At 35.5% G+C, this 230,686-nt stretch carries 244 protein-coding genes, 5 pseudogenes, 2 riboswitches and 1 other annotated feature (2 of these 252 only partly in view); of the genes and pseudogenes, 177 read left to right on the forward strand and 72 right to left on the reverse strand.

The window, feature by feature from the left end:
• From MWJ95_RS13970 to MWJ95_RS13990, 5 genes are all read left to right on the forward strand, one after another.
• On the forward strand, nt 1–148 hold the 3' end of the coding sequence (locus MWJ95_RS13970; RefSeq protein WP_249074545.1) for a LysR family transcriptional regulator. Its footprint begins 740 nt before the window's first position; the window shows 148 of its 888 coding nt (coding positions 741–888); the start codon falls outside the window, past its left edge; its stop codon occupies nt 146–148.
• Nucleotides 149–760: 612 nt separating this feature from the next.
• Entirely contained in the window at nt 761–1,996 is a 1,236-nt protein-coding gene (locus tag MWJ95_RS13975) for an acyl-CoA dehydrogenase family protein (RefSeq protein WP_249074547.1), read from the forward strand.
• Nucleotides 1,993–2,769: an SDR family oxidoreductase gene (locus MWJ95_RS13980; protein WP_249074548.1), complete on the forward strand. Its 777-nt coding sequence runs from the start codon at nt 1,993–1,995 to the stop codon at nt 2,767–2,769. The genes MWJ95_RS13975 and MWJ95_RS13980 overlap by 4 nt, the downstream gene beginning before the upstream one ends.
• Nucleotides 2,770–2,781: 12 nt before the next feature.
• Nucleotides 2,782–3,825 (forward strand): phosphotransferase family protein, encoded by a 1,044-nt coding sequence (locus MWJ95_RS13985; protein ID WP_249074549.1) that lies wholly within the window; start codon nt 2,782–2,784, stop codon nt 3,823–3,825.
• Nucleotides 3,826–3,930: 105 nt separating this feature from the next.
• Nucleotides 3,931–4,344 carry a YhfM domain-containing protein gene (locus MWJ95_RS13990; RefSeq protein ID WP_249106127.1) on the forward strand — a complete coding sequence of 138 codons (414 nt, stop codon included), beginning with the start codon at nt 3,931–3,933 and terminating at the stop codon, nt 4,342–4,344.
• Nucleotides 4,345–5,165: 821 nt separating this feature from the next.
• On the opposite strand, the gene MWJ95_RS13995 is transcribed toward MWJ95_RS13990, so the two are convergent.
• Complete coding sequence (locus MWJ95_RS13995) at nt 5,166–5,651, reverse strand: tetratricopeptide repeat protein (protein ID WP_249106129.1); 486 nt, start codon at nt 5,649–5,651, stop codon at nt 5,166–5,168.
• Between the two features lie 297 nt (nt 5,652–5,948).
• On the opposite strand from MWJ95_RS13995, the gene MWJ95_RS14000 reads away from it, so the two are divergent.
• A complete protein-coding gene (locus MWJ95_RS14000; protein WP_249106131.1) occupies nt 5,949–6,794 on the forward strand; it encodes an alpha/beta hydrolase in 846 nt (281 codons plus the stop codon).
• Between the two features lie 192 nt (nt 6,795–6,986).
• On the opposite strand, the gene MWJ95_RS14005 is transcribed toward MWJ95_RS14000, so the two are convergent.
• From MWJ95_RS14005 to MWJ95_RS14015, 3 genes and pseudogenes are all read right to left on the reverse strand, one after another.
• Nucleotides 6,987–7,421 (reverse strand): ribosomal maturation YjgA family protein, encoded by a 435-nt coding sequence (locus MWJ95_RS14005; RefSeq protein WP_374110168.1) that lies wholly within the window; start codon nt 7,419–7,421, stop codon nt 6,987–6,989.
• A 91-nt stretch (nt 7,422–7,512) separates the two neighbouring features.
• Entirely contained in the window at nt 7,513–8,085 is a 573-nt protein-coding gene (locus MWJ95_RS14010; protein WP_249074553.1) for a GNAT family N-acetyltransferase, read from the reverse strand.
• A 33-nt stretch (nt 8,086–8,118) separates the two neighbouring features.
• Nucleotides 8,119–8,433 (reverse strand): annotated as a pseudogene (locus MWJ95_RS14015) (GyrI-like domain-containing protein); the annotation flags it as partial.
• A gap of 255 nt (nt 8,434–8,688) precedes the next feature.
• Here MWJ95_RS14015 and MWJ95_RS14020 point away from each other — a divergent pair.
• The 7 genes from MWJ95_RS14020 (at nt 8,689) to MWJ95_RS14050 (ending at nt 13,623) form a co-directional block, all read left to right on the forward strand.
• Entirely contained in the window at nt 8,689–9,447 is a 759-nt protein-coding gene (locus MWJ95_RS14020) for a class I SAM-dependent methyltransferase (protein ID WP_249106133.1), read from the forward strand.
• Nucleotides 9,448–9,582: 135 nt separating this feature from the next.
• Entirely contained in the window at nt 9,583–10,428 is an 846-nt protein-coding gene (locus MWJ95_RS14025) for an MBL fold metallo-hydrolase (RefSeq protein WP_249106135.1), read from the forward strand.
• A gap of 221 nt (nt 10,429–10,649) precedes the next feature.
• The gene (locus tag MWJ95_RS14030; RefSeq protein WP_249106137.1) at nt 10,650–11,198 is read left to right on the forward strand and encodes a PadR family transcriptional regulator; all 549 of its coding nucleotides are present in this window, start codon (nt 10,650–10,652) and stop codon (nt 11,196–11,198) included.
• Nucleotides 11,199–11,261: 63 nt separating this feature from the next.
• Nucleotides 11,262–11,957, forward strand: a complete 696-nt coding sequence (locus MWJ95_RS14035; RefSeq protein ID WP_249106139.1) for an ABC transporter ATP-binding protein — start codon at nt 11,262–11,264, stop codon at nt 11,955–11,957.
• 11 nt (nt 11,958–11,968) lie between these two features.
• Entirely contained in the window at nt 11,969–12,679 is a 711-nt protein-coding gene (locus MWJ95_RS14040) for an ABC transporter permease (RefSeq protein WP_249106141.1), read from the forward strand.
• Nucleotides 12,680–12,827: 148 nt separating this feature from the next.
• A complete protein-coding gene (locus tag MWJ95_RS14045; protein WP_249106143.1) occupies nt 12,828–13,253 on the forward strand; it encodes a VOC family protein in 426 nt (141 codons plus the stop codon).
• A complete protein-coding gene (locus MWJ95_RS14050) occupies nt 13,246–13,623 on the forward strand; it encodes a VOC family protein (RefSeq protein ID WP_249106144.1) in 378 nt (125 codons plus the stop codon). The genes MWJ95_RS14045 and MWJ95_RS14050 overlap by 8 nt, the downstream gene beginning before the upstream one ends.
• 181 nt (nt 13,624–13,804) lie before the next feature.
• On the opposite strand, the gene MWJ95_RS14055 is transcribed toward MWJ95_RS14050, so the two are convergent.
• From MWJ95_RS14055 to MWJ95_RS14065, 3 genes are all read right to left on the reverse strand, one after another.
• Complete coding sequence (locus MWJ95_RS14055) at nt 13,805–14,158, reverse strand: cupin domain-containing protein (RefSeq protein ID WP_249106146.1); 354 nt, start codon at nt 14,156–14,158, stop codon at nt 13,805–13,807.
• A gap of 20 nt (nt 14,159–14,178) precedes the next feature.
• On the reverse strand, nt 14,179–15,093 hold the full coding sequence (locus MWJ95_RS14060; RefSeq protein ID WP_249106148.1) for a class I SAM-dependent methyltransferase: 915 nt from the start codon (nt 15,091–15,093) through the stop codon (nt 14,179–14,181).
• Nucleotides 15,094–15,240: 147 nt separating this feature from the next.
• Nucleotides 15,241–15,927, reverse strand: a complete 687-nt coding sequence (locus MWJ95_RS14065) for a DUF421 domain-containing protein (protein WP_249106150.1) — start codon at nt 15,925–15,927, stop codon at nt 15,241–15,243.
• A gap of 221 nt (nt 15,928–16,148) precedes the next feature.
• On the opposite strand from MWJ95_RS14065, the gene MWJ95_RS14070 reads away from it, so the two are divergent.
• The 9 genes from MWJ95_RS14070 to MWJ95_RS14105 all read left to right on the forward strand — a co-directional run bounded on the left by MWJ95_RS14070 (nt 16,149) and on the right by MWJ95_RS14105 (nt 22,337).
• Entirely contained in the window at nt 16,149–16,955 is an 807-nt protein-coding gene (locus MWJ95_RS14070; RefSeq protein WP_249106152.1) for an aminoglycoside adenylyltransferase domain-containing protein, read from the forward strand.
• Nucleotides 16,955–17,077 carry a hypothetical protein gene (locus MWJ95_RS24505; protein WP_283175755.1) on the forward strand — a complete coding sequence of 41 codons (123 nt, stop codon included), beginning with the start codon at nt 16,955–16,957 and terminating at the stop codon, nt 17,075–17,077. Before MWJ95_RS14070 ends, MWJ95_RS24505 begins: the two co-directional genes overlap by 1 nt.
• Nucleotides 17,078–17,252: 175 nt before the next feature.
• A complete protein-coding gene (locus MWJ95_RS14075) occupies nt 17,253–17,810 on the forward strand; it encodes a cysteine hydrolase family protein (protein WP_249106154.1) in 558 nt (185 codons plus the stop codon).
• Nucleotides 17,811–18,118: 308 nt separating this feature from the next.
• Complete coding sequence (locus tag MWJ95_RS14080) at nt 18,119–18,700, forward strand: DUF1697 domain-containing protein (protein ID WP_249074564.1); 582 nt, start codon at nt 18,119–18,121, stop codon at nt 18,698–18,700.
• A gap of 277 nt (nt 18,701–18,977) precedes the next feature.
• Nucleotides 18,978–19,181 (forward strand): helix-turn-helix transcriptional regulator, encoded by a 204-nt coding sequence (locus MWJ95_RS14085; RefSeq protein WP_249074565.1) that lies wholly within the window; start codon nt 18,978–18,980, stop codon nt 19,179–19,181.
• Nucleotides 19,182–19,186: 5 nt separating this feature from the next.
• Nucleotides 19,187–19,873 carry a DUF3169 family protein gene (locus MWJ95_RS14090; protein WP_249074725.1) on the forward strand — a complete coding sequence of 229 codons (687 nt, stop codon included), beginning with the start codon at nt 19,187–19,189 and terminating at the stop codon, nt 19,871–19,873.
• 409 nt (nt 19,874–20,282) lie between these two features.
• Entirely contained in the window at nt 20,283–20,564 is a 282-nt protein-coding gene (locus MWJ95_RS14095; protein WP_249074566.1) for a hypothetical protein, read from the forward strand.
• 25 nt (nt 20,565–20,589) lie between these two features.
• Nucleotides 20,590–21,282, forward strand: coding sequence for an ABC transporter permease (locus MWJ95_RS14100; RefSeq protein WP_249074567.1), 693 nt, complete (start codon nt 20,590–20,592; stop codon nt 21,280–21,282).
• Between the two features lie 311 nt (nt 21,283–21,593).
• On the forward strand, nt 21,594–22,337 hold the full coding sequence (locus MWJ95_RS14105) for an amidohydrolase family protein (protein ID WP_249106156.1): 744 nt from the start codon (nt 21,594–21,596) through the stop codon (nt 22,335–22,337).
• Nucleotides 22,338–22,412: 75 nt separating this feature from the next.
• On the opposite strand, the gene MWJ95_RS14110 is transcribed toward MWJ95_RS14105, so the two are convergent.
• Entirely contained in the window at nt 22,413–23,324 is a 912-nt protein-coding gene (locus MWJ95_RS14110) for a DMT family transporter (protein ID WP_249106159.1), read from the reverse strand.
• A gap of 129 nt (nt 23,325–23,453) precedes the next feature.
• Here MWJ95_RS14110 and MWJ95_RS14115 point away from each other — a divergent pair, with 129 nt between their 5' ends.
• The 6 genes from MWJ95_RS14115 to MWJ95_RS14140 all read left to right on the forward strand — a co-directional run bounded on the left by MWJ95_RS14115 (nt 23,454) and on the right by MWJ95_RS14140 (nt 30,156).
• A complete protein-coding gene (locus MWJ95_RS14115) occupies nt 23,454–24,872 on the forward strand; it encodes an aminotransferase-like domain-containing protein (RefSeq protein WP_249106161.1) in 1,419 nt (472 codons plus the stop codon).
• On the forward strand, nt 24,873–25,481 hold the full coding sequence (locus MWJ95_RS14120) for a DUF3267 domain-containing protein (RefSeq protein ID WP_249106163.1): 609 nt from the start codon (nt 24,873–24,875) through the stop codon (nt 25,479–25,481).
• Between the two features lie 125 nt (nt 25,482–25,606).
• The gene (locus tag MWJ95_RS14125; RefSeq protein WP_249106165.1) at nt 25,607–26,323 is read left to right on the forward strand and encodes a class I SAM-dependent methyltransferase; all 717 of its coding nucleotides are present in this window, start codon (nt 25,607–25,609) and stop codon (nt 26,321–26,323) included.
• Between the two features lie 324 nt (nt 26,324–26,647).
• A complete protein-coding gene (locus MWJ95_RS14130) occupies nt 26,648–27,880 on the forward strand; it encodes a DEAD/DEAH box helicase family protein (protein WP_249106167.1) in 1,233 nt (410 codons plus the stop codon).
• Nucleotides 27,881–27,990: 110 nt separating this feature from the next.
• Complete coding sequence (locus MWJ95_RS14135) at nt 27,991–29,664, forward strand: DEAD/DEAH box helicase (RefSeq protein ID WP_249106169.1); 1,674 nt, start codon at nt 27,991–27,993, stop codon at nt 29,662–29,664.
• A 360-nt stretch (nt 29,665–30,024) separates the two neighbouring features.
• Complete coding sequence (locus MWJ95_RS14140) at nt 30,025–30,156, forward strand: DUF6157 family protein (RefSeq protein ID WP_249074726.1); 132 nt, start codon at nt 30,025–30,027, stop codon at nt 30,154–30,156.
• 209 nt (nt 30,157–30,365) lie between these two features.
• On the opposite strand, the pseudogene MWJ95_RS14145 reads toward MWJ95_RS14140, so the two are convergent.
• The 3 genes and pseudogenes from MWJ95_RS14145 to MWJ95_RS14155 form a co-directional block, all read right to left on the reverse strand.
• Nucleotides 30,366–30,823, reverse strand: a pseudogene (locus MWJ95_RS14145) (putative iron-sulfur cluster-binding metallochaperone).
• A 384-nt stretch (nt 30,824–31,207) separates the two neighbouring features.
• Nucleotides 31,208–32,411: pseudogene (locus MWJ95_RS14150) on the reverse strand (IS110 family RNA-guided transposase).
• Between the two features lie 498 nt (nt 32,412–32,909).
• A complete protein-coding gene (locus tag MWJ95_RS14155; protein ID WP_249106171.1) occupies nt 32,910–33,815 on the reverse strand; it encodes a DMT family transporter in 906 nt (301 codons plus the stop codon).
• A gap of 210 nt (nt 33,816–34,025) precedes the next feature.
• On the opposite strand from MWJ95_RS14155, the gene MWJ95_RS14160 reads away from it, so the two are divergent.
• The 3 genes and pseudogenes from MWJ95_RS14160 to MWJ95_RS14170 all read left to right on the forward strand — a co-directional run bounded on the left by MWJ95_RS14160 (nt 34,026) and on the right by MWJ95_RS14170 (nt 35,316).
• On the forward strand, nt 34,026–34,511 hold the full coding sequence (locus MWJ95_RS14160; RefSeq protein ID WP_249074574.1) for an Lrp/AsnC family transcriptional regulator: 486 nt from the start codon (nt 34,026–34,028) through the stop codon (nt 34,509–34,511).
• Nucleotides 34,512–34,594: 83 nt separating this feature from the next.
• A pseudogene (locus tag MWJ95_RS14165) lies at nt 34,595–35,164 on the forward strand (histidine phosphatase family protein).
• Complete coding sequence (locus MWJ95_RS14170; protein ID WP_249106173.1) at nt 35,152–35,316, forward strand: phosphoenolpyruvate hydrolase family protein; 165 nt, start codon at nt 35,152–35,154, stop codon at nt 35,314–35,316. Before MWJ95_RS14165 ends, MWJ95_RS14170 begins: the two are co-directional and overlap by 13 nt.
• Before the next feature lie 1,134 nt (nt 35,317–36,450).
• Here the strand turns inward: MWJ95_RS14170 and MWJ95_RS14175 are convergent.
• The 3 genes from MWJ95_RS14175 to MWJ95_RS14185 form a co-directional block, all read right to left on the reverse strand.
• A complete protein-coding gene (locus MWJ95_RS14175; protein ID WP_249074577.1) occupies nt 36,451–36,657 on the reverse strand; it encodes a hypothetical protein in 207 nt (68 codons plus the stop codon).
• 184 nt (nt 36,658–36,841) lie between these two features.
• Complete coding sequence (locus MWJ95_RS14180) at nt 36,842–37,036, reverse strand: DUF4177 domain-containing protein (protein ID WP_054771472.1); 195 nt, start codon at nt 37,034–37,036, stop codon at nt 36,842–36,844.
• Nucleotides 37,037–37,477: 441 nt separating this feature from the next.
• Entirely contained in the window at nt 37,478–37,696 is a 219-nt protein-coding gene (locus MWJ95_RS14185) for a hypothetical protein (protein ID WP_249074578.1), read from the reverse strand.
• 188 nt (nt 37,697–37,884) lie between these two features.
• Here MWJ95_RS14185 and MWJ95_RS14190 point away from each other — a divergent pair, with 188 nt between their 5' ends.
• Nucleotides 37,885–38,409 carry a DUF2199 domain-containing protein gene (locus tag MWJ95_RS14190; protein ID WP_249106175.1) on the forward strand — a complete coding sequence of 175 codons (525 nt, stop codon included), beginning with the start codon at nt 37,885–37,887 and terminating at the stop codon, nt 38,407–38,409.
• 223 nt (nt 38,410–38,632) lie between these two features.
• Here MWJ95_RS14190 and MWJ95_RS14195 read toward each other — a convergent pair whose 3' ends face one another.
• Complete coding sequence (locus tag MWJ95_RS14195; RefSeq protein WP_249074580.1) at nt 38,633–38,842, reverse strand: DUF6440 family protein; 210 nt, start codon at nt 38,840–38,842, stop codon at nt 38,633–38,635.
• Between the two features lie 236 nt (nt 38,843–39,078).
• Between MWJ95_RS14195 and MWJ95_RS14200 the strand changes: the two genes are divergently transcribed.
• Nucleotides 39,079–39,330, forward strand: coding sequence for a hypothetical protein (locus MWJ95_RS14200; RefSeq protein ID WP_249074581.1), 252 nt, complete (start codon nt 39,079–39,081; stop codon nt 39,328–39,330).
• A gap of 165 nt (nt 39,331–39,495) precedes the next feature.
• Here the strand turns inward: MWJ95_RS14200 and MWJ95_RS14205 are convergent, their stop codons facing one another.
• Nucleotides 39,496–39,693, reverse strand: a complete 198-nt coding sequence (locus tag MWJ95_RS14205; RefSeq protein ID WP_249106177.1) for a hypothetical protein — start codon at nt 39,691–39,693, stop codon at nt 39,496–39,498.
• A gap of 173 nt (nt 39,694–39,866) precedes the next feature.
• On the opposite strand from MWJ95_RS14205, the gene MWJ95_RS14210 reads away from it, so the two are divergent.
• Nucleotides 39,867–40,202 carry a hypothetical protein gene (locus MWJ95_RS14210; protein ID WP_249074583.1) on the forward strand — a complete coding sequence of 112 codons (336 nt, stop codon included), beginning with the start codon at nt 39,867–39,869 and terminating at the stop codon, nt 40,200–40,202.
• 1,161 nt (nt 40,203–41,363) lie between these two features.
• Here MWJ95_RS14210 and MWJ95_RS14215 read toward each other — a convergent pair.
• From MWJ95_RS14215 to MWJ95_RS14230, 4 genes are all read right to left on the reverse strand, one after another.
• Nucleotides 41,364–42,527 (reverse strand): site-specific integrase, encoded by a 1,164-nt coding sequence (locus tag MWJ95_RS14215; protein WP_249106180.1) that lies wholly within the window; start codon nt 42,525–42,527, stop codon nt 41,364–41,366.
• 103 nt (nt 42,528–42,630) lie between these two features.
• Nucleotides 42,631–43,068: an ImmA/IrrE family metallo-endopeptidase gene (locus MWJ95_RS14220; RefSeq protein ID WP_249106181.1), complete on the reverse strand. Its 438-nt coding sequence runs from the start codon at nt 43,066–43,068 to the stop codon at nt 42,631–42,633.
• A 242-nt stretch (nt 43,069–43,310) separates the two neighbouring features.
• Nucleotides 43,311–44,198, reverse strand: coding sequence for a hypothetical protein (locus MWJ95_RS14225; RefSeq protein ID WP_249106184.1), 888 nt, complete (start codon nt 44,196–44,198; stop codon nt 43,311–43,313).
• A gap of 23 nt (nt 44,199–44,221) precedes the next feature.
• On the reverse strand, nt 44,222–44,632 hold the full coding sequence (locus MWJ95_RS14230) for a helix-turn-helix domain-containing protein (RefSeq protein ID WP_249106185.1): 411 nt from the start codon (nt 44,630–44,632) through the stop codon (nt 44,222–44,224).
• Between the two features lie 174 nt (nt 44,633–44,806).
• Here MWJ95_RS14230 and MWJ95_RS14235 point away from each other — a divergent pair, with 174 nt between their 5' ends.
• The 16 genes from MWJ95_RS14235 to MWJ95_RS14310 all read left to right on the forward strand — a co-directional run bounded on the left by MWJ95_RS14235 (nt 44,807) and on the right by MWJ95_RS14310 (nt 52,078).
• On the forward strand, nt 44,807–45,034 hold the full coding sequence (locus MWJ95_RS14235; RefSeq protein ID WP_249106187.1) for a helix-turn-helix transcriptional regulator: 228 nt from the start codon (nt 44,807–44,809) through the stop codon (nt 45,032–45,034).
• 11 nt (nt 45,035–45,045) lie between these two features.
• Nucleotides 45,046–45,831, forward strand: coding sequence for a phage antirepressor (locus MWJ95_RS14240; protein WP_249106189.1), 786 nt, complete (start codon nt 45,046–45,048; stop codon nt 45,829–45,831).
• Nucleotides 45,828–46,142: a hypothetical protein gene (locus tag MWJ95_RS14245; RefSeq protein ID WP_249106192.1), complete on the forward strand. Its 315-nt coding sequence runs from the start codon at nt 45,828–45,830 to the stop codon at nt 46,140–46,142. Before MWJ95_RS14240 ends, MWJ95_RS14245 begins: the two co-directional genes overlap by 4 nt.
• 140 nt (nt 46,143–46,282) lie before the next feature.
• A complete protein-coding gene (locus MWJ95_RS14250) occupies nt 46,283–46,576 on the forward strand; it encodes a helix-turn-helix domain-containing protein (protein ID WP_249106194.1) in 294 nt (97 codons plus the stop codon).
• A complete protein-coding gene (locus MWJ95_RS14255; RefSeq protein ID WP_249106196.1) occupies nt 46,564–46,818 on the forward strand; it encodes a hypothetical protein in 255 nt (84 codons plus the stop codon). Before MWJ95_RS14250 ends, MWJ95_RS14255 begins: the two co-directional genes overlap by 13 nt.
• A 412-nt stretch (nt 46,819–47,230) precedes the next feature.
• Nucleotides 47,231–47,989, forward strand: a complete 759-nt coding sequence (locus MWJ95_RS14260) for an ERF family protein (protein ID WP_249106198.1) — start codon at nt 47,231–47,233, stop codon at nt 47,987–47,989.
• Nucleotides 47,990–48,170: 181 nt separating this feature from the next.
• Entirely contained in the window at nt 48,171–49,145 is a 975-nt protein-coding gene (locus MWJ95_RS14265) for a DnaD domain-containing protein (protein ID WP_249106201.1), read from the forward strand.
• A gap of 107 nt (nt 49,146–49,252) precedes the next feature.
• The gene (locus tag MWJ95_RS14270; protein ID WP_249106203.1) at nt 49,253–49,708 is read left to right on the forward strand and encodes a hypothetical protein; all 456 of its coding nucleotides are present in this window, start codon (nt 49,253–49,255) and stop codon (nt 49,706–49,708) included.
• The gene (locus MWJ95_RS14275) at nt 49,708–49,884 is read left to right on the forward strand and encodes a hypothetical protein (RefSeq protein WP_249106205.1); all 177 of its coding nucleotides are present in this window, start codon (nt 49,708–49,710) and stop codon (nt 49,882–49,884) included. Before MWJ95_RS14270 ends, MWJ95_RS14275 begins: the two co-directional genes overlap by 1 nt.
• Nucleotides 49,884–50,075, forward strand: coding sequence for a DUF6877 family protein (locus MWJ95_RS14280; protein WP_349294148.1), 192 nt, complete (start codon nt 49,884–49,886; stop codon nt 50,073–50,075). The genes MWJ95_RS14275 and MWJ95_RS14280 overlap by 1 nt, the downstream gene beginning before the upstream one ends.
• Entirely contained in the window at nt 50,072–50,701 is a 630-nt protein-coding gene (ssb, locus tag MWJ95_RS14285; protein WP_249106208.1) for a single-stranded DNA-binding protein, read from the forward strand. The genes MWJ95_RS14280 and ssb overlap by 4 nt, the downstream gene beginning before the upstream one ends.
• A gap of 12 nt (nt 50,702–50,713) precedes the next feature.
• The gene (locus tag MWJ95_RS14290) at nt 50,714–50,869 is read left to right on the forward strand and encodes a hypothetical protein (protein WP_249106210.1); all 156 of its coding nucleotides are present in this window, start codon (nt 50,714–50,716) and stop codon (nt 50,867–50,869) included.
• A gap of 83 nt (nt 50,870–50,952) precedes the next feature.
• Nucleotides 50,953–51,150, forward strand: coding sequence for a DUF6011 domain-containing protein (locus tag MWJ95_RS14295; protein WP_249106212.1), 198 nt, complete (start codon nt 50,953–50,955; stop codon nt 51,148–51,150).
• Nucleotides 51,122–51,634 (forward strand): Holliday junction resolvase RecU, encoded by a 513-nt coding sequence (locus tag MWJ95_RS14300; protein ID WP_249106214.1) that lies wholly within the window; start codon nt 51,122–51,124, stop codon nt 51,632–51,634. Before MWJ95_RS14295 ends, MWJ95_RS14300 begins: the two co-directional genes overlap by 29 nt.
• Before the next feature lie 3 nt (nt 51,635–51,637).
• Nucleotides 51,638–51,820: a hypothetical protein gene (locus MWJ95_RS14305; protein ID WP_249106216.1), complete on the forward strand. Its 183-nt coding sequence runs from the start codon at nt 51,638–51,640 to the stop codon at nt 51,818–51,820.
• 87 nt (nt 51,821–51,907) lie between these two features.
• Complete coding sequence (locus MWJ95_RS14310) at nt 51,908–52,078, forward strand: hypothetical protein (RefSeq protein WP_249106219.1); 171 nt, start codon at nt 51,908–51,910, stop codon at nt 52,076–52,078.
• Between the two features lie 78 nt (nt 52,079–52,156).
• On the opposite strand, the gene MWJ95_RS14315 is transcribed toward MWJ95_RS14310, so the two are convergent.
• On the reverse strand, nt 52,157–52,456 hold the full coding sequence (locus MWJ95_RS14315) for a hypothetical protein (RefSeq protein WP_249106221.1): 300 nt from the start codon (nt 52,454–52,456) through the stop codon (nt 52,157–52,159).
• A gap of 226 nt (nt 52,457–52,682) precedes the next feature.
• Between MWJ95_RS14315 and MWJ95_RS14320 the strand changes: the two genes are divergently transcribed.
• The 38 genes from MWJ95_RS14320 to MWJ95_RS14505 all read left to right on the forward strand — a co-directional run bounded on the left by MWJ95_RS14320 (nt 52,683) and on the right by MWJ95_RS14505 (nt 85,376).
• On the forward strand, nt 52,683–53,117 hold the full coding sequence (locus MWJ95_RS14320) for a LuxR C-terminal-related transcriptional regulator (protein ID WP_249106223.1): 435 nt from the start codon (nt 52,683–52,685) through the stop codon (nt 53,115–53,117).
• Nucleotides 53,118–53,251: 134 nt separating this feature from the next.
• Nucleotides 53,252–54,076: a ParA family protein gene (locus tag MWJ95_RS14325; protein ID WP_249106225.1), complete on the forward strand. Its 825-nt coding sequence runs from the start codon at nt 53,252–53,254 to the stop codon at nt 54,074–54,076.
• Between the two features lie 18 nt (nt 54,077–54,094).
• Nucleotides 54,095–54,505, forward strand: a complete 411-nt coding sequence (locus tag MWJ95_RS14330) for a hypothetical protein (protein WP_249106226.1) — start codon at nt 54,095–54,097, stop codon at nt 54,503–54,505.
• Between the two features lie 15 nt (nt 54,506–54,520).
• Nucleotides 54,521–55,288, forward strand: a complete 768-nt coding sequence (locus MWJ95_RS14335; RefSeq protein WP_249106227.1) for a hypothetical protein — start codon at nt 54,521–54,523, stop codon at nt 55,286–55,288.
• Between the two features lie 440 nt (nt 55,289–55,728).
• On the forward strand, nt 55,729–55,869 hold the full coding sequence (locus MWJ95_RS14340) for a DUF3953 domain-containing protein (RefSeq protein WP_249106229.1): 141 nt from the start codon (nt 55,729–55,731) through the stop codon (nt 55,867–55,869).
• A 205-nt stretch (nt 55,870–56,074) separates the two neighbouring features.
• Nucleotides 56,075–56,245, forward strand: a complete 171-nt coding sequence (locus MWJ95_RS14345) for a hypothetical protein (RefSeq protein ID WP_249106231.1) — start codon at nt 56,075–56,077, stop codon at nt 56,243–56,245.
• Nucleotides 56,246–56,404: 159 nt separating this feature from the next.
• The gene (locus MWJ95_RS14350; protein ID WP_249106232.1) at nt 56,405–57,118 is read left to right on the forward strand and encodes a hypothetical protein; all 714 of its coding nucleotides are present in this window, start codon (nt 56,405–56,407) and stop codon (nt 57,116–57,118) included.
• Between the two features lie 165 nt (nt 57,119–57,283).
• Nucleotides 57,284–57,670 carry a hypothetical protein gene (locus MWJ95_RS14355; RefSeq protein WP_249106234.1) on the forward strand — a complete coding sequence of 129 codons (387 nt, stop codon included), beginning with the start codon at nt 57,284–57,286 and terminating at the stop codon, nt 57,668–57,670.
• A 131-nt stretch (nt 57,671–57,801) separates the two neighbouring features.
• On the forward strand, nt 57,802–59,151 hold the full coding sequence (locus MWJ95_RS14360) for a PIN-like domain-containing protein (RefSeq protein WP_249106236.1): 1,350 nt from the start codon (nt 57,802–57,804) through the stop codon (nt 59,149–59,151).
• A gap of 288 nt (nt 59,152–59,439) precedes the next feature.
• Nucleotides 59,440–60,390: a terminase small subunit gene (locus MWJ95_RS14365; RefSeq protein ID WP_249106237.1), complete on the forward strand. Its 951-nt coding sequence runs from the start codon at nt 59,440–59,442 to the stop codon at nt 60,388–60,390.
• On the forward strand, nt 60,383–61,810 hold the full coding sequence (locus MWJ95_RS14370; protein WP_249106239.1) for a DEAD/DEAH box helicase family protein: 1,428 nt from the start codon (nt 60,383–60,385) through the stop codon (nt 61,808–61,810). The genes MWJ95_RS14365 and MWJ95_RS14370 overlap by 8 nt, the downstream gene beginning before the upstream one ends.
• Nucleotides 61,803–63,299: a phage portal protein gene (locus MWJ95_RS14375; RefSeq protein ID WP_249106249.1), complete on the forward strand. Its 1,497-nt coding sequence runs from the start codon at nt 61,803–61,805 to the stop codon at nt 63,297–63,299. The genes MWJ95_RS14370 and MWJ95_RS14375 overlap by 8 nt, the downstream gene beginning before the upstream one ends.
• Nucleotides 63,296–64,258 (forward strand): structural protein, encoded by a 963-nt coding sequence (locus MWJ95_RS14380; protein WP_249106251.1) that lies wholly within the window; start codon nt 63,296–63,298, stop codon nt 64,256–64,258. The genes MWJ95_RS14375 and MWJ95_RS14380 overlap by 4 nt, the downstream gene beginning before the upstream one ends.
• A 99-nt stretch (nt 64,259–64,357) precedes the next feature.
• Nucleotides 64,358–65,542, forward strand: a complete 1,185-nt coding sequence (locus MWJ95_RS14385) for a hypothetical protein (RefSeq protein ID WP_249106253.1) — start codon at nt 64,358–64,360, stop codon at nt 65,540–65,542.
• A gap of 13 nt (nt 65,543–65,555) precedes the next feature.
• A complete protein-coding gene (locus MWJ95_RS14390; RefSeq protein ID WP_249106254.1) occupies nt 65,556–65,957 on the forward strand; it encodes a DUF2190 family protein in 402 nt (133 codons plus the stop codon).
• Nucleotides 65,957–67,015: a hypothetical protein gene (locus MWJ95_RS14395; protein WP_249106257.1), complete on the forward strand. Its 1,059-nt coding sequence runs from the start codon at nt 65,957–65,959 to the stop codon at nt 67,013–67,015. The genes MWJ95_RS14390 and MWJ95_RS14395 overlap by 1 nt, the downstream gene beginning before the upstream one ends.
• 13 nt (nt 67,016–67,028) lie before the next feature.
• Nucleotides 67,029–67,382 carry a hypothetical protein gene (locus MWJ95_RS14400; protein ID WP_249106259.1) on the forward strand — a complete coding sequence of 118 codons (354 nt, stop codon included), beginning with the start codon at nt 67,029–67,031 and terminating at the stop codon, nt 67,380–67,382.
• Nucleotides 67,382–67,762: a hypothetical protein gene (locus MWJ95_RS14405; RefSeq protein ID WP_249106260.1), complete on the forward strand. Its 381-nt coding sequence runs from the start codon at nt 67,382–67,384 to the stop codon at nt 67,760–67,762. The genes MWJ95_RS14400 and MWJ95_RS14405 overlap by 1 nt, the downstream gene beginning before the upstream one ends.
• Complete coding sequence (locus MWJ95_RS14410) at nt 67,762–68,184, forward strand: hypothetical protein (protein ID WP_249106262.1); 423 nt, start codon at nt 67,762–67,764, stop codon at nt 68,182–68,184. Before MWJ95_RS14405 ends, MWJ95_RS14410 begins: the two co-directional genes overlap by 1 nt.
• Nucleotides 68,181–69,026, forward strand: coding sequence for a hypothetical protein (locus MWJ95_RS14415; RefSeq protein WP_249106265.1), 846 nt, complete (start codon nt 68,181–68,183; stop codon nt 69,024–69,026). The genes MWJ95_RS14410 and MWJ95_RS14415 overlap by 4 nt, the downstream gene beginning before the upstream one ends.
• Nucleotides 69,023–69,208: a YqzN/YkzM domain-containing protein gene (locus tag MWJ95_RS14420; protein ID WP_249106267.1), complete on the forward strand. Its 186-nt coding sequence runs from the start codon at nt 69,023–69,025 to the stop codon at nt 69,206–69,208. Before MWJ95_RS14415 ends, MWJ95_RS14420 begins: the two co-directional genes overlap by 4 nt.
• A 3-nt stretch (nt 69,209–69,211) precedes the next feature.
• The gene (locus MWJ95_RS14425; protein WP_249106269.1) at nt 69,212–70,612 is read left to right on the forward strand and encodes a phage tail sheath subtilisin-like domain-containing protein; all 1,401 of its coding nucleotides are present in this window, start codon (nt 69,212–69,214) and stop codon (nt 70,610–70,612) included.
• 657 nt (nt 70,613–71,269) lie between these two features.
• Complete coding sequence (locus MWJ95_RS14430; protein ID WP_249106271.1) at nt 71,270–72,157, forward strand: hypothetical protein; 888 nt, start codon at nt 71,270–71,272, stop codon at nt 72,155–72,157.
• Between the two features lie 409 nt (nt 72,158–72,566).
• The gene (locus MWJ95_RS14435) at nt 72,567–73,007 is read left to right on the forward strand and encodes an endoglucanase (protein WP_249106274.1); all 441 of its coding nucleotides are present in this window, start codon (nt 72,567–72,569) and stop codon (nt 73,005–73,007) included.
• Between the two features lie 59 nt (nt 73,008–73,066).
• The gene (locus tag MWJ95_RS14440; protein WP_249106277.1) at nt 73,067–73,552 is read left to right on the forward strand and encodes a phage tail assembly chaperone; all 486 of its coding nucleotides are present in this window, start codon (nt 73,067–73,069) and stop codon (nt 73,550–73,552) included.
• A gap of 170 nt (nt 73,553–73,722) precedes the next feature.
• The gene (locus tag MWJ95_RS14445) at nt 73,723–76,902 is read left to right on the forward strand and encodes a hypothetical protein (RefSeq protein ID WP_249106279.1); all 3,180 of its coding nucleotides are present in this window, start codon (nt 73,723–73,725) and stop codon (nt 76,900–76,902) included.
• 4 nt (nt 76,903–76,906) lie between these two features.
• Nucleotides 76,907–77,560, forward strand: a complete 654-nt coding sequence (locus tag MWJ95_RS14450) for a LysM peptidoglycan-binding domain-containing protein (RefSeq protein ID WP_249106298.1) — start codon at nt 76,907–76,909, stop codon at nt 77,558–77,560.
• Entirely contained in the window at nt 77,557–78,588 is a 1,032-nt protein-coding gene (locus MWJ95_RS14455) for an XkdQ/YqbQ family protein (protein ID WP_249106300.1), read from the forward strand. Before MWJ95_RS14450 ends, MWJ95_RS14455 begins: the two co-directional genes overlap by 4 nt.
• Nucleotides 78,585–78,869: a DUF2577 domain-containing protein gene (locus MWJ95_RS14460; RefSeq protein WP_249106302.1), complete on the forward strand. Its 285-nt coding sequence runs from the start codon at nt 78,585–78,587 to the stop codon at nt 78,867–78,869. The genes MWJ95_RS14455 and MWJ95_RS14460 overlap by 4 nt, the downstream gene beginning before the upstream one ends.
• An 8-nt stretch (nt 78,870–78,877) precedes the next feature.
• Nucleotides 78,878–79,342 carry a contractile injection system sheath initiator gene (locus MWJ95_RS14465; protein WP_249106304.1) on the forward strand — a complete coding sequence of 155 codons (465 nt, stop codon included), beginning with the start codon at nt 78,878–78,880 and terminating at the stop codon, nt 79,340–79,342.
• Entirely contained in the window at nt 79,320–80,429 is a 1,110-nt protein-coding gene (locus MWJ95_RS14470) for a baseplate J/gp47 family protein (protein WP_249106306.1), read from the forward strand. Before MWJ95_RS14465 ends, MWJ95_RS14470 begins: the two co-directional genes overlap by 23 nt.
• Entirely contained in the window at nt 80,413–81,042 is a 630-nt protein-coding gene (locus MWJ95_RS14475) for a putative phage tail protein (RefSeq protein ID WP_249106308.1), read from the forward strand. The genes MWJ95_RS14470 and MWJ95_RS14475 overlap by 17 nt, the downstream gene beginning before the upstream one ends.
• 2 nt (nt 81,043–81,044) lie before the next feature.
• Nucleotides 81,045–82,742, forward strand: a complete 1,698-nt coding sequence (locus tag MWJ95_RS14480) for a phage tail-collar fiber domain-containing protein (protein ID WP_249106310.1) — start codon at nt 81,045–81,047, stop codon at nt 82,740–82,742.
• Between the two features lie 2 nt (nt 82,743–82,744).
• On the forward strand, nt 82,745–82,990 hold the full coding sequence (locus MWJ95_RS14485; protein WP_249106312.1) for a hypothetical protein: 246 nt from the start codon (nt 82,745–82,747) through the stop codon (nt 82,988–82,990).
• 99 nt (nt 82,991–83,089) lie between these two features.
• Nucleotides 83,090–83,818, forward strand: coding sequence for a hypothetical protein (locus tag MWJ95_RS14490; RefSeq protein ID WP_249106314.1), 729 nt, complete (start codon nt 83,090–83,092; stop codon nt 83,816–83,818).
• 165 nt (nt 83,819–83,983) lie between these two features.
• Nucleotides 83,984–84,229: a hemolysin XhlA family protein gene (locus MWJ95_RS14495; RefSeq protein ID WP_249106315.1), complete on the forward strand. Its 246-nt coding sequence runs from the start codon at nt 83,984–83,986 to the stop codon at nt 84,227–84,229.
• 12 nt (nt 84,230–84,241) lie between these two features.
• Complete coding sequence (locus tag MWJ95_RS14500) at nt 84,242–84,520, forward strand: phage holin family protein (protein WP_249106317.1); 279 nt, start codon at nt 84,242–84,244, stop codon at nt 84,518–84,520.
• On the forward strand, nt 84,504–85,376 hold the full coding sequence (locus MWJ95_RS14505; protein ID WP_249106326.1) for a GH25 family lysozyme: 873 nt from the start codon (nt 84,504–84,506) through the stop codon (nt 85,374–85,376). Before MWJ95_RS14500 ends, MWJ95_RS14505 begins: the two co-directional genes overlap by 17 nt.
• Before the next feature lie 53 nt (nt 85,377–85,429).
• Here MWJ95_RS14505 and MWJ95_RS14510 read toward each other — a convergent pair whose 3' ends face one another.
• The 3 genes from MWJ95_RS14510 to MWJ95_RS14520 form a co-directional block, all read right to left on the reverse strand.
• Nucleotides 85,430–87,073, reverse strand: a complete 1,644-nt coding sequence (locus MWJ95_RS14510) for a hypothetical protein (RefSeq protein WP_249106328.1) — start codon at nt 87,071–87,073, stop codon at nt 85,430–85,432.
• A gap of 69 nt (nt 87,074–87,142) precedes the next feature.
• Complete coding sequence (locus MWJ95_RS14515; protein WP_249106329.1) at nt 87,143–87,346, reverse strand: hypothetical protein; 204 nt, start codon at nt 87,344–87,346, stop codon at nt 87,143–87,145.
• 196 nt (nt 87,347–87,542) lie between these two features.
• Nucleotides 87,543–87,725, reverse strand: coding sequence for a hypothetical protein (locus MWJ95_RS14520; RefSeq protein WP_249106331.1), 183 nt, complete (start codon nt 87,723–87,725; stop codon nt 87,543–87,545).
• 160 nt (nt 87,726–87,885) lie between these two features.
• On the opposite strand from MWJ95_RS14520, the gene MWJ95_RS14525 reads away from it, so the two are divergent.
• On the forward strand, nt 87,886–88,152 hold the full coding sequence (locus MWJ95_RS14525; protein WP_249106333.1) for a hypothetical protein: 267 nt from the start codon (nt 87,886–87,888) through the stop codon (nt 88,150–88,152).
• Nucleotides 88,153–88,174: 22 nt separating this feature from the next.
• Nucleotides 88,175–88,513: a YolD-like family protein gene (locus tag MWJ95_RS14530; RefSeq protein ID WP_249106551.1), complete on the forward strand. Its 339-nt coding sequence runs from the start codon at nt 88,175–88,177 to the stop codon at nt 88,511–88,513.
• An 85-nt stretch (nt 88,514–88,598) separates the two neighbouring features.
• On the opposite strand, the gene MWJ95_RS14535 is transcribed toward MWJ95_RS14530, so the two are convergent.
• Entirely contained in the window at nt 88,599–89,135 is a 537-nt protein-coding gene (locus MWJ95_RS14535) for a hypothetical protein (RefSeq protein WP_249106334.1), read from the reverse strand.
• Nucleotides 89,136–89,587: 452 nt separating this feature from the next.
• Between MWJ95_RS14535 and MWJ95_RS14540 the strand changes: the two genes are divergently transcribed.
• The 5 genes from MWJ95_RS14540 to MWJ95_RS14560 all read left to right on the forward strand — a co-directional run bounded on the left by MWJ95_RS14540 (nt 89,588) and on the right by MWJ95_RS14560 (nt 94,851).
• Complete coding sequence (locus MWJ95_RS14540) at nt 89,588–90,013, forward strand: acyl-CoA thioesterase (protein ID WP_249074584.1); 426 nt, start codon at nt 89,588–89,590, stop codon at nt 90,011–90,013.
• A gap of 11 nt (nt 90,014–90,024) precedes the next feature.
• Nucleotides 90,025–90,399 (forward strand): DUF423 domain-containing protein, encoded by a 375-nt coding sequence (locus MWJ95_RS14545; RefSeq protein ID WP_249074585.1) that lies wholly within the window; start codon nt 90,025–90,027, stop codon nt 90,397–90,399.
• A gap of 284 nt (nt 90,400–90,683) precedes the next feature.
• The gene (locus MWJ95_RS14550; RefSeq protein ID WP_249106336.1) at nt 90,684–92,000 is read left to right on the forward strand and encodes an SPFH domain-containing protein; all 1,317 of its coding nucleotides are present in this window, start codon (nt 90,684–90,686) and stop codon (nt 91,998–92,000) included.
• A 14-nt stretch (nt 92,001–92,014) separates the two neighbouring features.
• A complete protein-coding gene (locus tag MWJ95_RS14555; RefSeq protein WP_349294149.1) occupies nt 92,015–93,118 on the forward strand; it encodes a TFIIB-type zinc ribbon-containing protein in 1,104 nt (367 codons plus the stop codon).
• Nucleotides 93,119–93,645: 527 nt separating this feature from the next.
• A complete protein-coding gene (locus tag MWJ95_RS14560) occupies nt 93,646–94,851 on the forward strand; it encodes an EAL domain-containing protein (protein WP_249106340.1) in 1,206 nt (401 codons plus the stop codon).
• Between the two features lie 65 nt (nt 94,852–94,916).
• Here the strand turns inward: MWJ95_RS14560 and MWJ95_RS14565 are convergent, their stop codons facing one another.
• The 4 genes from MWJ95_RS14565 to MWJ95_RS14580 all read right to left on the reverse strand — a co-directional run bounded on the left by MWJ95_RS14565 (nt 94,917) and on the right by MWJ95_RS14580 (nt 97,571).
• Entirely contained in the window at nt 94,917–95,249 is a 333-nt protein-coding gene (locus MWJ95_RS14565; RefSeq protein ID WP_249074589.1) for a hypothetical protein, read from the reverse strand.
• A 125-nt stretch (nt 95,250–95,374) separates the two neighbouring features.
• Complete coding sequence (locus MWJ95_RS14570) at nt 95,375–95,764, reverse strand: hypothetical protein (RefSeq protein WP_249074590.1); 390 nt, start codon at nt 95,762–95,764, stop codon at nt 95,375–95,377.
• A 5-nt stretch (nt 95,765–95,769) separates the two neighbouring features.
• Nucleotides 95,770–96,858 (reverse strand): SAP domain-containing protein, encoded by a 1,089-nt coding sequence (locus MWJ95_RS14575; RefSeq protein WP_249106343.1) that lies wholly within the window; start codon nt 96,856–96,858, stop codon nt 95,770–95,772.
• Between the two features lie 371 nt (nt 96,859–97,229).
• Complete coding sequence (locus MWJ95_RS14580; protein ID WP_249074592.1) at nt 97,230–97,571, reverse strand: ATPase; 342 nt, start codon at nt 97,569–97,571, stop codon at nt 97,230–97,232.
• A 280-nt stretch (nt 97,572–97,851) separates the two neighbouring features.
• Here MWJ95_RS14580 and MWJ95_RS14585 point away from each other — a divergent pair, with 280 nt between their 5' ends.
• The 5 genes from MWJ95_RS14585 to MWJ95_RS14605 all read left to right on the forward strand — a co-directional run bounded on the left by MWJ95_RS14585 (nt 97,852) and on the right by MWJ95_RS14605 (nt 102,225).
• Entirely contained in the window at nt 97,852–98,544 is a 693-nt protein-coding gene (locus MWJ95_RS14585; RefSeq protein ID WP_249106345.1) for an SDR family oxidoreductase, read from the forward strand.
• Between the two features lie 369 nt (nt 98,545–98,913).
• Nucleotides 98,914–99,054 carry a hypothetical protein gene (locus MWJ95_RS14590; protein ID WP_249074594.1) on the forward strand — a complete coding sequence of 47 codons (141 nt, stop codon included), beginning with the start codon at nt 98,914–98,916 and terminating at the stop codon, nt 99,052–99,054.
• 228 nt (nt 99,055–99,282) lie between these two features.
• Nucleotides 99,283–99,894: a flavin reductase family protein gene (locus MWJ95_RS14595; protein WP_249106347.1), complete on the forward strand. Its 612-nt coding sequence runs from the start codon at nt 99,283–99,285 to the stop codon at nt 99,892–99,894.
• A 240-nt stretch (nt 99,895–100,134) separates the two neighbouring features.
• A complete protein-coding gene (locus MWJ95_RS14600; RefSeq protein ID WP_349294147.1) occupies nt 100,135–101,583 on the forward strand; it encodes a serine hydrolase domain-containing protein in 1,449 nt (482 codons plus the stop codon).
• Between the two features lie 249 nt (nt 101,584–101,832).
• A complete protein-coding gene (locus MWJ95_RS14605; RefSeq protein WP_249074597.1) occupies nt 101,833–102,225 on the forward strand; it encodes a RidA family protein in 393 nt (130 codons plus the stop codon).
• 323 nt (nt 102,226–102,548) lie between these two features.
• Here the strand turns inward: MWJ95_RS14605 and MWJ95_RS14610 are convergent, their stop codons facing one another.
• Nucleotides 102,549–103,493 carry a helix-turn-helix transcriptional regulator gene (locus MWJ95_RS14610; RefSeq protein ID WP_249074598.1) on the reverse strand — a complete coding sequence of 315 codons (945 nt, stop codon included), beginning with the start codon at nt 103,491–103,493 and terminating at the stop codon, nt 102,549–102,551.
• Between the two features lie 104 nt (nt 103,494–103,597).
• Between MWJ95_RS14610 and MWJ95_RS14615 the strand changes: the two genes are divergently transcribed.
• On the forward strand, nt 103,598–104,128 hold the full coding sequence (locus MWJ95_RS14615; RefSeq protein ID WP_249106349.1) for a dihydrofolate reductase family protein: 531 nt from the start codon (nt 103,598–103,600) through the stop codon (nt 104,126–104,128).
• Between the two features lie 105 nt (nt 104,129–104,233).
• Here the strand turns inward: MWJ95_RS14615 and MWJ95_RS14620 are convergent, their stop codons facing one another.
• Nucleotides 104,234–105,256 (reverse strand): serine hydrolase domain-containing protein, encoded by a 1,023-nt coding sequence (locus MWJ95_RS14620; protein WP_249106351.1) that lies wholly within the window; start codon nt 105,254–105,256, stop codon nt 104,234–104,236.
• A gap of 285 nt (nt 105,257–105,541) precedes the next feature.
• Between MWJ95_RS14620 and MWJ95_RS14625 the strand changes: the two genes are divergently transcribed.
• On the forward strand, nt 105,542–105,892 hold the full coding sequence (locus tag MWJ95_RS14625; RefSeq protein WP_249106354.1) for a cupin domain-containing protein: 351 nt from the start codon (nt 105,542–105,544) through the stop codon (nt 105,890–105,892).
• Between the two features lie 56 nt (nt 105,893–105,948).
• A complete protein-coding gene (locus MWJ95_RS14630) occupies nt 105,949–106,620 on the forward strand; it encodes an HAD family hydrolase (RefSeq protein WP_249106356.1) in 672 nt (223 codons plus the stop codon).
• A gap of 974 nt (nt 106,621–107,594) precedes the next feature.
• On the opposite strand, the gene MWJ95_RS14635 is transcribed toward MWJ95_RS14630, so the two are convergent.
• Nucleotides 107,595–108,509, reverse strand: a complete 915-nt coding sequence (locus MWJ95_RS14635) for a glycine betaine ABC transporter substrate-binding protein (protein WP_249106358.1) — start codon at nt 108,507–108,509, stop codon at nt 107,595–107,597.
• Nucleotides 108,510–109,659: 1,150 nt separating this feature from the next.
• On the opposite strand from MWJ95_RS14635, the gene MWJ95_RS14640 reads away from it, so the two are divergent.
• The gene (locus tag MWJ95_RS14640) at nt 109,660–110,163 is read left to right on the forward strand and encodes an AAA family ATPase (RefSeq protein WP_249106360.1); all 504 of its coding nucleotides are present in this window, start codon (nt 109,660–109,662) and stop codon (nt 110,161–110,163) included.
• Between the two features lie 45 nt (nt 110,164–110,208).
• On the opposite strand, the gene ku is transcribed toward MWJ95_RS14640, so the two are convergent.
• On the reverse strand, nt 110,209–111,027 hold the full coding sequence (ku, locus tag MWJ95_RS14645) for a non-homologous end joining protein Ku (RefSeq protein ID WP_249074605.1): 819 nt from the start codon (nt 111,025–111,027) through the stop codon (nt 110,209–110,211).
• Between the two features lie 105 nt (nt 111,028–111,132).
• Between ku and MWJ95_RS14650 the strand changes: the two genes are divergently transcribed.
• Together MWJ95_RS14650 and MWJ95_RS14655 are read left to right on the forward strand one after the other, a co-directional pair.
• Nucleotides 111,133–112,956 carry a DNA ligase D gene (locus tag MWJ95_RS14650; RefSeq protein ID WP_249106369.1) on the forward strand — a complete coding sequence of 608 codons (1,824 nt, stop codon included), beginning with the start codon at nt 111,133–111,135 and terminating at the stop codon, nt 112,954–112,956.
• A 232-nt stretch (nt 112,957–113,188) separates the two neighbouring features.
• Nucleotides 113,189–113,632, forward strand: a complete 444-nt coding sequence (locus MWJ95_RS14655; RefSeq protein WP_249106384.1) for a PH domain-containing protein — start codon at nt 113,189–113,191, stop codon at nt 113,630–113,632.
• Between the two features lie 201 nt (nt 113,633–113,833).
• On the opposite strand, the gene MWJ95_RS14660 is transcribed toward MWJ95_RS14655, so the two are convergent.
• Both MWJ95_RS14660 and MWJ95_RS14665 read right to left on the reverse strand, forming a co-directional pair.
• Nucleotides 113,834–114,259 carry a GNAT family N-acetyltransferase gene (locus MWJ95_RS14660; RefSeq protein ID WP_249106386.1) on the reverse strand — a complete coding sequence of 142 codons (426 nt, stop codon included), beginning with the start codon at nt 114,257–114,259 and terminating at the stop codon, nt 113,834–113,836.
• A gap of 98 nt (nt 114,260–114,357) precedes the next feature.
• Nucleotides 114,358–115,278 carry an MBL fold metallo-hydrolase gene (locus MWJ95_RS14665; RefSeq protein WP_249106388.1) on the reverse strand — a complete coding sequence of 307 codons (921 nt, stop codon included), beginning with the start codon at nt 115,276–115,278 and terminating at the stop codon, nt 114,358–114,360.
• A gap of 151 nt (nt 115,279–115,429) precedes the next feature.
• On the opposite strand from MWJ95_RS14665, the gene MWJ95_RS14670 reads away from it, so the two are divergent.
• Nucleotides 115,430–115,900: an NUDIX hydrolase gene (locus tag MWJ95_RS14670; RefSeq protein WP_249106390.1), complete on the forward strand. Its 471-nt coding sequence runs from the start codon at nt 115,430–115,432 to the stop codon at nt 115,898–115,900.
• Nucleotides 115,901–115,983: 83 nt separating this feature from the next.
• Here MWJ95_RS14670 and MWJ95_RS14675 read toward each other — a convergent pair whose 3' ends face one another.
• Nucleotides 115,984–116,940 (reverse strand): MBL fold metallo-hydrolase, encoded by a 957-nt coding sequence (locus tag MWJ95_RS14675; RefSeq protein ID WP_249074611.1) that lies wholly within the window; start codon nt 116,938–116,940, stop codon nt 115,984–115,986.
• A 139-nt stretch (nt 116,941–117,079) separates the two neighbouring features.
• Here MWJ95_RS14675 and MWJ95_RS14680 point away from each other — a divergent pair, with 139 nt between their 5' ends.
• Nucleotides 117,080–118,567: a methyl-accepting chemotaxis protein gene (locus MWJ95_RS14680; protein ID WP_249106408.1), complete on the forward strand. Its 1,488-nt coding sequence runs from the start codon at nt 117,080–117,082 to the stop codon at nt 118,565–118,567.
• Between the two features lie 234 nt (nt 118,568–118,801).
• A complete protein-coding gene (locus tag MWJ95_RS14685) occupies nt 118,802–119,632 on the forward strand; it encodes a phosphotransferase family protein (RefSeq protein ID WP_249106418.1) in 831 nt (276 codons plus the stop codon).
• A gap of 96 nt (nt 119,633–119,728) precedes the next feature.
• Here MWJ95_RS14685 and MWJ95_RS14690 read toward each other — a convergent pair whose 3' ends face one another.
• Nucleotides 119,729–120,985, reverse strand: coding sequence for a nucleoside permease (locus MWJ95_RS14690; protein WP_249106420.1), 1,257 nt, complete (start codon nt 120,983–120,985; stop codon nt 119,729–119,731).
• 276 nt (nt 120,986–121,261) lie between these two features.
• Between MWJ95_RS14690 and MWJ95_RS14695 the strand changes: the two genes are divergently transcribed.
• Both MWJ95_RS14695 and MWJ95_RS14700 read left to right on the forward strand, forming a co-directional pair.
• Nucleotides 121,262–121,426 (forward strand): sporulation protein Cse60, encoded by a 165-nt coding sequence (locus tag MWJ95_RS14695; protein WP_249106427.1) that lies wholly within the window; start codon nt 121,262–121,264, stop codon nt 121,424–121,426.
• Between the two features lie 229 nt (nt 121,427–121,655).
• Nucleotides 121,656–121,874, forward strand: coding sequence for a hypothetical protein (locus tag MWJ95_RS14700; RefSeq protein ID WP_481817355.1), 219 nt, complete (start codon nt 121,656–121,658; stop codon nt 121,872–121,874).
• 104 nt (nt 121,875–121,978) lie between these two features.
• Here MWJ95_RS14700 and MWJ95_RS14705 read toward each other — a convergent pair whose 3' ends face one another.
• Nucleotides 121,979–122,293 carry an alpha/beta fold hydrolase gene (locus MWJ95_RS14705; RefSeq protein WP_249074616.1) on the reverse strand — a complete coding sequence of 105 codons (315 nt, stop codon included), beginning with the start codon at nt 122,291–122,293 and terminating at the stop codon, nt 121,979–121,981.
• A 206-nt stretch (nt 122,294–122,499) separates the two neighbouring features.
• Between MWJ95_RS14705 and MWJ95_RS14710 the strand changes: the two genes are divergently transcribed.
• Together MWJ95_RS14710 and MWJ95_RS14715 are read left to right on the forward strand one after the other, a co-directional pair.
• Complete coding sequence (locus tag MWJ95_RS14710) at nt 122,500–123,066, forward strand: MarR family winged helix-turn-helix transcriptional regulator (protein ID WP_249106442.1); 567 nt, start codon at nt 122,500–122,502, stop codon at nt 123,064–123,066.
• A 34-nt stretch (nt 123,067–123,100) separates the two neighbouring features.
• A complete protein-coding gene (locus MWJ95_RS14715; RefSeq protein ID WP_249106444.1) occupies nt 123,101–124,147 on the forward strand; it encodes a serine hydrolase domain-containing protein in 1,047 nt (348 codons plus the stop codon).
• A gap of 22 nt (nt 124,148–124,169) precedes the next feature.
• On the opposite strand, the gene MWJ95_RS14720 is transcribed toward MWJ95_RS14715, so the two are convergent.
• Entirely contained in the window at nt 124,170–124,592 is a 423-nt protein-coding gene (locus tag MWJ95_RS14720) for an epimerase (RefSeq protein ID WP_249074619.1), read from the reverse strand.
• A 282-nt stretch (nt 124,593–124,874) separates the two neighbouring features.
• Here MWJ95_RS14720 and MWJ95_RS14725 point away from each other — a divergent pair, with 282 nt between their 5' ends.
• The 5 genes from MWJ95_RS14725 to MWJ95_RS14745 all read left to right on the forward strand — a co-directional run bounded on the left by MWJ95_RS14725 (nt 124,875) and on the right by MWJ95_RS14745 (nt 133,868).
• Nucleotides 124,875–125,201, forward strand: coding sequence for a metalloregulator ArsR/SmtB family transcription factor (locus MWJ95_RS14725; protein WP_249106454.1), 327 nt, complete (start codon nt 124,875–124,877; stop codon nt 125,199–125,201).
• Nucleotides 125,188–125,886 carry an SRPBCC domain-containing protein gene (locus MWJ95_RS14730; RefSeq protein ID WP_249106456.1) on the forward strand — a complete coding sequence of 233 codons (699 nt, stop codon included), beginning with the start codon at nt 125,188–125,190 and terminating at the stop codon, nt 125,884–125,886. Before MWJ95_RS14725 ends, MWJ95_RS14730 begins: the two co-directional genes overlap by 14 nt.
• Nucleotides 125,887–126,985: 1,099 nt before the next feature.
• Nucleotides 126,986–129,061, forward strand: a complete 2,076-nt coding sequence (locus MWJ95_RS14735; protein WP_249106465.1) for a serine hydrolase domain-containing protein — start codon at nt 126,986–126,988, stop codon at nt 129,059–129,061.
• Nucleotides 129,062–129,676: 615 nt separating this feature from the next.
• Nucleotides 129,677–132,382 (forward strand): aconitate hydratase AcnA, encoded by a 2,706-nt coding sequence (acnA, locus tag MWJ95_RS14740; protein WP_249074623.1) that lies wholly within the window; start codon nt 129,677–129,679, stop codon nt 132,380–132,382.
• 79 nt (nt 132,383–132,461) lie between these two features.
• Nucleotides 132,462–133,868, forward strand: coding sequence for a YcdB/YcdC domain-containing protein (locus MWJ95_RS14745; protein ID WP_249106467.1), 1,407 nt, complete (start codon nt 132,462–132,464; stop codon nt 133,866–133,868).
• Nucleotides 133,869–134,312: 444 nt separating this feature from the next.
• On the opposite strand, the gene MWJ95_RS14750 is transcribed toward MWJ95_RS14745, so the two are convergent.
• Nucleotides 134,313–135,455, reverse strand: coding sequence for an MFS transporter (locus MWJ95_RS14750; protein ID WP_249074625.1), 1,143 nt, complete (start codon nt 135,453–135,455; stop codon nt 134,313–134,315).
• 167 nt (nt 135,456–135,622) lie between these two features.
• Here MWJ95_RS14750 and MWJ95_RS14755 point away from each other — a divergent pair, with 167 nt between their 5' ends.
• A complete protein-coding gene (locus tag MWJ95_RS14755) occupies nt 135,623–136,474 on the forward strand; it encodes a LysR family transcriptional regulator (protein ID WP_249106468.1) in 852 nt (283 codons plus the stop codon).
• Between the two features lie 47 nt (nt 136,475–136,521).
• Here the strand turns inward: MWJ95_RS14755 and MWJ95_RS14760 are convergent, their stop codons facing one another.
• Nucleotides 136,522–137,106 carry a DJ-1/PfpI family protein gene (locus tag MWJ95_RS14760; protein WP_249074627.1) on the reverse strand — a complete coding sequence of 195 codons (585 nt, stop codon included), beginning with the start codon at nt 137,104–137,106 and terminating at the stop codon, nt 136,522–136,524.
• Between the two features lie 142 nt (nt 137,107–137,248).
• Between MWJ95_RS14760 and MWJ95_RS14765 the strand changes: the two genes are divergently transcribed.
• The 6 genes from MWJ95_RS14765 to MWJ95_RS14790 all read left to right on the forward strand — a co-directional run bounded on the left by MWJ95_RS14765 (nt 137,249) and on the right by MWJ95_RS14790 (nt 144,932).
• Nucleotides 137,249–137,686, forward strand: coding sequence for an Lrp/AsnC family transcriptional regulator (locus MWJ95_RS14765; protein WP_249074628.1), 438 nt, complete (start codon nt 137,249–137,251; stop codon nt 137,684–137,686).
• Nucleotides 137,687–137,790: 104 nt separating this feature from the next.
• Nucleotides 137,791–138,309: a sigma-70 family RNA polymerase sigma factor gene (locus tag MWJ95_RS14770; RefSeq protein WP_283164707.1), complete on the forward strand. Its 519-nt coding sequence runs from the start codon at nt 137,791–137,793 to the stop codon at nt 138,307–138,309.
• Complete coding sequence (locus tag MWJ95_RS14775) at nt 138,302–139,267, forward strand: YobA family protein (protein WP_249106469.1); 966 nt, start codon at nt 138,302–138,304, stop codon at nt 139,265–139,267. The genes MWJ95_RS14770 and MWJ95_RS14775 overlap by 8 nt, the downstream gene beginning before the upstream one ends.
• 545 nt (nt 139,268–139,812) lie before the next feature.
• Nucleotides 139,813–140,664 (forward strand): DUF2785 domain-containing protein, encoded by an 852-nt coding sequence (locus tag MWJ95_RS14780; protein ID WP_249106470.1) that lies wholly within the window; start codon nt 139,813–139,815, stop codon nt 140,662–140,664.
• Nucleotides 140,665–140,745: 81 nt separating this feature from the next.
• Nucleotides 140,746–140,985 (forward strand) — a binding site (T-box leader).
• 59 nt (nt 140,986–141,044) lie between these two features.
• Entirely contained in the window at nt 141,045–144,134 is a 3,090-nt protein-coding gene (gene ileS, locus MWJ95_RS14785; RefSeq protein WP_249106471.1) for an isoleucine--tRNA ligase, read from the forward strand.
• A gap of 288 nt (nt 144,135–144,422) precedes the next feature.
• Complete coding sequence (locus MWJ95_RS14790; RefSeq protein ID WP_249074633.1) at nt 144,423–144,932, forward strand: MepB family protein; 510 nt, start codon at nt 144,423–144,425, stop codon at nt 144,930–144,932.
• A 138-nt stretch (nt 144,933–145,070) separates the two neighbouring features.
• On the opposite strand, the gene MWJ95_RS14795 is transcribed toward MWJ95_RS14790, so the two are convergent.
• Together MWJ95_RS14795 and MWJ95_RS14800 are read right to left on the reverse strand one after the other, a co-directional pair.
• Nucleotides 145,071–145,580 (reverse strand): DUF3231 family protein, encoded by a 510-nt coding sequence (locus MWJ95_RS14795; protein WP_249074634.1) that lies wholly within the window; start codon nt 145,578–145,580, stop codon nt 145,071–145,073.
• Nucleotides 145,581–145,900: 320 nt separating this feature from the next.
• Nucleotides 145,901–146,101, reverse strand: a complete 201-nt coding sequence (locus MWJ95_RS14800; RefSeq protein ID WP_249106472.1) for a hypothetical protein — start codon at nt 146,099–146,101, stop codon at nt 145,901–145,903.
• Nucleotides 146,102–146,609: 508 nt separating this feature from the next.
• Between MWJ95_RS14800 and MWJ95_RS14805 the strand changes: the two genes are divergently transcribed.
• Together MWJ95_RS14805 and MWJ95_RS14810 are read left to right on the forward strand one after the other, a co-directional pair.
• Nucleotides 146,610–147,095 (forward strand): DinB family protein, encoded by a 486-nt coding sequence (locus tag MWJ95_RS14805; protein WP_249074636.1) that lies wholly within the window; start codon nt 146,610–146,612, stop codon nt 147,093–147,095.
• Nucleotides 147,082–149,055 carry a S9 family peptidase gene (locus tag MWJ95_RS14810; RefSeq protein WP_249106473.1) on the forward strand — a complete coding sequence of 658 codons (1,974 nt, stop codon included), beginning with the start codon at nt 147,082–147,084 and terminating at the stop codon, nt 149,053–149,055. The genes MWJ95_RS14805 and MWJ95_RS14810 overlap by 14 nt, the downstream gene beginning before the upstream one ends.
• A 293-nt stretch (nt 149,056–149,348) precedes the next feature.
• Here the strand turns inward: MWJ95_RS14810 and MWJ95_RS14815 are convergent, their stop codons facing one another.
• Entirely contained in the window at nt 149,349–149,951 is a 603-nt protein-coding gene (locus tag MWJ95_RS14815) for a LysE/ArgO family amino acid transporter (protein WP_249074637.1), read from the reverse strand.
• 100 nt (nt 149,952–150,051) lie between these two features.
• On the opposite strand from MWJ95_RS14815, the gene MWJ95_RS14820 reads away from it, so the two are divergent.
• A complete protein-coding gene (locus tag MWJ95_RS14820) occupies nt 150,052–151,494 on the forward strand; it encodes an aminotransferase-like domain-containing protein (protein ID WP_249106474.1) in 1,443 nt (480 codons plus the stop codon).
• Between the two features lie 42 nt (nt 151,495–151,536).
• Here MWJ95_RS14820 and MWJ95_RS14825 read toward each other — a convergent pair whose 3' ends face one another.
• From MWJ95_RS14825 to MWJ95_RS14850, 5 genes are all read right to left on the reverse strand, one after another.
• Entirely contained in the window at nt 151,537–151,752 is a 216-nt protein-coding gene (locus MWJ95_RS14825; RefSeq protein WP_349294150.1) for a CPBP family glutamic-type intramembrane protease, read from the reverse strand.
• Between the two features lie 1,108 nt (nt 151,753–152,860).
• Nucleotides 152,861–153,253, reverse strand: coding sequence for a YkvA family protein (locus MWJ95_RS14835; protein WP_249074640.1), 393 nt, complete (start codon nt 153,251–153,253; stop codon nt 152,861–152,863).
• A 237-nt stretch (nt 153,254–153,490) separates the two neighbouring features.
• Nucleotides 153,491–154,444: a lipase family protein gene (locus MWJ95_RS14840; protein ID WP_249074641.1), complete on the reverse strand. Its 954-nt coding sequence runs from the start codon at nt 154,442–154,444 to the stop codon at nt 153,491–153,493.
• A 296-nt stretch (nt 154,445–154,740) separates the two neighbouring features.
• A complete protein-coding gene (locus MWJ95_RS14845) occupies nt 154,741–154,929 on the reverse strand; it encodes a hypothetical protein (protein ID WP_249106476.1) in 189 nt (62 codons plus the stop codon).
• A gap of 17 nt (nt 154,930–154,946) precedes the next feature.
• On the reverse strand, nt 154,947–155,720 hold the full coding sequence (locus tag MWJ95_RS14850) for a hypothetical protein (protein WP_249106478.1): 774 nt from the start codon (nt 155,718–155,720) through the stop codon (nt 154,947–154,949).
• Nucleotides 155,721–156,424: 704 nt separating this feature from the next.
• On the opposite strand from MWJ95_RS14850, the gene MWJ95_RS14855 reads away from it, so the two are divergent.
• Both MWJ95_RS14855 and MWJ95_RS14860 read left to right on the forward strand, forming a co-directional pair.
• Nucleotides 156,425–156,958 (forward strand): O-methyltransferase, encoded by a 534-nt coding sequence (locus MWJ95_RS14855; protein WP_249106480.1) that lies wholly within the window; start codon nt 156,425–156,427, stop codon nt 156,956–156,958.
• 67 nt (nt 156,959–157,025) lie between these two features.
• Nucleotides 157,026–158,201 carry an oxalate decarboxylase family bicupin gene (locus MWJ95_RS14860; RefSeq protein WP_249106556.1) on the forward strand — a complete coding sequence of 392 codons (1,176 nt, stop codon included), beginning with the start codon at nt 157,026–157,028 and terminating at the stop codon, nt 158,199–158,201.
• A gap of 41 nt (nt 158,202–158,242) precedes the next feature.
• On the opposite strand, the gene MWJ95_RS14865 is transcribed toward MWJ95_RS14860, so the two are convergent.
• Nucleotides 158,243–159,394, reverse strand: a complete 1,152-nt coding sequence (locus MWJ95_RS14865; protein WP_249074644.1) for an MFS transporter — start codon at nt 159,392–159,394, stop codon at nt 158,243–158,245.
• 98 nt (nt 159,395–159,492) lie between these two features.
• Between MWJ95_RS14865 and yeiL the strand changes: the two genes are divergently transcribed.
• Together yeiL and MWJ95_RS14875 are read left to right on the forward strand one after the other, a co-directional pair.
• A complete protein-coding gene (gene yeiL, locus MWJ95_RS14870) occupies nt 159,493–160,155 on the forward strand; it encodes a transcriptional regulator YeiL (protein WP_249074645.1) in 663 nt (220 codons plus the stop codon).
• Between the two features lie 175 nt (nt 160,156–160,330).
• Nucleotides 160,331–160,999 carry a YqeB family protein gene (locus MWJ95_RS14875; protein WP_249074646.1) on the forward strand — a complete coding sequence of 223 codons (669 nt, stop codon included), beginning with the start codon at nt 160,331–160,333 and terminating at the stop codon, nt 160,997–160,999.
• Between the two features lie 1,040 nt (nt 161,000–162,039).
• Here the strand turns inward: MWJ95_RS14875 and MWJ95_RS14880 are convergent.
• Entirely contained in the window at nt 162,040–162,345 is a 306-nt protein-coding gene (locus MWJ95_RS14880) for a hypothetical protein (RefSeq protein ID WP_249074648.1), read from the reverse strand.
• 282 nt (nt 162,346–162,627) lie between these two features.
• Here MWJ95_RS14880 and MWJ95_RS14885 point away from each other — a divergent pair, with 282 nt between their 5' ends.
• The gene (locus tag MWJ95_RS14885) at nt 162,628–163,608 is read left to right on the forward strand and encodes a diaminopimelate dehydrogenase (protein WP_249074649.1); all 981 of its coding nucleotides are present in this window, start codon (nt 162,628–162,630) and stop codon (nt 163,606–163,608) included.
• A gap of 87 nt (nt 163,609–163,695) precedes the next feature.
• Here the strand turns inward: MWJ95_RS14885 and MWJ95_RS14890 are convergent, their stop codons facing one another.
• Nucleotides 163,696–164,166, reverse strand: coding sequence for a hypothetical protein (locus MWJ95_RS14890; protein ID WP_249074650.1), 471 nt, complete (start codon nt 164,164–164,166; stop codon nt 163,696–163,698).
• A gap of 610 nt (nt 164,167–164,776) precedes the next feature.
• Between MWJ95_RS14890 and MWJ95_RS14895 the strand changes: the two genes are divergently transcribed.
• From MWJ95_RS14895 to MWJ95_RS14905, 3 genes are all read left to right on the forward strand, one after another.
• Nucleotides 164,777–167,965 carry an AfsR/SARP family transcriptional regulator gene (locus tag MWJ95_RS14895; RefSeq protein WP_249106482.1) on the forward strand — a complete coding sequence of 1,063 codons (3,189 nt, stop codon included), beginning with the start codon at nt 164,777–164,779 and terminating at the stop codon, nt 167,963–167,965.
• Between the two features lie 117 nt (nt 167,966–168,082).
• Nucleotides 168,083–168,901, forward strand: a complete 819-nt coding sequence (locus MWJ95_RS14900; protein WP_249074652.1) for an alpha/beta fold hydrolase — start codon at nt 168,083–168,085, stop codon at nt 168,899–168,901.
• Between the two features lie 316 nt (nt 168,902–169,217).
• The gene (locus MWJ95_RS14905) at nt 169,218–169,574 is read left to right on the forward strand and encodes a hypothetical protein (RefSeq protein ID WP_249106488.1); all 357 of its coding nucleotides are present in this window, start codon (nt 169,218–169,220) and stop codon (nt 169,572–169,574) included.
• A gap of 253 nt (nt 169,575–169,827) precedes the next feature.
• Here MWJ95_RS14905 and MWJ95_RS14910 read toward each other — a convergent pair whose 3' ends face one another.
• Entirely contained in the window at nt 169,828–170,382 is a 555-nt protein-coding gene (locus MWJ95_RS14910) for an aldo/keto reductase (protein WP_249106490.1), read from the reverse strand.
• Nucleotides 170,383–170,725: 343 nt separating this feature from the next.
• Here MWJ95_RS14910 and MWJ95_RS14915 point away from each other — a divergent pair, with 343 nt between their 5' ends.
• From MWJ95_RS14915 to MWJ95_RS14975, 13 genes are all read left to right on the forward strand, one after another.
• Nucleotides 170,726–170,878 (forward strand): hypothetical protein, encoded by a 153-nt coding sequence (locus MWJ95_RS14915; RefSeq protein WP_249074654.1) that lies wholly within the window; start codon nt 170,726–170,728, stop codon nt 170,876–170,878.
• Nucleotides 170,879–171,203: 325 nt separating this feature from the next.
• Nucleotides 171,204–172,427, forward strand: a complete 1,224-nt coding sequence (locus MWJ95_RS14920) for a substrate-binding domain-containing protein (protein WP_249074655.1) — start codon at nt 171,204–171,206, stop codon at nt 172,425–172,427.
• 101 nt (nt 172,428–172,528) lie between these two features.
• Nucleotides 172,529–173,305, forward strand: a complete 777-nt coding sequence (locus MWJ95_RS14925; protein ID WP_249074656.1) for an ABC transporter ATP-binding protein — start codon at nt 172,529–172,531, stop codon at nt 173,303–173,305.
• Nucleotides 173,280–173,987 (forward strand): ABC transporter ATP-binding protein, encoded by a 708-nt coding sequence (locus MWJ95_RS14930; protein WP_249074657.1) that lies wholly within the window; start codon nt 173,280–173,282, stop codon nt 173,985–173,987. The genes MWJ95_RS14925 and MWJ95_RS14930 overlap by 26 nt, the downstream gene beginning before the upstream one ends.
• A 15-nt stretch (nt 173,988–174,002) precedes the next feature.
• Nucleotides 174,003–174,875: a branched-chain amino acid ABC transporter permease gene (locus tag MWJ95_RS14935; protein WP_249106491.1), complete on the forward strand. Its 873-nt coding sequence runs from the start codon at nt 174,003–174,005 to the stop codon at nt 174,873–174,875.
• Complete coding sequence (locus tag MWJ95_RS14940) at nt 174,872–175,891, forward strand: branched-chain amino acid ABC transporter permease (protein ID WP_249074659.1); 1,020 nt, start codon at nt 174,872–174,874, stop codon at nt 175,889–175,891. Before MWJ95_RS14935 ends, MWJ95_RS14940 begins: the two co-directional genes overlap by 4 nt.
• Nucleotides 175,888–176,892, forward strand: a complete 1,005-nt coding sequence (locus MWJ95_RS14945; RefSeq protein ID WP_249074660.1) for a 3-oxoacyl-ACP synthase — start codon at nt 175,888–175,890, stop codon at nt 176,890–176,892. The genes MWJ95_RS14940 and MWJ95_RS14945 overlap by 4 nt, the downstream gene beginning before the upstream one ends.
• Nucleotides 176,893–176,903: 11 nt before the next feature.
• Complete coding sequence (gene phaZ / locus MWJ95_RS14950; protein ID WP_249074661.1) at nt 176,904–177,815, forward strand: intracellular short-chain-length polyhydroxyalkanoate depolymerase; 912 nt, start codon at nt 176,904–176,906, stop codon at nt 177,813–177,815.
• Nucleotides 177,799–178,530 carry a 3-oxoacyl-ACP reductase FabG gene (gene fabG, locus MWJ95_RS14955; protein ID WP_249074662.1) on the forward strand — a complete coding sequence of 244 codons (732 nt, stop codon included), beginning with the start codon at nt 177,799–177,801 and terminating at the stop codon, nt 178,528–178,530. Before phaZ ends, fabG begins: the two co-directional genes overlap by 17 nt.
• Nucleotides 178,531–178,546: 16 nt before the next feature.
• Nucleotides 178,547–180,004 (forward strand): class I adenylate-forming enzyme family protein, encoded by a 1,458-nt coding sequence (locus MWJ95_RS14960; RefSeq protein ID WP_249074663.1) that lies wholly within the window; start codon nt 178,547–178,549, stop codon nt 180,002–180,004.
• A gap of 175 nt (nt 180,005–180,179) precedes the next feature.
• Entirely contained in the window at nt 180,180–180,542 is a 363-nt protein-coding gene (locus MWJ95_RS14965; protein WP_249074664.1) for a hypothetical protein, read from the forward strand.
• A 107-nt stretch (nt 180,543–180,649) separates the two neighbouring features.
• Nucleotides 180,650–181,081 (forward strand): MarR family winged helix-turn-helix transcriptional regulator, encoded by a 432-nt coding sequence (locus MWJ95_RS14970; protein WP_249106492.1) that lies wholly within the window; start codon nt 180,650–180,652, stop codon nt 181,079–181,081.
• Between the two features lie 18 nt (nt 181,082–181,099).
• Nucleotides 181,100–181,960 carry an MBL fold metallo-hydrolase gene (locus MWJ95_RS14975; protein WP_249106495.1) on the forward strand — a complete coding sequence of 287 codons (861 nt, stop codon included), beginning with the start codon at nt 181,100–181,102 and terminating at the stop codon, nt 181,958–181,960.
• Between the two features lie 69 nt (nt 181,961–182,029).
• Here MWJ95_RS14975 and MWJ95_RS14980 read toward each other — a convergent pair.
• Nucleotides 182,030–182,582, reverse strand: a pseudogene (locus MWJ95_RS14980) (DEAD/DEAH box helicase family protein).
• Between the two features lie 295 nt (nt 182,583–182,877).
• Here MWJ95_RS14980 and MWJ95_RS14985 point away from each other — a divergent pair.
• The 9 genes from MWJ95_RS14985 (at nt 182,878) to panF (ending at nt 192,520) form a co-directional block, all read left to right on the forward strand.
• Nucleotides 182,878–184,572 (forward strand): methyl-accepting chemotaxis protein, encoded by a 1,695-nt coding sequence (locus tag MWJ95_RS14985; RefSeq protein ID WP_249106496.1) that lies wholly within the window; start codon nt 182,878–182,880, stop codon nt 184,570–184,572.
• Nucleotides 184,573–184,819: 247 nt separating this feature from the next.
• On the forward strand, nt 184,820–185,050 hold the full coding sequence (locus MWJ95_RS14990; protein ID WP_249074668.1) for a hypothetical protein: 231 nt from the start codon (nt 184,820–184,822) through the stop codon (nt 185,048–185,050).
• A gap of 23 nt (nt 185,051–185,073) precedes the next feature.
• Nucleotides 185,074–185,544: a GNAT family N-acetyltransferase gene (locus MWJ95_RS14995; protein ID WP_249074669.1), complete on the forward strand. Its 471-nt coding sequence runs from the start codon at nt 185,074–185,076 to the stop codon at nt 185,542–185,544.
• 225 nt (nt 185,545–185,769) lie between these two features.
• Nucleotides 185,770–186,312 carry a GNAT family N-acetyltransferase gene (locus MWJ95_RS15000; protein ID WP_249106558.1) on the forward strand — a complete coding sequence of 181 codons (543 nt, stop codon included), beginning with the start codon at nt 185,770–185,772 and terminating at the stop codon, nt 186,310–186,312.
• A gap of 221 nt (nt 186,313–186,533) precedes the next feature.
• Entirely contained in the window at nt 186,534–186,977 is a 444-nt protein-coding gene (locus MWJ95_RS15005; RefSeq protein WP_249074670.1) for a hypothetical protein, read from the forward strand.
• 874 nt (nt 186,978–187,851) lie between these two features.
• The gene (locus MWJ95_RS15010) at nt 187,852–189,372 is read left to right on the forward strand and encodes a hypothetical protein (RefSeq protein WP_249106498.1); all 1,521 of its coding nucleotides are present in this window, start codon (nt 187,852–187,854) and stop codon (nt 189,370–189,372) included.
• 261 nt (nt 189,373–189,633) lie between these two features.
• Nucleotides 189,634–190,494: an alpha/beta fold hydrolase gene (locus MWJ95_RS15015; RefSeq protein ID WP_249106500.1), complete on the forward strand. Its 861-nt coding sequence runs from the start codon at nt 189,634–189,636 to the stop codon at nt 190,492–190,494.
• Between the two features lie 317 nt (nt 190,495–190,811).
• A complete protein-coding gene (locus MWJ95_RS15020; RefSeq protein ID WP_249074674.1) occupies nt 190,812–191,075 on the forward strand; it encodes a YhdT family protein in 264 nt (87 codons plus the stop codon).
• A complete protein-coding gene (panF, locus tag MWJ95_RS15025) occupies nt 191,075–192,520 on the forward strand; it encodes a sodium/pantothenate symporter (protein WP_249074675.1) in 1,446 nt (481 codons plus the stop codon). The genes MWJ95_RS15020 and panF overlap by 1 nt, the downstream gene beginning before the upstream one ends.
• Before the next feature lie 641 nt (nt 192,521–193,161).
• On the opposite strand, the gene MWJ95_RS15030 is transcribed toward panF, so the two are convergent.
• Complete coding sequence (locus MWJ95_RS15030) at nt 193,162–193,944, reverse strand: TSUP family transporter (RefSeq protein ID WP_249106502.1); 783 nt, start codon at nt 193,942–193,944, stop codon at nt 193,162–193,164.
• A gap of 126 nt (nt 193,945–194,070) precedes the next feature.
• Here MWJ95_RS15030 and MWJ95_RS15035 point away from each other — a divergent pair, with 126 nt between their 5' ends.
• Complete coding sequence (locus tag MWJ95_RS15035; protein WP_249106504.1) at nt 194,071–194,853, forward strand: TrmB family transcriptional regulator; 783 nt, start codon at nt 194,071–194,073, stop codon at nt 194,851–194,853.
• A gap of 81 nt (nt 194,854–194,934) precedes the next feature.
• Here MWJ95_RS15035 and MWJ95_RS15040 read toward each other — a convergent pair whose 3' ends face one another.
• Nucleotides 194,935–195,306 carry a nucleotide excision repair endonuclease gene (locus MWJ95_RS15040; protein WP_249074678.1) on the reverse strand — a complete coding sequence of 124 codons (372 nt, stop codon included), beginning with the start codon at nt 195,304–195,306 and terminating at the stop codon, nt 194,935–194,937.
• Nucleotides 195,307–195,500: 194 nt separating this feature from the next.
• Nucleotides 195,501–195,610: riboswitch (SAM riboswitch) on the forward strand.
• A gap of 141 nt (nt 195,611–195,751) precedes the next feature.
• On the opposite strand from MWJ95_RS15040, the gene metA reads away from it, so the two are divergent.
• Nucleotides 195,752–196,687: a homoserine O-acetyltransferase MetA gene (metA, locus tag MWJ95_RS15045; RefSeq protein ID WP_249074679.1), complete on the forward strand. Its 936-nt coding sequence runs from the start codon at nt 195,752–195,754 to the stop codon at nt 196,685–196,687.
• A gap of 152 nt (nt 196,688–196,839) precedes the next feature.
• Here metA and MWJ95_RS15050 read toward each other — a convergent pair whose 3' ends face one another.
• The 6 genes from MWJ95_RS15050 to plsY all read right to left on the reverse strand — a co-directional run bounded on the left by MWJ95_RS15050 (nt 196,840) and on the right by plsY (nt 202,530).
• A complete protein-coding gene (locus MWJ95_RS15050; RefSeq protein WP_249106506.1) occupies nt 196,840–198,468 on the reverse strand; it encodes a GerAB/ArcD/ProY family transporter in 1,629 nt (542 codons plus the stop codon).
• Nucleotides 198,469–198,490: 22 nt separating this feature from the next.
• Nucleotides 198,491–198,724, reverse strand: coding sequence for a hypothetical protein (locus tag MWJ95_RS15055; protein WP_249074681.1), 234 nt, complete (start codon nt 198,722–198,724; stop codon nt 198,491–198,493).
• A 3-nt stretch (nt 198,725–198,727) separates the two neighbouring features.
• Nucleotides 198,728–199,927, reverse strand: coding sequence for a Ger(x)C family spore germination protein (locus MWJ95_RS15060; protein ID WP_249106507.1), 1,200 nt, complete (start codon nt 199,925–199,927; stop codon nt 198,728–198,730).
• Nucleotides 199,928–199,941: 14 nt separating this feature from the next.
• The gene (locus tag MWJ95_RS15065; RefSeq protein WP_249106508.1) at nt 199,942–201,489 is read right to left on the reverse strand and encodes a spore germination protein; all 1,548 of its coding nucleotides are present in this window, start codon (nt 201,487–201,489) and stop codon (nt 199,942–199,944) included.
• Between the two features lie 128 nt (nt 201,490–201,617).
• Nucleotides 201,618–201,908 carry a HesB/YadR/YfhF family protein gene (locus MWJ95_RS15070; RefSeq protein ID WP_249074684.1) on the reverse strand — a complete coding sequence of 97 codons (291 nt, stop codon included), beginning with the start codon at nt 201,906–201,908 and terminating at the stop codon, nt 201,618–201,620.
• Between the two features lie 19 nt (nt 201,909–201,927).
• Nucleotides 201,928–202,530 carry a glycerol-3-phosphate 1-O-acyltransferase PlsY gene (gene plsY / locus MWJ95_RS15075; RefSeq protein WP_249074685.1) on the reverse strand — a complete coding sequence of 201 codons (603 nt, stop codon included), beginning with the start codon at nt 202,528–202,530 and terminating at the stop codon, nt 201,928–201,930.
• 682 nt (nt 202,531–203,212) lie between these two features.
• Here plsY and parE point away from each other — a divergent pair.
• The 7 genes from parE to MWJ95_RS15110 all read left to right on the forward strand — a co-directional run bounded on the left by parE (nt 203,213) and on the right by MWJ95_RS15110 (nt 211,734).
• On the forward strand, nt 203,213–205,192 hold the full coding sequence (gene parE / locus MWJ95_RS15080) for a DNA topoisomerase IV subunit B (RefSeq protein ID WP_249106510.1): 1,980 nt from the start codon (nt 203,213–203,215) through the stop codon (nt 205,190–205,192).
• Nucleotides 205,185–207,617, forward strand: a complete 2,433-nt coding sequence (gene parC, locus MWJ95_RS15085; protein ID WP_249106514.1) for a DNA topoisomerase IV subunit A — start codon at nt 205,185–205,187, stop codon at nt 207,615–207,617. Before parE ends, parC begins: the two co-directional genes overlap by 8 nt.
• Nucleotides 207,618–207,923: 306 nt before the next feature.
• Nucleotides 207,924–208,033, forward strand: a riboswitch (TPP riboswitch).
• A gap of 177 nt (nt 208,034–208,210) precedes the next feature.
• Nucleotides 208,211–209,206: an ABC transporter substrate-binding protein gene (locus MWJ95_RS15090; RefSeq protein WP_249106516.1), complete on the forward strand. Its 996-nt coding sequence runs from the start codon at nt 208,211–208,213 to the stop codon at nt 209,204–209,206.
• Nucleotide 209,207: 1 nt separating this feature from the next.
• Nucleotides 209,208–209,498, forward strand: a complete 291-nt coding sequence (locus MWJ95_RS15095; RefSeq protein ID WP_249074689.1) for a thiamine-binding protein — start codon at nt 209,208–209,210, stop codon at nt 209,496–209,498.
• On the forward strand, nt 209,498–210,268 hold the full coding sequence (locus MWJ95_RS15100) for an ABC transporter permease (RefSeq protein ID WP_249106559.1): 771 nt from the start codon (nt 209,498–209,500) through the stop codon (nt 210,266–210,268). The genes MWJ95_RS15095 and MWJ95_RS15100 overlap by 1 nt, the downstream gene beginning before the upstream one ends.
• The gene (locus MWJ95_RS15105) at nt 210,246–210,995 is read left to right on the forward strand and encodes an ABC transporter ATP-binding protein (protein WP_249106518.1); all 750 of its coding nucleotides are present in this window, start codon (nt 210,246–210,248) and stop codon (nt 210,993–210,995) included. Before MWJ95_RS15100 ends, MWJ95_RS15105 begins: the two co-directional genes overlap by 23 nt.
• Complete coding sequence (locus MWJ95_RS15110) at nt 210,985–211,734, forward strand: TatD family hydrolase (protein WP_249106519.1); 750 nt, start codon at nt 210,985–210,987, stop codon at nt 211,732–211,734. The genes MWJ95_RS15105 and MWJ95_RS15110 overlap by 11 nt, the downstream gene beginning before the upstream one ends.
• Nucleotides 211,735–211,870: 136 nt before the next feature.
• Here MWJ95_RS15110 and MWJ95_RS15115 read toward each other — a convergent pair whose 3' ends face one another.
• On the reverse strand, nt 211,871–213,289 hold the full coding sequence (locus tag MWJ95_RS15115; protein WP_249106521.1) for an aminotransferase-like domain-containing protein: 1,419 nt from the start codon (nt 213,287–213,289) through the stop codon (nt 211,871–211,873).
• 113 nt (nt 213,290–213,402) lie between these two features.
• Here MWJ95_RS15115 and MWJ95_RS15120 point away from each other — a divergent pair, with 113 nt between their 5' ends.
• The 4 genes from MWJ95_RS15120 (at nt 213,403) to MWJ95_RS15135 (ending at nt 216,406) form a co-directional block, all read left to right on the forward strand.
• Entirely contained in the window at nt 213,403–214,326 is a 924-nt protein-coding gene (locus tag MWJ95_RS15120) for a DMT family transporter (protein WP_249106527.1), read from the forward strand.
• Between the two features lie 215 nt (nt 214,327–214,541).
• On the forward strand, nt 214,542–215,204 hold the full coding sequence (locus MWJ95_RS15125; RefSeq protein ID WP_249106529.1) for an MBL fold metallo-hydrolase: 663 nt from the start codon (nt 214,542–214,544) through the stop codon (nt 215,202–215,204).
• 193 nt (nt 215,205–215,397) lie between these two features.
• On the forward strand, nt 215,398–215,970 hold the full coding sequence (locus MWJ95_RS15130) for a TetR/AcrR family transcriptional regulator (protein WP_249074695.1): 573 nt from the start codon (nt 215,398–215,400) through the stop codon (nt 215,968–215,970).
• A gap of 13 nt (nt 215,971–215,983) precedes the next feature.
• Complete coding sequence (locus MWJ95_RS15135) at nt 215,984–216,406, forward strand: DUF5360 family protein (RefSeq protein ID WP_249074696.1); 423 nt, start codon at nt 215,984–215,986, stop codon at nt 216,404–216,406.
• Here MWJ95_RS15135 and MWJ95_RS15140 read toward each other — a convergent pair.
• From MWJ95_RS15140 to MWJ95_RS15160, 5 genes are all read right to left on the reverse strand, one after another.
• Nucleotides 216,403–216,585, reverse strand: coding sequence for a hypothetical protein (locus MWJ95_RS15140; protein WP_249074697.1), 183 nt, complete (start codon nt 216,583–216,585; stop codon nt 216,403–216,405). The two genes, MWJ95_RS15135 and MWJ95_RS15140, sit on opposite strands and share 4 nt — an antisense overlap.
• A 98-nt stretch (nt 216,586–216,683) precedes the next feature.
• Nucleotides 216,684–218,228: a solute symporter family protein gene (locus MWJ95_RS15145; protein WP_249074732.1), complete on the reverse strand. Its 1,545-nt coding sequence runs from the start codon at nt 218,226–218,228 to the stop codon at nt 216,684–216,686.
• Nucleotides 218,229–218,236: 8 nt separating this feature from the next.
• Nucleotides 218,237–218,575, reverse strand: coding sequence for a DUF485 domain-containing protein (locus tag MWJ95_RS15150; RefSeq protein ID WP_249074698.1), 339 nt, complete (start codon nt 218,573–218,575; stop codon nt 218,237–218,239).
• A gap of 487 nt (nt 218,576–219,062) precedes the next feature.
• On the reverse strand, nt 219,063–220,616 hold the full coding sequence (locus MWJ95_RS15155; RefSeq protein WP_249074699.1) for a solute symporter family protein: 1,554 nt from the start codon (nt 220,614–220,616) through the stop codon (nt 219,063–219,065).
• Nucleotides 220,617–220,952, reverse strand: a complete 336-nt coding sequence (locus MWJ95_RS15160) for a DUF485 domain-containing protein (RefSeq protein WP_249074700.1) — start codon at nt 220,950–220,952, stop codon at nt 220,617–220,619.
• A 589-nt stretch (nt 220,953–221,541) separates the two neighbouring features.
• Between MWJ95_RS15160 and MWJ95_RS15165 the strand changes: the two genes are divergently transcribed.
• A complete protein-coding gene (locus MWJ95_RS15165) occupies nt 221,542–222,129 on the forward strand; it encodes an SCO family protein (protein WP_249074701.1) in 588 nt (195 codons plus the stop codon).
• A gap of 195 nt (nt 222,130–222,324) precedes the next feature.
• On the opposite strand, the gene MWJ95_RS15170 is transcribed toward MWJ95_RS15165, so the two are convergent.
• Nucleotides 222,325–222,516 carry an RNA polymerase subunit sigma gene (locus MWJ95_RS15170; RefSeq protein ID WP_249074702.1) on the reverse strand — a complete coding sequence of 64 codons (192 nt, stop codon included), beginning with the start codon at nt 222,514–222,516 and terminating at the stop codon, nt 222,325–222,327.
• A gap of 661 nt (nt 222,517–223,177) precedes the next feature.
• Entirely contained in the window at nt 223,178–223,357 is a 180-nt protein-coding gene (locus tag MWJ95_RS15175) for a hypothetical protein (protein WP_249106531.1), read from the reverse strand.
• A 436-nt stretch (nt 223,358–223,793) separates the two neighbouring features.
• Between MWJ95_RS15175 and MWJ95_RS15180 the strand changes: the two genes are divergently transcribed.
• The 3 genes from MWJ95_RS15180 to MWJ95_RS15190 all read left to right on the forward strand — a co-directional run bounded on the left by MWJ95_RS15180 (nt 223,794) and on the right by MWJ95_RS15190 (nt 227,596).
• On the forward strand, nt 223,794–224,498 hold the full coding sequence (locus MWJ95_RS15180; RefSeq protein ID WP_249074703.1) for an ABC transporter ATP-binding protein: 705 nt from the start codon (nt 223,794–223,796) through the stop codon (nt 224,496–224,498).
• A 2-nt stretch (nt 224,499–224,500) separates the two neighbouring features.
• The gene (locus MWJ95_RS15185) at nt 224,501–226,825 is read left to right on the forward strand and encodes an ABC transporter permease (RefSeq protein ID WP_249106532.1); all 2,325 of its coding nucleotides are present in this window, start codon (nt 224,501–224,503) and stop codon (nt 226,823–226,825) included.
• A 495-nt stretch (nt 226,826–227,320) separates the two neighbouring features.
• A complete protein-coding gene (locus tag MWJ95_RS15190; RefSeq protein WP_249106534.1) occupies nt 227,321–227,596 on the forward strand; it encodes a hypothetical protein in 276 nt (91 codons plus the stop codon).
• Between the two features lie 92 nt (nt 227,597–227,688).
• On the opposite strand, the gene MWJ95_RS15195 is transcribed toward MWJ95_RS15190, so the two are convergent.
• Nucleotides 227,689–228,879 (reverse strand): multidrug effflux MFS transporter, encoded by a 1,191-nt coding sequence (locus MWJ95_RS15195; RefSeq protein WP_249106535.1) that lies wholly within the window; start codon nt 228,877–228,879, stop codon nt 227,689–227,691.
• A 333-nt stretch (nt 228,880–229,212) separates the two neighbouring features.
• Here MWJ95_RS15195 and MWJ95_RS15200 point away from each other — a divergent pair, with 333 nt between their 5' ends.
• Entirely contained in the window at nt 229,213–229,374 is a 162-nt protein-coding gene (locus tag MWJ95_RS15200; RefSeq protein ID WP_249106536.1) for a hypothetical protein, read from the forward strand.
• A gap of 342 nt (nt 229,375–229,716) precedes the next feature.
• Here MWJ95_RS15200 and MWJ95_RS15205 read toward each other — a convergent pair whose 3' ends face one another.
• Nucleotides 229,717–229,863: a YrzI family small protein gene (locus tag MWJ95_RS15205; RefSeq protein WP_249074707.1), complete on the reverse strand. Its 147-nt coding sequence runs from the start codon at nt 229,861–229,863 to the stop codon at nt 229,717–229,719.
• Between the two features lie 708 nt (nt 229,864–230,571).
• Between MWJ95_RS15205 and MWJ95_RS15210 the strand changes: the two genes are divergently transcribed.
• Nucleotides 230,572–230,686: the 5' end (the start) of a TetR/AcrR family transcriptional regulator gene (locus tag MWJ95_RS15210; RefSeq protein ID WP_249106537.1), read on the forward strand. The gene runs 452 nt beyond the window's last position; 115 of the gene's 567 nt are visible here — the first part of the coding sequence; its start codon is at nt 230,572–230,574; the stop codon falls past the right edge of the window.

A 230,686-nucleotide genomic window follows, 5' to 3' on the forward strand; every position in this document is an offset into this window, starting at 1 on the left:
TCCTACAGCAAAAACGATTGTTCAAAAAGAAATAGATTGTCCCAATTTACGAAGAAATGTTTATGTAGTGTATTTAAAAAATCGTCATTTACCTTTAGCGATTCGTCAATTACTGACTGATATAATAAATATAGGGAAAACGCTTTGAAATGTTAAAGATTGATTTAATTGAAAAGAGAGGCTGGGCCAAAAAAATGTTAGACCGAGATGCAAACGGCCTAACATTTTTTTGATTTAGGGAGGAATATTTAACTCAGTGAAGGGAAAAAGTTATTACCCATTTTCGCTATTTTTCAAAATTACCGAGTTCTGTTCCAGTCTCTTTATTTATCCTACTTTTCGTTTTATTTAACAGTTTAAAAAAGAAGTGGCTCATCGAACGCCCCCTAGGAAGCTCTGCTCTGCGCGAAAGCGAAGCGTCAGCAACAAAGCGCACGATTGGAACGGAAATCAACCCCTATTATGATGAGCTAAAAAAGTAAAAACAGGCAACTAAGTCATAAAATTTTTAATCAAAAGAACTATTCGGATTTTAAGTTACATATTATGGCAATATATCTTTTTGATTTAGATTTTATTATCGAAATGATATTTTCTATCTACCCGAATCACTGCCTTAAGTATGAATTTTCTCTATAATTCAAATTTTTGTTTAATAGACATTGATTTACAAGAAATATAGCGGTAACATTTAATGTAAGAATAAAAATGAATATTCATTCATTTGTCATTTTGATGTTCAAACAAAGGGGGCTTTTTAATGAACTTTTCTTATAGCGAAAAAGTAGTAGAACTGCAAGAGAAGCTGACAAATTTTATGGAACAATATATTTATCCAAATGAGGGAGTATTTGCTGCACAGGTAGAGGCAATGGAGGATCGTTGGGGAGCGATTCCGCCAATTATGGAGGAATTAAAACAAATGGCAAAAGAAGCGGGTTTATGGAATTTATTTTTGCCGGATAGTGAATATGGTGCAGGATTGACGAATTTAGAATATGCACCTTTATGTGAAATAATGGGACGATCTTTACTAGCTCCTGAAGTATTTAATTGCAATGCGCCAGATACGGGAAATATGGAGGTACTTGTGCGCTACGGCTCAGAACAGCAGAAAAAACAATGGCTAGAGCCGTTATTACGAGGAGAAATACGTTCCTGTTTTGCAATGACTGAGCCTGCAGTTGCGTCTAGTGATGCAACAAATATCGAGGCAAGTATTGAACGAGATGGCGATTATTATATTTTAAATGGACATAAGTGGTGGACGACAGGAGCAGGCGATCCTCGTTGTAAAATCGCTATTTTTATGGGGAAACATAAAGATTCTACAGCACCTATCCATGAGCAACAGTCGATGATTTTAGTGCCGATGGATACACCTGGAGTAAAAATTGAGCGTATGCTTACTGCATTTGGCTATGATCACGCACCAGAGGGTCACGGTGAGGTGACGTTTACAAATGTTCGAGTACCTGTTGAAAATATATTATGGGGAGAAGGAAAAGGCTTTGCGATTGCGCAAGGTCGTTTAGGCCCAGGTCGTATCCACCATTGTATGCGTCTTATTGGAGCCGCTGAACGTGCATTAGAGGAAATGTGTGTACGTGTACAAGGGAGACATGCTTTCCATCGACCACTTGCAGACCAAGGTGTCATGCGGGAGCGTATTGCGGAATCACGAATTGATATTGAACAGGCTAGACTCTTAACGCTAAAAGCAGCGTATATGATGGACACAGTCGGGAATAAAGAGGCGAAGGCAGAAATTGCCATGATTAAAGTAGTGGCGCCAAATATGGCATTAAGAGTGATTGACCGGGCAATTCAAGCATTTGGTGCTGCTGGGGTTGGCCCAGATACGACGCTTGCTGCACAATGGGCGAATTCTCGAACATTAAGATTAGCAGATGGACCGGATGAAGTGCATCGTAACACGGTGGCTAAGCTAGAGCTGAAAAAGCATGCTAAAAAACAAGAGGAGCTGGTAAAATGACAGTACTAGACTTATTTAGTTTAAAGGGAAAAACGGCCATCGTAACAGGGGGAGGACGTGGTCTAGGAGCTCAAATTGCGCAAGGCTTTGCTGAAGCAGGTGCCAACATTGTACTATGCTCAAGAAAGGTCGAGGCATGCGAAGAAGTAGCCGCAGAATTAGCTGAATTGGGTGTACAAACATTAGCTCTTGCCTGTGATGTGACAAAGCCAGAGGATATAGCAAATGTAGTGTCAAAAACGCTTGAATCATTCGGCCAAATTGATATTTTAGTCAATAACAGTGGGGCTTCTTGGGGTACTCCTGCCGTTGAAATGCCGTATGAGGCTTGGCAAAAAGTCTTCGATGTTAACGTCAATGGTACATTTTTAATGACGCAAGCTGTTGGTAAAATAATGCTAGAACAAAAGAGCGGAAAAATTATCAATATCGCTTCGGTTGCAGGGCTTGGGGGTACAATACCTGAATTTATGGATACCATTGGCTATAACGCAAGTAAAGGTGCGGTCATCACGCTAACAAAAGATTTAGCTGTAAAATGGGGACCGTATGGTGTCAATGTGAATGCAATTGCTCCAGGATTTTTCCCGACAAAAATGTCAAAAGTCTTAATTGAGCGCGGACAAGATTATTTGATGGGCGTGACGCCGTTAAAACGTTTAGGAACTGAAAATGACCTAAAAGGTGTTGCTTTATTTTTAGCTGCGGCTGCCTCAGATTATATTACGGGGGATGTCATAGTGGTAGATGGCGGTATGAGTTCAATCATTTAGGGGAGGGGTACAATGGATACGATACAAGTAAGGGCAAGTGAACGTATTGATGAAATGAAATTACATTCATTTTTAAAGACTCAGTTTCCGGAATTACCAGAGGGGAAACTAGAAATTTCGCAGTTTAGTGCCGGACATTCAAATTTGACATATTGTTTAAAAGTAGGTGAATTTGAAGTTGTTCTGCGTCGACCTCCTCATGGGCCAGTTGCCAAAAAAGCGCATGACATGAAACGTGAGTATACAATTTTATCAGCATTACATCCATTCTTACCTGCTGTCCCAAAACCTTATGTGTACGTTGAAGATCGAGATATTATCGGTAGTGATTTCTTTCTAATGGAGCGCAAAAAAGGTATCGTACTTGACACTCATTTTCCACCAGGTACTGAAAATACAGAGGAATTAGGACGTCAAATTTCGGAAAAGATGGTTGATTCGCTTGTAGCTCTTCATGCCATACCATATAAGGAAACGCAATTAAAGGATATGGTGAAGCCAGAAGGATTTATGGAGAGGCAAGTACATGGGTGGATTGAGCGCTATGACAAAGCAAAAACGGCAGAGTATGGTGAAGTGGCAGCGTTGACAAAGTGGTTAAAGGATCATGTCCCTTCTAATCAAGAAGCTACCATTATTCATTATGACTACAAGCTTAATAACGCTATGTTTTCAAATGATTACTCTGAAATGATTGGACTTTTTGATTTAGAGATGACAACTGTAGGGGATCCATTAGCAGATTTAGGTGTAGCTATGAGTTATTGGATGCATGCAGATGACCCTAAAATGCTGCTCTACGCATTTGGAGAACCGCCAATAACGACTTTACCAGGGTTTTACACACGTCAGGAATTTATTAACCGCTATGCTGAGAAAAGCGGACGTGATGTTTCAGCCATAGCTTATTATATTACATTTGCCTACTTTAAATTAGCGGTAATATGCCAGCAAATCTATTATCGATATGTAAACGGTCAAACAAAAGACGATCGTTTTGCACAAATGGATAAAATGGTAGCTGCATTAATTCATCAAGCTTCTAAAGCTCTATAAACAATGGTATAAATGACGGTTGCTTGTAAAGCAGCCGTCATTTCATGTAGTAATAGAGCAGGGGCAAAAATTTATACCTGTATTAGAAGTAAAGGGGGAAGCAAGTTGAAAAAAATAATACTATTTTTTCCTCTGTTAGCTGTTATGTTAGTAACTTCGGGTTGTTTGAATGAAATGGTTGGGCAAAAAATAACTGTTCAGAAACGAATTGGTGAAGAAAATATTTTTGAAGACTTCAAAGAAGTACATCAAAAAAAACAGGTGGAAAAAGCGAAAGATATAGTTGAAAATGCTAAATGGGAAAATAAAAAAGTAGAAATGGCACGTTATGCTGACTACCAATTTCAATTTCCATTTAAGAACAGTAGCGAAAACAAAATAGCCTCTTATTTACTTTGGGTTACCCCAAATGGTGAAAATTTAGAAATTGTTACAGATAGTGATAGATACGTAAAATTAACAAAGCAAGATTCAGCAAATCTATATGAAATTTTAACTGGAGAAGAATTAATAAAGTAATTCCCTGTTTTGTAACTATTCAATAGTCAGTTAGTTGATAAAAGAATTCTTACCCAAAAACAAGAATAAATATTTATTGGTTGAAAAAAGGAGGTATTGAATTTTGGAGGAGTAAATTAAGGAGCAAGCCTAAGATAACATAATGCTTTGATAAGCCATCGAAGGATTAAGCGAGGTGTATATAAAATATTTCCTACTCATCCCTCCTGCCATTTAACAACTCTTTCATTTCAGTTGATTGCCCAGACAAACCACTCATCTCTTACCTGCCAGTTATATTCAAAGAATATAATATCACCCCATATTAAGGTTTAAATTACTGATGAGAAAGAAGAGGCGGTAAATCCTGTTGATAGTTTTTCCTCATATAGAACCAAATACAGACAATGAAGGACTTTAAATAAGAGCATGTTTTGATCAATCTTTTTTCAAAACATGCTCTTTAAATTTGTTCTCATATAAAGAAAATTATTAATATAACCAAACTTATTTTAAAGCTAGAACTCCAACTGAGCACTTTCCTTGAGGCGGTCAAAGATCTTTCGCTTCTATACTAAAGTTTCATTTTTGCTGATCCCTAAGGAGTAACTCAGCCTGTATTCCAATCAAGCGCATTTATTTTTCATCTCTGTAAAAAAACAACAGATTATCCGACAATAGATATTATATTTTAAGAATATTCTCGCATCCAATTTATTATCATAACAAAATAGTTCCCGTTAAGAAAATTAAGGGAGAGGGAATACATGTTCTTATTTTATCATACATTCTTTCAAAATGAAAAATTTATCAGTTCATAAATAGGAGCCTGATTAATTGTGTTATTCCCAAGTTTGATCAAGCTTATCACAGTAAAACTTAATGGCTTTGCTATAATTTATAATTCCTTCATGTTTACTAGTGAGGATTAATGTAGTTAATAAAGTTTCCATAGCCGTTGAATGTTCACCAAGATTATAAAGTGTCATCGCATAGAAAATCTTTACATGTTCGGCTTCTGGAAACTCACTTATAGCTCGTTCAAGAATATATTTCGATTGTTCATATTGCCCTAATGTTCGATAGGTGCTTCCTAATCCTACATAAGCATCTACTAAAAATTCGGGTTTAAGCCCTAATTGAATTGCTTTTTCATAGTGGGGGACAGCCTCATTTTCTTTTCCTAATGAATCATATGTCCAAGCGCATTGAAATTGGTAGTACCCATTTTCAGGCTCTTCGTTAACAAGAGCAACCATTAATTGATTTGCTTTTTCCAATCGACCATTCTCTCTTAATGAAATGATTTGCTGTAATCGCTTATCCATTTTTATATCCTCTATCTTTCTATTTTTTATAATATTTAATAATTTTAAACTTTTGAATTAATATTGTATACTTGGTTCAAGTTTAGAGGGAAAATATAGAATTATTATCTATGCCAAATCGACAACTACGAAGTGGCTCAACAATCGTTTTTCGATGAAAAAAATAATAATGAGGTGAATGAGAATGCTGGAGCGTTCAATGGAGAAAACACGGGGATGTTAAAAAGAAAGGGAGTGATAGAAAGAGGAGCATTTTATGAAAGCTCTTCTATATAAAAAGAAAAGAGGACGAATATCATGAATAATTATCAAAGCATCATTACTGAAGGATTTGATTTAAAATATTGTGTGAAGGGGCAAGGTAAGCCGATATTGGTAGTGGGAAGCAGTGTATATTATCCACGCTTGTTCTCGGAAAATTTATATAAACATTTTCAATTTATCTTCTTAGATCATAGAGGTTTTGTGAAGCCTCCTCGTGTCCTCAAGAAAGAAGATTATACTTTGGATAAAATTGTGAAGGATATCGAAACAGCAAGACAATTATTAAAGCTTGAGGATTTCATCATTTTAGGACATTCTGGACATGCATTTATGGCTTTGGCCTATGCCGAAAAATATCCTCAGTACGTTCAAAAGGTCATTTTATTAAATTCAGCACCGACAAATAGTCAAGAGAGACAGCAGCAAAGTTTTTCATTTTTTAATGAGACTGCTAGTGCTGAGCGAACAAAGCAATTTGAACATGATATTGCCTTCTTAGAAGATGATATTCACAATGATCCAGCAAGACGATTTGTGCATATGTGTATTCGCATGGGAGCGCATAGCTTTTATGATTATACGTTCGATGCTGCTTATATGTGGGATGGCGTATCTACAAATATGGACGTTATTGATCACCTTTGGGGTGTAGCTTTTGCGGAACGAAATCTAATTCAATCTATGGCCCACCTAGATAAACCTATTTTTGTAGGGTTAGGTAGGTATGATTTTTTAGTCGCTCCGGTTTCGCTGTGGGATGAAATTGATTCTTCTTCGGGGAATGTGAAGAAGGTCATTTTTGAAAAAAGTGGTCATAACCCAATGTTTGAAGAACAAGATACTTTTGATAATGAATTAATCGAATGGATTAATGAATAGTAATGAATAAATGATCAGCTTCTCAAATGAATAACTTCAAATAAAGTTTGATCAAAATCCTATGTTTAATAAAATGTACCCTATAAGATAGTCACTTGAAAAAGGCTCGCTTATAGGGTCATTTTTTTAAAATGGAAATACAGCAAGACAGAGCGGAATTTATGTCAAAGTAACTGATTGATAATTATTGATTTAATTTCGCAAATAGAATTTAATTACCGCCTTATCTAATACAAAGGCGATTGTGATACCTACTGTATACCGAACCAAATCCTCTACAAGAAAACCTTTGCCAAGTATCAAAGCCCCGAACGTTGTCCCACGAATCTGATTAATCCAGTCTTCCTGATACAACTGACTAAATTCAATGCCGAAGCTAAACAAGAAACTGAGCAAAATAGCTGCTAGAGTGTTCTTACGCACTAGCAACAATCGAAATCCGAAATAGACCATCATAGCCCATAACATGTCCCCTGCATTCTGCGCTACAAATGACGGAAGTAGAAGACTCCATTTTCTAGAGGCTAGACCTAAAAAGATGGTGATCACAATAGCTATCAAATAAGCTATTCGCATGTTACGGAATTGCGAGTTATTAGGTTTCTGCTCATTAATCAATAGAATCACTCTTTCAGTTGTTGATATTAATCATTATCTCATAATTGATGTCCGAAAGATTGATGTAAGCACGCACCTTTGACTAAAGATCACCAATTATTTAGTTGTCCTTGTAGTCTTCTTTAAGCAATCCGTATATTTCTAAATCTACAACTCCTTTACCAGACCATAATGTAGCTTGTCTTAAAAGTCCTTCTTTTATAAAACCATTTTTCAGGAGAACCTTTTTAGATGCTTCATTCAATGGCATAACCTCAGCTTGTATACGATTTATATTAACTTCCTCAATTAAAAATTTGGTAAGTATTTTAACTGCATCCGTTGCAATGCCCTTACCCCAATAATCCTCTGCAAAAAAGTAACCAATCGTTACCATACTCACTTTTTGATTAAAATCCATTGCTTCTATAATACCGACTAATTTATCGCCATGAGACTTTTGAAAAATGCCCCATTTAATTCTGCTTTTCTTCTGATAATCTCTGTCAAAATGCCCTATCATTTTACCCACCGTTTGGATATTATGTTTCGGGATTATCCCACAATATTCAAATACTTTTTCATTATCATAGATTGCAAATACTTCTGGTAAATGTGCATCTTCAATTTTTTTTAGCACAATATTTTCGGAGCTTAATAATGGGAACTCTGCAAACACTTTTTCGATATTCATAGCATACTCTCCTTATTTTTTATAAAGTTTTCCTCACTGGATCGGAATATAAATTTTCATTTTCAATGTATTTGGAAAAATAGAATTTACTACGTCTGTTATCTCAAAGGCAGGGCCGTTATTCCTCTCGTAATTTGAATTTGGTAACCAAAACCCGTAAATATAACGTCGGGTATTTTGAACGGATTCTGCAGAGCCATCAATTTTAAATTCCGCATATTTTCCTTCGGGAATCTGAGTATTGACGAAGTTGTCATGTATAGAAATATCATATTTCTCTACTTCTTCGCCAACAATAAAGGAAAATCGCCCATCATCTTGAAATTGAGTAGAGACTCCGTAAGCCATACAAATGTTTTCTGTGCGAAAGCGCAGCGACAGCAACAAAGCACCTAGTCGGAACTGAAATCAACCACACACTGTGGTGATTATTGAAATATAAATATATTGAACTACATTCCTTTATTATGTATGATTTTACTATATTATACAGAAAGTGAGTGATATAAGATGAAAGTCAGCTCTATTTTTCCAACATACAAATATAAGGTGTGGAAGAAATAAGAATAATAGATTCTTCTGCACGAAATCGGAGGAATTGGAATGTTTAGTAGTTACGGACCTTTGTGTACAGAACTTTATGATTTGACAAAACCAGTGGGACATTCTATTGGTGGGGATATTGAATATTATCTTGAACGCTTAAATGGAACTAAGGGAAGGGTACTTGAAGCAGGAGTGGGCTCTGGACGCTTCTTAATCCCTTTACTTGAAAATGGATATGAAGTTGAGGGGATCGACAATTCACCAGAAATGTTAGATTCATGCCGAAAACGTTGTAATGAAAGAGGGTTCAAGCCAAATCTATATGAAGGTAACTTAAGCAATTTTTCATTAGACTCAAAATACGAAGTGATAGTTATGCCGACAGGTTCGTTATGTTTAATAGAGAATTCAAAAGATGCGATGGATGCATTAACATGTATGTATAATCATTTGATTCCTGGGGGTCGCCTAATTGTAGACATGCTTTTACCTACAGACTGGCGAACAGGGGAAATTACTTCATCCTACTATGAAATTTCGCAAGAGGAAGGAATTACATTAGAACGTAAATGCGTTGAAATGAATTGGATCGATCAATATACGCTAACCATTTTAAAATATGAAAAGTGGCGAAAGGGTAAATTAATCGATACAGAGTTACAAAGATTTCCGTTAAGATGGTATGGAGTAGAAGAATTCAAGCTTATATTAACAAACATAGGTTTTTCTGATATAACTTGCTCGGCTGAATATGTTTATAACAAGAAGCCTTCAAAAGAGCATTCGTTAATTACATTTGAAGCTGTGCGTAAATAAATATACCTGCTAGATTTTAGCTAAGAAAGTTGCTGAAATCTAGCAGTTTTTTATTCCATTTTTTTCTTGCTTTATTTTTACTGTAAAAAGGAAAAATATGATTATCTACAATTCATGAAGGAAGAAGGGCTTTCCATGCATAATGATATGAACTATGGTAACGACTTTAAGTATATTCCAGCAACATCGATTTGGAGTGGAGATGGTGTAGAAGTATTACCTGATTTATACCAACATACCATTCAAATTGTAAATATTGTACTCTACGGTGAACCTCATAAAAAAGAGTTCGTATTAGTCGATGCTGGAATGCCAAAAAGTGCAAAAGAAATTATTACAGCAACAGAGGAGCGGTTTGGAACGAATAGTCGTCCTAAAGCAATAATTTTAACGCATGGACACTTTGATCATGTTGGGGCGATAATCGATCTAATTGAACATTGGGGAATACCGGTTTATGCACATTCTTTAGAATTACCTTATTTAACTGATATAAAAAATTATCCTAAAGCTGATCCTGCTGTAAATGGTGGTTTATTAGCGAAAGTGTCACCCATTTACCCAAATGAAGCTATTAACTTAGGCGATAATGTTGAGGCGCTTCCGTCCGATGGCAGTATTCCATTTATGCCAGGTTTTCGTTGGATTCATACGCCGGGTCATACGCCAGGGCATATATCTTTATTTCGTGAAGAGGATCGAGCGTTAATTGTAGGAGATGCCTTTGTTACAGTTAAGCAAGAATCACTCTACAAAGTGTTGCTACAAAAAAAGGAAATTAGTGGGCCGCCACGATATTTCACGACGGATTGGCAGGCTGCTTGGGATTCTGTAAAAAAATTAGAGGCACTTAAACCTTCAGTTGCTATTACAGGACATGGATTACCTATGGCGGGGGAAGAGCTTACTAGAAATTTGCATAAGTTAGCGACTGAATTTGAGCAGATTGCTTTACCTAATCACAGTAAATTTTTGCATTAACATAAAATGTGAAAAGCTGTAGCGAATAGGTATTCGCTACAGCTTAAATTGGTTCATGCCCATTTGATGGTGCAATAACATATACTTTATCATAAAAAACTTTATTAAACTGTTTTTAGTTTTTTTACAACATTTCAATAATAAATAAAAGCCTATTGACAAAAAAATGCAGAACAGTTATATTCAAATTATTCAACGTTGAATATAAAAAGGTGATTATTATGACAAGACTATTAGTACTTGCTATGTTGGGGCTAAAACCAATGACTGGCTATGATATTAAAGTAATGCTTGAATTAAGTGATGCTGAACGATGGGGTGGAGTGCTTATCGGCTCTATCTATAATGCACTAAAAAAGCTTGAAAAAGATGGCTATATAGAGGTGGCTAGTATTGAATCCACAGGACATAGACAAAAAGCAATTTACCAAATTACTGAAAAGGGTAAGGCACATGAGCAGGAACTGATTATTGAGGCACTTGAAAATTCTTCTGTCATTTACCCTACAACTTTGTATTCTGGTGTTTCCTTTGCATTTAAACTGCCAAAAGCTAAAGCTGTTGAAGCATTAGAAAAGCAGCAAAAAATTTTGGAACAAGAAGAAAAGGCTATTCAAGCTGGCTATGAGGCCAAATTGATTGCTTTGCAAGGAGAACTGCCAGCATTAACACAACTAGCATTTGATAATATGCAAGAAATAGTGAAAGTACAATCAAAATTTGTACATCAAGCTATTGAAATTATGAAAAAAGATAACTCTCTCGAATGAGGGAGTTAAAAAATAGCTATATACTCAAAGTTGAATATACAATATTAAGTAAGGGGAGAAAATATGAAAAGACTAATTTGTGCTAGTCAATTAACGAAAAGTTATAAGGCTAGATGTGTCGTTGATCATATAGACCTTGATATTAAAGAGAGGGAGATAGTTGCTTTAGTGGGCACAAATGGTGCTGGCAAAACAACAACTATCGGGATGCTTCTTGGCATTATTCCTAAGGACAGTGGAACAATTAAATACTGGACATCTGATTACAAAAAGGAAATAGGAACGCAGCTTCAAACAACCCCTTTTTTCGAAGGCTATTCTGTAGAGGATAATGTGAAATTATTTGCTGCATTTTATGGAATTTCGCTGACAAAAAATGAAATTGAAGAAAAACTCGTCGCTTTTGATTTATTGCAGGTCAAAAAAACGCCAGCTATTAAATTGTCATTAGGGCAGCAAAAGCGCCTAGCAATTATCGTGACAACTTTGCACGCGCCTAAACTAGTAATTTTGGATGAACCTTCTGCAGGATTGGATCCTAGAGGACAAAGGGAAATTCAACAAATCATAAAACGTTTAAAAGATAGCGGGGCTGCCGTGTTATTTTCTTCCCACGATATGTTGGAAGTAATGAATGTTGCTGACAGAGTTTTGATGATGCATCATGGGAAAATAATTGCCAATGGCTCCCCTGATAGTTTAATGGAGTACTACCAAACTCAAAATTTAGAAGAATTATTTTTTGAATTAACGAAGTGAGGAGTGAGAAAATGAAGGCTGTTTTCGTATTAAATTTGAAATCCAGTATAAAAGATATGTATTTACTATTTTGGTCTATTTTAATGCCATTTGCTGCGATTATTGCGCTAAGGTTGTTTTTACCGAGCTTTGCAGGGAGTTATGTAGAAGGAATCATTGCCGTTAGTGTATTTTTTTATTCGTTTATGACTACTGCTTTTATTGCGTTATCGCAAAGAAAAAGAGGTGTTTATAATTTACTTCACGCAACACCTATGCCTTTATGGAAATATATCGTCAGTATTTCGAGTTCGTGGGCAATAGTTGCTATTATCTTATCTTATATCGTGCTTTTATTTTCTACCGTGATCAATCACCTAAACTTTTCTTTTACTATCTTCTTATATATGACACCGATTATTCTAATAGCCTCATTAAGTTTTGTATTTTTAAGCTTTTTTATATCAAGTCTTGTGAAAAATGAAGGTCATTTAAGTATGACTGCCAATGTATTGATGATACCAATGCTGCTTTGTAGTAATGCATTTTTTACTATGGAAAAGGCGCCGTATCTTATCCAGTTTATTAGTCGAGTAAATCCATTTGAATGGTTTACTAATGGAATTAAAGCTGCATTTCTAAATAATTTTAGTGCATGGGGAGAATCGTTACTTCTTTTAATGGGATGCTTAGCATTGACACTTATTATTTCCTTAAAAACATTCAAGTATAGTGATCAATAATTGTAAAAACAAGACATTAAATGACCAGTACTCAATTTGAGTCTGGTCATTACTTTGTAGACCACACGATGAAAATGTAGCAAGAATTAAAGGTATTTAAAAGCTGAAAATAGAATAATTCACTGAAGACATTGGAGAGGGTGAGTGGATGAGTGAAACGTTAATTAGAATAGGAACTACTTATATTCCAGTCAGCAATGTAGAACTGTCCTGTGAATGGTATGTAGGTAAATTAGGAGCAAAATGCACTTACCAAGATAGTGATAAAGCTATTGTTAATTTTGCCAATCAAAGTTTTTTTCTTGTTAGATCCATGAACAATCAAAGCTCAAATTTTATAGATCACTATGGGAAAGAACATTTTTCAATAACTTTTGAGGTTGATGGTTTAAGTGCATTGGAAACTATTCATAAAGCTTTTAAAGATAAAGGAATTAGAGTCGGTGAGATTGAAAATAGGGGACATGCTGGTAGAAATTTTGTTTTTTATGACTTGGACGGAAATAAATTTGATGTGTGGAGTGAATCGAGTCCTGATTTTAAAGAAAAGTACAAGGAGAAGAATTATGAGTAAACCAATACTGAAAGGAGTAGAGGCAATATTTATTCCAATTAAGAACCCCGAACAATCTGCTAAATGGTATGAGGAGAAACTAGGATTTTCACTTCTATACTTGCAAGAAGGCGCAGCGGTAATGAAAATTGATGCCGGATCTCAAACCGTTGTATGTTTAGTAAAAGCAAAAGACCATATACCACTAAATTTCCCAGATAATTATTTTGGCGTCGGCAAGTTCTTTAATTTTATAACACATGACATTGAAGAAACCTATCGTTCATTAATCGAAAAGAATGTAAAAGTTAATGAAATAGATGGAGAAGGAGAGACGAAGTTTTTTACCTTTTATGATCCAGATGGAAATCCGCTGGGAGTTTGTCAATAAACTATATAGAAACAATATTTCCTGAATAGAAATATATAGAGGGCCACTTATTTTCATAAGTGACCCTTAGTAACAAAGCTTCGGAGGTGTAAGACTAAAACATCTTACATTACTAAAATATGTTACGATGTTATTCTTGCATAGTTAATTGCCTGAGAAATATTTTGAAAATATTGATAACTCATTTTAGAGGCATAAAAGCTGCCGGATTTAATTGTTCAGATTCTATCACGATGCCAGTTAATCCTTTATCTGTTTTTGTTTCATGCCATTCATCCTTCTCCCAAAAGACCGCATCTCCCGGCTGAACTTGAAAATATTGCTCCTGTTCATTTCTTACAAATCCTTCGCCTTCTAAAATTAAGAGAAGCTGGGGAACTACAGCTTGATGATAGCCAATAATACCGTTTTCTTCTAAATGCATACACCCGATATTAGCTGGTACTTCCGTGTTAATAATACGAGACATAATGAAATTTGATTTAAACTGTGTTATTTTTTTCCCATTCTCTTTAGAAAATTTATAAAGTTTCATTTGATTCCTCCAAACTTAACTCAATTTTTCACAGCATGAACGTAATGAATGGTTTCAAAGGCTGTAAGATAATCTTTTCGATTGTTAAAATAAAGCTCATTAATTTTATCTGGCGAAAGATGTTCATAAATAAGTAGATCTGATTTTTTTAACATTTTTTCCATTTCTTTATACGTAAAACATGATTTCATCGGTTCGCCACTTGCTGCAGCCATTTTTACCATGTTATCTACTCGGTTTGAAATTCCTTTTTCTTTAAATAGTTTCTCATCTGCATAATCCAACACAATCGAACTTCCTGTTGGTACATTGGCAAACAAATGATCAATTAAGCTTGACGTTTCTTCTTTCGTTAAATAATAGGAAACACCTAGTAGACTAAAGAAAGTTTTTTTGTTATCAAAGCCGCTATTCATTAGATTTTGATATGAAAACTTCTTTGTGAAATCCATCGAAACGAAATGTACATTACTTGGAAGCTTTAAATTAACTTCCTCCAATCTATTCTTTTTAAATTCCTGTGTTGCAGGATGATCAATTTCAAAGATTTTTAACATGTTTTCAAGCTCAGGGTGTCTTAAGCTAAATGTATCTAATCCTGCTCCGAGAATGACATATTGCTGTAAACCTAGCAAAACTTCATTCTGTAAAACTTTTTCACAAAATGCTGCTCGAGCCAATGGTGTAGGGGAAAGCTGTGTTTGCACAATCCATTTTAAGAGCTCTTCGGTATTTCCATTTAAATCTTCTGCGATTTCTTTGTTGAAAAATTGGATGCCTTGTACCATATTTGTTTGAATGTCATGGAATTCTTTTTCTGTGATTAACTCTTTTGCTAGGTAATCATCAAAAATTATAGGGGTATCGAATTGGCTATGGTAGGCTCTACTGAAAGCTGAGATTAAGGAAGTTAAACTAGATTCACCTTTGTTCATTCAAATACACTCCTTCAAAAAAAATAGGATTCCCCTGGCCAGGAGAATCCTATTGTACAGATAAATTCCGTAAAAGTAAATTATTGCATAAATAACTTTTTTTGTCAAGTTTTAAGAAGCGAGAAGTCACTAGATTTAGAAATCTCCTTAATCAATTTTTTGGATAAATAGCTTGCCGTTTGGTTGAATTTCCGCATAAAAAACTTCTTCAATTGTTTTTACGTTTGCCTTTTTTAATTCATGATCTAACCATTCCCTACTTTTACCGACTTCCTGTAAATTTCGTGGCAATAGCTTCCCATCTGTAATGATTTCAATGGGAATAAAAGCGGGAGAGGATGAAACGATTTTTAAATCCATCTTTTGTGGACTTTGAAATTCAGGCTTTTTTAGAATACTCAACATGCCATTTGGTTCTAATATAGCGTAGTCTATTTCTGTAATTGAAAAAACTTGATACTGTCTAATCATCATCGTAAGGTCATCAATATTAATTTTCGTGTTTGCTAGAGCTTCTCTATCTATTTTCCCTTTTTTAATAACAATTGTCGGTTGTCCATCAAGTAATGTTCTTGCTTTTCCAGATTTTAGAGCAATATAACTAATTAAAGTAGTAAGCGCACACCAAATAATTAAACTTACTAAAAATTTTGTGAATACAATTGTTTTTAAAATTACCATATTGGCTGCAATAGAACCAATTGTAATACCAGTTACGTAGTTAAAGAAGGTTAAGTGACTTAGTTGTTTTTTACCTAAAAACCTCGTAAATGTCAGAAGAACAAAAAAAGTAATAACCGTTTGAACAATTACTTGTATATAACCTGTGTACAAATTCCCCCACTCCTTATCTATTCCCTAGAATACCCAATGAATTTTCAAAAGATACTTCAATACACAACAGAGCTGGATTCAATATAGAAAGAAGGACTCTCATTTGTTAGAAATTTATGTCGTGCAAATAAGTTCATGATAACCTCTTTATGATCAATAGTGGGAAAAACAGTGGGTGTTTTGGTAAAATAAGTATTAAATTAATTTAAAGGAGAGTTTTTATGGATTCTAGAGTTCCTCTACATGTTCAAAATATTTTAAATGATTATATAAACTTATTTCAAAATAAAGTACCGAATACGCTTGAAGGTTTCTATTTACACGGTTCTATTGCTCTTAACGCTTACATAAATGGTTCGAGTGATATCGATTTTATTGCTGTTGTAAACAGATCCTTAACTGAAGAAGATATGAAGGTGATATCTGATCTTCACAAAGAATTAAATCAGAAATATAAGGATACAGGGATGGATGGCAGTTATTTACTAGATGAGGATGTTGGCAAGAAACAGAGTGAGGTAACAGGATGTTTAAAGGTAAATGAAGGTAAAACAAACTGGGGTAATGATGATATGAACCCAATTACTTGGTGGATTTTAAAAAATAAAGGGATTACCGTTTTAGGACCGGATGTAGCTACATATAACTTCAGTGTAGATGAAAGAGTGCTTGCAGATTATGTTTTAGAAAACATGAACAGTTATTGGTCGAGTAGATTGAAAAAAATTAAAAAATATAAAGCATTTTTGATACCAATTAAATTAGTGGATTTAGAAATAGAGTGGTCAATAACAGGGATATTACGGCAATTTTACACATTGCAAGAATATGAGATTGTTTCAAAAGTAGATGCTTGTAAATATGCAATTCATCATTTACCGGAAGAATTCCACAATATTATTAACGAAGCCATCAGTATTCGAGAAGGTTCCAATATACGCTATTGTAATTCGAAAAAACAACGTATTGATGACACAATTCAATGTATGGATTATATACTTAAACATTGTAATAGAGTCAAAAATTAATGAAATATCGTTCGTCATCAAAAGTTGGAGATGACATTTATTATTTCGGATGTCATGTTTATAAATCGGAATGGAAATCAACTTCACGTTTTGCTGATGAACTTGAAATATTAACGGTTTAACCGATATTACCTTTTTTAGGAAAATATGATAATATTAATGAGTCTTAAATGACAATTACATTTAGGGGGTAGATAGTATGAACAAAAATTATGCTAGCGCCGTGATAAATAAAAAGGGGAAATCGTCTAACTAAAAATTATATAGCGTTTCCTCAAATTGAAAGGGGAAAATGATTTGAATCAAGTACTACTGATTATTGATGTTCAGCAAGAATTAATGGATGGTAATGAGAAAGAAAAAGCAGTTTTTAATAAGGAACACCTAATTAAAAATATCAACTTAGTCATTGAAAAAGCAAGAAAATCCAATGTTCCAGTCGTCTTTGTAAGGGATCTTGATGTTGCTGAAGGTAAAGGGACAGGGTTTGCTATTCATAATGGCATTAGCGTACCTAAGGAAGCGAGGATTTTCGATAAAAAAGCAACGAATTGTTTCCATGGGACTGATCTGCTAATTCATTTACAATCTCAAGATATTAAACATGTAGTTGTAATGGGCTGCTCGACGCAGCACTGTATCGATACTGCGGTAAGAACGGCGACTATTAGTGGGTTGGATGTCACGTTAGTTGGTGATGGGCATTCAACTGCGGACAGTGATGTTTTAAGTGCAGAGCAAATTATCAAGCATCATAATCATACACTTCATGGTCATTACAATGTCGAACACTTTTCTGTTGTTAGAAATTCAGAAGAAGACTTGTTTGAACCTACACATGATTCGTATAGATAAGAAAAAATATTTAAGGGCACTCATATTTGTGAGTGTCTTTTCTTTTGGTAATGATAACCAAAATAAATTTACAAATTGCATCCAATACGTTTAATATATATTAAACGCACTAACAGACAAAGCGAATTTTAGTTCAGTGGGAAAAGAGAAAGGGTAGTAATACAAAGTAGGAGGAGACTTTATGCCAACAGTTAATGCGAACGGAATTACTATCCATTACGAAAATAGAGGTAGAAGATCAGCCTTTGAAGCAATAAAAGGATGTAACTATTATTAGTAAATAAATTGTAAAAAGAAGGTGGAGTTGTATGACTATATATTTTGCATTTCTTAGAGGGATTAATGTAGGCGGGCATAATAAAATTATCATGGCGGAATTAAGAAGTTCTCTTGAGCAACTAGGATTACATAATGTGAAGACATATATCCAAAGTGGAAACATCCTTTTTGAATCAGAGGAAACTGAGGAGCTTTTGCAAACGAAAATTCACGATAAAATTAACGAGGATTTTGGGATATCTAGTGTTGTTGTCATTAGGACTGCAGAGGAAATACAGCAGATTGTTAGTCAATCCCCTTTTTCAGATCAGGAGATTTCAGAAGCAGAGCAAACATGTAAAGGGGAATGTTTACATGTTGCTTTGTTGCCGACAGCCCCTTCCAAGGCTAATAGTGACAAGTTTTTATCTTTTACAAATGAAAGAGAACTCAGTGTCATAAACGGAAGAGATGTGTATCTTTTATTTTATGACAGCATTCGAAATGCCAAACTAGGAAATAATCTAAAAAAACTTGAGATTCCGGCAACTGTCCGCAATTGGAAAACGCTCATGAAGCTTTTAAGAATGGTGGAAGAAGTCGAGCAGATGAAGAGTAATTTAAAAAACTAATTATTAGCATTCTTATATTTACAAAAATGCAGAAAAACAAAAAAGACTAGGTATTCAATTATTTTTTGAATTGACTCGAAAAGTTGTTTTTAATAATTCGGGTACAGTTCACGACTTAATAATGAGTATCTAGTCTTTCTCTTTTAACAAATCTATTAAACTAATGGGGAATTCTTCGTGTAACTCTTTCGAATAAAATGACTATTATATTTTTATTTTTGACTATTATCGTTGTCAAAAATAAAAGAATCATTTACAATGTGTCTGAGGTGGTCAAATGAAAAATCGACTCAAAGAATTGCGAGCAAGGGATGGATTAAATCAAACTGAATTGGCAAAAAGAGCAAAAGTTTCACGCCAAACAGTTAGTTTGATTGAAAGAAATGAATATATGCCATCTTTATTAATTGCGGTGAAGATTGCTCATGTATTTCAAGAGCCAATAGAAAATATTTTTATATTTAGTGAGGAGGAATTATAGTGAAAATGTTATTGGTTTACCTTACAGTTGCTATTTATGGAGTTTATAAATGGATTATAAATTTTAACAATCTACCAGACGCTGCGAATGTATTAATGGCTGTAAATTTCATCAGCCTTGTTACACTTATCATTGCCGAATTGCATAAGCGAAAAATAGAAATCGGATTGGATAGGGAACTTGAATTTGATCAAGAGGACTTCCATTTGTTTCAGTTGGAAAGGAAAGCGTATGCAATGACTATCTATACAGAAATTGCAGTTTGTTTATCATTTATTACGATGTTAGTCGGATTTTTATTATTTAGGGATGACTATCCAGAGGTCCCTTTTGCTAGTGTCGTGCTGTTGGCTGTTGCATTCATCAAGTCCGTTCCTAGTGAAAAAATACTCAACCTAACAAACCCTGGATTTACGTTTCCTAATCCCAAATCAAAAAATTTTAATAAAGAACTATTAGATCAGTTTGACGACGGACAAAAACATCTCATGTTCCAAGGGCTTTATAAATTATATCAATTTACAATTTGGGCTTTAGTACTTTTATCATTTGGATTAATGTTTTATTCTGCATTTACAGGTAACTCACAGTTAGTTAGTATCGTGTGTATCGGTATATTATTGATGATTATTCAGGTTGGTTTTATAATTAGTACGAAACCAAACAACCTGAAAGAAACTGGGGATGTTTAAGAAGTCGCCTTTAATGACTTTGGTTACATAGCATAAATCGAGAATTTTACCGTTATGGTTAACAAATGAACACGTATAAAGAAGGCTATGTATTCACAAATTTTTGTGAGACTAGCTTTTTTGTGTTGATGAATTGTAACAATAAAAATCAGTAAGCATATTTGAACTGCATCCCAATTTGGGGTGTAGTTTATTTTTTTTGTAGATATTCCTACTAGTACAATTAATAAATTTGTAAGGAATGAGTAAGAAAAAAGAGATGATCGATTCGTACAATGAAAGTACATGAAAGGGGTCGTTTTAGGTGTAAACATGCATGTATGTGGAGAAGCGTGAAATACTATTCCTTTATTGGATAGAATACTTAAAGCTTTAGTATCTCTTAAATAAAAGAAAGGAGAGAGAATCCATGCTTAAACTGATGGGACTAGGGTGGGGAAAATATCAATTATTTATTTACTTTATAAAAATAATCATTTGTATTGTAGTGACCTCCTTTCCGGTCGACCTTGTGCCGTGGGGATTTAAAGTTGGAATTGGACTAATGCCATTAGTGGATATTCTTATTAAAACAATATTGACAATTATTTTAGCTATTATTTTATTACGTTTATTAATTGATAAATACAGAAATGGTTACAACATACCGATGTTTAACATTTTAAGTATTATTTATATTATGATGCAATAATAAACCGAGGAGGAGAAATGGTGCTATGCTACATCTACTAAAGCTGGAAATGAAGAAATTTAATTTAGGTTGGTATGTAAAAGGTGCAATTATCGCAAACATTGTTTTAACAACAATAATGTGTTTAGTTATTTATATTGCACAAAGCGAAGGGGATCTACTCATTTCAACGTATGAAGATGTAAATATACTGATTGGTGCAAGTGTAAGAGCAACGTTTATTGTATTTGCCTCTGTATTAATTGCGAAACTAGTTATTGAAGAATATAAAAACAGAACAATTTTGATTATGTTCACTTATCCTGTTAGTCGTAAGAAACTGATTGCTAGTAAACTGGTCCTTATAGCTGTCTTAACGTTAATTGCTATGATGTTGACTAATATCGTTGTAGTTGGTCTATTTTCTATCATTAATAGTTATTTTCCTATCGTTCCATTTACGATAACGACAAATCAGTTCATAGGTGAAGTCATTAATATAGTTCCTTTTGCTATTGCCTCAACAGGAATAAGCTTAATTCCATTATATTTTGGGATGCGTAATCATTCTGTTCCGGCCACGATTGGTTCATCTCTACTCGTGGTGGCAATTGCGTGTTCTTATAACCCGGAAATTTCGTTAGTGTCCTTCATTCCACTTCAATTAGGGCTTGCAGTAGTTGGAGTAATCATTGCATATCTAGGTATTCGTAATATTGAAAATGAGGATGCGGTGTAATGGCATAAGTATACAAGATATTTGTGCTTAAAATAAATAGCCTTATATTAGTTATCAGCAAGAGAAAAAACTAGAGAATCGCTATGCTATATGGATTATGGCTACAGGTTTTATAGCGATAATTACAGCAGAAAGTAATACATTAAGGTATTTCTAATAGGAATTTTTTTCGGCTCAAAAACAAAAGTTTTACGAGACTTTAACGACTCGAAAGTTCAAAGTGATAAGTAAAAATTATTGAATTACATAGAAAATCATAAATTTCTTTTATGTACTTTATTTGATAACGTAAAAGAAAGGAGGCGGTAAAGATGAAAATTTTTGATGCACACTTTCATATTATTGATTTCGATTATCCTATTACTGAAAATCAAGGGTATGTACCACCTAGTTATGTTGTAGATGACTACCAAAAAGAAACAGCGACTTATCATATTGTAGGTGGTGCAATTGTATCAGGTTCTTTTCAAGGATTTGACCAAGCTTATTTAGTGAATGCTTTAGAGAAAATGGGCACTGCATTTTGTGGCGTTACGCAGCTACCATTTGCGGTGACAGATGATGAGATAAAGGATTTACATAACAAAGGTGTACGAGCACTACGATTCAATGTGAAACGTGGCGGTTCCGAAGATTTAACGAAACTCGATTATTTTGCGAGACGTGTTTATGATTTAGCTGGTTGGCATAGTGAATTATATATAGACGCAAAAGATTTACCTGATATTGCACCATCGATTGAAAAATTACCGGCGATTTCAATTGATCATTTAGGGTTATCAGAGGAAGGCTTACCTCATTTGTTGCACCTCGTAGAAAAAGGTGTAAGAGTAAAGGCGACAGGATTTGGTCGTGTAGAGCTCGATGTACAACATGCTTTGAAATCTATTCATGCTGTTAATCCAGAGGCGTTAATGTTCGGCACAGATTTGCCGTCTACACGAGCAAAAAGACCGTTTGCTTATGCAGATATTGAACTGATTCAAGAATTATTTGATCCGATGTCAGCGGATAAAATTCTTTATCAAAATGCTATGGATTTTTATTTCAAATAAGCTTAGCTATAAAAAAGTCAACTCATTTTATTGTAGAGTTGACTTTTTATAGAAAGATAAAGTAAACGCATACAGTTAGTTTAAACTCTCAGCATTGATATTTTCTTTCATAATATCTTCCTTCTTAATATTGGCGATAAATACCCCTATTAAAGTGATCAAGCCCCCAGTTATGGCAGAAAAATGTGGAACCTCACCAAGCCAGATCCATGCGATAAGAAATGCAAAAACAGAAGTTAAATAAAGCGTACTGGTTGCTTCAGCTGCTCCTGTGCGTGCTGTAACATAAGCCAGCATAAAATAGGGAATGATGGTTGGAAAAATGCCAAGATACAAAGTGACGAATGTTGCATTTAATGGCGCATCCATAATGGCTTCACCTAGGCCCGGCGAGAAAAGTAACATAAAAATAGTACCTGACCAAATGGCATACATTGTAAAGCGAAGAGCCCCGTATTTTTCTAGATAACGACGTTGAAAAACAAAGTATATACTTTCCGATAGGGATGCTACTAAAACTATAATTATCCCATTATTAAAAGCAAAGTCTTCAGTTGAACCTCCTATAGAAATAAATGCTACACCACAAAAACCAACAAGTGAACCAAGCCATCCCCATAATCCAAGCTTCTCACGATAAAAAAATACAGCTAACAAAGCGGTGAATATAGGGGTTGTTGAAACAAGTAAGCTTGCAACGCCAGCACTAATCGTTTGTTCCCCATAATTTAGTGCTACTTGATACACAGTGAATCCTAAAAAGCCAAGTAATAAAATAGCTGGTATATCCTTTAACGCGGGTAAAGGCGTTTTTGTGATAACCGCTATGATCAATAATACGATTGAGCCAATCAATAATCGTAAAAGTGATATATGTTCAGGTGAATAGGCCGTTAATGCCACACGTATTGCTGGAAAAGCTGATGCCCATAAAAGGATCATAATGAATTGAGCAACCATAATTTTAACATTAAATTTTTTTAACATGAATACACCTCGTTTAATTTTCTCATCCAACCAATTAAATTTATGTTTTTAATGTTAGTAGGTTTTTGGTAAAATTTCTCCAACAAGTTATAATGAAAAAAACCAACCAGTTTAGTAAAGGGAGTACATATGAAAAAGCCAAAATACCAATTGATTATTGATTTTATAAAAGAGAAAATCGCAACGGGAGAGTGGGCGATTGGCAGTCCCATACCAAGTCAACGTAATCTGGCAAACCAGTTCGAGGTTAACCGTAGTACAGTCATCACAGCATTAGAGGAATTAATGGCAGAGGGTCTAATTGAAGGTAAAGCGGGGAAGGAAACAATCGTCACCAATAATACTTGGACTTTGATGGGGGCAAAATCCTCGACTAACTGGAATGAAAATGTCACTTTAGGCATTCATAAACCTAGCGTTTCGATGGTGCAGGAGATTAACGAAGCGGAATCGAATACGAATCTTATACAATTAAGTAAAGGAGAATTATCACCAGAGATGTTCCCTTTAGAAGAGATGAAATGCGTTGTTCAAAAGGTTTCGAATCAACTGACCACTTTTGGCTATGAAGAGCCAAAAGGGAATATTAAATTACGGCAGGCCATTAGTGACTATTTAAAGGTAAGAGGAGTTGATGCGTCTCCGTCGTCCATTCTCATAGTGTCTGGTGCGCTCCAAGCTTTACATCTAATTTCGATTGGACTTCTAAAAAGAGGTTCAACGGTGTTGTTAGAAATGCCGTCTTATCTTTACTCGTTGACTGTTTTTGAGTCTGCGGGGATGGAGTTGCAAGGATTAGCGATGGATAATGAGGGAATACTCATCGATTCAATTTATCCGACAAAGGAAAAAGGAAAAAATATTTTATATACGATTCCAACCTTCCATAATCCAACCGGCTCCTTAATGCAAGAAGAGAGAAGAAAGAAATTAATTACCTATTGTGAAAGAGAACAATTGCCCGTTATAGAGGATGATGTGTATCGTGATTTATGGATTGACACGCCACCACCTAAACCACTGAAAGCGATGGATCATTACGGAAATGTTTTGTATGTTGGGAGTTTATCTAAAACGCTTAGTCCAGGACTACGAATTGGGTGGGTAGTCGGCCCGGAGTCTGTCATTAATCGATTAGCAGATTTAAAAATGCAATCTGACTATGGATCAAGTACTCTTTCCCAGCTCGTTGCTGCAGAGTGGCTATCTAGTAATTCTTATGATGATCATCTCGAAAAAGTAAGAGAACAACTTAGTATTCGTAGAAAAGTTGCTTTAGATGTAATGGATAAATATTTAAGTTCTTATGCTACGTGGGACATCCCAAAAGGTGGATTGTTCATATGGGTGAAAATAAAGCCTGAGTTTAAAGTAAAAAGGCTATTTGAAAAAGCATTATCCAACAATATTCTTCTAAATCCAGGTAGTATTTATGCGGAAAAAACAGGCCAGTTTATACGAATCTCTTATGGGTATGCTTCACTCGATGAAATGAAGGAAGGGATTTTCAAATTAAGTGAAATTATTAAAAACAATGGGAGAGGTTAAATGAAAATACTAAACAAGTTGCCAAAAAGTAACCCCAATTTACATGTAGAGCTAATTAACAATGGCTGGATTCCGATGAAAGAACCGAAGAATTTAATAAGTGCTATTTTGTTATCGATTCCTTTAATGATTGTCGCTTCAATGATCTCTATTGGGATAATAAATATTTTTTCTAGTATTTCTTTGAGAGATTTTGGATTTACATCTGGTGGAATATCAATAACCATTAACGTAAGCGTTATTTTGGGGATTGTCTTACTATTAATCATTCACGAAATACTTCATTTGATCTTCATTCCTAATTTTATGAAATCAGAAAAAACTGCAGTAGGGCTTACTCTGTTCGGGGGTTTTGTAATTACGGAAGAAGAGATTTCAAAATCAAGATATTTGTTCATTACGGTTGCACCTTTTATTATACTTTCAATAATTTTCCCACTAGTTTTCAGTGCATTTGGACTCTTAACAACGACATTAAAGTTCTTGATTATACTAAACTCATTGGGATCGTCAGTGGATTTACTAAATCTTCTTCTAATCATGAAACAAGTACCGAAAAATGCAACTTTAACATGTAATGGACCAAACACTTATTGGAAAAAAGCTTAAAAAGGTAAAGAGATTCATTTGCATTGATGTAAAAATATGGTATAGAATTATATGTAATATTTAAATTTTCCCAACATTAAACTAGTTTATTGTTGGGAAAATCACTATAGGAAGTAGGTAAATAGATGATTCCATTAGTATATGATCAAATTAATAGCCGGGGAAAAGACAATGAATTCTTCTTGGCACTTTTAAAGAAAATAGATGGGAAAGAAATAGCAGATTTAGGTTGTGGAACAGGAAGGTTGACAATCCATTTTGCGCAAGCTGGTTATTATATTACAGCTATTGATCCGAATGCAGAAGCGATTGAAAGGGCGAAAAGTAAAGAGTATGCAGACGAAGTGACTTGGATTGTTGGCGATAGCTCGAATTTACAATCAAATACGTTTGATGTTGTAATAATGACAGCGAATGTTGCACAAGTATTTCTTACAGATGAAAGTTGGCAGCATGTCATTTCAAGTGCATATCGAGCATTAAAACCTGGAGGACATTTTATTTTTGATACGCGTAACCCATTAGCAAAAGAGTGGGAACACTGGCAAAAAGATGATAAACCAGATGTTGCAAAGGATGAGGTGAGTGGTGATCCACTTGAAATTTGGACGGAATATGAAGGGTTTGTAGGGGATGTTTTTACGTTTTACGAAATTGTTAAAAATGCACGAACAGATGAAGTGTTAATTCATGAAAAAATGCAATTAAGGTTTAGAACACACGAAGAAATCTATGAATCATTATACCAAGTAGGCTTTTCACAAATTCAAGCTTATGGCGATTGGGAGTTTGAACAAGCAACTAAGGAAACGAAATCATTTATTTTTCATAGTGTGAAATAATTGATATTGTACGAAAGTTGGTATGGAGCGGTTTAAGTATGTTTTAACTAGACGGTGGCCCCACTTTCTTTCAGAAAATACAGATACTACTTCCGTTTCCGTTTATTCAGATTATTTTATCCATCTTGAGTGATACGATACCTGTAGGATTAGATGTTGAAAACGAAAAGTTAATTGTGTTGAAGCTTTCACAAACAAGTAAGTTGTTTAAAAAAGAGAACTAATTTGTATTTTAACTAAAGGGGACTCACCAATTCTGGCGAGTCCCTTATTGTTTCTCCGACTTTTATACTGTAATATCAAAATTGGAAGGGATGGTACAATATGGAGAATAAAATTAATACAGTCTTAAATGCTTGGTATTTGCTTGAAGCGGTTCAACCTAAAACATTACCAAATTTAAAAGGGACATTAAGAGAGTCCCTATTTACCCATAGAAAAAAGGTTCCTAAAATCGCTCCTGTAGCAACTTTAGATCGACCATGGGAAACACATATATTAAGCAACAGTAAGGAAAATGGCATACAATTTCAATATTATATGCAATGTTATGAGCAGTGGCAGTTAGTAGAGAAAATGAGGTTTATTTTTCAGAGTGACGAGGAACTGATCGAGAAGGATGTTTCTATAAATTATAGTTTTACTTTCGCAGTTAATAGTGAAGGGAAGTACATAGAGGAATCGTTATTTATACCGTTTGTCCATTATTTGCTTAAAGAATTCTCGAAGGGCAATGGAAATTCGGATTATGGTGAATTATTGAGTCATTATGAAAGAATTTGTAGGCAGATGGAGCAAGAGACGATTGCTATATTTACGAATGGCGTAGATGAAAAGAGTATTCGTGCATTGCAGCACCAATATACTCAATATTTCGAGGGATTTTCCAAACTTTCTCAGCAATACTTACAAATTACTGTATTCAAAATGGGTAGCCGAAATGAGCAAATGAATCGCAATAGCTTCTTTTTAGCAGATATTGAGAAAGCTTGGAAGCAGGGAAGTAATGCAACGCTTCGTGACTTTATAGTAGGTAATGAGAAACGTACTGATATTGATAATAATCGAGAACTAATAGAGCAAATTTTACAACCTAAAAATTTACCCTTAGGGAGATGGCCATCTCCTGTTGTGCATAGACTCTCGTTAATGCAACAAGTAGCAGTAAATCAAATTATTAATGGTGATGGAAGACTTCATTCTGTAAATGGTCCCCCGGGTACAGGAAAAACAACATTATTGAAAGATGTATTTGCAAATATAGTTGTCCAACGTGCGGTTGAAATGGCTGCTTTTCCAGATCCAAAAACAGCTTTTAGAAAGATAGGAATGTTTGAATTAAATGGCTTTAAAAACATAGTTTATGAAATGAATGAAAATTTAAAAAAATATTCTATCGTTGTTGCATCCAGTAATAATGGAGCTGTTGAAAATATCTCTAAAGATTTACCTAAAAGAAAGGAAATTGCTAAACCTGAAAAAAATGATGAGGGAGTTATTAAGCCAGGAATAAAAAATGAGTATGATCAGAAAATACTGAGTATCTTGAAGAGTTAGACTATTATCCTTCGATAGCTAAAAAACTAATCGATCATTCGGATGAAACTTGGGGGCTATTTTCAGGTATATTTGGTAAATCAAAAAATATTGATAATTTTATTTGGGGTTTGCTAAAAGACGATGGAGATGATTTGTCATTTGTTAAACAATTACAGAGAGATAATGAAATGCTTTCTGCAGAAGACTGGCAAAAAGTTGTGAAAGAATTTAACTCCCTGCTTCATTCAATTGAACAGAAAAAAGATGATTTACAAAAATATATTGAATTAGATAAAGAATTGCAAAAATTAGAAGAAGAATTTCAAATAATGGAGCAAAATCAATCAAAAATAACAATCGATCTATCACAACTGCGAGTACAGCAAGAAGAAATAGAGAGAGAATTAAATACTTTTAAAAAGCCTAATTTCTTATTACGAATTTTAGGTGCAAAAAATCAAGATGAAAAAATATTAAGGAAACGGCAAACACAAATTGAACAAGATTTAATTGAATTGGAGCGAGAAGCTTTAAAAATAAGTAAATATCAAGGTAGTTTGAAAGATCAAAAAGAAAATATAATCCAATCAAGTACGAAATTTAAAGCTGAATATTCTCAAGAAAATTTAGAATTATCGACAGATAAATATTGGGAAGATAGTAATAATGATTACAGGCAACAAAATGTGATTTGGCAAACTGATATACTAAACTATGAGCGTGGCTTACTTTTTCTGATGGCTATGAAAATTCATAAATTATTTTTAATAAAAAATCATAAGATTGTTAGTAGTTCATTAAGGCTTTTTGCTAATCGAAAAGCACTAAACTTGAATAGTAGTGAACATAGAAAGTATCTGAAAAACCTTTGGCATGTAATTCATCTAGTTACGCCATTAATTAGCACTACTTTTGCTAGCTTTGCAAATATGTATAAAGGAATCGAACAAAATTTTATTTCTCATCTATTTATCGATGAAGCAGGACAAGCTAGTCCTCAATTAGCAGTAGGGGCACTGTGGCGATCCAAAAAAGCTGTAATTGTAGGTGACCCGATTCAAATCGAACCAGTGGTGACGATTGATAAAACATTATTAATGGATATTTGCAAGCATTTCAATCTTGAGGAGCATTATATGAGTGCCACAACATCTGTTCAAAGCGTTGCTGATTTAGCGAATCCATATGGTACTTATAAAGATAAAGAAAAAAATCAATGGATTGGTATTCCATTATGGGTTCACCGACGCTGCTTAAATCCGATGTTTTCTATAGCTAATGGTATCGCCTATGATAATAAAATGGTATTAGCCGAAACAGACAAAGTTGGTATTGGTGAATGGATTGATTGCGTAGGAAAAGCAGAGGAAGCTCAGTATGTTAAGGAACAAGCAGAATATATGGCACAGGTAGTATTTGATAAATACAAAGATAAAAATAAATTGCCCAATTTATTTGTTATTACTCCTTTTACAGCGGTGAGGGATGGGCTAAAACAAGCGATTCGTCAAAAACTAAAACCCCTACAAGATCCGAAATTGAATGAATGGTTAGAAAAATCTATAGGAACAGTTCACACTTTCCAAGGGAAAGAGGCAGACATTGTTTACTTTGTCACAGGAACTGATGAACAAACCGAAGGAGCTGCGAATTGGACATGTTCGAAACCAAATTTATTGAACGTAGCTGTAACAAGGGCGAAAAAAGAATTTTATGTTGTAGGAGATTTGAAGCGATTTAGTAGGAAAAATTACTACGATAAAATTATTCACTATATGGATATGCACACAAAAAGTATTTAGGGATTCGCAGGGTGATTAGGGATTTTAGCTAACTATAAGCTTGGTAAAAGTTCTTTTCCATGATGAATTACAAACAATACTAATTGGTTTAGATGCACTTAATAGCATTAATCCAGAAAATAATATTAATCAGCTTATTACGAAAATTGTGGAAAAAGATGAGCAAACGATTCTTGAAAATGCCGATATGTCATCGATTTATCATCATGGTTTTCTGATAATAGTTTGTTCTATATGCTTTTTGTTTAGAGAGAAACCAATTTAATGATGCTATAACGAAGGAAACTGTTCGTTCAATTGGAGGGCTTAATACGTTCCGGACTATTCTATCGAGGATTACTTAAAGGTAAAGAAATATGGGTGGGGAATACACTACATGACGAAGGAAAACTTGCAATATATGATGTTAATAGTGAAGGGTACGAGCAATTTCTCAATTCGGATAATATCACTTTATTAAAAGGTATGCGTTCTAAGCGGAGAGAAAAATAGTGGAACAATCCCTTCTTGGTTGTACTGACGGCTACTTTAATTAAATTTTAATTCACGAAATATAAAAAGACAGTGTTTAATCTACACGTGGTGTTTTGGTAGATTAATCTGTCTTTTTGTTTTAACAGCAACAATCTTTGAGAAAACAGCCTTTATAAAGTCATTCCCGATTTTTAATGATAAGATCTAATTCCACTGAAGAAAGAGATTTAAGGGAGACTCTTTATATATTTCGTGACATTCCCTAAGCAACAACTACCTTGAGGGTTGTTTACCTCACAGCCACAACGGTTTTCTTTAATATTTGCACGAATTTCTTCTAACGGATTAGGAGTAAGTTCATTTTCAATAGAGTATTTAATTTTTTCTTTCGTCCAATCAAAACAATAACAAATCTGTGTACTTAATGCGTCATCCTTTTGATGCACAGCTACCTTTAAATCAGATAGAAGGTACTTCTTATTACTCGTATCAAAATAACGATATGACAATCTTTAGTAGCACAAAAATAGTGATTTTCCATAGCATTTATTGATCCTAATACAGATGGTTTAATCATTGATTTAATGGTTATTAGCTGTACATTTTTTGCTTTATTTCCGCAAGAGGGACAAAAAATAGTGTTTTCAGTACTATTTTTTTTTACGCTATTACAACAATTTCCCATCTTCATTTCACCTCATACATTTTTTCTGCGGTTAAGATTTCGGTTGCAGAACATTGGTTAGTACTCATAGTACGCCTTCTATCAAGTATAAACCATGTACGAAGTCAAAAGGGAGATGGCATCGCTTCATTTTCAACAAGACAGTGAACGTAAAAATGATCAAGAGACCAAAATGTAGATTGTTCTTTTTTTGAAAAGGCTGTTTTCATACGAAAAAAGCCTTTCGAAAAGATTGTTACTAATTCAACTAACCAGCTAATAGTTTGTCAATAATTTTCTGTTAAAAATTTAATAGGCACATGCTATACTAAAAAAGTGCATGACAAATAACCGTCCTAAATTTTGCTTTTGGAAGGTTTTGTTTGATTTAGTTGTACCTACTTATCAAGCTAAATCTTGGTACTTAGTTCTGTTTTTTAATAAGGTAAAAATCCAATGTAATAGTTTATTAATACAAGCTACCATCGCTACTTTAAAAGGTTTTCCTTCGTCACGTTTTTTATCGTAAAATTCACGTAATTTCTTGTTTCGAGGAATGATTGTATCGTCTGTTCTAGTTTTTCTGCAATCTCGTATTGCACAACGAACAGCCATGAACAAGGCATGACGAAGTCTACTTGAACCTCGTTTTGTAATTCGATTTTTGGTCGCTGAAAACTTGCCTGATTCGAAAACACTCGGGTCAACTCCAGCGAAAGCCACAAGCTTTTTAGGATTGTTAAATCGATCTATTTCACCAATCTCAGAAATAATCGTTGCAGCGATTTTTTCACCGATACCTGGGATAGATTTGATAATACTATATTCTTCCTAACTTTGATAGATGCTCTTTGTACTGAAGAAGGATCTTTATATACATATCCAGACTTAAAATATGACTCTGATAAACTGTTTTTTCAAAAGGATTACGAGCTGCAGCGGCTTTAAGCTGTAATGCTTTTTCATTTGCCCATTTAATTGATCTACTCTTACATAGTTCATAAATTTTGTCTGTAATGGATTCCTCACTTGCTTTCAAAATATCTTCTGAAGAAGGGAACTCTGAAAGAGTTAATAGTGAAACATTAGAATATAAATCTCCGAAAACCCCCTTATATTCAGGAAATACCTGTTCAAGGACTGCCTGAAATTGCAACTTAGTTTGAATCATTACGCCAGTTATATTTTCATGTTGTCTAGTAAGATTACGAAGGTTTAATAACTGCACACCACGCTTTTTATATGGCTCTAATTCCTCTTTATAGAACAATTCACAAAGAAGATAGGCATCAATGGCATCCGTTTTTACTTTTCTTAAACTTGAACTTCTTGCCTTATATGAAATTAACGGATTAATGATAATCAATAAATATCCTCGTTCTTCTAAATGATGTATGACAGGAGCACCATAATGTCCTGTAGCTTCTAAAATGATTGTAGGCTTCATACCAGCCTCGTTTTTTACATCCTCTAAAAATATAACAAGGTCATTTAGACCTTCTAAAGTATGAGTTACCTTAAAACTTTTACGATATGGTTTGCCTTTATCTAAGAATGCTTGAACCTGGCTTTCTCCTTTTGAAATATCCAGACCAACGACTGGATTCATTATTAATCTCCTCCTAGAATCATAGTTTGCCAGTTACCCCTAATCCTCCATGCAGTGTCATAGCTTCGCTTGTTATACGAGATCTAAGTCCCAACCAGCCTCAATCATGTTTCTGCAAGTAGGGGGCGAACGGTTTAGTTGACGGGATCAAGCCCCACGTGCAGATACGTTCTACCCTGGCTACTGCTATAATAAAACCATATAAAAAATGGTCAACCAGAAATATCTGGCTGACCTTATAATACGAACGGAGCAGTTTAGTGAAAGAATAGATTGGAGGAAGAGTAATGACAAAAAATTAAAGAAATACACCAACAAGTATGCTCTGTTCCCAAGAATCTCCCACTTCAATCAGACCGTAAGGTTGATAAGTGGGGGTAGTTCAAATGTAATATCCATTCCATTAGAAGTGAAAAAATATCATTCACTTTAACTTCTTTCAGCTGTTATCCGGTAGAGTGTCAACGAATTATGTTGACCTTTTTTAATAGAAGTTATTTATGAATTTGAAAGGGCTGTATTTAAATAAGGTGCTTTCGTTTTAAAACGTGAAAATAAATAACAGCCAATAATAACGATTAATCCACCAATTCCTTGTGTCCAAGAGATGCTCTCTCCTAAAAATAAAAACGCTAAAATTGCAGTGAAAATCGGATTGAAATTAAGGAAAACACCGGATGTTGTAGCCCCTAATTTTTGAATACCTATGCTCCAAAGCACCATACAAACGACAGTGGAAATAAACCCCGTATATAAAAGCGATAGAAGAAAAGAATGATTCACATTGGAAATCGAAAAATCATTAAGGTTAAACGGCAATAATACAAGAAGACCAAATATTCCTGAATACAAATTAGACATTAGTGGCGAAGTAGTTTTCATTGCCCATTTACTACAGACGGAATAAATTCCCCAAACACATACAGCTGCCATCATCCATAAATCACCCAAATTAAAATGAAAAGACAATAATAAGTTGATATTCCCTTTTGAAAGTACGAGAAGAACACCAACTAACGAAAGAAACATTGAAAGAGCTTGAAAAATATTAATCTTTTCTTTTAGAAAAAGAAATGAAAAAAACGCAATAGAAATAGTATTTAATGTTGAAATGAGGCCAACATTCGTCGATGTAGTTCTTTCCAATGCTAAAAATTGAAAGATATTGAACATTAGCACACCTGTAATGCCCATTAAAAATAAAGGGAGAAGGGCATCACGAGAGGGGAGCAACCTTTTTTCTTTCCACCATACCATTGGAAGAAGTGCAACGACGGCAATGATCCATCTTAAGCTTGTCAATGTTAACGGAGAGGCATGAGCAACAAGCGATTTGGCAACTACAAAATTGCCTCCCCAAAGCAAACTAGTTAAAAGCATTAATAAAACATAGACATTCGTCAAATCACGATCTCTCCTTTGATTCTAAAATTTACAATCGAGTTACATTTGATAAAAGAATCATAACATTTTCGCTATTTTAGCAGTAGAATATTTTGTATAATGAACAAAAGTTAAAATAATAGTAAGAATAATAGAGTTTTACGGAATAAAATTAATAAAAATTGTCGGTTGTAGCTGAAATTTCGAATAAAAAAAAGGAGAGCAAATGGCATGGGAACGATAGATAGAAAATTATTGGATAGTGTTGATATGGAAATATTAGATATTTTGCAGAGAGAAGTACAGGTAAGTAATGCTGAGATTGCGAGACGTGTGAATTTATCCCCTCCGGCAACCCATACAAGGATAAAACGTTTAGAAAGTGAAGGGTTTATTGACAAACAAGTTGCTATTTTAAATCATGAGAAGCTGGGATTCGATTTACTCTGTTACGTTTTCATGAGTACCAATATCCATCAAGCTAAGGAATTAGAAGCTTTAGAAAATACCTTGAAAACGATGACAGAAATATTAGAATGTCATTGTTTAACAGGAGAGTATGATTATCTCTTAAAGGTAATTATTAGAGATCGAAAAGAATTAAATAGCTTTATAAGAAAATTAAATATGTTGGGCATTTCTCGAATTCAAACAAACTTATCTTTAAGAGAAATAAAATATTCTACAGTTTTACCAATAGCAGAAGATGACCAATAGAAGTTCTTGTATTTTAGCTTCGTCACAAAAATTGTTTAGGTCAAAAACGTAAACATAGAAACATGATAATTGTAGGAGGTATTATGAAAACATTCATATATATGGTTCGACACGGAGATTCACCAAAGGAAGGGAATGAGAGAACGAGGGCACTCACTGAAAAAGGGAAGTTAGACACGCAACGAATAACGGATATTCTCGTTAAAGAGGGCGTCGATACGGTTTTCTCAAGCCCGTATAGTCGCTCAATCCAAACTGTTCAAGAAATAGCTAATCAAATAGAAAACGAGGTAATTGTATGTGAAGATCTAAAAGAACGAATATTTATTGCTGAAGAGAAACGAATCCCTGACAAGGAATTATTCCCTTTATTACAAAGGTCATTTTCTGACCCAACCTATGCTTTTTAGGGAGGCGAATCAAATATTGATTGTCAGGAACGTGCAATAAAAGTCTTAAAAGAATTATTAAATCAATGTCAAGGACAGAAAGTAGTAATTGGTACGCATGGGGCTATAATGACGTTAATAATGGGGTTTTATGATAGTAGATATGATTTGAACTTTTTATTACATACAACTAAGCCCGACATTTATAAAATGGAATTCGATGGCCAAGAATTGGTCCATGTAAAAAGGTTATGGGAGGTATAAACGCTTGTTACCCTATGAAATGGAAGGGCAAGCTAAAACAGATTCATAAACAAATTAATGAAAATAAATATATTTTAGGTGTTGCTGCAGGTGCTGGAATGACAGCTAAATACGCAGAACAAGGTGGCGCTGATTTTATTAGCTCTAAATAATAAGCATAATCCAACAATATGCACATTTGTGGAAGAGAACAAACTTAAATGACTGTGTTGTTCGAATTCAACGAATTATTAAGGCTGGTAAGTCTATAAATCCTGATAATAAAAATTATTTTTTTGAAAAGCTTGTACCACGGAACACCAATGATAAAAACAGCAATTAAAAGATAAAAAAGATCATGAGTTTGTATCCCGTCTGAAAAAAGAATTAGTGATAATACTATAATTGCCAATACTCTAATTAAGATTATTTTTTTCATTCAAGCCCCTCATTTTTTCAAGAATATTACCGAATGTTTTTAAAGTTGTATTACTATATGGGAATTTTAACATTAATTTCAGGTATTTTCCATATTCTGAAAAAGGATTTAGGGACCGAACGGAAGTTTTCAAGCGAATAAAATAATTAGCTTTTAAAAAAGTTTTCTATTACGGCTACTGGAGATTGTTGTTCATATACTTGTTTACAGCTCCATTTCTGAAGATTTTGTAATTGAAAAAATGTTCAATTACATTAATAAAGCATTGCTACAAAGCAATGCTAAGTTCGAGGGAGTTTCGACAACTTTACTACATTAAAAACAAAGCCTATAAATCCGCAAATAAAGAAAATATATGCTACTAGTAAGGACATAGCTTCTAAGTTGTTAGTAAAGATTCTATATCCTCCTAAAGTAAATAATGCCAAACCGCCAACCGAGCTAATAACTGTTCTATTCTTGTCAGTCAAAAAAACACCTCCAAATAAATGGTATGTATATAGGTTAACATGAATTCGTTTTTTAGTTAACCTAATGTGTTTTTTTCATTGGAGAGTGTCATTAAAACAAAGAACCTTAATAAACAATATGAGTATTTTGTTCAATAAAAAAAGGTAATGAAACCTCATTTCCCTTAATCATTCTTACGTTTAAATGTTAATTCAAAAAAGAAGGAGTGCCGTGGCCTTTTATTCCAGGTGCAAAGATTTATACTAACCTCTATCCTTCTTTTTCATGATCATAAACGACTTTATGATAATCTTCCAAAGGAGTTAGTTTGAATGAAGAAAATTGATTTTTTACAAATTTATGTTAGTACAAGTCTATGAAAACTTGAGGAGTAATCGAAGGGAATTGTTCAGTAAAGTTATTTATCTTTTTGAGGTTTTACAAAGAATGAAATGAAAATAACAGATAGCCCTATAGCAACGAATATTATTGCAATAGATTTATTTGAAATAAATGAATTGTATTCTAGGGAACCAGTTAATCTGCCTGTTCCACTTACAAGCAAGAAGATACCAAAAATAAATATTATATATCCAATTTTAGAATGTGTACCGTCTGTTCTCATTGCATAACACTCCTAATACCTATATTAATAACTTATATGTAGAATAACATAATTGGTGAATGTTTGAAAATGCAGGTTTGTTTAATTCAATTACTGCACACTATGAGTAAAGGGTCACTTTGGATAGGGTGACCCTTAGTAACTAAATTCGAAGGTTCTTAGTTTATAGCCTCAGAAATAGATTTTATGTATTTTGTGGTCTCTCGAAAATTAGTTCATAGTAAGTACCCATCCCAGGTGCAGTAGTAAAGTCAGGAGTTAAGATTTGAATAAATCTCCAACCTTCTTTTGCGTGATTTTTAATTACTTCTCGATAATCTTCGGTAGGTCTGCCTGATATTTTTTTAAACTCAATTTTAACAAACTTATATTCGTACATTAAAAACAGCTCCTTTTTAACCAGATTATAACATAAATAAGCTGCAGCTTTTGCAGACGCTACAGCAAACTAATGAACAATATGAGGAAAATGAAAAAATCCCAGTTCATACTGGGAAAACGGTTTGTCGGGTTCAATAAATATTATTTTTCTGAACAATCTACATGCATTGGCGGTGGAACCAATCACCAACTTTTAGTTTTATTAAGACGTAACATTTGAGGTGCGGTTCATTTCTACGGTGATTTATGCATGTATATTTGTAAGGATTATCGTAGATATGATAAGTGTCTCCGCTAAGAAGTACCTTTTGTGTTTCAGCGTCTATTACTACAAACTTGTGCTATTCTTCTATTTCGTTTTTTTCTATATAAATAATTGAGTGACATTAAATAAGAATTCAAGAAATTGTTTCAGCTTAAAATAAATTTGAGCTGTTTTTTAATATACTATTGGATTACAGGGCGGAAAACCATTAACATCTTGAATCATAAAGAAATCATATTGTTTTAAAGCAAATTGAGTCCGATATAGATATTCATATAAAAGTAGCTTGCCATTTGATACTCCACATAATATTCCTGATGTTCCTTGACCATTGACGAGTGATACGCCTACAGGTTGACCAACTAAATACGCTATTTTTTGTTGCCATGGCATAATCATCATTCCTTTCAGAATATTATATGTTTTCGCGAATTTTTTGTGATGTGAAGAGATTGGACCGATTGGACTGAATGAAAAAAGCCGCAGCGTTTATAGATGTCAACGGAACATGTTAGTTGAATTCGTTATTATGATTAGGAGTAATTTTGAGAAAAACTATTTTTCTCGTGAGGGATTTTAGAATGAGTAATTTTCAAGAAGGTTATTTATGTAGATGTTGTGGAAGTAATCACGCTAAACTTCCGATGAGTTATGGAAGTCCTGTACCTGATTATTATTACAACATACCCTTAGAAGAGCATGAAAGCCGAATAGAGATGAATGAGGATTTGTGCATTATTGACGAAGAGTATTTTTTTATCCGTGGATGTATTGAGATTCCTGTATTAGATGCGGAGGAGCCATTTATTTGGAATGTCTGGGTTTCTTTAAGTGACGTGAATTTTAATAAAACCAATGATTATTGGGAAGTTGAAGGAAGAGAACAAGAACTAGAGCCGATGTTTGGCTGGCTACAAACTTCGATTCCTTGTTATCCTGAAACAACAAATTTAAAAACAATGGTTCATACTCGTCCGGTTGGAGAACGACCTTATATTGAGTTAGAACCAACTGAACATCCCCTAGCCATGGAACAAAGAAAAGATATAGTAATAGAGCGTATAAAACAGATAGCAGAAGACTTATGCGATAATGGGGAACAATAATAACTTTTCTTGTTGCACTAACAGAGGCTTAAATTAAGACTCTATTCATGAAATATCAATCAAAAAAGGCAGATTTAAGCTACACGTTTTGTAGATTAAATTAGCCTTTAATTTTAGGCTATTCTAATGTTAAAACATAAAAACAGAATTAATCTACTAAATGTGTAGTATCAACTCTGTTTTTATGTTTGATATTTAAATCGAATATTTAATTAAAGCACTGTTATTCATTATTTGGCTTTATTATTGGTTTTCCATCCTTATCCAATAACGGAGTGATTCCCCCTGCATATCCACCCCAACTAAATAAATAATGAACCCCTGTTTCTTTATCTATTATTATTCTGTTTCCATTAGCCACACCATTTTCTGAAAGGATTTCTTCAAATCTCTTTTTTGATCCTTTATTCTTATCTGAATCATTATTAAACATTTTTTTCGCCTCCATATTCATTTATATGTAAACACTATTACTGAAATTCCAAATAACATTTTTTATACCACGCTCTTACCTAGTTTAAAAAGGCAACAGTTTTCTTGAAAACTACCCATTCTGCCCCGTTAATAGCAACAATCCTTGGGAAACAGCCTGAATTAAAGAAAATCAGTGAATCGACAGATTAATTTGAATATAATATTTGTAAAGAAAAGAATTAGGGAGATGGTGTAATGAGCGAAATAGATAAACGAAACAGATTAAGCGAAGAACCATTTACTTATCAATTTACGAAAAAAGGAACGGTAGTCATATATTACGAAGGTAAACAAATTAAATTTGTAAAGGATAAGGAGGCTGAGCGTCTGATCACAAGGATAAAAGAAGTCGAAGATGATAGAACGGCAGTACAATTATTGTTAGCTAAAATTACGGGTAATTTTAAACGAGGTAACGAGAAATCTGGTAAAAATAAAAGGAAGTAAGCCTTAGTCTATTTTCGTAAATTTTCGAAGGTGGAAAATGAATATTGAGGATATTTATTGAAAAACTGACAACAACAGTTGTCAGTTTAAAAATGGAATTTTGCTAGCGAACAGTAAACAAGAACGATAGTTGATGTCTTATTTATCTCAAAACTGTTAAAACCTTTAAGTCACTCGTTTATCTTTACTAATTTTCTGCATTGTAAGAATAAGTCCTGTTAAACCAGCGCCAAATGCAGGACCAATACTAAAGATAAGAAATCGCCAATTTCCTGTATATAAGGATATTGTTAGAAAAATAATAGGTAAACCGATTAATGCAAACAAAGAAGCAATTAAGGGTAATCTTTTATTTTCTTGCATTTGTTACACCCCCTTGAAATTTATAAATACATTCAATTTTAACACAAATATTCAAAATAATTACTTTTTTTGATGGATATAAAAGATAAGGTGATTTAAAAGCTATAGTCACGCTATAATTCGAAGTGGCATTTGCCCTTCAATTTATTTCCGACATTTAGAGGAGATTATAGATGAAATATAACCAGATTATTATTGCTGTAGTATTATTCATTGTATTAGGAAGTAGCTATTATTTCGTTGCGATTTCAAAATATGTGTTATCGGAAAAATATAATGATTTTCCTGTTCCTAAAAGCGCTCAACTAACACAGGAAAATGAGTATGACTCTGTATATGAGTGGTCAAAGTCTTCTGATATAAATGGTATTCCATTTAGTTATAGTCTAATCATTTGGGTATATGGTTGGGAAGAGGTAGTTAGAGAAGGTACTTTAACAATTTACGAGAGGGATGGAAACAAGATCCATCTATCAAGCCAGCGAGGGGAAATTAGTATAGGAAGGTGAATACTTTTCCTAAAGCTTTAAAAGCCCTATTTTTAGATAAAAATATATTTAGGAATGCATTATAGGGACGGTGGAAAGAGCTTGAGCCTATTATTGAGTAGGTGGGATAAGTTATGGTTTTGAGAGGAATGTTGGTAAAAAAAGATGGGATTTCCCATCTATGTATACTATTTATCTAGCTTGTTGGATATATTCCTTAGAATTTCGTTTTGCTCCTCCCGTAAGTTGTTTTGTTCTTCTTGCAAGTTAATGAGTTTAAATAAAAACCAAATTACAAATATAAAAAATAATATGACAAGCATTATTCTAATAAAACCCCTTTTTGTTTGATTATACCATAAGTGTATTGAGATTAAGAAAGAAGGAATGACAATCGTGTCAGAAAAAAATGAGCAGTTTCAACAAAATAAAAAAACTGACAACTCATGTTGTCAGTAAAAAGTATTCCTGATACTGGAATACTATATGGATTCTACCTCTCCTTTATGATTTTCTATATTTTATTAAGAATGTATTTTTAGACTTATATGTTAGTTTATTTATTTCAAATAATTAAAGGCTTTCTGCTTTGAAAACTGTATCAAACAGCCATAAAACAAACAGAGGCTAGCTTAAGGACTTTGACGTTTCGTCAAGGTTATTATTGGGTGGGAGATGGTAATGTGAGTACTAAAGAAATGTTTACTTACGAGGTGCAATTAAAAACTGATACGATGAATCAAGTAACAAAAGTAGTAAAAGATTTTAGTCTTATGCACCTGCCCAGTGTTATATAACTTTATATTTTTTGTACCCCAATTAAGCGGGGTACAAAGGGTTAAAACGGATAACACATTTTTTACCAAGTCATTTTTAAAAAAGAAATATTATATTTTAATAAGCTTGAGTATTAGGTTTTTTCATTGCTAAAAAACAAAAACCCCGCCAAATCAATATTTTTACGCTATAATGTAGGACGAGGTGAAGAAAATGTTTGTTAGTGAAAAACAAATCGAAATTCGATATGCTGAGACCGACCAAATGGGCGTGGTGTATCATGCAAACTATATCATTAGGTTGGAGATGAGAGAAAACCATTGATATATAAGGGTTGAACAGGGCACAGAAAAGTCTGTACCCCAATTTGTACCCCAAATTCATCTAATTATGGATTTTTTCTCGTTATCCACCTGTTGCAAACTGATTCATTAATTCAATTGATTTTATTTCGTCTTTTTCAAACGAGTGAACATATTCTTTTAGAATAGTATTTGGATCATCACCTAAAATCTTTGCAACAGTTACAAGTGTTTCTCCGCGTGAAAGTAAAATAGAAGCTACGGTGTGTCTTAAACCGTGAGGGGAGATTCTTCGTAATCCATATTTATTACAAATCATATTGATTGCATCCTCAACATAAGTTAATCCAATCGGACGACAACCTTGACGTGAAATAAATACATAGTCAGAATCATCATGTTTCAAACTTCGTTCCCATTTCTTCTTAATACACCACGCTTTATACTTCTTTAATTGGACATATAATTCATCATTCATACTTATTTTTCGATAACCGTTATCACTTTTGGGTGGTCCAAGACCTGTGCGTGTCCGTGCTTTATTAATGATTATAATCTTGTTTTTAAAGTCAAGATCGTCCCATGTTAACCCCATCATTTCTCCTTTACGCATTCCGGTCATTGCTAAAGTCAAAATAGACGAATAACGAGTAGTAGGGTCATTTTCTTTAACACATAATAAGAATTCCTCTAACTCTTCTTCAGTATAGTAGTTTTCTTTATCACTTGTTGGAGCAGCACTAAAGTCCATTTTTTTAAAACGGTCACGAATAAGAATTTCTTCTTCGACTGCATAGGAAACAGCTGATTTAAAGACCCTAAATACTCCTTGGACTGTTGGGCGCATTAATCCATAAGAGACTAGCTTATCAATTAGTTCACGTTGAAGAGTCATTTTTGTGAGTTTTTGAAGCTTGTAATGACCAATAAGTGGGTTAATGTGATTTTTATAAGATTCTTGGTAATGCATATAGGTACCAGGACGCCATACTTTTTTCTTCATTTCGAACCATACTTCCATCCATTGAGCAACAGTCAGATTGGCGCTTTCTACAAATCTATCATTTCCATCAAGTACATTAGCTTTTATCTCTATTAACGCTCGTTCAGCAGATTGCTCAGTATCAAATCCTAACATTGATTTTTCTTTTCGTTTCCCAAAACGATCATAATACTTGTAGCGAAAGGAAAATTTCTTTTTGTTATTTGTATCTTTGTACCAGTAAATACAATCTTTTTTTGTTTTAATCATTTTATGTCTAGACATTTCGATTACCTCCATAATTAACACGGGCAGGCGCAATTAATGTAGGATAATCAGATGGCATCACTCCTTTCATTTTTGAGAATGTATGTTCTTGTTTTATGTATTAAAATAGCCCCTTAAATTTCAGTTCTGCTAATTCCACAGGAACATTATGTAAGGTAGCTATGTCATAGATAGTCATTTGATTGTGTGAATCAAACAAACTTTCATCAGGGATTAATAAGTATGCAGCGAATGTATTTGCTTCACATTCAATTTTATCAATCGAAAACAATGTGTTTTTGCGCATAAATGGTGTATTTAACCTTGGGTGTAATATCGCGTGTCCTAATTCATGCGCACAAACAATTCTCTTCCATTCGTCACTAAGATTACTATTAATAACAATGTATTTATTCCGTCTATCATATTTATAGTAACCTCTAATTTCTTTATGTAAATCATATTCAATAACTTGAATGTTTAAATATTTTGCTAGTTTGAATGGGCACGAAGTATTATACTTTTTAATTTGTTTCGCAATAAGTGTTTTTATCCACATTCAATCACTTCATTTCTTAATCATTTCGTTCTATACTGGTTATTATAAGTAACTTAGTAGGGGGCGGATACGCTTGTTATGGTACAGATTTCATTACAATCACTTTAAGTAAAGAAGAAGTAATTGCCATAACAGAAGGTTTACAACGTGCGCTTTGGTATTCTGAAGAAGGAAACCCGTACGGTGATACATTAGCATTGAGTAGAAAATTACATGCTCAGTTCGAACTGCTGTCTAATCAATTAAAGCAAATAGGATAAATCTTCAATAACAGAATATAGATGATCAATTGTTGCTTTTTTTACTGGGTCTGAATTAGTATGAGCATTAGAATTTCTAATTGCCTTTAAGCTATCAACAGAAGCAGAAAGTCGATTTGATAATACTTTTTCACGTTTTAACACAGCTAATGAATCCTTGATGTATGTATTTTGAGGTAAATTAGCCTTGGTCTTTGCCTGTATTAACAAACGCAAAATATTTTCCAAAGCAATTCCTCCAGTTGCAGCAGCAGCTAAATATAAACCAGCATTATATGCCTTAATTGACTCCTCAAATTCGTATCTGAATGAGGGGTTATTTACTTTTGAAAGGATGATTTCTAAATCTATTACATCAAGTGCCACTTTAGGTGCTAGGAGGGCATTTAAGCTTTTATAATATTCATACTGACTTGCGTGGCTATCAGCTGTAGATATACCATTGCTTTTTGCTTCTTCAAAAAGATTTTGATGATAGGATTCTTTAAAGAAGTCTCCGCCAATATATTTAAGAAAAGCAAAATATTGTGTATAGTCTAAAAAGCTATCTATCTGTAATTGTTCTTTTATAAATTTAATCTTTAGTTTTTCTGGATTTTGGCTAAATTCATAATTCTCTTGTGATGGAGGAAGGGTAATGAATTCGTCTCTTTCAGAACGAGCAATAACTACGTAACTATTATGTTCACTTAAAAGTAAACATAATTTTATAGGTTCCATATAAATGAAAGTGTCACCTTGGTCATTGTATTCATCTAAATATAATTCATTTACACGATCCCTATAACTTTCTAAGAAAGGTTGAAAAATAATTTCATACCCTTTTTTTATTTCATCATTTGAAATATTGAATTTAAAGTCATTAAGCATAGCTCCCCTTAACCTCCTAAAAATTATTCATCCTCACGATACTTCTTAGGTGCATATTTCTTATTAATTCGTTGCGTTTGTCTAAAAATGTGCTCCATCGATTCAATTAGTGATTCTTTCGCTTCCTCTGACATTGGTTCACCATCAAAAGCAAGGCCATCACTATTTTCGATTTCAGCACGGAAACTTTCTAAGCGTTTAGCAATGTCACGTTCTTCTTTAGAAAGTGGTTGTGAGCTATCTGTTCTACCTAGTAAGTAATCAGAAGTAACATCAAGTTTTTCGGAAAGTAGTGCAAGCATTTCATTAGAAGGTGTGCTATATCCGTTTTCATAGTTGCTAATCGTACCTTTAGTAGTTTGGAGTAACTTCGCTAACTGTTCTTGAGTTAATTTTTTAGCTTTTCTAGCAGCTTTCAATCGTTGTTTAATCATGGTTTCACCACCATCTTTTATTTATAAATGTACAAGTAAATTGTACCACCTTGTCGATGCTATGTTTAGTTTTGAAAATAAAGTACAAAAAAATCATACTTTTGTATTGACGTATGAGAATCTTGTTGTTAGTATAAAAGTACAAGTTGCTCATACGGTTTGGGGGGTGATAATATGAAAAACTTGAATTTAATTAACGCACGAAAAAAGAAAGGACTTACACAAACAGAGTTAGCTAAACTTTTAAAGTGCGCAAGTAAAGCAACTGTATCCAATTGGGAAACTGGTTACTCTAGACCCCGTTTAGAAGTCGCTATATTGATTTCGAAAATACTCGATGAAGATGTAGCGTTTTTATTTGGGTACAACATACAAGAATCTTGTACAAAACGATTGGCATAGGAGGTTTTATCTTGAATCAATTACAAGTTATCCATGAACAGGTTTTACTAACTAAAAATTTCAAATTGTACGGAACTTTCGAAAAACCATTATTTTTAGCTAAAGATATAGCAGTATGGATTGATTATGATGTCTCTTCATTAAATAAAATGTTAGCCAATGTAGATGATGAAGAAAAGCTACTCGGAACATTATTCCGGGCAGGACAAAATCGAGAAACATGGTTCTTAACAGAGGATGGTTTATATGAAGTGTTAATGCAATCACGCAAACCAATCGCTAAGCAATTCAAAAAACAAGTCAAAAACATCTTAAATGAAATTCGCGTCAACGGTGGCTACATTGTTACTGATGAAAATGACGATGAAGCATCTATTATGGCAAAAGCATTACTTATTGCTAATAAAACAATCGAAAATAACAAGAAAAAAATTGTTGAACAGCAACTAATTATAGATACTCAAAAACCGAAAGTGTTGTTTGCGGAAGCAGTTCAGGCAAGTCATACATCAATTTTAATTGGAGAGTTTGCCAAAATCCTAAAGCAAAATGGTGTAGATGTTGGGCAAAAACGTCTATTCGAATGGCTTAGAGAAAGTGGCTATTTAATCAAACGTAAGGGATCTGACTATAACTCACCGACACAAAAATCGATGGAATTGGGACTGTTTGAAATTAAAGAAACGCCAATCCATCACAATAGTGGTGAAATAAGCATCAATAGAACTTCAAAAATCACAGGTAAAGGACAAGCCTATTTTAGTAATAAGTTTTTAAATAAGGCGGTGGCAATGTGATTGGAACGGCTCCTAGTGAAAGTACAGTAATTAAAACCTTATTTGAAATGTCAGGTATCACAAAAGAAAAAATCACGTCCGAACTTCGTGAACTCATTAGCGAAACGGCTAGACATGAAATTTTATTTTGGGATATCGAGGACATTATGAGAGCAACAACTTTTAAGAAAACGTTCTTAGAAGAACATATCTTATGTGATCCACGTATTAAGCAATATGAAAGACAACGTGGGTTTAAAGGAAAACGAGTCTGGTTATATGAACCGACAGCAAAAACGATAAAGAACATCATTATGAATGAATGGAATTAAACAAAAGCACGGGCAGGTGCAATTTAATAGGAGAGGTTGGGGCAAATCAACCTCTTATCTTTATATTAAGTTAACCTGGAAGAAATATCTAATCCATCATAGACTAAGTCCATTATCGACTATATGGAGGAATGAGAATTATGGGAGTATTATCACTCGATTTTACAAAAGTATTAAAGAAGTTTCGTGAAGAAGCAAAAATTTCACAAGAAGAAATGGCGGAAGAGCTAAATATAACACAATCGCATGTTAGTAAATACGAGTGTGGTCGTAAAGTTATAGATTTAGAGACATTTATGCGCTGGGTTCAGATAACAAACTGTGAGGTACAAGCTGCAGCAATTTTATTTGGTACAGAGGTATGCGCTCAAGCAATAAATCTTTTACAAACAGTACCAATGTTTATCGGAGGTTTCTTCAATTGGATGCTTTAACAAAGTTAAATAATCAAATACAACGTGAACAGGTATGCATAGATGATCTAATGGCAGAAATCAAAATACATGTACAAAAAGGGCAAATCAACATAGCGATACAACGAGACAAGGACCTACATAATTCGTTGAAACAACTAGAAAAACTACATGAGCAAAAACGGTTATGGATAACAGTTGAAGTTTTAAATAGGCGCGGAGTTCTAGCGAAGGTGGTGAAGAAAGTTGTGGAAATGGCTTGATAACTATTTTTACTTGCCAGAAGAAGATGTACCAGAATCACACAGAAAATTTTGTATCGGTGCCGCAATAACAATGTTAGTTTTCGGACTACCAGTGATCATCACATGCTGGCAATAAAAAAGCTGCTTAATCAAGGCAATGATTAAACAGCGAACAACATATACAAATCAATTATATCACAAATTCAGACGTTTGCGAGTGTTATCTCGCTCTCGTCAAGCAGTTTGCAAATGGTTGGTTAGCCGTTTCCTCTAAGGAATTTGCAAGCTGCTTGATGGGACAACCATCAAGCAAGGAAAACGAAAATAAAAAGGACTACTGTTCCAGCAGCAGTCCTAAAAAGAAATTTACAAAATAATTACTTAGCATTTTACGTCAATGTCTTAAAAAAATCAAATAGGAGGTACGTAAATGAACAGTCAAGTAAAGCCAATGAGCTTAGCTCAAAAACTTGTAGAGATCCGTCGTAATATTGGTAGCTTTACCAAAGATGCACAAAGTTACAACTACAGCTATGTTTCGAATTCGCAAGTGTTATCAAAAATTCAACATACTATGAATGATTTAGGTGTTTTATTGATTCCTAAAGTACTAGATCAACAGTTTAAGGAACATCCATATAAAGATAAATACGGTAAAGATAAATTAGATTTTATTGTATATGGGAGCATGTCATACGTCTGGATGAATGCAGATGATCCAAAAGATACTATCGAAGTGCCTTTTTATTATACAGGTGCTCAAGATGATGTTTCTAAAGCATTTGGAAGCGGACTGACATATAGCGAACGCTATTTCATTATAAAGTTCTTCAATTTGCCAACAGATGCTGATGATCCAGATGCACGTAATACAGGTGGCCGTTCGCAAAGCTACGGTCAAGGTGGCAATAACCAACATCAAGGTTATCAAAAACAAGAAAGATCACAACATAATCAGCAAAATCAACAGGGGACGCAAATGCAACCAATGTCTCCTGAACAATACGAACAGGTAAAAAAGGCATTGAAAAAAGCTGCAACAATTTTTGGAGCAGATAATCAAGCGGTTTATAACGGGGCACTTCAAGCATGCAAAATACCTGTTAAAAATTCTAAAATGCTAACTGCTAAAGAGGCTAATTTGGTTATTAATTATTTGCTTTCGATTAAGCCTCCACAAGCGCAATGAATGTGCCGAATAGGGTTCTTTTACCTCAATGGATTTTTGACCAAGCGCAAGGGAATAAAGATGAATTAAGACGTTTAGTGCTTCAATACATGCGACGCTATCCGAATTACAAAATTATTAAAGTAAGTGGTAGTTTTGCTGTTTGTGAGCGCTTAGACGGATTTTTATAGGAGGGTCAACGATGGAGAGTAGAAGCATCGTAAGAGTAGAAAAAAATAAGGATTATACAGTTATAAACAACACGTCCATCCAAGATACAAGGCTAAGCTGGAAAGCTAAAGCGATACATGTATTTATGCTTTCCAAACCTGATAATTGGACTTTTTATAACGAGGAGATGCAGCAATGGGCAAAAGACGGCAAGGACTCGTTTACAGCTGGATTAAGAGAGCTGCAGAAATATGGATATGTAAAAAAAGAACGCCGTCGTATTGAAGGTGGGAAGTTTGATTACGTAACAATTGTTTACGAAGTACCGTATATGGATTTACCGCATACGGAAAACCCGTCAACGGAAGAACCGCATACGGGAAAACCGTCGACGGATAAACCGTTAACGGAAAACCCGCAACTACTAAGTACTAATATACCAAGTACTGATTCACTAAGTACTAAATCATTAAATGATGATGATAAGGGACCTGCTTACGCAACATCAGAAAAGCAAACCGCTCCTCCAACACAAAATGCATTTGCGTTTTATGAGCAGAATCATTTTGGTGCATTAGGTTCTTTCATCATGGACAAAATTGACGCTTGGATTAATGACATGTCAGAGCCGATAGTTATACACGCTATGAAGAAAGCGGTTGTGAACGGCAAAACTAATTGGGGATACGTCGAAAAGATATTAAAAGACTGGTGGAGTAAGAAACTGTTCACGATTGAGGCGATTGAAGCTGAGGACTTGCGCTGGAAAGATCAACGTATTAAAGCAACTCAACAACAGAATAGACCGCAAAGAACTTATCAGCCGAAAAGACGTGAAGAAGTGGTTCCTGAATGGTTTAAAAATAGAAATAACAATTCCGCTCCAGAGCCCGAAGAACAAACGATACCTACAGAACAAGTAGACTTCGAAGCAGAGCGACAAAAAATATTAGCCATGCTAGATAGGGGGCATAAGGATTGTGAACAAACACAAAAAAATTCGTAACTTTATGATTAAATCTCTACAAGCAAAAGGTCAATCCATTGATAAGATGACCGACAGAGCTTTGCTAAAAGCCATTACAAAACATTAATTAATCGGGGTGAACAGAAATGAACGGACAAATAGAGCCAGTAAAAGTAAGTGAAAAGGTCTTTGAGGCTTTGGAATTTGCAAAAAGTAAAATCGAGTGCCAACTCGCGAATGACTGTATTGATTATGCTGAATTGAGTCATGCAGAACGCGAAGAAAAAGTTTTTGAGGAAATGGTAGAGCAGTATACGAGTGATGTAGGATTTCGTCACTTTTATGAAAGCGAGTTAGCCAAATGTTTACATGATCTATCACTACGACAATTTGTACGAGCGCTAGATTTTGGCTATGAGATTGATCGAACACCAGAGGAACAAGTTGCAGCGTATTTCAAAATGATGGGGCGTTCACAAGAAGAAATAACAGCAGAAGAACTAAACGAAAACGACATGACATCTTCACTTTCGGAGGCTCAGGCAGCCATATTAGCAGTTTTCGGCATTCTAGGTATTGAGATCAAGGGAGTGAATAAGTAATGGCTCCAGTTAAATCAGTACCATTCCGCATCGTAACAAAACCTAGAAATGTACAAGTTGGTGAAAGAATTGAATTTGAAGAAAACACAGCACGTATTACATCCATCAAAAAAATTGAGTTTTTACCAGGTGATTGTATGGCCGTTGTGGGTCTGTGTAAGGAGGTTCATGCGTGATGACAAATGAGGAAGTAGCAGATCGTATAAACCAACTTATTAGTGAGTATCAGTTACCGCTTCCAGTCCTACAAGACGTACAAAAGCGGTTAAGCGATAGCAATTGTCCACACTATGCAATGCAACAGCTTAGGTACCTTGAAAATAACATTCACGCAGGTATAGCTACTAAAAGGGAGGTTTCAAAATGATAAATCGTGTCGTAATAGTTGGCCGTCTTACAAAAGATCCTGAGTTACGTTACACACCAAATGGAGTTGCCTCATGTCGATTTCAAGTGGCAGTAAACAGGACATTCCAAAATCAACAGGGCGAACGTGATGCAGACTTTATTAACTGTCAGGCATGGCGAAAGCAAGCTGAAAGTCTAGCAAACTATCAACGAAAAGGTAATTTGTTAGGGGTTGAAGGTCGTATCCAAACCGGAAGTTATGAGGGGCAGGATGGTAAGCGTGTATACACTACTGACGTTGTAGCGGATAGTATTCAGTTTTTAGAACCACGGAACAACTCGGGAGGGCAGCCAAACTCACAACAACATTCTGGACAACCAAATAATTATCAACAACAACAATCACCACAGCCTCAATATGGTGGACAGTCTTTATCCAATAGCCAGTCCACTTATAGCGGTGGTCAACCACAACAACAACAACAATTTGGTGGATCAATGCCGGGACAAAATGCATTTAGTAACAATCCGTATCAGCAAAAACAACCACCGATGAATCAGCCTAACTCTACACGAATAGATGAAGATCCATTTGCAAACAGCAGAGGACCCATAGAAGTGTCAGAGGATGATTTGCCGTTTTGAGGAGGTATATAGGTGTTAAAAGTTACTAGAAAACCAGCTAATGTCTACTTGGATTTAAATGATTTATACGAACGCTACTCTCCGGCTTCAACAATTTTCTTTGCTGGGGAGGCGTATGAAAGAAAATCTATATTATCAAGTCGTGATTCTATCATTCATGTTTTTTAGATGCGAAAAAGAGCTCCATACCCTAAAAATTCACATGCACAATGGCTTCCCATATTGGGTCGAAGGTGTTTATGAGGTACTGAATGAGTAGTTGTAAAAGATGTGGCCGTAGATTACGGTCACAAAAATCAATTGATAACGGTATGGGGCGTCAATGTAAGAAAAAGACGAAGCAAGAAGCGGAGGATGCTGAGTTTTTAAAAATACAAATGACTATTTTTGATCCTGAGTTTTCATGTGGAGGTGTTATTGATGCAAGGCCGCTGCATACAGGCACCTGAAAAGTCCAACCTTGTAGAAGGTGAAATATACTTTTTGTTTCCACATGGAGGTTTAGCTTATAACGTAAGTAAGTTTTCTCGCCCTGGGTCTCATTTTGGAACGTATCAGAAAAGCCGTTTTGAAGTCATTTCAGAGGACGCTACAGAAGTGGAGGAAAAACACGATGAAAAATATTTAGCGCGTATCGTGAAACCACCGTCGCACTTTTACCTAGTAGGAGAGGAATATATTATCACTGAACCAGATGAAAATGGATATTACAGTGTATTTTTTAAAAACAACGCTATTTCGTTTCTACTTGTTAGTTTCAGGAGATATAACAAAATATATCTCCTTCCTTTCGAAGTGCTTCAAACGAGCTGGGAAATAGCTAAAAACGGCGGTAGGAAATCAATACCATATAAGACCTTTGAAAATGAAGGCATAGAAGTTAAATCAAAGGATGGATATACACTGCACTACTTGGATGCGTTGGAGGTATGATGCGTGAACACAGTACTCAAGGAAGTAAGAAAACGCAGAGCAAAATTAATTATCAACAAGATCACATATTCTACTTTGGTTGCAAAGGTTGTCCGAAACGCCGAGCTTATAGACCTTCTCAAAAATGCAGAGGTTGCAAAACTTATAGGCAACTACGGAGCATCGGGAAAGAGCTTGAGCAGATAAGTCGTATGCGTAGGTGGGCTAAATGAAGATTTGAAAGAAATTGTTCAGTAAAGTTATTTATCTTTTTGAGGTTTTACAAAGAATGAAATGAAAATAACAAAAACACCAATAGAAATGTATATTAGTGCAACAGAATTATTTGGAATAGATGAATTGTATTCGAAGGTACCTGATACTCTGCTCCATCCACGTGAAAATAAAAAGGTGCCTAAAAAAAATATGATCCATCCAAATGTAGACATTGTTTTCATCGTATAACAACTCCTGATATTTGGGTTAATAACTTATATAAGGATAACATAATTAGGTAATTTTTGAAAATATGGATTGATTTAATTACTGCACAATTATGAGAATTAAACGAAATACTGAACGACATAGAAAAAGGAAATAGACATATTCGTCTATTTCCTGTTCCATAGCTTTTAATTTTGCTTTATGTTTGGCTTTTGGAATCGAGTGATACTGCTCATATCGACACATTCTACAAGAGCAATGAATTTTACCTTTGCTTAATCTACCGCGTACAGGCATGTATTCCCTATCTTTTAACCAAACATCTTTTAAAATAGTCCATTTCTTTCGAATAATTTGCTCTCTCTGATGGCGAATATAGGCTTTTGAACGATTTTTCATAAATATCAGCTCCCTTGAGAAACCCAAGCTTGTAGAGAAATCAAGGGATAATACGGCTCTCCCTACAAGCTTGGAATGTAGCTGATATATTGGATCAATTGATTCATAGCATCATTCCTTTTCAAGAAAAAGCCGCAGCGTTTGCAGGCGCTACTGCTAAGAATTGGTTTATGCCCTTTGACGGTGCTTACAGCTTCATTATATCACACCGTAGGAGGACAAACCTATGAAACAAGGGCAAATTAAAGTAACTAAAGAGAATTTACTTCAGTGGATTGAAAATTATCGATGGATGGTTGAAACCATTGAGGAAGCAAGACAGTCAGTAGCGAAGGTTGATAACTGTAGCTACATAGGGGCTAAAACAGCAATGTATGGTATTGAGGCAACATTACCAAAAGCAAGCGGAGGTACGAGTGATCCAGTATTTACAGAAGTACAACGTCGTGTTTATTCGCTAAATTATCGTATTAAGGAATATGAGCAAAAAATTGCAGAGGTACAAAAACGCATTCCTAATGTGATTGGCGATAGAGAAGTTGAGGTTCTTCATAGACTGCTTAACGGAAATAGTATGCGAGCAATCGGGAAACACATGGGGTTATCTAGTACAACAATATTCAGGGTAAGAAATAGTATTTTAGAACAAATGTCAAAGTAGCTGAAAGGCTACTTTTTATTCATTAAAAATCAATAATTTTACGGTATTTAATAAAATTTAACAAATATAGTTAATTAATTTTGAGTTATATATTAGAATATAACTATACAAATAATCTATTGGAGGTTTATTAAATGGCAGAACCTATTGTTATTTCGTCTATTAATATGAAAGGTGGGGTTGGGAAAACTACAACTACTATAAATATCGCCGATACTTTAGTTAGACATTTTGGAAAAAACGTATTGGTGGTTGATATGGATCCACAATTTAATGCGACACAAGCATTATTTACAAAATATCAAACAATTGAAATGTATGAAGAGTTAAGAAAAGAGGTAAAAACAATTGCGAACATTATTTCGAATAGTACTGGAAGCGGAGTAGCACAAGAAACAAAAACATTTTCTCATGAAGAGTTAGTGGTTGAATTATATAGGCATCAAACAGGAAACAAATTATACATAATACCTGGTGATTTAGAGTTAATCGCTTATGAATCTAGTAGGAGAGGTTCAGAAAAAATAATTTCTAGTTTCTTTAGAAAAAATATTTATGAAAATTATGATTTAGATTATATTTTAATAGATACACCAGCCACTTATTCAATCTATTCTCAAGCATCTCTAATAGCTTCAAAATATTATATAGTGCCTATAGCTCCAGATGTTTTTTCTACACTGGGCTATTCACTTCTACATAAAATTATGGGGAAGGATCTAACATTAGAAGATCATGAATTAGAAAATTTAGGTATAATTTTCACTTTAGTTAAAGAGGATAAACAAAGAAGGACTGCAATTCAGGAATCTTTTAAGGAAAAACCGCAATTTGGTACGAAAATAACAGAGTATGAATTGATAAGAACAGGTAAATTAGAAACATTGATGTATGATATGGACTTCTCGCGAGATGAAATAATACGACTTTGTGATGAGCTTATTAGAAAAACAAGTTAAAAAAAGAGAGGTATTGAAATGGATATAAAAAAAGAATTTATTAATATTAATATCTCTAAAAAAAATTCGGAGATAGTACTCCTACTTAGCGCAGCTGTTTTAAGTGAAATAATCCTTGATAAAGAAGCCTATTATACAAAAAATCCAGATTTAAAATCTTTTACTGTAGAAATTCTTGAGAAAGATTATGGAGAATATTTATTTAATGCTAGGCCAGCACTTTTTGCTAGATCAGTAAAGGATCTGAGGGAGCACCAAAAAAAGGATATTGAACAATTTTTGAAAATAGCAAAAAATATCCAAAAATTCCTTGTGAATAATGTTGAGAAAGACAAAAATGACAAAAATAAACCGAATAATGATAAAGAAAAGAAATCGAATAGCAATAAAAATGTTATCGATGCTTGGAGAGCGGTTATAGAATCATAAAAGTGGGTTGATGGAATGTCTATAGAAATTAAAAAAAATTGGGAACGGGATTTTGATTCATATGAATTATTTTTAACAGAACGTGGTTATTTTACAAATACAGAATTAAAAAGCTATTTCACTAAAATCTATCAAAAAATTTACTTGTACACTACACTAACAAGTTCAATTTGTGATTTAGACAAGCGTAGTAAAATTCAGCAATTCTTTTTTGAATGTAAGAACAATATGATTATAAGTTTTGATTTAGCAAATCTTAATTATATAAATGCTTCAAAGCAAATACTAAGATCTTGTATAGAATCTTTATTCAGACTTTCATTAGGTATTAGTAGATACATTGAATATCGTGAAAACAAAAAGAAAGGTATTTATACAGCTACTGATAGCTTAAAAAACCTAAAAAGCATGCAAGATAGTCATAAAGTAGGTAAGTTAACACACTTTGTAATTGGCTATTTTTCTGAAACACCAGTTAATGAAAATATGAAACAATTATATGATTTGTATTCAAAATTATCTGGAGCAGTTCATGTGAATGATAAGGATAATTTCACACCACATAAATACTTATTAGATTACAATATTGCTAATAGAGAACACATCGAGCCGCATTTAATAAATTTTGAGATAGTAATAAATAATGTGATATTTATCCTATATTATTTTTCTTTTTATCTATATGACGAAGGAGTTCATTTGCACAAAAGAGATTTATTAGAATTCGAAAAAACATTAGAAGAAACAAATGTTTTAGAAGAGATAGAGAAATTCTTTGAATAGCATACATATTTCGATTATATGTAACAGATGTAACAAAAGGAACAAATGTAAAACATGTATGATAGTTTGTGATAGAAAAATTGTATTGTAAACTCGGAGGTAGGTCGGTACGGTGAGGTTTTCCTCACTTGGTATTTAGGTAACAATTAATTACCAGGACAGACCGACCGACGACTGACCCGCGCCTCATAAACTTGTTCGAGGCAAGACATACATGGCCGGCTCAAATTTTTTAAGAGATTAGATATCTTAATTAATATAAAAGGCTAAATATTTACAATCATTTCCACAAACTCTTTTTTGTTGTATGATAAATAAAATGAAATTTAAAGAGGAGTGAGAAAGGTATACTGAAAATCTTACAAATTGTTTTTGCAATTATAGGTATCTCTCTCTCATCTTATGGACTTATCACAGGTGATTACCAGCTGAATTTCCTAATGATATTCTTTTTAGGTTTATTTGGCCTAACTTTAGGAATTAAAGAATTTCAAAGAGAGAGAAAAGTTTATGGTTGTTTAATGATCGGGCTATTTTTATTTTCAGTATATGTTTCGATTCAAAGTTTCATATGGATCTAAATAATAAAGGAGTGGTTTTATGTGAACTTCGTCCACTTTCCATAATTCAGTCAAACTTACTAAAGTAACAAAGTGCACGGAAATGCACTAACACAATTCGCTTTACAAATATAACTCTACAACTAAATATTTTACCGCAGTAGACGAGCCTTACACCTAGTTTATGGTAAAATTAAGAAAACATACAAGAGAAGGAGTGAAAACAATGAAATATTCAGTATTTTTATCTGATCAAGGGAAAACGTATGAAGATAAAATTGATAATGTAAGTGTAGTAGATTCAAATGATCATAGTTATGTAATGTATGATAGCGAACAAAATATTTTGTATATTGCTCCTATCGCTAAAGTAATTGCTATTACTAAAATTGATTAATTAAGTCCTTCATTGAAGGGCTTTTTCTTTTGCTTTGAAAACTGCATCAAACAGCCAAAACGCTTAGCGAAGAGAGGGAAGAGTTTGGTGTGGTTTTGAAAGCAAAAAGTTATTACAAAATTTTCATCTCCTGGTTTATGATTTACTGGGGGGGATTGTATGGAAAGTAAATTTGACATTTTAATAGGAGAACTATTCGAAACTATTAAAGATACTGGTGGAGCAATAAAGAATGTTACAGATAATGAGTTATTTGTAGCTGCTACATCACTGTTTAAATTTGTTGATGTAGGGATCAAAGCGAAGGATTTGGCAAGTCAATGGAAATTCGAAAAATTTTTAAAAGGTTTTACAGCAACAGCCCCAACGGAAAAACAATTAAAAAAGTTGAAAAAATATATCGATTCTTCAATAAGAGCTGAATTTATTGCTGACACATTTAAGAAGGTACTTTTAAGCAATTCTTCTAAAGCTTGTTTGATAATGGGAACTATTTTAAGCGAGATAGTAGATAACGAGAAAGAAATTACACATAAACAATTAATTTGTATAAATGCATTAAGTCAGTTTTATGATATCGATTTAAAAAATCTCGTATTGTTAAAAGACTTCTCTGATACGTGGGTAGATGATTACAGAATTTCAAAAACCGATTCGAAATTAAGAGTTATTGCAAATCAATATGAAGTTGATTTTGATGGAGTATTGATTACATTGGATAAAGCAGTTAATCTTCAACTTTTAAAAAAATCATTTAAAAATATTGAAATTATAATGGATGTTGAATATCAAAAAATTGAAGAGTTATATTTATTTAATTTTATAGGAGAAGAACTAATTAGATTGATAGAGCGAGTAGAAAAAATGAATTAACTAACATCCTTCGGGGTGTTTTTATTTTGCCATGAAAAGTGAGTATCGAGTAGAGCTTCTCCTCTTTTGGCTATTCGGTAATTTCTTTTGAGAGTGAAATAATTGAGTCAAAATGTTATTACATTTTTCCCTTATATTAGGTTATGGTTTGGTGGAGGTGATGATATGACAGTTGATAGAATTAGTCATGAAGAGTATATAAATACAAAAAGTACTCAAATTAAACTATGTGATAACAATACAGAAAAAGAATTAATAGAATTACTGGATGGGCAATTTCAACATGTTGCAGAATCAATTTTTGAAAAAGATATTAAAAAAGTAAGTAATGGATGGGAATATGCTGGCTCCAGGTTTTATTATATTTTAGGTGACAAAAAAATAAAATTAAATTATTTAATTAATTGTGTTAATGAAGCGAGATATGAATTTGTCATTGAAGATAACTCTTGGAAAATATCTGACCTTAAAAATAAAAACAGTTTGGTTATTCTAACGTTTGGTGAAAACGATAAAACTATTGAAAATTTTTTAAATGAGGCAAAACAATAGTAGAGTATTTTTTATTTATGGGTTAATTCAGCTAACATACTAGAATGGATACATTTTCGAGGTACCATTTATTAAAATTAGAATGCTGCAAATTACAGATTTAAAAAATTGATTGGATATTGGAGGATTTTATGACTGTAGGGGTTTTTCGTGAATTTTTTTACAATGAAAGATTAGATTTTAAAGAGCTAAATAGAGATACTATTGTAATCCTAGATACTAATACATTATTAAATATTTATCGTTATTCAAATGAAACTCGGGCTAAGTTAATTACTGCTATTAAAAGCATACAAAATAATATTTGGATGCCTTATCAAGTAGGATTAGAGTTCAACTTAAACCGTAGAAATGTTATATCAAATTTAAACAGGGAAAAAGAAACACGGAAATCTGAAATTGAAAAAGTAATAAATGATTCTGTTATACCGTTACAACAATCGGTTAGAGCTGTTAGTTTGAAAAGTACAGATGCTAATCTTCAAAAAAAAGAGATTATAGAATTTATAGAAGAAAAAACAACAAATCTTAAGAACGAATTACAGAGACAAATAGACGAATTATTTGAGATGGTGGATATAAGTGAAGATTTGGCGTCTGAAATTGCTACAATTTTTGACGGTCATATAGGTGAGTGTTATACACAAGAACAGTTAAATGAAAAGCTTAAGGATGCTAAAGAAAGGTTTGAAAATAAATTACCTCCAGGATATAAAGATGCTAATAAAGTTGAAATAACGAATTATAATGGTATCAGATTCGAAAGAAAATATGGAGATTTAATTGTTTGGCATCAAATACTAGATAAAGCTAGTGATGAAAATATAAAAAAAGTAGTAATAATTACTGATGATAATAAAGAAGATTGGTGGTTTAAGTCTGGAGGAAAAACAATTGGACCAAGAGCAGAATTAAAAAACGAAATGTTACGGATAGCAAATGCAGATTTGTATATGCTTAATGCTAACAGTTTTTTGAATAATTTGGTTTCAGAGGAAGACACAAAGGACTTAATTTCTACTGAGAATAATATGGAAGAGACAGATGAAGAAAAATTAATTTGGCTCGATTTACCACAAATTAGAGGGGATTCCGAAGAATTATCTGAAGTTGAAAAAGTGAGAGACAAAAGAGATATAAGATACAAGTCATTTAAACATTCATTGTCTGACTCAGAAATGTCTAGTACATATACTAGAAAAGAAAAAATAATGCATGAATTAGGAAGTATAAATTCTGACATTAAATTGTTACAAGGAAAAATACCATATAAAAATATAGAAATTGATTCTCTTTCAAGTAAAATAAATAGTATGGTTGAAGATACTCAAGAAAAAAGAAAATTAGCGGAATATGTCCAAAATTTAATTGTTAGTAAAGTTGATTTGGAAAGTCAAATTGATAACTTGCAAATTAGAAGAAATGAGCTTTTTAGAGAATTGCTTAAATTAGCAGAAAGTGAAATATATACTGCTTATTAACTTAATGATTGAAATGATTTGAAAGACTAAATTGAGTCAAAGTTGATTTTTTTCAACTTTGGCTTTTTTTCTGTAGGGCCCGCATGAACGCAAAAGTCCTAAACTGTGAAGACAGAATTAGTAATAGCAAGCGCAAGAGTGTTCGTTGTAAGGTTGAATATAAAGAAAGTATTCAGCAAATCTTTGATCTAAGGACTATGAACTATTCTAAATTGTTTTTATTATAAAAATAGAAAATTTTGAAGGGGAAAATTAATTAGATCTTTGTGGAGGTGGTGGCTATGAGCTATGGCTAGAGCAAGAGATCCAAAACGGAACGAAGCCTATGAGCTGTATAAAGTTGCAAATGGTAATATTAAATTAAAGGATATTGCCGAGCAATTAGGTGTAGCAGAGGGTACAGTCAGAGGATGGAAAAATAAAGATCGTTGGGATGATAGGTTAGAAGAAGAATCAAACGGAACGTTCCGAAAGAAAGAGGCAAATAATACGGAACGTTCCGCAAAAAAGAAAACGAAGCGGAGCAAAGTTCAACCGGGAGCGGAAACAAAGGCAACTGTACAGTTTGAAATCGTACCAAGTGACGGTTTGAACAGCCAACAGTTGCTTTTTTGTATATACTACACAAAGTACTGGAATGCCACAAAAGCCTACCAAAAAGTGTATGGCTGTGACTATGCTTCTGCAATGTCTAACGGCAGTCGCTTGCTAAGAAATGATAAGGTTAGAGTCGAAATCGACAGACTCAAAGCTGAGCTCGCGAATGGCATAATGCTAGATGCTAGAACTGTACTTCAAAAGTACATCGACATTGCTTTTGCAGACATAACAGATTTCGTTGAGTTTGGAACAAGCATTAGAGAAGAACGAGACGAAAATAACAAGATTATTCTTGATACAGAAGGTAATCCAGTTACTTATCCATTTCCATTCGTGAATTTCAAATCAAGTGATGAAATTGATGGCACAATAATTACCGAAGTAAAAAGAGGTAAAGATGGTGTAAGTATCAAACTTGCAGACAAAATGGCTGCACTTGCTATGTTGGTGAAATATACAGATGTGTTAGATGAGAAAATACGTAAGCAATTACAGAATGAGCAAGCCAAGCTTAATATCGATAAGACAAAAGTCGAAATCGAAAACATCGATGGTGGCAACAAAAATCAAGCTTCAGAGGATTGGGTGACTGCCCTTGGCAAAGTTGCTGAAAGACGTAAGGTGAAGGCCCATGAGTAACAAGCCTTACAATGTACTTGTTAACCTTATAGATGTTTACTGGGATGATCCAGTGGCTTTTGCGGAGGATATATTAGAGTTTTATCCTGACAAATGGCAGCGTGATGTTTTAAGTGATTTAGCCCATAATCCTTTTGTAAGTGTCCGCTCCGGTCAAGGGGTAGGGAAAACTGGTCTTGAAGCGGTAACTGTCATTTGGTACCTTTGCTGTCGTCCAAATCCAAAGGTGATATGTACCGCTCCTACTAGGCAACAGTTAAATGATGTGTTGTGGGCTGAAATTGCAAAATGGCTTGAAGGTACACTTGTTAAAAACTTTCTCAAATGGACCAAGACAAAAGTCTACATGATTGGCAATGAGGAACGTTGGTTTGCGACAGCTCGTACAGCTACAAAACCTGAGAATATGCAAGGTTTCCATGAGGATTACATGCTGTTTGTGGTTGATGAAGCGTCAGGAGTAGCGGATAACATCATGGAGGCTATTCTTGGTACGCTCTCCGGTGCTGAAAATAAATTATTGATGTGTGGGAACCCGACTCGTACGAGTGGGGTTTTTTATGATTCTCATCATCGTGACAGGGCTGATTACAAGACACATAAAGTATCGAGCTATGACTCCTCTAGAGCTAGTAAAGACAACATAGAGCGCCTTATTCGTAAATATGGACAGGACAGTGATGTTGTTCGTGTTCGTGTTTACGGAGAGTTCCCGAAATCTGAACCGGATACATTTATACACCTCGAAAAAGTAGAAGCGGCAACTATGCGAGAAGTTTATGTAAATGAACATGGTGAGCGAATAATACCAGAAGAGGCATCGCTTGAAATAGGTGTTGACGTCGCTCGTTATGGTGATGATGAAACAACTATTGTGCCTCGTATAGGGAACTTCGTTCCTTTATTTGAGCGATATTCGAAGCAAGATACCATGACGACAGCAGGACAGGTGTTACGACTTGCGAAAGAATCTATGCGTAAATATGGACGTCCATCATGTGTTATTAAAATAGACGATGATGGCGTAGGTGGAGGCGTTACTGACCGATTGCGTGAAATAGTGATGGAAGAGGGACTTCATATCACTGTTATTGACTGTCACAACGGTGGTCGAGCTGATGAACCTGAAAACTACGAAAACTGGGGTTCTGAAGCATGGGCTACTATACGTGATTTACTTCATGATGGTGACATTCAAATTCCTAACGATGATGATCTAGTCGGACAGTTATCAACTAGAAAATATAGAGTATCATCCAAAGGGCGTATAGCACTTGAAAGTAAAGACGAAATGAAAAAACGCGGTTTAAGGTCGCCTGACCGTGCCGATGCACTTGTCTTAGCGTTTGCTAAAACAGGTCAAGAGCCGTTAGATGATGATATTGCAAGCTTGTTGAGAGGAGGTAGAGTATATGGCTAATTGGTGGAACAAGGCAGTAGGAGAAATGTCAAAGTTACGTGATAACGTTATGGGCCGCTTCGGAATATCCATTGGATCAACAGGAAGCGGATATAAGCTGGACAGCAGTCGTGTTGACTACGAAATGGCAAAACAACTTTATTACAACACAAATGACGATTACAAGTTAGGTGCCGGGTTTGCAAAGTCCATTATTAACAATACAGTAAGTTTCATGGGTGTGCCGCAATTTAGAGTAGTGGATAAAGATGCTCAAGAAATATTAGATGTTTTCTTCAAAAATAACATTTCAAACATTCAACGAACTGAGCGGGATTCATTACGAGATGGAGACTGTTTTGTATGGATTACTCGAGAAGAAGAGGAGGATGCAGCCCTTTATCCAGAACAATCAACTCGGCTAGTTTATAACATTATCCCTCCAGGACAGGTAAAGGATATATTACGCCATCCTTTAACAGGTGCAATTTATGAATACAAGTTAGTTTCTTCTCATGAGTGGGAGGATGAACGCGGTGACAAGAAAAAAGCAACTATCACACAACGGATCCGTAAGGGAGAACGCATTATCGAAATTGATGGTGATAATCCTCCGGATGTCACACCAGGTACAGAACCAACACCGTGGGATTTTATTCCGATTGTTCACTTTAAAAATGAAGGTGATGAAAGTTTATTCGGCCAGTCAGATATAGAACCAATCGAACCATTTTTAAAGGCTTATCACGATGTTATGTTGCACGCTATGCAAGGTTCTAAAATGCACAGCACACCACGTTTGAAGCTTAAAATCAAGGAAGTTACAACGTTTTTAAAGAATAACTTCGGTGTTACAGATCCAGTTAAATTTGCTAAGGATGGAGGTACTATAAAGCTAGATGGACATGAATTGCTTTTATTAGCTTCAGAGGATGAAGCGGAGTTTATAGAGGTTAAATCAGCAATCGGTGACGCTAAAGAGTTACTTAAATTCCTCTTTTACTGTATCGTCGATACTTCTGAAACACCGGAATTTGTGTTTGGTGTACACACACCGTCTAGCCTTTCTTCAGTAAAAGAGCAAATGCCAATCTTAATCCGCTCCATTGAGCGTAAACGTGAGCATTTTGCTGACAGTTGGAAGAGACTTGCGCGAATTGTATTAGCAATGACTGCACAATCAGAAAACACTGCAATAGGTACTTATTCAACTGATCTAAAGTGGACAAACATTGACCCGCGAACATCGAAAGAAATCAGCGAAGAATTACTTAATGTTGTTAATGCAATGAAAGCGGCTCTTGAAGTTAATGTTATTTCAGATGAATCAGCTGTAAACTTCCTATCTAAATTTGTTGATACAATGTGCAAGTATGAGGAGGAAGAGGGCGAAGGTGAGAGGGAACGCATTCTCAAATCGTTAATCGCCAAGACAAAGATGCCTGATTCTGCCGAGCTTGAAAAAGAGCTCTTGGAGCTAACTAAGAAAATCAGTAGTGGTGCAGCATGAATGAATTTGAAAAGCTAAAACTTGAATCAAGAAAGTTAATCATAGAGCACGTATTGAAGCAAGATGCCGAGGTACGCGCTATTGTTTTGCGCTCACTAGATAGATTGATTGAGAAAATTAAGCAGTTGGAAGCAGAGGGGCGCTATTATGCTATTCCAGAGCTGATTGACGCAATTATTGCTGAGAATACTGCAATCACTGAAAAAGAGTTAAAAGCGGTGTTTTCCGCTTCTGCTATTGTTGGAGTCAATGCCGGTATACATCAGTCACGTGAAATCACCTTACGATTGTTAAATAAAGCGAATATTGATGTTAAACCAATTATCAGTTCGTTTTTCCGTATTAGTGAACGAGCTGTTGACGAGATAGAGCGGCGACGAATAAAAGGGCTTAATTTATCTGAGCGGATATGGGGTCATAGTAAGCGAATAAACAATATCTTAGGCAAAATTGCCGTAGATGGAGTGCAAAAAGGTGAGCATCCTATTGAGGTCGCTAAACGTATGCAGCAGTATGTTAAAAAGGGTGCCGGCACTTTGGTAAGTGAATATCCTAACATGATGGAGCGGATTGGACACATGGTACCAGATGACCTGTCATATGAAGCGTTACGCCTTGCAAGGACTGAAATCATGGGTGCATATGGTGTAAGCTCTAAAATGTCTGCTGAGGTCTTACCATCGGTAAAAGGTATGAAATGGTCCACATCAAACTCAAACACTGCATGCAAAAAGTGTCAAGAAAATGCATCAAATGACAACGGTATGGGGGCGGGTGTTTATAGCTTTGATGAAATGCCCGACTATCCTGCACATCCTAATTGTATGTGTCAACTTACACCGGAGTTAGAGGATACAGAATCCTTTGTGGATCGACTGATTGAATGGACCAATAATCCAATGTCACAGCCAGACATTGAAAAATGGTACCAACAACATTATAAAGTGGGGGCGTTGTAGTGACGGAAGTTATCTTTATCGAAGAACAGTTAAAGTTACAGCAAAAATTACTCGATTGTCAGAAGTGGGTAAAGCTTCTTATCGAGAGGGGGTGAGCATATGCAATACTCAATGATATGTGGTGAAATGGCACAAGAGAAAAACAAGATTTTTCAATTGTTTGGCAATATTGCCGGGGAAATGAGAATAGAAGATGTTTCAACTGCACCTGGAGTTGATTTGAATGAATTAAAAAAAGGAGATGACGACCCACTTGAGGTTGTCGTTGAAATACCCGCTTCTAAATCAAAACGGGGCTGGAACTATACCGCCGAATCTTTAAAGAATATTGTTGATGCAGTTAACACACAAACATTAAATGGTTTTCTCGGCCACCAGAAGGCTGAGGACGTAAGCAATCAATTCTTACCACCTGTTACCCATTGGGTAGGGGCAAAAATGGTAGGAGAGATTGCTTATTTTCGTGGCGTTGTAGATGCTGCGGCAAATGATTTGAAACGATGGATTAGATCAAAACGTATTCGTCAAGTTAGCATTTTTGGCATTCCCAAGTTGCAAAGAGTAGCGGGAGCAACCAATGTAGTCGGTTATGAGCCGATGTCAATTGACTGGACGCCTTTAGATCGAGCGGGTATGAACACTCGAATTGTGGCAATGTCTGGTGAAATGTGGGACTTAGAAGGCGAAGGGCCAACAGGTGAAATGGAAGATAAAAAGGGAGGAAAAACAATGAATCCAGAAGAAGTATTGGCCGAGTTAAAAAAGATGCTTGGCAACAAACAAATTACTGTACCGATGATTGCTGGTGAAATGGGTTGGAAACCAGAACAAGTTGCATCAGATATTGATGCTGAGTGGGTTAAAAATATCACTACATCAGCTGACAAACTGAAAAAAGTTGAAGAAGCACTTAGGGTTTCTGGCGAAATGGATGTTGTAGCAATTGCTAATGAAGCGGCGAAGGCATTAGAGCAACAAGGGAATGCCGGAATAGAAAAGATTATTGGTGAAATGATGGAAACAAAAATTCAATCTGAGAATGTTCGAAAAGATATGTCGAATGTAGAAACGCCGATTGGAAAGCTATGGTCGTATCATTCAAACTCTATTACAGCTGATATGACGAAAGATCAAATCGCCGGAGAGATGGATTCGTTTTTAAATGATGGAGCAGTAAAAAACATCATCAGTTCTTATCACACCGACAAGCCCGCTGGAGTAGGTAACGGGGGCGGTAACAAAAATACACCACAGGGATTAAAAACAAAGCGTACAGCGCTATAAGGAGGTAATTTAAATGCCATACACAGGTCAACCAGTACCAAGTAAAGTTTATAATGCTTATCGAGCGAAAGTTAGTGATGGGAAAAGTGTTAAAGTTCCAGTACCTGAAAAGACAACTATTGAAGCTGGTCTTTTTTATGAAATAGGTGGTTTCTTCGGTTCTGCTATGCAATCAGTTAAAACGCTAACCGGTGAAACATCCGAGGTAGTTTTAAATATTGAACAAGCTGAATATGAATCGGATCAGATTGAGAAAACACAATCATTTGAACTTGGCACAAAGATTTATTTTGATGAAGGTAAATTCACTGAAACAAAAAGCGATACAGCTCGCTTTGCGGGTACAGTTACACAAGGCAAAGATGCTAAAGGTGTTATTTGGTTCATCTTAGCACCACAAGGAGGCAATGCATAATGGCAAGAGTACATTCAATAGACACATTAAAAGAACAACGACGACAAGGAACACACGAAGCGGTGGTTCCTTTTTTAATTAATGGGCAACAAGCAGAAGTCCCGAAAAAAATTGTAAACGGTGAAATGGAAACTTATGAGTTATCGAAGCCAATCGGTGAAATGATGACATCTGAAACGTCTCGCAAAGAATTGCTGCAAAAGGTAGTTCTTGATGTAGAATTGGGCCGCGAGGAAGTGCCTGTGCTGTATAGACCTATTTATGAAACATTATCAGATCCTAATTTCCCGAAAGAGTTTGACGCTAAATGGGCACAGTATGGATCAGTTGTATTCTTTGAACATTTAGAAGGTGAAGAAGTAAAATTCGGAAGCCTACAAGCGGAACAAGGTCCAATTGCACGAATAAAAGGTTTTTCTGCTGGTTTTGAATATACAAAAGAAATGGATATATTTAATCAAACATTCAATTTCGAACTGCTTAATAAAGCTTTCGGAGAAGCGCATAATGCATTATTAAATCACTTACATTTAGCACCAATTATTAAATATGGCTATAAAGCAGCCAATAAAACCGCTCCTGTATATATTAAACCAGATGGAAGTGATGGCACTGCAACGGATGCACACTATATCTTGTCTCTACGAGCTACTTTACGAAAAGCTTTAAAAGATTCTCGAACTGCGAAACGACCGGGTACAGTATTACTTGCAAACTCCGCTAATAAAGAGGACATTCAAGATGCTTTAGGTAGTATGACACTACAAGCAACACCATATGGAGCAACAACGGGTATTAGTGACATCATTTATTACGATGGATGGGAAGCGCAAGTATCTAAAAAAACACACGTTTATGATGGTGTTCCGGAAGGCAAAGTTTATTTAATTCGTCCGAAACGCGGGTTTAAAGAATTAGTCAAACAAGGTTTGCAAATTAATGCTACAATGGGCGATTTAACTCGTTTAGTTGATTCTCAAGTAGTAGGCGACGTATGGCGTGGAGTATTTGCTGCGGTTGAGGAAAATGTCCAAGAAATTACGTTACCTGGTCAATAAGGCGGTGAGGTAGATGGAGCCGACAATAGCTTTACGTGAACGACTTCGGAAAATGATTAATGACAGAATTCCCACAGGTGGAACAGATAAGGATGCGGTTTTTCTAAACGCCGAATTGGATGATATTTTACGAGAGTCTGAAAGTATTTACTATGCCGCTTCTGAAGGGTGGACCATAAAGGCAGGTCTACTTGAAGGTGACATCGAGGGTTATTCGGCAGGTAATGAAAAGTATGAATTAACAAAGTTGCAAGACAGGTTATCACATGCATTGAGGATGGCTCAAAAGTATAAAGATCTTGCGGAAGAAGCGGAAGAACAACAACCTAGTTTTTTATTAAAATGTAGTGCTCCGGATGTGATGTAGTGAACTTTGTAGAAATGCGACGAAAGCATACAAAATGGAGCATTGAGCAAAACCCCACAACCGTTACTATTAACAGAATAATAAAGAAAAAAGCGCAGGGCTACATTGATGAACAAAACATTGATGTAGGCCCTTTTGTTGTTCGTATTTTTAACTCAGGTTCATCTAGCCCACAAGTAGTCACAACATTGGCCGGAGAGAAGCAAACAGACACGTATTTCGGTATATTGGCTGATTTTGAAGCGGATATACAAGCAAGTACGACTGTTAAAGATGAATTTGAGGTTGATGGTATTAGATACCTTGTAAAAACCATTTATCCGCAGAAAATAAATGGCGAGATTGTAGGATACCAAGGTGAACTGGAAAGGGTGATATAATGCCGCTTCATACATTTAAAGAAAAGTTGGATAGAAAAGTTGCTGGTTTGCATGTACTTGGTGAGCATTTAGGTAAAAAGCTAGAATCAGAAGCTAAATCAACTGCAAGTTGGACTGACCGTACAGGTGCAACTCGTGCAGCTATCCATGGTGGAGCTGATAAAACTGACAAAGGAACAACAGTATATATTGCTCATGGCTCTAAGGTTGGTATGTATCACGAACTAGGTACAGGTATATACGGTCCAAATAAGCGACCTATCACACCTAAAAATAAAAAGGCGCTGAGGTTTCAAATTGGTGGTAACGTAATTTTCGCTAAATCTGTTAAAGGTATAAAAGCAAATCCAGTGCTTGAAAACACAGCGAAAAAGAATAAATCAGAAATTGAAAATGCTATCAGGAGGTATTGGGAATCATGACGACAGTACGTGGGGCTTTGTATGACTTGCTTGTTAATGGCGTTACGACTGTTAAAGGTGAGGTATGGGAGCCGTCAGCGGCTGGACCCGAAATGCAAAAACCATGCCTGGTACTTCGAGAAGGTCCGCAGACTGAAACAGAAAAGTTTGCGGATTTTTCAATGGATTTTGAGGTATGGCCCTATGTGAAGCGGACGACATTCCAAGCAGTTGACACTCTTGCAAAAGAAGTTAATAAGGTTATTGATAAAAAACGTTTTGATGTGGATGGCAAACCATTCTATATCGAATTTGTTGGCTCTACAGAGGACATTGTAGACGAGGAATGGGATGCGCTTACTAGAGGATTAAGCTTCCGGGTTCATTCGTTATCTTGGCTTGTTCATAAAGCAATCGAACCAGATCCAGTTACAACTATGACCGTCTATTCAAGCATGAAATTCGCTGATTTACAAACCAATCCAGCAACATGGAAGCCGTCAGATGAGCGTCCGGCATTATATTGGCGTCAGGAAGCAGTAACAGCTACGGAACCGACAGTGTGGGGCACTTGGATTACTGCAACGCTCAAAGGGCATGTAATCAATCCAAATGTTGCTAAACGGAAGCAAGTAGCTGAAATGGTAGCTCGTCAACTCTTATTAGATAACAGAGCCTACATGTCAGATAAATCTCCAATGAACTTTGAAAGTGTTTCAGTAAATGACGGTTATGATCCTTTTAAGCAAGGTCAAATTCAATTGTCAGTTAGATATGGAATTTTAAAAGAAAAATCACGAAACCCGCTACGTCATGTATATGCGAATGATAGCGATAAGGCGAAAGGAGCGGTGCATAAATGACAACGCAAACAAAAAAAGTACCTGAACAAGAGTACAGTCGTGAGGAAATCATAGCAGCTTCAAGTGTGTTTGAGGTATCGGCTGAATTTTTAGCAGGTGCATTAACTCTTGTTGAAGGTGACAAATTAACACGTGCTCAGGTAAAGGCTGCTATTAAAAAATTTAAAGGACAGAAGGTGTAATACATGGGAATTGGAGCAATGTTTAAACTCGGTGAGCAAAAAGCTCGTCCGAATGTTTACGTGCGTTGGTACAATGCCGGTGGTTATAAAAGCTATGCTCGACCACTTGGTGTAGGAGCAGCACTTGTTAAATCAAATTGGGGGCCGCTTGAAACAGTTCAAACGATTGAGGCATCAGACAATGATCCGGCCACATTAAAGAAATTAATCGGCTCTGGTCTTGCTGCTGAATTGTTAGAAGAAGCGTTTTTAGGTGGAGCGGTATTTATGCATACTGTACGTGTTGGTAATGGAGGGGAAAAAGGGAAACTCGCAATTTCAGAATCATCTGCCGGGAATGTTGAATTAACAACAAAATATCCAACTTCACGAAAATTTGAAGTAACACTACGAGATGCGTTGGACCCTTCAAAGCGTGAAATCATTATAACGGAGGAAGGTAGACAGCTAGAGAGTTATAGCTATGAAGCCGGTGACAATGAAGCGCTCGCATTAACAGAGGTGCTTGCTAGGAGTGCTTATTTAGATGTAAAAAAAGTAAATGATGGTGAATTACCTTCTGTTGTGAGCCAACCATTGACTGGCGGAAGTGATCCAACAGTTACAGCTGAGGATTATACATCAGCTATGCCGCTTCTGGAAACAAAATTCTTCGATTCATTAATTTTAGATACTGAAAATACAGCATTACAAGCGTCTGCTCAAGCGTTTATCCGCCGCCGCATTCAAGAGGGTTATCGTACGTCAGCGGTATTTGCAAATGATTTAGAAGATGATTTTAATACTCGTATCCAAAAAGCTAAGGCATTTAATGATTTCGCTATCGTCTATATTGGCAACGCTGTTCGTACTACAACTCGAATGTTAAAAGGTGCTCTAGCAGCTGCACGAGTTATGGGTATGATGATTTCCGGGTCCTATAAATCTAGTCTTACCAAAAATACAATCAATGGTGGGATTGAAGTTATTGGAGAGTTAACAGCTAATCAATATGATGAAGCGGCCAATAATGGATTAATGGTATTTTCCCTTAACACAGATGGCATTCCACAAATTGATTATGGTATTAACACACTCGTTTCTATTGGCGAGGATGAGGATGAAGGATGGAAGAAAATTCGCCGAATGCGAACTCGTTATGAGTTAATTGATCGTATCGTTCGCAAAGTGGATAAAGCTATGTCTAATAATGTAGACAACAATGCTGATGGACGTCAGCATGTTATTACATTAGCAAATGGTGAAATAAATCAAATGATTGAAGATGGTGGTTTGGAATCAGGAGCAATGGTAGTTGATCCAAAAACACCGCCACAAGGTGATTCAGCATGGTTTACATTCGACAATTTAGTTGACTTAGATGGACTTGAAAAGGCTTATCTTGCATTTGGATTCAAATATTAAGTGTTGCGGAACGGATTCTTATTCAACTCCCATGAAAGAACTTAACCATCTTTCATTTTCTGTGGTGAAGTGCTTATTTTTGCGCTTCATGGATGGCTAACGGTGCAGGTTAGTGAATTGGGGGTTATTTTCCATTTTAGACAATGGTACAATTTTGGTAAGAGGTGAGGTAAATGAGTCTTATTCTTTTTGTTTCCATTCACATACTATTAGGCTTAGCATTAATATACTTTTATCGTAAATTACCAAAAGCAATAACTACATTTGCGTTTGTTTTTCTTTCTATGAGTTTTCTTTACTGGGGAGTTGTTTTATTAAAATAATGGAGCGAATTTGTGAAGAATTGCACTTAAACTAACGGGGTGCTTTACTTAAAGATGGGATTCCACAGCAATCCCACCTTTTTCTTTTTCAACTCCCATGAAAGAACCTAATCATCTTTCATTTTCTGTGGTGAAGTGCTTATTTTGCACTTCATGGATGGCTAACGGTGCAGTTTAGTTGAAGAGTGTTGTTCAACAATCGGGCCAGATTATGGAGTGACTTTATTAATTGTTTCGTTAAGATTGTGAAGAAATGTACTTATGCCAACATGGCAGCTTAGTTTAACGGAAAATGTTATAATATTATCAAAATTTAGGGAATGGAGTTTAGGAAATGAAGAGTATTAAAAGATTGATTCAAGTTATCTTAGCAAGTACATCAATCCTAATTCTTAGTGGATGTTTCTCTAAAGATGATCTGAATCAACCAATACAAGAATATTTAGAAACAAACTATGGAATACAAGGTGAGTTTTCTGTTATTCAGGCAAGTAATAACTGGTTTGCAAGTATTGACCATGAAACATATATAGAAATGAAAGAGCCATATCGTGCTTATCCGTATCTAATGATTGATAGAGATACATTGAAGGTTATAGGAAAGGGCAGTCCTGACGATATTTACCTTTCACAATTCAAGGGTGCATATATTGAGCAACATCCAAAGGTAGTTCAAGTAGTTGAACAGCTAGTAACAAAATATGGTTTAGTGAAATACCCTAATGAATATGAACCAGTAAGAAATGGACCTGTTTCAATATTTCCCTACGACAATATTGAGATAGGTGTAGGTAATTATCAAGAGCTACTTGACGATTTTAAAATGACACAAAAGATAGATACTATTAAACTTTTACCTACATTGGTACCAAGCGACCCAAGAAATAATATTGGTGATGACAGGTATGGAAGGTATGCATCGAAAATAGGTGTGGTAAATTTCCAATTTGAGTTTGACATAAATGAAAATAAACACACTATTCCAAACGCCAAAGAATTAATTGATGACTTCAAAAAAAGTGAAGTATTAGAAAAGGGAATATACAGCATCTATATGCTCGTAGATGACTCAAAACATTTTGTGGGATGGGAACATAATAGTGTAGTTTTGTTTGAAGTTGACGAAAATGGGGAATATACAATAATTGCCACTCCTAAATATGGTGATTTTTGGGACACTTACTTTTATGGTGATTACGCAGCTAAAAAAAATATAGAATAGAATTTTTGGTTGAATTACTTAATTGGAATTGACTAAAAATACACATGGTGCTACCCCTATTAGTAATATTTTGTAATTAGGATTAGCGCTTGTTTTCATTAAAGGGGAAGATTAATTTAATATAAAACTGAGTATGAAAACTGCGCTTATATTCGTTATGGAGAACTGTATGTAATTAAATGTCGAGTCTATATCGTACTAAGATTTAATATTCGTTCTTCAACAATCGGGCGCGATTGTTGAAGAAGCGTCGCTGTTCTTATTAAACTAACGGGGTGCTTTAGTTGAATAGCTAGAAAGAGGTAACCATCTCATATGAGGTGGTTTCTTTTAATTTGGACAATGAAATAAATTTTAAAAAGAGAGTCGCCTAAAAGGCGGCTTTTTAAACTTTTAGGAGGTTTTATAGATGGATGGACGTTATGTATTTCGTCGGTGTATTCCGACAGACACAATTGATATAGCGAATGTAGCGCCAGGGGAAATTTTACAACGTGATTGGTCATTTCGTATTAACATGCCGCCAGAATTACAAGAGGAATTAGATTCCGGCGAGTTTGATCCACGGAATATCCTACATGGGGTCGATGGTGAATTGTACGACGAAGATGGTAATTTTTTAGCTGCAGTTAATGAATGGCAAGCCCAGATGTCCTTTGAAACAGCTGACTATCAAGCTGCTACTCAGTGGGTAATCTGGGGTATTACAACTGGCTATTCTTTTACACTTACACTTAAAGAAACGGTAGTCAATGACATGCTTTTAATAAAAATATTAAACGGATTTAAAAAGGGAGAACAGTTACCTGACTTGAATTTTACAGGTGTTTTACGATCGCACAAAAAATAATTAAATGGCGCTGAACAAGCGCCTTTTTCTATTACCAAATGAAATGGAGCGAATGAAAAATGAATGATAAGAACTTAGACAAAGAGGAACTATTAGAAATGGAACCTGCCATCATTGATGGATTATTGCGCGCTTATGAGGACAACAAAGAGGAAACAAGAGAAATTGTCATTTCGAGAAAAGGAAAAGCTTTGTTTACTTTTAATGTACAACCAGTTTCGGAAGAAAAATACGATGAAATTCAGGACAAAGCAACGAAATTTAAAAATAATAAAGCTGGAATCAAGGTTCCTGTAGAAACTGATTATCCTAAAATGCGTGCAATGTTGATCTATGAAGCGACTAAAAAGGAAGATAGAGCTCGTTTATGGGATAACAAAAAATATTGGGACGCAACAGGTTCATTAACTGGCACACATCTAGTTGAAAAGGTACTTCGTGCAGGTGAAAAATCAGCAGTAGTACAAGTGATTGATGAAATTTCAGGTTATATGCTTGAAGCGGAGGACATGTTAAAAAACTCATCGGAGCAGGAGGAAGAATAACCCTCCTGCATGAGATTTTTCAACGGACAGGAAAGACACCTGACGAAATATTAAGTAAACCAAAGAATATACAGCGTTTTTGTTATGAGTCGATGACCTATGCTTTAAATAAAGAATACGAGATAGCAAGAAAACGAGCAGAAATTTTAAATAAAAAGTAGGTGGATTGAATGTCTAGTACAGAAGTATATCGAATTGAGATACCTATCACAGTTGAAGATAACTATACTGAGGAGATTCAAAAAGCTGAAAAAGCTATCTTGGCTCTTCAAAAGCAACTTGGAAAAGATGTGAAAATAAAAGGTATCAGTGACTTTGAAAGTGCGAAAAAAAGTGCTTCTAGTTTAGAAAGAGAAGTAAAAAAAGTGCAATCTGCTTCTTCAGCAGCAAGTAAGGAAGTCTCTAAAGTAAGTGCGAATGTTGATAAACAGATGGCCCGTGCTGAAAAAAGCATACAAGACAAAGCGAATGTAATGCAACGTATTGGACGACGTAAACAAATGATTGAAATAGGTGTTAGGGATAGTGCGTCAAGAACTATTGGTTATGTTCAAAGCAAAATGAATAACCTTCGTAATGCTAGGGCAATTACATTCACAATTGGCGCTATCGACAGGGCTACAAGAGTTTTAGGTGGCATCAGAAGATCTATTACAAGTATTCCTGCTGTGGTTACTATTGCTTTGTCATATGTAGGAGTCCAAAAGCTCGGTGAAGCCACACTCGGAGCGGCTATGCGATGGGAAGAATATGAGGTTGCTATGAGTCACTGGCTTGGTGGCAATGTCAAACAAGCCAAGGAGTTAACAAAATGGATGGGGCAATATGCTGATACTACGCCATTTAGTTCTCCAGAGTTATTCCCGGCTTTAACACGTGGAGTTGGTATTTCAAATGGTGATATTAAAAAGTCTAAAGAATTACTAAAAATCTCCGCCGACATGGCAGCATTAACACCAGGTAAAACAGTAGAAGATGCCATGGAAGCATTAGCTGACGCAAAAATGGGTGAAATGGCCAGACTGGTTGAATTCGGTTTGAAAATGAGTAAAAAAGAATTTGATAAAGTCGGATTCGAAGGTGTGATGAAAGAGTTAGCTAAACAGTATGAGGGTGGTGCTGGGAAATTATCTAAGACTGCATCAGGTATCATAGCGACATTGCAAGGATACAGAGGCTCTTTGCTTCGTGCTATGGGAACAGGGTTCCTTGAACCTATGAAGCCTCGCCTTGATAAAATCAACCAATGGCTTGAAAATAACCAAGAAACATGGGGCGGATGGAAAAAGACTGTAAGTCAGGCTGGTAAGGAGTTTTCTGAATTCGCATTTTCGAAAGGTGAGGGACTGTTTAATTATTTAAGTGACGTATTTAATTCTGCTGAAAATAAAGATTTAACAGTAGGTGCCAAGATTAAAATTGTTGCTAAAGATACCCAGTCATATTTTAAAAACTGGTGGGATACGGAGGCTGCTCCAGCTATTGGTGGTTGGTGGGACTCTTCTGGGGAACAGTTGATGATTGATACTGGTACTTTAATGGCTAAAGCAATTTTAAAAGGTATGGGTGTTGCATTAAAAGAAGGAGTCGGAATATTAAGTACCCTATGGGGTGACATCTGGAAAAATAGAGAAGAGAATGGGTTATTTAGTAAAGAGACAGGAGGGTCCTTATTAAAGTTTGGTGGTGCATCATTATTAGCAGGTTGGGGTGCAATGAAAGTCTTAAAACCTTTTATTTCGGGTTTTAAAGGTATGAAAAATTTATGGGGTGGTAGTAAAAACCTCTGGGATAAATTTCGAAGTCCGAAAACCAAAGATACTCCAAAAACAAAAGAAACAACAAGTACTAAACCAACTGGTGGTAGCTATTCCGAACAAACTAAACAAAAATCACAAAATAAATATCCTTCAAATGAAGGTAAGACAAAATCCACAAGTTATACAAAAGACAAAACCAAATCTAAATCATTTATGGATACAATAAAGGATTTTAAGATGCCAAAAGGCGTAAGTAAATGGGCTAAACGTATTCCGGTTCTTGGCGCTGCACTCTCTATTGCTGATGGATTAAGCTCCGGTTCTTCGTGGAGCGGTGTTGCTGGTAGTGCCGCTGGAGGATGGGCCGGTGCAAAATTAGGTGCTGGCGGTGGAGCTGCACTTGGTTCGTTTTTAGGACCTGGTGGTACACTTGCGGGATCAGTTATTGGTGGTGTTGGAGGAGGTATTGGTGGTGCAATTGGAGGCGAAAAATTTGCCAATTGGCTTACAGGTAAAATTAGTGGTTTGTTTAGCAGCAAAACCGCTTCTGCAGCAGAAACTACATCTAAAGCAAATAATACAGCAGTTACTTCACAATCTCCGGCATCAACAACAAAATATACGCCTTCAACAAGCACTCAAAGTACCGGCAGCAATGCACTAATTGAACAGAAAGCTCAAGCTTTAGCTAAACAATTAGAGGATTCGGGAAATGCATTACATCAAAGCGTATATAACATATTAACGTCATTTGCAGAAGTTAATACGAGTATAAAATCTTTTAAAACAAACTTTGATAATTTGGTTCAATCAAGTAGTGAAGTCACTGGAAGCTTAAAAAGCACCTTTGCGCCATTGCAAATAAGGGGTTTAATGTTAGGGACTTCTATGGATTTAATGACTATGACATTAATGCAGTCTGCTTCATATGTGAGTAGCGCATACACTCCACTCGCACCAAAGGGCTTCCTACTGAATGCTGGCATGTCTGTATTAATTATTAGCACTCTTCAGGCATCCGCTTCTGTAGCATCTTTCAGTGGTATATCAGAAAAAGTCAATGCTTTAAAATCTGCCATCGATGGCTTACGTTCAAGAATTAATAATGTTTCGTTACCTTCAGTACCGTCTGTACCTTCTGCAGCACCTGCAGGCCCTAAAAAAAGTTTAGGACCTGTACGAAGTGGTGGAGGTTATGTTCCGTATGCAAATGGCGGTTTAATTAATCGACCACACATGGGATTAGTCGGAGAAGCTGGACCGGAAGCTATTATTCCACTATCGCCAAGTCGTAGAGGGCGTGGTCGAGAGTTACTATACAGAGCCGCTTCTGCTTTAGGAGTACAACCGTATGCTGATGGTGGCTTGGTAGGCGGTAACATTATTGAAGGATACGGAGACATTTCAACAGGTAATAATGGCGCATCTATAAGTATTGGTGATATTTTGCCGCAGGTACAAATAACAGTACAAGCAAACGAAAACGGGCATGTGGATTTAAGTAATGTATCAGATGAAATTTTAGATCAAATTGGTGTTAAATTAGCTAATAAAGTAATGGAAGCCGCTTCAAATATGATGGTGGGGTGATGGTATGGATTTTGCTTTAATTGATCCTGAAACAAAAGAATCTGTAATATTTCCTGTCGCACCTTCTCAAATAAAAATCTCCATAGGAACAAAAACCATGTCATTCGAACCTATAGTTTTGGGGAATGTTGAAATTCCACGTGGTCGTCAACCTATGACCTTTGAAGTATCAGGGATGCTACCTAAAAGCTCAACGCCGTTAGGAAAACGCGCTTCGGACTTAGAACCCAATGAAATTGTTGAAAAGTTCAAGAGTTGGAGTGATGCTGGTCCATACGGCAAAAAGCTTCGACTCGTCATAAGTGAAACGGATTGGAATCTACCTGTATTTTTTCCTAGTTTTGAGCCAACTATTGAAAAAGCGGGTGGCAATATACCGTATTCATTAACCTTGACGGAGTATCGAAACTTTGAAGTTAAAGAAATTAAAAACACTCAAAACGTAACTCAGAAAAAGCGTGAAGAAACGAAAATGATGCCGAAAACTTACACTGTGGTCAAAGGTGACAGTCTTTGGGCCATATCAAGAAAGTTAACGGGTTCCGGTAACAAGTGGCCAGAGCTATGGAATCTAAACAAAAGTAAATTAAAAAGTAAAAATAAAGACTTAATCTATCCAGGTGAGGTCTTAACGATACCGAAGGAATGGTTAAAGTGACGGAAAAGTTATTTGATCTTACAAAAGTTGAATATCGCCTAGTGGTTTTACCCCCTTCAGGAGCGGCCATTGATATTACTAAACTTATAGAATCAAGCCATCATGAAGAATTAGACGGAGAGCTATCTGCTAAGGTAAAGGTCCGAATGAAAAATATTAAGCGTGATGATGGATGGATTCATCAACATGTCTATCTAGCGAAAAGGCTAGTTTTAGAGGCAAAGAGTGCTGGAACAGCCTTTACTGAAATTTTTCGAGGTTCTATTCACAATTGGAAAACAATCCCTGGAAATCATACAATTGAATTTACTGCTTACGATCCAAACTTTAATATCATGCAATCAAAAGAACATTTTTACTTTAAGGATGGTATTAGTGGTGGGTCATCGATTAAAACCATAGCTAAAGATATGGGTGTGCCACTAGGGCAAATAGACGGACCGAATGCTAAATTGACTAAAAAGATGTATAACGGCAACGTGGGAAATACGATAGCACAACGCTTGGAAGAGTCTAAAGAAAAAGGTGACGGTGACTTTGTTGTTCGTTCAACGAAGGGAAAGCTAGAGTCTATTAAAAAAGGCTCCAATTCTGTTGTGTATGAAGTCACTGATAAAACTGCAGATGGCGGCTATGATATGCATTCAAGTGAAAACTTGGTCACGGTCGTAAAAATTTATGGTAATTCTAGTGAAGATAAACGACCAGCTGTATCGGCCACTAAAACAGGCAAAACGGAGTTTGGGAAGGTGCAAGAAATCTTATATAAATCAAACTTCAAAGATTCTAATGAAGCCAATAAAGCTGCTAATACATTGTTAAAGGAACGAGGGAAACCGGAAATTGAACGGTGCGTAAATCATCCTGATATACCATGGGTTCGTAAAGGTGATGCCATTATGGTCGCATCTGGAACAATCGGCGGTATGAAAGATGGTAAGCAAATAAGTATTAAATGCATCGTAGAAAGCGTGAGTCGTGATATTGAGAAAGGTATGATGACACTTATGTTGGAGGGGAATAAATGACAAAAAATTTAGGTGGTAATGCTCTAGCAAAAGCATTTGTAAAAATAGCTAGTAATATTTCAAATGAAAATACACGCTTCCCTGTATATGGCACGATAGATGGTCAACTCAATTTGCTACCAGATGGCTTTTCAAAACCGATACCTTCGGGAGATTATACTGTAAGTCACTCTTTAAGCATTGGCTCTGAGTTAGATCCACTAAAGCCGAATGATAGGGTTTTATGTGTTCCTATTGAAGATGGACATACGTATGTTATTACTGCACGTATTAAGGGGTGATAAGCAACGTGAGCTATGCTACATTTGACGCACCAACATTAATGTACGGTGAAGATATTGAGACATTACAGGATGTAAGATCATATAGGTATGACTACCAGGAAGGTAAAGTAATTGTTACCGGAACAGGTAAAACGTTAGAAGATACAGCCCTAGATGCTTACCGCTTCTGGGCCATAAAATGTTGCTTAACGGAGCGATACGAGCGAGATTGCTATAGTTCAGACTTTGGAATAGAGTTTGATGCCATAGTGAGAGCCAACTATCCTCGCGGGATTGCTGAAAGTGAGTTAAAACGGACAATTAAAGAAGCACTAATGATTGATGAACGCACAGTTAATGTTTCCTCATTTAAGTTTGAATGGGAAGGAGATAGCTGTTGGGTTCATTTTTTATTGGAAAGTATTTATGGCATTGATCGAATTGAGATTCAGAGAGGAGGGGAATTGAATGCTAGAGTTTCAGCTGCCTGAACATTTGCAAATCACAGAAGCACAACTACATGAAAAAATGCTTAAAATGGCACCACAAGGCGTTGATACGTCTGAGGGTCATATGTATTGGGACCACACAAAACCAACAGCTATGATAGCTGGTGAGCTTGTAGAGTATACACTTCCTCTCACATTGATGCTTATGTTCCCGCAATTTGCGGTCGGGCCATTTTTAGATTACCACGGTTATCCTATCGGAGTGACAAGGAAAGAAGCTGTAAAAGGAACAACCATAGAAACTTTTGTTGGAGATCCTGGTATAGAAATTACAAAAGAAACAATTATCTTAACCATTGGAGATGAATTTGAGGAAAGTGTACGTTATCAGGTTAAAAAAGGTGGAATTATTGATTCATCTGGTGAGATAAATTTACCGATTGAAGCTGTAGAAGCGGGGGTACGTGGTAATGTGCCTCCGAACACAATTGTTGGAATTGAGAAACCAATCAAAGGTCTAAAAAAGTTGTTTAATGCGGAGCCGATTACTGATGGTGCTGCAGTAGAAGATGATGAAAGCTATCGAACACGCATTTTAGAAAGACATCGTAACAAACCTCTAAGTGGGGCAAAAAGTGATTATATACGCTGGGCGAAAGAAATTGATGGTGTTGGTGATGTGATTGTGCAGCCTTTATGGAGAGGTCCTAAAACAGTGCGTGTATTAATTACTGACCGTAATCGGCAAGTCGCAACTCAACAGTTAATCGATGAAGTGAAAGCTTATATTGATCCAGTGGATGGTATGGGAGAAGGGAAGGCACCTATAGGAGCACATGTTACTGTTGACACTATTACTCTTGTATCACTAACTATCAAAGCAACTTTTGTATTAGAAAAGGGTTATGATCTCTTTGAGGTTCTTCCGGAAGTCGGAAAGAATATTAATGAGTATTTTGCAGACCAATCTATTATTAAATATACAGAAGTGGGGGCAAGAATTATTAAGACAAAAGGGGTTGCAGATTATAGCAATTTACTAATTGAAAATGACATCAAGAATATCATTTTGTTGGAAGGTGAACGTGCAATAGTGAGCGAGGTATTACATTATGAGCCTACAACTTAGTGAAACTACAAAGAAAATGTTGAAAGATGTAACACCTATTTATTCAAATGATATTTATTCACTTTCAATATTTGAAGCAAACGGTTTTATTATGGAGGCAATATCAAAATTTACAAATGATCTAACAAGCGAGCTGTTCCCACAGAATGCGACGTGGAGTCTCATATATTGGGAAGAATTTTTAGGGATTAAAGATATTGAAAGGAAAAATCAGGTTGAACGGATTCAGAAGGTTCTTTACGAATTAAATAAATATTTCACCGTAACACTTAAAAGGATGGAGACAGTTGTTAATACATTTGTTGAAAACAAGAATGCAAAAGTATTAGACGTAGACAATGAGTATAGATTTATTATCTTGTTGCCTCAATCAAATAACAAAATTAGTCCAGGGTTATTTGAGGCTGTTGAAGAAATTAAACCCGCTCATTTGATGGCAAGTTATCGGTTAGAAGCAAATGCTAAAGAATATGTCTCTAGCGCCTGTTTAAGTGGAGGGACTATAACAATCTATCCATATTATCCAACAAACTCTAATATGCAAACGAAGATGATATTTGGAGCAATAACCCAAAGTGCGCAAAGCATAGAAATCTATCCGAAAGGAGATTAATAATGTCTCAATATTATACTTTATTAACACCAATAGGCCTTGCAAAAGTAGCAAATGCCCAGGTTACTCAAAGTACTGTTGCTATTACTCAAATCGCGGTCGGTGATGGAAACGGCAGTAGTTACGCCCCTTCAGGTAAAGAAACAACGCTTAAAAATGAAAAATGGCGAGGAGTGGTTACTAGTGTTTCAGTAGATAATTCCAATCCAAATTGGGTAGTTGTGGATGCTATACTACCAGGGAATATAGGAGGGTTCACCCTTCGAGAGGTTGGTTTGTTTGACTCAGATGGTGATTTAATCGCTATTGGTAATTATCCAGACACATATAAACCGGTTGTAGGTGATGGTTCAATAATGGATTTAACTATTAGAACCATTATTGAAGTGAATAACGCATCTAGTGTTACCTTAAAAATAGATCCTAACGTAATTATTGCTTCTCGTCCGTATGTTGATGGAAAAGTAGAAGAAGTTAAAAAAGAGCTTAATTTTCACGCAAATAATAATGAAATACACCTCCAACCTGGTGATCGTGACAAGATTAATGAAGCTTGGCAAAAAGGGGTGTACAACGAAGATGATATCACTAACTTAAAAGAAAATAATGCTAAACACATTGCTTTAAAAGCGTCAAAAACAGTTTACGGACATGTTCTAATTGGCAATGGTATTAACGTTAATGATGGTGTTATAAGTGTACCTGTTATTTCTGATGCCACTACAACACAAAAAGGTATTACTCAATTAAACGACACATTAACGAGTACTAGTACCTCGCAAGCTGCTACAGCAAATGCAGTAAAACAAGTTAATGATAAACTTATTGGAGAATCCACAAAAATAGGAAAAGATTCTTCAGCAAATAGTAAGGGTGGCATATCTATCGGAGCCAATACAAAAGCATCAGGTGTTTACAGTATTGCTATATCGGATTATGCTGAGGCAACATCGGGATGGGGTATCGCAATTGGACAAGCAGCTAGCACCACTGGAGACAGGGGTGTGGCACTAGGAATTGGCGCTGGCGCAAAAGGTGTAAACTCTATAGCTATAGGTGCTAATCCTAGTGCTAACGGGACAGGTTCTATAGCAATAGGAAACAATGTGCAAGCACCTAATAATTATGATGCGATTCTTGGTACTGCTAACAACGTATGGAAAATTGGCGGTTCTCTATCGGTATCAGGAGGTAAAAACTTCGAAATTCCACATCCACATCCAGATAAAAAACATACACATGTTATCCGTCATGGGGCAGTAGAGTCACCAACAACAGGTGATACACTTTACAGATTCTCTGTTGAAATTAATAAGGAAATCGCACATGTTAGCATGTTTGGTGCAGAAAATATTTTAGAATTACCTACAGTAAGGGAAGATGATGTATACCGCTTATCAATTCCTTTGCCAGACTATTGGATATGGCTAAATACTAATGAACAGGTATCAGTAAATCCAGAAAGACATTTTGGTGTAGGTTATGGATATGTCAACAGAGAGAATGAAACATTAGAATTAATAATCAATACACTTAAGAATTATAATGCAATTTTATTTGGTACTCGTAATGATGATAATGTACAAGATTGGTACATTAAGGGCGTAGAACGTGAAATCGGTGAATCATGGTTAGGTGAAACATATGCATTTGAAGTGGATGAAATAACGGAAGTTACTGAATTTGAGGAGGTATTATAATAATGGACATCTTACTAAAGGAATCTAAAATCCAATTTAAAAATCCAACATTAGGTCAGCCTTCACGTGCTGTAGAACAACACTATTATGCTAGACGTATAGTAGCTGTAGTAGATAGTGACGAACGCCAATTTAGGTTTATGAAAACTGAATTACCTTTCGTTGCTACCGAAGAAGATATGGTAACGGCTATCGAAAAGCAATTAAAGGATGTAAGTGATGATGGAAGTAATACTGAATTGAGTTGATGAACGCAAGCTAAGGCTTAGCGTTATTTATTTTGTCTAAATTAAGAGGGAATCCTTTCCTTTTGTCGAATTGTTGAAGACGAAGGGTGGTACATTAATTTGAAAAATGAAAACGAAATAGTTGAAAGTTTTAAAAATTTGATAGGTGAATCAAATTTCAATGTATTAGAGTTTTTTTCGGGAGCAATTGGAGATGTAGCTCCTATAATAAGTAATGTTATGACAAGTTTCAAAATTTACAGACTTAAAAATAGATTAGAAAAGCATGAGAGTAAATTAAAGGAACTTAGTGAAAAGGTAGTTAGCGTTGATGACGAAAAATTCGCTGATTTATTAAAAAAATTCTTATTTCCTGCCATTCTGCAGCAACTCTTGGATGAAGATGAAGATAATAAAACAGGATATTTTCTTGATGGATTTGGAAATGTTATAGACAAAAATATTATAGATCAATCAAGAATTTTGATTTTATATGATATCTTGAGGAATTTACGTTTTGTAGAAATTGAATATTTAATTTCTCTAAGTAGTACGTATAGAAGTTATTATAGAACTTTAATATTTAATAAAAACGAAAATGTTGAAAATACTTTTGATAATATACAATTTTCAAGTTTAAAAATTCCTATAGAATCAAAGTTAGAAAGTTTAGGATTAATTAATACAGGAAAAAGCATATCATATGATGAAATGATGAGGAATTTTAATAACGATCTCAAAAGGCAAAAAAATAGTTTGCCACGGACGAATAGAACTCCTGTTGTAACAATTACACCATTCGGAAATGAATTCCTTAATATGTTTTCACTTCTAGATAAATATAAATAAGTACATTTCTAGTTAGGATACGTTAATTTTACGTGTCCTTTTTAATTAATCTTAATAATAAAATAAGCTTATGCGCTGTGAGAGCAATCGAGATGAGCAATGGTACATGTTGCTGATTCTCGATGCCTCATGGCGTTTTACTTTAGGCAAAGGATTGGTGAAGGCATGGGCGATGAGTTGGTTAGAAATATATACGAAAGATTGGGTGGCATAGAGGCGAAGATTGATGATATAAGAGACATTCGTCAGACTGCAGACAATGCAAAAGATATTGCAGAGGAAGCATTAGCAAGCACAAAAAGTGCACACCATCGATTAAATAAAATCGATAAAATTGTATGGTGGGCTTCCACTACTATTATCGGCGCTGTTATTTTAGGATTATTAGCACTGGTTATCAAAACAAACTAGGGGGATTTAAAAATGGAATTTTTATATGATTACATCATCGAACAGGCGCTTATTGTAGTGCCTGTTTTATTAGTTATCGGACAAGTTTTAAAGAACACACCTAAAGTGCAAGACTGGTTGGTTCCATATATTTTATTACTGTTTGGCGTGATATTTACAATTGGAATTATGGGTATCAATATACAAGCTATTGTACAAGGCGTACTAGTAAGTGGAGCAGCTGTATTCACTAATCAATTATACAAACAATACTCTAGTAAAGAAGGTGAACAAAATGGGCAAAATCATTGATATTTCACATCATCAAGGAGATATTGATTGGTCAAAAGCTAGCAAAGAAGTTGATCTCGCTATCATCCGCACGCAATACGGTACAAGCACTATTGACCGTAAATATGTACGGAATATTTCGGACTGTAAAAAGTTCAAAATACCTTTCGGCGTGTACATTTATGTGACATTCACCAACAAATCTACAGCACTTGCACAAGCAAAAGATTTCTACAATCGAGCGCAAGGATATAATCCGTTATTTTACGTTGTGGACGTTGAAGAATCATTTGGGGCAAATGCAAAGAATATCCAAGAAGGTACTCAAGCATTCATCGACTACCTGAAAGGCAAGGGTGTTAAGGTTGGCTTGTACACTGGTCATCATTTCTATGAACCGTATGGAATGAACAAGATAACTAACTACGATTTCCTTTGGATACCACGCTATAGTACAACTAGTGCTCCTGGATTAAAACCTAAGTATCCTTGCGACTTATGGCAGTTCACAGAGAAGGGTACTGTTGCTGGTATCAAAGGAAATGTTGACTTGAATATGATTAATGGATCAAAGCCATTATCATGGTTTACAAACAACAAAAACGAGGAGGAATTAAGCATGTCACAATATACAGAACTGAAAAACGAAAATAAAAAAATGAAGGAAGAGCTTGTTGAAATCAAAGAATTATTAGGTGGGAAAGCAAATCTAAAATCAGAATCAGCTGTAGCGGCAACGCATAAAGACGCATGGAATTGGGCTATTGAAGAGAAAATCATCAAAGGTGATGGAATTAGCACAAATCCATCCGGAGCTTTAACACGTCAACAAATGGCAACAATGCTCAAACGTTATCACGATAAATGTTTCAAGTAACAGTAAAAGACCAAGATAGCTTAATTGCTGTCTTGGTCATCTAATACAAACGTTTATTTTAAAACCCATCTTCTAATATTTAAAATGATAATTATAATTATTAATACTCCCCATACAACTATAGAATAAAGTATATAATTAGGATTTTCTTTACCTAAAATTGTTTTAAAGATAGTTAATAAACCTGTAAAACCTAATACAATTGTTAAGATCGAACTTATGCTTAATAGCAACAATTCATTGGCATCCTTTTTTTTATCTTTAATAATCTGAATGTCATCCTTAAATAAGTTTAAAAAGTTTACTACCTTATCTTCTAAATCATTAATATTGCTTTTTTCTAAAATTAGTTCGTAAAGGGTTTTAGGACTTCCATCCGTAAAGAAAATTACATCCTTATCATAATTAAATTTTATTGTATTTAGTTGTTTTATCATTCGGTTGTAATCATCAGTGGTTCTATTTTTTGATTCACTAATTTGATTTAGTAAGTCTTTAAGAAAATACTTTTTTACAAATGACATTTCATAAAATTTCACAAAGTTTAAATTTGCAACAAGAAAATGTATTGCGGCATTTCTTTTATATTCATCTTTATAGTAAGGAGAAGTTTTTAATTCCTCAATATTCATTTCAATTAAATTTTTCATTCTTTCACTTCGGAGTGTGAAAACAGAACTATATGAACTACAGTAAAAAGAAAGATCTTTATCATTCCGAATTCTAGAACTTTGTATTTCTTCTGCTCTTTCATTATTTTCAGCTAGCTGTTTATCAGAATTGAATAAGTACTGCCCTATATTAGATTTATATCTAGTATAAAATGCAGAAATATCTTTATAAGGATTTTTAAAAGAACTAAAATCTCCTATACCCCAGCTAACTGAATCAAAATCATCATTTGAATATAAATCCAAGTTAATTAAATTGATAATTCTTTTTTTGTATTCAGCTAGAATATAATCAATATTTATATTTTCGAAGGTTTCTTCTTCCCAATAGTCATCAAAACTATAATATTCTTTATTTTTGTAAAAAGTGACTTCATGGAAACGATTATATCTAGGAGGTGATTCAGATAATAGTAATTGCTTTTCAATGAAATCTTGTACACAAATTTGCAATGATATTATTCCCTCTTTAAAAATTGTAATCATAACATAGTTTAATAGGTACTTTCCGTTATGCTTGATTCTTAAAGGTAACAATATTCGTCTTTCTTGAGAACTGTATCTCGCGGTAGAAGTTAGGCACATTTTCTCAATATCATAGTAAGCTTTATCTACTTGTATAGCGCAATCAAGAAGGTCTTCTTCGTAAAGGTGAATGTTATGGCGTTTAGTTACAACGTTGCCCCCAAATACATGAGAAACCTCTTCTGTTGTACTTAACGAAAAATCGTCTTTTCTTATGAAATCCTTTTTTAGATTGTTAAAGATTGTTTCACTAATTTGATCAGGATTTAGACTAAATATAAAAGATGAGGTTTTCTCAGTTTTAATACCTTCTGACATATATAAAGCATTTTTATATTGTAAGTATTCATTAAATTCTTTATCAACATGTATGTTTTCAGAATCATCATGCAAGGTAGACGTAATAATTATATTTGAGTCGTGTAATTTTTGAACAATCTGATAGTAATTTTCTGGATTGAATTTAATAATTGAATAACCGAATGTATTTTTAAAAATCAAATATAATTACCTCCAAAATAACATAAAGAAATTTAGTATTCTATTCACGTTTAAGTCATTCATTTTCATCTATTCAGTGGCATTGTCTATTTTCATTTCATTTAATACTTGTTTACGTTCCAATATCAATTCCATAAACTCATCTAAATCTTCCTCTAAAGCATGATTTTTGATAAAGCTGCGTGCCCTAGATCGAGCGCTAATATATTTGGCACGCTCCTTATTCTTTTCTTGCCAACGTTTATTTGCTTCGGTTTGCGAATTTTTTTCCAAATTTAACCCTTCTTTCTTTTGAAATATACTACGACATTTAATATCACTAGGATTAAACAAAGTGAGTAAGTGATAATCATGAAGTAATCAAAAAACTTAGGTTCTTTCCAATTAACCATATCTGTCAAAATATAAATGGCGAATGCTAAAGCGCAACATATCCTATGTTTTTCATAATGAGATGGATGTGATAAGATTATAGGGAAGGAGGCGTTAACCTCCTTCTACAGCTTATTTGCGACGTTTCTTTTTTTGCGGGAGGGCGTCGCTTTTGTTTTTTCTTACTTTTCATATCGCTTATGTTTTTCGCTGTACTTGTTACCAAGTTTGCGATTGTTGCGATAGTTACTAGGTAAGCTAGAATCTTATCGTAATCCACTTTGTTCACCTCCTTTCTATACCTTAATTATACTAGTACTAGTATTAAAAGTCAATACTTTCCTCTAATTCCTTCCATTGAAATCAAATATTTTTATTGCAAAAAACGAACACTTGTTCTATTATTTATACAAACGAACGTTCTGTGTAGGAGAGATAACATGGCTACTAAGACAAAAACACCAGCAAAAAAGAAAGAACCAAAGCACTTAGATCGTGATGAGTTTGATTTAAAAGAAATCGCATATGCTTTAACCGAAGCAATGCAAGAATCAAAAAACAAAGTATTTTCTGTCTACAAACGAGATGAGCAGATAACGGGTATGGTCACTAAAATGGATGCAAATACTAAATTAATACATATCAAAGACAAACATATGGATATTCAAAGTACATTTTTTGGACATTTTAAGCGTATCAGAATGTGACTATTAATGGAGAGTGATTGTGATGTTAAAAGACCGCGGATCAATGAAGTGGACAGCAATGATGCTGCCAGAACACTTAGTTGAGATTAAAAAATGGAAAGAAGAACAGTTTCATGATAAAAAGCGAGAATTGACTGAATGGGAACTAGAAGAGATTGAGCAAAAGATACAACGAGCATTTAAATCACAAAAACTAGTTACTCTTACAATGTGGCAAAATAATAATTTACGTGATGAAAAAGGTTTAGTCACTGGTATGGATCCACTCAAAAAGGAATTGATACTGGATGCGGATATATCAGTGAAACGTATTTCATTTAACGATATCCAAGACGCAAAGTTGATAGATGCAGATGATTAAACATACGGAAGAATTATAGATAAAAATCAAATAGGAACTAAAAAAAAAGTCACTCATTTGAAAAATAATGAGTGACTTTTTCTACTTATTGTTCGACATGCTTTTCTAATTCTCTTACATATTCACGTTCGATTTTTCGAGCTTCACTAAAATATTCGTTTGCTGCAGTTATCTTAGAAAAATCACCTATATCTATTGCAGATGCGACTTCGCTAAGTGCAGAGTTTTGTTTATTTAGCATATCAATTAGCATTTCATTGATATCTGCTAATTCTTTATCGACATCTAATGACTCCGCTTGTTCTGTTAATTTCATATTCTTTGGTATAAGCTCATTAACTATTTTAAGACCAAAATCTAGGTCACTTAAAGTTCCATCAGCGGATTGCTGTCGCAATTCATCCCATTCAGCACTAAAGGCAGATAATCCATCCATTATAGGGCCAACATTTTCGATATAATCTTGATACACATTAGTCTCATTATTATTAGTAGATGCTTTTTCAACAGAAGCAGTATCTTTTTTATTTTGCTCTGTTTCATTTTTGTTATCGGAAGAACCACAAGCAGCAAGTCCGAGAGATAGAACTAAAGCAGCGCTAAAAATTAATTTTTTCTTCATTTGTAAAGTAGTCTCCTTTATGTATATGTTCTATTGAATTGTACCAATATTGGTAAGTGTTGTCAGTAGTGTTTTGGAATCGCGATATTTTCGAAATGCTTATAAAAATTCACAAATTCTAAAGTGTGAGTTATAAAGTAGTAGGATTATTCGCTCTATAGGTTAGAAAATAAAAAGTCACTCATTAATTTTTTGAGTGACTTTTTTCTCCTTTGCACCTGCCCGGTGTTATATAATTTTATATTTTTTGTACCCCAGTGTACCCCAATTTGTACCCCAATTAAGTGGGGTACAACGGGTAAAAACGGGGACAACTATTTATTTCCAAATTTATTTTTGAATAAAAATTCAAGATTTTGTAAAATTAAATTTTTGTTTTTTTCTTAATCAATAAAACAAAAACCCCGCCAAATCAATATTTTTACGCTATAATGTAGGACGAGGTGAAGAAAATGTTTGTTAGTGAAAAACAAATCGAAATTCGATATGCTGAGACCGACCAAATGGGCGTGGTGTATCATGCAAATTATATCATTTGGATGGAGATAGGTCGTTCTCAGTTAGTAAATGATGCAGGCTTTGAGTATGCTGAGTTAGAAAAAGATGGTTATGTATCGCCAGTAATGGATTTATCCATTTCTTATAAGGCTGCTTTGCATTATGGCCAAGTGGCAACGGTCCGTACATGGGTGGAAAAACATGATCGTTTACGTACAACATATGGCTATGAAATTTTACATGAAGATGGCACGATTGCGGCGACTGCTCAGTCCGTACATATTCTAGCGCAAAAAGATACGTTACGTCCGGTATCCTTAAGTAAAATTGATCCGGCATGGGATGCGAAATACAAAGAAATCGCTCGCGAAAAGAAATAGGGGAATACAACATGGAACTTTTATTGGCAATCGGTGCAATTATGGCTTGTCTTGGGGTCGTGTTAGGTGCTTTTGGGGCGCATGCACTAAAAGATAAATTTGCGTCACCACACTATGCAGCTATTTGGGAGACTGCTGTGCAATACCATATGTATCATGCATTAGGTTTACTAGGGCTTGGTATTTTATCGAGTGAAGCCCTATTAGGAGCTTCCAGTTTGCTATCTTGGGCAGGATATTTAATGTTCGCAGGAATTGTATTTTTCTCAGGTAGTTTATACGTATTAGCGGTTACAGGTGTGAAAAAGCTTGGAGCGATTACGCCAATCGGCGGTATGTTATTTATCGTTGCATGGGTGTTAGTGGCCATTTCCGCATTTTCTTAAAACGTGAAGATCAACGAAATAATTATAGTACGATCGAGGTAGTTCCTATGGAGCTATCTCTTTTTTATAAAGAAGTGTAAAAAAATGAAACAAATTGTCCTTTTTGTGCGTACTACATAATGATTAGATTATTTTATCTACTTTCAGTGGGTGCCAAATCCCCACTGAAATAGCGAACTCAGGCGAGTGGTTTTGGCCTAAAGCCCCCGGACGCAATTATCCCCGGGGTAAAGTTAATATGATAAAATAAGTGATAAGTATATAAGTTGAAGGTGGGAATAAATATGGGTTTATTAAAAGCAGGAGTTGGCGCATTAGCAGGTGTTCTAGAAGATCAATGGCGTGAATATCTCTATTGTGAGTCACTCACAGCGGATGTTCTTGTGGCAAAGGGTGTTAAACGTACTTCTAAACGAGGTTCAAATAAAGGCAATGACAATATTATTAGTAATGGTTCTATCATTGCTATTAATGAAGGGCAATGTATGATGATTGTCGAGCAAGGGAAAGTAGTGGAGTTCTCTGCGGAGTCTGGAGAATATGTTTATGATACATCTACAGAGCCTTCGATAATGTATGGCAATGATTTGTCCGAAGGCATACTAGAAACATTCAAGCAGATTGGTAAACGCTTTACATTTGGTGGAGAACCTGCGAAAGATCAACGTGTGTATTATTTTAATAAAAAAGAAATCGTAGGCAATAAATATGGGACACCAGCACCGGTTCCTTTCCGTGTTATCGACCGTAATATCGGCTTAGATATTGATATTGCTATTCGTTGTCATGGGGAGTATTCCTATAAAATTGTCGACCCATTATTATTCTATACAAATGTTTGTGGAAACGTTGAGCGTGAATTTACTAGAGATGCAATCGACAGCCAGCTAAAAACGGAGTTGATGACTGCGCTACAGCCTGCTTTTGCACATATTTCAGCAAGCGGGGTACGCTATAGCGAAATACCTGCGCATACGGTTGCTCTAGCAGATGCCCTTAATAAAGTGTTATCAGAGAAATGGCTAGCTACCCGTGGTTTAGCAGTTGTATCCTTTGGTATTAGTTCTTTAAAAGCTTCTGAAGAAGATGAAGCAATGATTAAACAGCTACAACGAAGTGCTGTGATGCGTGATCCAGGTATGGCTGCAGCTCATTTAACAGGTGCTCAGGCAGAGGCCATGATGGCAGCAGCCAAAAATGAAGGTGGAGCAATGACAGGATTTATGGGCATGAACATGGCGACACAGGCAGGTGGTGTTAATGCAGCACAGCTTTACCAAATGAATGAGCAAAATAAACAGACTGCTCAGCAAGGACAAACAGCGACTAACTCAGGTGCATGGATATGTGCATGTGGTAACGATAACACAGGTAAATTCTGCTCAAATTGTGGGACACCAAAACCTGCAGAAGAAGGATGGACTTGTACATGTGGTGCTGTCAACAAAGGCAAATTCTGTAGTGAATGCGGTGCTAAAAAACCTGCAGAAGCATTACAATACGTTTGCGATAAATGTGGTTGGAAGCCAGAAGATCCTGCGAACCCACCAAAATTCTGTCCAGAATGTGGTGATGTGTTTGATGAAAATGATGTTAAGTAAGGAGATGACTAATGATGCCAGCTCAAGACGCTGAAAATGCTAAACAAGTAGACCTTGATTTTGACGCCGAGTGTCCATCATGTAGTGCATCTATTGAATTTAATCCAAAAACCGGAAAGTTAACATGTCCGTATTGTGGCTATGAAACTGAAATTGCAGCCCCAGAAAAACAAGAAGAAAAAGTTGCCCAGGAAATGGATTTTGCAAAGGCTGAAGAACGTGGGAATTTTAACTGGGGTGTCGAGAAAAAAACAGTTATTTGTAAATCCTGTGCAGCAGAAACGATATATGATGCATTACAGGTGGCCGATAGTTGCCCATATTGTGGCTCCAATCAGGTCATGGAGGCAAGTGCTAAAAATACATTAGCGCCGAACGGAGTATGTGCATTTGAACTTACAGATAAGCAAGCGGGAGAGAACTTCCAAAGTTGGATTAAGGGCAAATGGTTTACACCGAGAGCCGCAAAAGAGAGTGCAAAGCCTGATTCATTTAAAGGGGTTTATCTACCTTATTGGACTTTTGATACTAAAACAAGCTCAAGGTATTCTGCAAGTTACGGTAGACATCGCACAGTAACAGATAAAGATGGAAATACCCGAACGGAAACGGATTGGTATACCACAAGTGGCTTTTATCAGGAATTTATTGATGATCACTTAATAAGTGCAACGACCCGTTATGATCGAAATATGATGCGAAAAATAGAACCTTTTAATTTACTCAATAATAAAGCCTATAAACCAGAATATGTTGCTGGCTTTTTATCAGAACGCTACAGTATTGGTTTACAGGACGGGTGGAGTCAGGCGAAGAGAGAAATTTCAAATCACCTGAATACACAAATTACTTCGAAAATACGTTGGGAACATAATGCAGATGTAGTATCTAATTTACACTTCTCAACCACACATGATGATATTACATACAAATATCTAATGCTGCCAATTTGGCTTTCTTCATTCCGTTACAAAGAGAAAGTATACCGCTTTATGGTGAATGGTCAAACAGGTCGAGTAGGTGGGGATGCCCCAATTTCACCATTACGTGTAACGATTGCTGTTATTTTATCAATAATTGCCGTCGCAATTATTTGGTATTTCTTTATGTCAGAATAGTCATGAGCAGTATTCCTGTAGGGTATAATCTATACTTTGGAATACTGCTTTTTTTCTGGGGTGGGGTATACGGCTGAATATTTTTAGGATATAGGATCAAAACCTTTAGTTATCACGGCTTTCATATTGAATGGTTGCATAAGCTATAATGATAAAGGAATTTTGAGGGATTTTTTTACACAGCGATACATGAAAAGTTTAGTGAAGGCAAATAAAGTGACACTAAATAGAAATATGCGTACTTAAAGCAACCTATTTTGTGATAAAGTCGTTATTAGTGATGAGTTGTCAGAAAAAAATTCGCTTTATGGTTTGAAAGTATAAGCAAAAAGCCTATAAAAATAGGGCTAATTAGATTTGTGGAAGTTTGTTAAATTTCAGGACAGATTTATTCCATAAAATAACGCCATGTGAAGTTGCCAATTTACTTGAAACAAACTATTATACAGTCAGAGAGCTTTTTTTCATGATATGAGCTGTGAATGTAATGTTATTCTTGGATAACATCTTGTATGGAGGTTTCGACAATGGATGCAATTGAAGTTTTAACAAATTTAGATCAAATACATGGGTATTTTCAACCTATATTTAGCGCAGATGCGCATACGGTGATTGCCTACGAAATTTCCGGACAGTTACAAATTGAGGGTCAACAAATTAATTTAAAAGATTTTGTGAATAATGAAGATATTCCAGAAGAGTATCGTATAGACATGGAACATAAAATTCTACATGCTGCATTAGCTAAAGTAGAAGAAATCGGACAGGATATTGATATTTATATCCCAAGTAACCCGAACTTACTCATGCAGGATTTTGGTGAAAGTCATTTTAATATTATTCAACACTACATTAGCGAAGAGGATTTACATCGTATTGTATTAGTTGTTTCTGAGCACCGTTTTTTAGGTGACATTCAGAAGTTGCATCATGCGGTACGATACTTTACGACATTTGGCGTCAAAATCGCCGTTCAGGAAGTAGGAGCGGAGAGTCATTTAGAGCATATTGCACTATTATCACCACAAATATTAAAGGTCAATATTCGAGACTTAAATTATGATTCTTGGTCTGCACAGTCAGATATGATTTCAGCAATTGGTAGTCTCGCTTATAAAATTGGCGCAAATCTTTTATTTGAAGGAATCGAAACTGTTTATCAATTACAGTTTGCTTGGAAGAACGGTGGCAGATTTTATCAGGGGCGATACTTAGCAAACCCTGCAATGACATTCGTTGAAAAGGATATTTTAAAGGAGCGTTTTAAGGAAGAGTGCCAGCAGTTTATAACCTCTGAAAAGAAAATTCTAGAGGCGCAGTATTTCGAATTGAAAAAACTAAAAGAGGAACTAGAGGCGGTTGTTCATCGTGTTAAACCTTCCAGTGACAACATTGCACTTCTAGAGAATCTAGCCCAGCTGTTGGATAGTTATTCATTCCGTGTTTATATTTGTAATGAAGATGGCTTCCAACTATCTCCAAACGTAATGCGTATTGAGGGGCAGTGGGAATTACAGCCGAGAGCGATCAATAAAAATTGGAGTTGGCGCCCGTATTTCCTACAAACAATCATTAAAATGCGCAACGATCAAAGCGGAGAAATCTCAGAGCTTTATCGAGATATAGAGACCGGGGAAATTACAAGAACATTTTCGATTGCCATAAACGAGCATGAGTATTTGTTCGTCGATCTTTCGTATGATTACTTATATGAACATAATATTTTTAGATAGTTCAACCATTGCTTATAAAAAATCGGGGTACAAAATAATTTGTACCCCGATTTTTTCACTATTTATTATTTTAAAGGAACTCCAAAACCTAAGGCAGAAGCGATAGACACAATAGAGCTGATAACACCTAGTATGCTCGTTAACTTCTCTAATGGTTTTTTAGCTTTCTCTTTATCTCCATTTTCTATATGAGTTTGAAGAAGTTCAAAATTAGCTTCCGCAATATCTCGCTGTTCATCGGATAGCTGTTGAATTTCTTCGTGAAGCTGTTGTAAAGCATAGATTATGTCATTTGGTTGGCTTGCTATCCCTTGTTGAAGTGTACCATTGTTTTCAATAGTTATATTACCTTTGTTTTCTCCAAAAGTTAGACCACCATATTTACTAGATTCACCCATATAACCATCTCCTAAGATAATAGTTACTTGCCCAAGTTTTGATACTTTCTCTAATAAATGATTAGAATTTTCTTTGGCTAAAATATCAATAATTTCTCTTAAACTCTCAGGTTTATTTTGTTTACTTAACCCGACATTTTCCTTTTTGTTAGTAATTTTTTTTTTGAAAAACTTTGTCTGAAATCCTCACTCAATTCAATAATGGGAATAGCGTTTAAAGGATCATAATTATTTTCTGTACCACAATACTGGCAAGGAATGGAATCAATGTTTTCAAGTTCGGATTTATTAGCGGTTAAAATATTTCTACTACATTCCTCACAGTGAAACTCTAATTTTATAACGAGTGCTTCTTGTTTTTCTAATTCAGATAATGTATCAATAACTACTCCAAGAGGTAAGTTAGTTATTTTTGCAATATAACTATGGTAAAATTTATCAATTTTACTGATAGCAATTGCCTCAAGTGCATTATCTATTTTTTGAGAAATTTCCCATGGCTTTAAATTGCTCAATACTTTTACCTCGCAGAATAAATTTGGTAAATCAATTTTTCTCTAATATAATCTAATACAGGCTCAGACGCAAATACATTGAACTTAAATGTTTTTGTATTGACGCCGATTCGAATAGAATATTCTTGTTTCACACCATCAACACTATGTTCAAATAATATGGATCCCTTTTGTTTGGATAGATAAGGTTCTAAATAATTGTATAATGGCAAACCTCTTAGTTCTCTAATACTGCCTAATCCTATTGTTTCAAGACCACTTAAAAGTAACAAAGTAAAAGGTGTTGTTTCTAAAATGCCTGTAATATCTTCACTATTTAAATTTTGCTCTAAAACTGATAATTCACCACTAGTATAGTATTCGTCAATTGCAGAAAGTATACTCACGATTGATTGACCCTGAGTTTCTTCAAATGTATTAACTGATCCTGCTGGTCTTCCTGTAGCATCAATAAGTCTTCCTTGAAGGATATCAGCTAAAGATTCAAGAGTACCTCCGTATTTCTCTAACAAATCATACTGTTTGAATTCGTATTCTTCCTCAACAATTTTAGCAAACCAAGCAATAATTTTTTTGGCAATAGCTGAACTTGCTCGTACTTCAATTATTCCCTTAACTTCATCTATATAAACTGTTGTAATTTCATGCTTAATGTATTCTCTTCGATTCGTTAAAAAGTAATCGACATTTACCCCTGTTCTATGAATAAATCTTAAATAATATGCTTGTGAACCTTCGATGTCGGCAGCAGCAATAATAGTAGGATCTACAGGAACATTTTTGCTAGTTGGTGTAACTATTGTTTCGAAAGGATTAAATGGCGATTTATCAATTATCCTTTGTTTAAATCCTGTTAAATCAGTTTTATTTGTTACAAGGTACCAAGCTAAAGAAACCGCACCAGAGAAAATATTATTGTTTATCATTTTAAGAACATCGCCTTCAATATGCTCAAAAGAGTCCCACACTCTACTTGCTAATTCATTTACATTGCCTGTTGTTTCTAACTTCATTTTATTACAAATCTCTTTAAGTTGAGTTTTGTTTAATTTATGCAGGTCTTGGGGGAAAATTAAAGATTTAATTGTATTCATTTAACACCCTCCAGAATTATATTCTGTGTTCGATGAAATTATGACGTTTTATTAATAAATATAATATTATATGTATCGAATACCCAGAAAATAACATAAAAGTGTTGTTTGACATGAAATAATATGAATATGGACGTATGGATCACTGTGAATAAAATTAGAAGAAGGAACTATCTGAAAGAGAAAATGCCGCGTTATCAGGTAATAATGAAGTGATGAAATGGTAAATACACCCATAATCGTAATTAAAGAGTCACTCGTACTTTTTATTAGCAACATCTAGATGGAGGACAAAAGGCAAGCTTGATGTCAAATGTCCCCCAATTGAATTACCTTTAAAAACTTTAAACGAAGATGTTATAAAAGGTTGTTTAAAGAATCTCTGTTAATTCGGAGTTTACAAACCTTTGGGCAGCTATAAGAACACCTGAAGCTGTTCTTCCATAAACGCTGTATAATCCGCCAGTTTGATTTGGAACGATTTCTACTTCATATTGAGCTGCATTTCCTACACTTGGCGTGACAAAAGTAGAAGCGTTTGCTGCTACGCTAAATCGAGTTGATGATAGTAATTTTCTTGTACCGTTAAGTCTATAAACATTGACTACTCCGGAAAGAATACCGCCAGTAAGATTAAGAACTTTGATACGAACGCTAGTTGCATTAGATGGTAAATTTCCTGTATTTTCAATTGGACCAGTCGTTAAAGGCAATTAAATTTCACCTCCTTTAATAGAAGTATAATCTGCAGATTACATGTTCATTGTATTCAGGATCTATAGTAAAGCTCTAAACCTTTTAATCAGATTTCTATAAAAATGTAGATATTGATTATTAAATCTTTCCTCTTTACCTATTAAATGAACCATGTTTTTCTACTATTTCGGGAGTGCCACCTAATTTTACTCTATTTGAGAGAGGTTATCAGAGCATGTTCCTTTTATTGAAAGGAGTTCCTATTCTGATATAATTAACGGAGAGAGGATGATAAGAATGAGTAAAAATATTGTTGTTATAACAGGGGCTGGCAGTGGTTTAGGTGCAGCACTTGCTAAAAAATATTCGACGTTAGGTTATCACATTTGTTTACTTGGTAGAACGAAATCAAAGCTTGAGAATACGGCTAAAACGTTAGCAAATGGCTATTCTATCTATGAGGTTGATGTTGCTTCAAAGCAAATGGTCGGTGAAATAATTCATTCTATACAAGATGAATTTGGGTCCATTCCATTACTAATAAATAATGCGGGTGTTGGCTATTTTGATCTAGCTGAAAACTTGGAAGAAGATGCCATTCATCAAATGATTGATATTAACCTAAAAGGAACAATTTTTTGCTCACAAGAAGTACTAAAAGGTATGAAAGAACGTAATGAAGGAACAATCGTCAATATTGTTTCTACAGCTGGCTTAGAAGGAAAAGTAACGGAATCGGTTTATAGTGCTAGTAAATTTGGTGTGCGAGGATTTACTGAGAGTCTAGCACTAGAATTACGCGAAACATCCATTAATGTATGTGCTGTATACATGGGTGGTATGAGAACAGAGTTTTGGGACGGGATTTTTTCTGAGGAAAAAACTAAAACATTAATGGACCCTAATGACATCGCAGATATTATTATGAATAATATTAAACCAAGAAAAGCGTTAGCTGTAACTGAGGTTGTCATTAAAAATCAACGATAACATAATGATCTGAAAAAAGATGACCAGGCACTGCATTTGAGCCTGGTCTTTTACTATTTCGTAAAAATTACTAAGATACAGTAAATGTCCTTTATTTTTGTTTTGTTTAACATATAGCCTATTTTTTTGAAAAGTTGCTACAGTGAAAAATGCCATTGATTTGCTACTATTTAATGGGAAAAGTACTTCGTATTGAAACGTCATAATATTGAGATTCGTAGACAGACAGATTCCCAGCGGAAGTACACATTGAACTCCCATTTGTTCAATCAACAATTGTTTTAGCTTTAGGTAAATGGAAATATTTATCCATATGGATGGGATATGAGATATTATTGAATTAATAGTGCTAGTTTAGGAGGGGTTATATTGAGTGATGATAATAAAAAGGGGATAGTGTTCTCGATTATATTCGGTAGTTTAGCCATTTTAATTGTAGTGTTTCTATTGTCTTTTGCGTTTTTTGGCAAAGAAATACTAGACGCGTTATTTAATAATGGGGATTTCTAGCCTAGACTAGTGGATTTGCTTTTTTAATTCTCCGACTGTTATACACATATCTCCACATTATTGAAAGCCTCCTGAAAATCCATTATTTTCAACTATGTTTTGTATTTTCAAGAGAGCAACAATCTATACGAAAAAAGCCAAAACATAAAATGCAATTCATATTTCGATGAAAATTGAAATGTTTCTCTTGTACTATAAAAATTGAAAGTACGAATAGGAGGAGAAAAAATGACTCAAATTGCTACTACAGAAATGATTCATCCCAAAATTCTATACTACGGGACACCAGTGATTTTATTAACTACACTGAATGAAGATGATACCGTGAATATTAGCCCGCTTTCGTCATCATGGGCTTTAGGAGATTGTATAATTTTAGGAATTGGGCTTGGGGGAAAAGCCATTGAAAACTTAGAACGTCATCCTGAATGTGTTATTAATGTCCCAAGCCCTTCATTATGGGAGAACGTAGAAAAATTAGCGCCATTTACAGGGAAAAATCCCGTTCCTGAATTTAAGAGAGCGAATGGATTTACATTTGAAAAAGAAAAATATGAAATTAGTAACTTAACACCAACCGAGTCTAAATCAGTAAAGCCTTCAAGAATTGCAGAGTGTCCAATTCAACTTGAGGCAAAGGTAAAATATATTCGAATCCCTGAGTATGCCTCTTTTTTTGCCATTGCCGAGACACAAGTTTTACATGTCCATGCCCATAAGGAAATTATTGTTGAAGAAAATTATATTGATCCAAATAAATGGAGCCCACTTATTTATAATTTTCGACATTATTTTGGACTTGGTCATGAGTTGGGGAAAGCTTTTAGAGCAGAAATTTAAAGTCCAATAGTGATCATCAAAAAGATTAGCTCTCATTTTTTAAAATGGGTGACTGATCTTTTTGTGTTTGTTCAAAATTTCCTGTTAAGTCGATAAAAGAACTGTACGTTACAAAACTGTCACGATGTGATGCTTTTAGTCATGTAAAACGATAGTTATGGTGGAAATTTCTTGATATAGTTAGCGAAGTTGTCAAGGAATTTTTTTAAACCTTGTACCTAGCTTAAAGGAGAAAAGAAAATGAAACGCTCATTAAAAATCTATCTGTTTATAATTTCTATGATTGTAGCCTTAGGTAGTTTAATGCCCACAATAGCAAATGCAGATGAAAAAACTCAAAAGATTGATCAATTTATTAAAGAGCAAATGGCAATAAGTAAAATTCCAGGGGTATCATTAGTAATTGTAGAAAAGGGAAAAACGGTTTACGAAAAAGGCTTTGGATACGCCGATGTTCAGTCGAAAACCCCTGTTACCCCTAAAACATTATTTGAACTAGGATCTACATCGAAAGCATTCACCGGACTAGCCATTCTACAACTGGAAAAGGAAGGGTTACTTAAGCGGTCTGATGATGTCCAAAAGTATATCCCATGGTTTAAGTTAAAATATAATGGGAAGTCTCAGCTAATTACGATAAATCAGTTACTGTATCATACAAGTGGAATAGCTACTAACACAATATCTAATATCCCAAAAAGTAACGAACCAAATGCCCTTGAGTTAACTGTGAAAAAATTGCTTGATCAGCCATTAAATAGACAACCAGGTAGCTCATTTGAATACGCAACAATCAATTATGATGTTTTAGGACTCGTTATTGAAAAGGTTTCAAAACAACCCTTTGATACGTATATCAAACAGCAACTACTAAAGCCAATCTCTATGAATGATACAGTTGTTGGAATTCATCAAGTTAACTCAAATGAAATGGCCACGGGATATAAAATAGGACTGATGAGAGAGCAGGCATATACACCACCGATCTATCGTGGAAATGTACCTGCAGGATATGTAATAAGTAACACAAGTGATATAGCAAAATGGTTAAAGCTACAGTTAGGAAATAGCCAAAATGAAACGATTGATTATAAAATTATTCAAGAATCGCATATCCCAGATCAATCTGTAGAGCCTTTCGATAAGGACACATACTATGCAAGTGGATGGGGAGTTATGGGAAAAGAAGAACAATATATATCCCATGCTGGTGAAAATCCCACATTCTCATCTTATTTCATCATACAGCCCAATGAACAATTAGGAGTAGCCGTATTATCCAATATGAACTCGAGTTATACAACTGCGATTGGGCAAGGTGTGATAGATTTGTGGGAAGGGAAAACAATAAATACTATTCATTCTGACATCTTTCAGAATTTGGATAAAATTATTTCACTTATATGTGTTGTTGTTGTAGGCTTGGGGATGTTTTTAAGTATTCAATTGCTTACAACCTTAAGGGAAATTGTTAAAAAACAACGAATTAGAGTGTCTTTAAATCGTAAAAGAACTTTTTTATTAATCTTTCATTCTTTAAGTGTTGCCATCATTTTTGCACTTATCATTTTGTTTCCGAAACTACTACCAGAGAAATCAAATTGGGACTTTATTAAAGTATGGGGCCATCTTCAATTACGGTGTTACTTTATAGTGTTATCGTGTCAGCTGTGCTTTATTGTTTATTAGGGTTAGTTAAGATTTTTACGAAAACGGAAAAAGATTAAAAACGTAGAGAATTTGATTGTTTTATGAAAAATATGGTAATATGAAAGTATCTTTAGGTGAAAGGAGAGAATCCAAATGAAAAAAAGATCATTACGTTTTTTAAGTATGGGTATTGGGTTCTCAACTGCTGTTTTTTTCTAAAATTTAGTTAACAGGGACAAGTCTGCCCTTTTTTAGAAAAATAAAATAAAAACCTAGAGGAGATTAATCATGAATAATAAAATAACACGTAAAAATCCAATCCAAGTACCTAGCCCTGTTGGCAATTACAGTCATCTTACAATAATCCCAAAGGATGCAACAATATACGCATTATCTGGACAAATTGGAGTTGGGATAAACGGTGAATTGCCATCATCACTAACAGAGCAGGTTCAGAATACATTAAAAAATATTCAATTAATATTAGAAGCAGAGGGACTTAACGCAGATAATGTGGTGAAGGCCAACATTTGGGCAACAGAAGAAATAAATTGGGATGACTTCTATCAACAATGGGAAACAATGTTTGGAAAACCTTATCCTTCTATGACGATAGCGTATATTACTGCTTTAGGACTCCCAGACATTAAATTAGAAATTGATATTTGGGCTGCTAAATAGTAAAGTAACCGACAAAATCTTAAATGATCTTGTCGGTTTTTTTGTGAAGGAGGGATTATGATCTGAAAAAAAGGCCACTATTCCTAAGCAGAAAGTGACCAAAATAAATATTTTATGATGGGGGTGTGTTTCTTGCCCAACGTAGGAGGCAAGATGGAAGCAAATTAGGTACACTACCATTTTATGCAGAAGAAAAGATTAATGTTAGGTGTTTGCCTTTTTCTAAAATAAGATCTATGTTTTCATTCGTTTGTTTAATTCAATTGGTTCCTTTTTCACTCCCCATGAAGTGGTCCTTCGAGTAGAAATGAATGTATATAACATTAATCATTTTCTGGATACATAGATAAAATTCCTTTTGCTTGCTGTCTTATAATATTAATTAATTCTTTTGGTTCTACAATTTGAGCATGCATACCTAGTCGATAAAAAATGGAGCTAATAAAATTAAGCTCACCCTTGTCTATAATGGCATCAATAAAGCCGGTGCCATCTTCTTTTATCGTGACCAAATCTTCAAGGTTCGGATCGCTTTTGCATTGTCGTACACCTTCTCTTGATAATAATACATTTAAATGGATAGGTTGTTTAAGTTCATATTCACTACTAAACCACTCCTGCAAATTTACAAATACCTCTTGGTTTTCTTCGCTCTCTATAATGGAAATAATACGATCTACACGAAACAGTAATATTTTTTGTTTTGTGAAATCAAAGGCAGGCATATACCATAATCCATCATGAGCATACGCACCAATTGGATGGATATGTTTTGTAGTTGTACCTGATTTTGATTCATAGTGAATATGTAGATTTTTGTTTTCAATGGCAGCCTCTAAAACGGCTTTCAATAAAGGTGTTTCAATCGCTCGTTTAGGATTCCAAAATGCAATGTAGGATTGAAGTTTATCCACTTTCTGCTTTGCTTCCTCCTGAAGCGAGCTATAAAGCTTTTGAGAAACGGATTTTATTTCTGTATTAAAAGGCAAATCACGGTAATAATGAAGAGATTGGAACGCAAAGAAAATCGAAACAGCCTCATCTTCTGTAAATAAAATAGGCGGTAGGAGTCTGCTCGATAGAACTGTATAGCCACCGTTTCGTCCTTGTTCTGCGTAAATAGGCAAACCCATATCACTTAAATCTAAAATATATCGATGAACAGTACGAATTGATATATTGAATTCATCCGCAACTTCCTGTGCAGTAAATTTCTTTTTTGCGCTCACAAATACAAGGATATCTAATAGACGTTTTGCTTTTGACACTTTTCTTCACCTTTTTTCATTTAATCATGCCAGTAGTTGTCATGTTTATTGTTTAGTATAGATCTTGTTCAGGAGTTTTTCAAAAGAGAAAAGGAGATGACGGTATGTCACGAGAAATCATTTTATATATTGCAACTAGTTTGGATGGATATATTGCGAAAGAGAATGATGATTTACAATGGCTAGAAGAGGCAGAGGGGGAAGGGGATGCTGGGTATTCAGATATGTACCAATCCATTGATACCATTATTATGGGTAAAAGAACGTATGATTGGGTTGTAGATCATATTGAGCCTTTTCCATATCTCGATAAGAAATGTTATGTCTTCTCAACTTCACTAAGTGGACAAAACGAACACGCTGAGTTTGTGAATGAGGATGTTGTAGCATTTACGAAAAGATTAAGGGAACAGAAAGGCTCAAAAATTTGGATGGTTGGTGGAGCAGGAATACTTGATGCCTTTATGAAGGAACAGTTAATAGATGAAATAATTATTACGGTTACACCGCATCTATTAGGTTCTGGCATTCCGTTGTTTAAGGCTAATAATCCATATCAGGATCTGGAGTTAGTCAATACCCAACGCTTTGGGCAAATGGTGCAAATGCATTATAAAGTGAAGAAAGAGGCTTGATGAATAGCATAAAAGGTTGTTTTTACTCCGAATTTGCGGTTTTCATGTGCTTGGTTCTATGAAATGGAAAAAAGAGGCTTCATCATTTAGCCTCTTTTTCTGTCATTAGGAAAGTGAACGATAGATTTCACCCATGATTCCTTTCATTTGATGCATTCCAGTATCAGTATTCGTCATCATCACAATCCCTTGTTCAAGGTTTGGATAGGCGACTAGCATACATTGATACCCAACACCCCAGCCAAGAGAGGAAAACTCAAGGTTGTCACCCTTGCCATCTAGAAAAACGCCGAGACCTGTCCATTCTTTACATCCATGTGAGCGGAATAGTTCTTTTACTTGTTTGGAAGTAATGCCGATTTTACTTTGTCCTTTACTAGCATTCATGATATCCAGTAATAATATGGTTAAATCGCTTGGGGTAGTCCATATTCCACAAGCAGCAAGATAAGGATATATAGAATATTTCCCTGGAATTAACGCTCCATGTTGATCATGGCCACAAGCAAAATTATTGATAGTTGATGTTGAAAGAGAGGTAGAAAATGTACTGTTTGTCATACATAATGGTTTAAATATGAAATTGTCCATAAGTTGAGAAAAAGGTTTTTGCGTTATATCTTCTAGTAATAATTGGATAATACAAAAGCCTGCATCAGAATAGTGAAATTCACTTTCAGGTTCATACGTCACTTCAATGGTAGTAGGGCAATAAGGCGTTTGACCATTTAATATTTCTACTATGGATGGTATTTTGTTGAAAGATTCTAGTTCCATAAAACTGCCCTCAGGGTCCATAATACCCGATTGATGACATAGTAAGTTGCGCAATGTAACTTTTTTATGCTTGGTCAAATGATTGTCAGGAACCGCCCATGAAACTAGCTTTTTATTAACATCTTCATCTAAATCCACAATCCCTTGTTCTACTAATTTCATTACTAAAATACTTGTTAGAAACTTACTGATCGAACAAGCATTAAAAATGGAGTGCTCATCCACTATTTTATCGGTACCTGCTTCTAGAACACCAAAATGCTGCTTCTTACTGATTTTGCCCTTTTCGATAGCTATCATGCTTAAACCTGCTATACGGTAATGCTCCATACGTTCTTGAATGTTTATCATCTAGTAAGCTCCTAGTTTTTTCTTCATTATAGCAGAGTGTGGGGAACTGGTGTTTGTGAAATGGGTTATTTTTTAAAAATTAAATAGAATGACTTAGTCAAACAAAAAAGAGAAATCGAACAATCAGGCCATATTCTTGAATAACCGATTAGACTGTATACCAAAGATATTGTGAACAAATCTACATAAGCTAACAGGGCAGAATAGTTGAAGAAAAAAAGGAATTTTAGTTCTATTGTTGAAATTAGTCATTAAAGAACATTAGATAAGCTAAGGAGAATGAGAATGCAGAAAAATGGACAGTTAAAGGTATACAACCTAAATGAACTAATAAAAGACCAAAGTGACTACACAAATTTTATTGTAAGTGAAGTAAATGATCACGCTCTTAGAATAGCTGTGATAAATGGAGAATTTCACTGGCATAAACACGAGAATTGCGATGAGTTATTTTATGTATTAGAAGGTGAACTTTTCATAGACTTAGAAAACACTGAAACAGTTTCATTGAAACCTGGAGAAATATTTACTGTACCTGCCAATACAATGCATCGGACTCGTTCAAACGAAAGGACAGTTAATATGTGTTTTGAAAAGACAAGTAATGATATTAAAGGGAGCAACGGTCAAGTATAAACAATCAATGGTGTTTTTCAAGAATAATACTTAAAATACGGAGTGTAGAATTAACAATGATTAAAGCTGCTATATTTGATTTGGATGGAACTTTATTAAATAGAGATGAATCTGTAAAAATGTTTATTGACAGACAATACGATAGATTGTCTAAACTAATAGGGCATATCCCAAAAGAAAAGTATGTGACAAGATTTATAGAATTGGATAACCGTGGATATGTTTGGAAAGATAAAGTATATCAACAATTAGTCAATGAATTTGATTTTGTTAATTTAACTTGGGAAGAATTACTTCAAGATTATCTTAGTGAATTTAAGAATAACTGTATTCCTTTTCCTAATCTCATTAGAATGTTGGAGGAATTGAAATGTAACAATCTTCTTTTGGGAATGATTACAAATGGATACGGTCAATTTCAGATGGATAATATTACGGCTTTAGGTATAGATAAATATTTTGATGTTATTTTAGTATCTGAATGGGAAGGAATTAAAAAGCCAGATCCGCGAATATTTAACAAAGCATTAGAGAAACTTAATGTTTCTGCCAACGAAAGTATATTTATGGGGGACCATCCTAAAAATGACGTTATAGGTGCTAAGAAAGTAGGAATGAAAGGTATTTGGAAGAAAAACTTTCAATGGGATAATGTCGATGCGGATTATATAGTGGACGATTTAATGGAATTACCTCCCGTTATTGAAAATTTAAATAAATCTTACTAACTAATTGGGTTCTTTACTTGAAGAACATTCGTTGAGCTGTACAGTCGAATATTAATAGTTTGCTTAAAAAAATGATATCCTATTATGATAATGAGGGGGAGCGAAATGAGAAAGTTAGTTTTATTTAATTTTATTATTTTGTTTGATAGTTATTTTTGTAAGCTATCAATATTTCAACTTAGAGTCTAGAAAAGCTGTTGCCTATTTTTATGTTGAAAACTATATAAACTAACTATGGAGTTAAAAAAGATAACTTAATTTCTGTAAAAATTAACTATAGAGTAGGGATGGGTTTGTTCGAAATCGTTGTAGTAGATAAAAAATCAGATAAACATTACTACTTTGAAGTTGATTTATTTGATGATGATTTTTCGTTATATTATATAAGTGACAATACAGACATTCATAATAAAAATGAATAAATTTTAAAATTAAATTTCTTATTTTAAAGTACAAAATGTATTGAACTCCCTAAAATTTTTATTCTATAAATAATGAAATGATGTTAATAAAGCACTATCATTGGAATGGGATAAGTGCTTTTTATTTTACAATAAATGTGAAATAAAAATATAGTGATGGTACAGGGGATAAATTATGTCTTCAAGTTATAGACGGGAAAATGAATGATACAATTTATGTTTGGAACCATGAGACCGCAGAAATAGAGGAATACACTTCAAATTTAAAGAGTTTTATTAAATTGGGTTTTGAAAACGGTAAATTCGATGAAGAAATAATAAGATAAACACTTGCTCAACGACAGCCAAAGTTAACTTAGGGTGACAACCTTCAAACGTATGTAAATAAATAGACCAAACATATTATACATATAAAATATGTTGGTCTATTTTTTATGATTCTGTTCTTAACGATTGTTGTTTTATCTTGTCTTACTCACTAACGGGGCAGGGAGTTTGGGCTAAATATGTGAAAGGCTGTTTGAAGGTCAAAATTATTCAGTAGTTAACTTTTTAATACTTCTTAGGCTGTAAATCCTCAATTGAGCCAATGTCCATATATGCAGGAACTACAAATCCATTTTTTGTACCTTTTAAGTTCTCACCTAAATCAACTAAGTCATCCTTATATTTTTCATAAAAAGAGCTATGTGTTGTTGGCAACCAAGCAGCTACTGTTGCATCAGCTACGCCTGTAGCGACAGCTTGAAACATAATTGCAGGATCTACAGGTGTGATTGTGACAGTGTATCCGAGTTCTTCAAATACAGCCTGTAATACACTACTCGAAGCTCTTTCTGAATCCCAAGGTGTTGAAGCTAATTCAATTTCTTTTCCGCTTACTTTTTTCGTATCTTTTGTCCACTCATTTACTTTGTCTTGGTTTTCTTCTATCCATTTGTCTGCTGCATCTTCAAATGAACTCGTTTGTGCTTCAAACATTACAGCTTCCATATCTTCTGGTTCCCAATAAAATCTATCCAAAATTGTATACGCATCCGGTAAGTCTTTTTCCAAGCCCTTACGCGCAAGTGTATTGATATTTTCCGATCCACCTAATGTCCCTTGAGGATCTTCTAAAAATTTCAAATCATAAGATGAAAACATCCAATGTGGTGTCCATCCGGTAATAATAATTGGATCTTCATTTCGAATAGCCTGCTCTAATGAACCTAACATCCCAGGTGTAGAACTTTGTTCAAGCTCCCAGCCTTTTAAGTTTTCATATTTCTCTATAGTATTTTCCGCCAGACCAGTCAACCCAGCTCCTGGTTCAATTCCTATAATCTTATAGTCCACTTGCTCCCCTATGTTTGGCGCAGTTCCTGTTGAATTGCCATAGTCTTTTTTGCTATCTCCATCTCCACAGCCTGTTAAAAGTAACGAAATAGCTAACCCTAAAGTGAGTCCTACAGATTTCAATTTCATCTTTTTTCATCCCCCTAGTTTGAAAACTTAGAGTTTTAGCGACTTCCTAAGAAACCCTTTATTAAAAATTTTTTACTCTGCTACCAAAAGTAACAACTTGATTTTAACCACAGGTTGTTACTTTTGTCAAACCACTTAATCTTTTAAATACCCATTTTTGCACGTTTACTAACATAATTCTTCACACAAAAAAAGCCTTTAAACGGCTCACAGTTCTTTATTTTAAAAAAATAAAAATAGCCTATCCATAAGGTTATTTTTCCGTGAGACACTTCCATAATTTGTTTAATAAATAAAATGAATATATTAAAATGAAGGTAAAAGATGATATTGTTTACTAATTCCTAATAAAACGTAATTATTGGTTGGGGGATAAAAAATTGAACAGAAATTCAATAGCAAATATATTCTTTTTACAGGTAGCATTTTGCTCATATTAAAATTACCATTTGTAATGGGTTATTTATATTTAAACGAGGAAACTACGATACATATGTTCCTTTATATAAGTAGGTGTATTTTATAGGAGCACAAGATTAAACAGTAGGAGGTATAACTAAAATTAGTTTTAAAATATTATTCGAAAAGATTTACATTTTTAAAGAATATATCGATGAAAATATTATAATAGAAATCAGACACTTTTTATTGAAAAGAAATCAAATCTACAATAATTATAATTAATTAAGTTAGACAAATTTGATAGTCTCTAAATTAGACAAGATTATTTTGATAATTTGAAATATCCAGACCAACGACTGGATTCATCAATCATAGTTTGCCAGTTACCCCTAATCCTGGTTTCATAGCTGCGCTTGTTATATGAGATCTAAGTCCCAACTAGCCTCAATTATGTTTCTGCAAGTAGGGGGCGAACGGTTTGGGGCGTTTGAAGGATCTTTACAGACAACGAAGGTTTAAAAAGGTTTATTGTAAAAGATGCTCAAGATAAACTTAAGATGTTACCAAAAATAAAGTTCTATTTAAGGATAAAATCAATCCTAATAGCGTTGAATTCCTAGATGTAAGTGCCTTAACGCCCCACGAAGCTTTGCTCTAAGCGATAGCAAAGCGGCAGAGCGCGGAAATCACCCACGCTATTGAGATAAGCCGCAAATAATAAAATTAAAAGATGAGTAGGAGGATTTATTTGAACAAAGAATTTCCGCGCAAAATACATATCATTGGCTCTGTTGGTAGTGGGAAAACTACTTTAGCAAAAGAATTATCTGCGAAATTAAATATTCCTTATTATGAATTAGATAATGTTGTTTGGATAAGAAAGAACTCTGGTGATGTTAGAAGAACGGATAAACAAAAAGTTGATTATTTGCGGAATATTATACAGACAGAAGCGTGGATAATTGAGGGTGTTCATAGTGAGGAGTGGGTAGCGCAAAGTTTTTCAACTGCTGATTTGATTATTTTCTTAGACACAAATTATTTCATACGAATTTACCGAATAATAAAAAGATTTACGTTGCAAAAACTAGGTTTAGAAAAGTCCAATTACAAACCAACCTTTTCTATATTTATAAAAATGTTTAAGTGGAATCTTTATTTTGAGCAGATTGGCAAACCTTATTTTTTTCAGAAATACGGAATATATAAGGACAAGCTAATGGTTGTAACTAGTAAAAGTGAGATTCTTTAAAAAAAGCATATCCACAAATTATGGATACACTTTTTAAGCGTGAATCTATGCATTTTTCTTTGTTCGCGTTGCTCGTTTTCTCGTTGCAGGCTTTTTCGTTTTTTCTAAGGAGGCTTGCAGTGCTGTCATTAAGTCCGTGACATTATCAGGAACCGGACGTTTATCACTTGTTGATATAGTGTTCGTAGCTTTTTTCTCCTCAATAAGCTCCATTAAAGCATTGCGATAATCGTCTGTATATTTTTCAGGATTAAATTCTGTTGTTAATTGATCGACTAGCATCAGTGCGGTTTCTAGTTCTTTTGGAACAATGTTTTGTTCACTTGGAATACTTGGAACATCCCCAACACTTCTTACCTCATCAGGGTAATGAATCGTTTCCATCACTAAAGCATTTTGATAAACACGCACAATTGCTAATTGCTCTTTTGAGCGAATAATAATTTTGGCCACACCTATTTTTCCGGATTGCTCTAATGTTTGACGTAATAGGGCATAAGCCTTTCCGCCAGTCGAATCTGGGGATAAAAAATAAGTACGTTCAAAATAAATAGGATCGATTTCAGTTAATTTCACAAAATCAATGATTTCAACGGCCTTATCTTCATTTTCCTTCCGCAAGTTTTCTAATTCTTCTTGATCTAATACGACAAACTTATTCTTCGCATATTCATAAGCCTTTACAATATCCTCATCTTTTACTTCTTGGTTACAGCCTTCACAAACTTTTTTATAGCTAATAGGTGTATGACATTCTTTATGAAGCTGTCGTAATTTAATGTCTTTATTTTCTGTTGCGGCATGAAGTTTTACTGGTATATTGACAAGACCAAATGAGATACTGCCTTTCCAAACTGTATGCATTTGTATCACCTCGTTTTTCTTTACTATGATATTTTTTGCTTATTTTTATGTATCTTAAAGTGAAATTGTCAAAAACTGAAGATAAAAAACAAAGTAGGTATTTAGATGAAACCAATGCTATTAACAGAAGTGCTTGAAACGCCTATTGGTGAGGAATGGATGTACGAAACAAAATACGATGGATTTAGATGTTTGTTAGTTTGGGACGAACAGCCAATGTTAATAAGCAGGAATGGCAATAACTTAAATCACATGTTTCCTGAGATACTTGATTTTTGTCAAAGTATATTTACTAAAGTTAAAAAGTATTTACCATTAACATTTGATGGTGAATTAGTTTATTTAATGAATAACTTTACTAGTGATTTTGCGCTTGTCCAACAAAGAGGTCGGATGCAAAACAAAGAAGTTATTGCTGCGCATGCTAAAGATTTTCCATGTCATTATATTGTCTTTGATGTATTGCGCTATAAAGGGGAGTCACTGACAAATAAGTATTTAAAAACACGTAAACAGCAACTTTCTAAGCTTTTTACGTCTTTAAAACTACCTGTGACTGTCAATTATGAGGATCAATGTCCATTGCAGGCGATTTGCATTGTAGAGCATAGCGAAGCTCTTTGGCAGGCGATCCAGGTTTACAATGGAGAGGGAATGATTGCGAAGAGGAAAACGAGTAAATGGATGGCAGATACACGCTCGATACATTGGTTAAAAATAAAAAATTGGAGATATATAACAGTCATAGTGACGAAATATAATCATGGAAATGGTTATTTTCACGGCAGTATTTTTCAACAGGAGAAACTTGTAGAAGTCGTGACGTTTAAACATGGAATGTCAGAGGAAGAACGGAAAACACTCATTGCCTTTTTTCAGGAAAATGGACGGCAAAATAATGAAATTTGGGAGCTGAAGCCATCCATTTGTCTTGATATTGCCTGTATTGATTTCGATGGAAGTAAATGTCGAGAACCTCGTTTTCATGCATTTCGACTAGAAATGTTGCCAGAGGATTGTCACTGGCAGCACATGCAGCGTCAACTCTTTCCTATTCCAGATACGGTTCAGATTACGCATCCTGATAAGCCTGTTTGGCCTGAAATCGGTATTACGAAGGATGGCTATTTGCACTATTTACAAATGATTTCTCCTTATTTGCTACCTTTTTTGCGAGATCGTCCACTTACGTTAATTCGATTTCCTCATGGGGTTCCGGGGGAAAGCTTTTATCAAAAAAGTAGCCCTGAAAAAGTACCTAAATTTGCTTCAACAGGGTGGATGGACGATATTAATTATTTAGTGTGCAACAACCTTGAAACATTATTATGGCTAGGTAACCAGCTTGCATTAGAGCTACACATACCATTTCAAACGTTACAAACAGAACATCCGACTGAAATTGTTTTTGATTTAGATCCTCCTTCTGTCGACCAGTTTTCACTTGCTATTTCGGGGGCAGTCGATTTAAAGGGAATTCTCGATTATTTTAAGCTCCAATCTTTTGTGAAAACATCGGGAGGCAAAGGCTTACAGCTATATATACCGCTACCTGAAAATGCCTTTACTTACGAAGAAGTACGTGTATTTACTGAATTTATTTGTCGTTTTTTATGTGAGCAAAAACCAGAATTGTATACGATCGAACGTTTAAAGAAGAATAGACATCAAAAATTATATTTAGATTATGTGCAGCATGCAGAAGGCAAGACGATTATTGCTCCATACTCAACTCGTGGCAATGAGAAGGGTTTAGTGGCCACGCCATTACACTGGGAAGAGGTTAATGAGCAGTTAAGCCCAGACCTCTTTACTATTCCCGCCGTACTGGAGCGAATGAAAAAAGTAAGTAATCCATTTAAAAATTTCCGCGAAGTAGGGGAGAGTCAGGATTTTCAGTCGGCTTTAGAACGGTTAAAGAAGCCATGATATGTTTGCTAAGTATGAATGTAAACCCTCGATCAAAGCAAAAAACATCGTCTTTAGTTCGATGCTTTTAATAAACTCATTAATCGTAATTCTCTGAATGGTTTTTTTGTTATGTTTGCTAAATCAAAAATAAATGGTACATTACTTATAAGGTACCTGGAATGGATTTCCTTATTCTTTCTGTTCGGTAAATGATTTTTAGCGAAGATTAATAAGAAAGGGGATTGGTTTTATGGTTTTTCATGCAAAAACAAATACTGTTTTAGTACTAACTATATTCTTATTGGTTTTTGTATTTGGGACTATAGCATGGCTACCGTTCTTCACATCTTTTTTAACAATTATTATTATGTCAACAGTCTTTATAATTTCAGCTGTTTTCATAGGGTGGTACGCCACTTCTATTCAATTTGTTTTCTGTGAAAATCATCTTTTAGTTAAAGGTGGCCCTTTCAAAAGTAAGATTCCATATCAAAGTATAACTAGCGTTTCTCCAACGACAGAAAAATTTACGGGTTATCTAATTTCATCATCTGATAAAGGTCTTGAAATATTTTACAAATCAGCAACTCACGGTAGTATAAAAATTTTACCAAAAGATAAAATAAAGTTTATTTTAGAGTTAAAAAAAAGATGCCCTAATGCACAGATTATGCAAAATGAAAGATTTGAGTAAATGGTTAGAGGGCCGAATTATTACGCCCTCTTTTTAATTTAGGCATTTTTCTAAAAGATTGTTACTGTTAAAGCATAGAAACAGAGTTAATTTTACGCATATTGTATAGTAACTCTATTTTATGTTTAATATTTTGTAAATCGAATATTTAACTAAAGCTTCCAGTTTTGAATAACTTCTAAAGTGTCCCTTTTAAATTTGTTAATAAGTTAATTTCTTTTTTAGGTAATACTGCTGATTTTCTTTGTTTGGATGTTCTTCAACTACACCTACTATTTCATAACCATTTTTTCGATAGAAACTTGGGGCTTGAAAGCTAAACGTATCAAGCTGAATTAGTTTGCACCTGTTCTCTCTAGCTATGTTTTCTATACAATTTAATAACTCTTTCCCATATCCTTTACCCCTAAGTGATTCATCAACCCATAGGTAATCAATATGTAAGTTATACCAGAAAATTGTTCCTGATATGCCCCCTAAAATTTCTCCTCCTTCATCCCTGAGAATAAAGCTAATATTCTTGACGGGATGTTTTATATCATCAGGTAACTTAGAAAGATTATGTTCAATTACTTTTTTTCGAATATATTCACTATCTTCTTGATTCCATTGTTGAGTTATTAGCATAATTCCCCTCCTAATAGTTGGTGAATTAATATCTCTTATTTTTTTAAAACTAACCTGAACCGTTAGCTGAATAGTAACAATCTTTAGTTGCTTAACAATTAAGAATTTGTCAACTCTCTTAAGTGTTTTATATTTTGTTGGTAAATCTCCGGTGAACGCCAATCTCTAAAAATTTCAGGGATTTTTATATCCTCATCTTGGTAGCTATTTTCTGCAATGGCAGTTAACTCGGAAATGTAATCGATTATTTTTGAGATATCTTCTTTTGTACCTGTTGGACCGTGTCCAGGTACCGTCACATCAATTTCTAGTTCTTTAACCTTTTTTAAAATAGTGCTCCATTTCACAGGGTTAGGCTCTTCAAAAAACGTTGGGTGACAATTCACAAATAATAAATCACCCATAAATATTACTTTCTCTTCAGGAATATAAAGCATAGCATCACAATATGAATGACCTCCCCCTAACGTGAAAAGCCTTGCACAACGCTTCGTGCCCTGAAAGATTAATTCATTATGAAATGTTTGGTTCGGTAAAGTTAATTCTAAAGTGGGTAAAGAATCTTTTACTTCACTTAAAAAATTTATTTGGCATTGTATATTCGTATCATTGGTTTGATGTAGCTTGTCTTTTAATGATTGAATATAGTTTTCTAAACCTTGAATATCATTTTTTTGTTGACTGAATCTTGAGGGATGGATATCTCTTATTTTTGAAGATGTAATTTGGCTTGAAATTATAGTCGAATCTTTAAATGTTTGATTGCCTCGGATGTGATCGCCATGCCAATGACTATTAACAACCCAAGTAACAGTTCGATTTGTTATTTTTTCAGCTATAAGTTTTAAATCTTTCGATGCTTGTTGTGTGTTAAATGTATCAAATATGATAACTTTATCGCCTAAATCCACAAAACCTGCATTTGCCACAGCCCCGCCACCTTCTTTCGCTATTGCTGCATAAATACCTTGACCAATTTGTTCTAGCTTAAAGTGTTTGCTACAAAATGTATCGTTCATTGAGTTCACCTCGTATTTTTTCCTATATTTTCTATATTCGATTCTAATTAAAACAATACCTTTTAGATTCTACTTTTTCATGAATGGTATTTTTATAGGGTAAAATGTGATAAAACTTTTAAATTAGGTGTAGTCCATTTAGAGATAACGTTTGAAAGGAGGAGATACAGATAAGCAGGATATCACATTCCCAACTAAAGATGGGGTGTTTAATATGAGGGTGGGCGCAATTATTCTCCGAGATGATAAAGTGCTGATGGTTAAAAATAATCGTGATCCTTACTACTACTCCGTTGGTGGAAGAGTAAAGTTACAGGAGACTTTAGAAGAAGCCGTTATCCGTGAATGCTTTGAAGAAACCAAAGTGCATGTTGAAGTTGATCGTTTAGTGTTTATTCATGAAAACTTTTTTCCCCTTCAAAGAGGTCCATTTAGAGAAACGCAATTTCATGAAATATCATTCTTTTATTTAATGAAATCAAATGAAGTCGAAGTCATATGTGAAAGCTATACCAGTGATGGTATTGACGAAAGATTAGAATGGTTACCTATTTCGAATCTTCAGGATGCCTTTCTATTCCCAGAGTTCTTTAAATCAGAAACTCGTTTGCTTGCCAGCTGAAATCAAACATATCGTATCGATTGAAGAAAAAAGCAGAACTTAAAAGAAAACAGAGAGGATTTCTCCTCTCCAGTGCGGTTGCTTTAAATTTTAGTATTCTTTTTCTCTAAGTAATCCAATATTCCCATTGCCGAAACAATTGTGTCAAACGGGATTGTTTGATAGACTGGATGATTTTCTGCGATGCCATTTTCTTGTAAATAGTTAAATAAAAGTTCCTTTAAGCGACTATCTAAAAATTGTACTTGTTCTTTAAAATCGCCAGATACCGTTAGCGCTTTTTCTCCTTCCGCTAAAAATAGCGGTGTCCAGTAGCGCACTTGTCTATAAGCTTCAGCTGGATTTTTATAAACTCCGAAATGACCGAAATACAATTCCGTAGCATTTAATGTTTCATAAAGCTGGATAGATTGCTCCATTGTATCTGGGTCATACTGATTCGGTGAAGTGGAAGGAATAATTAAATCAATTGCTTCTCTCTCCATTTCCGGATAACGCACACCAGTAGTATCGCCAACAAACAATCCGTTCGTAGCAGAATAAAGCATGGATACATGATGCTTTGCATGTCCTTCTGTATGATAAAACGTTAGCTGATGTTGACCTAAAGATAGTACTTCCTCATGTCCAATTTCTATAATGCGTTTAGCATCGATGGGAACAATTGGATCAAATAGACGATCGAATTCTGCTCCATAAACACTTTTTGCACTTGCAATTAGACGACTAGGATCCACCATATGAGATACACCTCTTGGATGTACAACGAATGTAGCGTTTGGACAGCTTTGCAAAAATAACCCTGCACCTCCAGCGTGATCTAAATGGATATGCGTAACAATTACATAATGAATATCCTCTAAAGAAATATGTAATTCATCTAAACCTTCTACTATATATGGCATAGAAGGACTGGCAGACGTCTCGATTAATGCAATTTTTTCATCGATAAGCAAATAAGAGCTTGTACGCTGTTCCCGATTTAAATCGTGTGTATCAATACAATAAAAATTTGGCGCAAGTTGTTGGACTCTTCCCATAAAATAATCCCACCTTGTTTTCGAAGAATGTTAAAAATTCTCTAATATGCACTTTTTATCTACAAAAAGCAGTAGTTATACTTTATAATAATAGAAAAGTGTACTGAATGTCCATTCATTTTTTAAGGGGGAACTATTTATGGAGAAAAAGATTCGCTACGATACAAGAAAAGTCCATCGTGTTAACTTAGCCATTATTTCAATTTTGGCTGTTTTAATTTGTGGGCCGTTGATATTCTCAAAGGGCATTATGTTTTTATTTGTTGGACTAGCCGTTATGGCATTAGCAGTTTGTAATTACTTTTTACCAATTAACACGTATGTTAAAGGCTTTATTTTTGGAATGATTCCTTCGAGTATTGTTTTTACTTTATTTTTAGTTGATAGTTTTTCATTGAATAAACATTATATTTTACTTTGTTCGGTGGCCATTATCGCCCTTTATTTTAAAAAAGAATTACTTGTATTTTTTGGTGTGCTGACAAATATCAGCTTTCTGATTCTTTATATCGCTAATTCGAAATCATTATTAGGGCCATTTGATGATATGACTGTATTTATAACGCTACTTGCGATAATGAATGGCGTAATTATTGCATTGTATTTAATCGCAAAATGGGGAAATGAATTAATTGAACATGCTGCAATTCAACAAAATGAAGTGAAGGCGTCATTAAATCAGCTTGAGAATACGTTTCAGGAAATTGAAAAAAGTAGTCAAGCCTTGGATGACCACGTTACACAATTCCAACAAACAATGCAGCGAATATCTGGATCAAGTAAACAAATTCTTATAGCTACAGAGGATATTTCCGCAAGTATTCAGCAGGAGTCATCTAGTTTGCAAATGATTCATGGCACGATGAGGGAATCTGTGCATTTTGTCAACGAAACATTTTCAATTTCAAAGGATACTATTTCTAAATCTACTGATTTGCAGCAAGATATACTAGTAGGATGGGAGAAAATGCAAGATGCGATGGTGCAAATGGGAGTTATGAATCAAGCGATGAGTTCTACAGCTGAAACTGTGAATGAATTACAGACAAGCTTAAAAACGGTAGATAGCTTACTAAAGGGCATACAGCATATTGCAGAGCAGACGAATCTACTTGCTCTTAATGCTGCAATTGAAGCGGCAAGAGCGGGGGAGCATGGTAAAGGATTTGCCGTCGTTGCAGATGAAGTGCGGAAATTAGCGGAAGAAAGTGCCGCTATTACGGTGAGCATTACGAATGTAACGAAAACCTTGTTCGAAAAATCAACAGAAGCTTATCAACGCTCTGATGACGGAGAAAAAGCGATACAAAAAGGCGAGTTGCTTTTACAAGATGTGAGTAGCTTCTTCAATGTTTTGAAAGATTCATTTTCAAAGGCTAACTTCGATTTAACAAGAGGAATGAATGAACTAAGCAGCGCCATTTCGCAGTTTGAAACAATCCAATTACAAATTGAAAAACTTAATGATATGACCGAACAAAATGCAACTTCCACAGTAGAAATTGTGCACTCAGTAGAGGACGAACATAATATGCTTGAAATGATGACGAACACAACTAGTCGTATTCAGGAGTTAAGCGATACATTGAAGTCGCTTGTTATGAAAAAGGAAAAAGAATCATTTTAAAAAGTAAATAGACGGGGAACCTACAGTCAATGTGCTTGGTCGTAGGGTTCCTCAGGTAATAATTTATATTGTTAAGATGGGAAGCATACATTCAACAAATAGGCACCTATCTCTTCGTTGGCGCATTGCTATGAGTCAATCGTTTCTTCATGAAAATCCTCTGCTTGAAATCGTCTAAATTAAAGGTGATCATTAAGTCATTATGATTCTAGTGAGAATTAGATTGACAAGGGGATGTGTATATTAAAATCTTTCAGAGGAGGGTTCTCATTGCAGCCTATACAGGTTGATGAAATACCAGAAGAAATAAGAGAATTTCTAAAAAAACTTGACTCTATTAAGTTTCCGAGACAAGGATACACCTCGAACGTTGCAATTATTCGCAATCATCAAGGCTCTTTTGCTCTCAAAAGAACAAAAGGTGATTGGTATTGTTCTTTGTTAAAAAAGGAGGTTTCTGTATTAAACTGCTTAACAAAGGAAACAAAACTACTTATTACGAAAGTAAAGCTATTTGTTGAGCAAAAGCAAAATCGTCAATGTTGGGCTCTTTTTGAGTACATACAGGGTGAAACTGTCCGAATTGCTTTAAAAGATGAGAAAAATAAGGAAACAAGGCAAGAAACAATATTTAACTTTGGCAAATTCCTAGCGGATATTCATTCAACGCCTTGTCCCAATGAACTTATACACAATAAAAACTGGCTTGGGCAAATGATAAGTCAAGCACGCAATAATCTTATTAATAATGAAGTAGATGGAACTAAGGAGTTATTGGAAAAGGTTGAAAAGAATAAACCTGATAATTATAAGCAGACGTTAATTCACGGGGACTATACAATTGATAACGTATTGGTATTCAACAGGGAAATCACAGGGGTTATTGATTGGGGGAGTGGTGCATATGGAGATCCGAGGTATGATGTATCATTAGCAATTCGACCAAAACCAAATGTCTTTGAAAAAGAAATAGAAAAACAAATTTTTTTTGAAGGATATGGTGAAAATATAATTGATGACAAAATATATGAGTATTTTGTTAATGGACTATATGAGTTCTTTTAATGAATAGTATGGGCTTTTATTATTTCAGACTTAAGATGGATGTTAAAAGAGCCTTAACCCTATGAAAGGTAAGGCTCCCCCTTTTACACATTTAATTTACTGTTTCATTGATACATTTTCCTTTTCATTGCTGTCATGATTATATTTAAAAACGAATGCAAAAATGATTGCTAAAACGAGCGTGTATGCCCCAAAGAACAACCAAATGTTTTGCCAATTCCTCACTCCGTCGACTGTAAAATAATCAACTACTGCTCCACTAATAACAGCTCCTAAATAGGCGCCTATGCCATTGACCATTGTACTAAATAATCCTTGAGCGCTCCCGCGAATTCGATGATCGACTTCTTTTTCGACAAAAATGGCTCCCGAAATATTAAAGAAATCAAAGGCACAACCGTAAACAATCATTGATAACAACAATAGTAAAAAGCCTCCGCCAACCGGGCTTCCATAGCCAAAGAACACAAAACGTAATGTCCATCCAATCATACTAATCAGTATTACTTTTTTTATGCCATACTTACTTAAAAAGAAAGGAATGGTCAAAATAAAGAATACCTCTGAAATTTGTGACACTGATAATAAAATAGCTGGATATTTAACAGCAAAGCTATTTTTATAATCAGGGTTCAACGCGAAGTCGTGTAAAAACGGATCTCCGAATGTATTAGTAATTTGAAGTGCAACACCTAATAGCATGGCAAAAATGAAAAACAAAGCCATTTTTTTATCTTTAAAAAGAACAAAAGCATCGAGTCCTAAAAGGCTGACCAACGACTTGTCCTTTCTAGCATTAGAAGTTGGGCAAGCAGGAAGAGTAATGGTGTAAAGGGCAAGTACCAAAGCAGAGCCACTCGCTATAAATAGTTGAATATTACTTAATTCAATTTTGGCAAGACTAATAATCCACATTGCAAGAATAAAACCAATGGTCCCATAGACACGAATAGGTGGGAAATCCTTTACAACATCGAAGCCTTTATTTTCTAGGTAATAATAAGAAATTGTATTCGATAAAGCAAGTGTCGGCATATAAACCATGGAGTTAAAGAACATTACCCAAAACATCATGGTAGGATCAGAAATTTCAGCAGCGCTAAATAGCGTAATCGCACCGAGGAAATGTAATAATCCATATAAAACATTTGCTTTTACCCAACGATCGGCAATAATGCCTATCAAACTTGGCATAATAATGGCTGCAAGACCATTAGAACTATACACGATTCCAACTTGCGCTCCAGTAAAATGCAACGTATTGATCATATAAGAACCAAATGTTACAAGCCAAGATCCCCAAATAAAAAACTGAAGAAAAATCATTATTTTTAATCGTAATTTTATGTTCATTTTTTCCTCCTATAGAAGGTGATGGAGTTTTTTGTTTCTGAAAGTAAAAAAATTCTAGTTAAATATGTGCGGGAAATACGAAATTCACTTAGAACATAACTACAGCATTTGCTCCTTATGTCTGATTCATACAAGTTTATTGCAGTTTCTTATAACGATGAGGCCAATAGAATTTTTTTGTGAATTGTGGTAATAAAAACGTGGAGAAATACATAAGTAAAGTGATGACAATCACTTCCATTTTTATTAGTATTAGAGTGAGGGGAAATGAGATGGTTGACTAAAATTAAAATTTTTGATAGTCGAAAAAAAGAGGATTTTGAAAACCAAGTAAACGAATTCTTACTTCAAGGGCATGAAATTATTGATATTAAGTATTCTGCTAGTGTTTTGAATAACTTCGGTTTTCTAGTTTATTCGGCTATGATAATTTACAAATGATACATATATAGAAGTCGCACTCGTTAGGAGTTGCGGCTTCTTCTTTTGCTCTGAAAATAGCTAATAAGGGGAATGCACGACGCCTATAGATAGTCGGTTGAAACTTTAAATACAATTTGGGGAAGTTATCATCGATCCATTCCGATTCTAATGAGTTTTTTTTGTGCAATCTAGTTACCAAATAATATAATTATTGTGATGTAATACATAAAGTTTAGGAGTAGATGCTTTGGAAATGTTTATTATGGCAATATTAGTTACTTTAATTTTCGGCAGTTTTTCTTACATGATGTTAAGTTATCCTGAAGATTTTTTAAAGATGAGTTCCTTTTCAGCTAAATTCATTAAAAAATCATTTTTAAAAAAGTACGTAAAATTTATGGGCTGGTGGTTTTTAATAATCGTGATAGGCATATGGATTATAGCAATAATCTCTTTATTCGAATGAATATTGAGAAATAGTTAAGATTCACGAATAGATGTGAGGTTAAAAAAGCCGTACTCAATATAAAATTGAGATTCGGCTTTTTTTGTATCATTAGCACCCATTACTTAAATATCCATTTCACATAAGGGATCTTTATGTAAAAAGTGAATGATCGAATCGTTGACCTGTTTAGCATCCTCTATAAATAAGCAATGGCTTGTATTTGGCAACACCAAAGTTTCTATATGAGGAATGCTTGTTTTTGCTTGCATTAGAGCTCGTATGGGATTGTAAATGACCTCTTTGTCGCGCATCATTAATAAGCTTGGTACTTGAATGGTCTCCAGTTTTTCTTTTGGAACCACTTTAGGAATGACTGGCTTTACCTTCCATTTGATGTAATACTCCGTTAATAAATTGATCAAAGACTTCGTTATCAATGGTATTTCCTTTTGCGATGAACCAATCACAAAAAAATCGCTGTATGAATTCTTTTCGTCTTATGGCGTTTATTAAGATAAGGCGAATGAGAAAGCTAATTGCACTTGGATCTTACATTTTAAAATAAAATAGACAGTATATTGACTAAGTTCGAAAGTGTGGTACTCTTAATTTAGACAGTAAGCTGTCTAAATGGAGGATGAATATGGATATTTATAAAGAAATTTTTTTAATGCAGCAAACTTATGCTACTTTATTTTCTCTAGCAAACAAAATTCAGGTAAAAGGAGATAAATTCCTGGAACTATTAACATCGAGACAATATATGGCAATGGTGGCAATAGCGCATTTACCTGAGGATGAAACAACTTTGAATAATATTGCTCGTAAATTAGGTACCACAAAGCAGAGTACGAAACAGTTGATTACAATCATGGAAAATAAGGGTTACGTAAACGTAGTTCCTAGTAAGAAAGATAAACGTGCAGTTAACGTAAAAATTACTAAAAATGGAGAAGAGGTATTGCTTGTTGTTGCAGAAAAAGGAATCTTCTTTTTAGAAGACCTTTTTAAAAAATTCTCAACTGAGGAATTGGAAACAATGTGGGGCCTATTAAAGAAACTTTATAGTTTTGATGGTGAAGAACAAGATGGATTTGAAGAAGAGGGTAACTTAAAACTGGATGATGATAACAATGAATTACAAACGAGAGTAATGAAGGAATTTGAGAGACGAAGAATTCAAGCAATTAATAAGGGAATTAAAAAATAAACAAAAAAGCAAAGGGTAAAGGAGAGTGATCATTATGTTTGAGATTAATGATGAAACGTTTAGATTAATTAAAAAGACCTGTAAAGGAAAAAAAGAAATAAAATTAACTGTCGGCTATTTAATAGACAATAATACAGTTATAAAAATCTATGATGAAAACGGTGAACTCGATTCATCAGAAAAATATCATTATGAAATTGGGTCTATTACAAAAATTTTTACTGTATCTTTGCTATCAAAATATCTCTTTGAAAACAAGATGTCCATAAACGATCCAATACAAAAATATATAGAAGAACTCAAGGAAGACGAGTATTATCCTACATTGCTCCGTCTTGCTACTCATTCTTCTGGATATTCAGCCAGTCTGCCATTAAATAAACGGGAATACTCTAGTTTATTTTTAGATTTGATTATGGGCGCTGGTAATATGAATAAGAATAATCCACTAAATATGGATTTTAACAAAATGAAAATGCTACTGGAAAAAAATAAATTGAAAGAAATGGACTATTCATGGAAATATTCAAATTTCGGTTTATCACTTCTTGGGTATGGATTAGGGATTGTATCAGGCAGAGGATATTGGGACACAATGAATGATTTTCTTCATAATGAGCTTGGATTAAACGATACTTATTTAGGTACATCCAATAATAATTTACATGGTTATGATAGAAAAAATAATGATTGTGGCAACTGGAAATGGGATAAAGAAAATCTTATATCACCAGCGGGCGCAATAAGTTCAACTGCTGATGATTTACTAAAATATGCAAAAATAAATATTTATGAAGATAAACCATATTTGTCTCTTTGTCATAAAAAACATGGAAATGGAACAAAGAAGTATGATATGGGTCTCGGATGGTGGCTTTTAAAGAAAAATAATAATGTAATGTTACATGGCGGCGGAACAGGATGCTTTAGTTCATTTTTAGGGATTGATAAAGAAAAGAAAGTTGCCTCCGTTGTTTTGGCCAATTATAGATTAGGTAGAAATGATGATGAAAAAATAGGGATTTCCTTATTAGAAAGTCTACAAAAATCAAAAGATGACCGCATTTCCACTATTTATTAAGTGGAGTGCGGTCTTTTGGTGTTTATTCTAGTTTCTCTAAAATTTTTACTTGGATAACTAAAATAATCATAGTAATGGCTGCAATTATTAATATTCCAGTTGAAGATAATTGAACAGAAGTAAGGTGAAGAGTTTTCATCCAGTAATATCCTGCAATTATAAAAATAAACGACGTCATCACGGAAATAATAAAACCTAGAAATCCTAATTTGTCTATCTTTTGTTCTGTTATACCTACAAGACTTAATACACCAGTGGAAATGCCAACAATTAAAAATAACTCAATAGATAAAATGATTAATGACATAATTCCTGAATAAGAAATTTCGTTAGGCATCCATTTAATTAAACCCATCATAATAAATGCGGGTAGAAAAATGGGTAATATTAAACCAGCTGTAATAACTAATGAAGGAATAAATTTATTTTTATTAGGGTTGCTCATACATCCTCCGAAAATATAAAAATGAGATTAAACTATAGCATGTTAAAATATTAAAGTGAATTTTATTGTTTTTTCTGAAAAAATGTACATATTCAGACGTGGATACAGTTAAAGTAGGACAATAAGATTCTAAAAAGTAAATTGAATCAGATGAAGTAGCCAAGGTTGCTTCTTTTTCGGTGGATAATAATTTAATTTTTCTGAAAAGTCTTGACATTATTTCTGTGCTTAATTATATTTTATATATAACCAAACGGTTATGTGAAAAGTGAGGGAATGATAATGCCAAATGTTTATCGTGCATTAGGTGATTCAACGCGACGCCATATTTTAATTATGCTTAAACAAGGAAGCAAAACCCAAAAGGAGATAGTTGAAGCATTTGATATCTCTCAACCAGCCATTAAGAAGCATTTGAATGTTTTATTGGAAGAGAAAATTATTTCAGAGAGCTTAAATGGGAAATATCGTATCTATTCAATAAATCTCGACACACTCCAAATTGCGTACCATGAAATGCTTAAATACATCGGAGAACTACTTGATGATCAACTTGTAAGTCTAAAAAATTATGTTGAAAAAGGAGAGTTTCAAGATGAAGGAAAATAAGAATTCAGTAAAGCGCGAAATTGTTGTGAACGCACCTTTGAATAAAGTTTGGGATGCATTGACTAAGCCTGAGCATTTAAACCTTTGGTATACAAAAAATGCTGACATAGAATTTCGTATAGGTGGAAAAGGTTATATGAATCATGGCTGGGGCGCAACATCTGAGGGTGTATTCACAGAAATAGATATAATGAAACGCTTTGTACTCCAAAGCATTGATGGGGATTTTACTACCATTACTTCTTTGGAGGAAATTAGTGATGGCGTTAAAGTGAGTATTGAATATCAGGCTTCCTTTATTGGTGAAATGAATCAATCTACAAAGGAAAATATGTTATTTGGTACAAGTCAATTTTTGGAAAATCTAAAGAGTGTATATGAAACTGGCACGGATAATCGATCGAAGTTTTGGAAAACATGGATCGGTATTGCCCATACAACAAACGAGGGGGAGAGAGGGACAAGAGTTTTGCAGGTGAAGGAAGACTCGGTAGCTGCAACTGCTGGAATTAAACCTGAAGATATTATACTAGAGATAGATGGAGAAGAAATCGGAGGATATGAATCTTTTGAAAGAACATTGAATAAAAAAAATGTTAATGGCAATGTTACTTTAACAATAGAAAGGAAAAATGAAAAATCACAGGTGAACTGTTTTGTAGATGCTTATCCTGTACCTTATTAAAATTCAACAAAATTATTAATTAGCAGTACACAGACCTACGACCGACCTACACGTTGAGCTGATTATATAACACGCATATTAATTGAGAAATCTAGTTAAATGACGCCCTGGTAAAATCATAATCTGCATGATCAAATGTAACAGGCACTTAATAGAAGGGCTTTCAGACGTATTTAAAATCCAGTTGACGGGTAATTCTCCGTCTTGATTCGTCTGAGAGCTCTTAATTGTATATACGGGAGCCAGTCAATTATCTTTATGACTATTTTCTTATTAAAACATTCTATACAGTTTCCTCGTTTTGCTTGTAGATATGCCTTTCAAAACAACCTAGGAATCGGAAGGAGAGATGGTATGGAAAACAGTATTTGTAGCTAGCTTTATAGGTCTAACAGTGGATGGTATGGATATTCAAATGTTGTCATTGACTTTGCCGAGCTTAATTGCCGAATTTGTCTTAGATCTAAGACTATTGGTTGGATCAGTACATTCTCTCTATTAGGGATGGCAATCGGTAGATCTTAGGAGGTTTTCTGACCGCTTTGGCCTGTTATGATGATATTATTCTCAGGGAACGCTCTCTTAGCTTTTGAACAGACATTGGTATGGGCGCTGAATATTCATTAGCTAAGAACGCGTGGAAATGACTTATGGGGGAGGACAAAATGATGAACTCGCCGCATTTGGAGCTTTAGGCATGAGAATTAAAAACTTGTGGATAGTGGGAAAGTTAATGTTGTGACATCTTTCTTTATAACAACATTCGCAGATAATTCCACTATTTCTATAAAAGGTACATAACAAGAGTGTTTATTAGAAGGTTTTAACAGATTAATTTTTGGGTTACTCATGAATCGAAGATGACCAGCAAAGCTAATTTAGCCGAGCTGGTCTTTTTAATTTCCATAAATTAATTATAAGTCTTTAGCCCGATATGCTATCAGTCTATCACTGTATTTACGAGTAAATAAAACTTTGATATTCTATTTATGGAAAATATTTCTTGGTGAAGGAGGGTAACGATGGTGTTAAAGTGAACAAAAAAATTTTATTTGTGGGGCATTAATTTATATCTTGAAATTGAGGAGGCAATTCTTTTATGAAAAGTAAACTATCTGCGGTGTTAGCAGCTACATTAGCGTTAACGATGAGCCTACCAACCGGTGCGATGGCGCTTTCTAGCAGTCAGACTACAGTTGTAGCTAGCCAAGAATTAGCTAGTCAAGAACTGAAAAAGATTGCGACAGAGAAGGCTACTTTACTCACGAAGTCCTATGAGACGACTAGCGTGCAGTATGCGCTAATTGATAATGGTAAACTTATTTTGTCGGATCAGACAGGCAAGAACGATATGAAAGGTAAACAGCCGCTGACCAAAGATACCCTATACGGGATTGGTTCAGTCAGTAAAATGTATGCGGCTGCGGCTGTAATGAAATTAGTCGATGAAGGAAAAGTCAATTTGGATACTCCTGTCGTCCACTATGTTCCTGATTTCAAAATGAAAGACGAGCGTTACAAAAGCATTACACCACGTATGCTGTTGAACCACTCCTCCGGCTTGCAAGGTAGTACGCTTAGTAATTCATTTTTATTTAATGATAATGATACCTATGCCCATGATAACTTATTGCAGCAATTGTCCAACCAGAGCTTGAAGGCGGACCCTGGCGCATTCTCGGTATACTGCAACGACGGCTTTACGCTAGCTGAGATTATGGTGGAGAAAGTCAGCGGTATGAGCTTTACAGAATTTATACATCAACGGTTTACAAAACCTTTAAAGCTAAATCATACGAAAACGCCGCAGGACAAATGGGAAAACGATAAGCGAGCTGGACTTTATTTTCCAACGTTCCAAGGGCAGCTTCCTACTGAATCGGTGAATGTGATTGGTACGGGAGGGGTCTCTTCCACAGCAGAAGATATGGTGCGATTCTCACAAATTTTTATGGGACAAGAAAAAGGAATCCTCTCTGATAAGGCAGTCAAGGAGATGGAGCATGAGGAATATAAAAAAGGAATGTGGCCGGGGGATGGAGAGAATATTGTCAACTATGGTCTTGGCTGGGATAGTGTAAAACTATATCCTTTCAGCGAATACGGGATAAAAGGCTTGGCTAAAGGCGGCGATACGGCACTACAACATGCTTCACTGGTCGTACTTCCTGAACAGAAGATGGCAGTGGCTGTGTTGTCCTCCGGTGGTAGTAGCACTACAAATCAACTTATGGCGACTGATATACTGCTCGCTGCGCTAAAAGAGAAGGGCACAATTAAGGATATCAAGCCGAACAAATCCTTTGGAAAGCCGGTCAAAGCCAAGATGCCTCAAGACGTAGCAAAGAAAGCGGGTTTTTACGGCAATAGTTTCAGTCAATTCAAAATAGAAATTAGGAAGAATGGAGAGCTGATCTTACCATCTAATCCAGAAGAAAAATATGTATATACTGCGAATGGAAGCTTTATTAATGCGGAAGGTACCTCCAAGATCAGCTTTGCCACAGAGAAGAATAGACGAACATATTTAAAGGAGAGCACATTTATATCGCTGCCAGGCTTAGGGCAAGCAGTAATTACTCAATATGTGGCCGAGAAACTAGAAGACAATGTGTTATCAAAGGAAACCACTGCCGCATGGGCAAAGCGGGAAGGCGTCAAATTCTATCTTGTGAACGAGAAATTTAGTTCTATTCAATATTTAATGATGCCTGCCACACAAATTAATAGCAGGGAAGGCATGAAGGGCTATTGGGATAGCAGAAAAATTACAGGCCCGAACACGGCGATGCATCAGCTCCAAATACCTGTGATGGGTGGCCGTGATACGTCGGAAGCCCGTTTCTATACAGAAGGCGGCGATGAATATATGGAGATGTCCGGATCTTTATACGTAAGTGAATCCAACGTAAAACCGCTGGATGCAGGCCGATCATCCAAAGTTACGCTGCAAGCAAATGGGCATGCAAAATGGTTTACGATCCCGCAATCGGCAGCAGGGAAAACGATGACTGTGGCGTTGCCATCGAAGGGTTCGTTCACGGTGTATGATGAGCAGGGAGTATGCGTCAATTTTACCGTTGTGAGTGGCAATAACAAAGGAAAACTGCCGAAAAACGGAACGGTTGTATTTGCTGGCGCGCCGAACTCGGAATTTGTAATCACGTTGAAATAACTTTAATTTAGGAACGGCTTCAGCAAAAACAATACGACACAGAAAAATTAGTGCTCATTTGACAGCATTTATAACTCAGAAATATGTAGAAGATAATAAAAAGTAAAGCCACTAAAACTGAACTATACCCCAAAAGTTAGACCAAAAATCTAACTTTTGGGGTTCATTACATCATAGTGGCTTTTTTTATTTTAGAGCCTATATAAAATAAAATGGAAATAAAGGTTACAAAACCTAGTTGTTGTAAATTATTTTCTTTGATAAAATTTCTACTATATAATTGTACCTATCTAAAATGATTTTATAACTATATATTTTTTTGTTGGGTACTTTTAAAAAACTACGAGTGCCCCAAAAAGTACCTCGGTTAAATACATTTAAATTCACTTCATATAAAAGGTATAAAAACTTCTTTTCAGCAAACCCTTCATATTATGCACATCAAAAAATTAAAAATATCAGGATAGAAACCAAGGTCATAAGGATTACTTATTGAAAAAGATAATATTAATGTAATTTACTTATGAATATAAATGCGCTATCATGGGTATTGGAGAAAAGATGCTTTAAAAATTTATATAGCCTTTTCAAAAAGATATTTAGGGGGATCCGCAAATGGCACAAGGTAATTTACACAACAGCCGCGCATCATTCGAAGTTAATGGTAAAACTTATAATTACTATGACTTAGCTGCGATTGAAAAAGCTGGCGTTGCAAAAGTTTCAAACCTTCCTTACTCAATCAAAGTATTATTAGAATCAGTTTTACGTCAATATGATGCATATGTTATCAAAGAAGAGCACGTAAACGAATTAGCAAAATGGGGTAACGGTGCAGATCCAGAAGCTGAAGTACCATTCAAACCTTCTCGCGTAGTATTACAAGACTTTACTGGTGTACCAGTAGTAGTTGACCTTGCTTCTCTACGTTCTGCTATGAAAGAAATGGGCGGCGACCCAAGCAAAATCAACCCTGCTATTCCAGTTGACCTTGTAATTGACCACTCAGTACAAGTTGACAAATACGGTAATGCATCTGCATTAGCAGCAAACATGGACCTAGAATTCGAACGTAACGCTGAGCGTTATAACTTCTTAAAATGGGCTCAAACTGCTTATGATAACTTCCGCGCTGTACCACCAGCAACTGGTATCGTTCACCAAGTAAACTTAGAGTATTTAGCTCCAGTTGTACACGTAAACGAAAATGCTGACGGTACTTTCGAAACATTCCCTGACTCAGTAGTAGGTACTGACTCACATACAACAATGATCAACGGTATCGGCGTTCTTGGATGGGGCGTTGGTGGTATCGAAGCTGAAGCAGGTATGCTTGGTCAACCTTCATACTTCCCAATCCCAGAAGTTATCGGTGTTAAATTAGTTGGCGATCTTCCAAACGGAACTACTGCTACTGACTTAGCATTAAAAGTAACTCAAGTATTACGTCAACGTGGCGTAGTAGGTAAATTCGTTGAGTTCTTCGGACCTGGCGTAACTAAATTACCACTAGCTGACCGTGCGACAATCTCTAACATGGCTCCTGAATATGGTGCTACATGTGGTTTCTTCGCAATTGACGAAGAATCATTAAACTACATGCGTTTAACAGGTCGTGACGAAGAACACATCGCGGTTGTAGAATCTTACTTAAAAGCTAACCACATGTTCTTCGATCCAACTTTAGAGCCAGTTTACACTGACGTATTAGAAGTAAACTTAGCTGAAATCGAACCAAACCTTTCTGGTCCAAAACGTCCACAAGACTTAATTCCACTATCTCAAATGCGTTCTCGTTACAAAGAAGCAGTAGTGGCACCACAAGGTACACAAGGTTTCGGTTTAACTGAAGATGAATTCGCAAAAACTTCTGTAGCTAAATTCGCTGAAGGTGATGTAGAAATCCCAACAGGTGCTGTAGCAATCGCTGCAATCACTTCTTGTACAAATACATCTAACCCATACGTATTAATCGCTGCGGGCTTAGTTGCGAAAAAAGCTGTAGAAAAAGGTCTAACTGTGCCTAAATGGGTAAAAACTTCTTTAGCACCAGGTTCTAAAGTAGTAACTGGTTACCTTGAAGATTCAGGTTTACAAACTTACCTTGACCAAATCGGTTTCAACACTGTAGGTTACGGTTGTACAACATGTATCGGTAACTCAGGTCCATTACTTCCTGAAATCGAAGACGCTATCAAAGAGAACGACTTATTCGTAACTTCAGTTCTTTCTGGTAACCGTAACTTCGAAGGTCGTGTACACCCACTTGTAAAAGCTAACTACTTAGCTTCACCACCACTTGTTGTTGCTTATGCACTTGCTGGTACTGTGGATATCGACCTACAAAAAGATTCATTCGGTAAAGACAAAGATGGCAACGAAGTATTCTTCGCTGATATCTGGCCTTCAACTGAAGAAGTTAACGCTGTATTAGGTACTGTAGTTAACCGTGAATTATTCCAAAAAGAATACGAAACTGTATTCACAGCGAACGAAAAATGGAATGCAATTGAAACATCAACTGAGTCTCTATACACATTTGATGACAAATCAACTTACATCCAAAACCCACCATTCTTCCAAGGTCTTGCAAAAGAGCCAGAAGCTATTAAAGGCTTAGAAGGCTTACGCATTATGGCTAAGTTTGGTGACTCAATTACAACTGACCATATTTCTCCAGCTGGTGCAATCGGTAAAGATACACCTGCAGGTAAATATTTAATCGAAAACGGGGTTGCAATCCGTGACTTCAACTCATACGGTTCTCGTCGTGGTAACCACGAAGTTATGATGCGTGGTACATTTGCAAACATCCGTATCCGTAACCAAGTTGCTCCTGGTACAGAAGGTGGTTTCACTACTTACTGGCCAACAGGTGAAGTAGAGTACATCTATGACGCATGTATGAAATACCAAGCACAAGGTACTGGCTTAGTAGTACTTGCTGGTAACGACTACGGTATGGGTTCTTCTCGTGACTGGGCTGCTAAAGGTACTAACTTACTTGGTATTAAAACAGTTATCGCACAATCTTACGAGCGTATCCACCGTTCTAACCTAGTAATGATGGGTGTTCTTCCACTTCAATTCATGCCAGGTGAATCAGCTGATACTTTAGGCTTAACTGGTAAAGAAGAAATCTCTGTTAACATTACTGACAACGTGAAACCACGTGAAATCTTAACAGTAACTGCTAAATCTGAAGACGGTTCAGTTAAAACTTTCCAAGCTTTAGCTCGTTTCGACTCAGAAGTAGAAGTAGACTACTACCGTCACGGTGGTATCCTACAAATGGTTCTACGCGCGAAAGCTGCTCAGTAATCATTTTCATAAAAAACCGATCTCTTAGGAGGTCGGTTTTTATTTATACATAGAAAAAATTCGCAATGGGGGATTGGCTTTGCAAAAAGATGAACTAAAAAAACGCGCTTTATCAATTGTTTCATTACCAAATCACTATAAACTAATCATCGAAGACTATTCTGAAGACGAAAGAGTGATGTTCACCTGGGCGAATGAACAACAAGATGAAAGTATTACTATTGAATTAGATGGCACCGGTCACCTCATATACTTATCAATTGAAAATAATGATACTGTTTCTGTGGTAGATTCTTTATCTATTGAGGAAATGAGAAAAATTGCGGAACAATTTTTGCTTAGTCATTATCCATCTGCTCTGGAAGATTTGGCGTTTTCAAAAGTTAAAGAACTATCTAGAGTGGACCGTTTTTATTTTGAACAAATGGTCATGGATCTACCGTTAGAACAAGCTGGTTGTTTTGTTGATGTGGATGCATTCGGAAGTATTACTGGATTTAGATACTACGGAGTGAAAACGAGTCCTGAAATACCTTCGCAGTTAGTTTCCAAAGAAGCTCTGATGGAATATGTAAAGAATGCGTTGGCGCTACAACTAGAAATAACAAATTTGTCTAGTGATGTTTACAATGTGAAGAAAAATGGACTTCAACTCGTGTATGAGATAACTTCATTTTTACACTTTAAAGCAGATGCTTTAGAACCAACACTAAAGGTTATTCATGATGAAAATGAACCTGAAAGTTATGTTGCTCTTCCTCCTTCTCCAGCTAATTTGAAGGTCAACGATTTTACGATGGAAGAAATTATCGGCATAACAGATGAACTTGAGCTTATTCGAGAAGTAGATAGAGGACCAGATCGAGGGATAGTGTGGCGTAAACGGAATTGGGAAATGAACGATAAAGATTTATCGATCAACGGCTTTTTTAAAATGCAGTCAGAAGATACTGTTAAAGCGATTATTTCAAAGAAAACGGGTAAATTAAACAGCTTTGCTTGGATACATAAACGCTTGGGTAATTTACAGCTAAGTCAAGAAGCATGCTATCAAAAAGCAATAGATTTTTTACTGAAAATAATTCCTGACTACTACCCTTATCTTCAACGACTAATTCAGGAAGATGAGGAAGAGGACGAGAGAGAAACAGAATCTTTTATTTTCCCTGCCCATTACCAGGGTATATCTAATTTTGATATGGTCATCGTCGTTGTAAATCGTACAACAGGTCTGATTGATTATTTTAGAGGCCCAAATTTTAATTTGGACGAACTTAGCCAAGTTCCTACAGTTCCAGCTATTTCTACGGAAAAAGCGTTTCGTCAATTTCTAGAAAATGTTGATTTTCAACTGGTTTGGGACAAAAATTACGATGACGAGATAGAGTCTTATCAACTTGTCTATATAGCTTGTGATCGACATACTAGGTTACCTATCCGGTATATTGACGCAACAACTGGCGAAATTATTGTCAGTAATGTTTAATAAGAAGGCTGTCTTGAAGCTACTGTCTGTATTTGCAGGCGGCAGCTTTTTAAATTGTCCTTGCGACAGATGGACTCGGCAGAACGACGGAAAAAACAATCGAAGCGACGGATGCATTGCCAGAGCGACGGAAAGAGCTGTTAAAGCGACGGATAGAAACCAGAGCGACGGAAAGAGCTGATAAAGCGACGGAAAGAACTGTCGAAGCGACAGATAGAAAACAGAGTGACGGAAAGAACTGATAAAGCGACGGATGGAATCGCCAGAGCGACGGAAAGAACCTTCAAAAAAATAAATTGCCCCGATTGAATGAAGAATAATTCCGATGAAATGACGGATAACTCACCAAAATGAAACATAGAACCCAAAAGTTGCGACTCTAGCTATCCAAGTGATGAAAAGAATCATCAAATCGACGATTAGAGCCGCAATTTTTAAATTATTTTATACGCTAAATTTGCCCTTCAAACTATAGAATTGTAAAAAAATGGCGAATGACATTGAGATGACTGCAAAATAAATCAATGTTATTGTTCCAATCTGTATGGATACTACAATCCCACCTAAGCTTGCACCAATTGCGCTGCCTAGATAATTTACAGAACTATTTAATGCCACTGCGGAACTTCCGTTATTTGGCTGATATGAGAGTAAAATATGTTGTTGAGGTGCCTGGCATGCCCAGCCCATTGCGCCCCAAACAAAGAACGGTAAGTATTTTAATATTGGTAAGTTAATCATTAATGGTATACAAATAATGGATAAAATTAAAGTAAATAAAATAATTGTAACTAATGATTTTGGTTTCCCGAAATAGTCGATTATGTAACCAATCATTAAACTTCCAAACAAGCCACCGAACCCCCATGCCCAAAGGTACAATGTTAAATTACTGGAGCCTGTCATTTCCTCTAATAAGGGAGATAGATATGTATACAATCCAAGGCTAGCAACACTGGCGAAAAATGTTATACATACAGTGATAGTTACTCTTTTATCCAAAAACATTTTTAATCGTTCGTTAAGCGCAGGAGGCGGTGTTGCTGGGAAATCGGGTAGAAAAATAAACATACATAAAACAGAAATGACGCCGATCATGACTAATAGCCAAAGTGTTACTTGCCAATCAAATAAGTTCGAAATATAGATGCCTAAAGGAACGCCAAGCACTGTTCCCATACTCATTCCACCAATAGTCAACCCTAGGGCTCTCCCTCGCTTATTACTAGAAACGAACTTTGTAGAAGCCGCAACAGCTAATGGTGAAAATAAACCAGCCCCAGTCCCTGCAAGTGCTCTTGATAGAAGAAAAACAGAAAAAGTCGGCGCAAAAGCAGTAATGCTATTTGCTATTGTGAAAATAAGCATTGACCCTATTAGGATTTTTTTTATTGGTTTTCCTGCAAGTAATGAAGAAAATAACGGCGCTGAGATAGCGTAAAATAATGTGAAAATGCTCACGGCCTGGCCGACTTGTGATGTACTTTTTTGATACGTATCGCTAATTCCTGGAAGAAGCCCTGCGATTACATAGGAATCAAAGCCAAGAGCAAACATTCCGAATGATAAAAATAAAGCATTTTTCATATATTGAACCTCCATAAAATTAAAGATGCTAAGTATTGATGACCTATAACGGTATGTTATAATCGAAGCACCTTCTATATTTAATAGGTTACTAAAAACCCAAGAATATGGAACAATCACTATTTTATAAGGGTATAACAAATCGTTATAGGGTATGGGGGATACATATGAATGTAGAATGGTTACATAGTTTTATTGCTGCTGCCAATCAAAAAAGTTTTTCAAAAGCTGCTCAAATCACTAATCTTTCGCAACCGGCACTTAGTAAACATATTCGAAACTTAGAGAATAATCTTGGCATCGAGCTATTTCATAGAACATCCATGGGTATTGAATTAACAGAAGCAGGTGAACGTTTTTACACTCGTATTACACCAGTTTTGACTGAAATAACAGCTATTCGTGAAGAATTACAGCAATTTAGTCAAAGCAATCCAATTGCCATCGGGGGTCTGCCTAGCTTAGCCACTTACTATTTGCCAAACAAAATGGGTGGTCTTAAGCGACTTAGTCGGCCTATTACATTAATGATTCAAAATACTTCAAATGAACTGTTACAATCTTTAGAAAAAGGTAGACTTGATGCAGTCTTTGTTGATGCAAAATATACAGGAGCATCATTGTGGAGCTGGGAATTGTTTACCGAACCTTACTATGCGGTGCTTCCTTTGCATCATCGTTTTAATGCGAGAACAACAGTAGAGCTTGAAGAATTGTGTGAGGAGCCACTTATTGTTCATCAAGCTCCTTGTGATTCTAGGAAGGATATCGTAGAACAAATACACTCCCTTGGATACAAGCCAAATATTATAAGTGAAGTGAATTTTGGTGATTTTGTCTTTGGGGCTGTAACTTCTGGAATGGGGATTACGATTGTCCCAGAGTTAATGGCTAAAAATATCGGTCATCTTCAGCTTTTTGCCGTACCGATTAATAATTTTGGTAGAACAAGAACAATTTCATTAGTGACAAAAAACGAAGAACTTGGATTGAAGTTACATCATTTATTATCAAATTAAACGAATGAAGCTGTCTCAACTTAAAGCATTGAGACAGCTTCATTTTATTACTTAAACCCCATTAAATCCTTTACCTTTTTTGTATTTTCCATAGATGTTAGCATTTCTAGGAAGCTAAAGGCAACGTCGAATGCAGTGCCAGGATTTGATGATGTAATAATATGTCCAGTTTGAACAATTCGTTCGTTAACGATGTCTGCACCATAGGATTGTAGCTGTGTGAGTCGTTTACTTGTTGGATGATTATAAGTAGTAGCTTGACGATTATGTAGTACTCCGCTATGACCTAAAATTAGGGAAGCTACACAGATCGTTGCAATTGGTTTTTTGTGTTCATCGAAATGACGAACAACTGCCTGGAACTCATCGCTATAAGCATCATCATAAAATCCAGCTTCTTCAAAACCTCCAGGAATCGCTAGTGCATCAAAATCCTCTAATGAAATTTCATGAAGCAACTTTTCGGGTGTTACGTTAAAATTCCATGTACATTGTAATTGATTATGCAATCCTACGGTCACGACTTCCGTTGTGCCGTCGCCCTCCCATTTATTCCAGCCAAGTACATCTGTAAAAACACTTGCTTCAACAGCTTCAAATCCATTTGCTAATAGTAATAATATTTTTTTCATATTGTGAAAGCCTCCTTTATTATGTTTAATTGTAATGAATAAAGCTATTCAATGACAGAATCTGTATAATGTATTTTAGAGAAATGGCTTTATAATAAAAGGAATTTTATTAAATCTAATTTATTAAAAAAGGTGGATACTTATGGATCAAATAGATACAGAAATTTTAAAGCAATTGCAGAGAAATGCAAAAATGTCGATGAAGGAATTAGCGGCGACGGTTCACTTATCGTCTCCAGCAGTGATTGAGCGCGTGAAAAAGTTAGAAGAGCAGGGGATTATTGAGGCTTATAGCGCAAAAGTAAATTTAAAAAAGTTGAATCGCGATATTCAAGCTATTATTTTATTTAAATCTATTGATTGTAAAAGTCTTTCGGATTTTTGTAACGCACATCCCGATGTCCTTGAATGCTATCGTGTAGCGGGGGAAATCAGTTATATCGTAAAAATTGCAACGAATTCAGTAGAAACACTAGAGCAGTTTATAGATGAGGCGATGCCTTATGGAACGCCATCAACAAATATTGTGCTTTCTTCAAATAAAAAAGCGGTCATTGCTCCGTTCTCTGATAAAAATTAGAATAAGTGAATTCGGAATGTATCCAGATCTTTATTTAAAAAAGACAAAAAAAGCAAACCTCAATATCGTGAGCACCGTTTATAGGGTAGAGAGGGGGAGAGGTGTTGCTTGAAATTAACGAACTCGAGGAAATAATGCAGCAGCATACAGAAAGGCTCATCCGACTTGCCTTTTATTACGTCAAAGATTTACAAAGTGCTGAAGATATCGTTCAAGATGTATTTATCAAATTTTACGATAATCAGCAAAACTATGAGGAAAGAGGAGAATTACGGGCATATTTATCGAGGCTCGTCATTAACAAAAGTAAAGATTATTTACGCAGCTGGACATACCGAAAAATACAAGTTCAACAGAAAATCTTTGCTAAGCAGGCTGTCAAGAAAAGGGACATGCTAGTGCAGCAGGATGAACAAACCTTAGTAGAAAACGCCATCTTAGCACTACCATTAAAACAGCGTGAGGTCCTTATTTATTATTATTTTGAGGAAATGTCTGTTATTGAAATTGCCGAGCTTTTAAGTATTCCGGAGAGTACGGTGAAAACAAGGCTACGTCGTGGACGAGAGCTATTAAAGCCAAAGCTACAGCATATTGAATGGGAGGTCCTGCTACATGAGTAAAGTCGATGTTAGGGTATTAAATAATTTAACCGAAAGCAAAAAGCGTGTTATGAGCAATGTTGTACAGCATTTAGAACAGCGTGAGATGAAAAAAAGATCTTGGCGTTGGCAATATAGTGTAATGTCTATTATTTTAACAGTTTGTATTGGACTATTTCTGTATACCCAATTCAGCGGAGGTCAGGAGCAATCAGCAAGTATACCAACTGTTTTAGATGAAAAGTTTCTAAACATCTATTTGGAATCGGATCCCCGAGTAAAAGATCAGAAAAGGTCCAATGATGTAAAGAAGCAGAATTTTGAATCCTATTTGCAGACTGAATCTTTATATGCTTACGCTCGATCAAAGGGAATAGTACCTACGCAAGAACAAATTGGTGAACAGCTTGAATCATTGGTGGAAGTAAGTATAAATCAAAACGAAGCAATTGCTGAACAATTACAATTGTTGAATCTTACAAAAGAAGAATTTATCGAACAATATATTAAACCATTATCTTATAAAGTAGCTATAATCAATTCACTAATGGAGCAGGAAAAGAATCAATACAAAGATGTCAATAGGCCGATTTTATATTTTCTAGTTGCGAAAGATGCTATGAACTATTTAGAGAAGCACTATAGTCAAGAAATAGTAGCCTTACGTGAAAAATTTGATATTCCTGTTGGGGAAAAAGAACTTCATTCTAAAAATGGGTTAATCGTAGCAATCAAGGAACATGAATTTTTAGTAGTTTCCTATGCAGATGAATCGGATATTGGTAAATTATCAATGGATGACATTGTACAAAAACACGGTAATGGTACGTGGTTCCCATTAATCGATGCTCCTACAACATTGTCGCTTGGAGATACTGTAGAAGTGAAATATAGTACAGATTTAGGAATGGAAAAAAGCGATTCTAAAATAACCTTTGCAGATATAGATAGCATGAAAATACTCGAAGATCATAAATGAATCAAGGCTAGACATTCCAAATTTCAAGAATGTCTAGCTTTTTTATTATCAATCATAGTCTATTTTTTAAAATTGGTTTAAGGTACAATTATTGTAATTATTTGTAGGGTGGTGTTGTTTTCTTAAAAAATAGGTACTGGGAAGTGAATAAAGCATTGATAACTGTAATAATGGACAATTCGTTAGCATTTATTCTATCTATTTCACTTATCTATTTTAAAAGTCTTTCCCCGGAAAATTCAGTGCATTTCATGAACAAGTAATGAAGGGGTTGAAGATAGCTCTGACCGTCCGCAATATTTTATAGAAAATAGTGTTACGCCATCTACTCTACTTTCTTTGTCAAACCAAATTAATGAGGTCAGAAATGGAAAGGTGCATGCGGCAACCTTCCCTTGGAAAAGCAAGGTAATTGTTGTAATAGACAACGAACAGCAGAAGGAGTTTAAGTATGTACTGTTTAATGAGGGATGGAAGCTTGATGGTATTTATCATGAAAGTGGTTTTTGATTATTCGAAAAGCAAACATGAAAAGGAGAAAAACCGTGCGTATACTACAAAATGAAAACTTTTTGAAGGAAGATGAATTAAAAGAAATACTCAAAGAATTACAAAGTGGAGCTATTACATGGCAGCAAAAGAAACATATCAATCTCATACAATCAATGATGCTACATATCGGCTCATTAGATAGTGAACTACGAGATAACTTAATTTATGGATCGTTTTATGAATTGATCCATGAAAAAAACTTACTAGAGCATTCACTTTTAACGGAGCTTTTAGAGGAATGTTTGAATAATTTATTATGCAAGGGTATTGAAGAAAGCGAATCAGATTTAGTTTTTACCCGTACATTTACGTCGCTATTGATTACTCTAATATTATATAGAGATAACGCAGATGATTTTTTATCCCAACAGAAAATCTCTGATTGTAAAGATAAAGTACTAGCTTATTTATCAGCTGAAACAGATGTAAGAGGCTACGTGCCAGGTAAAGGGTGGGCTCATAGTGTTGCACATATGGCTGATGCAATCGATGAATTGGTGAAAAATCCGAAATTAAATGAAGCCTATTATAGTGAAATTGTAAGCGCATTATACAACGCCATTTTGCAAGAAAAATATGCTTTCATTCACAATGAAGATGAACGGATCTTAGTACCTATTTTTACAATGCTGGAACAAGGTTTACAGGAGCAAGAGATCATTAAATTGCTGCAACAATTGCCTACTATTTTAAACGTAAAAAAAGAACAGCTCGATGTACAACATCACAGAATCTTAGTTTTTAACTGTAAATCCTTTATGAAAAGCTTTTATATTAAAACAAATGGCAAGCCAAAGTTCGCAACTCTTCATAAAAGCATCGAAGCATGTCTCGATGAGTTATAGGAAAATAGCTTCCAATCTTAGTACTTTGAAATTATTGACAGACAAAAATTAGTTTGTTAAGATGAGTGACAATAAAAGCATACAAATTCGTTGATGAGAAAGAGTAGTGTTTCATTTTGTTCTACAGAGAGCCGACATATTGGTGGAAGTCGGTGTGCAAGTGTTACATGAAGATCCTCTCTGAGAAGATTAGCTGAACATAGTAAGCTAATCCGGGTGTCTACCGTTAAAAAGAACACGTATGATTGTACGTTGCTGAGTGCTATTGAACGTTGATTCAATAGAATTAGGGTGGTATTCGCGGTTAACCCCGTCCCTTGCTTGGGACGGGGTTTTTTGTATGCCTTTTATACAAAATTAATTGTATAGGAGGAACTAATATGCAAGCAGGAAAAAAGAAGGAAACAACGGTCGAACGAGAAACGCGGATTCGAGCATTGTGGGAGCAAGAAGACACGTTTGCAACATCCGTGACCAATCGTGTTGGACAGCAGCCTTTTGTATTTTACGAAGGACCGCCAACAGCAAATGGCTTACCACACGTAGGTCACGCATTTGGCAGAACGATTAAAGATGTCGTAGCTCGTTATAAAACGATGCAAGGCTATTTAGTTGAGCGTAAAGCTGGTTGGGATACGCATGGTTTGCCTGTAGAGTTGGGCGTAGAAAAAAAGCTGGGTATCTCTGGTAAGCAAGAAATTGAGAAGTATGGTGTCGAACAATTTATTCAGGAATGTAAGGGAAGTGTCTTTACCTACGAGAAGAAGTGGCGCTCCTTTACAGAGCAGCTTGGCTATTGGATTGATATGGATGACCCCTATTTAACATTAAGTAATGATTACATTGAGTCCGTTTGGAATATTTTAAGTCATGTGCATAAGGAAAAGCTTTTATATAAAGGGCACCGCGTTTCGCCATATTGCCCTAGCTGTCAAACATCCTTAAGCTCTCATGAGGTTGCACAGGGCTATAAGGATGTTAAGGATTTATCTGTAACAGCAATGTTTAAGCTTACAGATAAAGATGAATATTTTCTTGGCTGGACAACGACTCCATGGACATTACCTGCCAATGTTGCATTAGCCATGAATCCTAAGCTCATATATGTTCGAGTGAAGCAGCACAATAAAGTCTATATCTTAGCAAAATCACTAGTAAATAAAGTTTTTACTGATTCTGTTGAAGTGTTAAGTGAACATGAGGGGCATGAATTTGAAGGTGTGTCGTATTCCCCACCATTTTCTTATGTCACAGTTGATAAGGGGCATGTCGTTGTATTAGCAGATTATGTCATAGAGCATAGTGGAACTGGTATCGTCCATATCGCACCTGCATATGGGGAGGATGATTATAAAACGGTACAGCAAAATGGGCTATCATTTGTCAATGTTGTTGATTTGAAAGGCTGTTATACCGAAGAGGTTCCTGAGTTGGCCGGAAAATTTGTAAAGGATTGTGATGTCGACATTATTAAAATGCTCGCTAAAGATGAACTATTGTTTGATAAGGAAAAATATGAGCATAGCTATCCTCATTGCTGGCGCTGTGATTCACCTTTGCTTTATTATGCAACTGACAGTTGGTTTATCAATATGTCTACATTGAAAGATAAACTTTTACAAAATAATGAACAAGTAACTTGGTATCCTGATCATATTAAACACGGTAGATTTGGCAATTTCTTAGAAAACCTAGTGGACTGGAATATTAGCCGAAATCGTTATTGGGGGACCCCACTCAATGTGTGGGTTTGTCAGGATTGTGGTCATGAAGAAGCACCAAACAGTATGGCATCGTTAAAAGAATTAGCAAAGGATACTTTACAAGACGTAGAGCTTCACAAGCCGTATATTGATGAGGTTATGTGTACTTGTCCGAAATGTAGTGGTGATATGGAGCGTACACCAGAAGTGATTGATGTATGGTTTGATAGTGGTTCCATGCCATTTGCGCAACATCATTATCCTTTTGGAAATCTTGATACGTTTAACAATCAATTTCCTGCCGATGTTGTCATTGAAGGTATTGATCAGACACGAGGCTTTTTCTATAGTCTGTTAGCGGTTTCGACTTTATTTACAGGCAAAGCACCTTATAAAAATGTCCTTTCTTTAGGGCATGTTTTAGATGAGCATGGACAGAAGATGTCGAAAAGTAAAGGCAATGCATTAGAGCCAGTTGAACTGATAGAGCAGTATGGAGCGGATGCTTTACGATGGGCATTTTTAGTCGATAGTTCTCCTTGGAATCCTAAACGCTTTTCTAAAAAGATTGTGATGGATGCGAAATCGAAGCTAGTCGATACGCTAGATAATACGTTCAAATTTTATCAGCTATATGCAGAAATTGATGGCTTCCAGTATGATGCTCACAATACTGGAACTCGTACAAAATTAGATCATTGGATATTGTCTCGATTACATCATACAATTCAGCTAGTGACAAAATCTATGGATGATTATCAGTTTACACAGGCAACGCGTGAAATCGGCAAGCTGGTGGAAGAGCTAAGTAACTGGTATATCCGCCGCTCACGAGCAAGATTTTGGGCTAACGGATTGTCAGAAGATAAACGAGGTGCCTTTAGTACACTGTATGAGCTCCTAACGACAATTTGTCAATTACTAGCACCTTTCACGCCATTTATCGCAGAGGATTTATATCGACAATTAAGCGGAAAAAGCGTCCATTTACAAAACTACCCAACGTACAATGAATCGCTGGTTAATGCTAAGCTCGAAAAAGAGATGGCGAATATTTTAACAGTCGTAGAGCTAGGCCGTAGCATCCGAAATAGTCAAGGGATCAAGGTGAAACAGCCGTTAAGTGAAATGATTGTTTCTGTTGACGGCGAATTAACAGATTATCAACCATATAGCGAGCTAATAAAGAATGAACTAAATATAAAAGAATGTGTTTGGACAAATGTTTTCTCTGCATATGAAACGGTTCATTATAAACTTAATTTTAAAACAGCAGGAGCAGCATTTGGAGCAAAAGTGAACAAAGTAAAAGATTATGTAGTGAATTTAAATGATGAGGAGAAAAATGTATTACAGCGAAAAGGTTCAGTTTCGTTGACAATCGATGGGGAACAAGTAACATTGTTAAAATCACATGTGTTAACTGAATCTATCGTGAAGGAGTATTACATCTTAGCCGAAGTTGATGCTTGTCGAGTTCTTATGAATGTTCATCTGACAGCAAGCTTACTTGAAGAAGGACAGATTAGGGAACTAATTCGTACAATTCAAGATACACGTAAACAATGGAAACTACCTGTTGAGCAATATGTATCGATTTCGATTACTGGAAGCGCCAAAGCAAAAACGATCATCCAGCGGCATGAAGAGTTACTAAAGGCAAATGTGTTGCTAAATGAAATTCATTATTCGGATGACAATCATGGTGAACGATATATAGAGACAGAAGTGTTTGATGAAAAAGTTACTGTTTATTTTAAGCTGTAAAATCTTAAATGCTCGGGTAACAATATTTGTACAACATTATAATTTGCTATGTTTAAGCTGAACTAATTAGTTCAGCTTTTTTGTGTTTAAAGAAATAGTTTGAAATATTTAAAAAAGTATAGTATCTGAAATTTTTCTAACGGAGAAATATCAAAGTGCAGTACATCACTATATTGAGTGAATATCTGAAAGAAAATGGAGAAATAAAGTTGTTTTAATAATCAATTACGGTGACAAATTCGCAAATGATATAATGGTATATTGTAGTAAAAGATAAGGAGTAAAACTATGAATAATTTTAAGAAGACGTTAGCATATGTAAATGAATTACTGTATGAACCAAATCATTTAACTATACAAAATATCCGAGAAGAAACTCAAAATTCTGATTATGGGGCTGGGATTTTTCGGTTAAATTCTAAATCGGTTAGGTTTAGAGTTGCAAAAATAACACCTACTAAGATAGGACAGTTTGTTTCCTTTTGGGAAAAGAATGAAGCTAATAAAAACCAAGCATTCTCATATGACAATGCTACTGATTTATTGGTAATTAACACTTTTAATAATAATGGTGATTTTGGCCAATTCATTTTTCCGAAAAATGTTCTTTTAAAACAAAACATCCTTAAAACTGCTAATTCAAAGGGGAAAATGGCAATTAGAGTTTATCCTAGTTGGGATACTCCTACAAGCAAACAAGCGATAGAAACACAAAAGTGGCAATTACCATACTTTATAAATTTGGACGATATTAACAGTTTGCCAATACATGAACTATTAAAATTATACACTAACTAAAATTGACATCCTATGTTTGTCATTCAAATATTTACTGCACAATATGAAGATGATTAATCGAAAGAAAATGTTCAGTCGATACAGAAAAAACCCCAGTTTTTTATACTGGGGAAGGCGGTTTGTCAGATTTAATAAATATTATTTTTCTGGATAATCTACATGTAATGGTGGTGGAACAAACCAACCTTTTGTTTTATTAAGACGTAGTATTTTTGCACCGATTTGAGCTTTTGCTGTATGGAATTGGGCATACATTAAGGCAATATCTTCTCGAGTAGAAATACCCATTGCTTGACTGCATGCAACTAATCCAGCAGCAAGGTCGGCACTAAGTGCAGCACTAATTTCTGGATCATTAAACTTTGCACCTGCAGGGATATCTTCCATTCTTGCTACCGGTCTTTCAGGTGAAGCAGGAGGTAAACCAATCCCATTTGTTTTTAGAATTTTCTCTAATTGTTTTACTTCTTCCCTGCAAAGTTCGACGATATCTTCAATTATTTTTTTTAGATCTTCGTCACCAGCATGATTATAAAAAGTTTGATAGCCAGAAATCATACCATAATCTGCAATTAAATTTGACCAAACACTAAACACTTCACCGTAATGCAATGGCTCGTTTTTTGGATTTCCACCAAAAATACCCATACTTTCACTTCCTTTTATTATTTTAGATAAAGCAAGGATAGTATGGGTGAAAAAAGAAATATAATTCTGTTTTTTAGAAATAAAAAAGGGTCATTGAGTTGAAAATGACCCTAAGTAAATAAATGAGGGAGGTTGTGACGGTCAACCAACGCCACAACCTAATAAGTGCGTGCGATACACTCAACATTAATTTGTGCAAATTGAGGCTACCTATACATAAAAAAAGCCAAAGCGCCGTCGCGCGCTACAGCAAAGTAATGAACAATCTGAGCAAATAAACTAAAGGGTCACTAGGTTGGAGTGACCCTAAATAAAAAATATTATGGGAATTTTTTAGGGTTATCAACTTTGATTGAAGCAACCTCTCCGCAGTTTTTACAAAAAGTCATAAGCAATGGTGAACCGAATGTCATGATAGATCCTATTGGTCTTATATTGCCCTGACTACTATTACCACCAACTTGTCCAGTTGTAAATGAATCACTGCCACAAGCTTTACAAACTAATTTAACGTTTTCCATTCTGTCACCTCGTAATGAAATATATGTAAATTTTATCATGAAAAAAGCCACCACGTCGCTACAACAAATTAATGAACAATATGCTATTTCTTTTCATATTTTTTACTATCCCACGCCCAATTTACGAAAGCGTAAATGATCGCTACCCATAAAGAAAAGAAAAGATTATTAAGCAAATCCCAATTACCTTTTCTGAAATAATCCCGAATAGATGAAAATAAAAACATTGTTACGAAGTAAAAAATATATTTGTGCTTTCTAATAAATAAAATTATAATCACCTCAATATGGGATTTATGTAAATTGTAACATAAAAAAACTGCGTTATGTTTACACGCTACATAGAGAGCTACTGAACCATATGGAGAAATTAGTAAATTACTAATATATTACCAATTACGAAATCAAGAATTTATGAAGAATCATACTTGAACTAACGTGCAGGATAGTTGAAGAAGGGAAAATTTGGATTTAAATCGAATTAATAAGTTAGATTGGGGTGCTTAAAATGATTAAATTCTTTGAATATAACTGGCAAATAAGAGATGAATGGTTTGACTGGTGCAATCAACTGACTATGAAAGAGTTGTTAAAAGAGCGCAGGGGTGGAGTAGGAAATATATTATTTACACTTTTTCACATAATTGATGTGGAATATAGTTGGATTCGTGGTATTCAAGGCAAAGAAGATGTAGTATTTCAGTTTGCTGATTTTAATACAGTTGAAAAGGTTAAATCACTTTCGGATAAATTACGAAATGAAATAGCTGAATTTATAAATACAAATGTAGGAGATTTAAGAGAAAAACTAGTCAGCGTTTCTTGGGATGAAGATAAATACACTGTGGATGATATATTACACCATATAATTACTCACGAAATTCACCACATAGGTCAACTTTCTGTTTGGGCAAGAGAACTAGAACTAAACCCTGTACCTGCTAACTTTATTGGAAGAGAATTAACGAAGGGAGGTATTAATGAAAATGAATGAAAAAACTTATTTAAGTATAGAAGAGATTATTTCAATACCAACCTTAACAGAAACAAGCATTAGTGATGATGGCAAAAACGTAGCATTTGGTAAGAAGATAGCTAACTGGAAAGACAATAACTATAGGAATCATGTCTGGATATATGAAAAAGATAAGGGGCAATGTTACCCATTAACGACTGGGGATATAGAGAGCACATTCCCAATATGGTCTCCAGATTCCAGAGAAATTGCATACCTTAGCCCAGTTGGTGACGGGGATAATAAGAAAAATCAGATCTTTGTTAGGTCCATAGATGGTTATAGTGGGGTTCAAATTACTGATGAGAAAGAAGGGGTCAGTAAATTTAAATGGGAGCCTACTGGTAAGGGTTTTTATTATGTTGCGCAGTCAAAAGAATCTGAGACGATTAAAAAACGTAGAGAACAATATGGAGATTTCCATCATACAGGTAAGGAATACAAAAATAATTGTTTATATTACATTGAAATAGATAATGTGATACAAAATGATAAAGATGAATACGAAAATAGCGTTGTTTATCAACTAACAGATGGGAAGGATTTTCATATCCATGAATTTGATATTTCAAATTGTGGAAAAAAAGCTCTATTTATGGCTACACCAAGTTCAAATATGGAAGATTTTATTCAGGGAGATCTTTACATACTGGATATTGAAGCAGGTGAGCTACAAAAGTTGAATATAGATAAGTTGTTGGGAGGGAACGTTTGCTTTTCTCCTGATGGCAGCCAAATATGTTACTCAGCAAGCATAATGGAGAAGGATTACTATAAAACTCATATACAAGACAGTACACTAGAGATCTATGATATTAATAATGGAGAACTAATGCATCCTTTAACAGATTTTGATAGTACGGTTATTCCAATACGGTGGACAGCTAAAGGAATTTTAATTAGATGGCAGAATAAAACTAATTATCTTATTGGGTTGCTATCTGAGGATGGCACTGTGGAAATGTTAAGCGATAAAGTAGATGGTTTTATAATGGATGCTTCTATAACAAGGGATGGAAATCATATATCCTATAATAAAGCTATAACAAATGAAACCTTTGAGATCTATTTAGACGATAAAAAAATAACGAATGAAAATAGCTTTTTCAAAGGAAAGCTTAAAAGTAACAGGGAAATGATCTCGTGGCAAAGTAGTGATGATCTTGAAATAGAGGGGGTTTTATCAACTCCAGTAGAGTTTGACGCAAATAAAAAATATCCCTTATTAGTGGTAATCCATGGTGGTCCAGCTTGGGCATCCTTTCCCATATTTTCAGACTGTTTTAATGAGAAATATCCTATTGAACAGTTCATCGAAAAAGGCTTTATCGTTTTAGAACCAAACTACAGGGGAAGTTCTGGTTATGGTAATGAATTCTTAAAAGCAAACTATAGAAAACTGGGGATTGCTAACTATGATGATGTTATATCTGGAGTAGATAAACTAGTCGACAAAGGGATTGTAGATAAAGATAGAGTAGGGGTTATGGGATGGAGCAACGGTGGATATATATCAGCTTTCTGTTCTACTTTTAGTAGTAGATTTAAAGCTATTTCCGTTGGAGGTGGAATTACTAATTGGAGTACACATTATGTAAATACAGATATACCTTACTTTATAAGGATGTATTTAGGAAATAATCCATGGAATGATCCAGAGATCTATACGAAAACATCACCAGTGATATATATTAAATCAGCCTGTACTCCTACTTTAATTCAACATGGCGAAATGGATGCAAGAATACCAACACCAAATGCATATGAGCTATATCAGGGATTAAGGGATATGGAAGTTGATACAGAATTAATTATTTTTAAAGGAATGGCCTATAGTTCTGACCAGCCAGGAATTAATGTGGCTATTATGAAGCAGAATTTGATGTGGTTTTCCCACTATATTCTTGGAGAAAGTATGAAAGATTTTAGGGTTTTGTGATGGAGATCCTCTAATAATTGGCTAGTTATTGGCGTGATTACTTTGATAGTTTTTCATTCGACAAAGGGAGTGCGAATGTTCAATTAGATCAACTGCTTCTTGTGTAACGACTGAAATGATAGAAAAAGAGATTTGAACAATTCAATAAATAGATCACCTATATCTTTAAACATAAATAAAAGCTGAACTACTATCGAAATTAGTTCAGCTTAAAAATTGCATATTAAGGGTGCACATTGTATATGGTATCCTGAAATATTAAGAGTATTACTTAAACTCTTTGTTTTTAATAGCTACAGTAAACCACTAACAAGATAGAGAGCAGTTCCCCAAATAAAAATCGCGGAGCATTTATTAAAAATATTCATAAGCTTCCCAGAGCTATCAAGTCTTTTCAACGATGCTCCCGCAATGATAAGACCGAAAAACCATAACCAAGAAATCAAAACGCATGCTGCAGTGAACAACATTTGCTCCATCCCACTATATTTTAAAGCACTCGTCCCAATAACACCAATTGTGTCTAAAATTGCATGTGGATTTAAGAGAGAGACAGACAGTGCGAATACAACTTGTTTTTTTACAGGTAGCGCCTCGTTATTATCGGCTGTCACTGGATTTGAACGCCAAATTGTATAGCCCATATAAAGTAGGAAAAGTATACCACCACTCATTAAGGCGATACGTAACCACTCGAATTGCAACACGATGATAGATAAACCAAAAACCGCTAGTAATATTAGAAGCGTATCACAAATTGCGGCTGTTATGCCTGCAGGAAAGGCACGAACTAGATGTGGCTGTGTTGCACCTTGAGAAAAGACAAAGACATTTTGTACGCCTAAAGGCAAAATAAGGCCAAATGCTAAAATCATTCCATGAAAAAATGCTTCCAATGAGATTCACTCCTTTCATTAAATATTCTAGATATGTTATAACTAAAAGAAAACGACCAATTGGATGGTTTTTTAGCCATCCAATTTAGAGGTGAGACGAATGAATTGGCAGCCAAATAGACAGGGTGAAATGACATTACAGCAGCAAATTATACAGTGGATTACTGAGCAGATAGAACGGGGAGATTGGGTGGCAGGAACAAAGCTACCGACGCAAAGACAGCTAGCTATGCAGTTCGGAGTCAATCGGAGTACTGTTCAGCAGGCGTTAGAGGAGTTAAAAGCAGCAGGTATATTGGAATCGAAGGTAGGTTCAGGTGTTTATGTAACTGATAATTCCTGGGATTCATTCATTGCACAAACACAACCAAATTGGCAAAAATACATAGACACCAGTCTCCATAAGCCTAATTATCATACCATTCAAATAATCAATGAATACGAGCAACGTGATGATGTCATACGATTGGGAACAGGGGAACTAGCGCCAAATTTATTGCCGACCGTGGAAATTGAAGCGTCATTGAAAGATCTCTCCTTGCAGCCAAAAGCTTTAGGGTATTCATCACCACAAGGTAGCGAAAAACTTCGAAAAGCGATTTGCGAATATGTGCAAAAAAGGGGAATCCATGCGAAACCCCAAAATGTATGTATTGTCTCTGGTGCACTACAGGCATTGCAGCTTATTGCTGTAGGGCTACTTGAGCAAGGTTCTATTGTATTCCAGGAACAAACATCTTATTTAAATTCAGTCCATCCATTTCAATCTGTAGGTATGCAAATGATGGCTATCTATCGAGATGAACAGCTTGCACAAACATTAGCTCAACGCAAAAGAAAAAGGCAGGCTGTATTTTATGCTGTTCCTACGCTAAACAATCCGACGGGAAGGGTGTGGACGACGCTTGAAAAAAAGCAACTTTACGAAGCATGTAAAGCGTCGCGCATTCCCATCATTGAGGATGACGTATATCATGAGTTGCTCTTTGAAGCGGCTACACCTCCAATTAAATCAATGGATGCTAGCGGGCAAGTCCTTTATATTGGGAGTGTTTCAAAAACCTTAAGCCCGGGACTTAGAATTGGCTGGTTAATTGGTCCAACAACAGTGATTGAGCGATTAGCAGATATAAAAATGCAAACAGATTACGGTTCAAGCGCTATCTCACAGGAGATTGTGTTGCACTGGCTGCAAACCGGAAAGTATGAAAAGCATATTAAGAGTTTACGAAAAGAATTATTATGTAGAGCTAATTTTGTCGAGGGGATATTGCAAGAGAGTTTTGCGGATATTGCTAGCTGGAGTCAGCCAAAAGGGGGCTTCTACATTTGGCTGAAGTTTCATGAGCCGATTGTTGATAAAGCGTTGTTTACCAAACTATTGCATCGACAAGTTCTCATTAATCCCGGCTATATTTACGATCCTAACGATTCCCAGCATATTCGATTGTCGTATGCTTATGCAACGTATGAAGAGTTGAAGGTTGGTTTACAAACATTATATGAATGCGTTTTTGAGTTAATAGAATGTAATAAAGAATAAACCATCGCACCTCAAGGGGGCGATGGTTTAAAAATTTGTTCATTATCTTTTTACACTTATTAAATTATATTTAAATAATAGTGTCATGCCGATATTCATCAAAAAATGCACAAGAAATGGTACTAAAATATTGTTTGTATCAAAATAGATCCATCCGAAAATTACACTTGGAATGGTAATATTTATTAACATAATAGGTTTTTTGAAGTATTGAGTATGCATCCCTAAGAACAATAAGGTTGTGATTATAATGGCCATCCACTCGTTTTCTAGCAATACAAGAAGCTCCTCTAAACAATATTTCTTCAAATAATGCTCCTATCAGCATAAAGGCAATTATCCCTAACAATGAATAATTTTGATAACTATTGTTAGTTTCGTCAATGTATTTTGAGGGAATCAACAATGTTAATATTACGCCAAACAAAAGTAATCCGAATGCAGCGAGAACTACACTCCCAATCATTCTGGATGGCTGATCAAATGATAGGAAATTTTGTACAGTGAATACATCATAAACGATAAGAACGAAAATGACTGCCACACAAACGAATGTAAAAGAAGAGAATACAAAAACAGCGTCTTTTGGGCTAAAATCCTTCTTAATCTTTTTTGGTTTGTTTTTTATATGCTCCATAACAATTCCTCTTTCTTGGGGCTGTAGAATAAAAATATTTTAGCATAATATATCAGCGGAAAATATAGCCTTTATTTAAAAGTTTTTTCAGATGTGGAGTGGATTTCACTTAGTTATGGTTATTTTTATGTTAACTAAATATTATTCAAATTTCTCATTATACAGTAGTGACTTTTAGGCTTTACATATATCAGTCTCTCGTAAAGTGAGGAAGCTCTTATTTTATAACCGTTTACTTGTATAAAGTGATGCTCAAAAACAAATCAAGTTTTGAGCATAAAAAAGGAGCTGACGACTGCGGAGGGTATTGAAAAAGTCCATATTCTTCTCACTTCGCGAGGTATTCAAGATTAAATCATTGATTACCCCGATTTTTCATTTGGCAATGTGACGCTACTGTTGTTTTCCGAAGCATTCCGCTCGCTTTCTGCGGGCGAGCGCCGAGCCTCCTCCTAGGCTACGCTTCGTGCGGGGTCTCATCTGTCACGCTTTCCCGCAGGAGTCGAGCAATGCTTCTCCAAACAACGCAATGTATCATACTGTTATTTTAGTGACGCTTTTAAAAAGAATTAATGTGCAAGTGGGCCCTGATGATTTCAAATCAAGAAACCTTTAATTTAAGTCCATACATGGCGATCTACGATATTGTTGTGCCAAAAGATAATATACTTCGCCAGAGCAATGAACTTGTTGATTTTTCATTTTGTTAGTCGGTTACTGAACAAAACTTTAAATATGATGAATAATTATTTTACAAACCCAAGCAGCAATGATAATCCAAATGATTATAAAAAGAATGCCAACAAACCAATTCTTTGGTTTTCCAGATTGCTTTAACTTTTCTGCAGCTTCTTTATTCACTTCAATTACATGTGGAGGGATTAGTTTTAAAGCGAGGCTAATTCCCAAGGGTACGATGATCAAATCATCAAGATACCCTAGAACAGGAATAAAATCTGGGATTAAGTCTATCGGGCTAAAAGCATAGGCAACTATAAGCATTGCCAAAAGCTTAGCGTACCATGGTGTTCGGGGATCTTTATAAGAAAGATAAAGTACAAATAAATTTTGTTTTATTTTTTTTGCAAAGGCTTTTAATTTGGATATTAAGCTGTTGTTCATTGAAAATCGTCCCTTTCGTTACTATGAAGTATAAGTTATCTAGGCAAAAAGGGGAATACTAATGAACTATAGGAGAATCGTGTTAGCAAGAAGGGAAGACAATATGGTTAGCGTTTATGACGACTGTACAAATGAATCGCTTTAGTAAAAAAGGACAATATCAGGTGTGTTGTATATGCGTAAATCTTTCCAATAAAAAATGTGTATTCAGTCAAGAATACACATTTTAAGAAAAAACTAATGATACACGGAAGTTGAAAGATATTTTCTACTGTGATAATCCACAATATCATTATTTTTGTTAATTCGGTAATAATTAACGATATCTATGAGTGGACTAAAAGGTGAATAACTCAAAGAAGTGAAGTGAGGAACTTTTTTATTCACGGCACCTTCTTCACCGATATATGCTAGTTTGGTAGGATGCATATCATGTATACTATTTAACCATTCATTATCAATGTAAAGATTTTTTACATCACTGTGATATGTACGGTTTTTGTTTGCAGTCCATTGCGTATCCGTCATTTGAGTCTTAGCGACTGGTAAAGCATTAAAAGTATAGACGCCGCTAATTTTTTTCTTTTTGATAGGACCATAATGAGTAAATTTTTGGTTTGAAACTACTGTTATTCCAGCACGAACGTCTAAGTATGACTTCGCTGCTAACCATCCACCTAAAGAATGTCCTGTAAAATACCATTGGTAGTCTTTATAACCAAATTTATCGTAGATATAGTTAAGGTAGAGGTGAGCTTGATGTACTTGGCCTGGAACACTACCATTCAATAAGGACGATGCTGCTGTTGCATAATCTGAAACATTTTCTGAACCGGCAAAGGCAATGAATAGTTTCTTGCTACCATTTGGATCTGCTATAACGACAGTCATGGCTTTAAAACCAGTTCTATCTAAATTGTAACTAGGAGCTCCCATCGGATGATTTTGATTAGAGTTAATGTCAACTGAATCAATCACTTTAAATTTATTTGGACCGTGCTCAAGATTGATTGCATGTTGGATTTCAGCATTTGTCTTTTTACCGACATTGTAAACTTGGTCTGCTAAATCATAGTATAGCTTACTAGGATTATCTGTATATCCTGCTTGTGCTTTACTTGTACCCATAGTAAAGGTAACTAGTAGTAGGATAGCAGAAAGTAAAACTGTAAAACCTAATTTCTTCAACATAAAAATGATTACCTCCTTTTTCATTACATTAGTAATTATCTGTTATTTTGGTAAATAAATCCACATGTTTTTGAGTTCAATAAATAGATTCAGTGAACATTTTGACAATTAAACGAAAAAGAGCGATAAATACATCGCTCTAAAAATCTAATCTATTGAACTTGTTGTATTAATTATTTTTAAATTTAAGTTTGTTAAATAACCCATTAACGAAAGTACTGATAGCTTTTAGTAAAGCAGGAATAGATATTCCATTCATCGGCACAATTCCTTTACTCTTTTTAGAATTACATATTTTAATTAAGATTTTTTTTTTCCAATAATGAAACAATTAATAATAAAACGATAATAAAAACAAAGGGAATAGAATAAGGGATTTTTGAAATAAAATTAGGGATATCAATTATTTTTAAAAAGGTTAAAAGCGAAAAAAAAGCCATTATGCCTAAAACTCCTGATAACATTAGTCTTATTTTTTTAAGCATAATTTATGTTCCTTTCGTTAGTAGTTTCCGTTTGCTTTACCTACGCAATACATAATATCTGCTTCAAATACTAATGCAGCTCCTACAGCACATGGTACACAAAGTACTGCTGTTGCACAAGCAATTCCACAAACTACTGTTAGTGTTTTATAAACCCAACTTGGAACACCTTGATCATCTAAACAATTAAAAAATTTGGATGCCCAACTTGCAGCTTCTGCAGTATCAGGTTTTAAAAATGATAAGATTGAATCTGAATTTTTTTCTTTCTCAGGTGTAATCATAAAATCTTCTTTTGTTAATTGTACATTTTCTGATTTAGTTAATACTCCATCAGTATAGATTTCTATTTGAGAAGTATAATTTTTATCATCTGCTACAATTTTTCTTTCGTCATAATTAACAAGTTCTCCTTTGTTATCAAAGATAACTGTAAGGGCCGAAATGTTAAGCATAGATGCTATGTTTTTGTATTCTATAGGCATATATAGCACATTATTCTCGCCATTTTGCTTTGATTGTATGTCTTTAAAATCTAGTTCACCATTTGACTGTAATTTAATAGTTCCTTGTTTAATTAATGTAAGTAATTCTTTCTTTAAATCGTTTGTTTTTTCTTCAGGCATTTCGGAATAATTTTTATTAAAATCCTTAAAAGTTTCAGCTAAACTATTGTATTCTTCGGGTATTGATGTCTGTGCTAGAGTTAAAGGAGTAATTGCTGTAGTAACAAATAAAGTGACGATTAGTAAAAAAGATAGAAAAATTTTTCCGAACATTCTTTTGTTCATTGCTATCAATCTCCTTTCCATGTTCCTCTTTTTTTTACTTTTCCCCGGGTATGTTAATAACATATCATTAGTTATGAATATTAAGAAATCAATTTTTGTTGATAATTGAACAAAAATTAAGAAGAGTCAGTAAATTAACTGTTGCTTCCGAGAAATTTGTTTTAATTTTGCTTGTTTTTGTAGTGTAATAAGTTACTATCTTTCACTTAATCTATATTTTGTATTCATATCTACATGAAAATAGTTCGCAATTTAAATCATGTTTTCCGCCTTCTTTGCTTTTTACCAATCTTTGTCATAAATAGAACAAAAATTGATAAGTTCAAAAAAATATTCATCGACAAAAATTTCGGGTGACAAAATCGGCGATCTGTTTCTAAACGTAGCCGAAGTAATAAGCTATTACTGAAGATCGCTATGTCACATATATTAACAAAAACTCTTTGATTAAGGCTGCTTTCGTATAGATTGTTACTCTGAAAATACGGATTGTTTATGAAAAAGGCGGAGAATTACAAAGAGCAAATCAACTAGTTAAGGCAATGAAACAAGATCTATATAAGGAAATTACCCAAGTTTCGATTCGCGAAAAAATCAGCCTAGAAAAGCAAATATGAAATTTAAAATCCTAAAGGTGGTTTGTCGTTATATTAACTAAATATCGCTCCAATACATATATTCCGGAATTGGTGAAGGCTAGTAAAATGTTAGCTCAAAGACATAATTTCGAGTTTTCATGTTCAGATAAGGCCGGAAGATTGTTGTCAGTGCTTGTTGGTCAAATCATGCATGGGAAAATTCTTGAAGTTGGGACTGGCTACGGTGTAGGCAGTGCTTGGATTCTTTCTACCATTGCACCAAATGTAAAGTTTGTTTCAGTGGATCATGAGAAGGAAAAAATCGATGCTACTGCTCAAACAATTTGTCATCAGCAGGCAGAATTTTTAGTTGGTGACTGGAAAGAAGTGATAGCAAATGGTCCTTTTCAATTTATTTTTGCTGATGCAGCAGCTGCTAAAACGATTGAATGTGTACAACTATTAGAAGCATTAGCTGTTGGAGGTATGTTATTAATGGACGATTTTACGCCTGAAGAACTTTTTCCTGAGGAATGGAGAGGGAAACCTGATAAGGTCAGGGACTTTTGGTTAAATCATAAAGAATTAAGAGCTACAGAAATTTACTTAACAGCAACATCCTCGGCTATCCTCGCAACTAAGCTGAAAGGAAAAGAATAATCCTAGTTAAGGTACCATACATATTGAAATGACGATTTCTTTATGAAGAGGTGACGCATTGGAGAACATGCCAGAGGGCTATTCTTATGTTCCGCAGCCTATTCGGAAAGATGGGGCAGGATGGGTGGATAAAGGGCCGAGAGATATTGTGAGGGATCTGGAGAATCCCGATTTGCTTGTCCCTCCAAAAACAGATGCTGGACTTGTGCCAAATTTAAAATTTTCTTTTTCTGATACACATATGGTTTTAAAACATGGAGGGTGGTCTCGAGAAATTACTGCTCGTGATCTGCCAATTGCTACGACATTGGCAGGTGTCAATATGAGTTTGACACCGGGAGGAGTACGGGAGTTGCATTGGCATCAACAGGCGGAATGGTCGTATATGCTCCTTGGTCATGCACGCATTACAGCAGTCGATCAAAATGGGCGAAATTTTATTGCCGATGTAGGACCGGGGGATTTATGGTATTTCCCACCTGGAATCCCTCATTCCATACAAGGTCTTGAAGACGGTTGTGAATTTTTGCTAGTGTTTGACGATGGGCATTTCTCAGATCTTAGTACATTTTCAATATCTGATTGGTTTGCTCATACTCCAAAAGATGTGCTGTCTTCTAATTTTGGTGTGCCAATAAGTGCCTTTCAACATATCCCGAATGAACAGGTCTATATATATCAAGATAAAGTACCAGGACCTCTAAATCTACAAAAAGTACAATCCCCATACGGAACAATCCCTCAAACTTTCAAACATCGTTTGCTTGCACAGACACCTATTGAAACACCTGGTGGTAGTGTTCGAATTGTGGATTCGACAAACTTTCCAATTTCTAAAAATATTGCAGCAGCACTTGTCGAGATCAAGCCTGGCGCAATGAGAGAGCTGCATTGGCACCCGAATAATGACGAATGGCAATATTACATTCAAGGTCAAGGGCGTATGACAGTGTTTGCTGCAAATGGTGTGGCTCGAACATTCGATTATCGTGCAGGAGATGTAGGGTACGTGCCGTTTGCAAATGGTCACTACATTGAGAATACCGGGACTGAGACATTATGGTTCCTTGAAATGTTTAAAAGTGATAGATTTCAGGATGTTTCATTACATCAATGGATGGCTCTTACTCCATCTGAACTAGTACAAAGCAATTTAAATATTGGCCCTGATCTTCTTCATGTACTAAGGAAGGAAAAGTGGCCGGTCGTGAAATATCCTGGTTTTTCGTATTATCCAAAGTGAGCATATAGAAAAGCAGGTGAGATTTTTCCCACCTGCTTATTTTAATATTGATATTTATTTCTAGTAGTAAGCAGTATACCGATTGCTGGAACTGTACAAATAAGCATTGCTGCAAATGATAGTCCAGGTGAAATCTCGTATAAATAGCCACCTAAAAAAGTAAGGATTGCTGTACTCAATCCCATTGCTAATGCAGAGTAAAGGCCTTGTGCATTTGGAATTTGCTCCTTCGGCAATGTTTTTGTTAAATAGCTGATAAAAGCGTAATGCGCAAGAGCAAAAGATAATGCATGTAATGTTTGAGAAGCGATAAATACCCAGACATTTGGGAATAAGTAAATGAGTAGCCAGCGTAATGATGAACCACTTGCTGCTAAAAGTAATAAAGAAGATGAGCGCCATTTTTTAAATAGTGTATCAGCCTTCATAAAATATAAAATTTCGCAAATAACGGCGATGTTAATAATCATTCCCATATAGAACGGATCAACATGTAAATCACCTAAATATATATAGCCATAGCTGTAATAAGAAGCATGCGCACCTTGGAGCAGAATAACGACTAATAAAACAATAGGGAAGCCTTTAATTGTCCATAGTGTTTTCATCGACAATGATTTTGCACGTTGTTCTTTCGTCGGTACAACGAGTAATTCTTTTGGTGTAGCCATTTGTTGCATCAACAGCATACCAATCAGACCGACCACCATGCTCCAAAAGATGATGTCATTGCCAAGTGCACCTGTCAGCATACTAATGATTAATACTGCAATGACAAAGCCAAGGGAACCATAGGAGCGGCTTTTACCATAGTGTACATTTCCATGCTGTACGAGCGTTGCAGCACTACTTTCAACGGCAGGGAGCAGAGCTGGATAAAAAACGCTAAATAAAAGGGTAACGATAAGAAGCGAGATAAAGCTCGTGCTTGGTATGTAAAGTAAAGTTGTGATTAGGGCACCTATTGCCAGAACGCTAGTAAGTCTTTTATTATTCACATATTTTGCAAGCGTCGGGAAGAAAAATAGATTTGATGTTGCTCGTGCTAAAAGACCACAGCCCATTACGACGCTAGCCTCTGAAACTGTAAGATGTTTGGCATCTACAAGCCAACCAGTCCAATAAGGTAAGAAAATCCCCCATGTAAAGAAAAATGCAAAGAAATTTTGAGAAAGCCATCGTTGATTGTTCATAAATTTTCCGTACCTCCAATTTAACTAAGTTGAATAATAACATGTTCATCGTTACAATAATGTGAGATATCTCACATTTTTTGGAGGAGAGAATAAAAATGCATATACTGACAGCTGAGGAACGTTCATACTATCTCGATAAATATCCAATTGATGATTTTTTCTCATTTGATATAGCTCCATTTTTGGAAGTATGTAAGTTTGACAAAGGCGAATGGATTTTTCAAGAAGGGTCATTTCCAGATACGCTATACTACATGATCGAAGGAAAGGCGAAGCTTTACATGACACATAAGAATGGCAAGGTCTCGCTTATCGATTACTTGAAGGCACCACTTTTTATGGGAGAAATTGAGTTGCTTAATGAGGCAAGATATACGAAGGGGATTCAGACTGTAACCGAGACGATTTGTTTTTCGATTACACAATCTTGCAAAGAAAAGTTACTCACGGATGTACTATTTTTACGTAAACTTTGTGTGTTTTTAGGGGAAAAGGCGTTCAAAATGACGTCGAAATATACTCAAAATCAAGCATTTCCACTTGAAAATCGACTTGCTGCATTTATTCAATTTTCGTCAGATCAAGGAGTCTATAAAGAAAAGCATACTGAAATCTGTGAATATTTAGGAGTTTCCTATCGGCATTTATTATATGTACTTGCACAGTTTTGCGAAGAAAAAATTTTGGAGAAAAGAAAAAATGGCTACCACATTATTAATGAAAAGCGTCTTTCCGAATTAGCACAGGAGATACAGTGAGGAAAGGATGTAGTAGCTCTTTTGACAGTCAACCTTTATAGATGGTATTATTTACTAGCGTTTGCTAAAAAAGTTTTAAATGAAATGAATAAAAACAGTGAAATTAATTATTTGATGCTATGGCAAAATAAAGACATGCCATAACAAGTGTATTATTTTAAAAGGGTGGACTTAAATGAGTAATAATCATACAATACTAAATTTTTCGAAGACCGATAAAGTTATAATGTGGCTTGGTTTCCCACTTATCGGTTTAGTGCTAGGGTGGTTTCTTCCGAGTATTGCTAAATGGGCTAGTACTTTACCGTGGGTACCTTTTCAGGGACCTTTAAATTTAATTGCATCTTATAATGGAGCATGGGTAGGTTTTGCTACAATGGCCCTTGGTTTGGTTGCGGGAATTGCATTAACTTTTTTGTCTTTTCATGAAAGTTTAGAAATGATAATAGACGATGAGAAAATTATTTTTAAACTTAGAAATGATGAAATGAACTTTAAAAAGAAAGATATATCACTTGTTTTTATGGATGGAAAGCAAATAGTATTATTAGGCAATGATGAGAAAGAACTTTTCCGATATAAACAAGAGCTGAATAAAAATACAGTGGCTGCGGCATTTTTAAACCATGATTATCTTTGGAGTGATAGTGAGCCATTTCATGAAGATTTTAAAAAATGGGTAGTAGATTGTCCCGATCTATCACCGGCTGCGAATGCTCTATTTAAAGCAAGGAAAATAGCTATTGAAGATGGCGAAGATGAAGAAGTATTTCAGTTAGCTAAAGAGCTTTGGAAACTAAGAGTATCAGTAAAAGAAATAAAGAAGAGCCAATATTATCGATAATAGAAAAAAAGTAAAGATTTGAAAAACAAGTTATGCCGAAGAAAGCTTGCAACGTCAGTTACGACGGATACAACACCCAGAACGACGGAAAGAAGAGTCAAAGCGACGGATAAAACAGTCGAAGTGACGGAAAGATTGGGCGGAGCGACGGAACGGACATAAAGCGACGGATACAGCTGCAAGAACGACGGAAAGAATAGTCAAAGCGACGGATAAAACAGTCGAAGTGACGGAAAGATTGGGCGGAGCGACGGAACGGACATGAAGCGACGGATACAGCAGCAAGAACGACGGAGCGAAGAGTCAAAGTGACGGATAAAACAGTCGAAGTGACGGAAAGATTGGCCAGAGCGACGGAACGGACATGAAGCGACGGATACAACACCCAGAACGACGGAAAGAAGAGTCAAAGCGACGGATAAAACAGTCGAAGTGACGGAAAGATTGGCCAGAGCGACGGAACGGACATGAAGCGACGGATATAACACCCAGAACGACGGAAAGAAGAGTCAAAGTGACGGATAAAAGAAGTGACGGAAAGATTGGCCAGAGCGACGGAACGGACATGAAGCGACGGATACAGCAGCAAGAACGACGGAACGAAGAGTCAAAGTGACGGATAAAACAATCGAAGTGACGGAAAGATTGGCCAGAGCGACGGAACTGATACGAAGCAGAAGTCTCTTCCCTCTATAGAAGATGAGACGAATTTGGATTTAAGTTATTTTTCAGCGGGTGTTAAACATCCGCTGAAATATCTATGCGACAGCAACAACAACACACGTCTGAATGACTAACATCACGTTGACACAAAGCCTCTGACGCCATTATGCAGAGATATAATTGATGTAAGCTACTATCTCCTAACAATTCCAATTTCTTATAATATATTTAAATTCTCCGTTTTTACTCCTTTTCAATTACACCAACCTAAAACATTGCGAAGAACAAGTTAAAAGTAATTTTTTGCATACAGATAGTGGCAAAATAAAAGGGCAAATGACTAGAGACCCTTTGCTGAAGAAGTAAGGAAATGTATCTTAGGTTTGGTCAGTCCTAACCTTATTATATTCATTTTTTTTAACCAACCAGCGTGCAATCTCTTTGCCTCTATGGTAGAAGTTAATCTCATTGATTCTTTGTTTTTGTATGGATGTATCTAGGGTTTCTTCTGTAACACCAAAAGGTATAACTCCTATACATTGGTGTTGGTCAGGTGGAGATTTTTTGTGTTTTGCCTTTGTTTCAATATGAGCCTTTGCAGATTTTTGTGCATTTTGAAATGGACAAGCAAGTAAGTCTCCTTGTACCAATGTTGTGCTAGGTGAAAAACCATTACCTTTCATTCAACATGCCCCCTTTGTCGATAGTTTTATTGTACAAGACATGCAGTCGGAAAAGTCTGGATTTACAAGGCTTTAACGAAAACTTAAAGGTTAGTCATTAAATTCGAAAGATGTAAACGCATTCATGCCATACGCGAATAGAAATCATAGAAAACTTGTATAATTTCGAGAGAAAAACACGTACTCAAACTATTGTGAATTTTCCTAACACAACGTATTATTGTAATTAGATTTAACGTGAAGGACTTCACAAAGTCACGTAATCGTGAGGAGGAATTTTTAATGAGTGCAATTCGAGTAGGTATTGTTGGTTATGGAAATTTAGGGCGCGGAGTTGAGCATGCTATTTCTCAAAATCCAGATATGGAATTAGTGGCGGTGTTCACACGTCGCGATCCTTCAACTGTAAACATTGCAAGTAATGCAAGCGTATATTTAGTGGAAGATGCTGAAAAATTCCAAAATGACATTGATGTAATGATTTTATGTGGTGGCTCAGCAACAGATTTACCAGAGCAAGGACCGCACTTTGCACAATGGTTTAATACAATTGATAGCTTTGATACTCATGCGAAAATTCCTGAGTTTTTTGAGGCTGTAGATGCAGCAGCACAAAAATCTGGTAAAGTATCCGTTATCTCGGTTGGTTGGGATCCAGGTTTGTTTTCATTAAATCGTATACTCGGGGAGACTGTTCTACCAGTAGGTACAACTTATACTTTCTGGGGAGACGGTTTAAGTCAAGGTCACTCAGATGCTATACGTCGCATCGAAGGCGTTCAAAATGCTGTACAATACACATTGCCAATTAAAGAGGCTGTAGACCGTGTTCGCAACGGTGAAAATCCTGAACTAACAACGCGTGAAAAGCATGCACGTGAATGCTGGGTTGTACTTGAAGAAGGTGCGGATGCTGCAAAAGTTGAACAAGAAATCGTGACGATGCCTAACTATTTTGATGATTATGACACAACAGTGAACTTTATTTCTGAAGAGGAATTTAAAGCAAATCACACAGGTATGCCACATGGTGGATTCGTTATTCGTAGTGGAGAAAGCGGCGCTAACGAAAAACAAATTCTTGAATTCTCATTAAAGCTTGAAAGTAATCCAAACTTCACGTCTAGCGTTCTAGTAGCTTTTGCACGTGCAGCTCATCGTTTAAACCAAGCAGGAGACAAAGGTGCAAAAACAGTATTCGATATCCCGTTTGGACTGTTATCACCAAAATCAGCTGCTGAATTACGTAAAGAACTTTTATAATAGTAAACTACCCGATTATCATAAAGTTGATAATCGGGATTTTTCATTTTAAGAAAGTTAATTCTTATAGAACATCGTCATTCATGGTTAATATTGTGCATAAGCTTCGAACTTAGATAAAAAATTCTTTAAATTGTTTTCTACTTCTTTCAAATCACCATATATATGTTGGTCCGCTAAATAAAAAGCATCTGACAAGTACACCATTTCACGCTCTATCCACTCATTACTTTCTTCTAACTGTAGATGGTCAATTAATCGAGTTAACATTGAAAAAACGTCTGAAGCGTTGTTGGTTGAAAGAAAATAATCATTCAGCAATCCGAGTAATATTTTAGAAGGAAGGTCATCATTATTTAAACCTTCATTGAACAATTTTAATTTCGAACAGACATCAATGGGTTTTTTCTGGGAAGATAATGATACTTCAATTACTTCATACGGTGGATGATCAAGACGTTCAATAACATTATCAGCCCATTTAATGATATCCTGAACAGTATAAAAACCTATTAAAATTCCTAACCTATATACTTCTGCCGTTACTTTTATATCCATACTAGAACTCCTTCTTTAGTAGAACTAGTTAACTACTCATCAAGAATTTAATTAACGCCTAAAAATTCGTCAATGTGTTAACAATCAACATTTGCCCTTACTAGAGCCTTCTTTTTTAACAACCATAGTACTATGGTTAATATTAGGAGTACAATGGGTGTTAGTCCGATGTATTGGAAAGCATTTACTGCACCCGAAAAATAATAAGCTATAGGTAAAAAGGTAATTGTACTTATTAGCATATAAATCCACGAGAGCTTAACGATTGCTAGAATGAAGGCAAAAATTGAGATAATGAAGGAACAGCTCCAAAATAATAGCATACACATTCTCCTTTCATTATTTGTACATGAATTTTCTGATTTCCTTAATTATACATTTAATAGGTGTCAAATACAAAATGCCAGGGAAACATATATTAATCATCAGAAACCTGAAAAAAATATGGTATCGGTAAAATCAATTTGATAAACTTGGAATACAATGCGAAAACTCCTCTCGTGGTTTGTCTCAGCAACAATTGCGATACGTGAGTTTTCGCTTTTCTTTTATTTTTAAATGTAAATTTGTAACCTACATAACCAGTTTAATGGGGAGGTTAACATTTTAAATGACTACAGACATTATTATTCAATCAAAATGTATTCCACCGAGTCCGTCCAAACACTGTATTAGTAGATCTTCATTAATGAGAACATTAAAAAAAAGCCTAGATCATACTTGCACACTTATTCATAGTGGAGCTGGCTACGGCAAAACAACAATCCTTACACAATTTCTACATGCTCAATCGGGTAAATTTTCTTGGTATAGTGTGTCGGAGGAAGATGATAATATATTACCGTTTTTAAGGCATTTATTTTTCAGTATCACACGAATTGTTCCGAGCTTTGGTCAAGGTTTTGATGCATGGAATTATCTATCCCGTTTTCCGAAAATAGAGGAACTAACTCGTTGGTTTAAGCTGTTTGTCAATAGTTTGTGTGACATCGAAGGGTCGCTTTTAATTGTTATTGACGACTACCATCTAGTTGATCATGAATTTCATATTAATTATGTGATGGAAAAAATAATAGAGTTTTCACCTCCGAATGTTCATTTTATGATTGCTTCCAGAACGTTGCCGAATTGGGATATTACGAGGAGATTAAAACTACAAAAAAAATTACTCTTAATTTCAGAAAGAGAATTAACATTTTCTTCAGAGGAAATCGCTGTTTTTTTCGAGGATTATGTAGCGGTGCATTTAACAGAAGATGAAATAGCTAAGGTTTTGGAAATTACAGAGGGCTGGGCAATTAGTATTTCTTTATTAGCTGAGCAATGGAATAATGAGACATTAGCTCATTGGCTAAGCATCTCTACTAATGATCTTTTCACCTATTTATCAGAGGAAGTTTATCTGAAGATGTCTCCATTTGAGCAAAAGGCATTATTACAGCTGGCGATTTTCCCGACTTTCTCAGAAGAGATTATCACACAATTTTATGGTTCGGAAATGGCAGAGGCGTTAAAACTGTTTGTACAACGACATTTGTTTATTCAACCGATCACAACGGATGGTCTATATCGTTTTCATGCATTGTTCAGTCGATTTTTAGAGCTAAAATGGCAACAAAATCCTTCACAGTATATTGCATTGCATAAGCAAGCAGCATTGTATTATGTAAAAGAAAACAATATTCAAGCTGTCCTGCATCATGCATTTAAAACGAATGATCAGAATTTTTGTGGTGAGCTATTACAAAATTATGCTGAAAGTCTAGTCCGTGCTGGGCAATTTGAGTGGTTATTAGAGAAAATAAATCGTTTTACAGTTGATGAAAAATCAGACTATTACAAACTGTATTATTTTGAAGGGGAATGCCACCGCTATCGTGCTTATTATGAAAGAGCGAAGCAATCCTATGAAAATTGCGCAAACATCGCAAAAAGTAAGCATGATTATCTTTTTATGACGAAAGCGCAGGCAGGTTTATCACATATTTATCTCGATACAATCCAGCCGGCATTGGCAGAGCCGCATTTAAAAAAGGCATTAGAATTAGCAAATCATACGCCGTTAAACGAAGAGGAACTTCTCGAATTGCAACGACAATATGCTGAAAATTTAGTGAATTTAGGGAAGGCGAAAGATGCTCAAATTTTTACCGAAGAGGTTGCTTTGACGAAGGAAGTACTACAAAGAGCCAATGTCGATGTTCGAGTATTGTTAAGAACAGGTCAATTATTAGAAGCAAAGGAATTGTTGACGCAAAGGTTGGAATTACCACCACAGCTTGTAGCGACTCATAGGGAGAGTGAGTTGTTAGCCTCATTTGTTTATGCACTATTAGGGCTAGGGAAGGATGCTTGGTATGCCGCTCAGCAAGGGATTCGTAGAGGTCTTCGTGAAAAATCAGTGTTTATTGAGGCGGTCGGCTATATTCGCAAAGCGCATGCTTACTTATTAATAGATTTTCCAGACTATCATGGAGCCTGTCATGCTTATGAAAAGGCCCTTTCATTAATGAATACCATCAATATTTCTCGCGTAAAGGCCGAGCCGTACATGGGACTAGCAATTGTCAAACTTGCGCAAGGAGATATTGTCTCTGCTAAAAAATATGTAGCGCTCGGCTTACGAGAAACGGAGCAAGTCCAAGACGCATGGATGACTGCTCTCATTTTAATTGCTGAGGTGAAAATTACTATTTCTCAACATGAATTTGAACGAGCGCGACAATTATTATGGAAGACAAAGCGACTATTTAGCGACTGTGGCGATCAAAATGGTGAGATGCATGTCCTATTCTTTCAATCCGTCATTGCCTTCAAAGAAAACAAACCCCAACCATTCAATCATTATTTTCAACAGTTTGCACAGTTATGCATCACGAATGGCTATGATTACTTTTTACAAAGAAAGACCATTCTTGGTCCACCTAATAGGATGATTTTTTATGAGCTTTTACAATTTAGTAGAAAATGTGATGGGGAAAATGACGCTATTTTGAAGATGCGAAACACTTTTCAAGTGGAAGATAATATCGTTTATCCGCATGAGGAAATGCAGGTGAATTTTTTAGGAAGTTTAGACTTAATCAGAAAGCATCGGAAGCTTGAGGATAAGGAATGGAAGCGTGAAAAATCAAAGGAGCTCTTCGTCTATTTATATTGTCATCGCCATCGGTTTACACCTAAGGATGAAATAGCACAGGCGTTATGGCCTGAGCGGGATGTTGATTCACTAGACCGAGATTTTAAAGTTGTCTTGAATACGTTATTAAAGGTTCTTGAACCAAATAGAAATGCGCGTCAGGATAGCTTTTTCATTCAGCGAAAAAATAATATGTATCAATTACAGCATATTCATTTCCTGCAAATCGATGTCGAACGCTTTCTCTATTTTTATGACTTAGGGATGGAGGAATTCGATCCACAATTGTCAAATGAATGGTTACATCTTGCAGAAACGAGCTATGCCGATGTTCTTTATGCTGAAAAAAAGCAGATAGACTGGCTCATTCAGGATCGTGAAAAACTGCAGTCATTGTATATCGAAGTACTGGAAAGATTGGCGCAAAATGCAACGCGGCAGCAAAATTATAAGCAAGCTATTTTTTATGCGGAAAAAATGCTTCGTGAAGATGCATTATGGGAAGAAGGCTATCGCTTGTTAATGTATAGTTATTATCAATTACAAAACCGCTCCCTAGCGTTGAAATGGTATGAAAAATGTGTCGAGCAATTAAAAAGAGAACTAAATACAACACCAATGGAATCAACAATGGTTGTTTATGATTTAATAATGGGTTAGTGTATATTATATGATTGGTTATTTTTAGTAGATAGACTAACTTCTACAAGAAAAAAATTACAATAACTTTTGCTGAACATTTACGTAAATTAATCTTATAATTTTGGGGGAACTACTATGCCATTTTGTACGGTGAATAAGGCGAATATTTACTATGAAATAATTGGAACGGGAACACCTATCGTTATGCTCCATGGATATTCGCCAGACCATCAACTAATGAAGGGCTGTATGGAGCCTGTTTTTGCAGAAATAGAGGGCTGGAAACGAATTTATATAGACCTTCCAGGGATGGGCAAGACCTCAAACTACGAAAAGATCAATAACTCAGATGAAATGCTTGAGGCCGTAATAGAACTAATTCACTCCTTAATACCAAATGAACGTTATTTATTGGTAGGTGAATCTTATGGTGGCTATTTAGTGCGTGGGATCATGAGAGAGCATCATGAACAAATTTTAGGTGCTGCGTTTATTTGTCCGTTAATTATTCCTGATAAAGAAAGTCGAACAGTACCACCACAAAGTATTGTGTCGGCGGATAAAGAATTTTTATCGACATTAACGAAACAAGAGTTAGAAGATTTTAGCTCACATTTAGTTGTTTTGGATGAAGAAAATTGTCATCGATATACAAATGAAGTGTTAGCAGGCATAAAAAATGCGGATGTGGAATTTTTAGAAAAAATTCAAGAAAGCTATCGTTTTTCATTTCCTGTAGATGAGATTTCATTTGCTAAACCTTCCTTATTTTTGTTAGGCAAGCAGGATTCCATAGTTGGCTATAAGGACGCTTTTGCCATTTTAGATAAATTCCCAAGAGCAGCCTTCACCATTTTAGATAAGGCAGGGCATAATTTGCAAATTGAACAAGCAGGTTTGTTTAATAGCCTTATGCATGAATGGTTGGATAGGGTGCAGGAATTTAATGATTGATATTGACAGAATGAAATCCCTTGATATGTTGAAGAATTCACCTACTCAATAAATTCAAGGGATTCTTTTTGTCTAATTTCTTATCTCGTATTTTCCTCATTGGAATCTATATCAATTTTTAAAGTCTCCAGCCTTTGTTTAATGACTTTCCCCTCGTTATCCAAAGGCCGAATTACTGGCGTAATGAATATTACGGAAGCATCAGCATTAAAAGTTGTATTTATGATGTACCTTATATGATACTATTAAATTACTAAAAAATAAGCAAAATAGTAATATTATGTTAAATTATCAAAAAACAAGGGGAATAGTAAAAGTGTACTTATTTTTGTTAACTGTAGTTTATTGTTTAGTATCATGGGTTTTGAATATATCTTATGAACTTTCCATGGGAATTTATTTGATAGGATTGGGATTGGTTAAGGGATTCTTTACTGATGAATTAAAGGATGTTTTCAATCTAAAAAGGGCCAAGTATTTGTATGAAGAAAGAGGATTTAAAAATTCTACAATGGAATTATTATCTTTAATTTTGATTTTCATTAATTCCTATTTAATCTCTGATGATCCTTTTTCCCTTTTTGAATTTGTTTATATGTTTTTTCTCATAGCTTTTGTATATCGGTTTATATTTTGGGGTATTATACAGGCGATAAGGGAGAGAAAGAAATAGGTTTATCATTTGTAATGAAATATTCAACTATAGGGATTGATAGTTAAATAGGGTAGTATATGCTGCCTTTTTTATTTTCTCTCCCAAAAGCTAACTAGCTGCAGAAGAAAAAACGTAGCAATTGTCAACGGTAAATGTCTGACTGGAGCGATAGCAGAAGGAATTTAAGGAGTTTATAATTTCGCTGCACCCGAACCCTCTCTTGTGCGATGGGTTTAAGCTTCTGAACAGCTGTGAGCACATTATCGTTCATCTAACGTTGTGCAAGTCTATTAAAGAATGGTTTGCCAGCAGGAGAATTAGCACGCGACTGGGCTGGTACTGGTTTTTGGGGAAGATATTTCCCTGTGAGTACACCTTGTGCTAAAGGCGACCATACTACTTGCCCAAGTCCCTCACGTTGACAGGTTGGTATAACATCGCTTTCGATAACTCCCAACAACATTGAATACTGGGGTTGGCTTGCAATGATATAAAGCACTTTACCTTGTCTTACAAGATCTGCGAAAGCTAACATCGTTTCTTCAAGAGGAGTAGTTGGATCAAATCTGTGTGCATAATAGACATCTTTATAGTCTGTTTGTAATCGACGTAAAGATACATGACAATTTTCTAGAATATGATAAACCTTTATCGTTTTGCCCATTCCCAGTTGGATGGCACACCTTTGTACATAGTTCAATGCTCTCCCGACGTATATCTTGTAAAGACCTGCCGAGTACTTCTGCAGCTTAGTTTCTGAATAAACATCAGCGGTATCTAATGTAGTTATACCGACATCTAATGCTGCTTTAGCAAGTATCCTCATCTACTTTACCCCCATGATTTATCCAGTTTCCGTATGCAATCTTGCTTATTGTTAATCCGCTATTGCCAAGTTTACTAAACTCCATTCTAGTCCCCCCTTTTAAAAGTGCTATCTTCATAAAAACCAGATTTCAATATGGATAATATATTATTACTTATGAATTAATATGAAATTTATATAAAACTGTTGAAGAGGTTTGTTACTGTCGTTGCAGATAAAGTAACTCCCTACAATGTTCCGATAAATCGATGAAACATTCCGATAAAACAAAAATTTATTCCGATAAACCTCTCATCGCCGAAAAAAAATTCCCACTGCCGTTTCTGTAAAAGTAGCTCTCCACATGAAGGGAGATATCGATATTTTTCGAAAGTTGGGCGATAAATTGATAAAGTTGGTCGATAAATTAAAAAAGTTGGGTGATAAATTAAAAAAGTTAGGTGATAAATTAAAAAAGTTAGTCGATAAACAATCAAAAGTTCTCGATAAATCTTAAAATTGTCTCGATAAACTCTCATCTTGACGAGAAAAGGCAGCTCGCTGTCGTTGCGCTTCGCTGTACTTTCGCGACAGAGAGAACTTGCAGCTGTCGTTCCACTTCGCTACACTTTCGCTGCAGAAAAATGAGCTGCCCAAATAGGGCAGCTCATTAAAACCTTTTGTCGCTGTCGTTGCGCTAACGCTACACTTTCGCGACAAAGATAGTTGGTTCAGTAAACTGACCCAACTATCTTGTAACTAATTTGTAACTGAAGTTTTATATAGTGAACTTAGCAACGAAAGCGCTTTCTTTTTAGTTCATGATGAAGGGGGATAATGGGATGAAGAAGCATTGGTTAATGGTGCTTTTATTGATGATGACGATGTTGATGGTGGCTTGTAATTCGGATAAGTCGAAGGATCGTTCTTCAGGGGATGATACGAAGGGGTCTTCTGAGGAAGGGGGCACTATTAAAATTGGGGTGCTAGCTTCCTTGACGGGTGCTCTGGAGTCGTATGGGAAACAAACACAGCGTGGCTTTGACTTAGGGATTGATTATGCGACAGGTGGGACGATGGAGGTTAACGGGAAGAAAATAGAAATTGTTTATGAAGATACTGAAACAAAGCCTGAGGTTGCGGTCCAAAAAGCGACAAAGTTATTAGAAGATGACAAGGTTGATTTTTTAGTAGGATCTTCTAGCTCAGGTGATACGCTTGCTGTGCTACCACTTGCGGAAGAGTATCAAAAGATTATGGTGGTGGAGCCTGCGGTGGCAGATAGTATTACGGGCACTGATTTTAATAAATATATTTTCCGTACAGGCCGAAATTCTTCTCAGGACGCTTATGCAGCGGCGGCAGCGATTGCAGGAAAAGGTGTTAAAATTGCAACATTTGCACCGGATTATTCTTTTGGCTGGGACGGGGTAAAAGCCTTTAAGACAGCGGCGGAAAAGCTAGGCGCGGAAATTGTTTTGGAGGAATATGCTGATCCGGCAGCAACAGATTTTACATCTAATTTGCAAAAAGTAATTGATGCCAAACCGGATTATTTATTTGTTGTATGGGCGGGTGCAAACTCACCGTGGAATCAAATTGCCGATCTAAAAATTCAAGAAAAAGGCATTAAAATTTCAACAGGTGCACCAGATATTATTGCATTAAAATTTATGAATCCGTTAATTGGCATGGAAGGATTCTCTGTTTATTATCATACGTTGCCACAAAATGATGTAAATAAATGGTTGGTTGAGGAACATAAAAAACGATTCAATGAAGTTCCGGATTTATTTACACCAGGAGGCATGTCTGCTGCTATCTCAATTGTAGATGCTTTGAAAAAATCAAATGGAGATACAGATGCGGATAAACTGATTGGCATTATGGAAGGGATGACATTTGAAACGCCAAAAGGAAAAATGACTTTCCGAAAAGAAGATCATCAAGCATTACAGTCAATGTATTCGATCCGTTTAGAGAAACAAGAGGGTGTGGATTATCCAGTACCAGTGCTAATTCGTGAGCTTAGCCCTGATGAAACGGCCCCTCCGGTTATGAAATAGTGAAATAAGAGACAGATAAATTTTTATGATTCTGTCTCTCTTCATCTACTTTCACTTGAGAATGGATGAAGAGAGATAGAAGGACTAGAAAGGAGAATACGATGGAACCAATTTTAAGAACAGAAAACTTAACTATTCGTTTTGGCGGACACACAGCTGTCGACCATGTGAATTTTACTATGCCAGAAAAACATTTGAAATCAATTATAGGACCAAATGGAGCTGGGAAAACAACCTTCTTTAATTTGATTAGTGGAGAGTTAAAGCCGACTGCCGGGGATGTCTATTTTAAGGGGCAATCACTTGCGCAAAAATCAGCAATCGAAAGAACACGCATGGGGCTAGGGCGATCTTTTCAAATTACGAATGTTTTTCCGAACCTGACAGTTTTAGAAAATGTCCGTTTGGCTGTGCAATCGAAGGAAAAAATACGTTATCAAATATTTCGCCATTATAAAAGCTATCAGGCAATTACTGAAAAAGCGGAGGAGCTATTATCGCTAGTGTTGCTTGACAATAAAAGGGATGCCCTCACGACAATGCTTTCGCACGGGGAAAAGAGAAAGCTTGAGATTGCGATGTTGTTAGCACTGGATACGGAAATTCTTTTACTAGATGAACCAACGGCAGGGATGTCTTTAGAGGAGGTACCAACGATTTTAGAGGTGATTCGCACGATTAAAAAGCAAGGCAATAAAACGATTCTACTGATTGAGCACAAGATGGATATGATTATCGATTTGTCGGACTCAATTATGGTGCTATTTAATGGTCAGCTTCTTGCGGATGGAACACCAGAGGATATTATGCAAAATGAAACCGTACAAAATGCATATTTAGGAGGTTTGTACGATGAACACCTTACTGAAATTAAATGATGTCCACACATATATCGGGCAATATCATATTTTGCAGGGAGTCAACTTTGAGGCGATGGAGGGGCAGGTCAGCGTACTACTTGGCAGAAATGGGGCAGGGAAAACGACTACTTTAAAAACGATTATGGGGTTAACGCCTGCTTCGAAGGGAGACGTAGAATTTCGCTCACAATCTATTAAGAAAAACCCAACTTTTAAAGTTGCAAAATTAGGAATAGGCTACGTACCGGAAAACCAAGGGATTTTTGCAGATTTAACGGTAGAGGAAAATATGAAAGTGGCCATGCGAAAAGAAGATACAGCTACGTTAGAGAGACAAAATTATGTGCTGGAGCTATTTCCTGATTTAAAGAAATTTTGGAAGAAGGCTGGTGGCCATCTTTCCGGTGGTCAAAAACAAATGCTGTCTATGGCCCGGGCGTTTATTAACGATAGTAAGTTAATGTTGATTGATGAGCCTTCTAAAGGACTCGCGCCCATAGTGGTAGAGAAAGTTATGGAGGCCATTGTTGAAATGAAAAAGCAAACGTCCATCGTACTTGTTGAGCAAAACTTTATGATGGCGAGTCGCATTGGCGATACGTATACATTGATTGATGATGGTAGAACCGTTCACGCGGGCGAAATGAAAGATTTGATCCATCATGAAGAACTGAAAAGAAAATATCTTGGAATCGGATAAAGGTGGTGTACTTTATTGGAGCTAATCGTCAATTTAGTCATTAATGGCCTTGCAACTGGTATGCTAATTTTTTTACTGGCGGCTGGACTAACGCTAATTTTTGGATTAATGGATGTTTTGAACTTTGCACATGGTGGTTTATTTGTTTGGGGGGCTTATGCTGGGATTTTTACGTATATGTTCACAGAGAGCTTTGTCATTGGCATTGTAGGTGCCATCGTAACAGGAGCTTTACTAGGGCTTATGACAGAAAAATTAATTATAACACCTGTTTATGGCAATCATATTCAGCAAATTTTAATTACTTTAGGGCTAATGCTTGTGCTGCAGGAGTTGATTAAAGTAGTTTTTGGTCCAAATGGGGTGGCGGTGAAAACGCCTAGTTATTTAGCAGGTAGCTGGGAAATAGGTGACGTTATTATTATTAAATATCGCTTGTTTATTATTATAGTAGGTTTTATCATTTTCGGTATTTTCCAATACATGCTTAAGATGACGAAGGTTGGACTCATCGTTCGAGCAGGTGTACAGGATAAAGAAATGGCACAGGCACTTGGCATTCATATAAAGCGTGTATTTTTATATGTTTTTATGGTTGGCGCGGCACTAGCTGCACTTAGTGGGATGTTAATGGCTCCGTATTCAGGTGTCATCTATGCGGAAATGGGCATGGAGTATGCGATTTTAGGCTTTATCGTGGTCGTAATCGGTGGCATGGGCAGTTTTTCGGGCTCGCTTCTGGCAGCTATATTAGTCGGCTTAGCAGGAAGCTTTATGGCTTATTATGTGCCGGTGTTATCGCTTGCGGTCAATATGATTTTAATGGCCATCGTGTTAATTTTCCGCCCACAAGGTTTATTTGCTATGAGAAAGGAGAGATCAACATGAAAATCAAGCTTTCATTACGCCATCTAAGCTTTTTCCTCATGTTAGCCATTTTAGTGCTTCTCCCTTTCGTCAATGATTCAAGAACGCTCATAATTTTATTAACACAAATTTTTATTTTCGGTATTTTAGCGATGAGCTATGACATTCTTCTTGGCTATACAGGTATTGTGTCGTTTGGGCATGCTATGTTTTTTGGTTTAGGTGCTTACACAACGGCTGTTATGTTGAAACAAATGGAGCCAACACTGTCGACATTTTTACTATCTATAGTCGTTGGCATATTGCTAGCTGGCATTATTAGCTTCGTAGTAGGATTGCTGACACTTCGATTAAAAAGCCATTTCTTTGCGATGTTGACGTTATCTTTTTCGGGACTATTTTTAGTAGTGGCGGAAAAATGGCGTTCAGTCACATACGGAAATGATGGTTTTACGTTTAGAGCACCCGAAATATTTAGAGATCGAATGACGTTTTATTTCTTCGTGCTAACATGCTTAGTCATTATTTTTATGGCGCTGTATCGCTTTGTGAACTCGCCAACTGGTCGAATTTTAATTGCTGTTCGGGAAAATGAACAACGAACAAAATCATTAGGATACAACACTTTGTACTATAAAGTGATTGCTTCAATTGTCGCCGGTACCGTTGCCAGCTTAGCGGGCTCCTTATATGCTATCTCTTTGCGATTTGTCAATACGAGTGTAATGACGATGGATATTACGTTAGATGCATTATTAATGACGATTATTGGCGGTGTCGGCACATTAGTAGGCCCATTATTAGGGTCGGCTGTTATTGAATATGCACAGCATGCGCTTTCGGGGCTTGCGCGTGATTATCCAATTTTTGAACGGTGGATTATTTTCTTTGGGATTCTTTATATTTTAGCGGTTATCTTTTTCCCAAAAGGAATTATTGGCTCATTGCGCATGCTGTTCTGGAAATGGCGATGGAAGCATAAGGAAAAAGATCAATCAGCGGTGGCCTTGTCACAGGAAAAGGAGCGATTTGAATGACTGTTGGCATTGTAAGTACAGGACTCTATATTCCGAACACGAAAATGACATCTAAAGAGATCGCGGCGCTTTCCAATATTCCAGAGGATATTATTCGACAAAAAATGGGTATTTATGAAAAGCCTATTCCTGGTGAGCACGATCATACGGTTCAAATGGGGATATGGGCAGCACAGGACGCTCTACGCAAATCTAATGTCGACCCAAAGGACATTGATATTGTGATTTATATGGGAGAGGAGCATAAGGAATATCCATTGTGGACGGCCTCGATAAAAATGCAGGAGGAGCTTGGAGCTGTGAATGCTTGGGCATTCGATGTGCAATTAAGATGCGGCACGACCATTATGGCACTAAAGCTAGCGAAAAGTTTAATGGCCTCGGATGAATCTGTTCATACCGTACTTCTAGCTGGTGGCTATCGAAATGTGGATTTTATCGATTACAGTAATCCTCGAACACGCTTTATGTACAATTTAGCCGCTGGTGGCGGTGCTATTCTTTTACAGAAAGACTATGACAAAAATCATTTATTAGAGGCGGATATTATGACGGATGGCTCGTTCTCAGAGGATGTAGTCGTGCCTGTCGGTGGTACAAAAAAACCTTTGACGTCAGCTGATTTAGAAAATAATTTGTATCAGCTCGATGTGATTGACCCAATGGGTATGAAGGACCGCTTAGAGCAAAAATCTTTAAGCAATTTCTTGAAGGTAATTCGAACATCCCTGGCGAAAAGTGGATTACATGAGGGGGATATTAGCTATTTAGCAATGCTTCACATGAAAAAATCTGCCCATGATTATATTTTATCTGAACTCGGCTTAGAGCAGGAGCAGTCCATATACTTACAAAATTATGGTCATATCGGACAGATTGATCAAATAGTATCGTTACAGCTGGCATTAGAGGAAGGCCGTATTCATGATGGCGACATCGTTACACTTGTCAGTGCAGGTATTGGCTATGTTTGGGGAGCTATTACGATTCGATGGGGATAAGGGGGATTTCGATGTTAAAAACGGTTCAGCTATCAAATGGAGAAACAATTGCCTACCGTGAACGCCAAGGGGGAGAACGTGTTTTATTACTGATTCATGGCAATATGACTTCCTCCAAGCATTGGGACGTACTAATCGACGAGTTGGATGAAAAATATACAATTTACGCCATGGATTTACGGGGCTTTGGTGGTTCATCTTATCATCAGCCAATTTCCACGATTAAAGATTTTAGTGATGATGTGAAGCTTTTTGTGGATGCCATTCAATTGCAACATTTTGACATGATTGGCTGGTCAACGGGCGGAGCGGTATGTATGCAATTTGTTGCTCAGTATCCAGGCTATTGTCAGCAACTTATTTTACTAGCCTCGGCATCTACAAGGGGTTTTCCATTTTACACGGATTTAGGTACTGGCAATCAATCAGCATTCAAAAGGGCTTTTACCTATGAGGAAGTACTCGTCGATACATCTAAAACAAAATTAGTACAAGGCTTCTATGATTCGAAAAATGTACAGGGCTTACAGTCCCTCTGGAACGCACTTATTTATACACATAAACAGCCTAGCCCGGAACACTATCAGACATATGTGGAGGATATGCTGACGCAACGAAATTTAGCTGAAGTTTATCATGCATTAAATGTCTTTAATATAAGTGCTGTTGATCATGAGGTCGCAAAAGGTTCTCATGAGGTACAACAGATCACCATTCCGGTTTTAGTGTTAAGAGGTGATCGCGATTTTGTCATAACAGAAGGAATGAATGACGAAACATTGCTTGATTTAGGTGCAAATGCACAATTTGTCAGCTTAAAAGACTGTGGTCACTCTCCGTTAATTGATGACTTACTACAGCTGACTCTAGAAATTGAAGCTTTTTTAGAAACAGGAGGAAAAAACTATGCGTTTAAACAATAAAGTTGCCATTATTACAGGAGCTGCGAACGGGATTGGCTATGCTGCAGCCGAACGATTTATTGAAGAGGGCGCCTTCATTGTCGTTGCAGATTTTAATGAGGATGCTGGTATGTCAGCTGCCGAGCATTTAGGGGATCAAGCATTATTTGTGCAAGTAGACGTTGCAGATCGAGAGAGCGTCAAAAACCTAGTGGCAACAGTTATAGAGCAAAAGGGCCGTGTCGATATTTTAGTGAACAATGCAGGAATCACACGTGATGCGATGCTAACAAAAATGACAGAAAATCAGTTTCACCAAGTACTTGATGTGAATTTGACTGGCGTTTTCAATTGTACGCAAGAGGTTATTCCACATATGATTGCTGCCGGTGGTGGCAAAATTATTAATACATCTTCTGTTAGTGGGGTATATGGGAATGTTGGTCAAACGAATTACGCTGCCACAAAGGCGGCCATTGTCGGTATGACAAAAACTTGGGCGAAGGAATTGGGGCGCAAGGGAATTAACGTTAATGCGGTGGCACCTGGCTTTACTGAAACAGACATGGTGAAAAAAATGCCAGAAAATATTCTGGCACAAATGCGCTCCATCGTGCCACTGCAAAGATTAGGAACACCGAGAGATATTGCCAATGCCTATTTATTTTTAGCATCTGATGAGGCTTCCTATGTCCACGGTCACACGCTTCATGTGGATGGAGCAATTATGATGTAATAAGGGGGCTTTCAAGATGTTTGTAGAGCAATCCTGGATTTTAAAACGTGCATCGTTAACGCCCAAACGTATCGCATTGGTGAACCTAGAAACAAAGGAGCAGTGGACTTATCAGCAATTAACAGAGGAAATCACCAAATGGAGTCATTTTTTTGAATGCCAAAATTTGCAGGTAGGTAGTCGAGTGGCTGTATTCGCGAAAAATCGCATCCAGCTTTTTTCGATCTTATTTGCCTGTGGACTAAGAGGACTGATCTACGTGCCATTAAATTGGCGTATGAGTCAGAAGGAATTAGAGGAGATTTTAACGGATGCTACGCCTTCTTTACTGCTTTACGATGAAGAAATGAATTGCCCTGTTTCTTTAGAAAACATGCATTCTCTGCGTTTAGCTAGTGAAAAGGCTGTACTTAGCATTCGAGAAGTAGACCTTAATGATCCGTGGCTAATGATTTACACAGGGGGCACAACAGGCAAGGCAAAGGGCGTTGTACTATCCTTTAATTCTGTGAACTGGAACGCCATTAATACCATTATTAGCTGGGGCTTGAGTGATCGTGATTGTACGTTAAATTATATGCCGTTGTTTCATACAGGCGGTTTGAATGCCTTATGTATACCGCTGTTAATGGCTGGCGGTACAGTTGTGATTGGAGATAAGTTTGAGGCAGAAAACGCGCTTAAGGCAATTAATCAGTATAAAACGACGATTTCGCTTTTTGTTCCGACAATGTACCAAGCGATGATTGCGACAGAATACTTTAAGAAAAGTAACTTCCCATCCATGAACGTATTTTTATCAGGGGGGGCGCCATGCCCATATCCAATTTATGACGCATTTATTAAAAAGGGGCTATTTTTTAAAGAGGGCTATGGGTTAACAGAGGCGGGACCCAATAATTTTTATATTTCACGAGAGGCTGCTTATGTGAAAAAGGGTGCGGTAGGGAAGACCATGCAATTTAATGAAGCCAAAATTATCGATAGTGCTGGACAAAGTTGTGGGCCAAACGAAGTGGGAGAGCTATTGGTCAGAGGAAAGCATATGTTTCGGTTTTACTGGAATAATCAGCAGGAGACGGAAAAAATCATTCATAACGGGTGGTTAAAAACAGGCGACTTAGCCATGATGGATGACGATGGTGACTTTTATATTGTTGGTCGTAGTAAAGAGATGATTATTTCAGGCGGAGAAAACGTGTATCCACAGGAAGTAGAGCAATGTATTTTGCGCCATCATCTAGTGCAAGAGGTCGCAGTAATTGGTGTGGCAGATGATTATTGGGGAGAAATCGTGGCGGCTTTTATCGTTTGTCCAGATCAGGATGACACGATACTAGAGGAAATCAACGAAATTTGTAACAAGAATTTAGGTCGTTACAAAATTCCTAAAAAGATTATTGTCATCGATGAATTGCCAAAAACAAGTGTTGGGAAAATTGATAAAAAGGCATTGCAAATATATGCTAAATAACAAAAACGCTTGGAGTTCCAGGCGTTTTTGGGGGTTCTATAAATATTTCGAGAAGGGACAAATATCTTTAAAGATAGAAGAAGCTGTCTTTGCAAATATGTTAAAATATTGCGAGTGAAATCAGGTTCTAGAAACCTTATCATGTATCCTGAAACGAAGAAAGGTAAGTACTATTATGGAAAACGTTACAAATATAGAAAAATTGGAATCAATAAAATCTTTACAATCGACAATCCGTAAACTCGAAAATGCCCTGTCCCAGATGACCCAGAAAGGCGCAAATACTACCTTAGTAAAGAAACGCCTCAAAGCTGTTGTCATTGGCTTAGCATCGCTAGAAAACGTTTGGAATCAAAGCTCCCAATATTATACCCAGGAAGATTTAGCAGAAGCCCGTAATGTTCTTGCTGGTTTATTACCATCTATTGAGAACATCTATATGAAGTCAAAAGTTGGTAGTCCCCAAAGAACGCTTTTAGAAAGAAGAATTAAAGCGTTGGAACTGGCTGTTCAAGCGATTGATGAGCTTTTGATATAATGGAAAATAATAGTGCCCATCTTTAATAAGCTCTTACAATAATTGACAAACGAATGATAGTTAAATAAACTTAACTTAACTAAAGTGAGATAGGGGTTGATAAATCTGTGCACGATTATTTAACAATTATAGACAACATCAATCAAAAGTTTGAGCAGTTCAAATTGTTAGTTTTACAAGAAACCAAAGAAGTTGAGGAATTAGAGAACTTTCACTTAACTCCTCAACAAGAAATTATAATGTTTTATATCATTCGCAATGAGCCAGTAATCGCGAATGATATTGCACATCATTTTGGTATTTCAAAAAGTGCGGTTAGTCAAGTAATTTCAAAGCTAGAAGAAATAAAAATGATCGATCGTCAAGAGAATTCAATAAACCGTAGAGAGACTTTCATTTATCTTGGGGATAGAGGTCAAGAGTTTCATCAGCTTCTAAATAAAATTGACGCCATTCTTGTGGAAAAATATTATTCGAAAGTTACCTTAACAGAGTTAGAAAATGTTCTTGATACTTTAAATAAGATTGTCGGGACTTAAAACACAATGGGGGTTAAGATGATGGATAAAAATTTGAAACAACTAACAAATCGTATATATTATTTACCGCATGATCCTGGAACAGATCGACCAATACTGTCTGCCATTTGTGGGGATGACGAAACATTAATTGTAGATGCAGGAAATTCTGATAAACACGCTAAGTTATTTCTTGGTGAACTAAATCAAATTCAAATGGCTAATTATCAATCTGTAGTATTAACACATTGGCATTGGGATCATAGTTTTGGAACAAATCAGATGAATCTATTTACGATAGCACATGAAAACACAAAAATGCATCTTGAAAAAATGGCGGAATATGATTGGTCAAATGAAGCTTTAGATAATCGTGTTGAAAAAGGACTAGAGAATCAGTTTTGCTCCGACATGATAAAAAAAGAATTTGGCGAAGACAGAAATATCACCATCACTTTACCTAATACAACTTTTAAAGATAAATATGAGATTGATTTAGGTGGTATTCGGTGTGAAGTCAAACATGTAGGTGGAGATCATTCTGATGACTCATCCATCATTTTTGTAGAGGAAGAAAAGGTACTTTTCTTAGGCGATTGTTTGTATCCGAGTATATACACACAACAACCACAATATAAAATTGATAATGTTAGACGTCTCTTAGAAATCATTGAAATGTTCGATGCTGAAATCTATGTAATTTCACATGAACCCCCATTAAACAAAGAGGATTTTATAGGCTATATAATGTTATTGAAGTTAATTTGTGATTTAACGCAAAAACATCAAAGTAACCACTTGAATTTAGTGGATGAACTATCTTCTCAACTAAATCGTCCTTTAAGTCAGTTGGAAGAAGAAATAGTATATTGTTTTATTAACGGATTAACAGTTGATTAAAATAATATTAGAAGTGGTCTGTAGTTTTAAAACCGAAAAAACGCTTGGGAACCCAGGCGTTTTTCAATTCTATAAATGAAATTCTTCCTTAATACTCAAAGCAACTTCTTCGGCACTTACGTTTGTGTTGTTAATCTTGAGATAGTTTGCATAATTTATTTCTCCATCTAAGGAATTTAATCTGTACTTTTCCAATGAGCTTTTCAAGTCTTGTTCAGACCAATCAATATTTCTTTTTGAAGGTTTATGCTCAAGTCGATTAGCACTTTTATTTCGGTCCAGTCTTTCTACTACATCAGCTTCAAGCTAAGTAGACAGTCCCTCCTCTGGATTCAAAAAGCTTGGTGAGATCGTCCCATAGTCCCAATCCTCTTGCATTTTAAAAGCCCAGACATAAGTGAAAATTAAACCATACAAATTTCTTTTATACCTCTTCAAATATTTCCTGACGAAACAAATTCACTAATCGTTTTCCTTCAGTCGTACCATAACCAAAAAAATGACCAACTAAATCGATCGTCATATGATTATGAAAAAGTTTCAAATCTGTTACTTTAGCTAATTCCTGTCCAATAGTCATTTTCCCTACTGCTTGAGGACCAAATATTAAAACAAGTTTCATAGTCTCTCACCCCTTTTTTAGATATATTAACATAAATTTCAAACTACCCCTAATAAATGAAGGGATGTAGTTTTGCACTGAAAGTTGACAACTTTTCAAAAGTAATGCTATGGAAATTAACCCAACAAAATGAATATATATTATTTCCAACTCCGAACTAGAGCAACCTATATTGATTAAAAATGTTAATTTATTGATAATGTATTGAAACTATTTATAGAATCATGTTTAATAAACTTGGCTTACTTTTTATACATAATATTCCTAATAAATATGAGAAAGGATTGATGAATCTTTGCGCACTTTTAAAATTAGTACAAAATTTAATTTACTTTTAGTGGGAGTCATCCTATTTTTAAGCGTCATGATTGGTTTTGTATCCCATATACAAGTGAAGCAAATTATGCTTAGCAATTTTGAGCAGAGTGTAACCCATATTTCGAAGGTCGGCTATAAGCTTCTTGATGAAAGATTTCAGGGAGATTGGACTATAAAAGATGGGGAACTTTACAAAGGGGATACAAAAATAGTTGATCAGGATGCTTTTGTCGATGAAGTAGGAGAAAGCATCGACGGTGGCGTAACTATTTTCCAAGGCTCAAAAGGACTTATCACCAATCTAAAGCTAAATGGGGAACGTTTAGTTGGTAAAGATGCTGATCCAAATGTCGTTGAAAAAGTAATGAAAAAAGGGGAAACCTTCATAGGTGAAGCAGATGTAGTAGGCACGAAATATTTAACACTCTATGCACCGATTAAAGATCCAAATGGAGACATCATTGGCATGTGGTTTGTCGGTGAAACGATCGACGGCGTGAATGCTATTATTTTGGCATTTATCGGTAAGCTTCTTATTGTATTGTTCATCGGAGCTGTTATTGCAGTATTAGGTAGTGTCTTTTTCACAAGAGCATTTGTGAAGCCACTTCGTGAAATCAATAATCAACTACGAGACATCGCGGATGGAGAAGGAGATTTAACAAAACAGCTGCAAATTAATTCCAAGGATGAAGCAGGTGAGCTTGCACAATCTTTTAATAAAATGCTGACAAGCTTAAAAGTATTAATGCAACAAATAGCTCAATCCTCTAAACAAGTTGATGTATCCTCAGATGGATTAACGACTAAATCGCAGCAAACGGCAGATATGACGAGAAAACTAACATCCACTTTACAAGAGCTAGCGGATGGTTCAAAAACAACGTTACATAGCACGAGTGATAGCTTAACGGCCATGCAAGAAATGGCGATTGGCATCCAACAAGTTGCTGAAACTGCTTCAACGGTTTCAGATGCTGCAGATTTAATGAGTGATGAGGCTACACAAGGAAATAACTCGTTGAATCGAGTATTGAATCAAATGACAATTATTAACCAATCATCTGAACATGTAGAGGAGCAGGTTCGAATATTAGGTGATCAGTCACAGCAAATTGGCAATATCGTAGATGTCATTACAAGCATCGCTGATCAAACCAATTTACTTGCCTTAAATGCAGCCATTGAAGCGGCTCGTGCGGGTGAGCAAGGAAAAGGCTTTGCTGTCGTTGCAGATGAGGTTCGTAAATTAGCAGAACAATCAAAAGAATCAGCTGATCAAATAGCATCACTTATTCATTCCATACAAAGTGATACGGCCAATGTTATTACGGCTATTTCTAGTAATTCGAAAGAAGCTGCAGCAGGTATGGATGTTGTCGATGATACAAAACTAGCCTTCCATAAAATCATGCAGTCGATTAAAGGTGTTAGTACCCAATTGCATGACATCTCCGCTGTAACGGAGCAAATGTCCGCAAGTGTTGAAGAAGTTACAGCCTCAACAGAAGTGATGGCACGCATTGCAAGCAAGGCAACCGAAGGCACGGAGCACGTTACGTTAACTGCGAAGGAGCAATTAACTTTCATAGATAATATGGCTTCCTCAGCTAAAGAGATGGCACAACAGGCAGACGAGCTTCAAAGCTTATTAAAGAAATTCCAATATTAAAGATGTGAAAAATGTTTGATATCCTAAAGGTTTGAGGTACTTAACGAACAACACAACAACTAATTTTAAAAGAAGGATAGAAGAGCTTGAATCGCACTTTCTATCCTTTTTTACTAAGATGACTCTGTTTACTTTACCAACTAATTTGTTCGTTCAAGCTCAATATATTTAAAATAAATAGGAAATGTATGTTAATATGGTTATTTAATACATAGATGTGGGTTGAATATTTTAAAGGAGTATATTTATGAAAATAGTAGAAAAGTATGGAAAAGTGATAATAAACGACTTTGAATTTTATGGTGAAATTCAACAAGATAAATATTGTTCTAATTGCAAGTTTAATTTAGTATATTATGATGATTTTGATGCTTATTTTTGCCCTAAATGTGATAGTTGGACTGAATCAACATGTAGTGACTCTAATTGCAAATATTGCGCTAACCGACCAGAAAAACCTTTAACTCGCAAGGCGTAAATAAACTAACGGAGATTTAAATAGTGGAAATAAGATTAGGCAAAATCGATGACTTATCGCAAGTGTTGTATATATTGAATGAGGTTACATTAAATTTACAACAAAAAGGAATCCACCAATGGGAATACCCTTGGGATAATATTAAAATTAAAAACCAGATAAAGAATAACTTTTTGTACATTTTAATTGTAGCAGAAGAAATAATAGGAACGTTTTGTATAAATGATATAGAAAATATAAATGAATTTTCCCTTGATGATAAAGGTAAGTATTTATCTCAAATTGCCATTTTATCCAAGTTTCAAGGAAAAAACATTGGTTCTGCTATAACAAAATTTGCTTGTGTTTTTGCAAATGGATTAGATAAAACCCTGTATTTAGATTGTTGGGCTGGAAATGAAAAGTTAAAACAGTTTTATTCAAGGAATGGTTTAGAATATATAGGTGATTTTCCTGAAGAAAACTATTTCGTCAGTATCTTTAAATATAGCTAAATATATTTGCTTACCTCTGATGAGTAAGAAGTTTTAGAGAAAAAGTTAGTCTAAGTTAGTGAATCATGACTTAAACTATTGAGGTTTTACTTGAGGATCATTGAGGCTAACTAACGAAGAAGTCAGTTGGATAAGGGTGAAGTTTCGTCGGCTACTATGTAATGAATGTGAGATATTCAAATTTTAGAAAATAATATAACCAATATTATAGAGGGAGAAGGTATGATGAGTAAATTTCCGATCATAGAAACAGAAAGGTTAATATTAAGAGAAGTAACATCAAAGGATGCAAACGATATGTTTAAATACCTATCAGATAAAGAAGTTGTTAAATACATGGGGTTAGAACCATACAAATCCCCAAATGACGTCATGAGCGAAATAAGATGGTATAAATCTATACTGGAAGAAGGTACAGGTATAAGGTGGGGGATTACACAGAAAAATATTGATGTTGTAATAGGTAGTTGTGGCTTTCTCAATATGCGCCCTAACCATTACCGGGCTGAAATAGGGTTTGAATTAAATAAAGAATATTGGGGTCAAGGAATAGCTGGCGAAGCTTTAGAAGCTGTTATTAAATATGGCTATAAATACCTTGAAATGGAACGAATTGAGGCTCTCATCGAACCTGCGAATTTATCATCACAAAAATTAGTAGAAAATCAGGGGTTTAAAAGAGAAGGTTTATTGAGGCATTATGAATATACTTGTGGCAAATTTGATGATTTATATATGTACTCAATCCTTAAAGGAGACCTCAAATGAATTTAAAAAGGCGATGTATCCTTTTGCTGCTAACGGAGGATTTCACAGAGATCCCATCTTTTTTTACTAATGTTGGTCGTTTTTTATCAACTTGATTAGATGAATAATAAATAGTATCACTTCATTTATTTAACAATCTTGTATTACGAAAATTCGGGATATTAATCTGAGTAAGTGTTTAAACCTTTTACATGGTCATATGTTTAATGTAAAAGGAAGTGATGCTCATTATAAAAAAGGGTAAAATCACTATAATTGGAACCGTAGTCATTTTATTCGTTGTAACCTTTGTACTTCTCGATAATTCCTCAACAAAAGGAAAGATAGCTGAACAACCCCCTTCAAAAAATACTGAAATAAAAATTGAAAATGAAAAGAAATTAAAAGAAGTAGAGGATATTCAATCTCAACTTTATCAAGAAGATGGCCTTTTTGAAAATGTAAGCAATAAATTAACTGAGAAAGGCTATGTTTTTCGTATGTTACTAGCAGTTTATTCAAAAGATGATATTAGGGTGAAATATATTTTAGCAAATAAAGATGCTACAGAATCAGAACGAGAAGAGGTAAAATCCATTTTCTATAGGGCAGTTGAAAGTAATAATCTAGATCCCAATTCATTTAATCTGAAAGTGGCAGATCAAAATGATGGACCAGATTGGTAATGAAGTTGCTTTGCTAACAGGACTTCGTATTATATAGTTTTGTCAGATCAATCGAGTGTCGAACATGGATTTTGCTCCCTACTAGTAGAAATATGTAAGTGGCTGGTTGGGGCTTGAAAGGAGGTTGGTAACCTCCGATTCTTGACCACCATACTTTCGCATGCTGAAGAATGGGGTTTGCGCTTCGGACATCCTTTTGGTCTCTAGTTCGGCGTCTGGTAACGATAAAAAGCGTGGTGTTCCTACGAAAAACTGAATATTGAAATAATTGCAGATTCCATAGTATGCTTGTGATTTAATAAATCGTGTAATAATTTACTGAGAATAGAAATATTTATTGTAAGTGGCTAATTATCGCGTACCATATTTTAAATTAATGTGACTATGTTCTGAGGCTTTGGAAGGGTTGTTATTTCTACACTTTTTGTCAATTTTCTCATCCTCTTCAGTGAATATTCTTCCCGTGACTTTTCTTTTTGTGTCCAAAAACGAATAAGGATTTAATTAATTTTTAAAATTATAAAGCAAAACTCATCTTGACGATTACCAATCAGCCCCTTATCGGAAGTATGTTTATAAATTTGAATTTATTAAATTAAGATGGGATTTATTTTAAAAATTAATTAATAAAGACTGCTTCAAATTTGGGGGAATCATAGAAACGAGGTGATACTAGAATAAAACTCGCATGATTTCACGTTTAACCACGTTGTACGACAACAATGAGGCTGAAAACGAAGAACTCAACTCCATAAGAAATTGAGCGTTTAACCACGTTGCACGATAGCAATGAGGCTGAAAACGAAGAGACCTGACTTCAGAAATTCGGGGAATATAAAATCAATTTTCTTTTATAGTGGAGGTAAAAGAATACATGAAAATAACTAAAAAGATTTTATTGTTTTTGCTTGTTTTAATAGTAATGATTCCGTATGTAACCATAAACGCGAGCGCCAAGAGTACTGGCAACAACGGCAATCAATCTGATCCGATAGGTGAAAACCCAGCGTCTTACCCACTACATCAAGCCGATCAAGCGCCTATTGACTGGTTAAGTTACAGACAGGGCGAAACCTTTGACCTTAGTGAGAAAAAGGGAGAAACTGACTTTGTTAAAGGCTACACAGCTGACGGCGTGGGCATTTTCTGGCACTTTATTAACCCTGATAAGCTCGGCGGTTACGCGAACATCAATTTCGTTGACGAAAACGGCAAAATAGTAGAATTTAAAAACGTTCAATCTTACAAAAGTAACCAACACTTTGGTGTTGTTACCGATTATGGCTGGAAACTTCTAAGCGCAGAATATTTCCCGCAAGAAGCTCCTAAAAAAGGTGCAACACAGTTCAACCTGAGCCATACAGCCGGTAAATTGCCTGTAGTACAGCCTGCTGTCGGTTCGCTAAACGTAAATGTTGACGTAACAAAACAACATGAAAAAATAACATATCAACCTGTATGGCAAAAAAAATATCAGCCCGTCTGGCAAAAAGAATACCAACCTTACTACGCGCCCGTTTATGCAAAAGATGTATCTACTGACAACACAGACACATTGGTAAGCTTGTCTAGTAATGCATTTAAAAACGGTCATACTTATGTTCCGGTTAATGTGGCTGCTGCAAGTGCTGATGGAGGCAGTTGGTTTGATATTGCGGATTCAAGTCCTCAAAACAGACCGAATGGCTATAAATATAATGTGAAAATAGCGAATGGCAAACTAACAATTTCCTTTGATGATAGACTCATAGCAGCAAATGTCGGTGCTTATGTTGTCAATAACCCTAAGGATTTTCCAGGAAACGCTCCAGCCCATTTTGGTAATTCAGTTTCTGTCGATATGCCAGCAGGTTACGGTGATGTAGTTTATCTGTATTTCCATAATGCAGGCGGACTTAAATGGTATACAACAGGTAAATATGAATTTAAGGAGTATAGATGGGTACGAACTGATCTTGTAGCTGATTACAAGGTACGAGATGACCTTGTAGCTGATGAATTTGTACGAAATGATAAGGTCGGCAATGAATTTGTAAAAGATAAGTATGATGTCAAGTTCACGTTGGTTGTTACCGATGAAAATGGCAATGAGGTTTACAATGGTGGGATCAATAACGGCGACGAGTTTTCTTTAGATAATCTTAAACCAGGCAAATATACAAGTGTTCTTCGAGGCGACGACTTTGACGATGTAACTAAATCTGTAACAGTTGTTGCGGGTGAAAAAGCAAGCGCGAACTTTGACAATATAGTAGTAACAGACAAAGACTATGTGGAAGAAGAATATCTTGAAAAAATTTATCTTGATGTTATCTATCTTGATAAAATCTATTTGAAAGATATCTATCTAAAAGATATCTATCTGGATGATGAATATGCCATCTATCTTAACTAAAACAACAGCAAAAAATAAAAATCTACAATCATATGATGGTTATCCTCATTAGGTAATGATTTTGGGCATGAGTTCTTTGTATCGGACTCATGCCTTTTTATATTGTCTTAATTCGTATTGGACTAACGGTGTAGATTAGTAAAAATTTAGTTTTGTTAAATTATGGATTCTCGTGTTGTTAATAGGCTAGAATAAAGAATGTAATATAATCTTTATGTAAATAAGGGATTGGTAGGAAATTTGGTTATAAGAAGGAGCTATATGAGTATATACAAAACACAATCTGGAAGAGAAATGTCGCTAAAGCTTTATGATGCTCAATTGGAAAAATTGGATTATTCATGTAAGGATGTTTACGTTCATACTCGTTTTGGAAGAACACATATTGTTGAAACTGGCAATCTATCGGGTGAACCTTTGTTAGTATTTCATGGTGGGAATAGTACGACTGCCTATAATTTACTAGCTTACAGATTCCTGCTGAAGGAATTTCATATCTATGCAGTTGATATTATTGGTCACCCTGGAAAAAGTGATGAAGTTAATCTTTCTCCTTATAATTATGATTATGGAAAGTGGGCAAGTGAGGTTATTACAAAGCTTGGGTTTGATAAAATAGCTTGTTTTGGGACATCGTTTGGAGGCGGCGTTTTGGCAAAACTGATGTGTATCGCACCGGAAAAAGTAAAAAAATCAGTATTAATTGTGCCATCAGGTATTAACAATGCATTTCCAATCACTACTGTGAAAATGATAATACCACTACTCAAATATAAACTAACAAAGAAAGAAAAATATATAAAAGAAACAGCTCTATTTATGGCTATTAAAGAAGATATTCTTGATAAAGATACTTTGGATATGGTGAAAGATAGTTTTGATCATGTAAAAACAAAAGTAGGGATGCCATCTAATGTGAGTGAAAGATTAATGCAACAGTGTAAAGCACCGACACTTATTATAGCAGGAGAAAAAGATTGTTTATTTCCCGCCCAAAAAGTATTATCAAGAGCAAAAAGAATTATACCAAATAACACGGTTCATATGCTAAAAGGGTGCGGACACATGCATATGTTGCCAGAGCCTGAAAAGAAAATGATCGTTGATTTCTTAAGTGTTTAGGCACTTTAAAGTCCATTGAAAAATAGAACTCCCACGAAAGAACTTAACGATTTTTCATTTTCTATGGTGAAGTTCTTATTTTGGCGCTTCATGAATGGCTAACGGGGTGCGTTCGTTAACAAAAACATTTAAATGGATAAAAGTGAAAATCTGAATGATGACGAGAGAAAAGCAATGAGGGTCAGCTTTTTGCAATTTGTCGTTAAAATGATGACGTCTTATTTTAATCAATTTTCGAAATGTCATTTATTTTTTTCACAAAGGTTCCCATAATACGAACATATCAGTAAAATAGAGTAGGTTAGGGGGACTGTATTTTGAAAGATCAACGTTTTAAAATTGCGCATCGAGAGGCGCTTATCGGTATCGGACTTGTGATCGTTAACTTTGCGATTTGGTTTGGTTTTGCCTATGGACTAGGCTCTGGTGATCCGAAAAGCTATACGTATGTTTTCGGTTTCCCGGCATGGTTTTTCTATAGTTGTATGGCAGGGACAGGCTTTATGATTATTTTAATCTGGCTAGTCATGAAACTCTTTTTCAAAGAGGTACCATTTGACGATGAGGAGGTGGATCAATAATGCATTGGCAAGTTATTTTTCCACTGTTGTTATTTTTAGTCATTATCTTTGGTATTGGTATTTGGGCAAATAAGCATATACGCTCCTCTAATTCATTTTTACAGGAGTACTTCCTTGGTGGACGTGAAATGGGAGGCTTCATTCTTGCGATGACAATGATTGCTACGTACGGTAGTGCAAGTAGCTTTATTGGAGGTCCAGGTGTTGCTTATACGAAGGGGCTAGGCTGGGTATTACTGGCGATGGCTCAGCTTCCAGCAGGTTATTTTGTGTTAATGATTTTAGGGAAGAAATTTGCTATTATCGCAAGACGTTATCAAGCCATTACGTTAATAGACTTTTTACGAGAACGCTATAAAAGTCATACGATTGTTATCCTATCTGCCATTAGTATCATTATCTTTTTATTTTCAGCGATGATGGCACAATGGGTAGGTGGAGCTCGATTAATTGAATCATTAACTGGCTTAAACTACACTACTGCACTCTTTATTTTTGCGATTTCTGTATTAGCTTATGTAATTATTGGGGGCTTCCGTGCTGTTGCATTGACAGACGCGGTACAAGGTTCAATTATGGTCATCGGAACTGTTATTTTATTAATCGGGACTATCATAGCTGGTGGAGGAATTGATCATATTATGGCCTCACTTGTCGCTGAGAATCCCAATCTAGTGTCTCCATTTGGAGCAGAAGGTGAATTAACGCCATTATACGTTTCTACATTTTGGATTTTGATAGGTATCGGGGTTGTAGGACTTCCACAAATTGCAGTTCGTGCGATGAGCTATAAAAATTCCAAAAGCATGCATTTAGCGATTATCATTGGCACTATTGCCATTGGGACAATCATGTTTGGGATGCATCTAATCGGTGTTTTAGCACGACCAGTGATGCCGGGTATTGAAATTGGTGATAAAGTCATGCCGCTACTGACATTGAAGGTTTTGCCACCATTTTTAGCTGGCGTTGTCTTAGCAGCACCTATGGCAGCAACGATGTCTACAGTGAATGCGCTACTTATGCTTGTTAGCTCAACCGTAGTGAAAGATATTTACTTGAACTATATAAAGCCAACTGCTAATGACACAGAAATAAAGCGTGCGAGCTTTATTGTTACTGCAGTGATTGGTTTAGCCGTAATCGTATTTGCACTAAATCCACCAGATTTATTAGTATGGCTTAATTTATTTGCTTTTGGTGGACTTGAGGCAGTCTTTATTTGGACGGTCGTTTTAGGACTATATTGGAAAAAAGCCAACAAATATGGAGCAATTGCGTCAATGATTTCAGGGATGACTTTGTATATTGTCATTGATCGTTTTTATCCTTCCGTCTTTGGCATGCATACTGTGACAATCCCAATTGTCGCATCCTTCTTCATTTTTGTTATTGTTAGTTTATTAACGAGTCATAAATTTAAAGACGAAAAGTTGTTTATCTAGCAAAGAAAACGCCGTAGAGATAGAATTCTACGGCGTTTTCTATTGTAGGCAAAATGAATGAGATGGATAAAACCTTCGAAGCGACGGAAAGAATCTCCGAAGTGGCGGATAGAACCTTCAAAATAATGGATAGAACGTCCAAAGTCGTGGAAAGAACCTCTGGATTCGGGGATAGAACTTGAAACGACGGAAAGAATCTCCGAAGTGGCGGATAAAACCTTCGAAATGATGGATAGAACCTCCGAAGTGGCGGATAGAACCTTCAAAATGATGGATAGAACGTCCAAAGTCGTGGAAAGAACCTCAGGATTCGTGGATAGAACTTGAAACGACGGATAGAACCTTCGAAGTGATGGATAGAACCTTCGAAATGATGGATAGAACGTCCAAAGTAGTGGAAAGAACCCCAGGATTCGTGGATAGAACTTGAAGCGACGGATAGAACCTTCGAAATGATGGATAGAACTCGAAGCGACGGTTAGAATCTTCAAAACGACGGAAAGAATCATTGGAACGACGGAAAGAATCCTCGAAGCGACGGAAAGAATCAATGGAACGACGGATACAACTTGAAGTGGAGGAAATAATCTCTTCGAAATGAAGGGATAGAAAGTTCGTCGACAAACTAAAACGCCGTAGAGTTAGATATCTACGGCGTTTTTTATATAATCATACGCATTTTTAGTGAGCAAGGTAATCGTTACGATAATAAATAATATGCGAACAAAGCCGCTACCTTTTTTTATCGCCATTCGGGATCCCATAGTTGCACCGGCAATTTGAGCGATCCCCATCAGTAAACCGTAGACATAATGAATTTGACCTAAGTAGGCGAACATTAAAAGGCCCGCAAAATTACTTGCTAAGTTTAAAAATTTGGCATTTCCTGCTGCCTTTAAAAAATCAAAGCCGATTAATAAAAAGCTAAAAATTAAAAATGAGCCAGTTCCTGGACCGAGAAATCCATCATAAAAACCAATGCAAAATAACAATAACATGAATAAAACTAAGTGCGTAAATTTTAAATTTTTGACTGCAGCTACTGAACCCCAGTCTTTTTTGAAGATTGTATAGACTGCAACAGCTGCAAGCATTATAAGCATTAGTGGTTTTAGTAATTCAGGATTGATTAAATGTACGGTCCATGCACCAAAAAGCGATCCAATAAAGGCTAGGGGAAAGTATTTGAGTACCGAACGAATTTCTAGTTGACCGGAACGATAGAAGGAAATAGTTGATGTTAAAGACCCCATTGTACCAGCAAGCTTATTGGTTGCTACGGCTGCTGCTGGATTTAACCCCGCAAACATAAGGGCAGGTAATGCAATTAAGCCACCACCCCCAACGACCGCATCCACAAAGGCGGCTAAAAACCCAAAAGATAGTAACAATATGACTACATTTAAATCTACATCAAATAGCATGTTTACACCTCTTTAGATAGTTACTACTGAAATAGTAACTAAAATTCATTAAGCTGTAAAGACCTATTTTTTTCGTTGGCTTATCTTCATAGCCTTGTCTTATAATAGAGGAAATGGAGGGATTCGATGGAATTATTAATCGCCCAATTAAAAGAACTGGGATTCACAGAATATGAAGCAAAGGCCTATACGGCACTCGTACAAAATAAACATGTTAGTGCCTATCAAGTAAGTAAAAATTCCGGTATCCCACGCGCAAGAATATATGACATACTTAATGGACTCGTTGAAAAAGGGTTAGTATTAAAAGAAGAAACGGCAGATCAAACGACATACTCAGCCATTCCAGTTGCTGTGTTTTTACAACAAATTCAGCACCGTTGGCAATCGAATTTCACATCAATTAGTGATCAATTAGAAAAATTAGAGGTAGAAGAGCAGGAAGCGGAGCATAAGGTTGTCACCTTAAAAGGAAAAGAGGCAATCGTCAATTATTGTCAGTCATTATTAAAAAAAGCGGAGAAAAAAGTTATATTATCGATGTGGGAAGATATGTTTGAAGAATTGAGAGAGGATATACAAGAGGTCTCTCAACATATTCCGGTTCATGGCATTTCATTGTATGTGGATGAAAATATTGCTTCCATAGACCAGCATCGTATTACAAACTATACGAAGAAAACCTCCACACCGCATTGGTTTATCCTGTCAGTAGATAGTCAAGAGATGATTTATGGTCATTCACCGTCAAATCAAGAAATGGCCTTTATTACAAATGATCCTGTTCATATTTACTTATTAGAGGATTATATATGGCATGACGTGCTGGTCAATCGACTATTAAAGCGCGATGATCAGGAACTTGAGGAATGGATTACTAAAGAACGAAAAGCCTTTTTCTTAGATTAAAAAAAGAATCTGCAAGCCATCAGTGTAGTAAGCTACATAGATGACGAGCAGATTCTTTTTTGTTAAAAAGTATTTTTTATTTTAATAAAAAACTTTATCAACATTGTATTTAGCGCGGAATGTATTGATCGCGTATGTTTCGTAAATTTCACGTTCCATTGGATCATCTACTTCATACACTTCAATTTTGAAAACTTCATCACGGTGATTTTTCATCGGAGACACATTATCCTCAAAATGCTTTTTAATACGTTGGCGAATTTTACGTGCTTTACCGACAAATAATAATTCATTCTGTTCATTGTAGAATAAGAATATGCCGCCTTTTTCACGTGTGATTTTATGGAAGTCAATAAAACCGAAGTATGGAGTGATTGGTACATCACCTGGCTTTAAATCTTGTTCGCGTTGGCGAATTACTAAATCTGGTTTTGGGAATTCAATTTTAATCAAACTTTTCACGTTCCTCTCTGTTACTAAAGGTATATGTTAACATAATTACAGCTTGTTTACCATAAAATATGTAGACATAACTTTCACATTAGTGTTAAACAAATACCATAATGACATGCATGATTAATAACGAAATATTCTATGTATTATTGATATTCTTAATTGTTCATGTTACAATTCTTTTTAATTAAATAATCTTATCAAGAGAAGTTGAGGGATTTGGCCCGATGACGCTTCAGCAACCTCTAACAAAAGTTAGAAAGGTGCTAATTCCAGCAAAGGATTATCCTTTGAGAGATAAGAGTGAACGTGGACTTAATCCTTCTCATTCTATCTCATATGGAATGAGAGGGATTTTTTAATTTTAAGTCTTATTGAGGTTTGCGGGGTGCCCGTTGCACTAATTGATTTCAACAGAGAGAAATAAAAGAGAGGGGAATGCAAGATGCCAATTAATATTCCAAAAAACTTACCAGCTGGAGAACATTTACGAGAGGAAAAAATCTTCGTAATGGAAGAGGATAGAGCAAAAACGCAACAAATCCGGCCGTTAAATATCTTAATTTTAAACTTAATGCCAGAAAAAGAAAAAACAGAGCTGCAATTACTTCGTTTATTGGGGAATACACCGTTACAAGTGAATATTACATTTTTAAATACCGCTACGCATGAATCGAAAAATGTCAGTAAATCACATTTGCAGTTATTTTATACGACTTTCAATCAAATTCGCCATCGCCGCTATGACGGCATGATTATTACGGGTGCACCAGTAGAAAAAATGGCATTTGAAGACGTGAACTATTGGCAGGAAATTTCACAAATTATGGATTGGTCAAAGCATAACGTAACATCGGTTCTACATATATGTTGGGGCGCACAAGCGGCATTATATCATCATTATGGTATCGGCAAAATTGAGCTTTCTTCTAAATGTTCAGGTGTCTATTCTCATGTCATTACGGATTTAACAGTGGATTTAGTACGAGGTTTTAGTGATTTATTTACGGCACCACATTCTCGTTATACATCTGTTTCGATTGATGAAGTCCGCAACCATCCTGATTTACGATTACTGTCTTATTCAGAAGATGCTGGCGTTTTCATCGTGCAATCTAAGGATAATAAAAATATCATGATTACCGGTCATCTAGAATACGATGCGACAACGTTAGCTGATGAGTATAATCGTGATGTCGCGAAAGGATTAGATATTGAGGTACCGGTGAATTACTTCCCAAATGACGATCCAGTAAATGAACCACTTAATACGTGGCGTGCCCATACGCATTTATTATTCTCGAATTGGTTGAATTACTACGTTTACCAAGAAACACCATACGAATGGGATTTTGTTGATGAGATTGAATATCATATTTAATTTCTTTCAGCACTTGTCTTTTGTAGCGTAAGCTCAGAAGTAAATGTAAAGAAAAAATGATGACCTTGATTACGTCAGGGGCATCATTTTTTAATTTCTCTATACTTAAACTTCATGTCATTCACGGCTTCCGGAGATAAACTACTATGCTGTTATTTATCTGATGAATTTCCACTCCTATCACTATTTGGTGTATTGCCTGTATCACTTTCATTTTGAGTAGAATTATTGCTATCACTGCTACTGTCACTTTGGTTAGAATTATCGCTACTACTATCATTTTGAGTGGAATGATGGTTGTTGCTACTACTATCACTCTGACTAAAATTCTCGCTATTGCTACTATTACCATCCTGAGCAGAATTATTGCTATTGCTACTACTATCACCCTGAGCAGAATTCTCGTTATTGCTACTACTGTCACTCTGACTAGAATTATTGCTATTGCTACTACTATCACCCTGAGCAGAATTCTCGTTATTGCTACTACTGTTACTCTGAGTAGAATTATTGCTATTGCTACTATTACCACCCTGAGTAGAATTATTGCTATTGTTCCCGCTATCACTCTGAGCGGAATTATTACTATTGTTACTTTGCGTAGAATTTTCGTCATTACTATTACTTTCACTCTGAGAAGAATTACCGCCATTGCTGCTACTATTACTTTGTGTAGTATTTCCTTGATTACCGTTGATTTTTCGAATCATTGCAACAATTAATAATAATAGCGGCAAACTAACTGTGAAAACGCCTGAAAACAATGGCCAAATTTCTCTATTGTAAGTGTAGGAATGTACGATATTAGGATGAATAATTTGCGAAAGACCAATGGTAATTAAACCTATTGGAAAAATGAGTGGTCGATGATCTTTGATCTTACATACTTGAGCTATACCAATGACTGAAGCATAAAAATACATAAAAGTTCTAATAAAAATAGAGATAATCCACATGACCGCCATAATCACTTCAATACGCTGCACAAAATTTCCGATAGAAATTCTTTGGGCTAATGCATAGCTGGGGGATATGCGGGCAGCGGTATTAGCAGGACCTAGGACAAGAATACATAGAATGATGATGATAATTAAAATAAGCCCCCCGATCATCGAGCCAATGTAAAACCCTTTTTGTGCCGATTTATGGACATTGACAGCAGAAGGGAAAATCATTAATAGCACGGCAAGCGGGAATGAAAAAAGACTTATAAATTGAAACATACTAAAGCTAATCGATTTTGGGGATGCTTCCAAAATTGGCTTTATATTTTCTATATGAATTTGTGGAGAAATACAAATGACAAAAACAATAAAAATTAAGATGAATATTGGGAAAAGTATTTCCGTAGACCGTGCAAAAACTTCAATCCCTAGATATGTAGCATAGACGATGATGATACCGAACAGCAGTGCAAAAACCATAGTAGGCGTCTCAACCATTACCTCTGTTTTCATGAAAGCCCCTATAAAAAATAATAATTCACCTGCAGAAAGTAAGGTAAGAGAGATAAAACCAAGCGCGGTAATTTTTCCGAAAAAACGACCTAAGATGGTTTCATTCGCCTCTATAAATGTTTGTGTTGGTGTTCGATTTCCTAAAGCGACGAATAGCTTTACTAAAAGTAAACTAATAGCGACACCGATGATCGCTACAATCCAAGCATCTTGTTTTGATTCACTTGTTACAGTTGAAGGGATAATTAAAATGGCTGTACCAATAGAAAAGAGAAGGGTAATAATCATAAATTGTCTTGAACTAATTATTTCTTTTTCCATCATGAACATACCCCTTTCTCTTAATTCATTTTGTTAGGGAGATAATTAAATCTCTAATTGGTGAAAAAATAAAGGTAACCAAGTCTAGTGGGCTTGGGATTTTGAGCCTTAGTGAGACCCCGATATTTAATGCAGCACCGATCAATAATAAAATCGAAAAAATAACGATTGCTTTCTTTTCTTTATTCTTTTTTAATGTCGGAATGATGGCAAGGGCAATACTAGCTGAAATTAGTAGTATGACTATCGTCATAATCATTTCTTATTCTCCCTTCGGCTTATTCACTAATGAGTTTTCCATCGTCCCTGTTCCTTGTGTGTTAACATGTACTTCAACTTTCACTGGTAGTTCTTGAAATACGGTGAGCCAGTCTTTTTTTATTTTTTTCCACTCTTTCGGATTTGTGCGGTGGAGTACTTCACCAAATCCAAAAATATCGACCCGGTAATTTTGCTGAACGGTATGGATTGTTTCTTCGATTCGTTTTTTAATAAGTTCTTCTGTTTTTTTACTTACATATTTAATCGATTTTTCTTTAGTAAGATCTATATGGCATTCAACTTCTCCGACATTTTGGTCAATATCTATAAGAACATTGATTTTTGGAACTCCTTTTTCAAATTTACCTTTTATCTTTGTCTTGGAGTGCGTAATTTCTGTAGATAACGTACCTCCTTTAGGGCAAGCAATAATTTCAATTGTATTTTCAATTTTATCCCTTAAAAAGCCTAGACTTCTACTTTCCTCTTCTGTTAAAAGTCCAATAAGTTTATCTTCTTTAAATACAGCCAAGCCTGCATATTTTAATAGCGTAGAGGATTTCGATCTTTTAACATTTGTTTGCTCCTCTCCCATATTTTTATCCCCTTGTATTTCAATAGCTGACATGACTACACTTTTTTCTTTGTCATTTAATGTATTGATTAATTCGTCAATTTTAATGGATTGAGTTGTACCCCAAGTTTTCTCAGATGTTTTAAGAGAATTTAACATTTTATTTGCTGGTACTTTTTCGATGGGTGTTAATACATTTAAAACTTCATCAGCAGTCGCGTCATGCGCTACGATGACATCGAAATCATTTCTGAATTCATGATCTCTTGAAATTAAATCTAATGGTTCATTCATTCCTTCTTTTGCTAATTCATCACCGAGCACAACTATTTGAAGATGCGCAAAATAAAGTTTTCTGGCTGTTACTGTTGTCATTTTTCTAATTGCCTCAAAAACCGTTTTACCTTTTGAATGGTAGGTAATAACGGGGGATCGTCCTGTTGAAGGCTGTTTTGAGGAAATTTCACTAGGATCCACGACTTGAACAATTATTTCAAATTCATTATCTAATTTATCAATTCCTAATCCTACGACAATTGCTAATTCATTGAGCTCACGCTTACTCCAGCAACCACTTAAAAGTACAGTAAGAATCATTAGTAAACAAATTGCCTTAAATTTTGACATGGTTCATTCCTCGTTTACACTTTCGTTTGATTCCTTTTTTTCGTATTAAAATATTTCTGCCCCCTAACCGTGTTTTTTTGACTGATTAAGCGCGGTCTAGTCAATAAAGCTCTACGAGGGAACAACACGAGTGCATCTTTTTGATCTTGTAAAATTAATGGACCGAATGGACTTAAATATGGAACACCGAAAGTTCTCAAACTACATAAGTGTAGGATGATAATCATCAGACAAAACATCAAACCGAATAATCCAACTATTGCTGAGACAATCATTAATGGGAAACGCAGTGCGCGCACTGTATTGGATAAGCCATAAGCAGGGAACAAGAAGCTACAAATGGCTGTTAATGCCACAATAATGACCATCACTGCTGAAACGATTCCAGCTTCCACGGCTGCTTGACCAATCACTAATGTGCCTACAATGGATACGGCTGGTCCAATCGTTCTTGGCATCCGAAGACCCGCTTCTCGTAACACCTCAAAGGCAACCTCCATTATGAGTGCCTCTACAACGGCAGGGAAGGGGACTCCTTCACGTTGAGAGGCAATACTGATCAACATTGGAGTTGGTAGCATTTCTTGATGGAAGGTAGTGATTGCCACATAAAGGGATGGCGCCACCAAGGCTAAGCTTATTCCAAAAAATCTTAAAAGGCGTACAAGAGAACTAATCATCCAATGCTGATAATAATCTTCAGCAGATTGTAAAAAGGATGTAAATAGGGCTGGTACAATTAGGACAAACGGTGTACCGTCCACTAAAATAGCAATTTTACCGTCTAATATTTCACCAGCAATAACATCAGGTCGTTCAGAATTATAAACTGTAGGGAATATGGTGGTTTTAGAATCTTGAATAAAATCTTCAATGTAGCCGCTTTCTAAAATACCATCAATATTTATACGATCTAATCGGGAAAGAATCTCTGCTACTATTTTTTCATTCGCAATGCCGTTTAAATACATAACAGCAACTTCCGTTTTTGTTACTTCACCGATTATTCTGGATTTGATCCAGAGATTCGGACTTTTAATTTTTCTACGGATCAGGGCCGTGTTCGTACGTAATGTTTCTGTAAAGGATTCCCTTGGACCTCTAATGACCGACTCTGTTGATGGCTCCATAACGGCTCTATCTTTTGCGCCTTGAGTACTTGTTACGATACCAGTTGAAGATTCATCTACTAAAATGACCGTATTACCATTCAAAATTGAATTGTACAATGCTGAAAAATGAAAAATATCATTCACATCGCCGACTGTTAAACAAGAATCTCTTAAATATCGAATAATTTTTTCTATTTCTGCATCATTATTATCATCAATATCAAGCATTAGTTTATCAATTACAGCATTAGAAATGCTTATTTTATCGGATAAGCCATCTACATAGATGATGGCTAACGTAAATTGTTCGGCTTTTCCAATGGTAATTTCTCGAATGACAAGGTCATTACTATTCCCAAGTGTATTTTTAATCATTTTCAAATTTTGCGAAAGAGAACTATACAGTTGGTCATTGTTTTGGGAGGTATCAGCAATTTTAGAAATAGACATGTTCTTTCCTCCTCAAGATTTTACATAAATATAGAATGTACAACTTTGAGAGAAGATAAACCAAGGTTGGAAGTGTTTCATATAAAAAAAGCAGTGTTCCCTTCGCATAAACGAAAGGAAACACTGCTTTATTTTTTATATTCATATTTTAATTCGTCATTTGAAGCATCCACATCTACATATAAATCGTGATCATTGAAAAACCATAAATCTTTTTCATCAATATAGTAGGTAATATCGTCAATCACTGTCTTTACACCGATTTGGATTGGTTCTTCACGTGTCATACCGAGAGAAAAGCCTTCGTGAAAAGGACTGGAACCACCGTATCTAGCATAAAAACGAATTGTATCTCCGGATTCTACTTCCATCTCTTGTTGAAACCATTGCAGGGCTTTATCTGTTAGTGTGATATTCATTCGAATGTTCCTCTCCTCGTTATAGCCATTTCACCTTTGGTTCGGTACCATTTTTAATGCGGACAATATTTGCTCGGTGACGATACATGATAAAGGTAAATAAACATGCTACTAAAATACCTAACGCAAAATCACCGGTAACAAAATAATAAACGATTGAATAGATTAGTGCTACTAAAGCGGCAATCATAGAAGTTAAGCTTACAATTTTCGTTATTTTTAATGTTACAATAAAAGCAATAAATAGTAAGACAAATAGAGGCCATGAATAACCTAAAAGAACACCTGCCGATGTTGCTACCGCTTTCCCACCTCGGAAACCAGCAAAGATCGGGAACATATGACCAATTACGGCTACTAGTCCAAGAATTAGCGAGTGAATGGAGACTTCAGAGAATACAGGAAGAGCTGCAAGTAATACGGCTGCCGTACCTTTTAAGACGTCCATAATTGTCACGACAATTCCTGCTTTTTTTCCTAGAATACGAAATGTATTCGTCGCACCTAAATTACCACTTCCGTGTTCACGAATATCCGTTTTATAAAAAATTTTGCCTATCCATAATCCTGAAGGTATTGAGCCGATTAGATAAGCACATAAAATAATAAGTCCATTTAGCATAGCTGGACTCCTTTCATTCATAAATTATCACTTGGTACTAATAATATGTAACAATTATTTTACACTTTTTCTTTATAATCTACAATGTCATGAAGGAGATTTCTTCGTGTATCTTGAATTCATTACAAAAGATAACTATTTTGCAAGGATTTCTATGTATTTAAACTGAGGTTAGGCTTTTTGACATGATTCATGTAGACAGCATGAAAGCCCTTTCTAAAAATATAGGTAAAATGGCAATTTTGTCAATCACTCATTCCTTTGGTAGAATAGAAGTCTATCTTTAATTTCTAGAGTAAGCTAGTATGAATCTTCTTTAGGCAGAAGAAACCCATTTAGTATTGGACTGTATATTTTTCTGAGAATATTCAAATGCTTTTTAATGAAAGTTCAAAGCCTTCAGCGTTTCGTTAAAAAAGAGTAATGAGCAGAAGTTAGTCATTTGTTGTTTTATTTATGCAACTAAAGCTTGCTGCCCTACGTCAAGGGAATAGAAGAGTTCTTAATACATATTGAAGCAACTATTGCAAATTTTTCTTTCGGTAAACAGATCAAAACGACGAAGCTGTGAGGAAATTTTAAAAATTTATTGGGCCTGACACTAGATATTGTTAGGAAATGCTATTATTATTAGGAAGAGAATATAAATAGAACATGCGTTTGTTTTTTGGAGGGGAATTTTTTGGCGAATAAACAGTCACCAAGCGTCTATAATGATGACGCCATTCAAGTATTAGAAGGATTAGAAGCGGTACGAAAACGACCCGGCATGTATATCGGTTCTACAGATGGCCGTGGACTTCATCACCTAGTATATGAAATCGTAGATAATGCGGTGGATGAAGCACTGGCTGGTTTTGGTTCTCATATCATTGTCACTATTCATAAAGATCAAAGTATCAGCGTTCGAGACTTCGGCCGAGGAATGCCAACAGGTATGCATAAAATGGGGAAACCAACTCCTGAAATCATCTTTACAGTCTTACATGCTGGTGGTAAATTCGGACAAGGCGGCTATAAAACAAGCGGTGGCTTACATGGTGTAGGTTCTTCTGTTGTGAATGCTTTATCAACTTTTTTAGAAGTAACAATTCATCGCGATGGTAAGAAGTATCGTCAGCGTTTTGAAAATGGTGGTCATCCTGTTACGACATTAGAAGAGGTAGGACAAACAAAACAAACAGGAACGCTTGTTCATTTTCTACCAGATGACACAATTTTCTCTGTAACAAAATACAATTATGATACGCTTGCAGAACGTTTACGTGAATCAGCATTTTTATTGAAAGGCTTAAAAATTGAGTTAATCGATGAACGCGAGGAAGGCAAAAATGATGTTTTCTTTTATGAGAACGGAATTGAAGCTTTCGTTGCTTATTTGAATGAGGAGAAAGATGTACTTCATCCTGTAAAATATGTGGAAGGGATTCAAGATGAAATCGAAGTAGAATTTGCCTTCCAATACAACGATGGCTACTCAGAAACAATTCTTTCATTTGTTAACAATGTACGTACACGTGACGGCGGGACACATGAAACAGGAGCTAAGTCTGCGTTAACGCGTGTTTTCAATGAATATGCACGCAAAATAGGTTTGTTAAAAGATAAAGATAAAAATCTTGAAGGGACAGACATTCGAGAGGGCTTAGCGGCGGTTGTTTCTGTTCGTATACCAGAGCATTTACTGCAATTCGAGGGTCAAACTAAGGGTAAGCTTGGGACGAGTGAGGCACGTTCGGCCGTAGATAGTGTTGTTTCGGAGCAAATTTTATATGTGCTTGAGGAAAACGCTGAATTGTCTGCATCTCTTGTGCGGAAAGCTATTCGTGCGCAACAAGTACGTGAAGCGGCTCGAAAAGCACGTGAAGATGCGCGAAACGGCAAGAAGAGTAAAAAAGGCAGTACAATTCTTTCTGGAAAATTAACACCTGCACAATCTCGCAATGCAGCGAAAAACGAGCTGTATTTAGTCGAAGGTGACTCAGCAGGAGGCTCTGCAAAACAAGGACGAGATCGTACGTTCCAAGCGATTTTGCCATTGCGTGGTAAAGTCATTAATACGGAAAAAGCAAAGCTTCAGGATATTATGAAAAACGAGGAGATCTCAACGATAATTCATGCCATTGGTGCTGGTGTCGGTGCAGAATTCTCAGTTGAGGATTCTGCTTATGACAAAGTCGTTATTATGACCGATGCTGATACGGACGGAGCGCATATTCAAGTGCTGCTGTTAACGTTCTTCTATCGTTATATGCGACCATTGATTGAAGCTGGAAAGGTATTTATCGCGTTACCACCACTTTATAAAATCTCAAGGGGTACTGGTAAAAAAGAAGTGATTGAATACGCTTGGACCGAAAATGATTTACAAAAGGCTATTAAAAAAGTTGGAAAGGGTTACATATTACAGCGCTATAAAGGTCTTGGTGAGATGAATGCTGACCAGCTGTGGGATACGACGATGAACCCTGATACGCGTACATTAATTCGTGTAACAATTGAGGATGGTGCACGTGCTGAAAGACGTGTGACAACATTAATGGGCGATAAGGTAGAGCCGCGCCGTAAATGGATCGAAGCCAATGTAAACTTCGGTATGGAGGATGATTCAAATATTTTAGACAATGAATTCATCCAACAAGAGGAGGACCAACATGAGTAGTACTGAAAAGTTTCAAGATTTACCTTTAGAAGAAGTCATGGGTGACCGTTTTGGTCGCTATAGTAAATATATTATTCAAGACCGCGCGTTGCCTGATGCACGTGACGGTCTTAAGCCTGTTCAACGACGTATTTTATATGCAATGTTTACGGAGGGCAATACGAACGACAAACCATTCCGTAAATCAGCAAAAACGGTCGGTAATGTTATCGGTAATTATCACCCTCACGGTGACAGCTCAGTCTATGAAGCAATGGTCCGCATGAGTCAGGATTGGAAAGCGCGTCATATGCTTATTGAAATGCACGGGAATAATGGTTCTGTTGATGGTGACCCACCGGCCGCGATGCGTTATACAGAGGCAAGACTTTCTGCTATTGCAGCGGAGATGCTACGCGATATCGGCAAGAAAACGGTTGAATTTGTACCAAACTTTGATGATCAGGATATGGAGCCAACTGTTTTACCAGCGCGTTTCCCGAACTTACTAGTCAACGGCTCAACGGGTATTTCGGCCGGCTATGCAACGGATATCCCTCCGCACGCACTTGATGAGGTGCTAGACGGTGTTCTTATGCGCTTAGATAACCCTAATACGACTGTTGATGAATTAATGACAGTCATTAAAGGGCCTGATTTCCCAACTGGTGGTATTATTCAAGGTGTTGATGGTATTAAAAAGGCATACGAAACAGGTCGCGGTAAAATCATCGTGCGCGCGCAAGCAGTTGTTGAGCCCATTAAAGGCGGCAAAGAGCAAATCGTTATTACTGAATTACCATATGATGTTAATAAAGCGAATCTTGTAAAGAAAATCGATGAGCAACGCGTAGATAAACGCCTTGAAGGAATTTCGGAAATTCGTGATGAATCGGATCGTACTGGCCTACGTGTAGTGATTGAACTGAAAAAAGATGTGCCTGGACAAGGGATTTTAAATTACTTGTTCAAAACAACTGATTTACAAGTAGCCTATAATTTTAATATGATTGCGATCCATAATCGTCGTCCGACAATGATGACATTGCCATTGTTACTCGATTCTTATATTGCCCATCAAAAGGAAGTCGTAACGAACCGCTCCATTTACGATTTGCAAAAGGCTAAAGATCGTTCGCATATTGTGGAAGGCTTGATAAAGGCGTTGTCCATTTTAGATGAAGTCATTGCAACCATTCGTTCTTCAAATGATAAACGCGATGCCAAAACAAATTTACAGGAGAAGTTTGGCTTTACGGAAGTGCAATCAGAGGCTATCGTGAGCTTGCAATTATACCGTTTAACGAATACGGATATTACTGAATTACGTGCTGAACAGGAAGAGTTAAATAAATTGATTGCGAAGCTAGAAGGTATTCTTAATAGCGAAGCAAAACTTGTACGTGTCATTAAACAAGAACTACAGGATATTAAAAAGCGTTTTTCAGAGCCACGTCGTTCAAAAATCGAACAAGAAATTGAAGAAATCAAAATTACATTAGATGTCCTTGTGCCAAGTGAAGAGGTCGTTGTGACAGTTACAAAGGATGGCTATATTAAGCGTACATCTACACGCTCACATGCAGCTTCGAATGGTCAGGATTTTGCGATGAAGGATTCCGATTATTTATTATATGAAGCAAATTTAAATACACAGCATCATTTACTATTATTCACAAATCGAGGCAATTATATTTATCAGCCTGTCCATGAACTACCTGATATTCGATGGAAGGATCTTGGTCAGCATATTTCCAGTATCGTGCCGACTGGGGAAGATGAGTCTATTATTGCTGTATACGGTTTTGAAACATTCGAACAGGCCAATACGTATATTTTAACAGCTACGAAGGATGGACAAATTAAACGCTCCCCTGTAGCTGATTATGCTGTTACACGCTATTCGAAACCAATCAAAACGATGAATGTTAAGTCAGGCGATGAAATGATTTTTGCAGACATTGTGACGGACGAGGCAGAACTAATGTTAACGACAGATACTGCCTATGCGATTCGTTTCCCAATAGAGGAATTGCCGGTAACGGGTGTCAAAACAGGTGGCGTCAAAGGGATTACGCTGAAAGATGGAGAAGCATTAGTCGGCATCAATGTTTTACCGCCAAATGACACGGCCTATGTTGCGATTGTCACACATCGCGGTGCTGTGAAGAAAATGAATGTTGCCGAAGTAGAAATGACAAGTCGTGCAAAACGCGGCTTAAAAGTATTAACAGAGTTAAAAGCGAACCCACATCGTATCGTGGCTGTCAAAAAAGTTACTGATGAGGAACAGCTTACAATCGAGACGGAAAAAGGCGTACAAGAGATTCTTGATGTACAAGCATTAACCCGAGCAGATCGCCACTCCAACGGCTCCTTTAAAGTAGATATTGCGACAGACGGTGCCATTTCACATGTCTTTACAGTCAAAAAAGAAGAGAAATAAAATTCGTTTATCTAGCCCATGCTCTTTTTGAGAGCTGGGTTTTTTTTATTTGTTTTTTCAGCTGATAAACTAGGGCAATCGCTGATAAACTTCTGATATTCGCTGATAAAGTAACAGAATCGCTGATAAACTCCCAATTATCGCTGATAAAGAAAATTTCATCAATGGACTGGTCTATGTCAGAAAATGGAGTTTTTGAAGATAGAGATTTATGCTGTTAAATTTATATTTACTGCGCAATCGGTAAACAGAGCCTTGTCATTTCCGGATAGTTATGGGTATAATAATCATCGAAAAGTTCATATGGAAAGAATGTAGGGGGGCTGGTGTTGCCAGCTGAGATTGTGTCCGATAGATGCTGACCCTTTGAACCTGATTTGGCTCGTACCAGCGTAGGGAACATCTATTCAAAAAAAGAAAGTTTTTGATACTGATTGTATAACGTCTGGGAGGAATCCTAGGCGTTTTTTATGTTTTTCGGACTTTTTGATGCATGCACAGGCCTTTCGTATAAAAAGACTATGAATACGCTTTCTTCTGGTACAGACATTCATTCATGAACACTTTCACACTACTTACTTGGAGGATTCGGCATGAAAAAATGGTTATTGGTCCTAATGGCTGCACTTTTCACATTAGCGAGTTGTAGCGAAAAAGAGGCTAAAAAGGATGCTAATGGATTAACAAAAGTATCGGTGGTTCTTGATTGGACACCGAACACAAATCATACAGGTTTATATGTCGCGGAAAAACTGGGTTACTTTAAGGAACAGGGCTTAGATGTTGATATTGTATTACCTGGTGAAGCGGGTGCAGATCAGCTCGTAGCGTCTGGGAAGGCTCAGTTTGGCGTAAGCTATCAGGAAGGAATTACTCAGGCGCGTGTGCAGGATGTACCTTTAGTATCGATTGCAGCGATTATTCAACATAATACTTCTGGCTTCGCATCTATCGCATCAAAAGGTATTACATCACCAAAGGATTTTGAAGGTAAAACATACGGTGGCTGGGGTGCACCACTTGAAAAGGCTGTATTACAGTCACTTATGCAAACAGAAAATGCGGATATTAATAAGTTAGATATCGTCAATGCAGGCGATTTAGATTTCTTCACAATGATGAAAAAAGATATTGATTTTGCATGGATTTATTATGCATGGACAGGTATTGAAGCAGAACTTCGTGGTGAAAAGCTGAACATGCTTTATTTAACAGATTATAGCAAGCAGCTAGATTATTACACACCTGTACTTGCTACAAATGAAAAAATGATGAAGGATGATCCTGAGACGGTAAAAGCATTTGTCGCTGCTGTAGCAAAGGGCTATGAGTATGCAATAAATCACCCTAATGAAGCAGCTGATATTTTACTAGAAGCGGTTCCTGATTTAGATAAGAATCTTGTGCATAAAAGTCAGGAATGGCTAGCAGATAAGTATCAAGACGACGCTACACAATGGGGTGAGCAAAAACTAGCAGTCTGGGAAAACTACGCGAAATGGATGGCCGACAACAAAGTTTTAGAGGGCGAGTTTAACGCAAAACAAGCATTTACAAACGACTTTTTACCGAAAAAGGAGACAAAGTAATATGGCAAACTCATTAATAAGTGTACAAATTATCCCGAAAACTAAAACATATGAAGATGTGATCCCCTTTGTCGATGCAGCGATTGCGGTTATTGACGCATCAGGGGTGAAATATGAAGTGCATCCGTTAGAAACGACAATGGAGGGCGAGCTAACGACTTTGCTACAAATTATTGAAAAAATGAATGCTAAGATGGTTGAGCTCGGAGCAATCAATGTTATTACGCAAGTGAAAATTTTATATCAGCCATCTGGTATTACAATGGATACGCTAACGGAGAAATACAAGTGATGAAGCAAGCTTTCAAACAAGGAAGGACGATAATTTTTATCGCCTTCCTCTTATTCATCTGGGAACTAATTGTCCGTTTTGCTGATATTCCACATTGGCTTTTGCCTACACCGAGTGCCATTTTGAAAGAAGGTTCTCAATCGTATGAGACGTTTGTGCCACATGCTTTAGCGACTGTTCAATTAGCACTTCTAGGCCTTGCCATTGGCATATTGTGTGGACTAACCGTTGCCGTATTATTACATCGTTTTACGTTCGTTCGGGAGTTATTTTACCCTATTCTCATTATGTCACAGAATATCCCTGTACTCGTCCTTGCACCGCTATTGATCATTTGGTTTGGTTTTGGTTTATTGCCAAAGCTTATTATTATTTGTCTTGTGTGCTTTTTCCCTATTGTTATTTCAGCCATGGATGGCTTTCGTCAAACTGCGCCTGAGCTGAAGCATTATTTTGAAATGATTGGTGCAACGAAGGCACAAACTTTTTGGAAGCTTGAATGGCCCTATGCGTACCCATCGATTTTTTCGGGCATAAAGATTGCGGCAACTTATAGCGTAATGGGGGCTGTCATTGCGGAATGGTTAGGTGCGAAAAAGGGGATTGGTGTCTATATGACATTGGCACAATCTTCATTTAGAACAGACCGTGTATTTGTAGCGATTTTTGCCATCGTATTTTTAAGTTTACTATTATTTAGTGCGATTCGATTAATAGAAAAATTTGTTGTGAAGGGGAGAGGATTTCATGCTGAGCATTCAAAACATTGACAAATCCTTTGATGCTCTTCCGGTCATTTGTAATTTATCTTTTGAGGTGAAGGACGGGGAATTTGTTGCAATTATAGGTCCGTCAGGTAGTGGAAAAAGTACACTCTTTCAATTAATTGGTGGTGTTACTTCTATTGATGCAGGTGCTATTTTATTAAACGGTACAGATATCCAGCAAACAAGAGGAACGATTGGCTATATGCCTCAGCAGCCATGTCTATTACCGTGGCGTACGATAGTAGAAAATATCACGATAGTGGATGAGCTTCAAGGAAAACCAAATGTCAACGATGCGAAGGAATGGTTAGACAAAGTGGGACTCGCAGCGTTTGAACATGCGTATCCTAATGAGCTGTCGGGTGGCATGCAACAGCGGGTATCGTTTATTCGCGCCATCGTTAGTAACAAACCTATTTTGTGCTTAGATGAGCCATTTTCTGCACTGGATGAGTTTACAAGGCTTGAAATGCAGGCCTGGCTTTTATCAATTTGGGAAAAATATCGAAAATCTATATTGTTCGTTACACATAGTATTGAGGAAGCTCTCTTTTTAGCGGATCGTATCATTGTACTGACGAAGCGGCCGGCGACGGTGAAAAAGGAAATTATCGTACCGTTTGCAAGACCACGACAAGAAGAAATTCGCCATTCTGCTAGCTTTACGGCATTGAAACAACAGTTATTCACGTATTTAAAAGAAGAAAAGGATGAGGCGAATGTTGATTGATGCACATATTCATTTAGATCAGTATGAGGAAAATGAGGTTCCTGCTTTACTAGAGGAAGCTGAACATGTAATTGCCGTTAGCATGAATCTTCCATCATGTGAGAAGACGTTGAAGCTGTCGAAAGCCTACGCAAAAGTAAACGCAGCGTTTGGCTTTCATCCGGAACAAGCTTTACCTAGTGAAACGGAGGAAGAGGCCTTATTTGGTTGGATTCGCAAACATGCGCATGACATGGTGGCAATTGGCGAGGTAGGGCTGCCTTATTATTTGAGGCAGGAACAGACTATTGATGATCATCCGTATGTGGCATTGCTAGAACGATTTATTGTATTGGCAAAGGAATTGAATAAACCGATTGTCTTACATGCTGTTTATGAGGACGCGGCGATTGTTTGTGATTTGCTAGAAAAACATCATGTAACAAAAGCGCATTTTCATTGGTTTAAAGGCGATGAGGAAGTGGTTGAACGGATGATTTCTAATGGGTATTTCATTTCTGTCACGCCTGATTGTACGTATGAGACTGAAATTCAACAACTTATTAAACAATACCCAATCGAGCTCATGATGGTAGAAACAGATGGACCATGGCCGTTCGAAGGTACTTTTGACAATAAACGAACATCACCTTGGATGATGGATCATTCGATAGAGGTTATCGCATCGATAAAAGGGCTTACAACACAGGAAGCGGCACACATCATTACAAGAAATACGACCACATTTTATCATTTATAGCGAATTACGCAGCTGTTCTTTAAAAGAACAGCTGTGTTTTTGTTTAAAGTATCAGAATCGCTGATAAAAGAGTTAGAATCGCTGATAAAACGCCAAACATCGCTGATAAAAATATTAGAATCACGAAAGGCCCCCGTCACTTTGAGAGTGATAGTGCCAATGTAACAAACTTTTTTACCCCTTCACGTAGTTGTTTTTCATTTGTATAAGAATAGCTTAGACGTATCCAGGATGAAAGTTGTTTCAATGGATCACAAATTTGACCTGGTACAAAGGATATAGAGTTTTCGATACTTTTGGTTAATAATAACTCTGTTGGAATATTATCTGGGAGTTGCACCCATAAATTAAGACCTCCTTTTGGACTGGTCCATTTCCAATCTGTTACTGCTAGTTCTTTCTCCATGATTTCCTTACGAATCTGTAGGGCAATCCGGATTTTCTCCAAGTGCTGCTGCAATCTTAGTGATGAAAAGTAATGGAGAAAAACTTTCTGATTGAGAAGTGGTGAACCATTATCGGCTAACGATTTTACTGTTAGTAGTGATTTCATTAATGATGATTGACAAATAACAGCTGCAATTCTCAAGCCAGGTGAGATATATTTGCAAAAGCTTCGGATATAAATGACTGTCCCAGCAGTATCATATGTGTAAATGGGTGGTGGCGGGGCATGATCAAAATAGATGTCGTGATAGGCGTCGTCTTCAATTAATAGACATCGATATCGTTCAGCTAATTCTAATAATTTTTTGCGCTGATCAACTGAAACAGTGTAACCAGTCGGGTTATGGAATGTTGGGTTGAGATAAAAAAGAAGTGGTTTATATTGTTTCATATATAATTCAACCTGCTTTAAATCGTACCCGTCTGGATGGATATCAACCGTTACAATCTGAGCTCCTTGTGCTCTAAAAATATCAATCGCAGCACTATAGCTAGGACGTTCAAATAAAACGACGTCATTTGGCTTAATGAAAGTTTGAGCAATTAAGTGGATCGCTTGCTGTGAGCCAGAAGTGATTAACAGATCATCTGCATTGAGATGAGTTTTATACTGATTGATAAAATATTGAGTAAGTGTTTCACGTAGCTCTAAATCACCTTGCACAGTTGAGTAGGTTGCAAGAACTTTTGGATAAAGATCAAAGACTTTCTTTACGTAATCTGAAAAATAATGATTAGGCAAAAGATTTGGATCAATTAATGCCTGAGAAAAATGATAGGAAACCGGTGTTTGATGGATTTCAGATAAATGATTTTTTTGTACGTATGCAGAAACAATTGGATTGTCCAGATATAGATATTCAGGATTTTTTGTCTCATTTGATTGGACAAAATAGCCTGCTTTATCTTTTACATAAACTTTGTCATGCTGTTTCAGTAATTGATAGGCCTTTAATACAGTTAATCGATGAACATTCATTTCAGATGCTAATTGCCGGACGGAGGGAATCTTTTCATGTTCTTTCCATTCTTTACGTTCTATTTTGTGCAGTACATAATCATAAACCTTCTTAAAAAGATAATTTCCATTTTGAATCGCTTTGCTCACATCGATTCCTCCTATTCAAGACGATTGTACCACGATCTAATCTAATCTGTTCTATCCTTTTCAATCTGTTCTATTGTCTTTCTTTTATGATAGAAAAAAAGGAGGAGTTTTATTTGGTTATGATTAATTATTTCTTCATGTGTTTGATTTTTGGAACGACATTTTTAGCGATTAAAGTTGGTGTTGATGCAGGAGTGCCTCCATTTTTATCAGCGGGACTTCGTTTTTTCATTGCTGGTTTTCTGCTATTTAGTTTTATGGTGTGGAGAAAGAAAACGACAATAAGGTTATTATTTCGGAAAGAGATGTTTTTTACCGGAGTAGGTTTAACCTTCGGGACGTTTGCCATGTTATACTGGGCGGAACAGTATGTAACATCAGGGATTGCAGCGGTCTTATCTGCTACAGGTCCAATGATGATCATCGTTATTCAGACATTCATCTTGAAGCAAAAAGGAAATCGGAATTCATTCATTGGTTGTGTCGTGGGAGTCATTGGTGTCACGCTCTTGATCTTACCTAGCTTTTCAATTGAGATTAGTCCCTTCTGGATGATTGGGTGTTTCGCTATTATATTGGGTGAAGCATTTTATGCATCTGGAACGATTTATACGAAGCATGTCATCCAAAAATTTGAAGCGACATCTCCGATAGCTTTAAATGCAGCGCAAATGATGCATGGTGGGATTTTATTAATCATTTTGTCACTTTTTACCGAGAACATTCAGCTTGATTATTTTTTAAGCCCAGCTTCAATCGGCTCTATTCTTTATTTAACTATTTTTGGTTCAATGATTGGCCATAGTCTTTATTATTGGCTTGTCTCACGGACAAATCCTGTTTTTCCTTCAACATGGCTGTATATCTCACCATTAATTGCCGTTATACTAGGTGCTACTTTCTATCATGAATATATTTCTTGGCTAACAGGTATAGGAACTTTGACGATTATTGTTGGAACGCTTTTAGTTAACTTCGAAACATTACGGAAGCTACTTTCGGGAAAGAGGGCTGTTTTACAGGATGTTAAAAATTAACCTGCTAGGTTTTGTTCCGGTAAATTAGATGGGCTAAATAAAATCAACTAGTAATTACATATTCGTAAACGGGCGCGATTGTGTATAAATTTATCCGGGAAATAGAACAGAACAGCAGGGAACTTTTATGAAACAAGTCAAATCTAAAGGATGTTTGTGTTATATTCAATTAATTTACAGCTTAGTGAAAACTAATTATAAGGGAGTGTAAAGTTATGGAAATTTCTAAAGGTGTAGAAATGCTCCAGCTCGAATTTCACGGAAATATTATTCATCCCACTCTATTATGGGATCATGAAATGGCTGTGTTAATTGACACTGGGTTCCCTGGACAAATTGAAGATATACGAGTGGCAATGAAAAAGATAGGAGTGTCGTTCGACAAACTAAAAGTAATCATTTTGACGCATCAGGATATAGATCATATAGGTAGTCTTCCTGAGATTTTACAGGAGTGTGGAAGGAATATTAAAGTTTATGCTCACGAACTAGATAAGCCTTATATCCAGGGAGATGTACCTCTTTTGAAAGATGGGCACATAGAGAATCCGCCGAAGGGGAAAGTGAATGATACCTTGATTGACGGCCAAGAACTGTCATATTGCGGCGGAATTCGAGTCATTCATACTCCGGGGCATACCCCTGGCCATATTAGTCTATATTTGAAACAAAGTAAAACATTGGTTGCTGGGGATTCGCTGTACAGTGTAGATGGAGTAATTGGGGGAATTCATGTCCCAACAGTACTGGATTTAAAAGAGGCTCGACTCTCTTTGAAGAAATACCTAGACCTCGACATAGAATCTGTAGTTTGTTACCACGGTGGATTAACGAAAGATAATATTAATGATCAGATACAAAAAGTAATTTCAAATTAAAAGTCGAGAACTAAATCGGCGCGATTATTGAATAACATTTTATTTTACCCCCATCCAAAATTGGACGGGGGTATGCTTGTGGAAATACTTAGCATTCATTTACATTGACATTATTTTCATTAAGTACTATTATTAAATGGAAAATAAGGAAAACAAAAATATTTTTTCATTTTCCTTTAGGTAGGTGATCATCTTGAAAGATAGAATTTTAAAGGTATCAATAAGTGAAGCTGAACGAAAAGGATTTCGGTTTACGATGGGGGATTTAGCAAAGCAACTAGGTATGAGTACTAAAACATTGTATAGTTATTATCCTTCAAAGGAAGAATTACTAAATGAAATGATTGATCTAGCAATTCATGAACTAAAGTTGAAAGAAAATGAAATACTGCATGATGCAACATTACATCTTGTAGAAAAACTACAAAAATGTCTTGTACTAATTCCAGCCGATTTTACATTTGCTCAGCTCCAATATTTAGAAGAGCTTCAACGATATTATCCAAAGCAATGGGAGACCGTTGATAAATTTATTCATGAACAATGGTCAGGCATCGTTACGTTAATAGATGAAGGAATTGTAACAAATAAAATACGTACCTTTCATAAAGAGATATTTATAGAAGTCTATATTGGTGGGCTTTATCGATTGATGGAACGTGCATCCCAAAACAGAGATATGATGTCACTTCAGGATACAATGCAGGAAATGGTAGACATCCTGATGCTTGGTATTCTTAAGGGTAATGTTAATGAAGAAAACTAAATGGGGGCTGTAGATGAGTAAAAGTTTAAGACTACTATTTTTAGGTACAGATTTCTTTTTTATACTTTATTGGCTTGTCACGTTTTTTCAGTTGATTCCAGAAGACTATTTATATCAGGATTATCAAAATGAATTATTAGTTATCTGGAATTGGTCGTTTTTCCCGCTAGATATTTTAATTTCAGTTACTGGTTTTATTAGTCTTTATCTATTTAAAATAAAAAATGAAAAGTGGAGAGCGTTTGCCTTAGTATCACTGACACTAACATTTTGTTCTGGATTACAGGCGATTGCTTTTTGGACAATAAAGCTTGATTTCGATCTTACGTGGTGGATACCTAATCTTTTTCTTTTACTGTATCCGTTATACTTCATACCAAAACTAATCACTTTTAAAGTTCAAAATGTCTCCATACAAGCAAAACACAACCACTAATGATCCTCCATGTGGTTGTGTTTTTTGTACTTTGTAAAATTATGTTCAATGCTTTCTTTTTTTGTTTTTGTTACACGTTCATGTGTACTGAAAGGGGACGTTTGACGATTTTTTTCGACGTCCTTTCCTTTAGTGCGTTTAACATGCATGCGTTTCTTCTTTGCGTTAGAGTGTGACATGTTACCTACCTCCAAGTGTCATTTGTAAATATAGTACCGAATACGGAAGAAAAAGTAAAACCTCGTAAGTGTTAACTTACGAGGCAGTTGTCATATGATTAGTGAGATACGTCCTGTACAGAAATACCTGTGTTTGCTTTAACATCCACTTCACGATATTTCTTATCATTTGTTTCTTTAGAAAGTAATGTTCCGATGAATCCTCCAAGGAAGCCAAGTGGTACAGAAATGATTGCTGGGTTCGTTAACGAAATTAACGGATTCCCAACGAAAATAGCTTTTCCTTCTACTGGATTCCAAAGGTTTGGTGAAACTGCTACAAGAATTAAAGCAGAGATTAAACCTGTTAACATTGCTGTAATAGCACCAGCTGTATTAAAGCGTTTCCAGTAGATTGTATAGATGATTACTGGTAGGTTAGCTGAACCTGCAATACAGAATGCGAGTGATACTAAGAACGCTACGTTTAATGTTTGTGCACCAAGTGCTAAAAGGATTGAAATAACAGCGATTGTTATCGAACCAATACGAGCGGCAAGTACTTGCTCTTTCTCTGTAATTTTTCCTTTTTTAATGATTTGACCGTAAATATCATGTGATAGGGCAGATGCACCAGAAAGTACAAGACCTGCTACTACCGCTAAGATTGTTGCGAAAGCTACCGCACATACGAATGAGAATAGAATGTCCCCACCAAGTGCTTCAGCAAGAAGTGGAGCAGCCATGTTACCAGCAGCATTTGCAGAAATAATCGCTTCTTTACCAACAAATTTCGCTGCACCGAAGCCTAAGAAGATTGTAAGAATGTAGAAAATACCTACAATCCAAGTAGCCCAAATAACTGAAGAACGTGCAGTTTTCGCATCTTTTACTGTAAAGAAGCGCATTAGGATATGTGGAAGTCCCGCTGTACCTAATACTAAAGCGATTAACATTGAAATAGTATCAACGCCATTTTGATATTTAAGACCTGGGTTCAAATAAGCTGCACCGCTATCAGTGGCAGTTTCCATTTCTTTGAACATCGTAGCAATACTAAAGCCGAACTCTTTTAATACTAAGAATGAAATAATCACAGTACCTAACATTAAAAGACAAGCTTTAATAATTTGTACCCAAGATGTTGCCGTCATACCACCGAATAGCACGTATGTCGTCATCATAAAGCCTACGATTAATACGGCAACCCAATAGTCGATCCCTAAAAGTAATTGAATAAGTGCTCCTGCACCAACTAGTTGTGCAATCATGTAGAATAAAACAATTGTAATAGTGCTTAAAGCTGCTGTTCCACGAACTTTAGCGCTATCGAAACGCGCTGTAATCATGTCAGCTAATGTAAATTTACCAAGGTTACGTAATGGCTCAGCAACGATGTATAGAACCACTAAGTAAGCTACTAAATAACCGATAGAGAAGAAGAATCCGTCAAATCCAAATAATGCAACTGCTCCGGCGATTCCTAAGAAAGATGCTGCTGATAAGTAGTCACCAGCGATGGCTAGTCCATTTTGCCAGCCTGTTAACCCACCGCCTGCAGTATAGAAGTCACTTGCAGAAGACGTTCGTTTAGATGCCCACCAAGTAATAACTAATGTTAAACCAACAATGGCTACGAAGAAGAATATGGCTGTTAAACTCATCCCGTTACTCATCGGCGGCCACCTCCATTCTCGTATTCAGCGATAATTGCCTTAGCCTCTTTATCAAAGCTATTTGCTTTTGCTACATATAAGTGACATAAGCACCAAGTCATGATGAAAAGTCCTGCTGAATATACCCACACCCAAGTAATTTCCCCAAATGCCTTTTGGTGTAGTACTTTTGTGTAAGAAGTAAGAATTGGTAGCAACATGTATGCTGCTAAGAAGATTACAGTCATTGACCAAAGAAATGAATTCTTTCTTCGCACAAGTGCTTTAAACGATTCTTGATTTGCAATCGCGTCATAGTCAATCATGATGCTCTTATTCTCTTGATTGTTCCCCATTAACATTCCCCATTTGTGTTTATTTTTACTGCTTAAAGACTTAATTTTGCTAGTTTAGTGAATTCACATCTTCATTTTATGAGGAAGTTCACAAAATTGCAATACATTTCAGAAAAATTATGAAAAAATAATTTTCTGAAAAATATTCCTGAAAGAGAATATACATGACAAAGCCAAGAAATAAAAGAGTTTTGGATAATTCTGAAAATATATGGAGTTAGGCCAATGCTAGACTTTTTAGGAGAAAAATACGGATAAAATTTATAAATGAAATTGGTTTTTTATAAAAAATAAACACTATTTACTCAGTGGAAATTAGGTTTTTTTCAAGGAGAATAATATTGCTCGATAAATAAATTGGTAAATATTTATAGTAAAAAAATTAAAAAACTCGACTTAAAACCGAGTTTTTTAACTTGATATTTTTATTAAGTTGAATAGGATGATTGATAGATATTTTTTCAATAATTTGGATGGTTGCAACCAATTAATGCGAGATATCAGAAACTGATACACCTGTGTTCGCTTTCACACGAATTTCCTTATAAATGCGATCCGCTTCTTCCTGTGGTACTTTGCTAGAAGATAGAACAGTCCCTAAATAACCAGCGATAAAGCCAAGGGGAACCGTAATGACCGCTGGTACAGCTAACGGCACGATAGGATTACCAACAAAGATTGCCGCTCCTTCCACAGGACTCCATACATTTGGTCCCATTGCACCTAATACTAAACATGATAATAAACCAGTGACCATCGCTGTAATAGCACCTGTTGAATTGAATTTTTTCCAGTAAATTGTGTAAAGAATAACCGGTAAGTTTGCCGAAGCACCGATACAAAATGCAAAGGATACTAGGAACGATACATTCAAGTTTTGCGCAAATAACGCAAGGATAATGGATACAACGGCAATAGAAATCGAGCCTGTGCGAGCTGCTACAACTTGTTGCTTTTCCGTTAATTGACCACCTTTAATAATTTCACCATAAATATCATGCGAAATTGCTGAAGCTCCTGTTAAAACTAAGCCCGAAACAACAGCTAAAATGGTTGCGAATGCTACTGCACCGATAAATGCCATTAACACATCACCGCCCAAGTAATTAGCAAGTAGTGGGGCAGCTGTGTTACCAGCTTTACTTTCAGCAAGAATTTTATCGATACCTACAAAATTTAATGCTCCAAAACCTAAGAAAATAGTTAATGAGAAGAAAATAGCTGTAATCCATGTCGTCCATGAAATAGAAGAACGTGCAGTTTTAGCATCTTTAACTGTAAAGAAGCGCATTAAAATATGAGGTAACCCAGATGTACCTAAAACAAGCGCCATCATCATCGAAACAGAATCAATAGTACTTGTATATTTAATTCCTGGCACAAGGAATTCCTCACCATGATCCGTGGCGATCGTATCAAACATTTTCATAAGAGAGAAATCAAACTTTATGAGTACTAATGTAGCTAATACGCCTGTCCCAAATAAAAGAAGGCTAGCTTTAATAATTTGCACCCAAGAAGTAGCTGTCATACCACCGAATAATACATAAGTAGTCATCATAACACCTACTATTAAAACTGCAATCCAATACTCAATACCAAACAATAATTTAATAAGAGCACCGGCACCAACTAATTGTGCGATCATATAAAGAATGACGATGATAATTGTTCCTGACGCAGCAACACCGCGTATACGTTTTTCATTAAAACGGGCAGTAAGCATATCTGCTAAAGTGTATCGACCTAAGTTACGCATTGGTTCTGCAATGACATAAAGAAGAACTAAGTTAGCTACTACATAGCCTACAGAGAAGAAGAAGCCATCGAAACCAGTTAACGCAATTGCACCGGAAACTCCGAGGAATGCCGCTGCAGATAAATAGTCACCGGCGATTGCAAAGCCATTTTGCCAACCTTTTAGACCACCGCCAGCAGTATAGAAATCAGCTGCAGAAGACGTACGCTTCGCTGCGATATAGGTTACTACAAGTGTTAAACCAACGATTGCTAAAAAGAAACCAACGGATACTAAATTCATTTAATTTCCACCTTTCGCCTGATACTCAGCTAGTATTGCTGCGGCAGCTTTATCGAATGATGCTGCTTTTTTCACATAAACTGTACAAAGAACGATAGTCATTATGAATAATCCTGCTGAATAAACCCAAACACCCGTAATATTTCCGAAGAATTTTTGTTGTAGTACAGGTTGGAAAGCAAGGATTGGTAACAAAATATAAAGTGTTAAAAAAACTGCTGTGATCGAGAAAAGAAAGGTGTTTTTCTTTTTCACGAACTTGTTGAACGATTCCATAGCTTCAATTGCATGATAGTCAACTGAATCTATATTTTTGTCCCCAGAAATGTTTGCCATTATTATTCCCCCCTAAAGTTATATATTTCTGTCTTAAACGACATATTTCTTTTTCTCTCGTCGTTATATTCACTTATTTTATGGGGAAGATTCTTATAATGCAATACTAAATTTTGAGTTTTTAAAATTTTTAATCACTTTCGAATTGAGGGAATAACATAGAAATAATAAGGTTTTGCTAGAAATAATCTGTATGAGAGAGAATTGAATTGTCTCTTAGAATAATATTCCTATAATAGTTTGAGAATGATAATTTTGAATGTTGGAGAAAATTTGAACATGAAAGAGAATTTTTGAGGATTTATTATTGTTCATTCATATCGCGTATAAATCTAAAGAGTAAAAAATATTTGTTATATAACAATCATGTGATAGCCCGGGAAATAATCGAAATAATAAAAAACAGCTTCGAAAAAATTCTAAAAAAGTATGAACGATCTTAAAAATTAAGGACATTAATATACCAAAATTGTACAATATACATTGGATTGTCATAAAAACTTGAAAGGATAAGCTCATATCTTGTATTGAGTAACTATAATTTATACAATAAATAACGATGGTAAATTGAAGGGAAGTGAGTAAATAAATGAAAAAGAAAAGTGTCATGCTCGTGTTGATCCTAACATTAAGTAGCATACTGTCTGCTTGCGGAAGTTATAAATTTGAACCTGAAACGAATATAGAAGTTCAAGATTTCTCGGTAACCAATCAAAAAAATGAAAAGGTTAGCCTCAATGATTTTAAAGGAAAGCCATGGTTAGCGATGTTCGTCTTTACTAATTGTAATTCTATCTGTCCGCCAATGACATATAACATGACAGAAGTACAAAAGGCACTTCAGGATAAAGGCGTCGAAGACTATCAAATTGTCGCATTTAGTGTTGATCCTGAGGTTGATAAACCAGAAGTTTTAACGAATTATTTGAAACCGTATTCAGTGCCGGATGCAAGCAAATGGCAACTATTAACTGGCTATGATCAAAAGTTTATAGAACAGTTTGCCATGCAATCGTTTAAATCACATGTAAAAAATGATCCGAATTCTGATCAAGTTGTACATACGGGAAGGTATTACCTAGTAAATGCTGATGGGTTTGTTGTGAAGGATTATGTCGCTACAACAGATGTACCAGTTGAGACGATTGTGGCAGATATGAAGGCGTTAACGAAATAATAAAAAAACAACTTAGAGGTTGAATTAACCGCTGAGTTGTTTTTTTATGGATACTTAGTTAAGAAAGATGTAGCCGGTTGAAGATGTTTCATACTGATTAGCAAATCAAAAAGGATTAGGAAAGTTTTTTACACTGACCTTTAAATGTCAATAGGAGTAAACTGTGGAAAATATTCAGTTAAAATCCGCTTGTATTTAGCTTTTCTCAGCTTCATCTTTTTTACTTCTAAGTAGCAATGCCATGAATAAAAAACTTGCTACCCAAAAGGAAAAGAAAAAATTTTCAAGTAAAGCCAAATCACCATTTTTGATAAAATCCCAAACTGTTGTAAATAAGAACATTGTGACAAAGAATGTGATATATAAGCATTTTCCGAATATAGTCAATTAAAGCACCTCTATATGTAGAATTAGTAATTTAAATAACTAGGGTCATGGGGATGGATTGACCCTAGTTAACAAATGGGGTGGCCGTGACGGTCAACTAGCGCCATAACCATATAAGTGCGTGCGATACACTCAATATTAATTTGTACAAATTAAAGTTTCTTATACATAAAAAAACACAGCGACGTCATACGTTCTTTCGGAAAGCATGCTGCTGATATTCTTTTAGACAATGAAAAATTCATAGTAGAGGTTAACCAGCGCTTTAAAAGAACGCACGCTTCAACGTTCTTCATAGCTGTTTGTCAAAATGGATAAATTTAAATTTAAATTGAGTGAAATTTTTGGGGAGCCTACGTGCTTCCTTTTTTATTTGGCTGTTTTCTAAAAATTTGTTGCTGTTTAAAACATAAAAACAGAGTTAATCTACAAAATGCGTAAGTTCTACTTTGTTTTTTTGTTTGATATTTCGTAAATCGAATATTTAACTAAAGCATACCATTAGTTGAAGTTGAGAGCGGTTGAAAAATGCAGATTTACAGCGTTGATAAATTGTCTTTTTATACATGTTTTTATTCACATAGCACACTTGTCGTAACTATGTTCATACAAAAAGCCACAAAACACTAATTTAACAGCATTTGTGGCTTTTGAAACTAATTTATTCTTTAGTAGCGAACCATTTATCACTTAAGTATTGAGAAAACCCGATAACAATCGTGCAACTAATGCCAATTAAAATAAATCGTATATCATTATTGGGTAAAATTTTATTTATGATAAAAATAGGAATCATTAAAATAAGTGCAAATGATATTGTAAAAAGTGTTTTTTTCAGCATTCGTGACACCAACTTTTTCGAATTTATTCTTTCATATACCTATTATACCGATTTTCGGGTTGTTTTCTCAATGGGATTAAAGCGTCCTAAAGCGTTGTTTTGGCACATTTCTTTACTTAACGTTTAAATCCGTATTTTTCTGACGAGAGCCATTTATCTTCGTTCTTATAAACAATTCGAGAATAGTTTCAACAATTATTTTATTATGTCTACTAATAGTTGAAAATGGCTGGAATTTAAAGTGTATTTTTTACCAAACATGTATAATTTTAATTTTATCTACTTATATATTATTAGAAGATTTTTAAATCATCTCTTGAAGTGATTAACGGTTTTGATAATGTAGCGAAGTCCGCAACTCTAAAATATACGACAAAAGTTGTTTATTTTAGAGTTACTTTACGTTGATAAAAAATTTTTTGAGGGGATGAAATAAATGAAAAAGCTAATTGAATTTAAAAACGTAACGAAAGAATACAAAACAGGGGAAGTTCTAATCAAAGCCCTTAATGGTGTTGATTTTTCCATATATGAGGGGGAATTCGTCGTTATATTAGGGGCAAGTGGAGCGGGTAAAAGCACGATTTTGAATATTCTTGGTGGTATGGATACGGCTAGCTCAGGTCAAGTGTTTGTTGGCAATCAAGAAATAACAAGATTGAACGAAAAAAATCTAACGGAATATCGTGCGAAGAAAATTGGTTTTGTTTTTCAATTCTATAACTTAATTCCTAATTTAAACGCTCTTGAGAATGTTGAATTTGCTACAGAAGTTTGTAAACACCCTCTAGACGCTAAAGAGATTTTACATAAAGTCGGATTAGCGGATCGTGTGAAAAATTTCCCTTCTCAGCTTTCTGGTGGAGAACAACAAAGAGTTGCTATTGCTAGAGCTGTTGCAAAAAACCCTTTACTTTTACTCTGTGATGAACCAACCGGAGCTCTGGATTATGTAACTGGGAAGTCCGTATTAAAGCTGCTACAAGATTTAAACAGAGACACGAAGAAATGCGTTATTTTAGTGACACATAATTCTGCGATTGCGCCTATGGCAGACAAAATTATTAAAGTTAAAAGCGGAGAGATCGAAAGCGTTACGATCAATAATGAAAAACAAAGTGTTGAAGGGATTGAGTGGTAAGTATGAAATTGTTTTTAAAGTTATTGAGGGACATTAAACAATCTATGGGGCAGTTTATAGCCATAACGATTGTGATTGCAGTAGGTGCTTTTTTTTATGCAGGATTAGTAACCTATAGTAATACTCTTAGTGCTTATACAAAGAATTACTTTCAAGAACATCATTTGAGTGATTTAAATGTGTATTACAGTCAACTTTTTAAAAATGATGTGACGCGTTTACGTAAAATTGAAGGCATCGATAAAATTGAAGGACGTTATACATTTGATGCTACGCAAACCTTTGAAGATGACAAAACGGTATTAAAAATTCATTCGATCCCTGAAAACAATGAAATAAATACGCCTACTATCATTGAAGGGAATCTACCCTTAAACAAGGGTGAGATTTTATTAGATTCTCGTTATGCGAAAGAGCATCAATATCGTGTTGGTGATCAAATCACAGTAAATGCAAATGACAGTAATGTTAACTTTACAATTAGTGGCTTGGGTGAGAATGTAGAACATGCAAAAAAGAACGAAATTCAAGACCATAAAACGTACGGGGTTGCATATATTGCTGAGGAAACATTACCTGAAATCTTAAATGGCTTATACTTTAATGAATTGATCGTTGATGCTAAAGAAGGGTACGATATTGACAAATTAGGTAAATCCATTAAAGCACAATCTGAAGGGCTAAGTTATTTAGATCAAGTAAAGAAGGAACGGACTTTAAATTATTCTAAAATCAATCAAACGATAGATAATAATAACTTAATGAGCAAGATTATTCCTTTAGTACTCTTTTTGATTGAGGCAATTATCCTGTTTTTGGCCATGTCGAGAACTATCGATTCTCAAAGGAATCAGGTTGGTATTATGAAAGCTTTAGGTGTGAAAAATAGCAACATTATGCTTCACTATATGGGATACCCCGTGCTGGCAAGTATACTAGGCTCAATCATTGGTTGTGCTCTGGCCGCTTTTGTTTTTATCCCTTTAGTAACAACATCGTGCGCAAGGGCCTACTCTCTGCCTGACATTAAATTCTCACTGTCTCTATTTTCAATTGTTCCACCTATTATTTTCTCAAGTGCTTTTGGCGTTCTAGCATGTTACTTCAGTAGTAGGTCTGTACTAAAAGAACGCGCAGCTCAGGCTATGCGTCCTAAACCGCCAAAGAAGATGAAAAAGCTATTAATAGAAAGAGTTCCAAGTCTTTGGGGTTCTATTTCTTACAGTTATAAACTCATATTGAGAAATATATTTTTAAATAAGCGAAAGGCTATAGCGAGTTCGATGGGGGTTGTTGTTAGCACCGTTTTACTGATCACCGCTTTTGGTACTCAAGCCTCCTTACTAAAAGTAGCTGATCAAATTGAAGAAGTTTATACCTATGATTTAAAAGTAGATTATACGATCGGTACATCTCTTCATACGGTAAAACAACCATCTGGAATAAAAGAGAGCTACTTTTTATCCTCTTTTCCTATTGAAATCATAAAAGATAATGAAAAAGAAAGCGCAACTTTAGTTGTTACTGAGGAAGAAAACAATCTCATTCATTTCTTTGATGAAAAGGAAAATGGGCTATCTTTAGAAAATAATGGTTTACTTGTACCCAAGTCTTACGCAGATAAATACCATATTTCAAAAGGGGATACCATCAAAGTAAAGTTCACAGCGCCAGAGCTTAAAAATACTACTGTAGATATGGAGGTTTTAAATATATCTACACAATATTCGAATCCATCGTTTTATAGTACACCAGGATACTTAAAGAGATTCAACATAGATTACAATCCAACCACAATTTTAGTTCAAGCAAATAGCTCCGCAGATCTAATGAACGTTCGTCATTTTTTTGAACAAGATCGTACTGTAGATACAATTGCTGATAAGAATGACATAAAAAAATCAGCTCAATATATTGTCAAACAAAACAGTTTTGTATTTATCATGTTCATCATAAGTGCCATCATACTCTCCTTTGGCGCCATTTATACGATATCTTCCATAAACATTTATGAAAGGAATCGGGAGCTTGCAACGCTTAAGGTATTAGGCTATCAAAAAAATAAAATAAACAGACTAATCTTTTTGGAAAACATCCTACTTACTTCATTTGCGGTCATCGTGGCTTTACCAATCAGTGGCTATGTTTATAAATTGATTGTAAAGGCTCTATCAAGCACCCATCAGCAAATCCCTGATAAATTGAATAGTTTCATCATCTTGGTTGCTGTATTACTTGCATTTTTACTAACGATTGTCTCTAATTTACTTCTTAGAAGAAAAGTTACGAAAATAAATATGATTGAATCGTTAAAAAGTGTAGAATAAAGCTTTTATATCAATGGAATTTAAAACATTGACTATCAGTTGGCGGTACAGGGGCCATTGGATAAATAGACTTTCCGTTCCTAAATCGCAACCTACGTCATATTTTAAACCGTAGGATGTTAAAAGGGATTATTCTACTTGTATTGGAAATTATATTGTAGCGAATCAGCTCGATTGTAGGGCTGATTTTTTATTTTGACTAACATGCAGAAAGGGAAAGGATACAAATCAAAAAGATGACATGCCAAGAAACCGCTAAAAATCATGGTTAGACAGCGTTTTCTAACATGTAATGGCTACGTTATATGCATGAACATATCATTAACTAAGGAGTAAAAGAAATAGGGAAGAGGGAATACCATATTACAACCAAAACAAGAAGACTTCTGATAATCATTGTAAAAACGTAATGGCGGAAACAGGCCATAGGGAGGTAACTTGAGAAGCGGCGCACATAGCAATGGCATGTATGGAACGCAAAATGGGTAGACAAAGATGATCAAGCATCAATTGGTGTATTTTTTCTCAGGGGAAGAATTGAAAGACTTTACGTTGACGGAAGATACCGAATGGGATTACAGACGAGTGATCCCATCACCAGAATCAAAAGTCATTATTTACTGGAGGATACGATGGTTATTTCATCTGGGTGATGCAGTACGATATATAAAAAGAATCCATTTTGACAAAAGATTGATCAAAATGGATTCTTACCTAGCAGATTTAAGTTTAGTTTTTATAAAAAAGTTTAATCACTTTCGAGGTGCCTAAAGTCTATTTTCAACTTAGCATAAATGCAATCGTGACGCCTATTACATAGCGTGAGGGTCAAAATATTATCTTTTTGGAAACGGTGCAACTTTTTAATGCATCGCGCCTTTCTTATTAAGTAAGGGTAAGCTTATTAAAAGCATAATAATCCCTATTGCTAAAAAATAGAGTGGCATCGCAAGGACTGTTCCGTTATGGAAAATGCTCATACCATAAATTGTAGCGCTGACGAGTAAATAATAACCTAAGCTAAATATCGCACCTGCAGAACCAATGACGTCTTGAAAGTCAATGAGCGCTAAGCTTAAACAGTTTGGTAAAGCGGTACCTGTACCAAATAAAATAATAAACACACTAACAATCATGGTTGGCATTTGTAATGAAATCGGTAAAAAATGTACCGATGTAGCGAGCAATGTACCGATGAGCATAATGACTAACCCGTGTACGATAATCTTCTCAGGTTTTGTGTGGCTAACGAGTCGTTTAGATAGCATCGCACCTGCAATAGAAGCGAGCGCAACGATAATGCCTAAAAAACCATACATCGCACTTGTTAGTGTAAAATATTGCGTAAAAATAAATGGTGCTTCGGTATAATAGCTAAATAATACACCGTTAATACCGCCAATTAATACGCCGTAGCGCCATAGACGCACATTTGCAATCATGCGCTTCACAATTGGTAGTATAGGCTTCATTTCGATTGTAGTAAGCGCTGTTTCAGGTAAGCGCAAAAACGCATAGCAAAATACAATAATGCTCATAGTAACTAACACTAAAAATACGATTTTAAAGCCAAAATAATAATCGGTAAAACCACCGATTAACGGACCAATTGCAGGCGTGAAGGCAAGGGCAGCTGAAATTTGAGCAAACAATTTATGACGCTCAACACCAGAAAAACTTTCACGTAAAATTGTTTGTGTCACGACAGAGCCAACACTTGCACCAAACGCTTGAATAAAGCGTGCGACTAATAAAACCGCCATTTCATTTGCTACTAAACAAAGTACATTACCAACAAAATATAAAAACAGCCCATAAAGCATTGCCTTACGACGACCGATTTTATCGGATAAACGCCCAAAGAAAAATACCCCGAAGGCAAATGAGATAAAGTACACACTCATCGTAAGCTGTGCATCACTCATAGAAGTTTCAAACACTTCTGCGATAGAAGGTAAGGATGGGCTAAAAATCGTTTCACTAATTTGTGGGAAGCCTACTAATACGATCAGTAATAATAAGCTAGGTGTTTTGTTTCCGATGTTTTTCTTCAAAATAATCCTCTCCTAGATAATTATAGGTTTGAAAGAAAAACATCGTAGCTTGGGAAATGGTGGCTTCACGAGTTTGATTTTTTCTAAATCACTCATGAATTCACTTCCTTCTAAATTAAAGATACGTAAAAATTATATCATCCAATTACAGGTACTTCTAGTAATGAATTTATGAATAGTTAATCGTTAGCATTTTCTTTTGTACATGAAGACTCTAAAAGGGAAGAAGAAGGTAATGTTCTTTTGTTGAAGTGGGCTTTTGTGGTAATTTCGGTATATATTTAACATTAAAAGATTGATCCGAAAGTAGAAGTTACAAACTATGAGGCAGATATGCTTGCAAAGGCAAGTGAAACGATGAATGAAGAAGGTTTAGTATTTGTGAAAGAAGACTTGGCTTCTCCTTATACAGAAGAAATCGCAGTATTACAAGCATGTTTTGTGTTATTCAATATTCCGCAATCGGGTGCTGTTTTTCGCTACATGGATGGCTAGGGGAAAGAACAATGGAATTGAGCTAAAAATTGCCAAATTCAATTTTAGTATCGAGGAATTACGCTTTTAGAATTAGAATTTCCCTAACATTGTAATTCCGCATTTTCATAAACTACATCAATTTGTAGGTGTAAAATATCGCATAAAAAAGTGCAAAATACCTCCTGAAGCAACCCGTCCTAGATTAGAACGGGTTAGCTTTATAAAATTAAATAGCTATATTGTCACTTTATATTACTTCATCTGGTGGTTGTGTCTTTCTCCACCCATAAAACTGCATATCGTCTTTTGATCATATAAATCATTTCAATTCCCACCTTTCATGTTTTTTAATTAACAAAATTAATATTGACGAATACGAAGATAATTTTCTACTTTTCTTCGGTTCTCTTCAAAGATTTTTTTCACATTTTCATTATGAAGTGCTTTCTCAAGAGAAATCTCACGTTTTGTAATAGTTATCGTGAGAGAAAAAATGTTTAATATCATTTATTATCACCTCCTTAAATTACCCTGAAAAATGAAAAAAACCGTAGAGAGACTCCCCCACGGTGAAAAAAAGGCACAAAAAATACCGCAGGGGCACACTTCTCCCTGCGGTATGGGTATGCTTAATTACAAAAAAAACTTAAGCGATCCATTCCAATCCGGTCGAATGTGTGAATTTCATTTTTACTGAAGTTGTTAATGACATCAATTTAACGATTACGATCATTTCACTCGACCTCCTTAAGAATTTTTTGTTTACTTTGTAAGTATATCTATCTTTAAGCTGTTTGTAAACATCTTTTACTAAGTTTTCCTGATTGTGTTAACGACTAGAAAAATTCTTTGCTGCTTTACATTGTTAGTTACCTGATTTTTTCGGAGGGAAAGGTGATAAAGAAAGGGGAGTGTACTTTAATACCCGCTGTTCTATTTAATATGCGTTGCATAGCTGTGTCGTAATTGACCAAAAAAATATTTGTTTTCTTTTCAAAAATTTATGAACCTAGCGTTAAAACACAAGTGAAAAATTGCAAGCCATCCAAAACAGTTTTAGGATTCAGTTCAACTTTGTTCAAAATGAGATTAATTTTTAGCAGTAAATCAATTAAAGTATAGCTTTTTTGATCAATTTTTTTATTAAACTAACAAAAATACTTGCAACACCCATTATAGTACTGTACAGTACTAATTATGACAAGAGTAAAATTAATGAATCAAAAACGTGTGATTGAAGTAGCTGCAACATTATTTTTAGAAAAAGGGTTTGCTTATACAAGCATGGATGAATTAGTTCGTGTAAGCAAAGTTTCAAAGTCTAATGTGT

It is taken from the genome of Lysinibacillus sp. Bpr_S20 (assembly GCF_023337835.1).
Lineage (GTDB): Bacteria > Bacillota > Bacilli > Bacillales_A > Planococcaceae > Lysinibacillus.

What these genes read in the sequence shown, in the direction of transcription:
- MWJ95_RS13975 (WP_249074547.1), top strand. Translation starts at nt 761, where the DNA reads ATGAACTTTTCTTATAGCGAAAAAGTAGTAGAACTGCAAGAGAAGCTG.
- MWJ95_RS13980 (WP_249074548.1), top strand. Translation starts at nt 1,993, where the DNA reads ATGACAGTACTAGACTTATTTAGTTTAAAGGGAAAAACGGCCATCGTA.
- MWJ95_RS13985 (WP_249074549.1), top strand. Translation starts at nt 2,782, where the DNA reads ATGGATACGATACAAGTAAGGGCAAGTGAACGTATTGATGAAATGAAA.
- MWJ95_RS13995 (WP_249106129.1), bottom strand. Translation starts at nt 5,651, where the DNA reads ATGGATAAGCGATTACAGCAAATCATTTCATTAAGAGAGAATGGTCGA.
- MWJ95_RS14000 (WP_249106131.1), top strand. Translation starts at nt 5,949, where the DNA reads ATGAATAATTATCAAAGCATCATTACTGAAGGATTTGATTTAAAATAT.
- MWJ95_RS14010 (WP_249074553.1), bottom strand. Translation starts at nt 8,085, where the DNA reads ATGAATATCGAAAAAGTGTTTGCAGAGTTCCCATTATTAAGCTCCGAA.
- MWJ95_RS14020 (WP_249106133.1), top strand. Translation starts at nt 8,689, where the DNA reads ATGTTTAGTAGTTACGGACCTTTGTGTACAGAACTTTATGATTTGACA.
- MWJ95_RS14025 (WP_249106135.1), top strand. Translation starts at nt 9,583, where the DNA reads ATGCATAATGATATGAACTATGGTAACGACTTTAAGTATATTCCAGCA.
- MWJ95_RS14030 (WP_249106137.1), top strand. Translation starts at nt 10,650, where the DNA reads ATGACAAGACTATTAGTACTTGCTATGTTGGGGCTAAAACCAATGACT.
- MWJ95_RS14035 (WP_249106139.1), top strand. Translation starts at nt 11,262, where the DNA reads ATGAAAAGACTAATTTGTGCTAGTCAATTAACGAAAAGTTATAAGGCT.
- MWJ95_RS14040 (WP_249106141.1), top strand. Translation starts at nt 11,969, where the DNA reads ATGAAGGCTGTTTTCGTATTAAATTTGAAATCCAGTATAAAAGATATG.
- MWJ95_RS14045 (WP_249106143.1), top strand. Translation starts at nt 12,828, where the DNA reads ATGAGTGAAACGTTAATTAGAATAGGAACTACTTATATTCCAGTCAGC.
- MWJ95_RS14050 (WP_249106144.1), top strand. Translation starts at nt 13,246, where the DNA reads ATGAGTAAACCAATACTGAAAGGAGTAGAGGCAATATTTATTCCAATT.
- MWJ95_RS14055 (WP_249106146.1), bottom strand. Translation starts at nt 14,158, where the DNA reads ATGAAACTTTATAAATTTTCTAAAGAGAATGGGAAAAAAATAACACAG.
- MWJ95_RS14060 (WP_249106148.1), bottom strand. Translation starts at nt 15,093, where the DNA reads ATGAACAAAGGTGAATCTAGTTTAACTTCCTTAATCTCAGCTTTCAGT.
- MWJ95_RS14070 (WP_249106152.1), top strand. Translation starts at nt 16,149, where the DNA reads ATGGATTCTAGAGTTCCTCTACATGTTCAAAATATTTTAAATGATTAT.
- MWJ95_RS24505 (WP_283175755.1), top strand. Translation starts at nt 16,955, where the DNA reads ATGAAATATCGTTCGTCATCAAAAGTTGGAGATGACATTTATTATTTC.
- MWJ95_RS14080 (WP_249074564.1), top strand. Translation starts at nt 18,119, where the DNA reads ATGACTATATATTTTGCATTTCTTAGAGGGATTAATGTAGGCGGGCAT.
- MWJ95_RS14085 (WP_249074565.1), top strand. Translation starts at nt 18,978, where the DNA reads ATGAAAAATCGACTCAAAGAATTGCGAGCAAGGGATGGATTAAATCAA.
- MWJ95_RS14090 (WP_249074725.1), top strand. Translation starts at nt 19,187, where the DNA reads ATGTTATTGGTTTACCTTACAGTTGCTATTTATGGAGTTTATAAATGG.
- MWJ95_RS14095 (WP_249074566.1), top strand. Translation starts at nt 20,283, where the DNA reads ATGCTTAAACTGATGGGACTAGGGTGGGGAAAATATCAATTATTTATT.
- MWJ95_RS14100 (WP_249074567.1), top strand. Translation starts at nt 20,590, where the DNA reads ATGCTACATCTACTAAAGCTGGAAATGAAGAAATTTAATTTAGGTTGG.
- MWJ95_RS14105 (WP_249106156.1), top strand. Translation starts at nt 21,594, where the DNA reads ATGAAAATTTTTGATGCACACTTTCATATTATTGATTTCGATTATCCT.
- MWJ95_RS14110 (WP_249106159.1), bottom strand. Translation starts at nt 23,324, where the DNA reads ATGTTAAAAAAATTTAATGTTAAAATTATGGTTGCTCAATTCATTATG.
- MWJ95_RS14115 (WP_249106161.1), top strand. Translation starts at nt 23,454, where the DNA reads ATGAAAAAGCCAAAATACCAATTGATTATTGATTTTATAAAAGAGAAA.
- MWJ95_RS14120 (WP_249106163.1), top strand. Translation starts at nt 24,873, where the DNA reads ATGAAAATACTAAACAAGTTGCCAAAAAGTAACCCCAATTTACATGTA.
- MWJ95_RS14125 (WP_249106165.1), top strand. Translation starts at nt 25,607, where the DNA reads ATGATTCCATTAGTATATGATCAAATTAATAGCCGGGGAAAAGACAAT.
- MWJ95_RS14130 (WP_249106167.1), top strand. Translation starts at nt 26,648, where the DNA reads ATGGAGAATAAAATTAATACAGTCTTAAATGCTTGGTATTTGCTTGAA.
- MWJ95_RS14160 (WP_249074574.1), top strand. Translation starts at nt 34,026, where the DNA reads ATGGGAACGATAGATAGAAAATTATTGGATAGTGTTGATATGGAAATA.
- MWJ95_RS14170 (WP_249106173.1), top strand. Translation starts at nt 35,152, where the DNA reads ATGGGAGGTATAAACGCTTGTTACCCTATGAAATGGAAGGGCAAGCTA.
- MWJ95_RS14175 (WP_249074577.1), bottom strand. Translation starts at nt 36,657, where the DNA reads ATGAGAACAGACGGTACACATTCTAAAATTGGATATATAATATTTATT.
- MWJ95_RS14180 (WP_054771472.1), bottom strand. Translation starts at nt 37,036, where the DNA reads ATGTACGAATATAAGTTTGTTAAAATTGAGTTTAAAAAAATATCAGGC.
- MWJ95_RS14185 (WP_249074578.1), bottom strand. Translation starts at nt 37,696, where the DNA reads ATGCCATGGCAACAAAAAATAGCGTATTTAGTTGGTCAACCTGTAGGC.
- MWJ95_RS14190 (WP_249106175.1), top strand. Translation starts at nt 37,885, where the DNA reads ATGAGTAATTTTCAAGAAGGTTATTTATGTAGATGTTGTGGAAGTAAT.
- MWJ95_RS14195 (WP_249074580.1), bottom strand. Translation starts at nt 38,842, where the DNA reads ATGTTTAATAATGATTCAGATAAGAATAAAGGATCAAAAAAGAGATTT.
- MWJ95_RS14200 (WP_249074581.1), top strand. Translation starts at nt 39,079, where the DNA reads ATGAGCGAAATAGATAAACGAAACAGATTAAGCGAAGAACCATTTACT.
- MWJ95_RS14205 (WP_249106177.1), bottom strand. Translation starts at nt 39,693, where the DNA reads ATGCAAGAAAATAAAAGATTACCCTTAATTGCTTCTTTGTTTGCATTA.
- MWJ95_RS14210 (WP_249074583.1), top strand. Translation starts at nt 39,867, where the DNA reads ATGAAATATAACCAGATTATTATTGCTGTAGTATTATTCATTGTATTA.
- MWJ95_RS14215 (WP_249106180.1), bottom strand. Translation starts at nt 42,527, where the DNA reads ATGTCTAGACATAAAATGATTAAAACAAAAAAAGATTGTATTTACTGG.
- MWJ95_RS14220 (WP_249106181.1), bottom strand. Translation starts at nt 43,068, where the DNA reads ATGTGGATAAAAACACTTATTGCGAAACAAATTAAAAAGTATAATACT.
- MWJ95_RS14225 (WP_249106184.1), bottom strand. Translation starts at nt 44,198, where the DNA reads ATGCTTAATGACTTTAAATTCAATATTTCAAATGATGAAATAAAAAAA.
- MWJ95_RS14230 (WP_249106185.1), bottom strand. Translation starts at nt 44,632, where the DNA reads ATGATTAAACAACGATTGAAAGCTGCTAGAAAAGCTAAAAAATTAACT.
- MWJ95_RS14235 (WP_249106187.1), top strand. Translation starts at nt 44,807, where the DNA reads ATGAAAAACTTGAATTTAATTAACGCACGAAAAAAGAAAGGACTTACA.
- MWJ95_RS14250 (WP_249106194.1), top strand. Translation starts at nt 46,283, where the DNA reads ATGGGAGTATTATCACTCGATTTTACAAAAGTATTAAAGAAGTTTCGT.
- MWJ95_RS14260 (WP_249106198.1), top strand. Translation starts at nt 47,231, where the DNA reads ATGAACAGTCAAGTAAAGCCAATGAGCTTAGCTCAAAAACTTGTAGAG.
- MWJ95_RS14265 (WP_249106201.1), top strand. Translation starts at nt 48,171, where the DNA reads ATGGAGAGTAGAAGCATCGTAAGAGTAGAAAAAAATAAGGATTATACA.
- MWJ95_RS14270 (WP_249106203.1), top strand. Translation starts at nt 49,253, where the DNA reads ATGAACGGACAAATAGAGCCAGTAAAAGTAAGTGAAAAGGTCTTTGAG.
- MWJ95_RS14275 (WP_249106205.1), top strand. Translation starts at nt 49,708, where the DNA reads ATGGCTCCAGTTAAATCAGTACCATTCCGCATCGTAACAAAACCTAGA.
- MWJ95_RS14280 (WP_349294148.1), top strand. Translation starts at nt 49,884, where the DNA reads ATGACAAATGAGGAAGTAGCAGATCGTATAAACCAACTTATTAGTGAG.
- ssb (WP_249106208.1), top strand. Translation starts at nt 50,072, where the DNA reads ATGATAAATCGTGTCGTAATAGTTGGCCGTCTTACAAAAGATCCTGAG.
- MWJ95_RS14295 (WP_249106212.1), top strand. Translation starts at nt 50,953, where the DNA reads ATGAGTAGTTGTAAAAGATGTGGCCGTAGATTACGGTCACAAAAATCA.
- MWJ95_RS14300 (WP_249106214.1), top strand. Translation starts at nt 51,122, where the DNA reads ATGCAAGGCCGCTGCATACAGGCACCTGAAAAGTCCAACCTTGTAGAA.
- MWJ95_RS14310 (WP_249106219.1), top strand. Translation starts at nt 51,908, where the DNA reads ATGAAAATAACAAAAACACCAATAGAAATGTATATTAGTGCAACAGAA.
- MWJ95_RS14315 (WP_249106221.1), bottom strand. Translation starts at nt 52,456, where the DNA reads ATGAAAAATCGTTCAAAAGCCTATATTCGCCATCAGAGAGAGCAAATT.
- MWJ95_RS14320 (WP_249106223.1), top strand. Translation starts at nt 52,683, where the DNA reads ATGAAACAAGGGCAAATTAAAGTAACTAAAGAGAATTTACTTCAGTGG.
- MWJ95_RS14325 (WP_249106225.1), top strand. Translation starts at nt 53,252, where the DNA reads ATGGCAGAACCTATTGTTATTTCGTCTATTAATATGAAAGGTGGGGTT.
- MWJ95_RS14330 (WP_249106226.1), top strand. Translation starts at nt 54,095, where the DNA reads ATGGATATAAAAAAAGAATTTATTAATATTAATATCTCTAAAAAAAAT.
- MWJ95_RS14335 (WP_249106227.1), top strand. Translation starts at nt 54,521, where the DNA reads ATGTCTATAGAAATTAAAAAAAATTGGGAACGGGATTTTGATTCATAT.
- MWJ95_RS14340 (WP_249106229.1), top strand. Translation starts at nt 55,729, where the DNA reads ATGATATTCTTTTTAGGTTTATTTGGCCTAACTTTAGGAATTAAAGAA.
- MWJ95_RS14345 (WP_249106231.1), top strand. Translation starts at nt 56,075, where the DNA reads ATGAAATATTCAGTATTTTTATCTGATCAAGGGAAAACGTATGAAGAT.
- MWJ95_RS14350 (WP_249106232.1), top strand. Translation starts at nt 56,405, where the DNA reads ATGGAAAGTAAATTTGACATTTTAATAGGAGAACTATTCGAAACTATT.
- MWJ95_RS14355 (WP_249106234.1), top strand. Translation starts at nt 57,284, where the DNA reads ATGACAGTTGATAGAATTAGTCATGAAGAGTATATAAATACAAAAAGT.
- MWJ95_RS14360 (WP_249106236.1), top strand. Translation starts at nt 57,802, where the DNA reads ATGACTGTAGGGGTTTTTCGTGAATTTTTTTACAATGAAAGATTAGAT.
- MWJ95_RS14365 (WP_249106237.1), top strand. Translation starts at nt 59,440, where the DNA reads ATGGCTAGAGCAAGAGATCCAAAACGGAACGAAGCCTATGAGCTGTAT.
- MWJ95_RS14370 (WP_249106239.1), top strand. Translation starts at nt 60,383, where the DNA reads ATGAGTAACAAGCCTTACAATGTACTTGTTAACCTTATAGATGTTTAC.
- MWJ95_RS14375 (WP_249106249.1), top strand. Translation starts at nt 61,803, where the DNA reads ATGGCTAATTGGTGGAACAAGGCAGTAGGAGAAATGTCAAAGTTACGT.
- MWJ95_RS14380 (WP_249106251.1), top strand. Translation starts at nt 63,296, where the DNA reads ATGAATGAATTTGAAAAGCTAAAACTTGAATCAAGAAAGTTAATCATA.
- MWJ95_RS14385 (WP_249106253.1), top strand. Translation starts at nt 64,358, where the DNA reads ATGCAATACTCAATGATATGTGGTGAAATGGCACAAGAGAAAAACAAG.
- MWJ95_RS14390 (WP_249106254.1), top strand. Translation starts at nt 65,556, where the DNA reads ATGCCATACACAGGTCAACCAGTACCAAGTAAAGTTTATAATGCTTAT.
- MWJ95_RS14395 (WP_249106257.1), top strand. Translation starts at nt 65,957, where the DNA reads ATGGCAAGAGTACATTCAATAGACACATTAAAAGAACAACGACGACAA.
- MWJ95_RS14400 (WP_249106259.1), top strand. Translation starts at nt 67,029, where the DNA reads ATGGAGCCGACAATAGCTTTACGTGAACGACTTCGGAAAATGATTAAT.
- MWJ95_RS14410 (WP_249106262.1), top strand. Translation starts at nt 67,762, where the DNA reads ATGCCGCTTCATACATTTAAAGAAAAGTTGGATAGAAAAGTTGCTGGT.
- MWJ95_RS14415 (WP_249106265.1), top strand. Translation starts at nt 68,181, where the DNA reads ATGACGACAGTACGTGGGGCTTTGTATGACTTGCTTGTTAATGGCGTT.
- MWJ95_RS14420 (WP_249106267.1), top strand. Translation starts at nt 69,023, where the DNA reads ATGACAACGCAAACAAAAAAAGTACCTGAACAAGAGTACAGTCGTGAG.
- MWJ95_RS14425 (WP_249106269.1), top strand. Translation starts at nt 69,212, where the DNA reads ATGGGAATTGGAGCAATGTTTAAACTCGGTGAGCAAAAAGCTCGTCCG.
- MWJ95_RS14430 (WP_249106271.1), top strand. Translation starts at nt 71,270, where the DNA reads ATGAAGAGTATTAAAAGATTGATTCAAGTTATCTTAGCAAGTACATCA.
- MWJ95_RS14435 (WP_249106274.1), top strand. Translation starts at nt 72,567, where the DNA reads ATGGATGGACGTTATGTATTTCGTCGGTGTATTCCGACAGACACAATT.
- MWJ95_RS14440 (WP_249106277.1), top strand. Translation starts at nt 73,067, where the DNA reads ATGAATGATAAGAACTTAGACAAAGAGGAACTATTAGAAATGGAACCT.
- MWJ95_RS14445 (WP_249106279.1), top strand. Translation starts at nt 73,723, where the DNA reads ATGTCTAGTACAGAAGTATATCGAATTGAGATACCTATCACAGTTGAA.
- MWJ95_RS14450 (WP_249106298.1), top strand. Translation starts at nt 76,907, where the DNA reads ATGGATTTTGCTTTAATTGATCCTGAAACAAAAGAATCTGTAATATTT.
- MWJ95_RS14460 (WP_249106302.1), top strand. Translation starts at nt 78,585, where the DNA reads ATGACAAAAAATTTAGGTGGTAATGCTCTAGCAAAAGCATTTGTAAAA.
- MWJ95_RS14470 (WP_249106306.1), top strand. Translation starts at nt 79,320, where the DNA reads ATGCTAGAGTTTCAGCTGCCTGAACATTTGCAAATCACAGAAGCACAA.
- MWJ95_RS14475 (WP_249106308.1), top strand. Translation starts at nt 80,413, where the DNA reads ATGAGCCTACAACTTAGTGAAACTACAAAGAAAATGTTGAAAGATGTA.
- MWJ95_RS14480 (WP_249106310.1), top strand. Translation starts at nt 81,045, where the DNA reads ATGTCTCAATATTATACTTTATTAACACCAATAGGCCTTGCAAAAGTA.
- MWJ95_RS14485 (WP_249106312.1), top strand. Translation starts at nt 82,745, where the DNA reads ATGGACATCTTACTAAAGGAATCTAAAATCCAATTTAAAAATCCAACA.
- MWJ95_RS14495 (WP_249106315.1), top strand. Translation starts at nt 83,984, where the DNA reads ATGGGCGATGAGTTGGTTAGAAATATATACGAAAGATTGGGTGGCATA.
- MWJ95_RS14500 (WP_249106317.1), top strand. Translation starts at nt 84,242, where the DNA reads ATGGAATTTTTATATGATTACATCATCGAACAGGCGCTTATTGTAGTG.
- MWJ95_RS14505 (WP_249106326.1), top strand. Translation starts at nt 84,504, where the DNA reads ATGGGCAAAATCATTGATATTTCACATCATCAAGGAGATATTGATTGG.
- MWJ95_RS14525 (WP_249106333.1), top strand. Translation starts at nt 87,886, where the DNA reads ATGGCTACTAAGACAAAAACACCAGCAAAAAAGAAAGAACCAAAGCAC.
- MWJ95_RS14530 (WP_249106551.1), top strand. Translation starts at nt 88,175, where the DNA reads ATGTTAAAAGACCGCGGATCAATGAAGTGGACAGCAATGATGCTGCCA.
- MWJ95_RS14535 (WP_249106334.1), bottom strand. Translation starts at nt 89,135, where the DNA reads ATGAAGAAAAAATTAATTTTTAGCGCTGCTTTAGTTCTATCTCTCGGA.
- MWJ95_RS14540 (WP_249074584.1), top strand. Translation starts at nt 89,588, where the DNA reads ATGTTTGTTAGTGAAAAACAAATCGAAATTCGATATGCTGAGACCGAC.
- MWJ95_RS14545 (WP_249074585.1), top strand. Translation starts at nt 90,025, where the DNA reads ATGGAACTTTTATTGGCAATCGGTGCAATTATGGCTTGTCTTGGGGTC.
- MWJ95_RS14550 (WP_249106336.1), top strand. Translation starts at nt 90,684, where the DNA reads ATGGGTTTATTAAAAGCAGGAGTTGGCGCATTAGCAGGTGTTCTAGAA.
- MWJ95_RS14555 (WP_349294149.1), top strand. Translation starts at nt 92,015, where the DNA reads ATGCCAGCTCAAGACGCTGAAAATGCTAAACAAGTAGACCTTGATTTT.
- MWJ95_RS14560 (WP_249106340.1), top strand. Translation starts at nt 93,646, where the DNA reads ATGGATGCAATTGAAGTTTTAACAAATTTAGATCAAATACATGGGTAT.
- MWJ95_RS14565 (WP_249074589.1), bottom strand. Translation starts at nt 95,249, where the DNA reads ATGGGTGAATCTAGTAAATATGGTGGTCTAACTTTTGGAGAAAACAAA.
- MWJ95_RS14575 (WP_249106343.1), bottom strand. Translation starts at nt 96,858, where the DNA reads ATGAATACAATTAAATCTTTAATTTTCCCCCAAGACCTGCATAAATTA.
- MWJ95_RS14585 (WP_249106345.1), top strand. Translation starts at nt 97,852, where the DNA reads ATGAGTAAAAATATTGTTGTTATAACAGGGGCTGGCAGTGGTTTAGGT.
- MWJ95_RS14595 (WP_249106347.1), top strand. Translation starts at nt 99,283, where the DNA reads ATGACTCAAATTGCTACTACAGAAATGATTCATCCCAAAATTCTATAC.
- MWJ95_RS14600 (WP_349294147.1), top strand. Translation starts at nt 100,135, where the DNA reads ATGAAACGCTCATTAAAAATCTATCTGTTTATAATTTCTATGATTGTA.
- MWJ95_RS14605 (WP_249074597.1), top strand. Translation starts at nt 101,833, where the DNA reads ATGAATAATAAAATAACACGTAAAAATCCAATCCAAGTACCTAGCCCT.
- MWJ95_RS14615 (WP_249106349.1), top strand. Translation starts at nt 103,598, where the DNA reads ATGTCACGAGAAATCATTTTATATATTGCAACTAGTTTGGATGGATAT.
- MWJ95_RS14620 (WP_249106351.1), bottom strand. Translation starts at nt 105,256, where the DNA reads ATGATAAACATTCAAGAACGTATGGAGCATTACCGTATAGCAGGTTTA.
- MWJ95_RS14625 (WP_249106354.1), top strand. Translation starts at nt 105,542, where the DNA reads ATGCAGAAAAATGGACAGTTAAAGGTATACAACCTAAATGAACTAATA.
- MWJ95_RS14630 (WP_249106356.1), top strand. Translation starts at nt 105,949, where the DNA reads ATGATTAAAGCTGCTATATTTGATTTGGATGGAACTTTATTAAATAGA.
- MWJ95_RS14635 (WP_249106358.1), bottom strand. Translation starts at nt 108,509, where the DNA reads ATGAAATTGAAATCTGTAGGACTCACTTTAGGGTTAGCTATTTCGTTA.
- ku (WP_249074605.1), bottom strand. Translation starts at nt 111,027, where the DNA reads ATGCATACAGTTTGGAAAGGCAGTATCTCATTTGGTCTTGTCAATATA.
- MWJ95_RS14650 (WP_249106369.1), top strand. Translation starts at nt 111,133, where the DNA reads ATGAAACCAATGCTATTAACAGAAGTGCTTGAAACGCCTATTGGTGAG.
- MWJ95_RS14655 (WP_249106384.1), top strand. Translation starts at nt 113,189, where the DNA reads ATGGTTTTTCATGCAAAAACAAATACTGTTTTAGTACTAACTATATTC.
- MWJ95_RS14660 (WP_249106386.1), bottom strand. Translation starts at nt 114,259, where the DNA reads ATGCTAATAACTCAACAATGGAATCAAGAAGATAGTGAATATATTCGA.
- MWJ95_RS14665 (WP_249106388.1), bottom strand. Translation starts at nt 115,278, where the DNA reads ATGAACGATACATTTTGTAGCAAACACTTTAAGCTAGAACAAATTGGT.
- MWJ95_RS14675 (WP_249074611.1), bottom strand. Translation starts at nt 116,940, where the DNA reads ATGGGAAGAGTCCAACAACTTGCGCCAAATTTTTATTGTATTGATACA.
- MWJ95_RS14680 (WP_249106408.1), top strand. Translation starts at nt 117,080, where the DNA reads ATGGAGAAAAAGATTCGCTACGATACAAGAAAAGTCCATCGTGTTAAC.
- MWJ95_RS14685 (WP_249106418.1), top strand. Translation starts at nt 118,802, where the DNA reads ATGTGTATATTAAAATCTTTCAGAGGAGGGTTCTCATTGCAGCCTATA.
- MWJ95_RS14690 (WP_249106420.1), bottom strand. Translation starts at nt 120,985, where the DNA reads ATGAACATAAAATTACGATTAAAAATAATGATTTTTCTTCAGTTTTTT.
- MWJ95_RS14710 (WP_249106442.1), top strand. Translation starts at nt 122,500, where the DNA reads ATGGATATTTATAAAGAAATTTTTTTAATGCAGCAAACTTATGCTACT.
- MWJ95_RS14715 (WP_249106444.1), top strand. Translation starts at nt 123,101, where the DNA reads ATGTTTGAGATTAATGATGAAACGTTTAGATTAATTAAAAAGACCTGT.
- MWJ95_RS14720 (WP_249074619.1), bottom strand. Translation starts at nt 124,592, where the DNA reads ATGAGCAACCCTAATAAAAATAAATTTATTCCTTCATTAGTTATTACA.
- MWJ95_RS14725 (WP_249106454.1), top strand. Translation starts at nt 124,875, where the DNA reads ATGCCAAATGTTTATCGTGCATTAGGTGATTCAACGCGACGCCATATT.
- MWJ95_RS14730 (WP_249106456.1), top strand. Translation starts at nt 125,188, where the DNA reads ATGAAGGAAAATAAGAATTCAGTAAAGCGCGAAATTGTTGTGAACGCA.
- MWJ95_RS14735 (WP_249106465.1), top strand. Translation starts at nt 126,986, where the DNA reads ATGAAAAGTAAACTATCTGCGGTGTTAGCAGCTACATTAGCGTTAACG.
- acnA (WP_249074623.1), top strand. Translation starts at nt 129,677, where the DNA reads ATGGCACAAGGTAATTTACACAACAGCCGCGCATCATTCGAAGTTAAT.
- MWJ95_RS14750 (WP_249074625.1), bottom strand. Translation starts at nt 135,455, where the DNA reads ATGAAAAATGCTTTATTTTTATCATTCGGAATGTTTGCTCTTGGCTTT.
- MWJ95_RS14755 (WP_249106468.1), top strand. Translation starts at nt 135,623, where the DNA reads ATGAATGTAGAATGGTTACATAGTTTTATTGCTGCTGCCAATCAAAAA.
- MWJ95_RS14760 (WP_249074627.1), bottom strand. Translation starts at nt 137,106, where the DNA reads ATGAAAAAAATATTATTACTATTAGCAAATGGATTTGAAGCTGTTGAA.
- MWJ95_RS14765 (WP_249074628.1), top strand. Translation starts at nt 137,249, where the DNA reads ATGGATCAAATAGATACAGAAATTTTAAAGCAATTGCAGAGAAATGCA.
- MWJ95_RS14775 (WP_249106469.1), top strand. Translation starts at nt 138,302, where the DNA reads ATGAGTAAAGTCGATGTTAGGGTATTAAATAATTTAACCGAAAGCAAA.
- ileS (WP_249106471.1), top strand. Translation starts at nt 141,045, where the DNA reads ATGCAAGCAGGAAAAAAGAAGGAAACAACGGTCGAACGAGAAACGCGG.
- MWJ95_RS14790 (WP_249074633.1), top strand. Translation starts at nt 144,423, where the DNA reads ATGAATAATTTTAAGAAGACGTTAGCATATGTAAATGAATTACTGTAT.
- MWJ95_RS14795 (WP_249074634.1), bottom strand. Translation starts at nt 145,580, where the DNA reads ATGGGTATTTTTGGTGGAAATCCAAAAAACGAGCCATTGCATTACGGT.
- MWJ95_RS14800 (WP_249106472.1), bottom strand. Translation starts at nt 146,101, where the DNA reads ATGGAAAACGTTAAATTAGTTTGTAAAGCTTGTGGCAGTGATTCATTT.
- MWJ95_RS14805 (WP_249074636.1), top strand. Translation starts at nt 146,610, where the DNA reads ATGATTAAATTCTTTGAATATAACTGGCAAATAAGAGATGAATGGTTT.
- MWJ95_RS14810 (WP_249106473.1), top strand. Translation starts at nt 147,082, where the DNA reads ATGAAAATGAATGAAAAAACTTATTTAAGTATAGAAGAGATTATTTCA.
- MWJ95_RS14820 (WP_249106474.1), top strand. Translation starts at nt 150,052, where the DNA reads ATGAATTGGCAGCCAAATAGACAGGGTGAAATGACATTACAGCAGCAA.
- MWJ95_RS14825 (WP_349294150.1), bottom strand. Translation starts at nt 151,752, where the DNA reads ATGGCCATTATAATCACAACCTTATTGTTCTTAGGGATGCATACTCAA.
- MWJ95_RS14835 (WP_249074640.1), bottom strand. Translation starts at nt 153,253, where the DNA reads ATGAACAACAGCTTAATATCCAAATTAAAAGCCTTTGCAAAAAAAATA.
- MWJ95_RS14840 (WP_249074641.1), bottom strand. Translation starts at nt 154,444, where the DNA reads ATGTTGAAGAAATTAGGTTTTACAGTTTTACTTTCTGCTATCCTACTA.
- MWJ95_RS14845 (WP_249106476.1), bottom strand. Translation starts at nt 154,929, where the DNA reads ATGCTTAAAAAAATAAGACTAATGTTATCAGGAGTTTTAGGCATAATG.
- MWJ95_RS14850 (WP_249106478.1), bottom strand. Translation starts at nt 155,720, where the DNA reads ATGAACAAAAGAATGTTCGGAAAAATTTTTCTATCTTTTTTACTAATC.
- MWJ95_RS14855 (WP_249106480.1), top strand. Translation starts at nt 156,425, where the DNA reads ATGTTAGCTCAAAGACATAATTTCGAGTTTTCATGTTCAGATAAGGCC.
- MWJ95_RS14860 (WP_249106556.1), top strand. Translation starts at nt 157,026, where the DNA reads ATGCCAGAGGGCTATTCTTATGTTCCGCAGCCTATTCGGAAAGATGGG.
- MWJ95_RS14865 (WP_249074644.1), bottom strand. Translation starts at nt 159,394, where the DNA reads ATGAACAATCAACGATGGCTTTCTCAAAATTTCTTTGCATTTTTCTTT.
- yeiL (WP_249074645.1), top strand. Translation starts at nt 159,493, where the DNA reads ATGCATATACTGACAGCTGAGGAACGTTCATACTATCTCGATAAATAT.
- MWJ95_RS14875 (WP_249074646.1), top strand. Translation starts at nt 160,331, where the DNA reads ATGAGTAATAATCATACAATACTAAATTTTTCGAAGACCGATAAAGTT.
- MWJ95_RS14880 (WP_249074648.1), bottom strand. Translation starts at nt 162,345, where the DNA reads ATGAAAGGTAATGGTTTTTCACCTAGCACAACATTGGTACAAGGAGAC.
- MWJ95_RS14885 (WP_249074649.1), top strand. Translation starts at nt 162,628, where the DNA reads ATGAGTGCAATTCGAGTAGGTATTGTTGGTTATGGAAATTTAGGGCGC.
- MWJ95_RS14890 (WP_249074650.1), bottom strand. Translation starts at nt 164,166, where the DNA reads ATGGATATAAAAGTAACGGCAGAAGTATATAGGTTAGGAATTTTAATA.
- MWJ95_RS14895 (WP_249106482.1), top strand. Translation starts at nt 164,777, where the DNA reads ATGACTACAGACATTATTATTCAATCAAAATGTATTCCACCGAGTCCG.
- MWJ95_RS14900 (WP_249074652.1), top strand. Translation starts at nt 168,083, where the DNA reads ATGCCATTTTGTACGGTGAATAAGGCGAATATTTACTATGAAATAATT.
- MWJ95_RS14910 (WP_249106490.1), bottom strand. Translation starts at nt 170,382, where the DNA reads ATGAGGATACTTGCTAAAGCAGCATTAGATGTCGGTATAACTACATTA.
- MWJ95_RS14915 (WP_249074654.1), top strand. Translation starts at nt 170,726, where the DNA reads ATGAAGGGAGATATCGATATTTTTCGAAAGTTGGGCGATAAATTGATA.
- MWJ95_RS14920 (WP_249074655.1), top strand. Translation starts at nt 171,204, where the DNA reads ATGAAGAAGCATTGGTTAATGGTGCTTTTATTGATGATGACGATGTTG.
- MWJ95_RS14925 (WP_249074656.1), top strand. Translation starts at nt 172,529, where the DNA reads ATGGAACCAATTTTAAGAACAGAAAACTTAACTATTCGTTTTGGCGGA.
- MWJ95_RS14930 (WP_249074657.1), top strand. Translation starts at nt 173,280, where the DNA reads ATGAACACCTTACTGAAATTAAATGATGTCCACACATATATCGGGCAA.
- MWJ95_RS14940 (WP_249074659.1), top strand. Translation starts at nt 174,872, where the DNA reads ATGAAAATCAAGCTTTCATTACGCCATCTAAGCTTTTTCCTCATGTTA.
- MWJ95_RS14945 (WP_249074660.1), top strand. Translation starts at nt 175,888, where the DNA reads ATGACTGTTGGCATTGTAAGTACAGGACTCTATATTCCGAACACGAAA.
- phaZ (WP_249074661.1), top strand. Translation starts at nt 176,904, where the DNA reads ATGTTAAAAACGGTTCAGCTATCAAATGGAGAAACAATTGCCTACCGT.
- fabG (WP_249074662.1), top strand. Translation starts at nt 177,799, where the DNA reads ATGCGTTTAAACAATAAAGTTGCCATTATTACAGGAGCTGCGAACGGG.
- MWJ95_RS14960 (WP_249074663.1), top strand. Translation starts at nt 178,547, where the DNA reads ATGTTTGTAGAGCAATCCTGGATTTTAAAACGTGCATCGTTAACGCCC.
- MWJ95_RS14965 (WP_249074664.1), top strand. Translation starts at nt 180,180, where the DNA reads ATGGAAAACGTTACAAATATAGAAAAATTGGAATCAATAAAATCTTTA.
- MWJ95_RS14975 (WP_249106495.1), top strand. Translation starts at nt 181,100, where the DNA reads ATGATGGATAAAAATTTGAAACAACTAACAAATCGTATATATTATTTA.
- MWJ95_RS14990 (WP_249074668.1), top strand. Translation starts at nt 184,820, where the DNA reads ATGAAAATAGTAGAAAAGTATGGAAAAGTGATAATAAACGACTTTGAA.
- MWJ95_RS15000 (WP_249106558.1), top strand. Translation starts at nt 185,770, where the DNA reads ATGAGTAAATTTCCGATCATAGAAACAGAAAGGTTAATATTAAGAGAA.
- MWJ95_RS15005 (WP_249074670.1), top strand. Translation starts at nt 186,534, where the DNA reads ATGCTCATTATAAAAAAGGGTAAAATCACTATAATTGGAACCGTAGTC.
- MWJ95_RS15010 (WP_249106498.1), top strand. Translation starts at nt 187,852, where the DNA reads ATGAAAATAACTAAAAAGATTTTATTGTTTTTGCTTGTTTTAATAGTA.
- MWJ95_RS15015 (WP_249106500.1), top strand. Translation starts at nt 189,634, where the DNA reads ATGAGTATATACAAAACACAATCTGGAAGAGAAATGTCGCTAAAGCTT.
- panF (WP_249074675.1), top strand. Translation starts at nt 191,075, where the DNA reads ATGCATTGGCAAGTTATTTTTCCACTGTTGTTATTTTTAGTCATTATC.
- MWJ95_RS15030 (WP_249106502.1), bottom strand. Translation starts at nt 193,944, where the DNA reads ATGCTATTTGATGTAGATTTAAATGTAGTCATATTGTTACTATCTTTT.
- MWJ95_RS15035 (WP_249106504.1), top strand. Translation starts at nt 194,071, where the DNA reads ATGGAATTATTAATCGCCCAATTAAAAGAACTGGGATTCACAGAATAT.
- metA (WP_249074679.1), top strand. Translation starts at nt 195,752, where the DNA reads ATGCCAATTAATATTCCAAAAAACTTACCAGCTGGAGAACATTTACGA.
- MWJ95_RS15050 (WP_249106506.1), bottom strand. Translation starts at nt 198,468, where the DNA reads ATGATGGAAAAAGAAATAATTAGTTCAAGACAATTTATGATTATTACC.
- MWJ95_RS15055 (WP_249074681.1), bottom strand. Translation starts at nt 198,724, where the DNA reads ATGATTATGACGATAGTCATACTACTAATTTCAGCTAGTATTGCCCTT.
- MWJ95_RS15060 (WP_249106507.1), bottom strand. Translation starts at nt 199,927, where the DNA reads ATGTCAAAATTTAAGGCAATTTGTTTACTAATGATTCTTACTGTACTT.
- MWJ95_RS15065 (WP_249106508.1), bottom strand. Translation starts at nt 201,489, where the DNA reads ATGTCTATTTCTAAAATTGCTGATACCTCCCAAAACAATGACCAACTG.
- MWJ95_RS15070 (WP_249074684.1), bottom strand. Translation starts at nt 201,908, where the DNA reads ATGAATATCACACTAACAGATAAAGCCCTGCAATGGTTTCAACAAGAG.
- plsY (WP_249074685.1), bottom strand. Translation starts at nt 202,530, where the DNA reads ATGCTAAATGGACTTATTATTTTATGTGCTTATCTAATCGGCTCAATA.
- parC (WP_249106514.1), top strand. Translation starts at nt 205,185, where the DNA reads ATGAGTAGTACTGAAAAGTTTCAAGATTTACCTTTAGAAGAAGTCATG.
- MWJ95_RS15090 (WP_249106516.1), top strand. Translation starts at nt 208,211, where the DNA reads ATGAAAAAATGGTTATTGGTCCTAATGGCTGCACTTTTCACATTAGCG.
- MWJ95_RS15095 (WP_249074689.1), top strand. Translation starts at nt 209,208, where the DNA reads ATGGCAAACTCATTAATAAGTGTACAAATTATCCCGAAAACTAAAACA.
- MWJ95_RS15100 (WP_249106559.1), top strand. Translation starts at nt 209,498, where the DNA reads ATGAAGCAAGCTTTCAAACAAGGAAGGACGATAATTTTTATCGCCTTC.
- MWJ95_RS15105 (WP_249106518.1), top strand. Translation starts at nt 210,246, where the DNA reads ATGCTGAGCATTCAAAACATTGACAAATCCTTTGATGCTCTTCCGGTC.
- MWJ95_RS15110 (WP_249106519.1), top strand. Translation starts at nt 210,985, where the DNA reads ATGTTGATTGATGCACATATTCATTTAGATCAGTATGAGGAAAATGAG.
- MWJ95_RS15125 (WP_249106529.1), top strand. Translation starts at nt 214,542, where the DNA reads ATGGAAATTTCTAAAGGTGTAGAAATGCTCCAGCTCGAATTTCACGGA.
- MWJ95_RS15135 (WP_249074696.1), top strand. Translation starts at nt 215,984, where the DNA reads ATGAGTAAAAGTTTAAGACTACTATTTTTAGGTACAGATTTCTTTTTT.
- MWJ95_RS15140 (WP_249074697.1), bottom strand. Translation starts at nt 216,585, where the DNA reads ATGTCACACTCTAACGCAAAGAAGAAACGCATGCATGTTAAACGCACT.
- MWJ95_RS15145 (WP_249074732.1), bottom strand. Translation starts at nt 218,228, where the DNA reads ATGAGTTTAACAGCCATATTCTTCTTCGTAGCCATTGTTGGTTTAACA.
- MWJ95_RS15150 (WP_249074698.1), bottom strand. Translation starts at nt 218,575, where the DNA reads ATGGGGAACAATCAAGAGAATAAGAGCATCATGATTGACTATGACGCG.
- MWJ95_RS15155 (WP_249074699.1), bottom strand. Translation starts at nt 220,616, where the DNA reads ATGAATTTAGTATCCGTTGGTTTCTTTTTAGCAATCGTTGGTTTAACA.
- MWJ95_RS15160 (WP_249074700.1), bottom strand. Translation starts at nt 220,952, where the DNA reads ATGGCAAACATTTCTGGGGACAAAAATATAGATTCAGTTGACTATCAT.
- MWJ95_RS15165 (WP_249074701.1), top strand. Translation starts at nt 221,542, where the DNA reads ATGAAAAAGAAAAGTGTCATGCTCGTGTTGATCCTAACATTAAGTAGC.
- MWJ95_RS15175 (WP_249106531.1), bottom strand. Translation starts at nt 223,357, where the DNA reads ATGCTGAAAAAAACACTTTTTACAATATCATTTGCACTTATTTTAATG.
- MWJ95_RS15180 (WP_249074703.1), top strand. Translation starts at nt 223,794, where the DNA reads ATGAAAAAGCTAATTGAATTTAAAAACGTAACGAAAGAATACAAAACA.
- MWJ95_RS15185 (WP_249106532.1), top strand. Translation starts at nt 224,501, where the DNA reads ATGAAATTGTTTTTAAAGTTATTGAGGGACATTAAACAATCTATGGGG.
- MWJ95_RS15190 (WP_249106534.1), top strand. Translation starts at nt 227,321, where the DNA reads ATGATCAAGCATCAATTGGTGTATTTTTTCTCAGGGGAAGAATTGAAA.
- MWJ95_RS15200 (WP_249106536.1), top strand. Translation starts at nt 229,213, where the DNA reads ATGCTTGCAAAGGCAAGTGAAACGATGAATGAAGAAGGTTTAGTATTT.
- MWJ95_RS15205 (WP_249074707.1), bottom strand. Translation starts at nt 229,863, where the DNA reads ATGATATTAAACATTTTTTCTCTCACGATAACTATTACAAAACGTGAG.